Source organism: Psychrobacter frigidicola (assembly GCF_007997305.1).
Classification (GTDB): domain Bacteria; phylum Pseudomonadota; class Gammaproteobacteria; order Pseudomonadales; family Moraxellaceae; genus Psychrobacter; species Psychrobacter frigidicola.
Genome location: NZ_VORZ01000001.1, coordinates 865,071 through 1,095,756, shown reverse-complemented (window position 1 = coordinate 1,095,756; position 230,686 = coordinate 865,071). Strand labels below are relative to the sequence as shown.

Genomic DNA, 230,686 nt, shown 5'->3' with positions numbered 1-230,686 from the left:
GAGATAGGCCTGCAAAATCTCATCTTTGCTATAATGTAGCTCAAGAAGCACCGCCATCATCGCCTCATTGACTTTACGCTTCATAGTACGATCAGAGTTAAGATAAAAATTCTTAATCAACTGTTGGGTAATGGTCGAGCCCCCTTGACGCGCGCCGCCAGTGAAGTTATTAATCACTGCACGGGCGATACCGCGTACCGAAACCCCTTTATGCTCATAAAAACCTCGGTCTTCTGTGGCAACGAGCGCATCAATCAGCGGCTGCGGCACATCATCTAACGAGACGACCAATCGATCTTCATTATTATCAGGATAAATACCGCCAATACTCACCGGTTCAAGTCGAATAATACCCGATGCATTTTGCTCAGTACTTTGAATGGACTTGATTTTACTATCAGCAATAGTCATCTTAATAACTTGTTCTTTATCAACATCAGCGGCGCTATAACTGAAGCCGCGAGTATGAATAAAGTAATCATTACCAGATTTATAATAAGTGCCCGTACGATCGTAGGACTTATTGCTGCGATAATTAAGCAGCTCCAGCCACGATTTAATAGTGTCATTATCAACTTTAGCGTCTTGATAGAGCTCAAGCGGCTGCGAGTATACCTTTGCAGGAATGTCCCAGCGTTTACCCTCGAACTTATGAGTGATGGTACGATCAAGTTTGACCAAATACAGTGCCAATAGCACCATACCAATGATGACAATAATTAATAAAATACTGCTAAACACGAGGCCACGCTGCTGCGATGGTAGGGTATTTACGGCAGACTTAGGCGACTGTGATAGAGTAGAATGGGACTTTTGCACTGATAACGCACCGTTTTGACATAAAAAAACTGCTCTATAATGACGCAAATTGACAAAATTTTCAATCTATCATCATCAACGTTAGGATTCATTATTGCCATGCTATGAGGGCGTATACTGAATGTAGGGATTGTTGACTATGAAACCGTCAATTTATTAAGCTTTTAATCTGGTGACTGAACACCATATAAAATAATAATTTACTTGTTTATAAACTTGCTTGCCTTACTTAGTTAACTAATAGATGAATCATTTTTCTATGGTTTTTTTATGAGTTAAGGGGTGGTAAGGCACAGGTAATTCACGTTGTTTTACTTATTCCAAACCAGTATTTGTTCGAAGTCTACATTTGCGTCAAGCAAATATGTCTAAAGGAAGTTATATCTACCATGTCCAGCACTTTGTCATCTACTGCCTCTCACTACGACGATTACTCTATTACTCAAGGACTGGTGCTGCCACCAGCAGGGCACTGCTTTCACTGTGGTGATCCGGTACCAAAGCCCCCGTTTCATACTGATGTACTAGGCTCGTCACGTGAGATGTGTTGTATGGGTTGTCAGCTGGCCTCCCAAAGTATCGTTGAGGCCGGCCTTGAGCAATATTATCTCGACCGCTCAGAAATTAACCGGACAGCAAGTCTGCCTACGCAATTGACCCAATTGGAAGCATATGACCACGCAGAAATAAAATCGCAATTTGTCTATGCACAGGACGGTCTATCGGTCGCAGAGTTATCGGTCAATAACTTACGCTGTGTGGCTTGTACTTGGCTGATTGAGTCGCGGCTGTATGAGATTGACGGTATTAGTAAGTGTCAGGTCAACTTAACCAATCAACGCATGCGTATCGTTTGGGATGAGACCAAATTGCCTATTAGCCATATTTTGGCGGTGATTAATGAAATTGGCTATGAAGCCAAACCATATCGGCAAGATACCCATGAAGCGATGCTTGCCAAACATAATAATAAGATGCTGTTGAGGCTAGGTATTGCGGCACTCGGTGCCATGCAGGCGATGATGTATGCCGTAGCACTATATTTCGGTGAGCATAGTGGTATGTTGATATTGCAGCGGGATTTTTTACGCTGGGTGTCTTTATTCGTCAGCATTCCAGTGTTCTTTTATGCAGGTGTTCCCTTCTTTACCTCAGCATGGTCAGCGGTACGCGCCCGTCAAGTCAACATGGATGTACCTGTTAGTATCGCGCTGATTGTCACGTTTTTTGCGAGTTTATATGCCACTATTACCGGACATGGACAGACCTACTATGATTCGGTCAGTATGTTCATCTTCTTCTTACTGGCAGGGCGTTATATTGAGCACAATGCACGCCTAAAAGCGGCAACTATGGCCAATGATTTGGTCGTCGTTGAGCCGATATTAGTACAAAAAATTGCTGAGGATAAAGACGCTGCTGAGCTTATATTACAGCAGATGGCGCAGAGTACGGATAATAATGTGTTTGATGCTACTGCTGATATATCTGATAATTTACCCGTTCAGAATTCAGCTCTTAGCAATAATACAAGTTTTCTCAAAGCAAATACTGAAGTGGATACCTTAGTAGCTACCGCACCAAGTACCCTGCCTGACTTTATGAAAAAAATGGATGCCAGTGTCCAAAAAGTGACCTCTATTATTGCTCAAGAGTGGCAACAGGCGACCCGTCAGCAGCCACTCTCTAACGATCAAAAACAGATGGTCACCGCCCAAAGTTTGCAAGTGGGTGATATCGTTATGATTGAAGCGGGTGCTGAGATTATCAGTGATGGTATTTTGCTCAGTCAAACCGCCACCGTCTCTCAAAGCTTATTAACAGGCGAGGGCGACTTGATTATAAAAGGCCAAGGCGATTATATTGTCGGCGGTGCTCAAAACGACAGTCAGCCGTTTGAGATGCTAGTTACTGCGCTGCCAGAAGACAGTCAGATTGGCCTGATTGACCGTCTTATGAACCGCGCTATGAGCGAAAAACCCAAACTCGCGCAGCAAGCCGATAAGCTGGCACGTTGGTTTGTGGCACGGATTTTGGTATTGTCCGTATTAGTGTTTATCGGCTGGTATATCGTCGATCCAAGTCAAGCTATTTGGGCCACTGTAGCCGTATTAGTGGCGACTTGCCCTTGTGCGTTATCATTGGCAACGCCTATTGCTTTAACCGTTGCGACTAACCGTCTGGCAAGCTATGGGTTTTTAACCACGCGTGGTCATACTTTGCAGACCTTAGCTGAAATTACGCATGTGGCTTTTGATAAAACAGGCACGCTCACTTATGGTAAACCGAACTTACTAAACATTGAGCTGCTACCAGCTGCAAACGAGTCATTAGCACATGAATCTTCAATAAATGAGCCTGCAAGCGTACGCAAAGATGAGTTGTTATCGATAGCCGCTGCCCTTGAAGTTGGTAGCCGCCATCCGATTGCTCATGCGCTGCTCACGGCTGCTTATCAATTGCATTTACCCGCTACGCAGGATTTAACCCTCTATCCATCAGGCGGTGTTGAAGCTAACATTGATGGCATGTTATACCGGATTGGTCATGTTGATTTTGCTTTAGATAGAAAGGCTAATCATGAAAAATTGAGTGATGCAAATACAAGCAATAATCTAACCATTGATTTAACTTCGAACCGTGCTAGCTCAGCGGTAGTATTGTCTTGTTATCCTCTATCAGTAGAGTCGGATATCGTTCCTGACAGTAATCAGTCAAATTCATGGCAAGCGCTGGCCTGTTTTTATTTTAATGATAAAGTACGCGATACAGCGCAACCTATGCTTGATAAGCTTAAAGCGCTAGGTCTTGAGTCGGTAATGTTAACCGGGGACCCAAGCCCACAAGCATTGATTATGGCAAAATCTTTAGGTATGCAATCCGCCCATAATGGTTTATCCCCCAGCGATAAGGTTAATCATATTCAGCAATTGCAAGCGCAGAATGCGGTCGTGCTTATGGTCGGCGATGGTATCAATGATGCCCCAGTATTGGCAGCAGCTGACGTCTCAACTTCAATAGCGGGTGCGGCAGATTTGGCGCAGGTTTCTAGTGATAGTATTATCTTAAATGGTCAAATTGAAGCTATCGTTGCTGCTAAACGCATCGCTGATAAAACCGAACGTATTATCAAACAAAACTTCCGCTGGGCTCTTAGCTATAACGGCATTGTACTGTTACCAGCTGCCCTTGGCTACGTCCCACCTTGGCTGGCAGCTATCGGCATGTCGCTCAGCTCGTTATTCGTAGTGTTAAATGCGCTGCGTCTGAAACGCGCTTAGTCTATAGAAATACGGATGACTTAAACCAAAAAAACCGCCTATATAACATAGGCGGTTTTTTTGGTTACTTGATTTTCATTATTCTATATTTGAGCTACTTATATTTAAATGATAAACGCTTTTTACATTAGTCCTGTAAATAACTAAGCAGGCGCATAAATTCAATGTACATCCATACTAGTGTTGCAAGGATACCGATACTGAATAACCATTCGTAGTCTTCTGATACGCCCGCTGCTACTCCGCGGTCAATGTTATCAAAGTCTAATAACAGTGTAAAAGAAGCGATAAGGATTACAAACAGGCTAAAGCCAATGGAGATCATGCCACCTTCAAATAAGAAAGGTAGGCTTGAGCCAAACGCTAGAGAGAGTACCCATTGCGCGACATACACCAACATAATGGCAATGAGTGCTGACGTTACGATTGAGCGAAATTTTTGTGTGACTTTCACTAGGCCGGAACGATACAGCCCGAGCATTACCGCTGCGGTCACGAAGGTCGCACACATTGCCGTTACTGGGACACTTGGATACATTCTCATAAAAAATAGCGAGATGCCACCTAAGAAAATACCTTCTAATAGTGCGTAAGGTATCGCTAAGGTTTTAGCGGTGTGTGGCTTAAAAGTGATAAATAATGCTAAACCAAACGCGGCAAACATACTACCAAAGGCCGCCATAGTAATAAAACCTTGCGATAGGCCTGCCATCAGTGCATAAAAGAAGAAGCCCACACCTGTGATAGCAGCCAGCCCAAGTAACAGACTGGTTTTTTGAATCACGCCCTTGACGGTCATCGGCTCACCACCGATCGCAAGTTCTGCGCGACTGACAATAGGATTTGCCATACTTAAGTCCTTAATAATAAAAGTAAAAAACAGTACAAATAGAAGTTGTGGATAGCAGCTACTCTAGCAAAATCGCTATTATTGTCAACTGTGTTTGCGTGACAGTATACAAGGCATTGCGTCATTTTTGAGCGCTCATTTGCTAGTAGTTGCAGCATTTATCGTCAGTGAAATTGGCATACGTGCACAGTATACGAGATAGTAATTATATGGGGACAATTACGACAGTTAACAGCGCCTATTAATAAAACATGCTAGTTTAAGCGCTCATTTCTCGCTATCATTGTCGTATAAATTCTAACACTATTGCGTATCTTAACAGTACTGCGCATTTAAAGTCATACCGAGCCGTTTTATGGAAAACTTAGTGCAGTCAGAAAGATTGCCACACTTACATGAATCAGAGTTGCTTCATGCTATTAAAAATCCTGCTTTTCGGCGTATTGGTCTTATGGGACGTGCGGGAAAACGCAGTGTGATTCAAAGTCTCACCCAAATTGCTCAAAACGTAAATGAGATGGGTCTGACGCTAATTATGGATGTAGAAACTGCTGATTTGCCAACATTAGACCTTACTGAAATAGAAAAAGTCAAAATCGTTGAACGTAGCTTAATTGGTGAGATTTGCGACTTAGTGATTGTGGTGGGCGGCGATGGTTCAATCTTGCATGCAGCTGAGGTGCTTGCACGTTATCGAGTACCCGTGTTGGGTGTGAACCGTGGCCGGCTTGGATTTTTAGCAGATGTAAAGCCAAATGAAGTTGCTTTTAAATTACGTCAGGTATTGATGGGCGATTATCAGCTAGATCATCGGTTTTTATTGAGGATGGAGATTCGTGAAGGTCAGAACATTATCCATGAAGATATGGCGTTAAATGACATTGTCTTGCATGCTGGTAAATCTGTACACATGATTGATTTTCAAATGAAGATTGATGGCCATGATGTCTATCGTCAGCATAGTGATGGCCTGATTGTGGCCACACCAACTGGCTCGACCGCCTATGCGCTATCAGGTGGTGGCCCTATTATCCATCCCAGTATGGATGCCATCTGTTTGGTACCTATGCACCCACATACCTTATCGAGCCGTCCTATTGTGGTGAGTGGCAATAGTGAAATTAGTATTCGCATCCACGAGGACAACCGCACCCAGCCAATGGTGAGTGCCGATGGCAAGCAGGGAATGCCACTTGAGAGAGACCAGCGTTTATATATACGCAAACACCCTGATAAGTTAACCTTATTGCATCCACCAGGCTTTGATTTTTATGAAGCCTGTCGTACGAAGCTACACTGGAACGTGCATGCCGAAGAGTTCAGTCTTGACATTGATGATGATATTATTGATTAGGAAGAGTAAGTCATTCTATTATTAAAGCGAGAGGAGTACAGGCAGTATGGATAAACAGACTATATTAGCAAGCCTAACCCCTGAAGTGGTTGATAAATTCCGTGTGGCAATCGAGCTGGGCAAATGGCCTGATGGCCGCCTACTAGCTGCCGATCAGCGCGAGACCTGTATGCAAGCAGTCATGGTGTGGGAACATGAGCATTTAGCGCCATCTGAGCGCACCGGTTATATCCATAAGCCGATAAGAGTGGATGGCTCTATCGTGGGCGCTGAATGTGATGTCGAACATGAGCATCACTATCCTAATATGCCTAATCCTAAAGGCGCGATTCAACCAGTAAAATTTCGCGATAAGTAAGTATTAATATGAATTATAAAGATTTAAGATAAATTATTTATCACTTTTACAGAAAAAAGCCACGCTATATCAATAGCGTGGCTTTTTTCTAGTGTTTTTTAACACTATCAATTTTACTATTATTAAATAGACGTAGTATCAACACTTGGGCGTACAGCCAGCGGATTTTTTTGCATCAAAAATCCTTGCCAACCCCAATGTAAAAAGTTACGAATATTGGCATGATCCGTGCCATTCGGTGTCTCTTGCACTTGTGCATAATGCTCACCAAACAGCTTTAAGGTATCCAGCTGGTTCAAACCGTGATGCTTAGCAAAACCAAAAATCTTGGCGCTGCCTTCGTTTTCACCGGCTATATTGTGCACTTGACCGTTTACGAATGGAGCAGGGGAATAACGATAAAAGTCATCAATAAAGCTGATAACATCATTGAATCCAATGGCTTTCTTATTCAAACCATTAAGTAAAGCCGAGACATCTGATTGGCGGATACTCATAAGTAAATGACCTCAAAGCTAATTAAAAAAGCACTCTGTGCTTGATTTGTGCTTAATGACTAGATGTTAGGGATGACGGTCTAACGATTAAAATAGTCTTCGTCATCGAATGAAGGCGCAAAGTTGCCTTGCTCAAGATGTTGCATTTGTGATTGTACCGAACGCTCATGCTGAATACGCTGATAAATCTCTTCGCGGTGTACGGCAATATCTTTTGGTGCATTCACACCAATTCGTACTTGATTGCCTTTAACACCGAGGACTGTCACACTGACCTCATCGCCAATCATCAAAGTTTCGCCCACGCGGCGTGTCAAAATTAACATGCGTCACACTCCTTATGTCGCATTAACAACATAGTTCTCATTAAAGTATATCCCAATTGCAGGCTACCACTGCTTCTCAAAGTCTACATGCTTTTTATATCAAAACACTTTATTTATCATGGTATCAATAAAAATAGCACAGTAAGGCAAATTGCTTAAAATCTGCGCGTCATGACGGCTATAAGTCATAGTGATAATAAGTAAATTCATTTAGCCCAAATGAACAACCCATTATAGGTGGCAGAAGTGATAGTGTCACGGCTTTTCATAACACTGCGAGGTATATATTGACCCTAGCCGTCATAAAATACAAAAAAATAGGACCCTTTAAGGACCTATTAATACATAACTGGCTGATAAAATTAAGTTAAACACCAAAAATAGTTCTTAAAAACATACGCATATATTTTGTGTATGTTTTTGCTTATACTCTTATCTGACAACTACTTTTAGCGGCAGCTAACTAGAAGCTACTAACCCGCAACTTTGCTATCGCCATCTTCACGATCAAGACCAAAAGCGGTGTGCAATGACTTGACCGCTTTTTCTAGGTATTGTTCTTGGATAAGAACAGAAACCTTAATTTCACTGGTCGATATCATCTCGATATTAATATTATTTTCAGCCAGCGTTTGGAACATGAGGCTAGCAACACCAGCATGTGAGCGCATGCCAACACCTACTAATGAGACTTTGACCACATCGCTATTACCAATGACTTCTGTTGCACCAATCTCGTCTTTTACTTGCTCATTCAACACTTTCATGGTTTTTTCCATGTCGGTGCGGTTAACGGTAAAGCTGAAGTCCGTCATGCCATTGATCGATAGATTTTGGACAATCATATCAATTTCGATATTCGCGCGGCCAATGGGGCTTAAAATTGCAGAGGCAATGCCAGGGTGATCGGGCACAGCGCGTACGACAATTTTTGCCTCATCGCGATTAAAGGCGATACCTGAGATGATTGCGTTTTCCATATTGTCTCCTTCGTCTATCGTAATTAAAGTACCGACGTTATCTTTAAAGTCGTCATCAAAGCTGCCATCATTGTCTTCATCAAAGCTAGACAACACCCGTAATGGTACGCCGTATTTTCCTGCAAATTCTACTGAGCGAATTTGTAAGATTTTAGAGCCTAAGCTTGCCATCTCTAGCATTTCTTCAAAGGTAATCTTTTCAAGTTTTTTGGCTTTGGAGGTGACACGCGGGTCAGTCGTATAAACACCATCAACATCGGTATAAATCTGACACTCATCTGCGCCCAATGATGCTGCAATGGCCACACCAGTAGTGTCAGAACCGCCGCGACCTAGAGTAGTGGCGTCACCATGCTCGTCTATTCCTTGGAAGCCCGCCACGATAACGACATTACCGGCGTCTAACTGCGCGCGGATGTTTTTATCATCAATGGATTCAATGCGTGCTTTATTGTGTTCGCCATCTGTTTTTATCGCGACTTGGCGACCAGTAAAGGAGCGCGCGCCAACGCCTAATTCTTTTATCGCCATTGCTAGAAGTGAGATAGATACTTGCTCGCCCGTTGATACCATTTGGTCGTATTCACGCGGGTCAGGTTGGGTGCTGATTTGGCGGGCAAGATCGATGAGGCGGTTGGTTTCTCCGCTCATGGCTGAGACCACTACCACCACTTGATGACCGTGATCGTGCCAGCGTTTAATCCGCTTGGCGACGTTTTTGATGCGGTCAATGCTACCCATTGAGGTGCCGCCGTATTTTTGTACTATTAACGCCATAAAAATCTTACCTATTATTATCAATGGCTATTTGTACGCTCTAAGCATCAATCTATAATGAGTCTAGTTGTCCATATCGCTCTAGATTAATGCTAATAACGATGAAGCCGGATTATAAAACCGCGTCACTTTCTATTGATTGTCTTGGTAACTGACTTATTGACTAACTGTGTTACTTTATACCACATTTGTGCCATAAATTTAAGTCAAAGCAAAGCTTAGATGTATGGCGAATGGTTATAAATGTGATAACCAATCGCTTTATATAAGTGCTTTAAATCAGTTGCGATTCAAGCCAAGCAGGTAAGGTGCTAATTACGCTTGCGCTATTCGCCGCTTTTGGTGCGCCGCCTTGGGCATAATCTGGCTTACCGCCACCTTTACCACCAAGTTCAGTGGCTAAATGACGAATGATGTCACCCGCTTTGACTTTACCAGTAACAGACTGAGCCACACTAGCCGCTAAAGCCAATTGCTCGTCCTTATCACCAATCAGCACAATCACGCTATCAGGAAGCTTCGACTTGATATCGTCCATTAGGGTGCGAATGGATTTACCATCGACACCGGATAAGGTGCTGATTAATACTGGTGTATCTGCGATAGTTTGCACGTCGTCAAGTAGATTGGCTGCTTGCGCACTGGCGATTTTCTGCTCTAAGCGCTCTAATTGCTTCTCTAAATCGCGCTGCTTATCGCTCATGGTACGGACGCGTTGGGCGACTTCTGGACGTTTAACTTTCAGCTGTGCGGCAAGCTCGCTCAATTGCTGCTCGCTTTGCTGAATATATTTGACCGCGTTCATACCAGTAACCGCTTCAATACGGCGAATACCCGCGGCAATACCACCCTCACTAGTGATTTTTAATAAGCCGATATCACCGGTACGTTGCACATGCAAACCACCGCACAGCTCGATAGAGAACGGCTGCGTTTTACCATCAACGATGACTTCAGTACCCATAGTCAAGACGCGCACATCTGAGCCGTACTTTTCACCAAACAGCGCCATCGCGCCTTTATCCATGGCTTCATCAATAGACATATTTTCGATACAAGCGGGGGCATTGGCTTGGATTTGCTCATTAACTAAGCGCTCGATACTGCTAATTTCGGCATTGGTAACCGGCTTATCATAGGAAAAGTCAAAACGCAGTGCGTCACTCGAGACCAACGAGCCTTTTTGGGTCACTTCTGCGCCTAATACTTGGCGTAGAGCGGCATGTAATAAATGCGTCGCAGAGTGGTTTTTGGCACTGGCCGCACGGATGCTGGAGAGTACTTGTGCATCAGCTGTTTGGCTGGCATTGATAGAACCCATGCTAACCACGCCATAGTGAATGATGGCTTGTCCTGATTTTTTGGTGTCTTGAACTTCAAAGACACCTGATGCACTGCGAATTTCACCCAGCTCACCGACTTGACCACCGCCTTCGGCATAAAATGGCGTACGGTCAAGAACAATAACGCCTTCCATTCCTTCCTCTAAGCTATCTACTGCCTTGCCATCTTGATAAAGAGCGCTGATAGTGACATTGTCATCATTTAATTGCTCATAGCCAATAAAAGTTGTCGGCACCTCTACTTGAATCACGCTGCTATAATCAACGTCAAATTTACCTGCATCACGCGCTCGCTCTCGTTGCGCTTGCATGTGTTCATCAAATTCAGCCTCATTGATACTAATACCGCGCTCACGGGTAATATCAGCCGTCAAATCAAGCGGAAAGCCATAAGTATCATAGAGCTTAAACGCGGCTTCACCAGATAGGATATCCCCCTCTTGTAAGCCTTCAAGCTCAGTGGCTAATAAACGTAAGCCTTGCGCTAGGGTTTTAGCAAATTGAGTTTCTTCTTTTTGAATGGCATTTTCAATGGTGCTTTGCTTGTCTTTAAGTTCAGGATAAGCATCACTCATCTCAGCAACTAGCGGCGCGACCATTTTATAGAAAAAATCACTTTCAGCACCAAGCTTATTGCCATGACGAACGGCGCGGCGAATAATGCGGCGGAGCACATAGCCGCGACCTTCATTACTTGGCATCACGCCATCAGCTATTAGGAATGAGACCGCACGGATATGGTCAGCAATCACTTTTAATGATGATTGTTGCTTATTGTTAATCTCTAATATTTTAGCAGCCGCATCCATCAAATGGACAAATAAGTCGATTTGATAGTTGCCATGCACGCCCTGCATAATAGCGCTAATCCGCTCAAGACCCATGCCGGTGTCGACACTAGGCGCAGGTAGCGGCAGCATCGTGCCATCTTTTTGGCGATTAAACTGCATAAATACGCAGTTCCAAATCTCAATAAAGCGGTCGCCATCTTCTTCAGGCGTACCCGGCAAACCGCCTTCAATATCAGCTCCATGGTCATAAAAAACTTCGGTACAAGGGCCACAAGGACCAGTGTCACCCATCGTCCAAAAGTTATCGGAGGCGTACGGTGCACCTTTATTGTCACCGATACGAATAATACGTTCCGCTGGCAAGCCGATATCTTGGTTCCAGATATCAAACGCTTCATCGTCAGTCTCGTAGATAGTGACATAAAGACGTTCTTTATCAATTGCTAGCCACTCATCAGAAGTTAGAAATTCCCAAATATATGCGATTCCAGCTTGCTTAAAATAGTCACCAAACGAGAAGTTACCGAGCATCTCAAAGAACGTATGATGGCGTGCGGTATAGCCGACATTATCTAAGTCGTTATGTTTACCACCAGCACGCACACATTTTTGCGAGGTCACTGCCCGCGTATAGTCGCGCGTCTCCATGCCCAAAAAGGTTTCTTTAAATTGGTTCATGCCCGCGTTGGTAAACAATAGCGTTGGGTCATTATGCGGAATCAGGCTCGATGAAGCGACTGGGGTATGCTGTTTGCTTATAAAAAAATTGATAAAAGCTTGGCGAATATCGACTGAGCGAAATGGCTGGCTCACAGCGGCTCCTTTTAATGATGAATAGGGTATTTAAGAGAGTATTAAAATAACTGCTAAGCGCAAGCAGATTAAATAGTTTTGCAAGCGATTTTAGCACAAACGCCTATAGCGTGTTTGACCATTCGCGAATAGGCGCTGAGTAAACAGCGGATTGAATTATAAATATAGTAGCGATTAATACTGTTAACTAATTGGTCAAAATCGCAGCATCGGTCTTATCGAGCTTATCTTGAATCAGTGGATTGGACTCAATCACTTGTACTGGCAGATAGCGGAGCTGTATTTTGATAGGTAGGTAGCTTGGGAAGTTGTCTTTCATATTCTGTGTAATAGTCGCTTCAATTTGGCGCACATCATAGGAGCTGGGGGTGGTCTCACCGCGAATAACAGCCCGTACAATTTCATTCCCATCTGACCTATCGAATTGGGTATTGGTCAGTACATTGCCTTTACTTTTAAAGTAATCATTAATCGTTTCTTTGACATTATTCTCAAAGGTTTGTTGCCGAGCATTAGTATTAAGGTTAATAGTCAAATAAATACCTAACCCGACCAGTAATAATAAGGTAACGGCATTACGTCGAAAAAAAGTTAAATAGGTGCTAGATTTATAATCGTCATCGACCAAGCGCCGAAAGCCTAAAAACCACAACACCATGGCATTGGTAAATTGAATGGCGATAATGTTCGTAATTGCGAGCAGGGCAGCGCCAAGCCCGAGCTGCATCTCACCGTTAGCAAGTAGAATACCGCTTGCAGCTAGGGGAGGTACCAAAGCGGTTGCCACTGCGACGCCAACCACTGCGACAGATAAATGGGGTGATACCATCGCGTAAGCACCAGCCGTCCCGCCGGCAAGCGCAATCATTAAGTCCATTGATGTCGGCTGAGTTCGAGATAATACCTCAGCAGTCAGCGGTTGTCCTTTATGCAACCAACCAACGATAAAGCCCACTAGGATCACTAATGAAACCCCAGCCGCGACGGTAAACAGCGATTTACGTAACAAAGGCATTCGATAATCGATAACTGCTAACGCCACCCCAGTAATAGGGCCCAGCATCATTGCTACTAACATCGCTCCAATGACCACAGCGGCAGAGTCAGCAATTAACCCATAACTGGCAATGATGGCGGATAACACATTCATTATAAAATACATTTTACTGGGTATCGCGTTCGCTTCTATCGTCACTCGTACTTCTGGATAATCTATCTTCTGACTATTAAACTGCTCCGCAACGAACTGTTTATAAGACTCAAGTTTTGATTCTTTTTCTTCTTTAACCTCTTCTAGCTCTTTTTCTTCTTCTGTAAGCTCACTCTCTTCATTAGTGTCAATCTTATTATCGTCTTGATTGTCATCGTCACTATCAGTGTGCGGAATAGCATCCAAAGCTTCCTCTTTGGTAGTCTCTTCTTCAAGCGTTATTTCGCTATCGTTGGTGTGATTACGATCTTGCGCTTTATCGGAATCAACAGCGTTATCACTATTGCTAGAAACTCTAGAAGTAACTTCGGTACTACTATCAGTCTCTGCATCCATTATTTGAGTATTATCGTTGCCTTGGAATTTTGGCTCTACTACTCCGATAGAGATTTGCGTTTCAGGATCAGGCGTCTCTAGAGTGGCGATAACTACATCGGGACTTGGCGAGGACATGGTTACTTTAGACTCGGGATATTGAGCATCGTTATAGACCTCAAATTTTTCATTGTCTACGCTATTACTATCTATTTTGTCAGCATCGACTTCGTCAGTTACTGTTTTATTAACAGCTTTTTTATCAGCATCTGAGATTTTAGATTCATCATCTGGCGTCATAGATGAATACTGTGGGTCTAGATTTTTGTTTGAATTGAACGGAGGTTTAGCAGATGCGGTCATGGCTATAAAACTTTATGATTACAGGATAGGAAAGCAGCTATTGTAATCGCAAACTATAAAAAACCTATTAATATTATTGCTAATAAAATAGTTCATGCACATAATTATACTAAAATAGTTATGATGTGATATTCATAAAGCGATGTCGATACGGTATTAAAAAGTGGAAGAAGAGTGGTCCAGATAAAAAAAAGAGGAAAAGAAGGGTGATAAGTTAGTAGAAAAAAACTTTTTTATCCCTCAGCAACTAACTCCCTTATGTTAACATGGTTTTAACCTGAGGTCAGCTAATATAACTGTCTCACTGGTCTACCTTAAAACCTTACTATTTTTATGGATATATAGTATAAATGTTGTATACCCACAAAAAATATAAGGAATACGTTATGAACTGGCCATTATTCTCTGTTATCTATTCAATAGCCGCAACCGTTATTATTGGTGTATTGATGATCACAGCACTGTTATCTCCATTTAACCAAATTCCACATATCCAAATGGCAGTGGCTGCTGGTCTGCTAATCTCTATTCCTGTTGGGTTGTTTTTTACCAAAAAAGTTGGCAGCATTACCGGTAATGAGGAAGGCTATAAAGTAATTCATTAGTCACATAAAATTATTATAATAAAATAATAAGTGATACCAAATAAGAATTAAAAAAACAGCCTCATAAAAGAGACTGTTTTTTTTGATTCTACATTAAGGCTATTAGGTAATCAGAGCTATTTCATCAATAGTTCTATAGAAGGTTAAGCAGCCGTTATTTTAGCTCAACGGTCGCGCCATTTTCGATATTGGCATAAACTTCTAACACATCCCAGTTAGTCAAGCGCACGCAACCTGCCGATGCTTGACGGCTAATGCCTTCGGGCTTTGGTGAACCGTGTAGGCCATAAGAGGGTTTAGACAATCCCATCCAGACAACGCCTACTGGGTTATTAGGGCCAGGTGGTAACATGTGCACTTTCTTTTGATCACCTTCGCCAACGGTGGCTTTATACCATGGCATTTTGACTTTATTCACAATTTTAAAGGTGCCCTGCGGTGATGGCGTACTGTCACTACCGACGGTGGTCGGATAGGTAGCGACCAGTTTGTCACCATTATAGGCGTACAAAGTTTTATCAGCTTTATTTGCAACCACACGGGTGATGCGTTCTTTTAGTGCACCGCGGCTATTGAGTACGGTAACCGTCTCGCCAGCTTGATAGTTTTTATTTTTGTTTAACTTATCAAGATAACGCACGTCCATATGGAAGCGTTCACCAAGCATCTCTTTGATGTCTTGATAATACAGACCTTTCATTTTTGACTTTTCTTCTGAGCCTGCTGGTGTGATCGCAAAATTGGTATTGATATCCTCATCAGTTAGAGTATAAGTCACCAAAATCGGTTTATTAGCAGGAATGTTTTTATTTAGTGCATCCCACGTATTTTGATCCATCTTACCGGTTGCGGTTAAGCCTTTCATGTTTTGAAAGTTGATTAGGGCTTTTTTGCTGTTCATGCCCCAGCCGCCATCAATGGCACCAGGCGATGCGTGGTTCCAATCTAGCAATGTCTGTATTTTGATGGTCATTGCCGAGTTGACCTTCATATTCGGCGACCAAGTGGCATCGTTTACTTGTTTAGCATAGCTCGATAGATTCAGTGTGGTGTGTTTTTTACCATCGATATCTTCGATGTTTTTAATACTGGTATCGTCGTTTAAGCCTTGATATTGTTGATTATCAGGTAGCGCAAAACCAAAAGCATCGGATGCATCAATAGAGGAGGCAGCAACTGCTTGACCGCCACTGATGTCATCAGACTGCTCATCCTTACGCGTTAGTTCCGCTACGCTCATATTATCAGCGGCAGGCTTAGACTTTGGCTGCGGCTGAGTTTTTTGTTTAGGCTGGGGCGTTGATTTGGCAACAGGGGCAGTCTTTGCTACGGCAGCTCTATTATTCATAGAAGTACTACGATTTACTTGCACATCTAGGCTAGTCAATACCGCGAGGCTTGGTAATTTATCAGCAGTACGTACTGGTAAAGTGCGATTGCTGTCGATAGGGGCAGCAAGGGCACTAAAACTCATAGTGGCGCTCAGAGCCGCGATTGACATAGAAATAATTAGTGGCTTTATTTTCATAATATTGAGTCACATCTGGAAGTTATAATGCGGCTATTATGCGCATAATTTGGGCGCTTCGCAAACTTTTGACACACCTTTTTGTAGTGATAGAACATTGAGCAGCAGTCGCTGACGTATCGACTACAATACAGTAATGATTGGATGGTGCTCTCTCTAGAATATTGCTTGTTTTTCTGTTTGGTAACTTTCCAGTAAGGTATTAATATCATAAAAAATTCTTACAAAGGTAAATATTAGCTCACAATTATTTAATGAGCTTCCTTTTACCAAAGTAAGTTCCACAGTTATTGGCGCTGCATAACGTTTGTGTCTATAATGCGCTAACAGCGTTTTATTCAACCCATTAACATGCAGTCAACGAGTACGTAGCCAACGAATACGTAGCCAATGAGCATGTCATCTATAAGGTGAGTTATGTCAGAACACCAGACTATCAGTGCAGAAGATTTTCAGAATCAATATTTTAGTGGTCACGCCTCGCATGAGTTCGACCTTGACTCTGACAATGACTTGGCATCGGACGAGACTGGATTGCTCACTGAGCACAGCCAGTTTGCAACTTTGCATGCGGAGCTTGAAGAAGCCCGTGAACAATTATTTAGCATTCGTGATTTTATCCGCTTTGGTGTTACCCAGTTACGCAATTATGATGTGGTGGTAGCACAAGGAACCACGGATGAGTTTGCTGAAGCTTCAGCTATTGTGATGCATTCTTTGTCTTTAGATTGGTCTGCTAGTGAGCAGATTTTAGATTGCCGTCTGACGTCGTCAGAAAAGCAAGGCGTGCTGGCGTTATTAGAAGAACGTATTGCCGAGCGTAAGCCATTAAGCTATTTGATTAATTTGGCTTATTTTTGTGATTTGCCTTTTTATGTTGATGAACGGGTATTAATTCCACGCTCGCCGATAGCAGAACTGATTCGCCAGCAATTTTATCCTTATTTTGATGCGAATGAATTGGCTAAACCGCTTGGCGCTAACGTCAACGAGCAACCTACTAAGTTTTATGAACATGGGCTTGAGGTGATGCAACTATCACAACCAGAACGTATTTTAGATATGTGTACGGGTTCTGGCTGTATTGCTATCGCGCTTGCAACCCGTTTCGTCGATGCGCTGGTTGATGCCGTTGATATTGATAAAGGTGCGTTAGAAGTGGCCATGGTCAACGTTGATCATCATGACCTGAATCATCAAGTCAATGTGATTGAATCAGACTTATTTGCCAAGCTACCACCTGAACACCAATACGAGCTTATCGTTACCAATCCTCCGTACGTTGATGCTGCGATTATGGCAGACTTACCGCCTGAGTTTTTATATGAGCCTGAGCATGCACTAGCGGCTGGGCAAGATGGACTCGATTTAGTCCATCATATTTTATTTGAAGCGGCAGATTATTTAAGTCCTGAAGGATTATTGGTTTGCGAAGTTGGTGACAGCGAGTGGGCATTGAACCAAGCTTACCCTGACATTCAGTTTGATTGGCTCAAATTTGCAAATGGGGGTCACGGGGTATTTGCGATTACTTTTGATGAATTGACCGCACACCGAGACTTGTTTGCACATTACGTACAGCTATTGGATAACAACCAGTAATTAATGACAACGCCTAATCAATAGGTTTTACCCGTTTAAGGACAAACATGGCAGGCAATAGTATTGGAAAACTTTTTTGTGTGACCACTTGTGGTGAGTCGCATGGTGCTGGCTTATTAGCTATTGTAGATGGTGTACCGCCAGGCTTGGCGTTATCGGCTGAAGATTTGCAAATAGATTTAGATCGCCGTAAACCTGGTACTTCGAAATACTCAACCCAGCGCCGTGAGTCTGACGAGGTAGAAATTATCTCTGGCATCTTTGAAGGTAAAACCACCGGCACATCTATTGGTCTATTGATTCGTAATACCAATCAAAAATCAAAAGATTATGGCGAGATTAAAGATACTTTTCGTCCCGGTCACGCGGATTATACGTATAGTATGAAGTATGGTTTTCGTGATTATCGTGGTGGCGGGCGTTCCTCAGCACGTGAGACTGCAATGCGGGTTGCTGCTGGCGCGATTGCTAAAAAGTATTTACAAGAGCGCTTGGGTGTGCAAGTTCGTGGTCATGTGACTCAGATAGGCCCTGAAAAGAGTCAAGTTCTTGATCCAAGTCAAATTGATTGGGAGTTTGTTAATAGCAACCCGTTCTTTTGTGCAGATAAAGACGCGATTGGACGTTTTGAGACTTTGATAGATAGCTTGCGCCGTGAAGGGACTAGCTGCGGTGCCCGTTTAGAGATTATTGCTAGTGGCGTACCCGTAGGTTTAGGTGAGCCGGTATTTGACCGTTTAGATGCTGAGATTGCCCATGCTATGATGAGTATCAATGCGGTAAAAGGCGTTGAGATTGGTGATGGTATGGCTGTTGCTGAGCAGTTCGGTCATAGTGCTCGTGATGAGATGACCCCTGATGGCTTTACGGCCAATCATGCTGGTGGGATTTTGGGTGGTATCTCTTCTGGGCAAGATATTCGCGTCACTATCGCCCTTAAACCGACATCTAGTATTACTACCGCTGGTAAAAGTATTAATAACCAAGGTGAAGCAGTCGATATGTTGACTAAAGGCCGTCATGACCCTTGCGTTGGTGTGCGGGCAACACCCATTGCTGAAGCGATGTTGGCCATTGTATTGCTTGACCATTATCTACGTAATCGTGGACAGAATGGTGACGTTAAGCAACCGCTAGCTTCAATTACTTAAATTCTGCTTTTTAAACAATCTGCTCTTTATGACCTCTAATAATGTTTAATTGGAGGTCATACAGGGCTTTTTTATATCTTTAGAAAAGCAAAAATAAGGTTTAATAATAAGCTGCACTGCGCTCACTGTTATAAAAACACGTTAAGAAGTGATAAGTAGTTATTGCAACCGCGCTCAGTCGCAAGGGTGCAGGGAGATGTAGTATAATAAGCGCCATTATAAAAATCATAAATCTATTATAGAAGCTAATATAACTAAGTCATATGCCTGTTCTATCAAAAAATATCAATATATAAAGGAAGTGATATGAGTAAATATCTAGATTGTGTCATCGTAGAACACAACCCTACTAAAAAAGTTATCAACCGATCCGTAATTTGGTTGCATGGGTTGGGCGCTAGTGGTCATGATTTTGAGCCAGTGGTACCACAACTGGGTTTGGCTGATGATATGGCAATACGTTTCCTATTTCCTCATGCCCCACAGCGACCAGTAACGGTCAATGGCGGCATGATTATGCCAGCTTGGTATGATATCTTTGAGATGAGCCTTGAGCGTAAAGTTGATATTGGTCAAATTGAAGAATCTACGCAACAGATTCATGACTTGATTGCCCGTGAGATAGAACGCGGTGTGTCACCCGAACATATTGTTATTGCTGGGTTCTCGCAGGGCGGGGCAGTAGCTTATCATGTGGCGCTAGGTTATCCGCAGCGTTTGGCAGGCTTAATGGCGTTGTCTACTTATCTAGCAACCAATGATAATCTAGACTACAGCACTGCTAATAGAGGCATGCCGATATTAATTGAGCATGGCACGCATGACCCGGTAGTGCCCGTTATTCTTGGCGAACAAGCGCAGCAGCTACTAACGTCTAAAGGTTATAAAGTTGATTATCGTACATACCCAATGGCGCATCAGGTATGTATGCCGCAGATTGAAGATATTGGCGACTGGTTAAATCAAGTGCTGGCTTAGCTGCTATTCAATTCCTTAAGCTGTAACTTAATGTAATATTGGCTGTATAGTGGTTGCCACACTGGCTCCAATTCATTTATAATACATAAATCAATTGGGGATGTTCTGGCTTCGACGCTGGTGATGAAACTCAATGATGCATGTCGAGAGTATATGTCCTCTCGTAAATCAAACATATATTGTTATAGTCGCAAACGACGAAAATTACGCTCTAGCAGCTTAAACCCTGTTTACTTAGTTGCTGATCATCTACAGTTGGTCAACTAAGTTGAAGCGTCCGCATGTAGAAGCGCCACAAGTGGTTGTCTCAATTGCTTGGGTTTAAAAGTAGAGAATCGTTCTATCCATCCTGACTGTCGGATCGGTGCGAACTAAAACCAAAGACAGAAACTAAACATGTAGATTCATGAGCGTAATGCTGGCGGACGCGGGTTCAACTCCCGCCATCTCCACCAAACAACGATAAAGGGCTGACCGTCATAGACTGTTAGCCCTTTATTTTGGGTGTTTTTCAGGTATTGAGGGTTATGTAGGGGTATAGCGTCCTATATAGAATGTTGGTATTATTGTTGGTATTAGAGTTTATACACGCGCTCAATACCAACAAAGGATAGTTCAATGCCCTTAACTCATACCGTTATCAATAAGCTACAGCCCAGTAGCACCTCTATTGATACAAAGCGACCTGATAAACATAGCGATGGTAACGGGCTGCAATTATGGGTGCGCTATACAGGAGTTAAGTCATGGATCAGCGCCTATCGCTGGCAAGGCAAACAGCAAACCCTCACTATTGGCACTTATCCAGTAATGAGCCTTCAAAATGCACGCCAGCGCAATATTGAGATCAAACGCTTAATAGCTGATGGTGTGAACCCTAAAGACCATAAGAGAGAGCAGCAAGCCAGCCAAGATGGTTTAAATGTTTTCGATAACATAGCCCAGTCATGGTATGCAGAACGCAAAACCTACCTAGCAGAAAGCACTTTTTCCCGTAATTATTCCGCTTACATGCGCGATGTTAAGCCCTCTATTGGTCAAAAGAACATAAACGACATAACCGCGCCTGATGTATTGGCTATTGGTAAAGCAGTAGAGAGCCGCGGCGCTAATGAAATGGCAAGGCGGACTATTAGAGAAGTAGGGCAGATATTCAAGCACGCCATACGCAATGGACTAGCCACGCATAACCCAGCCACCGACCTAGCCGAAGCCATCAAGCCACACAAAACCGTCAATCATAGCCGTATCACTAGCCAGCAACTACCTAAACTATTAAAAGATATTAATGCTTATGATGGTGATCTATTAGTAAAGCTAGGCTTATGGTTTTTGTGCTATACGTTTGTGCGTACTAATGAATTGCGCTTTATGGAATGGCAGGACATAGATTTTAATCGTGGCTTATGGATTGTCCCAGCTGAAAAGATGAAAGCTAGGCGCTTGCATATCGTGCCACTAGCACCGCAAGCAGTAGCGATATTGAAGCAGATTAAAGAACTGGGCTTTTCGGATCAGTATGTTTTCTTCAATACTTCAACCCGTAAGCCATACAGTCAAAGCGCCTTTATTAATGCCCTATGGAATATGGGTTACAAAGGCAAGATGACAGGGCACGGGTTTAGAGGGCTTGCCAGTACCACGTTGCATGAGCAGGAATACATGCACGAAGCGATAGAGCTACAGCTGGCACATGATAGAGAAAACAAGATCAGTGCAGCATACAACGGGGCGCAGCACTTACCATACAGAATAAACATGATGCACCAATGGGCAAATTTCATTGATGATGCCTATGCTGGCAAGCTTGATAACGTCATACACGCCAGCTTTAAACAACAAACACAAAAGCATGGGTAATGCTATGTAGTAACGACTATGCAAGGCTAGGACTAATTACCCGAACGACAGTTATTCACACCCTTATGCTGTCACTGCCTTGCACCTACTTTGATTTAAGGGTGTAGGGGTGTGTATTGTGACTTATGTAGTTTACGATGATGATGGTTTTAACGCTAAGTCTGGTCGCTTAACGTATGAAGCTATTGAGAGGTTTATAATAAAACCAACTATAGACTTGATGTTAAATAGTATTCTTGATAATAAAAACTGTAATGAAGCACAGTCTGCAATTAATATTGCTTTTTTGGAACACCAAGAAACTCTTATGAGTGATTATGTAGCATTATACGATTATGATCTTAGCCCTGATACTTCTGATTATGAATGTGACTGTGAAGGTGTTTGTGAGCGTCAATGTCTAGTTAATGCTGTAGTAAGTTATAACTTCAAAGAAATCGTAAGGCAGTTTGAAGCTGGTATTGATGATGATGTTGCAGAGTTAGCATACGTCACAGATGAATATACCGAAGAAGATTTTATGAGAATAAGAGAAGTCTCTTACGATGTGACAAGGGTTTTATTATATAGAGAGTTAGGGAGATGGGCTTTTTATAATGGCGCTTATGAAACTGGAATAAGTTATAACAGTGTATCTACACTAATTTACGGCGGTGCTATACGAAATAAGACACAAAATTTTGATAGCTATATAAAAGAAGAAATATCCAATAGAAATAGAAAAGCGTCTGATGCAAGGTGGCAGCCACATAGAGAGAAAAAAAAGGAGCGAAAAGAAAAATATCTCAAGATTATGAAAGATAAAGGGTTTAGCACTTATACCGATGCAGCTACCTATATTAAGCTGCATATTGATACAGGCAAAAATCCTTCATTCCCTACTGTATGTCGTTTATTGAGTGAAGCTGACAAGGGAGATTTTTCATAATAGAATGTCGTATGCATGCATCAAACATTATATGCATGCATACGGCACTCTATGCATGGACGAGTATTTAGCTAAAAACTCTCGCCCCCTAAGATAGCTCATGTAAGCCGTAGCGTCCGTTACGGCTCAATACACTACATGGAGCTATGAACATGACACAGCAACAAGCTACCCAAGACACGCCAGTAATCCCCTTTACTAGTGACACCTCGAACGATACCCAACCAACCACCGCAAACAGTCCAGCTATGCAACTGCCTACTACTGGCATGGGCAGAGCAAAGGACATTTTGCCGTTCCTACCTTTTAGCAAAACCACGCTTTTTGAATGGTCAAAAGATGGGCGTTTTGTTGCACCCGTTAAGTTATCGCCAACAATGACCGCGTGGAGCTATGCAGCGGTTCACGAATGGATCAACAAACACACCTTAACCACAAGCAAGGTGTAGATCATGCTTACTATATTAAATAACACTATACGAATGATAGACGGCTTGTATTCACTAAATGACCTACATAAGGCTAGTGGCAGTGATAACAAGCACAAGCCAGCAAACTTTGTAAGACTAGAAAATACTAAGAGCTTAATTAATGAAATAGAGCGTTGCTCAGATATGAGTAACGAAGCCAATTCAATAGCTTATAAGGTCATTCAAGGTGGTCATGCAGATCAGCAAGGTACTTTCGTATGCCGTGAGCTTGTTTACAGCTATGCCATGTGGATTAGCCCACGTTTTCAACTATTGGTGATACGCGCTTTTGACTCGATGGTGAGCCAACAGGTAGAGCTTAGCGAACGACTTAACAAATTATGTCATGAGCTAAACACTATTGATGCTGGATTGACTAGCGCAGGGCGTTTTCTTTGCATAGGTGGTAAGCAGATCAAGCCACAGTTGAAACAGCATATTGATAGCACTATCAAGCAAATGCAGACTAGTCTTAATCTTGTAGGAGGTGCTGATAATGAATAGTGATAACGAACGCTTAGAACCGCGCCTAGTAGCAGTCGATAGTTATTATCTATCTGTCATTGATGACCGCATACAAGACCTATCAAACGATGCTGAGAGCCTATCAATGGCGCTTAGTGCTATCAAGACCGATGATGACGCAAGCAAATGCGTATTAGTCGCTGTAAGGTCTGCCTTACTCGCTAATAGTGAGCTTGCAAGCATAGTTAGCGAAATGATGGGAGGGCTTACCTTACTGCCTGAATTGGAGGTATCAAGCCATGTCCGATAACCCTATCAAAACTGACCTTGAACCCCAGCACGGGACATACAGTCGCGTACAAGCTGGCAAGCGAGGCTTACTACTAAGATTTACTATCTTTATGGCATGGGTAGTAGGTATTGGCTTGCTATTGTCATTTTTGGCTTGCACACCAGTTGAGGCAAAACCGATTGCAAGTGACAATAGCAGCGGTTACTATATAGACCTCTCAAAAAACGTTAGCGGACAAGCCAGCCGTTATTTATTGGCTTTTTTTGTGCCTGATAATAGCCCAGCCTCTCAAGCTGTCACTATACAATCAAGCACCGCCCCGAAAGCGCAGTTAAGCGCCACAAGGGATCATTCCCTCATATCTATAGCAAGTCATTTGCTAACCGACTATGACGGGTTGACGCTGCAAAATAAAATAGCCGTAAGGCGAATATGCAGGGCGGTTACTAACGTTACCGAGAGTAAGACCCGTCACCCTATATCTTTACTGTATAGCGTGGCATTCACTCAAAAAACGTTAGGGGCTATCCATCATGGCTAACTCAATCAGCACGACCTCAAAAAAAAACCATCTTAAAACCCCAATAGACACCCATGAAAAAGCCCACGCATTTAGCGCAGGCTTTGAAATGATAAGTAGATTTAATGCAGCCACACGGCAAGGGCTGGCAGATGACAATATATTACTTAGTCTTTATAACTTATATGAGCAGTTAAGCATACAAGATAAGTTACTGAACATTGATGACAATATTACCATAACTACGGGCTTTGATACAGGATCGAGAGCGCCTACAGCTGGCACGATAGGGCTAGTATTGTCTAATAATCAAGATCAACCCGTAACCCTTGCCAGTGTCACGCCTAACTGCAATCAAAAGCCGTTAATCATTGACCGTATGCAGCCGACAGCGTTAATCATTGGCACGTTAGACAGTGCTAACGAGATCATAGCCATTGATAACTTAGATGATGCGGTCATGATTGCTCAACACTTGATAGCTGATAATGTCACGCTATTGGTATGCCTTGATAGTCTGCTATTTAATAGCACGGTAAAGCATTTTGCAGAAGCCTACCCCGTGACCATCTTTACCACCATAGATAAAAAAGATAAGGTCTGTAAACCGCTGGCAGGTTGCAACGTCAAGGCGGTTATTACTGTTTTTGATCTACTGACACAGCTAGACAATTACTCAACCTATGCCAGTATTCTAGCCGATGATGATACGAGCATAATTGACCTACAGGCGGAAATATGGGGCGAACCTGAACCATTAGCCAATGACCCAAGCCAGCCTACACCTTACCCTATAGAGGCGTTCAAAGGACTGCTAAAGAATGTTGTTCAGGCAGTGGCGCACTACTCACAAGTACCTGATGCAATGGCAGGACAATGCGTATTAGGCGCACTGGCACACATGGGGCAGCGTTTTATTGATGCACCAATGGGGCACGGTCACATGCCAACCAGTCTAATGTTAATCACAGAGGGGGAAAGCGGATCAGGTAAAACACAGGCTATGGGCTTAACTCACTTTAAGATTAAAGAGTATGAGCGCCAGCAATACACCAACTATTTAGATGATGTATCAACATGGGAAAGTGACAAGGCAAGTCTAAAAGGTAAAGAGCAAGCCACTTTTATAGATGAAAACCCTAAGCCTAAAAACCCTAAGACCTTGTTTGATGATGCCACCATTGAGCCAATATTAGATAGGTTTATCAGTGGTGAAATGACCAACGCATCATGGACAACAGACGAAGCAGGTCAATTCTTTAATGGTCACACCATGACAGGTGACACCGCTGGCAGCGCCTTATCAGCACTTACGAAGTTATGGAGTGATGGCGAAGTATCGCGGTTACGTTCGCAAAAGTCAGCATACGCCACACCGCAAACAGATGCCCATAACGTACGCATGACGCTACTGCTACAAGGTCAACGGGTAGTATTAGAGCAAGCATTAACTGATCCACTTATGAACGGGCAAGGCTTTTTAGCAAGGGCATTGATAGCTTGCCCACCTGATTTACGGGGCAAACGTGTATGGGACAACCCCCAGCGTAGGAACGACAGCCCCTATGATAATCCTGACTTAATAGAATTTTGGGCACGCTGTCATGCCTTACTTGATCCATTACCAGCAAGCCAGCCCAATGACAGCACAGGCACACCCCAGCGCATTAAGATGCAATGGGCAAACCAGCAAGCAGAACAAACCTTTTATCAGCACATGCAAGCGATAGAAAACCGCCAAGCCAACGGGCAGACATTGGAATATCTAAAAGCGTATGCCTCACGAATGGCAGAGAACGCCAGCCGTATCGCTGCATTAATGGCTTTCTTTGATGGGCGTAAGGTAATCACTACAGACGATATTACACGCGCTTTTATGTTGGTTGAGTATTCCACAGCCGAACGCTTGCGCTACCTTGATGCAACGCCTACAGGTGAGCAGAACGACAGTGAGAAGCTAAGCAGCTGGCTAGTGGATAAAGCGAGGGGTAAAAATCCGCCTATGTTAAATCGTACTGATGCCTACAATGGCGCACCTAAGCCAATGCGTAAAAATAACAAGCTACTGCAAAATGAGTTAGACAACTTAGAAAGTATGGGGCACATTAGACAGGTGCAAGATGGTAAAAAGAGAGTGATTTATATTAACCCTAAGTTATTTATATAACCGTGTGTGCCTGAAAACGTGCCTTTTTTGCCTAAATAGCCCTTAGCCCATATAGCTAGGGGCTTTTGCTTAGTAAAGGCATTTGCCTAAACGTGCCTAAGTTGCCTAAACTGTCCTAAAACCATGGTCATTTAGGCACAATAAAGGCAATTTAGGCACGCTTAGGACGGGGGTATTACTAACTTGATGCTATACAGGGCAAAGCTTACAAGCTATTTAGGCAACAAAGGCATATTTTCTTAGGTATAACCTATATTAGCAGGCAGGACAATCGCCTATTAGGTGAACAGGTGCCATCATAATTCTACAAGGTAGGCGTTCATCGTCTGCCTTTTTTATTGCCTGATGTTGAGAAATGTTGAAATCTGAATTACTAACCCTTGCCGTAATCTTGCCGTAATCAAAGTCTTTGAGGCTGTTAAGAAATGTTAAGGTTTAAAACTGAATAAGTGGCATTCATTGGACAAACCAAGCCTTTTTATAATGCTCAACAACCTAAGGTTTCCCCTAGGTTCTAGATAATCGAGAACCTAACAAAACCTAACATTCAAAACAGAACAATGCAGCCGCGCATGTTGTCAAAAGTTAACATTCAGCACAACAGCAAACTACTACTTTTTACTACATTGGCAGCACCTAGTCATCATGACGAACCCCAAGAATACCCCAAGGTTAGAACCCAGTAAAACCCAATATTCAAAACATGAGGTTTTAGCCCACCGATGACAACCCCCAGAACCTTACTTTTTGGACACCGTAGAGAGTCGCATAACAATATGTAAAAACATGACATTTTGCACCGCCGCCAACCTGTCATTCAAAACATGACAAAACATGACATTTTGCAATGCAATCACTCATCATTGCTAATATCACAAAGCTATGCAGCATAAGGGCTTAAATAGTTTATGGACAAGTATCGCGCGCGCACGCGAGGCAAACGACAATTACAGGGTTTTGCGGACTGCTATAAAAGTAATTTTCGGACATCGTAAGGGGTGGTTTTTGGACATCTTAGAAAGGACTTTTTTGAGTCCATAAAAAGGGATGGTTTTCGGACACGTTAGGGTAGTTCTTGGAGTCCATACAGGGGACTTTTCGGAGTCCATAAAAGAGGCGTTAAAATAATACTTCGAGTCCATAAAAAGGGCTAGGTTTATGCAACAGTAACGCACACGCGCAAGGTAGTTTTGCGAGTCCATAAAGGGGTAATTTTTCGGACTGTTATAAAAGATTGAGGGTAGTTAATGGAACAGTACGCGCACGGGGTAGATTTTGCCCATGATGGGTAGTTTCTTAACAAGTATCGAGAGGCAGCATAATAGACTTTTCGGACAGGTATCGCGAGGGCATGCAGATAGTGCAAACAATTACAAAATAATTTTTAGTTGACAGGGTAAACATTGAATAACAGCAAAATCAAAAACGATTGTTGGTATTATGGTTGGTATCGTCTTATTTTAAATTGTGTATAGTTATATAAATCAATGCTTTACGTCTATAGTTTAGTTTCCGCCATCTCCACCAAACATTTTAAATGAGCTCAACCACATAAGTGGTTGGCCTTTTTTAATGCAGGTAATTTATGGAAAATCATAATGACTTTTAAGAAAAAACTGGAAGAACACTTTAGTCAATTTGATTCATCACCTATTTTTTTCATCGGTTCTGGGGTATCTAGACGGTATCTAGGAGTTAGTTGTTGGGAAGACTTATTGAAACAGTTTGCTGAAAATATAGGTGTCAGTCATGTAAAACTTAGAGCTCAATCAAACGGTGACTTGACTGTATATGCTTAGCATTTGGCAAAAATTTATTCAGAAGAATGGTGGGAGACGAATGAAGGCAAAGCCTTGGTTGAGGAGAAAGAAAGTTTCCTGATTGATGAACAATCACCCTTAAAGTTTTCAATTTCAGAGTTTATTAGTAAATCTCATCACAATATTACTACTGATGCTGATTTACTTCATGATATAGAGTTGCTTTCAAAAGCAAATATAGATGGAGTCATAACGACTAATTGGGACATGTTTCTAGAGCAACGGTTTCCAAAATTCACACCTTTTATTGGTCAAGATGGTTTGATTACAGGTCGTAGCCATGGAATAGCAGAGATATACAAAATACATGGTTGTTGTTCTGAGCCTAACAGTTTAGTTTTAACTAAGCCAGATTATGATGAGTATAGAAAAACCCTTATTTGTCATCTAAGCTGCTGACTATGTTTATAGAAAGACCAGTAATCTTTTTAGGTTATTCACTTACTGACCAACATATTGCCGAAATCCTAGAGGATATCTTGAGCTGCTTTCCTGATAAAAGCTTGAATTTTCTAAAGAATAAATTACTTTTTGTAGAGTGGGAGCCGGAGGTTTAAGAACCAACAATTAGTGATTCAGTAATTCATAAGAAGATACCGATTAAGTATGTACAAACATCATCTTATAAAGAGATATTTGAAGTTCTTTGCGAGACTAAGAGACGCATCCCAGCACATTTATTTAGAGCCATTAAAGATGAACTTTATGAACTTGTGCTGACTGATGATCCAAAAGGAAAGCTATATGTTCGAGATTCAGAAGCAGTTACTGACGACCATACACAAACTGAATTTGTTGTTGGCTATGGTGCAATCTCGATGGTAAAAAGATCTGAAACGATGGCTAATAAAGGCTTAGTTGGTCTAGAGCTTTTTGACCTTATTCATGAGATAGTATTTGAAAATGGTGCTTATGATTGGCAGCAGGTAGTTAATGATGTATTACCTAAGCGATGTAAAGGTAATACTCGCATACCTATTTTTTACTTTGTGAATAAAGTAGGATTAATTGACTGTAAAGGTAAACTTTTTGATGGAGCAGAGCTTTCAGGAAACGTCGCTACTAAGTTTAATATTCAAGAAAAAGAGTTTCAATCCCAAGGTAGTGATAAAAAGCGCGCCAGAAGTATACCAGAGATAAATATTGGCGTTAATGAACTATATCAATGCGGAGACTTTGGGCTTTTCTTGAGAATGCTTCCTTACATGGGTTTTAATTTAATCAAGCAGGACTTAGATGTATTGTTAAAAATATTAAAAAAGCATATTGATGAAGCGTTAGCAACCAAGAATACTTCAAGTAATTTCTGTAAAGTAGTATGCATTTATGACTACGTAAAAAATAGTAATCGTTTTTAATATAATCCATTTTTTACTTATTTATAGTAGCAAAAACTTCATCCACAAAAAAAGCCAGTAACTTAGTTACTGGCTTTTTTATCAACGTTGAAGCAGATACCCTAAAGATTACTCTTCAGAATAATCTTCTTCGCTGTCTGTTTCTTCTACTTGATCTTCGTCATCACCATCTTCGGAGAGAATAGTAACTAAGATAGTCGCAGTAACGTCATGATGAAGCTGAATATCAACATTATATTCACCAATTTGACGTAAAGCGCCTTCTGGAAGCTTAATCTCAGCACGATCAACTTCTAGGCCTGAATTGGTTAATGCTTCAGCAATATCGCGGGTACCGATAGAGCCAAATAATTTACCTTCATCACCTGATTTAGCACGCATGATAACATTAACATCAGTTAAGGCATCAGCACGCTCTTGAGCGGCATTAAGTTCTGTTGCTTCCTCGGCTTCAAGTTCCGCACGACGTGCTTCGAACTTTTCAATGTTAGCTGCAGTAGCAGGTAACGCTTTGCCATGAGGGATAAGAAAGTTACGTCCGTAACCTGGTTTCACATCGACAGTTTCACCGAGTTTACCAAGGTTGACGATACGCTGTAACAAAATAATTTGCATGAGTCACTCCTAGTTAACCGTCGAATTACTGATGGTTGTCAGTATACGGAAGTAGCGCAAGATAGCGAGCCTGCTTGATAGCAGTAGCCAGTTGACGCTGATATTTAGTAGATGTACCGGTAATGCGGCTAGGTACGATTTTGCCATTTTCACTGATATACTGTTTTAGCAACTCAACATCTTTATAATCGATGTGAGTGATGCCTTCAGCAGTGAAACGGCAGAATTTGCGACGGCGATAGAAACGTGCCATAAGTATTCTCCTTAATTAGTCTTCACTGTTGTCGTTGTTATCGTCGTCATTGTCATTACGACTGTCTGGACGACGGGTAGTAGTTGCTTTGCGTGCGCGTTTTTCATCGGCATTCTTAGCTAACTGCGACTCTTCAGTGATTGCGTCGTCACGGCGCATGACCAGGCTACGAATGATCGCGTCGTTATAACGGAACAACTCTTCAAGCTCAGCTAAAGTCTCACCGTTTGTTTCAATATTGAATAAAACGTAATGAGCTTTATGGATTTTGTCGATTGGGTAGGCTAATTGACGACGGCCCCAATCTTCTAAACGATGGATAGTGCCATCGTTGTCTTGAACCAACTTAATGTAGCGTTCAACCATGCCGACCACTTGGTCGCTTTGGTCTGGGTGTACAATTAACACCACTTCGTAATGTCGCATATGGACTCCTTACGGATTAGTAGCTATCAACCCTATGTTAATAGCAAGGAGATCTATAAAGTAAACTTAATCCTAAAAAAATCGGAAATTAGCTTAGCTTATAAAGCGCCATATTATAACAGTAGTCGTTCATTAACACAAAGGCTATTCAGCGTACAACGATAAATGAACAAAAATATAGATAGGCGCAACTAAGAAAGCAGCGTTTAAACGCTGCTTTCTTAGTTGCTGTAACTACTGTTCTATCGTCTGTATTTATTTTGGTAGTTTGGTTAATTGGCTGCTATCAGCTTTCACTACTAAAGTTTTAGCCAATTTATCGTGCCAACCAATATTTTCAGGGCTTTTTGAGGCCATATAATAATGGATCGCAATGACTACAAAACCTAAGAAGCTGGTAAACGAGAATAGTAAGTTATAAATTATAAATAGCAGTAAGGTGCGCATACCAATAAGCTTGATGAATGACGGTAGGCGATGGCTAGTCTGATCCACTACCCGAATACCCGTAAGCAACTTGCCAAGGGACTGTCCACGCAACATGATGAACAATAGCTGCAAAGCAAATAACCCGAAAATCATGACTTGCGACATCATAAGGGTACTGCTAGGAATACTTTCCATGAGGGTCATTGAATATTTGTAAGCCGCATCCATGTTCTGGATGTTTTGAAACTTAGTATAGTCTATGTCCATCTTGGTCAATGCCATTACCAGCGGAATAATAGCCAATATATATAACAATGCATTAATAGCCGTTGCTAATATTCGCGACATGATAGGCGCAAGTACCACATTACCGATTACTTTATCTGTAGCTTTAGCAGTATTAGACTTATTTAATGACACAGTATTATTTGGTGTGTGCTGACGATTGGTTGTCATGTCAGCTTTGGGCTTCTTGGGGTCAGCTGCTGGGCGCTCAGGCTTGCCATAGAGTCTATCAATAGAAACTTTGTTGCCATCTGCGCCCTTGGCATCTTCAGGAAACACAGTTACATTATTAATAATGTGGTCATTGGTGGTAGCGTTATTAGGTGCAGAAGTGTTTACAGGGCGATAAGCATATTGGTTGCCCGTTAAATTGCCGATACGCTGCCATTGGTCTAAACCTTCATGCCATACTAAATCTTCAAGCGTTACTTCACCAGATGACAGCATGATATTAAGCTGATCCACGTCATAAGGACCCGCTTGTACGTTATTTCGAGCAAGGAAAATTTGCATAGTAGCCTACATCGTTAGTCATGTCTTAAGTCATTATATTAGGATACGTTTAGTATTAACAAGCACGGTTTGCTACAACCTTTATTGAATACTAAATACAGCTTAGGGTTTGTCTGCCATTTCATCAATTTGATTGATGACTTGCAAACAAACCCTAATGACGGAATATCTAATTAAAATTCTATTTAGCTATTTTAATCACGTCTTGCTGACCGTAACCTATGGCAGATTACTGTGCTTCTTCATCTGCTAAGAAGAACCACGTATCAAGCACTGAGTCAGGGTTTAATGACACTGAGCTAATACCTTGTTCCATTAACCAGTAAGCAAAATCCGGATGGTCAGATGGGCCTTGACCACAGATACCAATGTATTTATCAGCTTTACGACAAGCTGCAATGGCCATAGACAATAGCTTTTTAACCGCAGGATCGCGCTCATCAAATAGATGAGAGATGATACCTGAGTCGCGATCAAGACCGAGGGTCAACTGCGTCAAGTCATTAGAGCCGATTGAGAAGCCATCAAAGTGCTCTAAGAACTCATCAGCAAGTAAACAGTTGGTTGGTAGCTCACACATCATGATAACGCGTAGACCATTTTCGCCACGCTTTAGACCATTTTTCTCAAGCAGCTCGATCACTTGTGCGGCTTCATCAACAGTACGAACGAATGGAATCATAATTTCGACGTTGGTCAAGCCCATGGTATCACGTACGCGTTTTAGCGCTTTACATTCAAGCTCAAAACAATCACGGAAGTTGTCAGACACATAACGGCTAGCACCACGGAATCCCAGCATTGGGTTCTCTTCGGTAGGCTCGTATAACTTACCGCCTAAAAGATTGGCGTATTCGTTTGATTTAAAATCTGACATCCGTACGATAACTGGCTGATCCATAAAGGCAACGGCTAGCGTTGAGATACCTTCAACTAATTTATCAACATAGAAGTCAACTGGTGAGGCATAACCTGCAATGCGCTCATTAATTGCTTGGGCCACTTCACGTGGTAAGCTATTCATATTGAGTAGCGCTTTTGGATGCACGCCAATCATACGGTTGATGATGAACTCTAGACGGGCAAGACCAATGCCTTTATTAGGCATTTGGGTAAATGAGAAGGCACGGTCTGGGTTACCAACGTTCATCATGATTTTGAACGCCAGCTCTGGCATTGAGTCAATAGCGTTAGTCTGAATATCAAAATCAATCTGACTGTCATAAATAAAACCGGTATCGCCTTCAGCACAAGAAACGGTAACGTCTTGACCATCAACCAATAGCTCAGTGGCATTACCACAACCAACAATCGCTGGAACGCCAAGCTCACGGGCGATAATCGCGGCGTGACAGGTACGACCACCACGGTTAGTGACAATGGCTGATGCACGCTTCATGACAGGTTCCCAATCTGGATCTGTCATGTCTGAAACTAGAACGTCACCTTCCTGTACTTTGTCCATCTCGTTTAAGTTACTAACGATACGTACTTTACCCGCGCCGATACGTTGACCGATTGAACGACCTTCGCACAATACTTTAGCGCCTTTAGTATCAATGACATAACGTTCCATAACGTTGCTGTCTTGACGACTTTTAACGGTTTCTGGACGGGCTTGGACGATAAAGATTTCATTGGTATCGCCGTCTTTTGCCCATTCGATATCCATCGCTTGGCCGTAATGCTTCTCGATAGTTACGGCTTGTTTGGCAAGGTCAGTCAGCTCTTCTGTTGATAATGAGAACTGCATACGCTCTTGTTTTTCAACATCAACGATTTTGACAGATTTAGCGGTGCTGCCTTCATCGCCATAAATCATTTTTTTATGCTTGCTACCTAGGTTACGACGAATGATCGCTGGCTTGCCATTGGCTAGTAGCTGTTTTGAAATATAAAATTCATCTGGGTTAACCGCGCCTTGCACGACCATCTCACCTAAGCCATAGCTTGAAGTAATAAAGACGACTTTATCAAAGCCACTTTCGGTATCAAGCGTGAACATCACGCCAGCAGCGCCCGTCTCTGAACGTACCATGCGTTGGACTGTGGCAGATAAGGCAACGCCTTCATGCTCAAAGCCTTTATGTACACGGTAAGAGATGGCACGGTCATTATATAGTGAGGCAAATACTTCTTTAATAGCAATAAGGACGTTATCAATACCGCGAATGTTCAGATAGGTTTCTTGCTGACCGGCAAATGAGGCATCTGGTAAATCTTCGGCAGTAGCCGAAGAGCGTACGGCAACGGCAATTTCTTTACCGTCGCTCATCTCTATAAATGATTTGCGCACTGCTTGTTCAAGATCTTTTGGTAATTCTTGTTCAATAATCCAATTACGGATTTTTTTGCCAGTCGCCGCAAGTTTATTAACATCATCAACATCAAGCGCTTTAAGCTCACTGTTAATCTTATCAATTAAGCCGGTTTCGGTCAAAAATTGATAAAAAGCTTTTGAGGTCGTGGCAAAGCCGCCTGGGACACTAACGCCCAAATCAGACAAGTGGCTGATCATCTCGCCAAGCGAGGCGTTCTTACCACCAACCATCTCAATGTCATTTTTTCCTAATTGATCAAGGTTGATTACGAGTGCTGTAGATTGCGCTGCCATGATAACTCCAGAAAATAAGGTTATTTAGTAAAGATTATAAGGGTCAATTATACAGCTATATTTGGACAATTTCGAGGGGTTTAGCCAAATATTTTATAAAAAAGGTAAAAATAATGGAAAATAAGGATAATTTACTGATAAATAAGAGTGATGTTCAGAGTTTTATTTTTTCATTTGATTCAGTAAATCAATATTTGAGTGGGTAAAACGATACTTGGAAAAGTTATTTAGAATTAACAGTACGACTAATAAAGTGTTTTTGTTGAAAATGCTTATCGCATAATAACTCATAGATCCTATAAAAATGCCTTTATATAAATACAGAGAACCCCATTTATTAACGAGTGACATATAAAAGAGTAGGAGTGAGCTAGAAGCCTTGATTTGCCGCAATTACTGAGTGCTTATGCTAACATCGATTCCTATTGAATGCTTAATATTGGTATAATGTAGTCTATAAAATTTTAAGCGCGTAAAACAAGCGCCCTAACGCCTTAGTCATCATCGTAATAATGATGTACTGATTGCATACTAATAAATGGTGACTGATACATAGAGTAAGATAAGTCACTCAAAGGCTACTATTGAGGTTTTTAAGTTATGTATTCAAGTAACCCGTCCGAACAAAATAAGCCCACGATTCAAAATCACCATGCATTAAGTTTGGATAATTCGCAAACTGTAAGAAGTGCATTTTTTATCTCTGATGGCACGGCAATTACTGCTGAAACGCTTGGTCGCTCCATTTTAAGTCAGTTTGCTTCTGTGCCGTTCGAGACTCGCGTATTGCCTTATGTCGATACATTAGAGCGCGCTGATGATGCGGTTGAACAAATTAATATAGCATATCAGCGTGATGGCCTATTGCCATTGGTCTTTGACACCATTGTTAACCCTGAGATTCGTGAAAAAATAAATTCAGCACAGAGTTGTAATCTGGATATGTATGAAGGGTTAATTGGGCGTATTGCCGAAGAGACGGGTGTTGAGCCTGATGGACACTCGGGGCACGCGCATGATAACGTCGACTCTGAAACTTATAAAGAGCGTATTGATGCGGTACATTTTGCATTAGATAATGATGATGGCGCGCGCACACGGCATTATCATGCAGCAGATATTATTCTTATTGGTGTGTCACGCTCAGGAAAAACGCCGACTTCATTATATTTAGCCTTACAATTCGGTATTCGTGCTGCTAACTATCCCTTAACTGAAGAAGATTTATTTGATAATCAATTACCAAAAGCATTACGTGAACATAAAGACAAACTGTTTGGACTTATTATTGATACGGATCGCTTAGTGAAAATTCGTCAAGAACGTCGCGCTGGCAGTCGTTATTCGAGTTATCAGCAATGTCAGCAAGAACAGCGCGCGATACAGGGCATTTATACTTCACAAGGTATTCCAAGCCTTGACGTCTCTGAGATGTCGGTTGAAGAGATAGCGACCCGTATCTTACAGATAACCGGATTAAAGCGACGTATTGGCTAACATGACATACCGCCTACCATTCAAGATTGCAAAACCCCTTATCACAACGTAAGGTGGGTAACTCATATCTACTTACAGCCATATAGCCACATATTGAAAACTACCTAACTTATTATTATGCAGCCACCGTTATTAGCATAAACATCTATTAACAGCTAGGTAAGTTGTTATTGAAGGCTCCGCAACTTTTACACCATACTATTAAACGATCGAATATTAACCCGCCAATAAATGAAAGAGTAAAGAGGACATAATGGGAAAAAAAACTAAAGGCGATGCCACTAATAATACTGGTAAAGACAGTCATACCGAAGTTTCAAACAAAAATGACGGTGGCTCACCAATAACCATATCTGAGACGACCAAAAGTGCAGATAAAGAAGAGCGAATAGCACAAACGCATGAGCAAGTTAGCGACGATATCATGTACCATCCAGACTTGGTCAATCCGCTTGATGATACCCGTATTGATGTTAAATCCGGCTTTAACAAAGACTCAGAACGTCTAAAAAGCGATAAGCACGCGTATGAATATGATGCGGTGGTCTTAGGGGCAGGCCCTGCTGGTGAAGCCGCTGCAATGAAGCTGGCGAAATCTGGTAAAAAAGTGGTGGTTATCGACCCACGAGAGCAAGTCGGTGGTAACTGTACGCACGTCGGTACGATTCCCAGTAAAGCGCTGCGCCAATCGGTCTTTAACTTGATTAACTTCCGCCGTGACCAGATGTTTACCAAAGCGATGGATTATCATCAAGTACCCTTGAATATTGTACTTGCCAAAGCACGTGATGTGATTCGTCAGCAAGTAAGCACTCATAAGCGCTTTTATGAGCGCAATCAGGTTGAAGTGATTCATGGTTGGGCAAGCTTCGTTGATCAACATACCATCCGTATTGAAATTGACGAAAATACTTTTGAGACGATCACCTTTAATAAGGCGATTATCACTGTCGGTAGCCGTCCTTACCGTCCTGATATTTTAGACTTTGATCATCCGCGCGTTTTTGACTCTGACAAAATCTTGCAAATGGATTATGTCGTCAAGAAAATTATCATTTACGGTGCTGGGGTGATTGGTTGTGAATATGCTTCTATCTTCACGGGTCTTGGCTATAAAGTTGACTTGATTAATAACCAAGATCAGTTATTAAGTTATCTTGATAGTGAAATCAGCGATGCTATCGCTCATGACTTTAGACAGTTCGGTGTCGTCATTCGCAGCAATGAAGAGATTGATCATCTAGAGACACATGATGACTATGTTATTTTGTATCTCAAGAGTGGTAAGAAAATAAAGTCTGATGCCATTCTATGGTCAAATGGACGCTCAGGTAATACCGAAGGCCTGAACTTAGAAGCGGTTGGTCTTAAAGCGAATACCCGTGGTCAGTTAAAAATAGATGATACTTATCGTACTGACGTTGAAAATATCTATGCAGCCGGTGATGTCATCGGTTGGCCTTCGCTTGCCTCTGCGGCGTATGACCAAGGGCGCTGTGCAGCTGCCTTTATGGTTGGTGATAGAGATGCTGAATTTGTTTCTAGTGTACCAACTGGTATTTATACCATTCCTGAGATTTCTTGTATTGGTAAAACTGAGCAAGAATTAACCGATGCTAAAGTTCCTTATGAAGTAGGTCAAGCTTTCTTTAAGCATCTTGCTCGTGCGCAAATCATCGGCGAGCGTTCTGGGGTCTTAAAGATTCTATTTCACCGCGAAACCTTGGAGGTACTAGGTATCCACTGTTATGGTAATCATGCTTCAGAGATTATTCACATCGGTCAAGCGGTCATGAAGTGTAATGCCACCCTTGAGTACTTTGTGAATACCACCTTTAACTATCCGACCATGGCAGAAGCTTATCGGGTCGCAGCATTAAATGGTCTTAACCGTGTATTTTAAAATTATTTAAAACGTCACTAAAATAAAATTAGCTTAATAAAAAAGCGTCTGCATAATGTGTAGGCGCTTTTTTATTAAGCTAATTTTGATAAATAATGTACTCTACTGTTTCTTTAATTAGGAATTGATTTTATCTTGAGGAGTAGGTTGCGTGCGCCAACGAAAAACCATCAGTAGTACGAAATAAAACAACCATAAGCTGGCAAGTGCATAAAACCCAGTGGCGACTTGCGCGACGCTTGCTCCCATTTGATTGAGCTGGACTGAAGTGTTAATAGCGGGCGTAGTAGGGAACAACCAGCGTATTATTTGCAGCGCTTCTGGCAGTTGGTCTGCTGGCCACGGATAACCACTGATAAAAAATATCGGTAGTGAGCTAAAAATTAAAATCTGCATACTGCGTTCACGCTGGCGAAACCACAATCCGAGCACGCATCCGAGAGTTGCCACTGTTGGGCAAAACAGCAGTAAGAACAGCAAACTACCCAGCATGTTCTCTCCACGTGGATAATGATGTAGCTCAAATACCCAACCGTAATAAAAGCAGCCTATAATAAAGCTGATTAAACTCAGCGCCATAATTCGCCCCAGCCAGCCGCGTATATTAGTTGCATGGCGGCGCTGCTCATACCAAGTGCCGATGAGCATAGACGTTGCCATCAATAAGGTCTGTTGTAAAATAAGAATAGCTACTGCGGGCACCACGTAAGCGCCGTAGCCTTCTGTTTGATTGTATAACGGAATGATTTGTAGAGGAACAGCTTGGGTATTACTAGCAGCTGTCGGTAGATAAGCGCCTTGTGCCACATTCTTTTTCACTTCAATACCGGCTGATACGGTACTGACGGCCTGTAAAAATCCCATTTGGACATTTTTATTGAGAATAAAATAGCCGCCATTCCCAAGGACAATGACACTGGCAGCCTTACCGGATAGTACTTGCTGCTCAAGGCCACTTGGAATAATCATATAGCCAGCGATTTCATTTGACCAGATGGCCTGTTTAGCGCTTTCTTCATTAATAAAGCGCTGCGTATGCAATTGCGGACTGGCGCTTGCATAACGGCTAATAGTGCGCGACAAGTTACTATTATCATTATCAATAATACCTACTGGCACATGATTAACCACCTCAGTTGAATATGGCCAAGGATAAAAAAAGCCATAGATAATGGGCGCGATAACCAGCATTAACAGCACGCCTTTATCTACAAAAATATCTTTTAAAGTTTGTAAGAAGCTACCCAAGAAATTCTGTGATGCTGGCGTGTATTCTGGTGGATGATTTTCCAATGGCTTGTTTTTTAATGATGGCGACATTAGCGTGCTCCCCAACGTTCAGGATGTGCTAAAGCGCGTTTGGTCAATAGGGCGGTTATCAGCATGGCAATCGCAGTCGCTATGACTAAGCCATAAACAATAGGTAGTGATATGGCGGCGGGTGCTTGCATCTGTAATTGGGCAATATGCAACTTAAGATAATGCGTTAAAGGTAGGGCATCCGACCAATGCTTGGCACTTTCACTGATAGCGATATAAGGAAAAGTTACCCCAGCAAAGGCATAAGAAGGCGCTGAGATAAAGCCGGTCGCCGACAGTCCGGTACGTAATGAAAACGAGCCTAAAGTAAAAATTGCACCCAGCCAAAATGACAGTATCATCAACACTACTAGCCCAAGATAGGTGGCCATTATAGAGGCGCTCGCAATCTCTTGCTGACCAATTGCCAGCCATAATGCCAGTGCGGACCATAAACTATAAGCGAGCGTTGGCCAAAAAAATTTGCCCGCTAGACCCGATAGCAACATTAGGATACTCACCTGTTTAGGCGCGATTAATTGATTTTCTAAAGTGTCATTTATTGATAAAGTTAAATTAGGGTTTTTGCTTTCAAGATTATTGCTATCAAGGCCATTATTAGCAAGACTATTGTTAATAGGACTGCCATTAGCAATAAACCGATACCAACGACCAAGCTGCTTATCTCGTAGCTCACGGCCAATAGTAGTGGCACCAATCACCATCGCCAAAATATGCAGCAAGGCAGGAATAACTGTCGATGCCAAAAACTGCTGATAATTGGTTGCCGCGTTAAATAAGCTAACCCGTTGAATGCCAATAGGTGAGTAAGCAATAGCGGCTTGTGAGGGAGCCATGCCTTGTTTGACTAAGCGCTGCATCTCAACGCCAGCCGATAAAGTACCAGCGACGGATTGCACGCTTTTTTGGATAATACCGGAATGAGTACCGTATTGAGCATTGACTTGCAGTACTAATGGCGATGGTTTACCAGATAGTATATTGCGCGAAAAATCTTGTGGAATAATGACCACTGCATAAATATCTCGCTGTAAAATAGCGTCTTTTGCCGTGGCTGGTGAGTAGTAAAGCTGCTTGACCGTAATGTCAGGACTCGCTTCTAGATAGCGTACTAGCGTATTGGCAACGGGGCCATTGTCTTGGTCAATCACGCCAATAGGCAAGTCAGTAATTTGGGTTTGTGAAAATATCCACCAAATTAACAATACCGTCGCCAACGGAATCCATACTACCATCGCCAAATCCCACGGATTTTTGCTAAAAAAACGACGCTCATAGGCAGCACTACGCACAAAGGCTCGAATCAGACGCATGGTTTACTCGGGAATCTGATTATTGGCTAGCACTGGAGAGGCTTGCGGATTGATGCGCACAATCACACTCATACCTGAACGAACACGCGAGTCAGGAGAAGTGGGACGCGCCTTAACTTCAAAAGTACGCACATCAAAACCGTCGTCATTATTGGTCGGTCGCCACGTAGCAAAGTCCGACAAGGTCGAGGTGGCATAGACAGTAAATTGTTTAGTATAAGGACTTTCAGCGGTCGATAAAGCCGGAATAGTGCCAGTAAACTGTTTACCAATCGCAAACTGATTTAGATAAGTTTCAGTAACATTCAATACCACCCATTGATTATTAGTATCGACTAGAGTTAATAGCGGCACGCCTTGGCCAATGACTTCACCAACACTGACAATCACGCTGTCTACAATACCGGCAATCGGACTTTTTAGATTGGCTTCTGTTTTAGCGACTAAGGCTTCCTCTAACTGCGCATCGACTTGTGCGACTTGGGCAGTGGCTGCTGATTTATCCTCACTGCGCGTGCCTTCGATCGCAATCTCATATTGCAAGCGTGCCGCCTCAGTTTGGTCTTGAGTGGCCAAAGATTGTGCAAATGCCTCATCGCGTTTTTGCCGCGCCATTAAACCTTCTTCATACAGGCGATTGATACGCTCATAAGTGTTGGTTGCCAAGTCAGAAGCCGCTTTATTGGCTTGCCATGCCGCTTTTGCTTGGGCAATTTCTTGCGGGCGTGCACCATTTTCGGCTTTATCTAATTGACTCTGCGCCATTTGTTTGCCCGCTTTTGCCTGATTAATCTTGGCATTAATTTCAGGGGAGTCCATCTCAATAAGCTGCTGGCCTGCGGTGACGTTATCGCCTTCACTCACTAAAATCTTGGCAATACGCCCCGGCACCTTTGCAGCAATAGAGGTTTGCTGCATTTGCATTTGCCCTTGCAAAGTGATGGTTTCTGGCTCGTTGTGCTCATTACTTTTAAATAATCCATAAGCGATGACCCCCAGCACGATAATAACGACCAGCGCAATAATAACTTTTTTAAGGAGCGGTGACTTTTTAGCTGTTGCTTGGCTACGAATGTAGGCAGGTGTAGCGACTTCTTCAATATTAGTATCCGCTTTAAAGGAAGCTTGCTCATTATGAGGAGTATCTGATGGGTCTAATTTTTTAGCGTTATCAGAGCCAGTATCAGATTCATGGTGAGGTTCAGACATAACAGCAAGCTTCCTAGAACAGTAGAGTGGAGAATAAAGGGTTATTGCAATTTTTTAACGAGCTGTCTTTAAAACGAGCTGTCTTTAATAAGCGGGTTAAGGGTACACTCGAATCGCTTGAAACTTATTACTTTCTGCAATCTCAGAGTTAAAAACAGCACCAAGCGCTACAATAAATGCTGAATAATACAACCACAGCATGATGACTACGGCCGCTGAAAGCGCACCAAACTCAGCACTATAGTTATTAAAGTTTTGTACATAGAGTGAAAATAGGCCTGACAATAGAATCCAAAGCACGGTTGCCAAGGCAGCTCCTGGTATGAGTGCTTTTAAGCGTACCATTTTACGGTTTGGCGCAAAGCGATAGAGACCTAAAAAGCTGACGAATATAATGATAGCCAAGATAGGCCATCTGCTCCAAAGCGCGATAGTTTTCACTATCTGCGGAAAAGGAAAGTACCCTGCTACCAATGGAATAGCAGCAATGGATGACAGCGCGATGATAAACACGACTAAGGCTGCAAAAGTTAAGACCAGCGCCCGGATGGTGCCTTGTATAAAGTTTCGCTCTTGAGTGATATGAAAAGCAAGGTTGATCAGTATGATTAGGTATTTGATACCCTTAGAGCCTGCATAAAGTGCTAACGACGTTGAGACAACTAGACTAAAAGTAAGACGGGTTGTGGTGTTAGAGATCAAATCACTTAAGCGTGCATCAAGGATTTCATACACCGTTACTGGTACGAATGGACGTAAAAATGAGATCTGTGCTGCCATTTCAGCGGGCGAATAGGCCAGACCATAAATCAGTACAAACACGGCCATTACTGGAAAAATAGATAAGAAACCAAAAAAACCTACGCTCGCACAATGTGTCCAAACATTAGACGTATTGGTCTCGCGCCATGTGCTTAGCACCAGTTGCTGCCACTTTACTCGTTGGCTACGTTTTATATTCGCACTATTCATAGTGCTGACCACCCAATAAAATTATCAAGAGCAATAATACGAATTTTGTCTTTCATCTGCTTAGCCTTCTGGTTATAGATATAATTTGGACTTTTAAGAAAAATTGAGCGTGTATCTGATGCCGCTGATATAGATTTACTACTCACTATATTACCTTTTATATTATATTACTCTTCATAGAGAGTCGTCAGCCTAATATCAGCGGCATTAAGATACGCATTGAATGCCAGCGGCGTACCACAACTTTGCATCAAAGCTGCCAGCCCTTGCACATAATTATTTGCGGCCTGCGCTTGTTCCGTACGCGCTTTGAGCGCTTGGGTTTGGGCTTGTACCACATCAACGGTGGTATTAACGCCTTCTTGCAGACCCAAACGGCGCAGGCGTAATACCTCAGCCGATAGGTCAACGTTGCTTTGCAAAGCCTGATACCGAGATTGCGCATTGTTGACATCGTGCCAGTTCTTTTCAACCAGCAGCAATAGATTGTCACTGAGTTCTATCTCTGATAAATCAGCTTGGCGAATTTTCGCCGTACTTGATGCCAGTGTCGCTGTTTTATCAAGACCACCCCATAGCTTCCAGCTAGCAGAAACCCCAGCAACCCAGCTGGGCTTTTCTTCAACTTGACCATAACCATATAGCATGACCGTCGGTTTATAACCGGTATCTGATAAAGCATGCAGCTGTTGAGCTTGCGCGCGCTTAGCGGCAACTTTCTGCAAACCTGGATGATGGTGTAGTGCTAATTCTTGAAAATAAGTAACATCAGGCAACTGGCGGCTAGAGAGAAACAATGGGGTAGTCGGTTTAATAGGGTAGTCAGTACGCAGCAGACGTTGCAAAGCAATCATAGCCAGACGAGCATCATTATTGGCATTTACCGCTTCACTATTGGCATCAGCCAGCGCTGATTGGGCCTCTAAGCGCTCAACCCGGGAGATAAAACCTTCTTCAAAAAGCCGTTTTGCCATGTGGTCGGTTTGTTGCAAAGTGTCGTAGGCATCTTCACGTAAGTAAGCGGCAATAATGGCCAATTGCGCTTTGAAGTAGCGCTCAATTAAGGTGTTATACAGCTCATTTTTATCCAATACGCTGTCTGCTAGTGCCTCTTGCGTACGCGCATCTGATAATCCAGTCAAAGCGGTGGTACGCCCTGCAGTATACACTGGCCACGCCACACCGACACCAGCCCCAGTACGCGTGCCTGAACGTTTGAGGTTGTAAGAGTCAGGAATACGCTCACCAATCAATTCACCAAAATTAGGTAGATTGGGAGTAGGTGGAATAATAGCACCAACATTAGCGCCTATATCGGCACCGGCATTATTAACACCGTTGACGACCCCGTTTTTGAGGGTCGATAAATCAATATCTGCTTGCAAGGAATAAGCACTAGCGGAGACCTGCGCAAATACAAAGGGATTGTCTATGGTTTTAAGCGCATCTGTTTGATAGTTACTGGCAGCGATGGCTGCTTGATTGGCCGCAAGTTTGGGCGAGACTTGCAATAATATATTTTGCGCTTGCTCCAGACTTAAAAAGCTAGAAACTTCTAACGGATAGCTATTGTCTATTCGTTTATGCGTAATAGGATCGGTTAAAGTGCTCAGGTTAAGCGCGTTTTTTTGCTGAACTGCTGTGTTCTTGACAACGCCTTCATTGGCTTGAACGGCTGCAATAGGTGTTAGCTCATTGTATTGCTTATCAATGGATTGTGCCTCACTGTTAATGTTTGCAAGTGTATGATTAGACAGACCTATCAATATGCCTGCAAGCATAGCAGTAGACAAAGACGACAAAGCAAATTTCATAAATTAAGCACGCTATTAGAAAGAGAAGGTGTTATTACTAAGACGATATTGCTAACAAGGCCTACACTTTAGAGCCACAATCATGACGGGTCAATGCTCATTAATGGCTTATCGTGCATTGAATAAATTAGTCCGTTATGTTAGCGCTTCGGTACAGCGAGGCGGTTGAACATTTTTTGATCAAGATTATATAATATTTGTCAGTATTAAAAGTCACTGTTTTGGTACATTAGGCTTCACAACCATAAGCAAACGATGGTGTATGCTATAAAAATAAACTGCATCAGAATGAGCAGTAATAAAATAAGTAGCATTAAAATAAGTAGTGATAAAAAAGGAATGGGTAATGGCAGGATATATTTTAGCTTTAGATCAAGGAACCACATCGAGTCGAGCAATTTTATACGATGACCATGCCCGTCCTATTAAGATGGTGCAAAAGCCAACCACCTTACAGACGCCAAAAGCAGGTTACGTGGAGCAAGATGCGCGCCAAATTTGGCAAACGCAAATCAGTTGCGCTCACGATGTCATTAATCAAGCAGGATTATTGGCGACCGATGTCACCAGTATCGCCATTACCAATCAGCGAGAATCGATTGTTATGTGGGATAAGCAAACGGGAAAACCGTTAGCACCGGCAATTATTTGGCAGGATAGGCGTACCGCAAACTATTGTAAAAAGCTCGCAAGTGATAACAATGATCCTAATAATAGTATGGCAGATGAAGTACAGCGTATTACCGGTCTGCGCCTTGATGCTTATTTTAGCGCTAGTAAAATTGCGTGGTTGTTGGATAACAATCCTAAGATTAAAGCGCGGGCGAGTAAGGGTGAGATAGCAGTAGGTACCATTGACAGTTGGCTCATTTATCAGCTGACAGGTGGTGCTCACGTTATCGATATTACCAATGCTTCGCGCACCTTGTTATACGATATTCGTAAGTTGGCATGGTCAAATGAGCTGTGCGCGCGCTTTGATATTCCTAAAGCCATATTGCCCAAAGTGTTGCCTTCTGATGGGGATTTTGGCAAGACTAAAAAAGGGCTGTTCGCTAAACAAATACCTATTCACGCGGTATTAGGCGATCAACATGCAGCGCTGTTTGGGCAAGGGTGTCTTGAGCCGGGTATGGCTAAAAATACTTATGGTACGGGCTGTTTTATGCTGATGAATATCGGCAACACTCCGAAACTTAGTGAGCATCAGCTCCTAACGACTATTGCGTGGCAACGGACAACCTCACCTAATCGTGCGGATAATATATCGATTGGTAGTATGGTGCAATCTGGCAAGCGCATGCTGCAAACCCCTAACTCTACAGCAGGACGAGAGGTGACTTACGCGCTAGAGGGCAGTGTCTTTATGGCAGGCGCAATCGTACAGTGGCTGCGTGATAATCTAGGCATGATTAAGCAAAGCTGTGATATTGAAGCTTTAGCACAGCAAGTAGAGAGTAGCGAAGAGGTGGTCTTGTTACCAGCTTTTACCGGTCTTGGCGCACCGTATTGGCGCTCAGACGTGAATGCCAGTATTAGTGGTATGAATCGTGGTACGACTAAAGCGCATATAGCTCGAGCCGCGCTTGAAGCGATTGCTTACCAAACTTATGACGTGCTGATCGCCATGCAAAAAGACAGTCCACACCCACTAACTGAGCTACGCGTTGATGGCGGCGCGGCCAATAATGATTTGCTAATGCAGTTTCAGGCAGATTTACTTGGCGTGCCTGTATTACGCCCAAAAGATACCGAAATTACAGCTAAAGGTGCAGCATTGTTGGCTGGAATAAAAAGTGGGCTATATGATGACACTACTATGGCTGAATCTTGGCAAGTAGATCGTACTTTTGAGCCGAGTATGTCGTCTAGCCATCGCGAGCAGCATTTGGCCAAGTGGCATCAGGCTATCAACAGAGCACTAATAGATATGTAAATGATATATTTAGACGATAATAAAATATATCATTCAATAGTTTTTACAGTCAGTTAATTAACGTCTTATAACTTACTAAGAATACTACCCTCTTCTATAAAACCCTTATAAAGCTACACGCTGTAACGTAAGGTCATCCCAATTTGGACAAAGTTTACATATTCAACCTATCCGTACACGCAATCAATTCCTATACTTTAGACGAGTTTAAGAAGACCGTAGATAGGTTTTATATTATCAATAGATAAATTAAATGTATAACAACTAATTAAAGGATTATATTATGAATAACGATGGCCGCATTACAGACCCTAATGACCGCGTAATCACTGACGAATACCTAGAGGTAGGTGATAAAGAACGCATAGTCGATGATAACGCACGTAGAGTAGACGGTAATGACCGTATGGCAAATCCTAATATTGTAAATAGTCATGATAACGATAATATTATCGGTAACCATGATGATATCGATCGTGACAAAGTAAAAAACTTATCAAAAGAAGCTAAAAAAGATTTAAATGCTGATGTTATTACTGGTGAGCCAGGATCGCATCCAGTAGGTACTGGTGTTGGCGGTGTTGGCGGTGCAGCAGCAGGCGCAGCGATTGGGACCATGGCAGGCCCATTAGGTACGCTAATCGGTGGTGCAATTGGTGCAATCGTCGGCGGGGGTGTTGGTCATGCAGCAGCAGAAGCCATTGATCCGACTCGTGAAGATGCGTATTGGCGTGCAGAATATGCCAAGGCTGGTTCACATAAAGAAGGCTATGACTATGATCGCGACTTGCATCCAGCCTATGCAGTAGGTTATGGCAACCGCGCTCGTTATCCAGCTGATGCGCGCTTTGAAGACCATGAGTCTGATCTAGAACGCTCGTGGAATGATGTGAAGGGTGAATCGCGTATGGAATGGAATGACGCCCGTTCAGCCTCTCGCGATGCTTGGAACCGCGTAAGCTAATCTACGATGAATTTATATTTAATGAGTTAAAACATTTATATAGCAAGATTAAAATAAGTTAAATTTAGTAAAGAAGTAATACAAAAGCTTGCTGTTTTATTGTTTTAATATGCTTAAATGTACACCCATCGGAACCCATAACATAGTGTGTATTTGATTATGTTATTTTAAAGCTCCCAGATAACTTTCTGGGAGCTTTTTTGTTTCTATAGGATAATGGAATATAACGTTACTATTAAATTATAGTTATTTCGTTAAACTGTATCCAGTGATTTGTAATTTTATAAAAGAGAACTCATAAGTATAAAAGAGAAACTATAATACTTATCTAAAATTTATCATTTAAAATATTAAACATGTAAAAGATACTTTATTTAAATTTTATTTACTTCAGTGTATAAAAACAATAGATGAAAATAGGAAAGTTATGTTTAATCCATCACGAACCGCTGATCATAAGCAGTTCTATATCGCTACTGCTAACCTGCTTAACTTTGCAAACCCTAATCGTATTTATTACGAGAATGCACCCGCTTACGATAAAAAAACTTATGATAAAAAAGTACGTGGAATAACAGAGCTTTTATCTAAAGCTCATGCAGATATTATTGCAGTACAAGAGGTGTGGGACAGTCAGGCATTAGAAGAAGTTGCGGTAGCATTAGGTTTTAAGCCAGAACACGTCGTTATTCCGCTAGCAAGTAATGACCCAAGTAGTTCTTATACGCAGGGAGACGGGGCGCAACACACACCTGCTGTGGGTATCATTAGCCGTTTTGAACAATTAGAAATGAGCTTATTAGAAGACGTTGCTGATAAGGCCGTAATCGATATTCCTGATATGGGACCATACCGCCGCTTTAATCGTCCGCCACTTATCTTACGTGTGAATGCTTTTGGGCAACCAATAACAATTATTACCGCCCATCTTAAAAGTAAGCGTGCCTTTTTCTTACGGGACAAAGAGGGTAACTTATTAGAAGATATGGACGATCCAAATATTCGCGTCCGTGCCAAGCTCCGCAGCTTATGTATGCGCGCGGCTGAGGCGGCATCGATTCGAATGTCTATTATCCAACGTTTAAAACATACCCGCGAGCCGTTGATTCTTTTGGGTGACATGAATGATGTGACCGGAAGTGTGACTACTCAGTTAATGACCGAGACAGGCGAGGTAAATTATGATAAAAGTATGCGCGATGTTGCACTATTTGATGCAGCACGAGTACAAGCACGTTATGGTTGGATGAAAGATGTGGCGTATACCCATATTTATCAAGGTATGCCAGAAGTCATTGATCAACTATTTGTGTCAGAGGAGTTTTTATCCGATAGTAAGTTTGCGCTTGGGCAAGTTGAGCGGGTGGACTACTTTAATGACCATTTAAAATGGGATTATGCTGACAGAGTCACTGACCATGGTATTATACGTGCGAAAATAAAGCTTCATGATTAATCATATTAAGTGATTGATTAAGACAATATTGTTTTAACCCATTCATGCCCTTGCTTGATAACATGCAAGTATCTATGATGCATTTTCGCTGAATTTGCCAGTGGTTATATTAACCAAAATCTGCTAGTAGCATACTTATTTAACGCAAGTGCTATTTCAGTGAACACTATATTCATAAACATGGGCGTAACATCAAGAGGTTTATAATGACTGACCACAAAGACGATAAGATAGAAGATGTACTGGTGGATTCGGAGCTGGCGAGAAAGCTGGTGCCCAATAAATTTAAGTTTACCAGTCAGCAAGGCCGTATACGCCGTCAGAAATTATTGATGGGTGCTAAAAAGCTGAGCGAAACCCATCCTATTAACGATATTACTTTAGCTGCTGTGTGTGAAGAGGCGGGTATTCCGCGCGCTTCTGCTTATCATTTCTTTCCTAATATTGAAGCAATATTTTTAGCGTTACGTTTTTTAAATGCGATTGAAATCTTAGAGATATTAGCAACGGTCGAAACGGTTGATTATGACAGATGGCAAGGGTATTTGACGGCCACGATCGAACGTTGTGTACATATTTTCCATAAAGATCAGACTAAAGCTAAGCTGATATACGATACCAATACTCCGGATTTCGAAGGGGATGGTTTTGGTGAAGATATCGATCATCAAATTGTGCAACTGGTTTATAAGCGGTTGTCAGAGCGCTATGAGATGCCAAAGTTTGAAGATATTGAAGATGTTTTACTAATTACCTATAGCATTATTAATGGCATATTTACATTGTCTTACCGTCGGCATGAAGGTATTACGGATAGCTATCTACAAGAAGCTAATACAGCATCTATTGCTTATCTACGTTGTTATTTACCAGAAAAATTACCCCGTAAAAGCCGTTAATATTTTAAATATATAATGTAATAAAAAGCCAGATTAAATCTGGCTTTTTTGTTTCTTTAATAGTAATAACTGTCTTAATATATGAATAAAACCTAAAAAACAAGGTGGGATTTTGCATGCGGGATAGGCTTAGGAACAGTGTTAGTTTGCGTCATGGATACAGTGCGCTTAATTTCTGTATGTAAGGTTTGAGCGCTTGATGAGTTTTGGATGCTTGACGATAGTGTTTGAGCGCGACAGCTGTCATCACCTTTATCTAAAGGCACATACTGTTTAAAATAATGGTTTATAAGTTCTTCGAGTGCTACATTCAGTTTTGAATCATGAGTGTTCACATAAGCTTCGCGCGCTTGCTCAAGCCAGCGATCTGCCATGCGAAAATGGACTCCTGATGACTTATCACCATGCTTGCATTGTTCAGTCGCTGCCCAAATAAGTGCTACTTCGCTAAATGCTAATTCACGCGGCGCGGCGCTAATACCGCCATTGTCTTTCAATGCATTCAGCGTGGCCCAAAGGTCAGGGCGCATTAATGCGGACGTCGTTGGAATATCGGTAGTGATACTTGACTGCTCATCTGTACCGTTTTTTAGCGCTCGCAAGATAGAGGTTGCTGTTTGCAAAGCTTCTTGGTTGGCATCTTCGGTTATGTTGTTAATACTATCTTCATTATAGGCATAGTTCAGCCACGCTTGTGCTTTATAAGCAAGATATTGCTGGTGCGCTGATTTATCGTTTTGCTGATATGTATTTAGCTGTGTGAGCATACAGTCTATGGTACGACGTTGTGAGCTTTGATGCTTTTTATACTTGGATAGCGTCGTTTGGGTTTTAGCTTCCCTATTAAGGTCATTGTCACAGTAAGCCACAGGATTAATAGGGTTTTCATCTAAGATACCATTATTAAAGTTACTGGTTTTTACGGTGGCAGCTTGTGTTATTGGCGCAACAGATGCCAATAATAGCGCTGATAATAACGCGCTGAGGGGTAACCGATAAGTAGCCTGTATGAGTGCTAAAATGATACGTTTAGACATAACGCAAACCTTGTTTTACAATAGATTAGTTACTCATTGTTTTAAGAAACAATACTCATGATAACGCCCATTATAAGCTATATCTATTTTCAAGACGATAGCGATGATGGCGTGCTAGGATTACGGTATGGCCTCAACGCGTACAACTATGATGTGCCTTTAAAGTGCCGTTCTAGCGGTGAGAGGTTTGTTTTTACTAAGGTGAGTACGCTTAAATAAGTCTTCGTCAAACTTAAAGCGCAGTCTAAAGTAAGCGCCTTGTTGCGTGCTGTCATCATAGGCGATATCTTCATCTTCAAAGCCCATAAAGTTATAGCCAAGCGATAGCCATAAGTTCGTCATAGGGCTATAGCCAATCTCTGCCCCCAATATATAAGCTAAGTCGTCTGCTTGCTTATTCCGATAGGTTCCCGCTTGCAAACCCATATCCCAACGCTCGCTGATGTCATATAGGCCACGGGTATAGACTGCATGAGCGGTATTATCACTGGTAACGCCATCTGCAGAATATTTAGTATATTTGCCCGCATAGCGACCTGACAAGGTTAGCGGACGGGTTGGATGATAGTTACCACTCCATGACCAGATGGTCGCATCTTTTTGATAGGGATTGCTACCAGTTGCGTTATCATTTAGACGATACTCAAGCTTGGCTAGTATATCCATCTGATTACTGTCGTAGTCGCGATAAGCCGCGCCGAGTTGAAACCGGTTAATGGTACGATGACCATCGTCATACTCGACACGCGAATAAATGTCCTTTGCTAATAAGGTTATATCGTCGGTATAACGATAGGCAATACCTGCACTACCTAATAAGGTGTCACTGGTTTCACCCCAGCGCTTCTCTAATCGTCCGGATACTTTATAGTTTTCTTTGGCAAGATACTCAACCCCAAAACCAGCAGCGGTCGCCGTGCTATTTTTTTCCCCCTCTAAAGATTCGACGCGCTCAAACAAGGTGTTTAACGTTAAGCCTTTTTGTACATGCCATTTATTTTTTAGACCAATAGCGGCTTCTGCTTCACGCGCACCAATGGCATCACGCATGCGGTATTCGCTATAGACTTTACCATCTTTCATATAGTTGGCGTCAAAGCCGATGACTGTGCGCTGGCGCTCGTCGGTATCATCCAGACCATAGCTGCCTGATAAGCTGCTGATTAAATCATGGCGGGCATACAGACGACCTAATTTACCTAGTGGCGTCTCACCGCCAATAGAGGTGGCATTGCGTGCGCTATGGTCGATATCTTGCTCGTATTCTGCAAAGACTAAGGCATTATTTAGCTTTGGTACATGAGCCGTAATGCGGGCGCGGGCAGTCGTGCCTTCAATGTCTTTCTCTAAGCTGTTAACACCATTAAGCGCGGATTGGTTAATGATATTGTCATTAAATATAGTGTTGTTTGTGATACCTACGACATCTGTTGTGGCTTGAATATTACGCGAGGCAGCTGGGGCTCCTTGCTTATAATAGCGTACGCCAATTTCACCGACGATATTTTTGCTCAAGCGCTGCTCAACACTGGCTTGTATACCTTCAACGCTGGTTTCTGTTGTGTGGTCTTTGGTACGGATGCCTTCAATTTTTAGCGCTGTTTTTTTGTTAGATAGGGTGTGAGTGACGTTGATACCTGATTCTGCCCGTCCAGCAGTTAAAGGCGATGCACCAGTGACAAAGCCTTTGTCAGCATCGTTATAGTAAGCCTTGGCACGGGTGCGCTTCTTATCATCATAGTGTAGCTCGATACGTAGGGCGTCACCTTTTACGTCTTTGCCTTCTAAAAGTGTCGCGTTAATCTGATTGCTTGGCTGATAGTTCGGGTTCTCAGCTTTATTTTTAGCATACTCAGCAACCAGTCTTAACTTGTCATTGAATTTGATAACGCTGTTAATGCTGGCAAGTTCTTCCTTATTTAAAGGGTTGTCACTGTTAATATAACTGCCGCCCACTGTTATTTTAGCAGTCAATAGCTGCTTGGCTGTCACACCGCCCACCCAATAATTTTCGCCACCTGTATCTACTTCAACCGTGACGCGTAGGTAAATGGGATTGCCATCCAAGTCCTGACTGGCAATCGGGGATTTTAGGTATAGGCTGCGGCTAATAGGGTCAATTTCATAATCAGCAAAGCGAGTTAGCGTTTTACGGCTAATGATAAGGCCTGGATTATTGGCATCGCGTGTGATGACTTCAATGGTCTCAGAGTTCTCTAATACGGCATCAAAATTCTCAGCGAGTGGATAAGGGCCTGAAATACCCAAACCACGAGTTTCATTGACGCGCTGTGTTGAGCTGGTTTCAGCAACGAACGCTGTGATGCGAGTATCAATGTCTTCATAATGGGCTTTGACACCCGTGAGCGTACGATTGTATTGACCCAGTTTGATACCTTCATCATTATCAATCTGAGTTTTTAGGTCGCCATACATGGCAAATGAGCGACCTTTATCAAGGCGGACATACAGCTTACTGGTAGATTGCGCATCAAAGCCTTTGGCTGAGGAGTCGCCATATACCGGATAGTATTCGCCCGGCTCGATGTCACGGAATAGGCGTTCACCTTTTTTGTCGCTATCGTATGCTAAAGTCAGTAGATAATCACCGCGCACTTTGCCTTTTAGGAACATGGCTGCACGACCTGTCGCTGAATAGTCGTCATTACCAGCGAATTCTTTTAGCTCTTTTTCAAACGCGCCTTGAGCGTCTGTGAGGTTGCTTCCGTCAAAGTCTTTCAGTGATACCGATCCTTCAACGATACCGACAGCAATAAAGGGTCGCACTTTGGCAGTGAACTTTAGCGGAATGACTTTTTTGCTGCTGCCGGTGTCGATAATCAGCTCGCCTTTACCCGGCACACTTGGCGCTATAATAGGAATGAGTAGCTCGCCACCATTCACAGTCACTTGCGTACCAGCTTGGTCTTTACTGCTGTCTGGCAGATTAATACGTCCGATATTAGTATCAATAGTAATGGGAGTTGAAGCAATAAAGGCACGATTATCGAGGTCTTTTAAGCTAATCACGACTTGATATTCGCTGATGCCATCGGCTTGTACTAACTGATCTTGAGTACGATAGTAAATGGTCTGCAAGCTATTTGGTGCAGTAATATTAATGGTCTGTTCAGAGAGAACTTTGCCATTCATATCAGTGGCCACACCGCGTAAAGTGTTGCGTCCACGCTTTAAATCAACCGTATAGTCAAAGGCGGTCACTTGTTGTTTTTCTTGTTTCGCTATTTTACTGATTTGTTGTTCAGGTACTGCTTTACCATTGGTATATAAGGTAAAGCTTGAGCCTAGTGGTGCTTGAACTTGTACCAACTGTTTATAGGAGGCAAGCTGTTGATCGTTACTCAGGTTAATAAAGGCGACGTTATTATTTACGACTTCCTTTAGATATTCTTCCAGCTCTTTTATCTGTGGCGCGGCAACCGTTTTGACACCCATATCAATACGCGCTTTATTAGAGTTTGCCATAGTCGCAACTATCGCGGAATCACAGGAAATGCCTTGATCTAGATAATCGTTAGACTTACAACCGCTGGCATCAATATTGTTTTTGTTATCACGATTGTAGTCAGGTTCAAGCGTTAACTTACTCTTAACAGCTTGTTCTATTGTGTCATTTTTTGCGCTGACACTGTTGCTACGGACGATGAGCTGCTTGTTTAAGCGCTCAACGCTGTCAGCCATGACACCAACTAAAGCAAAGTCCGCACGATGTATTTCGCCATATTTTAAATCGACAAAACGGCTGCCTGCATCGCCAGTATTACGATTACTTTGGGTAATCAGTTCCATATCAGCAGGTAGCGTAGTACGGTCTACTTTTAAAACATGAGTTTTGGCATTAATCCCATAAAAATTATAGTTACCTTCAGGATCGGTAACGACAAAGTTACCGTTCTCCATATAAATACGCACGCCTGCGACACCAAGCTCTCCTGCGTCTTTTTGCTGAATGCCATCGCGGTTAATATCATGGTAAATTTTACCGACAATGATACCGTTGCTATTCATAACACCGCGATTAACTTTAATCGGCCACTGCGCCTCTCTTGAAGCTAGCGTTTGATTATGCTCATCGCGAGCAGTTGCTGTTGCGCGGTTGATACCGTCCCCGCCTAGTGCTGATGTGCCGATAAGGACGCGATAGGTAATCTCTTTACTGCTGCCAGCATTCATATGACCTAAGTTTAAAACTTGATATTTTCCATCCCTTTTAAATTCAGTGCCTTGCGTCTTATTAATGTCTACGCGGTTCTTACTATAACGTATCGTGCCTTTGACATAGTCAAATCCGCGCGGTAAAGCATCTTTAAGCTGTACATCATAGGCCGTTGTAGCGCCGTCATTAGTGACTTTAATAGTATAGTTGACATAGTCGCCAAACTCAGCAGACCTGACATTGCTTTTTTTAACGACTTGCAGATTAGGAGAGTCATTGACGATATCGATTTGAGTGCTATAGTCGCTAATGTATGTAAAGTCAGATTGGCTAGGTTGTTCATCAAGACCAACAGAAGGACTGATACAAGCTACTAGCTGCGCGGATAATTTATCCCCCCGGAGCGTCTGAATAATTTTGTCATCAATCTTATTGGCGTTATTTTGTGTGGGTGCTGACAGTCGATACTTACCAGTATTATTACCGGTCTCTACAGCTTTGAGCGAATAAGTGTCCCCGGTGGTTGGTGAGCTAATAGTCACCCATACTTGGTCAGGCTTATGAGGCTGTACATTACATTGTGCGTCGCTGGCTTCAATATAAACATCTTCGCCAACCTGTGAGCTGTTTTTACGAGCACTAAATGAAAAGGTTGTAAAGTCAAGACGCGGCGCGGCGGTAAATAAGCGGTTCGTTGCTGCAGCGGTTACTGACTTATCTTCAACCACAACGGCAGCAATTTTGATATCAGCGATATCACCGTCGAGGGCGTCAATATTATTATTAATATGATATTGAGCTTTGGCAGTATTATCATTAGTAGTTAGGGCACTAGAAGTAGCAGCAACTGCGGAATTTGAGTGCATAAGCAGCATGGCAACGGTTAAAGCTGAGAGCTTAGTTGCTTTGGTTGATAGACAAGTAGACTGTGCGGTACAGTAAAAAGTCATAACACGTGCTTATCCAATCAAATCCAAAAATATAAGGGCACCGTCTTAGCTTTTATTGAAAACTACTGAGAAAGTTGTTAATAACTCTTTATAAGTGATGAACGTGGTTCTCTGATTAGTATTGACCTTCACTATTTTAGAGACCACAAAGGTCTAAGTAATACCACCGATGCTATAAATAGCCATGGCTGTATTATTGACTGTGGGGGCAGAGTCAGCAATTAGTTTAGCAGCACTTGCCACGCCCATATCAGCGACAATGCTAATTGTTAATACTGAATATTTAAATAAGCCTCATTTCATACTTTAATTTCTCAAAACATATAACGTAAGAGAGTAAATATACTTAGTTGACAATGGTATTCATCGAAACATCTGCTGATTTGCTTGCTGGAAGCCATTTGATGTTCCAGCGAAGTGCCCTGTATTCCGATAAGGGAATTTTGACTACCTTGCCATTAACTCTACGCATAAGTGGCATATCGGCATAGTTTTTACCATCGACAGTTGCTTGCGCGCTGATAGGCTTAGCCTCACCGGTAAACGTCATATTGGCTGGTATGGGCAGGATGACGGCAACATTACTAATCGGTTGCTCAATGACATTAGTATAAATGGCACGATACTGTACTGTTTCTCCTATTTTAGCGTCTGAGGCCGCTATATAGCTTGACTTACCATTAATGCCTTTAGAGATTTTATTGGCTTGAAGCTCCATCTTCAAAGTGTCAGCTGCTAGAGCACTGCTAAGAAAAGTAGCAGATACCGACGCAGCTATGATGAGTTGTTTTAAAGAGTAGGCAGTTTTCATAATAAACTCCTGGTCACATAAAAGGCTTGTAACAGTACAAGGATTATTTAACCAAACAAAAGAGGGGGACAAGTTTTTATTATTATAAATAAATATACTTCGTATAATTAGTGTATATAAATGTAATTACAATGTAATCTACTTTCATTATATATGAGTTACCATAGATGCAAAGAAAAATTGCAGCATACTAAGTAAAAGTCTGACAAACGGACAGCAACGGCGAATAAGCGGTATAGCTAACAAAAGCAATCCGATCTGATTTTATAGGGTTATAGATACGATGTAGTTGGGGGTTAGATAAACGTTTTAACGTCCATAATATCGATGTTTATATTATAGACTCAGTTAGCCTTTCAATATTATTTAGATGGTGTAGTTCGGTCTTTACTATTTAAGTATTGAATTATTCTAGTAAGTGACCAGTCATAAGCTAATCTATAGGCGTTATAGAGCCATGAATGTTTTGTGTTGAAAGATATATTAGTAGTATGAAAACACAGATTGACGACTTTTATCGTTGGTAATCCGTCATAAACATAGAAAATTAATTTTAATAGCTTGCTACTTATTATAACAATAAACATACGTAAAAATAACTAGAATTTAGAGGGTTCACCTAAATAGTAGAATGAACAGATTTAGGGAGATTAAGAACAATACTCTAAGTTTAGGTTAAGCAGATGTTTGATAATTTCGATTAATAGGTTTAAAAAGTATTTGTCATGCTCATCTTTACAGTTCGCTGCAATACTACTTAGTAATAAATATTTGATAGATGATAGCTACATTTTATTAGCTGAGAGCAATAGTGCGCTTAACATGAAGACGCTCTGTATCTAACTTTGATATACTTGTATACTCTACGTGGCTATTACCTAGTATTCTTAGGCCTGGTTTTGTATACAGCTGGACTTTTAAGCCTATCTTTTTATACCTAACTTGCCATATTATGTTAACTTATAGCGCTGGATTAACACCAAGCATGTAAGCTTGTCTATGGAACATAGCTTGCGGGCTATATAACTCCGGTTATATCATGCTCAAATACAATGGCGCGATATCACGTGTCAGTCAATGGAATGCTTAAATAGAGCAAGGAAGTCGTTAAGTAATCCGTTGCATAATTACTTTATCCCATTCAATAACACCCTGTCCTGACACAGGAATGACTCATATAAAAGGATTAATAATGTCGAATTACTATAAGGATGCTGACAGCACCGAAACGCAGGAATGGCTACAAGCTTTCGAATCTGTCATTAAGCATGCGGACAAAGACCGTGCACAATTTTTGCTAAAAGCTTTATACAATATGGGCGTACAAGAAGGTCTGCCGTTTAATCGCCTTGATACTGCTTATATTAATACCATCGCGGTAGAAGATGAGCCAATGTACCCTGGGGATTTAGCTATTGAGCGTAAAATTCGCGCATTGATTCGCTATAATGCGCTTGCCATGGTGATGCGCGCCAATAAAAATGATGATGATTTGGGCGGTCACTTAGCCTCATTTGCCTCTAGTGCTACCCTTTATGAGACTGGCTTTAACCATTTCTTCCGTGCTGCCAGTGATCATTTTGGCGGTGATATGATTTATTACCAAGGTCACTCAGCGCCTGGTATGTATGCGCGTTCTTATTTAGAAGGTCGCTTGACTGAGGATCAGCTGGATAACTTCCGTCGTGAAGTGGGTGGTAAAGGCTTATCTAGCTATCCACACCCTTATTTGATGCCGGACTATTGGCAGTTCCCAACGGTATCAATGGGCTTGGGTCCTATCATGTCGATTTACCATGCGCATGTACATCGCTATATGGAAAACCGCAAATTATTAGAAAAAGAAGATCGTAAGATTTGGGCGTTCTTGGGTGATGGTGAAACGGATGAGCCAGAAAGTTTAGGTGCTATTTCACTTGCAGGTCGTGAGAAGTTAGATAACCTGATTTGGGTCGTTAACTGTAACTTGCAACGCCTTGATGGTCCGGTTCGTGGTAATGGTAAAATTATTCAAGAGCTTGAATCGGTTTTCCGTGGTGCTGGCTGGCGAGTAATTAAAGTCGTTTGGGGCGGTAATTGGGATTCGCTACTTGCCAAAGATGAGACAGGTGTTCTTAAATATCGCATGGAAGAAGCGGTTGACGGTGAGTATCAATTATATGAAGCGCGTAGTGCTGAATTTACTCGCGAACACTTCTTTAATAAATATCCCGAATTAAAAGAAATGGCTGATGCGTTAACCGATGATGATATTTCGCGTCTGAACCGTGGTGGTCATGATCCTATGAAGGTTTATGCTGCATTTAGTGAAGCCATGAAAACCAAAGGTCAGCCAACGGTTATTTTAGTGAAGACTGTGAAAGGCTATGGTTTATCAAAGCAAACTCAAGCGGTTAATAAATCGCATCAGGTGAAAAAGCTGGAGCAAGATGCTTTAGTTTACTTCCGTGACCGTTTTGACTTGCCATTTACCGATGAGCAGTTAGAGACGCTACCGTTCTATCGTCCAGCTGAAGATTCAGCGGAGATGAAGTACCTTAAAGGTCGCCGTGAAGCGTTAGGCGGTCATTTGCCGAATCGCCGTAGTGGTCATATTCCCTTGAACATTCCTGAATTGTCTATTTTTGATCGTGTCTTAAAAGGCAGCAACGGTAAAGAGCAATCAACGACGATGGTATTTGTACGTCTGCTTGCGGCGATGCTGAAAAATAAAGATATCCAAGACCGTGTAGTACCTATTGTTCCAGATGAGGCGCGTACTTTTGGTTTAGAAGGTATGTTCCGTCAACTGGGTATTTACTCTGCGGTAGGACAAAAATATACACCTGAAGACAGTGAAGCGTTGATGGGTTATAAAGAAGCCATTGATGGTCATATGTTGGAAGAGGGTATTAATGAAGCCGGTGCGATGAGTGCTTGGATTGCGCTTGCTACCAGTTATTCTGTAAATGCATTACCGATGATTCCGATGTATATTTACTACTCGATGTTTGGTTTCCAACGCGTTGGTGACTTAGCTTGGGCAGCTGGCGATTGTCAAGCACAAGGCTTCTTGCTAGGTGCAACAGCGGGTCGTACCACGCTGAACGGTGAAGGTCTACAGCATCAAGATGGTCATTCACAAATTCTATTTAACGTCGTGCCTAACTGTGTCAGCTATGATCCGTGCTTTGGTTATGAGTTGGCGGTTGTGATGCATGACGGTTTGCGCCGGATGTATGCTGAAGGTGAGCGTGTCTATTATTACTTGACCTTGATGAACGAAAATTATGAGCAACCTGAAATGCCAGAAGGTGTTGAAGAAGGCATCAAACGCGGTATGTATCTGTTAGAAGATAATGGTTCAGCCCAAGTACAACTGCTAGGGTCTGGCGTTATTTTACGCGAAGTGCAAAAAGCGTCTCAGATATTAAAAGACGAGTTCAATATCACCTCCAACGTTTGGAGCGTGACCAGCTTTAACGAATTGACCCGTGATGGTATGGTGTGTGATGACTATAACCGTCTGCATCCAATGGATGAAGAGCGTGTGCCATGGGTGACTGAACAGCTTGCACCGCATGAAGGTGTGGTAGTGGCAGCGACGGATTATATGCGCAATTATTCAGAACAAATCCGTGCCTGGTTACCTGATAGCCGTCCTTATACCACGCTAGGTACTGATGGTTATGGTCGCTCTGATACTCGTGAGAACCTACGTAGTTTCTTTAACGTTGATGCCGCCCATATTGTTGTCGCCACCCTAAAGCGCTTGGCTGATGAAGGCGAAGTGGAAATGCGTTTGGTTAAAGATGCGATATCTAGCTTGAATATTGATATCGATCATCCGCCTGCGTGGCAACAGCAGCCTTATTATGACCATTCTCCAGATGCACCAGCGCCTGGCAATATAAATCCGATTCCTGTACCTGAGTTTGTTGCTGAAGACGATGATGAAATCAGTAGTGAAGGCCGTGCTGAAGATTCAGCGGATGCTACTTTACTCAGTGATGATGACGTCGCAGAATAGAACCTATAGACAAGGAGAATAAGGATGGAAATTAAAGCCCCCGATTTGGGTGTAGATAGCGCTGAAGTCAGTGAAATTATGGTGCAGGTCGGTGACGTTATTGCAAAAGATGATAATATTATCTTGTTAGAGTCAGATAAAGCGTCGGTTGAAGTGCCAAGCTCAGCTGCTGGTAAAATCACGAAGATTAATGTTGCTATCGGTGACCAAGTTAGCGAAGGCATGGTTCTGATTGAGCTTGATAGCGATGCTACTGAAGATGCAAGCACAGAAGATGACAGTGCTATAGAAGAAGATAAAGCGCCTGAGGAAGCTGTAGCAAAATCATCTGAGACGGCTGAAGCCAATAAAAATGAGAAAGACACATCAAAACCTGCTGTTCAAGCAGGTACGGCAACGACTCATGCCCTACCAGACTTAGGTGTTGATGAAGCGCAAGTCGCTGAGATTATGGTCAGCGTTGGCGATATTGTCACTGCCGATCAGTCTATTATCTTGATTGAGTCTGATAAAGCTTCAGTCGAAGTACCTGCTCCAGTAGCAGGCAAGATTGAAAAGATACTGGTTAAAACTGGTGACATGGTTGCTAATGGTCAAGATTTTATCGTTATTGTTGGCATTGAGACTGATGCGGTTAATAGTGATAAAGTTGATGAGCCTGAAGCCAAAGCAGCTTCTACAAGCGAAAAAGAAGCCACACCTGCGTCACAGAAACAGACCACTGGTGAGCCAAAACAAGCTGCTGTTAAGTCTGCTCCTGCCAGTAATACAGCGGCGAATAATGTCAATGGTAAGCTGACGGAAGCTCAGGTTAATGCTAAGTTAACAGAAGTGTATGCAGGTCCTGCCGTGCGTAAGCTTGCGCGTCAATTGGGTGTTGATATCACGCAAGTCAGAGGTTCGGCGCTGAATGATCGCATCTTAAAAGAAGATTTGTTTGCGCATGTTAAAGTCAGCTTAACCACACAGCAAGCAGCACCAATGAGCGGTAACGTTGCCAGCTCAAGTTTGCCAAAACTGCCTGATATGAGCAATGTTGAAATTTGGGGTGAAACAGAAACTCAAGATTTGACCCGTTTGCAAAAGGTGTCAATACCGCAGCTTAATTACAATACTTATTTGCCACAAGTCACCCAATTTGACGTCTCTGATATCACAGAAACTGAAAAATTGCGTGGTGAGTTAAAAGGGGGTATGAAAGCTCAAGGTATTGGTCTAACGATATTGGCCTTTATCGTCAAAGCGACAGCTTATGCACTCACGCAACACCCACGCTTTAACAGTCATTTAAGTGATGACAATACGCAAGTCATTATGCGTAAAAGCGTAAACATGGGTATTGCCGTGGCAACGGATGATGGCCTAATCGTTCCAGTTATCAAAAATGCCCATGAAAAGGGTATCAAGCAAATTGCCATTGAAATCGGCGAGTTGGCTATTAAAGCTCGTGATAAGAAGCTGAGTACCAAAGACTTGCAAGGTGCCAGTTTTACGATTTCAAGCCAAGGAATTCTAGGTGGTACGGCGTTTACGCCACTAGTAAATTGGCCACAAGTGGGTATCTTAGGCGCATCAGAAGCAACGATGCAGCCGCAATGGAATGCCGCTAAGCAAACCTTTGAGCCACGCCTAATGTTGCCGTTATCGTTATCTTATGATCACCGTGTTATCAACGGTGCTGACGCTGCTGTATTTACGCGTTATGTGGCAAGTTTACTTTCCGATCCGCGTCGTATCTTGCTATAAGCGATGTCGCAAAAAGATATCTGATATATCAATATCTTAGCTAAATAAAAAAGACTGTCTACGGATGGTCTTTTTTTATTCTCTGCTACTTAGTAAAATAATAAGATGGCAAGACAGAAATAAAAAAGCCAGCTTGCAAGCTGGCTTTTTTATTTGTAATTTTTAATTCATATTGTTGTTATATTAGAACTGTTTAACAAAAGCAACACCGTAAACCCAAGGGCTAATATTGATTTCACCAATATCTTTGCCATCTAAAGTCGCATCTGTTTTGATGTCCATATAGCGGGCATCAATACGGAAAGCTTCAGTTGGTGTGAAAGGAACATCAAGACCAACATGACCCGCCACACCAACGCTATCATCAAGCTTTAAGTCACCACCAGTAGAGATTCTTTCTTTAAAGAAAGTGGTGTAGTTCACACCAACACCAACAAACGGCTTCACATTCATCGGCATATTATAGCCATCGAAGTGATATTGAAGAGAAAGCGTTGGTGGTAAATGTTGGGTTTTACCTTTAAGTTCACCGCCCGCTGCATCAGTTAGGGTAAAATCATGATGAAATGGGATCGCAGCGAGTAGCTCGATACCAACGTTATTAGCGATAAAGTATTCACCGCTGATCGTTGGACGCACATCACCGTCAACATCAACAGAGTATGCACCACCTAATACACTACCATTATCACTTTTAGGGTCAACATAGTGCGCACCAGCGGCCACTGACCAGGTACCAGCAGGTACAGCAAAGGCAGTAGTCATAGTGAGTGCAGCGGCAGTTGCTAAAACTAGGGATTGTAGTTTCATGCTTGGATTCCTCAATGTAATCAATAGTTATCAGTATGCATAGATGAGGGATGACATCCGTTACTGATAGGCAAAGTCGCAGTTATAAATTAACTGCTAACTGTTGCCCTTATTATAATACATATTCCTTACAAGCAGTAGTGAATTAGATAGAAAAGAGTGATTTAATTAATATATGTTTACAATTACGATATTGATAATCATTACTAATTTAACTAAAAGGTTATATAGAGAAGGCAAGGTTTATAATAAAGGTAGTAATAATATATGACGGGCTATTGTAGTAACTCTCCATTACGCTGTCATCATGCGCGCTCAATGATGGTATTAAATCAAGCTGATAATAACTGTCCGCACTGCGGAATGTCACTGATAATCGCTAATAATTCGAATGACCGCTTACGTCTTGAACAGCAGCTTTTACAGTTAAGCTTGGGCATAATGGTCATGTTACTACTGGTATTAGTCTACATTTATTATGTATATTTAGTATAATCGCCGCTATTATTAAATATATCAGCAATACTTCTAAGCTCACTGTTTCCTTCCATCACCTTTTAATTAATCAGAATACTATCGGTGTTATACCGCTAAGGAGCGGCATGCTATTACAGCCCATACGGCGCTTGCGTCATTTTGTCTATAATATTTTACAGAATGACGATCATGACACGCTGTTCAGTCGTTGCGTCGATTATTTTCTGATTTTTTTGATTATGACCAACGTGGCAGCAGTCATCGCTGAATCTGTCGATCAGTGGTATTACCCGTACCAAAGCTACTTTACACATTTTGAGAACTTCTCTATCGTGGTGTTTTCTGTAGAGTATTTGCTACGTTTATGGAGCGTGGCCGATGCTAAGCCTGATAATACGACGTGGCGCCAACGCTGGCAGTGGTTAAAAAGTCCTTCAGCCTTGATAGATTTAGTCGCGATTGCCCCTGCATTTCTAAACTTCCTTGTTAGTATCGATTTGCGTTTCCTACGGATTTTACGTTTATTTAGAATTCTAAAGCTAACGCGTTATTTTGCCTCCATGCGTATTTTATTGGTGGTTATCAGCAAAGAAAAAGGCTCGTTCCAGGCCGTTATTTTTATTTTAATCATTATGATTGTCACGGCGTCTAGTGGTATCTATTTGGTAGAGAACCATGCGCAGCCTGAGGAGTTTGAATCGATACCAAAAGCCATGTGGTGGGCGGTGGTCACCCTAACGACCGTTGGCTATGGCGATGTCACGCCCATTACGACGGCAGGTAAAATATTAGGGGCAATCATTACCATTTTGGGTGTGGGCCTAGCAGCACTGCCTGCGGGTATTTTAGCTACGGGTCTGGCTAATGAGCTTGCCCAACGCCGCGATGAGCTTGAGCAGCAGTTTCGTGAGTTTTTAGTCGATGGCGATTTTGACTTGGTGCAAAACCAAACCATGATTGATAAGATTCGTCGCGAGTTGGGACTCGATAAAGAGCAGGCGCAAGATATTGTTCTGCAGGTACTACGGGAACAAGCGCTTGAGCGCCGAGAAAAAGACGTGCGTAAAAAGAATTTTTGTCCGCATTGTGGAGAAGCGTTAGAGTAATACTTATAGTTAATAACGAATTTAAAAATGCTTGATAAACTATTCATTAGTTTATCGAGCATTTTTTATAATGGCTTAACTTTATGGTAGCTGCCTCTTGGCTGCTTACCCTTGTGGAACGGGCAGGGCACGGGCGAGCTCATGTGCCACTTGTTGGGCTGCCTTTTGCAGGTCGTTGTCCGTTAATGGCAGGTTCTGAAGGGACAAATGCCAGTCACTGACTTCGCGGCGTAGACTGGCTATCCAAACAGCGTTACAGTCACGTGGCAGCTGTTTTAGGTTGACTTCAAAAGCACGATTGCCTTCATCATCACTGAGATGGATTTCACCATCCTCAACGGCCATGAATGGTTGACCAAAGTACGAACTGGCAATAAGGGCAATATGAGTGATATGAGCTGGAATCTTATGTAGATATAAGCGAATTTGTTCTTGATCGAGCGGGGCATGATACATGGCTTGCTCGCCGCGATCTTTACCATCTAGGCTGTCGCCTTGATGACGTACAGATTCCGCTTTATCGCGTAATTGCTTAAACCATACCAAGTCATTTATCGTGCATTGATCATCATACAACACGCAAGCCAAATCAATATCAATCGCGCCTTGATTTTCTTTGAAACGTTTCATCATACCTTTTGGTTTGGTAGGGATAAAGTCGTAATTTAGTGCAAAGAGTAACGTGTCAGAGGTTAAGCCAAGCGCGTTTAGGCTGTCTGAAAGAAGGGGTTGAGTGGCAGGAGTAGGCATAAGTATCCTTGTTAATTATTAGGTTGTTTTTATCATGGATTGCTATGTGGGTTCAAATGAGGTGTCCAATACGACTTGATACAGCAATGATGGCTTGGCATCTAATAAACCTTTGCCGAAGCCACGCAGCCACCAGACCAGTTGGGATGTTAAATTAACAGTGGTATGAATAGTCAGGGTGTCATCTGCATTTATCGTCACCGTTTGATCAGTGCTCAGTTTACTCTCTGTCAGACTTTTGCCTGCGGCTTTAGTGAAATGTAGCTCGATGGCGGTATTCTTTCCATGGTCGGGCAGTTGACTCAGTAGCGGATGGGTAAAGCCCATGCCCCCAGCATCTAGATAATGGTCGAGTTGAAATTTATCAGGCGTCTTGGCGGTACTTTCAAGTATCTCAACGCTGGCAAATCGATGTAGCGCAAAGGTGCGGATAATAGCGTCTGGGTCATCGGTACGCGTGGCAAGCAGGTAAATAATGACGCCGCGCTGAATGATGGCAATGGGATTGAGCACGTATTCGCTGGCATCTGATTTATCACTACGGGTATAACAGGCTTTGATTTGTAGTTGATAAAATAGCGCATGATAAATGTGGTCTTTACTGTCCAAATCGATGTGCGGCGCGATTAACGGTTGGGTGGCAGGCTCAATACGTACTCGGTCAATCCATGAATGGGTGACTTTGCTATTTTTAAGCTGCCGACGTGCCAAGTCAAACCATGGAAAAAGCTCGTCCAGTATAACAGGGGGTAGCAGTTGGGTTAAATTGGCTTCAACCATATTAAAGGCGACCGCTTGTGACAGGTTCATGTGCGGTAAGCTTTGTAGCGGCGCATCATCGCACCAGCGCCAGCCTTGCGGGTTGGCGTTATTTTTTTCGATGGGAAAGCGTTTGGCTAAGGCATTTAAATCTCTTTGTACAGTGCGTAAACTGATATCAAAGCCTGCAAGTGCGAGTTGCTCATAAATATGAGTGGTGCCGACCCAGCGGTTTCGCTGTAGTTGTGACAGCACTTGCCACTGGCGTGCGGTGGTCGCTGCGCCATGACGACTGGCAGCAGTTTCGCTTGCGGTCTCGGGGCTGTCAGTCGGATTAGCTGTTTGTTGAGGTTTGAATTTTTGCGCAGTCATTAAGAGATAACCTGTATGAAGTCGCCTTAGTGTTGGGTTTAGATAATATCGTCTTGTTCTATATCATCTTGCTGTTTTATACGTTTGTTTTTTTCTCTTCGACGTTTCTCTTCACGCTTTTTTTTAGCTTTTCTCTTCTTTTTTTTCTTAGATTTTTTATCGGCGGCCTCATCAAGAGCGGTGTCTTCGGTATCTTGATTGTTATCCCATAGCATAAGCCGTTTTATTACTTTGCCAAATAACGTGTCTTTGCGGTAGCGTTTCTTTTTATTTAGCGTATCAATCGGCAGTCCTGTCATTAACGTTAAAGCTTCACTAAGTGTGCGCACACCATAAATATGAAATATACCAGATTTGACCGCTTCAATGATGTCATCACGCAGCATTAACTGCTTCACATTGGCCATCGGGATGATCACGCCTTGTTGTCCGGTCAATTCTTGCTCACGGCAGGCATCAAAGAAGCCAGCTATTTTAGCATTGATACCGCCAACTGCTTGTACTTCGCCGAGTTGGTTCATTGAGCCAGTAATGGCATATGCTTGATTAATCGGGACATCCGCTAAGGCGGACAATAGCGCGCAAGCTTCACTGACTGTGGCGCTGTCGCCATCAATATGGGCGTAGCTTTGCTCAAACGCTAGTGAGGCACTGAAGTTCAACGCATGATGTTGGCTAAATAGAGCACGCAAATAGCTGGTCATAATCAGCATGCCTTTCGCATGCAAGCTGCCGCCTAAGTCAACATCGCGCTCAATATCAAGAATGTCACCGGCACCAATATTAGGCTGAATGACTGCCGTTAATCGTGCAGGCATACCAAACTCACTATCGGCATAACTGACGACGGTTAAAGCGTTGACTTGACCGACGGCTTGCCCACTGGTGTTAATCAGTTGCTGGCCATTTTTCAGCTCTTCCCAATAAAGATCGCGTAAGTATCCTGAGCGCTCATCCATATCAGCAATGGCTTGGGTAACATGATGGACATCAACGATAGTTTTATTATCAAGGCGCGCATGGCGATTAGATTCGTGCAGGAGTTTAATCAACAGGTCGCTATGTAGACTTAAGCGGTCTTGGTCTTCGGCTTGTAGACTTAAATACTCTAGTAAAGCCGCTTGCGCGCTATTATCAAACGGATACAGCTTCGCATAATTGATAATATCCGCCATTTTTGCCACTAATGCCAATTCATGCTCGTCGGTGCGAACAACATCATCATGAAAGTCGGCACGGACTTTAAAAACCGCATCAAACTCAGGCTCAAGCTCTAACAGTTGATAATATAAATCCGCTTCGCCTAACAAAATGACTTTGACATCAAGATCAACAGGGGTAGGAGATAACGATAAACTGCCGGTTAAGGTCAGCATTTGCTCAAGGCTAGATAGTTTAATTTTGCGTGATTGTAGCGCACGTTTCAGCCCTTGCCACGCATACGGATGTTCAAGGACATGACTGGCTTCTAACAATAAATAGCCACCGTTAGCACGGTGTAACGCTCCGGCACGAATCATACTGACGTCGGTGGTTACTGTGCCAAGTTGGGTAATTTGCTCGACATGACCGAGCAGGTTTAAATGCGTAGGCAAGTCTTCAAAAACAACAGGGGCGCCACTGTTTAGTTTATGGCTGACCATGATATTAACTGAGTATCGACTTGGGGTGGTTGTCAAAACAGCAGCGACAAATTCCTCATCATCAGCATTTACAATACGTTCGACATGGGTCACCATATCTGCAAACATTGCCTCTAAATACTCAAGCACTGACGCATTGGTCGAAAATGATTCCTGAATGGGTGTGAATAAAGGTTGTAGTGCACGTCGGGCAATATCATGATGCAACGCTTCTATCGAATCATTGGCTTCGTCTTCTAACTGCTCTAGTGCAATGGTTAGCTGATTGAGTCGCTTTTGCATGTGATTCTTTTGCGTAAAATTATTGAGCTCAGCTTCGTAGCTATTATTATTATGGCTATGCTTAGACTCTGTATTGGTCTTTTGAATCTTATCAGACAATAATTTAGCATCTGCTTTTAGATTTTCCGTCGATTTGTTTGGCTCATCACTGTCGTTATTCGGGTCTTTATTACTTATACTTTCTATCGGCAGTTGGCTCGGATGCACAAAGACCGCTTTATTATCAAATGGACGAAAGGTCAAAGCTAAATCGTACTGCTTGCCCTCTGCATTGAGCACATCATAAGCATGCGTTTCTTTTTGATGGGTAGCATTTTTGATGGCTTCAATTTTACTTTGATAATGATCGCTACGAAAGCGTTGGTTGAGAAGTTTTTTGGCTTGTTGCCATAAGTTGTTAACTTGCTGCTGCAATAGGATTGATTGTCCAGCAGGCAGGTGTAATGCCATAGGCGTACGTGGATCCGTAAAGTTATGCACGTAAACCCAATCATCGGGTGTCGGTTGCTCTACAGCAATACGCTGCAATAAGCGACTGATTACCGTACGCTTGCCCAAGCCATTTTCACCCGCTGCAAAGACATGATAGCCGCTGGCGTGAATATCTAAGGCCGTCTGTAACGCTTTTAGCGCGCGCTGCTGTCCAAAGCCGATATTTAACGGGGGTGCAGTGCGGGTATCAACAGGCAATTTACTGGCATCACTATAGCGTTTTAATTGCTCAGCCGCGATAAGGCAACGCAGGTTGACCTCCGCCAGGATGGGGTCAGGTAACTTATTGGCTTTACCGTCTGCTGTGTCCTCTGCTTGACTCATTGACAGCTTGATTTTTATAGCAGGGGCGGTTGGAGTAATAAGAGCTGGCTCAGAATCGGTTATAGTTTGAGTCATAGGCGTCAAGTAATCGTCTCAAAAATAGAGTATGAAGGTAAGTATGTCGGTACATTGGTACTATTATCAAGCGCAATCTTTAGTTAAGCCGTTAATTATTGTCGGCTCTATCTGACCAATTTAATATTTTATTCGCCTTGTCTATGCAGAATAAGGCTTTAATAGCCACGCAGATAGTATAAGATGGCGGACATTGGCGCAATCTGCAACTATTCAATAAGCAGACTGCATGATAAAATAGACGATTCACCTGTTAAAATGGGATAACGTGTTGTATGTCAGATTCTGCTAAGAGCGCTATGGTTTCATCCTCTGCTAGTACGGGGCTTGCTATTACTGACCCTACTGGGTTTGCAAAGCTTGGGGTACAATTGCCGGCACTGGCTAATATTTTGGCGCAAGCTATTCAAGCATTAGCCCTGCCGCTAACCGATAGTCAGCAGCGCACGTTATTATTGTACTTAGACCAGCTTTTATTATGGAATAAAGCGTATAATCTCACCGCTATTAGCGATCCAGTCGAGGCGTTGGTTAAACATGTCGTTGATTGCTTGGCCATTATAGCGCATTTACCCGCTGGTTCTTTGTTGGATATCGGTACGGGCGCAGGGCTACCAGCCGTTATTATTGCTATTTGTCAGCCTGAGCGACAGTGCACCGCGCTCGATAGCAATAAGAAAAAAATTCGGTTTATTAAGCAAATTAGTAGTGAGCTCGGCCTGAGTAATGTCACCCCGATTGCCGCCCGCATTGAGGCACATGAAGGACAGTACGAAGTAGTAACTTCGAGAGCATTTGCTAGTCTCATTGATTTTGTAGATGCCGCACAGCCACGCTTGGCTCATGGCGGCCGTCTGTGTGCTATGAAAGGTAAGGCGCCCACGAATGAAGAGTTACAGGCATTAGAGCCACAGTGGCAAATTGACACGATTGAGCTAAATGTACCGCGTTTAGAGGAAAGTCGTCATTTGATTGAATTGTCTTATAAAAATGTCTAAGCTAGGCACGACTTTAGCATCAAACATAATAAGTGTGGATAAAATTGGCTGTAGTCTCGCTGGCAATAGTGTCAATTGAATAGCTGTTTTCTGCAAAGCTAATGTTTATAAAAGTTTATAGTTGATAATAAAAAATTAAATAAGTAACAGGCATTATATTAATTAAATTGAGTGAGTGTATGGAAATCATAGCCATTGCGAATCAAAAAGGCGGCGTTGGCAAAACCACGACGGCAGTAAATTTGACTGCCAGCTTGGCTGCTAAGCGCAAGCGTGTATTGCTGATTGACTTAGACCCACAGGGCAATGCCACGACAGGCACGGGTCTTGATAAGAATGATTTAGCATTGACCATGGCGGATGTGCTCCTCGATGGCGTATCGCTTCAAGAGGCTATCGTGACCAGTCCAGCAGGCTTTGATGTTATTGGGACTAATAGAGAGTTGGCAGGTATTGACATCACTTTGATGGGGCAGACCAATAGCCATGAGCTACTAAAGACGGCAATGACCCAATTAGTAACCGACCAAGCCAATGGGCAAAAAAAGCCTTATGATTATATCATCATGGACTGTGCACCCAGTTTAAATCTATTGACTATTAATGCATTGGTTGCAACTGACGGGGTCATTATTCCGATGCAATGTGAGTATTATGCCCTTGAAGGTTTGGCGGATTTATCACAAACGATTGAGCGTCTAACTGAGCTGAATCCTAAGCTATATATTCGAGGTGTGGTCAGAACCTTATTTGACGCTCGTAATACGTTAGCCCGTGATGTGTCGGCTGAACTGCAAACGCATTTTGGCGATATCATGTATAAGACGCACATTCCAAGAAACATTCGCTTGGCTGAAGCACCAGCACACGGTATGCCAGTAATTGCTTACGATAGATGGTCTAAAGGCTCACGAGCCTATCTAAAGCTTGCTGCCGAAGTTATCGAGCAAAGCCGTGGCAAGTAAAGCAGTAAATAGCAGATTAATAATGAGCTGGTATTAACTATTATGTTCATTAGCCACTGCATTTATTAATTTTTATTTATTATTAAGCTCTTATTAATCATCATTTGGCTTTTATTTTAGCGTTAGAGGATAGGTAATCATGGCGAAGAAACGAGGATTGGCAGCCAATCGAGGTTTAGATGCCTTATTGGGGTCAATCAGAAAAGAAAAGCGAATTACCGCCTCTGCCTTACAGGATGATATGGCAGCGCGTGATGCTGTTCTGCCAGATACTGCATTAGATACGTTATCAGTACCAGAGGCGACTGTAGCTACTACACCCAGTCGTAATAAAGCGCGCGTGAAAGCTAATTTAGATGCTACAGATAATAATAGCCGCACACGCACCGTACGCAACAACGTTAAAATACGCAGTATGGAAAACAGCACGTCTGAAGACCAAATTAGCTTAATACAGATTAATGTCATGCGCTTGCAAGCGGGTAAGTACCAGCCACGCCGTGATATGAGTGAGACGGCATTGATGGAGCTGGCGTCTTCCATCGAGCAGCATGGCATCATGCAGCCTATCGTTATTCGGCCATTGCTAGCAAGTGAAGATAAAAGTAGACCCGATGTTACGCATGAAATCATCGCGGGCGAACGGCGCTGGCGTGCGGCAAAAATGGCGGGCAAGTCAGTCATTCCTGCGATTGAACGCGCGTTATCTGATGAGTTAGCCATAGCCTTAGCATTGATTGAAAATATTCAGCGTGAAGACTTGTCAGTGATTGACCAAGCCGCCGCCTTACAACGTTTTCATACCGAATTTGGTATGAGTCATGCGATGATTGCTGAAGTGGTCGGAAAAGCGCGCACTACCGTATCAAATTTACTGCGTCTTAACCAACTTCACGATACGGTCAAAGAGCATTTGGCGACCAGTGCCCTAGATATGGGGCATGCACGAACATTATTAGCGCTGTCCTCTGATCAACAACCTATCATCGCGCAAAAAATTATCGATGGCGGTATGACAGTACGTGAAGCTGAAAAATTGGTCAAATCTATTTTAAATCCTGTACCTAAAGCCAGCCGCAGTGAACAAGCACAGTCGCAAGATACAGAGCGTTTAGTTCAGCGGTTAACCGATGCTTTGGGTGCTGAAGTAAAACTTAAGCATAAAAAAGAGGGCCAAGGTAGTGTTGAGATATTCTTTCATAATCAAGACGAATTCGCCGCTTTAATGAAGCATCTAGAAGCGTAAGGTAGCCATTTAACGAGGCTGGTTGGTTTTTCTAATATCGGCCTACGACACGCTTTGGTTAGCAATCATTAGTCGTGATGATAAAACGCTATACTCTGGCGTTTATTCACTAGGGTGTTTATTATAGGTACTGAATTCTTATTGCTATTGTTTGTATCCTCGTTATTTCGCCAAACTGTCAATGTTAGAAACCCAGATGGCAAATCCACATATTTATATTTAATTTGAGGCTTTTATGAGCCAATCTTATCCATCCGATTCCATAAAAAATTCTGCTACCGCAATACCATCGATGCCTATTATCACGCCTAAGCATAAGACATTATTGCGCCTGCTAAGTTATCTTAAGCCATACTGGTGGGCGTTATTATTGACTGTTATTGGTTTTGCTATCAATGCGGCAACCGAGATTTGGATTGCTAAGTTATTGGAATATATTACGGACGCCATCAATCAGAACGACCAAAGCAAACAAGATTTATTCCCGTTTATTATTGTTGGGTTGTTCTTTGTGCGCGGTGTTGGCAGCTTTTTGGGTAACTACTATTCTGCTTTAGTGTCGCGCAATTTGGTATATGAGTTGCGGGTTCAGGTTTTTAATAAGCTACTGCGCCTACCAAGCTCCTTTTATTTGGCAAACCCAGCAGGGACTATTTCTTCTAAGCTTATTTTTGATGTTGAGCAAGTGACCGCTGCCAGTACGGACTCTATGAAAACCCTTTTACGGGACGGTTTGACTGTAGTCGCGCTGATGGGCTTCTTGTTGTATAGCAACTGGCGCTTGACCTTGATTTTATTTTTAGTATTACCGCCTATTTTGTGGCTGATTCGCCTTGCCTCCAAGCGTTATTTAAAACTATCAAAAGGTATCCAGCAAACGATGGGTGATGTTAGTCATATTACTAACGAGGTCATTGGTGGTTATCAAGTGGTTAAAAACTATGGCGGACAAGCATACGAATCAAAGCGCTTTGACGCCACCTCCAGAAAGAACTTGCGTCAAGGTATGAAGGTGGTGATTACTAATAGTATCAATACCCCAGCCGTACAGCTATTAATGGCGATGGCAATGGCAGTGGTAGTGTGGCTTGCTCTACGGCCTGCGGTGATTGATAATATTTCAGCGGGTCAGTTTATCTCCTATATTGCTGCGGCAGGACTGCTTAGTAAGCCGGTACGTTCGCTCACCGATGTAAATCAAAAGTTGCAAAAAGGTATCGCGGCTGGTGAGTCTATATTTGCCCTGCTAGATGAGCCTGAAGAGCAAGACAGTGGTGTGCTGGATCCAACCTTGGTAGGCGATATTCATTTAAATAATGTCAGCTTGGTTTATCCAGACTCTACCGTGGCACTGCAAGACTTTAATTTAAATGTGCATGCAGGCGAAACGGTAGCCTTGGTAGGCCGTAGCGGCGCGGGCAAGTCATCATTGGTCAATTTATTGACGCGTACACTGACGACGTCATCAGGTCAAATTACGATAGATGGGTTGGCGATTGAGGACATTACGTTAGAGAGTTTGCGGGCGCAGATTGCGATGGTGAACCAACAAGTAACATTGTTTAATACCACTGTTTTTAATAATATCGCGTATGGTGGTTTAGCAGATAAGACCCAAGCAGAAGTGGAACACGCCGCGAAAGACGCCTTTGCACATGACTTTATTATGAAAATGCCGAATGGCTATCAAAGTCAGATTGGTGCTGAAGGTTTGCAGCTGTCTGGCGGTCAACGCCAGCGCTTATCTATTGCACGTGCCCTCTTAAAAGACGCGCCAATTTTGATATTAGATGAGGCGACCAGCGCCCTTGATAACGAGTCAGAATATTATATTCAACAGGCGCTCGATAATGTGATGAAAGACCGTACGACAATAGTCATTGCGCATCGTTTAACGACGATTGAGTCCGCTGATCGTATTGGTGTGTTAGACAGTGGCCGGATTGTCGAGCTTGGTACGCATGATGAGTTGATGCAAAAGCAAGGCCAGTATGCGCAAATGTATGCCCGTGATTTCAAGTAGTTTTAGCAGTTGCAGTAGTTATTATGGTTTTCAAAACTGATGAATATTAATAAATAAGCAGCGATATATGGGCGTACACCAATGAGTATGGAGACGGCAGTTACCCGCGCATGGCAGCGTCAAGCTGGTTGGCTATGGTTATTGCTACCGATTAGTTGGTTATATGGTCTGCTGATATTGTTACGCAGGCAAGCTTATAAGGTCGGTCTATTCTCAAGTTATCATGCGCCTATTCCTGTGCTAGTCATTGGTAATATTACCGTTGGTGGCAGTGGCAAAACGCCTTTAATTATGACTTTAGTGAATTATTTACAGCAACGCAGCGTACAAGTCGGCGTTATCAGTCGGGGTTATGGCGGCGATAGTAGTAAGATGCCAGTATTGGTGACTACGGATAGTTTGCCTAGTGACGTGGGTGACGAGCCTTATCTAATTGTTAGCACAACTGGTGTGGCGATGGCAGTCTGTCCGAATCGTCAGCAAGCTATTGAAACTTTATTACAAGCGCATCCTAATCTACAACTGATTATTGCCGATGATGGTTTGCAGCATTATGCTTTGCAGCGCGATATTGAATGGATTGTGGTGGATGCTGCTCGTGGTTTCGGTAGTCAGCAGTTATTGCCGACGGGGTTCTTACGTGAGCCAATATCTCGGTTAAAAAATGCGACGGTCATTTACCATGAAAAAGCGGATGAGCACTTAAACTTAGATAGTGATTCGTTTTTATATAAGCATTTAGCCATGCAACTGCATCCTGATAGCCTGCAGCCTTTGTACCCTGAGCTGTTTAAGTTAACTGAGTTACTAGATAGTCAATTAAATGGTAGCGTTCAAGCAGCTCCACCAATTCATGGCAGTCAAGTCCATGCAGTTAGTGGTATTGGTTATCCGCAGCGTTTCTTTGCTACCCTTAACAGCCTTGGTTTTGACGTTATAGAGCATCCTTACCCTGATCATTATGACTTTAGTGTGAATGAGCTACTTCAATATACAGAACAGCCTATTATTGTCACCAGTAAAGATGCGGTAAAAGTTCGTGCCTTATTATTGCAAGCAACCAACAGCCAAGCGCAAAATACTGAGTGGCAAGAGCTGGTAAGTCGATTATGGGTATTGCCTGTGACGGCTATTTTATCTACTAATTGCTATCAGACGTTACAGCAGCAATTGATAGCGTTGGGCATTGATATTGCTGATAAATAATTATCAAAATACTCGCTATTTTTCTTTAGAAAAAGGAATAATTTATGCCAACTTTACCAGCTTCCGTCAAAACTCATATAGTTATTCCTGCACGTTTTAAAAGCACTCGCTTACCCGGTAAACCGTTATTAATGATTCATGGTAAGCCTATGATACTTTGGGTGGCTGAAAAAGCACAAGCGGCGCATTTTGCTGATGATATGTGTATCGCTACAGATGATGCACACATCGCTAAAGTTTGTACGGATGCAGGTTATGAGGTGGTGATGACAAGCCCCGACCATGTATCCGGTACAGATCGCTTGGCTGAAGTTGCGGCAATTAAAGGCTGGTCAGAGGATGATATTGTCATTAATATGCAAGGCGATGAGCCGTTAGTACCGCCGTTATTGTTGGAGCAGGTCAAAAATTTGTTGGTGCAAGACAGTGCCAGCGTTATGGCAACTTTGTATGAGCCTATCGACGATTATCCTACTTTTATGCATCCGTCAGTGGTAAAGGTGGTTAGCGCCACCGTTAACGATAAACAGCGGGCACTTTATTTTAGTCGTGCCCCGATTCCTTGTGACCGCGATATGGTATTAGCGTTAGAGGCTGAAGAGTCAAATTCCTTATTAACATCAGCATCAATATTGCCTGCACCAAAAAATGCTTATCGGCACTTGGGTCTTTATGCGTATCGAGTCAGCTTATTGCAGCAATTTGTGCATTGGCCGCAAACACCGCTTGAGACTCTTGAGAGCTTAGAGCAACTGCGCATTTTAGAAAATGGTGGCAATATTGCAATTGCAGCGGCAGCTTTGCAATTGCCAGCAGGAGTAGACACTGCCGAGGATTTAGCACGCTTGAATGCCATGAGCTTGGCTGAATTTCAAAGTTATAACTAGCCATGAATAATCATAAATAGTGATAAACTAGTTATGTGAATCTAAATAGCCTAAGCAATACAGGTCGCTTTAAAGCACCAATTAGACAATAAATTGAATATATAAGGCGGCAAGTGTGAACGACAACAGCGACAGTATTTATTTTGCACCGCTTTTACCATGGCAACAAACATTGTGGACGCAATTGACAGCGCGAGTATTGACACCGCCGCAGTCATTACCACACGCCTTGCTAGCAGCTGGCATGCAAGGTATGGGCAAGCGGGCGTTCGTTTGGCGTTTGGTGGCGTGGTTATTATGCCGTGAGCGCGAGCAGCATCCACTGGGTGCTTGTGAAAACTGTGACAGTTGCCAGTGGCTAAAATCGGGCACTCATCCCAGTTTACAAGTATTGCCTAGCGTTAGTATGCCTATTAGTAAAGCGAGTAGTCACAGTCAAGAAGCCTTAAAAAGCACCAATAAAAAAATCAAGGCAGATACTAAGTCTAGCAAAGCTGCTGATAAATCTGCTCTAACGACTAAAGTAGATGACATTCGTGCTTTGCAACCTTTTATTTATCAAGGCGGGCAGGGTATGCGCATATGCGTATTAGACCATGCCGAGCAAATGACTATTGCTGCTGCTAACGCGCTACTCAAAACATTGGAAGAGCCGCAATCGCAAGTTCATTTATTCCTTATTAGCGACACTCCAGCCAAACTATTACCAACCATTAAAAGCCGCGTACAACAATTGCCATTACAGAGTATTGACGCAGGGGTTGCCCGTGATTATGTCACTCATATGCTTGGCGGTACTGTTAATCGTGAAGCGGTGAGTCCCAGCCAAATTGAGCAATTGTTGCAGTTGGCAAATGGCGCACCTTTAGCGGCAATAGATTTGGCTGGAGCCCCTTGGTATAGTAAGCGTGCGCTATGGCTGACGACATGGCAGGCGCTGCGTAGCGGCAAGCGTAGTAGCATTGCGGCAAGTGACTATTGGCAATCTCAGTTAAGCATCGGCGAGTTTATTCAATTGACGGAGCAAATGCTGCTCGATATTCGGCGTATTAATTTGGGGCTTAGCAGCAGTCAACAAGATATTGACTTAACGGCTGCATTACAAAATCATCAACCTAGCGATAGTTTATTAGAGTCATTAGTGGACAGCTTGCAGCAGATAAAAATGGCCTTGCAACAAAACGTGCAAGAAAAATTTGCCTATGATAGGCTGATGCAACAGTTGGCGCAGTTATAAGTTACTGATTTAAAATTAGCTTAATTTTTCTATTTACACCTTTATTTTACCTAAGGAAATAACTATGGCTATGCCAGGACGTGGTGGCATTCTCACTTGTCATATTGAAGATATCGCAACGTTGTACGCCAGTTATTTATCCTTTGTGGAAAATGGGGCTTTGTTTGTGCCCAGCAGCCATGCACAGCAACTGGGTGATGAAGTGTTTATTGCCATTACCTTACCCAATTCTAGTGAACGCTTACCGATGAATGGTAAAGTGGTTTGGGTCAACCATAAAACTCAAGCGAGTCGTCCAGCAGGTTTTGCGGTGCAAATTGGTACTGATGCAGCCGGACAAAGAATAAGAAATGAAGTGGAGCGCTTGTTGGTAGGCAAAATCGATGGTCAGCAATCAACTTATACTATGTAGTTTTTACTATGTAGCTTTCGCAATTAACTGTATAACCTGACTTGCCTAATTACACTTACTAATATAGCGAAGTGATTTTAAGTTTTATTCTATTCGTTTTTTAGTTAATAATTATATTAATGACAAAAAGAAACCCCTTCAATTTATCGATTAAAGGGGCTTTTTAGTCTATACAGTATCAGTTAGCTATCTCTTTTTATTTCTCTAAGATACAAGTCACTCCTTGACCGCCAGCAGCACAGATAGATATAAGTGCGCGACCTGAGCCTTTTTGATCGAGTAATTTAGCAGCAGTGGCTAAGATACGACCGCCAGTTGCAGCAAATGGATGTCCTGCGGCAAGCGACGAGCCATTAACGTTGAGTTTGCTACGGTCAATAGCACCCAGCGGTGCGTCAAGACCTAAGCGCTCTTTACAGAAGCTCTCATCTTCCCATGCGCTTAACGTTGATAGTACTTGTGAGGCAAAGGCTTCGTGAATCTCATAGAAGTCGAAGTCTTGTAAGCTAAGACCAGCACGCTCAAGCATACGTGGTACGGCATAAGCCGGTGCCATGAGTAGACCTTCTTTATTACCAGATTTACCAATAAAGTCTACGGCAGCCGTTTCTTGATGCACGATATAAGCAAGTGGCTTCAGTCCATGTGCTTCTGCCCATTCGTCATTGGCCAATAGAACACAAGAAGCACCATCAGTTAGTGGCGTTGAGTTCGCTGCTGTCATGGTTGGATTGGCATTATTCTTACCAAAAGCGGGTTTGAGTTTACCTAGCTTCTCTAACGTAGAGTCTGGACGCAAGTTGTTATCGCGTGTTAGCCCTTTATATGGGGTTATCAAATCATCAAAGAAGCCTTCGTCATAAGCACGGGCTAGGTTTTTATGGCTGTTAAAGGCCAACTCATCTTGATCTTCGCGGCTGATATTCCACTCAAGTGCTGTTATGGCTTGATGGTCACCCATAGATAAACCAGTGCGCGGTTCAACATTCGCTGGTGCATCGATTAAGTCTTTTGGATTAAAGCTGGTTAATGCATGTAAACGCTGCTTCATATTTTTAGCAGCACCAAGCTTTAATAATACTTTGCGTAGACCATCACCAACTGCAATAGGCGCGTCGGATGTGGTATCAACTCCGCCAGTAATAGCAGAATCTATGATACCCAGTGCAATTTTATTGGCAGAGGCAAACGTTGCTTGTAAACCAGTACCGCAAGCTTGGGAAATATCATAAGTAGGCGTATGCGGGTCAAGCGCGGTATTCAATGCTGCCTCACGAGTTAAGTTTATATCGCGACTCAGTTTGATGACGGCGCCAGCTACCACTTCGCCCATCTTCTCATCTTGCAAGTTGTAGCGTTCGATAAGACCATTTAAGGCTGCTGTTAGCATGTCAATGTTGCTGGCATCAGCGTAGGCACCATTTGAGCGTGCAAATGGGATGCGGTTACCACCTAAAATAGCAACGCGCTGTTGACCAGAAGCTGGCTTAGTACTGCTTGTTTTTTTAGCAGCAGAATTCAGTTTCTTGGTTGCTGTAACAGTTGTTGTCTCGTCAGATTTTTTATCACTGTTATCTGTGGAATCTTTTGCACCAGATGAGTCTTTGTTATTCTTGCTGGCTTTCTTGTCACCATCCGTTGCTTTATCAGTCTTAGCGCTGTCTTTGTCAGTAGCTGTTTTTTTATCAGTTTTAATGTCTTTAGATGTATCTTTAGCTGTATCAGACGTAGTGGTGTTGTCTTTTTTCTCAACATCTTTTTGTTCGGTTTTATCTGTATCAGTCTTAGTCACTTTCGATTCTGTCGTCTTATTAGAGACCTTAATATCGTCAGACTCATCAAGCTCTTTAGATTCAGTAATTAAGTCTTCTTTAATCTTGGCTTTTTTCTGCGCTTGGCTATCGTCAGAATTATCATCTACTGCATTACCATCCGCATCGACAATATTGGTCGCTGCTTTAAGCTCAGCAATTGAGTCGTAATGGGCGTCGCTCGTGTTGGCATCCGTATCTTTAGCAGGTTTAGTGGTAGATACATCTTTATTCTCAGTATCTCCAGCCTTGACCACAACGCTATTAACGACAGGGCTTTTAGCATTATTTTTTTCATTGCTCATAATATTATCCTTAAAATAAGTTTATATAAAAACGATGGGTAAAGAAAAACACAGTTGGAAGTCATACAAAATGTAGTGATAAGTAGTGATAAAAAATACAAGAGTTGCATCTTAAATAGAAACTGGTCTCAATATATATGAAGTTAAGAGCTTATCATAAGCAGTTTTTACTACATTATTGTATGTCTTTAGCAAGTAAGGTCACTGTCACCTACTTTAAAATTAGTAGAGGGATTAGTTAATAAAAAGCGCGCTGAGCATCAGACTCATAAGTCAATTAGTATATTATTCAGTAATACTTAAAAATTCATATAATAAGAAATAGTTGTTGATTGTTATGCTACTTATAACCAATAAGCTAAATGTTAGCATAGATAGAGCTTTCTTAACTATAGCTAAGGCAATGGTATTTTATACTGGTGTGGCCACATATTGTTATGGCAATAATGGACTTTGGACTTGTATGCTATTGATGTGTATAGTTAACACAGTTTCGTTTTTGCTCACGAATTACTAATAATCATGATGTGCTTGTACCTTTATAATAATTGCACTAGATATAATACATATTCAAAATACTATACCCTTGCATTGTTTTCTCATTCTTTGCTCACGATTATTTAATTTTTAACCACAGGATTATATTATGTCAGACCGTTACGGTAGCTTTGTTCAATCTTCTATTGGTAAAAAAGTCGCGAAAAATCTGGGTCTTCCACTACCGGTAAGTCTCGACCGTTTTGAGAGTGGGCAGCGTTTGGTACGGGGTAGCGTTCTGATTGACTCAGCCATTGGTGAAGATAAGCGGGTTAGTGAGTCAGTAGCTCGTATTCTGTCCGAGCTGCATGCCGAAGTCTTCGTCAATAGTAGTGACGGCGTTAAAGATGCACTTGCTAATGCAGGAATCGAAGCAAAAGCCGACACAGGCAGTGACGATAAATTTAAAATATTACTGTTTGATGCCAGTAATATCAGTAATGTAGATGAGCTTAAGCAAGTTTATGAGTTTTTTCACTTGGTTGCGCGCCGTGTAGAAAAGTCAGGCCGCGTGATTATTATTGGTCGACCACCAGAAGGTATTACTGACGTAGAAACAGCAGTGGCGCAGCGTGCGCTTGAAGGTTTTGTGAGGTCTGTTGGTAAAGAGTTCAAACGCGGTATTACTGCGCAGCTAATTTATGTGAGCGAAGGCGCTGAGCAAAATCTCGATTCAACGTTGCGTTTTTTTACCTCAGCTCGCTCAGCTTATGTCTCAGGACAAGTAGTACGCGTTGATAAAGGTACTGCGATCGATGTAGATTGGACACAACCATTAGGTGGCAAAACGATGTTAGTAACTGGTGCCAGTCGCGGTATCGGTGAGGCGATTGCTCGGGTATTAGCTCGTGAAGGGGCGCATGTGATTTGTTTAGATGTGCCGCAGCAACAAGCTGATTTGCAAAAAGTCGCAAGCGACATCAGTGGTTCAACGTTGATGGTTGATATTACCAGTGAAGACGCAGGCAAGCAGATTGCCGAAGCTGCTGAAAAGCGTGGTGGTTTAGATGCTGTTATTCATAATGCTGGTGTGACGCGTGATAAGACGCTAGCAAAAATGGATGAGCAAAAATGGGATATGGTAATGAATATCAATCTAGCCAGTATTGCGACGCTCAATCGCTATATGTTTGATAACGATGTGCTAAAAAATGACGCGCGTATTGTTTGCGTCTCGTCAATTTCAGGTATCGCAGGTAACTTAGGTCAGACTAACTATGCAACTTCCAAGGCAGGCGTGATTGGACTGGTCGATGCTACCGCCAAGCAACTGTCTGAGAACGATAAAGGCATGACTATCAATGCGGTTGCGCCAGGTTTTATTGAAACGCAAATGACCGAAGCGATTCCGTTTGCTATTCGTGAAGCGGGTCGCCGTATGAACTCTATGAGCCAAGGTGGCTTACCGATTGATGTCGCTGAAACGATTGCATGGTTAGCGTCTCCTGCCTCTGGCGGGCTAAACGGTAATACCGTACGCGTTTGTGGTCAAAGCTTGCTCGGCGCCTAAGTGGTCAATTAAAAGCAGGTGATGATTGCTTTGAGATAAAATTTGAGCTTGGTTTAATATAAGTACTTAATAATGGCTAAATTGTTAATTATTAATATCTACTAAGCTGTAAATGCTTACGAAAAATATACCATTAAATTGTAAAAGAGCTGCCCATTGGCAGCTTTTTCATGATAAAAACAATAGAATTAATAAAGTGAATTATTTTTTTGTTCTTTACGTTTTATTTGCTAATTTCAAAACTATTTATTTAGTAACGTTTGGACTCAGTGTTTCAGCAAATGTTTAACAAAATGCTGTAAAATAAATAAGATAATTATCTAACTCACGCTTCAAGTGAATTCGCCCAAGCCCACTTAGGATTGATTTATGTCAGATAAACACTATGACGCGTTGCCAAAAGCGCATACTACCTACGCTAATATTATCAAAAGCTTATTGCCTATCGGTGATAACTCCAAAGCCGGTAAAGATACGTTGCCGCAAGCGACCTATCATGTGGACAATCTACACATTGATCAGGGTAACCTTAATGACTATCGTAAGATTTGCGGTTTTGCCGATAATGGTAAAATACCAATTACTTACTTTGCAGTGCTCTCACAAGTGTTACAAATGAATATGATGGTCAAAGAAGCTTTTCCATTTGCGATGCTAGGTCTGGTACATGTGAACAATAGTGTGACCCAGTATCGTCCTATCGGTGAGCGTGAAACCGTTGATATGTCAGTGTCTTTTGACAATCTCCGTGACCATGCTCAAGGTCAACAGTTTGACTTTGTAACGACGATTAAGTCGCAAGAGAACATCCTTTGGGAAGGTACTTCAACGTATTTAGCCCGTGGTAAAAAGCCCGATAGCAATCCTGTTGATAAAAGCAAACCGCGTCCTGTAACCGTCAAGCCAATGGTTGATGAAAAGGGCGTTAATATGGTTTTTGAAGTGCCAGAAGACATCGGCCGCCGTTATGCTTTTGTGTCTGGCGATTTTAACTTGATTCATTTGCATCCGTTGTCAGCACGCGCATTTGGCTTTCCAAAAGCTATCGCTCATGGCATGTGGTCTAAAGCTAAGTGTCTGGGAATGATGGGCGTATTACCTGACGCCTGCACTATTGACGTGGCGTTTAAACTACCTATATTTCTGCCATCGGAAGTAGAGCTGATTGCTGAGCCAGTATCGAAGCTTGAAGACGCTGACGATAAGTGTGTGTTCGGCTTGTATAGCGCCAAAAATGATAAACCACATCTGATAGGTGCGGTTAGACTGGTTAGCGAAGTTGATAAGAGTAATAGCGACGAGACGTAAATACTAATAAGCTTACTCTCTAAAACTAACCTTTATTCCAACTACTTTATTTAAATATCAAAATTATGACAATGACTAAAGATACTAAATTAGCAACTGAAACCGCGACTCAATTTACTGCCGAGCAAGTCGATGTTGAGCAAATTGACTCTGATAATGGCATAGACCTTGCCGCTATCCTAAAGCCTTACCATCGTCCTGATGACAATAACATTGTTAGCGGGGCACTCGATGAGGGCAAAGTTGCGGCTCTCGCTTTGGCTGGAGTTGAGGTAGTTATTAACTTGCAACCTGATAGTGAACTGGATTTTGATGAAGCAACCGCTGTTAAGCAAGCGGGTATGCAGTATGAGCAATTGCCTATAGCTGGTGCAGACGATCTTAAGCAGATTAATATGTTGGCCTTTGATAGTTTATTGCGTCAGTATCATGGTAAAAAGATCGCCATGCATTGTAAGTCAGGTAGCCGAGTAGGGGCTGCAATGGCACTACGGGCAGGTTGGCTGCGTGGACGTAAGATGGAAACGGCCATGGAGCGCGGACATCGTTATGGCTTGACTGAGATGTTCGAGCAAGAAGTACATAATCGCTTATTGGTGCCGCGTTAGTTTTTCATTCATACTGAGTTAAATCTTGCGTATCATCAATCGTTAACGATAGGTTTCTCGGTAATTGTAAGTTATAAATAACAGGCGACCATTAGGTGGCCTGTTTTTAATGGCGACCATTAATTAACCAACAACGAGGCGATAATGACAGACAGCCACAATAATAATAACAAGCGTGATGACCAAGTTAACATTCACCTTGAACAGCAGATGCAACAGTTATTAAATAAGCTACAGTTAGATGATGCGCCGGCCGGTGGCTCTTTGGTGGTTTATCAGGCGGGTAAATGTATTGCACAGGCCAGTGTCGGCATGGCGCAACTGGGTGTTGACTGGCAGCCAGATACGCTGTCATTAAACTTCTCTACTGGGAAAGGTATAATTGCGACTTTGGTACATGTCTTAGTATCGGCGCAATTACTCGATTATGATACGACTATTGCCAGCTACTGGCCAGCATTTGCGACTAACGGCAAAGCCGATATTACCCTGCGTGCAGTAATGTCGCATCAAGCCAATCTATTTGCGATTACTAGTATTGATGCTGATAGTGAAACCTTGCTTGATTGGGAAGCTATGTTGGTAAATGTCGCGGCTATGCCCATTACTAAACCTGATAATGCGGATATTTATAATAGTGCGTACAGTGCATTAGTATACGGCTGGGTACTGGGCGGGTTGATAGAAGCCGCTACTGATATGTCGTTGGCTGAAGCGCTACGACATTATCTCACTGAGCCGCTAGGGATTGCCGATAGCTGCTATTTTGGAGTGCCAGCTGGTAAAATAGATGACGTTGCTACTGTAGTAAAACACTTTGCTACTGAAGATTCTGCAACTGCAAACTTAATGAATTCAGATAGCAGCCAACGCAGTAAACGTCGTAAGCCGGTATTAAAAGCAGATTCTGAGCAGACTTTGAATATATATGCAAATTTGCCTAGTCATCCTTGTTGGCAACAGTTTGCTATAAGCCGTAATTTGTCTCCTATTAATACTCAGCTCAATTCTAACCAAATCAATCGTCTATACTTTGACCATAGCCAACTTAATCTGAAAAATTATAAAGCAGCCTTGATACCGACTAGCCAGACGCCTCTTGATTATTATGATAAACGAGCGCTACAAGCGGTGCTGCCAGCCGTCAATGGCGTTGCATCAGCAAAAGCATTAGCAACTATTTATGGCATGCTAGCGAATGGTGGCGTATGGCAAGGGCAGATACTGATTAACCCTGCGACGTTTACTGAATTATCGACGCCGCAAGTTTCTGGTATGGATGCTGTAATGCCAACTAATATGGAATGGCGTTTGGGCTACCATCGTCTTGTGCAATTGTGCCATGAGCAGACGCAAGGCTTTGGGCATATGGGCTATAACGGCTCAGTGGCTTGGTGTGACCCAGCAAGGCAACTGTCATTTGCCTTTGTCCATAATTTCGATGTGACGATGCTTAATGATATTCGCCAGTTTGCGCTGACGGAGGCGTTACTAGGTATGATAAAAACAACAACTCGATAAATGGTAAAGTCACATAATCTGCTAATATGTGGCTTTTTATTTTATATTAATAACCACTAGGACCTATCCCTTGAACACGTTTCCTACCATATCCAGCATAGAAAACAATGACTTACGTCAGCAGTTACAGCAGATTATAGGTTTAAAAACTAAACCACTGGGGGCGCTTGGGCGCTTAGAATCGCTTGGATTGCAACTGGGGCTAATTCAAGGCACTACCACACCGCATATTGATCAGCCACAAATTCGGGTGTTTGCCGCTGACCACGGTTTGGCTCAGCACGGCACCTCGGCGTTTCCAAGTGCCGTCACTGCGCAAATGGTGCTTAACTTTTTGCATGGCGGCGCGGCTATTAATGTATTAGCGCGCCAGCATAATATCGAGTTGAAAGTAGTCGATGCTGGGGTTGCGACTGATTTTGATAGCAGCTATTTTAAAGGTAATCCGCAACTGCTCGATTATAAAGTCCGTCACGGCAGTCGTGACGCGCTAAACGAGCCCGCAATGACCGATGAGGAATGCACCCTTGCGCTTAACAACGGTATGAAAGTTGCTCAGGAACTGACGGGTAATCTACTTATTGTTGGTGAGATGGGTATTGGAAATACTTCTGCCGCTAGTCTGTTGCTGGCTAGATTGGGCGACTTGCCGATCGCAGAGTGTATCGGTCGCGGTACCGGTCTCGATGATGCTGGGTTACAGCATAAAGAGCAGGTTTTGACCCAAGTACTTGAGCGTCATAGTGCGGCAACCACGCCATTTGCAGCGCTGGCAGCCTTGGGCGGGCTAGAGATTGCTACAATGGTCGGCGCACTTATTCAAGCGGCCAGTGATAAGCTGATTCTGTTGATTGACGGCTTTATTGCTAGTATCGCGTTACTGGTCGCTGAACACTTGGCACCGGGAGTAAAGCAATATGCCATATTTGCGCATCATTCAGTCGAGCCAGGCCACACGCACTTACTTCAGTTATTAGATGCTGAGCCGTTATTAGATATGCAAATGCGTTTGGGTGAAGGTAGCGGGGCAGCATTGGCGTATCCATTATTGCAATCGGCTTGTGCCATTATTAATGAGATGGCCAGCTTTAATGACGCTGGCGTTAGTGAAAAAAGTAGCAGCGAGAACAATAACTGATGTCATTGCTATTAAGCCAAATAAAATATGAATGGCGATTGTTATTAGTCGCTACTCAGTTTTTAACCCGTATACCAGTTCCGCAGTTTACCCATTATGAACCGCAATGGCTCCACCAAAGCAGTCGGCATTTTCCTGCAGTGGGTTTGCTAGTTGGACTACTTTGCGCATTAGTATTTTGGCTGGCAAGCAGTCTCTTTAATCCTTTGGTTGCGGCAGTCATGAGTACGGTCTTTAGTATTAAGCTCACTGGTGCCTTTCACGAAGATGGTCTGGCAGATACTTGTGATGGATTGGGCGGCGGTCTGACCCGCGCGCGAACTTTAGAGATTATGAAGGACTCGCGCTTAGGCACTTATGGCGTTTTAGGTTTAGTCTCAGCGCTACTTATTAAGATCACTTTACTGGCTTCCATGCCATTATCGATCGCTTTGGTGGCGCTAATCATTGGACATTGTGCATCGCGCTTATTGTCCATCAGTCTCATCACTATGCTGCCGTATGGCGGTGAGATAGAGCATGCCAAGGCAAAGCCAATGGCGCAGCAGATGACACTACTGCAAGGACTCATTAGTAGTGGTTGGCTGCTAATGGGCATGGTTTTAATGCTTATTCTATTTCCTGCTACTATGCGCCAGATTGGTATCGGGCACTGGCTACTAGCCTTAGTATTGGCTTTAGTAGCTACCGATTATATGCGCCGTTTATTACGCAGACGCTTGGATGGCTATACTGGTGATGGTCTTGGTGCTACCCAGCAGCTCAGTGAAGTGGCTATTTATGCGGGACTGGCGGCAACGCTGCCGCCGCTAATGTGATTATGAGGATATTTAATGAGTGCCTCTGCCTTTAATCCCGATACTGATGCTATGAGCTTACCAAAAAGTGGTGTCAGCAAGTGGCACGATACTAAAGAGGTGTATGCCAAGCTTGATTACTTATTGAGTCAAAAAATTAAGCCCATCAAAGCCAAGAACATGAAGAAAGTCATCAACAAGTTAGAGACAACTTGCCCAAAATCGAAAGCTTTGTATCAACATGCCCAAACGGTTATTCCTAACGGTGTCCAGCATAACCTGGCTTTTAATTATCCGTTTGCCATAGCTATGGATAAAGCCAAAGGCGCTTATCTTCGCGATATCGATGGCAATCAATATATTGATTTTTTGCAGGCGGGCGGTACTACTTTACTAGGCTCAAACTATCAGCCAGTATTGGATAAGGTGCAGAATTTATTAGCCGAATGTGGTCCAGTCACAGGCTTACTGCATCAATATGAAGTCAAAATAGCTGAAGAAGTCATCAAGCATGTGCCTAGCGTTGAGATGTTCCGTATGCTCGGCAGTGGTACAGAATCGGTGATGGCTGCTATTCGCTTGGCGCGTAATATCACTGGCAAAAAACATATTATCAAAGTTGGTGGCGGCTATCATGGTTGGAGCGACCAGATGGTTTATGGTTTACGTATTCCCGGTACTGGCCGACGTGAAGCGCACGGCATTCCAAAAGATATTAGTAAATATACCCACGAAGTTTGTCCCAATGATTTAGCCAATCTACGCCTAATGCTCAATCTTAACAGTTTGCGTGGGGGTACCGCTGCGGTCATTGTTGAGCCTATCGGTCCTGAGTCTGGTACCCGTCCTGTTTACTTTGATTATAATCAGCAGGTGCGTACCTTATGCGATGAGTTCGATACGTTACTTATTTTTGATGAAGTGGTCTCAGGATTTAGATTTGGTTTAGGCGGCGCACAAGCTTATTTTAATGTTGACCCGGACATTACCGTCTTTGGTAAGTGCTTGACCGGCGGCTATCCTATGGCTGGCGGAATAGGCGGCCGTAAAGAAATTATGATGAGTCTGGCCGGTGGCATCGGTGGTAAAGGTGGCAAGAAAACCTTTGTCGGCGGTACACTATCAGCCAATCCATTGTCGACCGTAGCAGGCTATTACGCTATCAAAGAGATGGAGCGCACTAACGCTGCGGGTATAGCGGGCCGTGCAGGAGACCGGTTATGCGCTGGTTTAGAAGAGATTATCGAGCGTCGCGGCCTGCCTTATGTGGCTTATAATCAAGGTTCTATCGTTCATCTTGAAACTTCAGGAGTGCTATTATTAACGTTAGCCAAGCCCATAAAAGCATTACGTGAAAACGCTAAACGCAAGCATATGATGGAGCAGATGGGCGCAGCGTATACCGCACACGGTATTATCAGCTTAGCAGGTAGTTGCCTGTTGACCAGTATGGCAGATACCGATCCTATCATCGATGAGGCGCTAAATCGTTTTGATGAAGTATTCGCCTTAGTTTAAATGTTTTGGTGAAAGTAAGGTTTGATTGAAGACTAAATATTTAAAAGCTATAAGAAGTTAGCAATAATGATATCAAAAACGATAGCAGTAGCAATCAGGACTAGTACCCATGACTCTATATATTTGGCGACATCCAAAGCCGCTTGCCGCTGCCGGTATCTGTTTTGGACAGACCGATATGGCGGTCGATAAGCGTAAGCTTAAACGGCTTGCCAATCAAATTCAGCGTTATGTCCGCCTGCATCAATTGCCAAAAGCAATTTGGGTCAGCCCGCTACAGCGCTCTTTAAAAGTTGGGCAATTACTAGCACAGCAAGGCTTTGAATATCACGTTGCCACTGAGCTTATCGAGATTGATTTTGGCATTTGGGAAAATCGTTCTTGGGAGAAAATTCCCAAGAAAGAGATAGATGAGTGGTGTGATAATTTTGCCAGCTTTGCTCCTAATAATGGTGAGAGTTTGCAGCAGTTCTTTATTCGTATACAAGGCTGGTTAAGTGCACATGTCGATAATAAGCCAATATTAGCAGTGGGTCATGCAGGCTGGATTAATGCTGCTAAAATGATTGATGCCGAGCAAGCCGTCCCACAAGTCGCTGCCGATTGGCCGCGCTCGGTTGCTTATAATCAACTGACTATACTCAATCTCAATCTTCAATCAAAGCTAAGTCTGCTATCAGTTAAATGAGGGCACTCACCGCATCTGTTATTAAAAAAGGAACTTGATATGCGCTATGTTAGACAAGTTAGCCTAGCAGTATCTTTGATAGTGTCATCCACCATTTGTGCGACCCATGCCAATCCTACGTCAAACGTCAAGCCTATCCCTAAAGCTTTTATCGGAAAATGGGCAGGATTGCATTCAACTAAACAAAAGGTCAACAAGACAATACTAAAAGACTTATGCGACAATGGCGGTGAACAAGACACCTCGTTTTTTGTTGATTTTAATTCTGATGGACAGCGGCTGACGGGCATCTCTTACTGGGAGGACAGCTATGAGGAGTATCCGATATCTTATAGTAAATATACGCCTAACCACATCTCAGGTCAGTCGTTATCCGTCGCTTTTGAGATGGGCGAAGAGGATCTATTGTCTAATAAGCATGTTGGTAAATTTGATTACAAAATCACTAATGGTACGCTATATCTGCGTACAGACAACACTGTCATTGAGATGATGCGCTGCCGATAAGGCATAAATCGTTTCTATTTTTGCGCCAAAAATATAGGTAATCTGACACAATGACCGCAACGATTTTTGATACCCAAGATTATAACTATCCTGATAATTATAATGAGATTAGACCCAAGCTTAAGCGTTTGGAGCAAGCGATTAAAAATTTAGAAGCCAACTTGATTGAAGCAGACAGCAATGCCAATACTGAGATGCTTGGTCAACGACTTGCTGATGATTTAAATTTGACGGTCGACTATGCTAGTGAGCTCAATCCCAATCAGTTATTAGCCGCCACGACTGTTGATGGCAAAGTATTAGTGATTGCTGGTGCCGGTTCGGGTAAGACCAAAACCTTGACTTATCGCACCAGTTATTTGATAGAAAATGGCGTACCACCCAGCCAGATTCTGCTACTTACCTTTACTCGTAAAGCCGCTAATGAAATTAAAAACCGCGCTCAAACCTTGCTAGCAAGTTCTGCATCTGACAGTCATTCATTAAATAGTAGTTTACCGAATAGTAAGGTGCTTAACGATATCACTAGCGGTACTTTTCACTCGTTTTGTAATAGGCTACTGCGTCAGTATTCAGGGCTGCTTGGTATCAATCCACGCTTTACGATTTTGGATACGGGTGATGCTGAAGATGCTATTGACCTCGTTAATAAAGAAAAAAAGTATCCTACTCAAACTAATATTCAAGCCTTTCCGCGTAAAAAAACCCTCCAAAATATTATTTCGACTTCCAGAAATCGACGCATTCATATTCGTGATTTAATCGAAGCTAACTATCCTGATATTGCAGTACATATTCCTATTATTGAGCAATTGGCTGTTGATTTTCATGAGTATAAACGCGCCAATCATCTCTACGATTTTGACGATATTATTAGCCAAGTAGTACGGCATCTAAAAACCAATGATACCTTCCGCCAGCTGCTACAACAGACTTACCGCTATATTATGGTTGATGAATATCAAGATACCAACATTCCACAAAAGCAGTTGATTGACCTTATTTGTCAGCCTGATTCGGTATCGCTAATGGTAGTGGGCGATGACAATCAAAGTATTTATGCCTTTCGCGGGGCCAATTATGAAAATATTTTATTGTTTGGTGAGACCTATCCTGCTGCCAAACTGATTAAGCTTGAGCAAAACTATCGTAGTACGCCTGCGATATTGGACTACATCAATGCCTTGTCTGAGCAAATTACTTTGGGCTATCAAAAGCAATTATACTCCAAGATAAAAATAGCAGGCCAAAAGCCAGTATTTTGTCGTTTAAGTGATGAGCGTAAAGAAGCCAAATATATTGCCGATACTGTCATTGAGCTTAAGCCAGATTATGACTATAACGACTTTGCGGTACTGTGCCGTACTTCTTTTCAATCAAATTATATACAGCTAGAGTTTATGGAGCGTAATATTCCTTTCATCGTCGTTGGCGGCATCAAGTTTATTGAAAGGCGACATATCAAAGACGTATTAGCGTTCGTTAAAATACTTTATAACCCCAATGACACGATTTCTTGGCATCGTATCTTAACCTTGTTTAAAGGGGTTGGTGCAGTGACTGCTACTAAGCTGACCCAAGCGATTAATGCTGATAATAATTCCTTTGAGCCACTATTGGCAGCGCCATTTGCTAAAAAAAGTGAACAACTAAAACCTCTATATGCTGTTTTGACCAAAGCCAGCCAAGCAGAGTCTGTTGAACAGATTATTGATGATATTTTAGATTTCTATATTCCAATACTGAAGTTTATCGAAGACAATTGGCGTGAGCGCTCGGAGGACTTTCGGGTACTTAAGAATTTAGCGCAAGAATATAATAGCCTTGATAACTTTTTGGAGAATCTAGCGCTTGATCCGCCCAACGACTCTATTGCAGCTATGGGCAAAACTGAGAGTGGCAGTAACGATGACAATGATAAAGTCACTATCTCGACCATTCATAGCGCCAAAGGATTGGAGTGGCCAGTGGTGTTCGTCAATTCTTTGGTTGATGGTATGACGCCGCATCATCGCTCATTAAGTGATTTTGAAGAGTTAGAGGAGGAGCGTAAGTTGTTTTATGTGGCCTGTAGCCGCGCTAAGACTAGACTGTACCTAACCGCACCTGATTATTTTGCCAGTTATTCAGGTTACTTCGATAAGCCATCCAGATTTATTGCTGAGCTGTCGGCGGATAAGGTGTCGGTTGAAACTGTTAAAAAATATACGTTTGAGAGTGATGAGCCGGCTTGGTGGTGATGGGTACTGATGTTCTAATCTTTAATGCAACAACTCTTAATATAATAATCTTTAAAAATTGGAATTTAACAATTAATAAACCAAACCTCAATGCCCAACCGTCTGCGAAAATACATTAATCACAAACACCCCACTGATAATCAAAGCAATACCCACTATAGCTGGCGTATCAATACTTTGTTTAAAGACTACCGTACTAATAATGGCGGTTAATACAATACCGATACCGCCCCAAATGGCGTAGGCAATGCCTAAAGGTATTGTTTTGAGCGTTTGCGAGAGAAAATAGAACGAGCCAATATATAGCACCGTCATCATCAGCGTCGGTATGAGTCGCGTAAACTGCTCAGACTTCATGAGTAATGCTGTGCCAAGTACTTCGCAAATAATGGCTAACATCAAAAAGGCATAGCCAATAAAAATGGGGTTCATAAGTAAAGGGTCCAATTGCAAGGTACGATGATAAAGTGAGGGTGACAGATAAGCTGACTATTATAGAGATATGGTAATAGCAACGACCAGTAAAACCTAAGTATTTTGAAAAAATGTGTGATGAAGAGGTTGTTAATAAATTCACTTTTCAAGTTTGCTATTGAAATAAACAGTACTGTTTTTCTTAATGTTACCGCCCTAATACACAGCAAATCCTTTATGAGGAATATAATCGCGTCTCATTCAAAGTTTAGATATAAGGAAACCTTATGAGCCGCACGTTATGGATGGTTGTGGGCGTTATCAGTATTCTTGGGGGTGTTTTTGCGCTGCTTAACCCGCTGGGAGCCACATTAGCCGCCGAACAGCTGGCAGGTTGGTTGTTTTTATTGGTAGGTATTCTACAGTTTTTTGCAGTGTTTCGAGCACATAATACAGGTGCTAAAGTCTTGGCTGCCGTGGGCGGTGTAATAGGTGTTCTCCTCGGAATTGAGCTATTAAGAGAGCCCCTTCAAGGCATCTTAACGCTAACCATGGTCATTGCTATCTTATTTATGGCGACTGGTCTTGTAAGAACCGTGGTCGCTTTTGGTTTACGTGGTACAGCGGCTTTTGCTCCGGTGCTATTTTCTGGTGTCATCTCTATCATACTAGCAATAATGATTTTCTCAGGCTATCCACAGTCATCGACCTTTATACTTGGGGTGCTACTCGCAGTTGAACTGATCTCTAACGGTATCTCATTAGTTATGTTCTCTCGTAGCCAACCCGCTCAGTTAGTATGATGTAGTTAGCAATATATATCGAAGCTGTCCAATCTAGAAGCTGGGTTATATAACTGTCGTATAAATGATATCCCATAAGTAAATTCTCACTAAAACGACTAAAGTGCCATCGGTGAATACGTTGGCACTTTAGTCGTTTTGGTAGCTTATAAATTATTCTTAAAGGTCTGCGCTTCCTACTGATAACCAAAAGTATCTCTTAACAAAAGAATCTGTTAGATAGAGGTTTTATATTTATCTTAATAGCGTTACCATAACCTATTAAAATATCTAAGTTCCTATGTCTCTCTCACAGAAAGGATATGTTATGCGCTACGACGTTATTGTTATTGGTGCGGGTATGGTCGGCACATCGACTGCTTGGCATTTACAAAAGAACCACTCCAAAGTTCTGTTGTTAGACAGAAAGCTGCCGGGACTTGAGACCTCGTATGGCAATGCAGGTTTGATTCAGCGTGAAGCGATTCATACGCATCCCTTTCCTCGGCAGCTGACAGAATTGGTCAGAGTTATGCCCAATCGTGGGACTGATATTCGCTATCGCATTCCGGCTATCCTGCGTTATCATCAGGCGCTCCTCCAGTATTGGAAGTATTCTACGCCAGCATCTGTTAAGAAAATAGAAGGTGAGTGGCAGACGCTGATTGAGCATTGTACCAGTGAGCATCAGACGATGATTACTGCATCCGGCGCTGATGAATTGATTCGACGTGATGGCTGGCTCCAACTACATCGCTCTGAAGAGACGCTGAAAGCCGCTATGGCAGCCGCTATCAGTGACCGTGATCAAGGCGTTGAACATAACGTGTTGACTATTGAAGCGTTGAAAGCGATGGAGCCTAATGCTAATTTTGATGGTTTTGTCGGTGCGATTCACTGGCTAAACTCATGGCAAGTCTCTAATCCAAGCTCCCTTGTAAAAGCGTACGCCAAGAATTTTCAAGAGATGGGTGGTGAGATAAAGGAAAGTGACGTTAAAGAAATAACACCTGATGACAGTGGTGAGGGCAAGGGCTGGAAAGTAGTCACTGATAGTGAAACTTATTATAGTGATGATTTGGTTATAGCTGCTGGGCCTTGGTCTAATGAATTGATTAAACCGTTAGGATATAACTTGCCTCTGTTTCCGATGCGTGGCTATCATCAGCACTTTAAAATCACGGGTAAAAACACCATCAAGCACAGCATGTTTGATATGGATAAAGGCTTTGTTATGGGACCTATGCAGCAAGGTATTCGCATTACTACCGGTGCTGAGATGACCACCATGGATGCGCCAAAGAACTTCGGTCAGCTAAAAACCGTATTAAAATTGGCTAAAAAGATCTTACCATTAGAGGACGCCGTAGAGTCTGAGGCGTGGGCAGGCTCACGTCCATGTATGCCAGATATGAAGCCTGTGATTGGGCCTGCTGGCAAGCATGATCATTTATGGTTTGCCTTTGGTCACAGTCATCAAGGCTTTACCTTGGGGCCGATTACCGGACGTTTGGTTGAAGAATTGATTCACGATAAACCATTAACCGTTGATGTTGCTCCGTTTAATGCCCAGCGTTTTTCTAAATCATAAGTTACAAATATAAGTATGTTAAAATATCGCCTCAAAAACTTAAATTAGTACTATTGGTTAAAAATAGTCATTAAATATGCAAGGATGAACATCATGAAAAAGCTACATAGTAATGAACGGGCGAGCAAAATCGTCATTCATAATCAGACCATTTATCTAAGTGGTCAAGTCGGTAATGCGGAAGATGATATCCAAGCGCAGACTTTGACTTGTCTGGAAAAAGTTGAAGCTTTGCTAACAGAAGTCGGTAGCGATAAATCAAAAATGCTATCCGCTACCGTTTGGATTAGCAGTATGGCAAACTTCGATGCGATGAATGAAGTATGGAACAAGTGGTTTGAAGGCGTACAACCACCCGCTCGTGCTTGCGGCGAATCCGCTTTGGCGCGTCCTGAGTTGTTGGTCGAAATCACGGTCATTGCTGCTGAGTAGCGAGTCAGTTTTAAAAATCATAAAGCGAATATGAAAACTGAAAGGACTCGATATTTATTATTGGGTCCTTTTTTATCAGTAGATAGTATAGTCAGGTTAGAGAGTATCATTTGGTTATAATGAATAATGACAGATAATATGTATTAAAAAAACGCGTCTTTGTGGACATGTTTTGGTAAATAGCATAATGTACTTTAGTAGAGCTTACTTTTTTTAAGGATTATATTTAGCTTTTTGAGTTATCTGTATAGATAGCTTTAATCATTCAGGCTTGAAGCTACCACTTAGCTGGTTATTACCTACCTGCTATATTTTGAGGTATTACTATGAAAACTCCGCATGATTTAGTTGCTGCTGCAAAAGCACAAATTAACGAAGTATCAGTGACGCAGGCGGAAGCTGCTTGCCATAAAGTGGACGTTATTATCGATGTACGAGAGCCTGCTGAATATGCTGCGGGTCATCTTGAAGGAGCGGTATTAGTACCTCGCGGCATGCTGGAATTCACAGTGGCTGACCTGCCGGCTGTTAATGGTGCTGATACTTCAATCTTATTATATTGTAAAACCAGTGGACGAGGGGCGTTGGCTGCTCAGTCTTTAGCAGCACTTGGGTATAATAATGTGGTTTCTATTAGTGGTGGTTATGAGGCTTGGGTTGAGGCAGGTAAGCCAACAGTGATGCCAAATGATAAGGTTGATTTTGGTTAAACTCTCATTTTAACTATCAAAGTGCGCTTCTATTTTTAAAGTATTAGCAGTCTTTGTGACGACAATCATATCAACTGACTTTACTATGCTGATAAAACGAGAGTAAAACATTTAAAGGTTGCTCTTAACTACTTTACTTATTTAAGACAACCTTATTTTAAGTCATAGCCTGCTTATTGTAAATCTAGTAAATAAATAGCCCCGTCACTTATTCAGTAGCGGGGCTATTTTGTTTCTTTGTTTACTTTAATGGCCTATTTTATCTCGACATCAATTATCGAGAGGGCCTTAAAATCGATTACAGGGTTTTTTTACTAAAGTACCAATCGGTATATCCATAGCCTTCGTTAACACGGCTTTCAGCTTCTTTAGCGGTACGTGGTGGCGGTACGATGACCAGTTCGCCTACTTTCCAGTTCTCTGGGGTAGCGACTTTGTTTTCATCGCTAGTTTGTAGGGCATCAAGTAGACGTAAGAATTCATCGACAGAGCGACCATTACTTATTGGATAATAGACCATCGCTCGTAAAACATCTTCTGAATCAATAATAAATGTGGCTCGCACTGCTGAAGTGTCACTGGCTCCAGGCTGAATCATGCCATAAGCCTTGGCAACCTGCATAGATAAATCAGCAATGATAGGGAAGGTGGTTTCTACACCAAAGTTTTCTTTGATGTTGCGCATCCAAGCAATGTGGGAATGCACACTATCAATGGATAATCCCAGTAACTCACAGTTCTTGGCACGGAAATCTTCAGCTTTATTGGCGAATGCTATGAATTCAGTAGTACACACTGGGGTAAAATCTGCAGGGTGAGAAAATAATACCAACCATTTACCTTTGTAATCATCCAATGATTTCATACCATCGGTGGTTAGCGCGTTAAAGTCTGGTGCTGGCTGGTTAAGTTGAGGAAACTGAATGGCGTTGGTTATTGGCTCATCTTGGCAGGACTGGTTGTCGCGTGCGCGTTGACGGTTTCTCATTTGCTAATCCTTAATAAGGGGTTAAATAGCTACAACAGGTTCAATATAACATGTTATTATACTAAAAAACATAATATAATTAATTATGATACTATGTTTTATAAAATATATTTTTAAATTATTATTTTTTTATACAAACATACCTTCAGTGCTAGATTTAAAAACGGGGTAATCAAAAAAACCCTTTAGCGGCTGTTCGCCATATAGACCAACTCTATAGCCGATACTTTGCACCAAATGGAGAAAGATTATGAAACGAATTCTTATCACTGCCCTTGCTGCGGCTGCCACTTTCCTTGCCGCAGGTTCTGCTAGTGCCCAGGAAACTCAGCATATAAAAAGAGCCGCATCGCCTTTATTGGTAATTGTTACCTCAGACGATGCGCAAGTGCAGCTAATGTCAATGGTGCTCACTATGCAGTCGGCCCAGCAAGGGGCGGCAACTCGCGTTTTACTCTGCGGTGCAGCTGGTGATATGGCATTACGTGATGCGCCCAAAAGCGTAACGACGGGTCAACCCCCTATGAATATGAGCGCCCAAGGTCTCATGAAGAACGTTATAGAAAATACCAACACAGAAGTTGAAGTCTGTGCAATTTACTTGCCTGGTAAAGGCCTTGATCAATCAGCACTGATTGATGGTGTTACAGCAGCTGACCCAGCTGTTATTGCTAAAATGATGGTTGATCCAAGAACTAAAATAGCTAGCTTTTAGTAATAGGTTATGACAGATGATTGTAATAAAAAGGACACGATAAGTAATATCGTGTCCTTTTTATGTGGTGCTTTAGATATTAATAAAGTTATATAATCTGAGCGGCTGCTACTTTAACTGCGATCCTAAATGCATAGCAGCGGCAATATTGAACGCAGTCGTTTCAATATTGTCGTAGGCCTCCTTTAACACATTATCGATAGAATCTACCTTTTGAATACTGGGCACGACCACATCAAATTGAGTTGTTTGGTCAGGCTTTAGACCATCAACACTACCGCAAATGGCGACAACAGGCGTCTGACTGGCTTTAGCAAGTTGACTGATACCACCCGCAACCTTACCCATTAGCGTTTGCGCATCAAGTTTACCTTCCCCCGTTATCACTAGATCAGCATTGGCAATATGCTGTACTAGACTAACTGCGTCGGCAACCGTATCAAAGCCTGACTGCAACGTTGAATTGCAAAAAGTCATTAATGCAAACCCAAGACCACCTGCTGCGCCTGCCCCCGATATATCTTGGTGGTTCTCATAACCATGCCGTTGGCATACCGTTGCAAAGAGGCTCAATGACTTATCTAGCTGCTTAACTTGTTCAGGACTCGCGCCCTTTTGCGGGCCGAAAATAGCGCTGGCTCCCAATGATCCGCATAACGGATTGGTCACATCGCAGGCGACTTCGAAAGTAACATTTACAATACTTAGCTTGAAATTTGAGCCGTCTATCTGTTGCAGCTTATCAAGTTGACTACCGCCTTGTGCTAAAGGCTCTCCGTGTTGGTCATAAAAGGCTACTCCCAAAGCCATGAGCATGCCAAAACCGGCATCATTGGTCGCACTACCGCCAAGACCTATAATAATGCGTTTTGCCCCTTCGTTTACAGCGTCTTTGATAAGCTCGCCAACGCCGTAACTACTGGTAATGCTAGGATTGCGTTCTGCTACGGTCAGTAAATGTAGACCGCAGGCCTCAGCAACTTCAATCACCGCAGTAGCATCTGGTAGCAGCAAGTATTTTGCAGTAATAGGTCGCATGAGTGGGTCGTGTACCGCCACCTTTTTCCAGTGTCCGCCAAGCACATAAGACAAAACAGCAGACGTACCCTCACCCCCATCTGCCATAGGCAATAACGTATAGTCAGCGTTTGGGAATACCTGACTAAAGCCAGACTTTATAGCATGGCAAACCTCAATAGCCTCTAGGCTTTCTTTAAACGAGTCTGGAGCGATTAAAATATTCATTAGGCAGTCTTCATATATTTAATAGCATATACTTAATAGAAAGTAACCAACTGAGAGCATGCATTAAAAAGTTATTTAGAAGGTAAAATTGTTCTTAGATAGAAAATCAGGCTTTTAAAACTTCAGCCATTGCATTGGCAACGTAATCAACATTACTGTCATTTAAGCCTGCCACACACATGCGTGAGTTGGATACCATATAAACACCAAACTCACTTTGCAGTTGCTCGACTTGCTGAGGCGTCAATCCTGTAAAGCTAAACATACCGTTTTGACGAGTAATATAGTCAAAATTAAGCTTAGGAAGCTTGGTCTCTAACACAGATTTGAGCGTTAAGCGCATAGTTTTGATACGATCTCGCATCCCATAAACTTCGCTGACCCATTGCTGGTTTAATAGTTCATCATTCATGACGATATCAACCACATGGCCGCCATGTGATGGGGGGCTGGTATAGATACGACGTACGGTAAAGTTCAGCTGTCCAAAGACGCGCTCGGCTTCGTCTGCGCTCGGGCAAACCACGGATAGACCACCGACACGTTCGCCGTATAAAGATAGGTTCTTTGAAAATGAGTTGCTAACGAACAAGGGTAAATTCATATCAACAGCTTTACGAATCGCATAAGCGTCGCTGTCCATATCTTGACCAAAACCTTGATAGGCAATGTCCATAAAGGGAATAAGTTCACGTTGTTTAATAACGTCTAGCACGGTATCCCATTGCGCTTGGGTCAGATCCATGCCGGTTGGGTTGTGACAGCAAGGGTGTAGCAATACCACGTCATATTTATTTAGCTTTTCAAAGAAGTCAATCATTTCATCAAACTTGAGACTACTGGTGGCATTGTCGTAGTAAGGATAGCTGCCCACTTCGATATCACACCCTGCAAAGATGGCGATATGGTTGCTCCATGTGGGGTCGCTCACATAGCACTTGGACTGTGGAAACCATTCATGAATAAACTCAGCGCCTACTTTCAACGCGCCCGAGCCGCCAATGGTAGCGATGGTAGCAATGCAATTTTCTTGTAAGGCTTGAGCTTCTTTACCAAATAATAAATCCTGACAGGCCTTACGATGTCCGGGCAGTCCTGCCATTGGCAGATAAGGTCGAGGCGCAATAGGGTCTGCAATACGCTGTTCAGCAACCTTTACACAGTCAAGTACCGGCATTTCTCCTACTTCATCATAATAAATACCGATGCCTAAGTTTACTTTATTAGGATTAGGATCAGCAAAAAACTTGTCCATCAGCCCTAAGATAGGATCGCCCGCGTAATAGTCGATACGTTTGAACATATTATTTTTCCTATTATTTTATTTCTATAAAAAATCAATCAAACTGTTTAAAAGCATAAAACAGATTGACTGTTAACTCAACGTTATATTCAACATATCTAAGGACATATCGAAACTGCTTAGATTATTAAGACCAATGATTAAAGCGTGTTCTAATAGCAGCATTAGCTGGCGCTATGATTATCTGGTTATTTACATGATTAATGGAAAGTTTTTATTGAGCGTTTTTATTGAGTGTTAAAGAGTAAATCTTTATAGAATCATAAGCTAATGAGTATCAATGTTGCTGTGGTCGTGGCAATCTAGTATGTAGCGGATGAGCTTTTAATCGGTACTGATATAGAGTTTACAACAGACCATGTTTTACAGGCTCATTAACATATCTATATTCTTAGGAATTAATAAATTAAGGATGAACCATGACCACACAACAGCATATTTTAGCTTGTATCGATGGCTCAGCAGTTACCCAATCTGTTTGCAGTTATGCAGCGTGGTATGCCAGCCAATTAGATTTGCCGGTTGGATTGTTAAATGTCATCGATGTTCCTGCGTCGATAAGGCGTGACTTATCAGGGGCGATAGGGATGGACAGTCGCCAGAATCTATTAGAGGAGCTATCACAATTAGATGAGCAAAGAGCTAAAGTTGCGAATAGTTATAGTAATGCATTGGTACAAGATGCAAAAAGCCATATCGATAGTAACTTTGATGTGGTAGTTGACGTTTATCAACGCCGCGGCAAACTGTTACCTGCTATTGAATTCTTTGCCTTAGAGAATCGGGCTATTGTTATGGGTCGGCGTGGAGAAGACCATAAACACAGCCGCATTAATATCGGTAGCCAAATCGAAACGGTTGCACGTGCATCCAGCATTCCTATTCTGATTTGCTCAGAGCCTTTTGAAACACCCAGCTCGTATATGATCGCCTTTGATGCCAGTAAAACCTCGATCAAAGCCACGAAGTTAGTGGCTAGAAGTAAGCTATTAAAAGGTCTGCAAGGATACATTGTGATGATAGGCAGTCATGACAGTGCCTCCAAGAATAGCTTAGCAGCAGCTGTTGCAGAGTTAATGGCCGCAGGCTTTATGGTCGAGGCGCATCATTTACCTGAGGCCGATGCCGTTAATGGTTTATTAACTTTCCAAACAGAAAATGCTGTCGATCTTATGGTAATAGGCGCTTACGGACGCTCCAAATGGCAACAGTTATTTTTGGGTAGTACGACGACAGAAATTATTGCCAGTACGCTATCACCGGTTATTCTATTGCGTTAGGACCTAATCTATATTTTTAATTCTATGGCTCTTAACTCAAAAAAACTATCCATGAGCATAACTTCTTAACGAGAATATTATTTAAAAAGCACATTATTTAATGAGAAAAAACTATGGCAGCAGATACCCTTATTAATGATTTTGAACTCCCTTTCCAATTATATGATGTGCTGGACGCTGAAAGTCTTTGTGAGAGTTCTAAGTTTGCAGAACACAATCGCGGCACTTTTGATGCCGTATTAGATACGGCGAATAAGATAGCCACTGACTTATTTTTGCCACACAACCACGTCGCCGATAAAAATGAGCCACAGTTTGATGGTAAAAAGGTCAGCATGATTGAGGATGTCAAAGTCGCTTTTGATGCCTTTAGAGACTCAGGCTTTATAGCTGGTCGTTATAGTTTCGATGACGGTGGAATGCAATTACCTGAAACCTTGATGACAGCGGTGACAGGCTATTTTATGGCCGCCAATCCTGCAACGACTGCTTATCCGTTTTTGACTACTGCCGCGATTAATGTACTTGCACATTTTGCTAGCAATGATATTAAAAATGCCTTTATGCCGCGTATGTTAACCGGAGAATTTACCGGAACCATGGCATTAACGGAGCCGCATGCTGGCTCGTCGCTTGCCGATATTAGAACCACTGCCGTAAAACAAGCGGACGGCTCTTACCGCGTTAAAGGCAGCAAAATATATATATCCGGTGGCGATCATGAACTATCAGACAATATTGTTCATCTGGTTTTAGCCAAAGTTCCCGGTGGTCCTAGCGGCGTTAAAGGCATCTCCCTTTTTGTTGTACCCAAATATAGATTGAATGAGGATGGGTCAGTCGGCATACGCAATGACGTACATTTAACGGGTCTATTACATAAACTTGGCTATAGAGGTACCACATCAACCGCATTAAGCTTCGGTGATGATAACGAATGTTATGGCTACCTTGTAGGTGAAGAGCACTTCGGTTTACGCTATATGTTTAAGATGATGAATGAGGCTCGCATCGCCGTTGGTTTTGGCGCAGCAATGATAGGCTATCGCGGTTATCAGTATTCGCTAGCTTATGCCAAAGATAGATTGCAGGGCAGAATTGCACCCAACAATAAGCCTGAACATGATGCCACAGCCATCATCAATCATGGTGATGTTAAGCGCATGTTATTAGCACAAAAGGCTTATTCTGAGGGCGGCATTTCATTATGCTTATACGGCTCTAACCTTATCGATCGTATCAATACTTGTGAAGATGAGACTTTGAAGTCTGAGCTATCAGAGTTGCTAGATTTATTAACGCCTGTCTTAAAAGCATGGCCATCTGAATATGGCCCTAAAGCCAATGATTTAGGTATCCAAGTATTGGGCGGTGCGGGTTATACAAGAGAGTACTTTGCTGAACAGTTTTGGCGCGATAATCGCCTTAATCCCATTCATGAAGGTACGAACGGTGTGCAAGCCTTAGATTTGTCGTTTCGCAAGTTATGGCAAAACGATGGGCTTGGTATTCAAATTCTAAAACGTGAAATTACTAAAGATTTAGAAAGTATTAACACGCCTGAATCAGCACAACTGGTGGCCAAACAACTGCCTTATATGGAACATCTGCATGAAGTATTGGTACATTTAAGCAAAACGCTGCAAACTGAAAAAGTGATTACGCTGACCGGTAATGCCCAAGCATTGATGAATATATTTGCCTCCATTGTAGTGAGCTGGATTTGGATTCGTCAGGCCAGTAAAGCGGAACAATTATTAGGTACGACAAACGATATTGAAAAACAGAACTTTTATCAAGGTAAAATGCAAGCAGCAAAATACTTCATTGATTGGGAGCTGCCTACTATAAAGCGTGATATTGAACTACTAATGAATGACAATTCTATTTGCACGGACATGCAAGCGGATTGGTTTTAATAAAGCTGTTTTAAATAAAAAAATATTTAAAGGAATAACTATGAAAGACTTATTTGATTTAACGGGTAAAATTGTACTGGTTACAGGCGCGAGTCGCGGTATTGGTGAATCTATTGCACGCTTGCTGGCATCAAGAGGCGCTCACGTTATTGTATCTAGCCGCAAAATCGATGCTTGCCGAGCAGTTGCCAACAGCATAATTGCTGACGGCGGAAAAGCCAGTGCTTTTGCTTGTCACGTAGGAGAAATGGCGCAAATAGCGGCTATCTTCGAATATGTCAAAAGTGAGTTTGGACGCATTGATATTTTGGTAAATAACGCTGCGGCAAACCCTTATTATGGGCACATTTTAGACACTGACTTAGCCGCTTTTGAGAAGACTATCGATGTAAATATCCGTGGATACTTCTTTATGTCGACCGCTGCTGGCAAGATGATGCGTGAGCAGGGCGGTGGGGTCATCTTAAATACTGCATCCGTGAATGGTGTAGTAGCTGGTGATATGCAAGGTATCTACTCAATAACCAAAGCCGCTGTGATAAGCATGACGAAAGCCTTTGCTAAAGAATGTGGCCCTTTAAATATTCGTGTCAATGCGCTGCTGCCCGGTCTAACGGATACTAAGTTTGCCTCAGCCTTGACTACCAATGACAAAGTATTAAATATGGCGCTAAAAGCAATCCCATTAGGGCGCGTTGCACATCCTGATGAAATGGCAGGAACGGTTTTGTATTTGGTCTCTGATGCTTCAAGTTATACGACAGGCGCTTGTGTCATCGTTGACGGCGGTATGTTGGCTTAGGCTCAGTTTATTCACTTAAAAAAATAGCAAAGTATTTTGGCAAATGGTCGTTAAAACTGTATTAGCATTATCAGGTTGGACGCCACTAGAAACGTTAAACTAACCAAAAGAAGAAAGTTTGTGTAACTTACCAACAGACATTTTAACTGAGGCTTTCAGGTAGTTAATTTTTTTAGAGAGCTGTTAAAGCATTTTAAGCTGAATATAGGTCGTCTTTATTTTAGTTATCGCGTTTGGTTCTACGATTTTCTTCGTATTCCTCGACCTCATAGCTGTCATTACCCTCAGAATTAGCATGTAATTTTTCAACAGAATCGTTATTTAGAAACCATAAGTCACCCTCACTCATCTCCGAACAGCGGCTACTATCTAAAATCGGCTCATCTATAGTTTGGCTCTTGGAGTATTCAGCCGAACGATCAACCAAAGCGTTGCCATTAAAGCAACTGTCTATTATTTGGTTACGACTGCTGTCTTCTGTATAAAACGCATGGAAATTCTTGATATTATTAAAGTTACAACTCACAATGGTTATTTGGCTGTGCTGAGTCGCTTTAATGGGGTTGGCTTCGCTGATATCCACAAACTCGCAGGACTTTAAGGTTAACTTTGCCTGCTGTGTAAAAATTGAGGCATTGCTACCCTTAAAAACACTGTTAGTAATCTCTGCTGTTACTTGCGGATATAAGACAATGGCGCGATTTTGAGTGACTTGCCATATACAGTTATTAGCGGTGATATGACTGTTTCCGTCAACATGTAGACCATTACAAATGATATCGATAAAACGGCAACTAAGCATCTCAAGGTGGGAGCTTTCTACTTTGATAGCTGGAAAATTTGCAATGTCTTTAAATACACAATCTATGATAGACAGTACGCCGTTTTGCTTGACTCTAATCGGATGATTTTCGTTGATGCCCATGAACTCACAAGACTTTAGTACCAGCGTGGCTTCTTGTACGCAAATAATGGCATTGCTGCCCTCAAAAATACTATGAGTAATCTCTACGTTACCCTCAGGATGTAAGTATAAGACCGGCATGTTATTCACGTACCATGTGCACTCACGCGCTTTAATATGACTGTGACCAATGGATTCGATGGCATGGATTTCAATATCAATAAAACGGCTGCTTTGCATATCAAGCTGTGAATTATCTAACTCTAGAACTGAAGAATGCGCCATGTCTTTGAATAAATGGTTCGTAATGGGTAATTGCTTGCTTGGTTTGGCTTTAACCAGAGGGTTTTCGGTAATGCCCATAAAATCTCAGGACGCTATAATTAACGTCGCTTGCTGCGCGAAGATGACAGTATTACTGCTTTTAAAGACACTGTCGGTAATCTCTACGGTGACTTTTGGGTTTAGGTATAAAGCAGGGGCTTTTGTTACTTCCCACTCACAGTCACGGGCTTTAATATCACTCTTGCCAATGGCATTAACAGCGTTAGTTGTGATGTTAATAAAACGACAATCTTGTATATCGAGCTGCGAGCTTTCCATATAAATGGCCGAGCTGTCTTTTAAATCCTTAAAAATACTTTTATAAACAGCGACCTTACTTGATTTCATAGCCTTAATGGCATTGCTACTAATACCTGAAAACGAACAACAATATACGGTCAAATTAGATTTAGTCAAAAATATAGCTCTTGCTAGCTCGATATGATTGCCATAGAAAGAGCAGTGCTCAAACATAAGATTGCTTTGATTTGCTACAATTAGGTTTTTATCACGGGCACTACATTCAAAAGTGATATTTTTAAATATACAGCTCGTATTATTAATACTTAATGTGCCTGTGATAACTACCGAACTGTCGGGAAACTCCGCTTCAAAAGTAATTCCACGGTTAATTACGGTGTCTAAATTATACCTACCAGGTGCGAGCTGAATGGTATCTTCTGTGCCCGCTGTTGATAAGGCCTTTTCAAGGCTCATCTTAAATATACTTTTACCTACTTTTAATACCTTCATATAACGGCCCTCAGCCACGATAAGATATGCTATAAATTCTTTATTACATAAGAAAAATATATTTTTACTTTTATACTCAAAAACTAAGTATTAGAAATTTTGCAGACAGTAATAGTACCTAATAAAAATTAGGTGTATCTGTAGAGGAAAAAACCCTGTTTTAAAAGTTGTTCAGTTTTTTTGCGAGATTTTACATTAAAAGACGTTTCGTTTTGCAAGAACAACAAAAGTCTCTTTTACAGAGACAGCTAAGTATATTATGTTGAATTAACAACTGTGTTTAGATTATATTGTTAAGCTAGTGTTTCTTTTACATAGGAATGTAAATAATATATTGAGAAAAGACAAACGTCTAAAACAACTATCTCTATTAAAATATAATTTAATGTCTTGTATATTCTTTTATATAAAAGCGAGATAGTATGTTTTCCCAATTATAAGTAGAATATTAATGACTGACTTGCCCCTTTACCCAGTAGATGCACTTTTTTCTAATACACCAAGCGCTGATTTTCAGCTGCATTTTTTGAAAAGTATTCAATGGTTGCTTGAGTCTAGCTCTTATACCTCGACTTATAAATTTGCCTTATTAATGGCAACGGTTAATCTGGCTATAGAGTCTGGTGTTAATGATGACAGTGAACATAGTATTTGTTATCAGCAGTTAGCAGAGCAGTTTATTCAGCTTTATTGGACGCAAGCGTTACCATTCTCGGATCAAAGTAGTGACTCTGTACTCAGGCAAACTAATAATTCGGGTCAGGCTAGTGTTATCAATAGTATTCTAGTTTTACAGTATAAGACTAAGACAACCAGTCTAACCATAGCTCGCACACAAAACATCAAACTATGGCAATCAACAATCAAAGATATTGCTTCAACCATCAAAAGGTATCCCGCAAAACTTTTGCAAAGTGCAGAAGATAAAGTTAGCCGCGAGTTCTTATATGCTTACGACTCCAAAGCAAATTTAATAACTTTAAAGCCAGGTATTGCATACTGTTTTACGCGCTTTAGTAAAATAATTAACAAGCTCTGCCAACAATATTGGACAGAGTTCGTGCGTAAGAACTGTCATAACCAAAGTTACTTCAGTGATGATATTGATCTGCAACAGTTCCTGTTCAATAAATCACGGCAAAGTTTAAAGTTATTGATACCTATACTAATTGATACCCAGCAGGGGCAATGCTTTTACTGTCGTAAATCCTTAAAAAATAATATAGAAGTTGATCACTTTATTCCTTGGTCGAAATATCCTATTGATACGACTCATAACTTTGTACTTACCGACCGTAGCTGCAATAATAGTAAACGTAATTATCTGGCTGAAGAGCTATTTTATGAGAAGTGGTTAGAACGTAATCAAAAACACGGCCATACGATCGAACAGGAAGCAAAAACTATCAGTTTTATGGTCAATCAGCAGCGTTCTGAAACGATTAGCCAGTGGGCTTATCAAATAGCCGTAGAACATGAAGATTTAGTCTGGTCACCCGAACCAAGTATAAAGCTACGTACTATTAACCCTCGCTTACTGCCCAGGCTTAGGTGCTGATAAGTAATATAAAACACTGTTGTGACAACTTACGTCTCAAATAAGTCTTTGGATTGTTACGAAGGCGATACAGAGGACTTTGCAGCTCAAGCAGCAAATGTCAATATGCGGATTTTTATGATGCTACTCTCTCAAGCTCAGAGGGCTTAACTGTCCCAAAAGTCACCGTATCAAGTTGTGTCTTAATATTCAGCTCAAGTGCTAAAATCAAAGTTTACCGAGTTTATCTCTAGGGTTTCTTTAGTATAGATTAGACTTCGACGGTAGACGTTTCAAAATCTTACTTCATGTGAGTCACTGACTCCAAAAGCCAATGAGGTTATCAATAACTCTGAAATAGGGTAGGATAAATAACTCATAATAAGATAAACTTCTCGGCGAGCGCTTATTGGATTCAGTGCATTTCGGAATGGGTAGATGCATTTGACTGCTAGAAAATGAAGGCCAAGATATAAACTGGTCATTATAAAATTTACATTAAAGCGAAGTCTATAGGGTAGTGGGTACAAGCGAATAGATTGGCTACCAAACACTATCCTTAATCAGTATTCATAAGATAATAATATACTTAGATGACTGCTTATTTAAATACTATTTATGCCAGATAAGTTATGCGAGAACATTAATCCAAGACTATTTATACAAGAACATTGATATAAGGCACAACGTTATGGAACCGAGACAGAACCCTATGGAAGAAGCACAAAACGCTGTAGAACACAGACCCGTATTCATGCCTAGAGTCAACAGTGACAATCTGGTAAAAACAGACATGGTTAGGTTTGAGCGGCATGTAGGCTTTGCGAGTAGACAAAAGAAAAAATCCATCAATGACTTGCATCAAGTCATTCGCAAAAAATATGGGTTTAATAACGTCTTAGAGCTCTCTAGTAAATCTGGCAATAAGTTAAGTTTTTTGCTAAGCCCATTGAGTTTAAAGCTGGCTAATGAGCATAATGGTCAGCAGTATAGTGTCGAAAATGCTTTTCAAAGCAGTATGATTTTTGAGAATGGTGGTCCCTATAGCGACTTGCTGACAGTCCCGCCAAGACAAGCCAAAAAAGACGAGCGATTAATAACCTCGGGTGAATTAATGAGCTACAATTATTTTGGTATAGAGTGGAGCGTAGAGCCCCTAACCGCGTTTTATGACTGGCTGTATGTGAATGCTCTAAAGCAAAACTCTCAGCTGCATGAAGAGGTGGTGCAATATCAAGCCTTTACTGATATAACATTTAATCCCAAAAAGTCTATTCATTGTGCAGCTTATGCGTTGGCTATGTTTGTGGCACTGCATAAACGAGAGCTGCTCGATGATATTGAAGACCCTGCGGTATTTTTTGATTTATATCATGAGTTTAAAGTGAGTAATACTGAGCAGCTTTTGGAAGCAGGTTGGATCTGATAGATAAACCAGTTCTACTGGGTATGAAACCTTGACTGAGGATAGTGTGCTGTATGCTTCGTTTAAATATGAACGAGAGGCGTTGGTTAACTATCCTATCCGAGATACATAATGTGATTGAATATGATATGTGGTTATCATTTACCCCTTTATACCAACACAGGCTCAGTAATTGATGTTTCTACTGATTAAAGCAAAGAAATATAAAAAGCAATAAACAAGGGTTAGGTATGAAAAACGTAATGTTCGTAGGCTATGGATCGATGGCGAGGAAAGTACATGAGATGCTCCCTAAAAACATTGTCCTCTCGACAGTATTAGCCAGCCCTAGAAGTGCAGAGCGTATAAAGGCTGAAATAGGCGAGTCTATAGATGTGATTACTTCGGTAGACGATTTGGTAAAAATTCCTGATTTAGCGGTGGAGATGTCGGGACAGAATGGGCTCAAAGAACATGCTATTAAAATATTGGAAAAAGGCATACCACTTGGGATTGTTTCTGTCGGTGCCTTTACCGATGAAAATTTTGCTGTATCGCTCGCTGATGTGGCAGAAGTGCAAGGGGTGAAAATCTATATCTTAGCGGGGGCAGTTGCTGGTATTGATGGTATAAACGCTGCGAGTTTAGCAGGACTTAGTGATGTAGTTTATCAAGGTAGAAAGCATCCATCGAGCTGGAAAGGAAGTCATGCTGATCAGCTTATTGACTATGATAATTTAGTGGAGCCTATCGTATTCTTCACTGGTACTGCTAGAGAAGCTGCCGCTTTATTCCCTGACAATTCAAACGTTGCTGCTACCATTGCGCTTGCAGGCGTTGGACTCGATGATACAACCGTAGAATTAATCGCTGATCCAACACTTGAGCACAACATTCATCATATAATGGCTGAAGGGGTATTTGGCAAGCTTGAGATTAGTATGACTGGATTACCATTGGCAGAAAATCCTAAAACTTCAAGTCTAGCAGCCTTTAGTGCTTTGCGTTTGTGCTGTCAGATTGATCAAGTTATACAAATATAAAGCAGAATTAAAATGCGAAATACTATGAAATATTTATTTCATATAAAAACCAGTTGATGGTGGTGAACCGGTAAAGAGCTATTATCCCGCTGATAATTTGATAATTTGATAATTTGATAATTTGATAATTTGATAATTTGATAATTTGATAATTTGATAATTTGATAAATGTAGAAGTGAACCGTACCGATTATATCGGACACTGTTTTATTGGAAGCAGGCTGGTAAGGCTTAGTTCAGTTGCTTTACAGATATAAAGTCATCAAAGGTAACTTTGTAGTGGTATACTAAATTTGGGCTGCGTTTTCCGCAGGCGTAGGCACTTTAATTGGGTGAGCATAACCGCAGTACTCACATAGAATATCGTCCAAGTAGGCATAACAACACTGAGCGATTGGCTCTAAACTCCCCATAATTTTGTCAGAGAAAAAGCTACGTGTAGCAGATGTGGTAAGAGCAGCAGGCATTAGTAAGTCAACACTGCATAAGTTATATAATGAAGAATCTTCGAAAACTGACTTTAATGCTATTGACCAGCTGTGTGAGTTCTTAGACGTGCAGGTAGGTGATTTATTTATATATAAGCCAAATACTAAAGATAAAATAGTGAAAGTGGATTTTGCGCATTACTTTTTTTGTAGGTAAAGTTTTAGGTTGGGGGAGTATATAGAGAGGTTTTACAAGGTGGGAATATTTTGGTCACGGTGCCGTTTCCTAGTATTGTCAATCATCACAAAAAACCGCTGTAACCCATGAAAATTGGACAAAAAAAAGCCTCACTGTCAAGTGAGGCTTTTTAAGCATTTGGAGCGGGAAAAGAGATTCGAACTCTCGCGCCTGTATCTTGCTTGCTATTAGCGTTGTCATCTTGGTTGGTTTTACCGCTATATGTTTTCATAAGGTTACCTGTTAATAATCGTTAAATGAGGTGAATGCATTCAAATTTTTAGTGGGTTTTATCGCTGTGAGTCAAACTTAAAAGTCGTTGGGCACAGTAATAAAACCAAGGTAAGCCATATTCTTAACATAGCTTGGCCTATCAGTGATTGAGACTGATAACGGTTTACGAAGCTGTTTGGAGGGCTTGTTTAAAAAAGCAGGAAAGCTGAAAGCGCTCATAAGACTCAGTCGCTGAGTATGAGGAAAACGATTGAGAAGTATGAAATTTGGAATCAATTGACTAGAAGTAGTCATAAAGAAATCTCCTATTGCTCTGTCTGTGCCAAATTGAAACGACACAGTCACCTTACAGAGCGAAAAGGAGTTGTGCGTTTTACCAGTCTTTGTTTTTCATCGCGCTGGAAGTAGCCTTAAACCCACGATGTTTTTTATCATAACAAGCTATTTATAATTTGTCAAAAGTGGTGTTGAGCTATGTCGGAGAGACTGTAGAACCAAACTTGGTAAACTAAGAGGACAGACTCTGATAAAGTCTAAAAGTCATCGGTGGTGATATGACTATTGAAACTCCACAATATACTTACTCCTACGATAGCGATCAGAATAACGTAGGTTTTTAATGCTAACTGTAGTGGCGTACTAAATTTGGATAATGTTTAAGAGAAGAGGTGCTGCACACAAAAAAGCCTGACAACCTAATGATCTGAACCTCATTGAAAAGAAATGAGCTCAAGCAAATTTTCTACGCCAAGGCTGGATGCAAAATGATTTATCTAAATTATTTTATGATGTTTGCCCTAGCCATAACAATTTTATTTTGAACTGACTATAATTTGATATGATGGGGAATATAAAATAATGTGAAATAGTTCTTAAGCGAAGCTTTATATTTAAAAGTATTGATGCTATCGCTAGTGCTTGATTACATTCACCTGAATACCAAGAGCAGGATGAAATATGAACCAATTTGTGAAACTAAGAAAAAATTTCTTTAAAAATAATAGTGCCTACGATTTCACACCGGTTTTAATAAAAAATGTAATGAGTGTTGAAAATAAATTACAAACAATTGAAGAAAGATTTTTGATTAGATTTAATAATATTAATGAAATCAATAAAGGTAATGAACTCGATGAAAACAAGCTTGAAGAGCTTTTATCTTATTTGGGAGAAGACCCTTACACTGATAGATTCACAATAGACACGATTCTTAAGGAATATAGTACCTATCCAAAAGAAAAAATTGAAAGTCTTATTGGAAAAGAACTTGAAAATACAGATAATAATAAAGACAAAATATATCATTTGTTAGATCTGAACTTAGAAGTAAATTCCGATATATTATCACTGGATTCTATTGTAGAAATGATTGAAAAATACAAGGATGACTTTGATACTATCACTTTATTATTTGAGTCTTTAAAACAATTCAACTTAAAGGTATCGAAAGAATATTTATACAATCAAATAAAACTAGATTATCCTACAACGATAAAAATTCAAATACTAGCTCTGCTGGATCATTTTTATTCAATTAATAATTTAGATTTAACCTTAATAAGAGATAAAATTAGGGTCAAGGGTAGTTTTGTCTTTGTCAACGATTATATTGAATTTTTGAAAGGTAAACATCAACGAGAAAAAAATGGTGTTGTTATTTTACAATCTATGTTCTATGGAGATTTTGAAGACAGTGGTAAAGGAAATAATGGAGGTCTTGCAATTCTTTTAAAAATTTTGGGTGATGAAGTATCCTTTGATGAAAGAATTGACCGAGTGATAACTATCACCATAAGTGATGTCAGTGAGAAACCATTTATGGTTAATTATCAAGACAATCATTTATTTGTTCGACTGCCTGCGTACCTTGATAGAACAGTGAGTGATCCGTTTTTAAAAAGAGAACTATTTACTAAACGTTACATTAAAAATTATCTTGAAAAGTTAAATACTCAGCCCGGTTTATTCCATATCCGATATCTAGATAATGCATCTGTCGCGGTTGCAAAATTAAGTAAAGAATTAAATAAAAAGTTAGTCTTAACATTAGCGCCCGATCCACATCGTAATATGATTGATGAAGAAGATGTATTAAAAAACTTTTCTTTTAATGAACTTCAAATCTTAGCAAACAAAATAGCAATCGGTGATAACTTAATTCTCAAAAGTGATAAAGTTCTGGGGATTGGTGGTAAAAAAGTAAACAAAGAACTACACTTATACTTTCCACAATTCACACATTACAATATCAAGGACAAAGTTAAAATGATTGCAGAAGGCATTAAGACAGACGAAGACATGTTTAAAGATAAAGAAGATGTCGAAGTGTGCAACCTTAGCGAATTGATTGGAATTCATCCAAGTTTCTGCGACAAACCTATTATCTTAAATGTTGGTAGACTTGCAAAGATAAAAGGACAAGTTAATTTATTTAAAGCATGGTCAAATTCTAAATTAAATGAAACTTATAATTTATTGATTATTGGTGGAGATTTAGAAAATCCTAATAAAGATGAACAAGAAATTATTGATTTGTTTAATCAAGGAATAAAGGATCGACCTGAATTAAAAGATAAGTTCTACCACAAAGGTGCACTACATAACGATAAAATAAAGTTAGTAGAAAAAAGCATCAAGAAACAGACGTTTGACTTTCCGCATATTTACCTTGCATCGAGTATTAAAGAAGAATTTGGGATCGCAATCTTAGAAGCAATGTCTCGAGGCTTTCTCATTATCGCACCAATTAAAGGTGGCGTAAAAAGCTATATTAGTAACAGAGGAAACGGATTTTTAATTGATACTTCTAGCTCTAAAACAATTGCGAGAGCAACAGAAAAAATTCTCTATAATTCTGATATAAGCACCGAAGAATTTAGAGAAATTCAAAAAGCAGGTAAAGATACAATCGAAAAAGAATTCTCAATTGATAAAATTGCTAAAACTTTTACCGATACTTATCTTTCAGTAATTGGAGGTGAAGAAAATGAAGTATAAATCTATATTTTTCATTAGTCCGCCATTTTATTCTCATTTCAACCCATTGTTAAACTTAGCAAAAAGCTTTAATAAACTAGGTGTCGAAATTTACATGGGTTGCAGCATAGAATTTAAAGATCAAGTTAAGGGTGAAGGACTAGAATTTTACGAAATTGATATTAGCACAAATAAAAATATTCAAAAGGCAGAGAATACAGATCAACCAGATTCTGAAAAAGAACGCTTAGAAGAGTTCTTTGAATCAACTAAAAAAGGAGCGGTTGAGACGTTAATAACTCAATCAAGACACCGCAAAGCAGATATGCTTTATGATCCACATAAATTAATTGATGATATCCAGAGGATTGATGAAACGTTTAATGTTGATTTATATGTTGTGGACATTTTATCTTACAGCGTCACTTTAGCACTCTATTCATTAGATTTGGATTTTATAACCTTTTGTCCACCACATCCTTACACAATTCCAGATGAAGAAATGAATTACGGAATGCCAAAATATTGGCCTTCTGCTATTAAGGTAGAAGAAAGTGATTTAGACAGATTAAGAGCTGAGTCAAAAGGCACACAAAAAGAATTTACAGAAGTTTTTAACAAGATTATTTCTGAAAATAATTTGGTTCACCCAATTGATAATGCATTTAATTTAGTGTCTGATATTGCGGTTATTTATAACTACTTTGATTTTAATAATCTAGAAGAGTTAGAAAGAATGCCTTATAAGATTTATGCAGGACACAGCTTTAAAGAACGTAATTTAGACAATGATTGGAAAAAGATTGTAGATAATAATCAAAAGAAGATACTCATTACACTCGGAACCTTTTTATCCAATCGTAAAGACATTTTAGATAAACTAATTAAGTCAGCAAGAAAACAGTATCCAGAAGCAATTATTATTGTTTCTGCTGGAGCAAACGCAAAAGCCTTAGAAGAACCCAGTTCAGATAAAACAATCATATCTGATTTTATTCCTCAAATTGCCTTAATGCCATGGATTGATTTAGTTATATTCCACGGTGGTTGCAATACTTTAACAGAGGCGATGTATTATGGAAAAGAAATGATTATCTTGCCATTTTCAAGTGACCAATTCAATATAGCTTATGATATTGAACAAAAAGAATTAGGTGTAATCCTAGACCCTAATAATTTTGATCATCACGATATGGTGTCTGCTTTTAAACATGTAGAACAAGTTTCAAAAGATAAGCTCAAACATTATAGTGAGATTAGCCAAAGTAGAGGCAGTGACTTTGCAGCAAAAATAGTGTTAGGGCTAAAATAATATTTTACAGAGAACGTTAATTGTGACAAATTATAAATACCATAAAGAGAAGGCGAGAGACAAGCTCAGCGATCCTTCAGTAACTGATCTAACTTAATGATGTGATAACTGCCGAACTGATTCAATCAGTTCGGTTCCCTATGTGGGAACCGAGCTTGATAGGTAAGTTGCTAATATTTATATTATTAACTGTAGATTGTCTCTTTCAGTGTACTTGTTGATGATATTTCGAGGTTTTTCGATGGTTCGGCCTCAAGTCGAGGGTGTGAAGCAATTTACCTTAAACTTTTAGAAACGCTCTGACGTAAATTTGCATAGGTCATTAGACTCTGTATCAACATGAAAAATGTCCATTACACCCATAAATTAGAGAAATGTTTTAATTATTCGTCATAGTATATATCAAGATAATTAAAACAGTCATGTGAATAATTTGGGTTGGAACAAAAGCAAGTGCGTATTGAAAACCACCCGTAACTGCCGCATTGATTGATTTAGAAATGGCATGTGTCGCTAAACCTAACAATAAGGCGAGCAATAAAACAGGGTTAGTTGGGTTTCCTTGCATTACTACGGCAGCTATTGCTGCATGCACCTCAAACATAGAACTAAGTACGGTTCCTGCAATAAGACCCGCGTCACCCAGCCATAAACTTAAACCATAAACAAGTACTTGAATAATAGTAAGTGAAACGACAATGATACCCGCCTCTTTTAAACTAAACATGGGGGTATCCGTTAATTTAACTTTCTCTCCGGATCGAGGTTTTCTCATCAACCAGATTGCAGGAATAATTAAAATTATAATGGCAATAATAGATGGGAATAATAAAATTTTAAGCCAACTAAAACTTACACCTGCAACAATAACAAGAAGTTGTACCACTGTTGCGACACAGGATATAAGGGCAGCTCCCGCATTTTCTTTTGCATCGGCACGACCCTGACGAACTTCTATTCCAAGGCTTGCAACGCAGGCAGTACTGGATACAAATCCTGATGCTAAAGCAGATACAAACATGGCGTGGCGTGAGGGTAGAAGCCTCTTTGCCATATGTGCTAGTGCTTGAATGGCTAAAATCAATGTCAATAACTTTAAAATAATATAAGGATTTAGTACTGAACCCCAAAGAGCCTTATTGGGGGTTAAAGGAAGTGCAATTAAAAGTAAAGCCAGTAAAAAGATACCATCTTTGAATTCACGCTCAGTAATCCATCTAACCGCTACTCCATGCATTGCAAATTGCCCCTAATAGAGAGCAAATTGCAAAAGATCTAATACCTGCAAAGCTGTGTGGATTTTCACGTTGTTTGCTACGCTCTCTTTCTAGACCAATGAGTAGTCCGCAACCCAGTGCTGCAGTAGATGCAGTCATTAAATTTTGGACAGGTTCAATGGTAAATGTATTAACCATTATGACATTCATCCCACTTTCCATGACCCCTGCTGTCAAATCCGTATAACTAAACTTGGGATATTTTGATGACGCAGCATGATGATAAAAATCAAACCATACCTGTCCTGGCGATCTATACCGTTAAAGACTGCCTGAGATTTAACTCTATCATTACGAACATGGAATTGAACCGTTTATTCTTTAGTAGTTCACGTATAGTATAGTTATTAGTTTTTAAAGAGATGATAAAAGATCATCAGAGTACTTAGGAATTACATAATAAACAAACCAAATCTAGAGCAACTAGTTTCTCTGTACTGTATTTATAGTAAATGTGTTGTTATTTGCAACATTGAATGAATTCTTGGAAAAAAACTATGCTAGCGCATCGCTCAAATGAAAAAGAAATTCTCGACTTAGGTCCAGGCAACTACACTGCTGAAGAATTTACTCATTGTCAAAAAATGCTATTTCGTATCAACCAAATTCTTGGAACCTTTCACGGGACAGTGAATGTTTTAAAGAAAAGTGGGAAAAAAGCGCAGGTGATGGACGTTGGTTGTGGCGCAGGCTTATTTATTCTTAATCTCAGTCGTCATTTTCCAAAGATGACATTCCATGGCATTGATATCTCATCTGAAGCAATTGATATGGCTAATCATGAGAAGTCCGTATTTACATCGGATACCTCAAATGTGAAATTTGAGAAAATGGCTGAGCCTGAATTAACATTTGATGAAAATAGTGTTGATATCATTTTGGCAACAATGGTTTGCCACCACATGGGCAACGAAGAAATTATTGCCTTTTTCAAACAAGCATTACGCACCACAAAAGACAAAGTCATCATTAATGATTTGCACCGCAACCCCATTGCCTATTGGTTTTACTACCTTTTCAGCCCAATCTTATTTCGCAATAGGCTCATCACCTATGATGGTCTTATCTCTATCAAGCGCGGCTTTATCCGTCAAGAATTAATTACCCTGTTAGAACAAGCAGGAATGAAACACTACCAAGTTAAATGGTGTTTCCCATTTCGTTGGAGGATTATCATTTGGAAGAAGTAGTCATTATCGGTGGTGGCGTTGCGGGACTATCGTGCCTAAATGCATTGCTGGATCAAGGTATAGCGGCGCTTTTAATCGAAGGCTCAACCATCGGCACACCTAAAATGTGTGGCGAATTCTTAGCACCGATTGCGGCGCAGCAACTACAGCGTTGGGATATTGATCCTTTTATCCCCATTTCTCATGCCACATTTTATGCTGGAAGCAAACAATTAGATATTCACTTCACTAAGCCCTCTGCTGGCATATCAAGAAGTGACGTTGAGCTAAAGTTAGCGGCACGAGCACGCAGACTGGGTGGACGCATACGTGAAAACACCTATCTAGAGTACACAACACCTGCCACTGAGAGAACGCCATTTTACTTCAAATTATCCACGGGTGAAATCATTGAGGCTAAAAGTGCTTTTTTCGCAACGGGTAAACTTAGCAACAACAAAGACAATAAAAAAATCGCTCTGCCTTATTTTGGTTTCAAATTGCACTTTTCCCATACCGAAAATGATCATAGTCTTAAGATGTTCAGTCTGGATAAAGCTTATTTGGGAATTGTTCCAATCAGCGAGACAATAAGTAACTGTTCCTGTTTGGCAAAACGAGAAGCAGTTGATGCGGCAACTTCGCCGAATGAATATTTTCAGCATCTGACACAATCTCATCCTGTGCTTAAAAAAATATTCACCCCACTTGATCTTAGCGTTATCGATATTATGTCGGGTCGCGCACCTGCATTTACTCAAAAAAACCCGCCTAACTGGCCTAACAGCTACTGGATAGGGGATGCAATAGCGTCGCTTTACCCTGCGATTGGCTCTGGATTTGCGCATAGTGTTGATAGCGCTATTCAAGCGGTACAGTTTTACTTAAAACAACAACCTAAGCTCTATCGTAACAACTATTCGAAATCGATTAAAACAAAAGTACTATTAGGGAACGTACTTAACGCCGCATTACTGCAACCAAGGGTGGGTCAATCGGCTTTGCCTCTACTGAAACGATCACCTAAGCTGGTGAACCTTGTACTCAAAAAGCTTGATTATGTTTAATTCGGCTGGTTTATTTTAAGTAACATTGATTCTAAGGTTAATCCAGGTCCAAAAGCGCAACTAAAAATAGTTTCTTGATCATTCTTAACTGTCAAATTGGCCATCAATTCTTTCAAAACAAATAAGATGGTGGCTGATGACATATTTCCATACTCACGCATCACATGATAAGCATGCTTGTTTTCGTCTTTTGTAATATTTAACGCTGTTTCACAGGCTTGCAGTATTTTCATACCGCCTGGATGAATGGCATAGTGATTAACATCGGTGATCGCTTCCTGTCTCAATAGTTTCTCCATAAACTCCGCAATCCCTGACTCAATCACTTCTGGAACATAGGATTTTAAAACAATATCAAACCCTGAATCTCCTATATGCCATGCCATATCTTCGCTGGTTTGTGGTAATAAATCACAATTAAAGGCCTCGATCGATAGGCTCTTCCGGTTCTCAGCCATAGGCTGAATCAGTGCCGCTGCTGCACCGTCTGCAAAAATCGCATTTGAAACCAGATGATCCAAATCATCATCATTTTGAAAATGCAGACTGCAAAGTTCAACACTCACAACTAAAACAACAGCGTCTTTATTCGCGCGACAGGCATCATCTGCCACCTTCAACGCGTTAAAGGCACCGTAACATCCCATAAAATTGATTGCCGTACGTTTGGCACCGGTGCGCAACTTTAATTGCTGCACAATTTCAATATCTAAGCCGGGCGCATACATGCCTGTACAACTGACTGTAATAACATGTGTGATATCGGCAAATGTGGCATCGGACTGCTCCATACATTCCTTGATAGCAGAAACGGCTAACGGCAGCGCATGCTCTTTATAAAGTGCCATACGGCCTGCTGTGGTTAAATCAGGTAATGATATGTCACTTCTGGAGTTTGAGAGATGCCCCATATCGCTAAGCACACTATGCCGCGATTCAATACCCGTCGCATTATAAATAAATCTAAGCAGTCTTTTTTTTGCAGGAATCAATTGCAACCGTTCTGCAATGAGCACTGCGGCTTCGCTTTGCGTGAATTTATACTGCGGGACTGCGGTTCCAATGGCGGTAATACTGCTTTTCATCCTGAAATCCTGCTTTATAAAGACTGAATAGCAATATTACATGTTTATTGCCGCCAACCCTATTAAAATATAAATACTATACATTTACCATGGAAATAGCTGGACAAAAAATAGCCGGACACCCACCTAATTAACTAAATATTGATTCGTTTCTCTATTTTATTCAGGAACTGTAAACGGATAAGGAGTCGTGTAATTTTCATTCCATGTCTGCTGAAAGTTTAGAATAAACTATTCTTTTACTTGTCCGAAATATTCCTTTTTCCTAATGTGATTCCTACACTAAGAACTAAACTATCCCCTTAAACTTACACTATGTTTTGCGATTATCTGTATTTCTCTTACATTTACTGCAATCCACTAAGGTTTTGTTTAATATAATTCTATGCTATGACATGTGATTAAGAAGTTATTTTAATTGAACAATATTTTTTAGTAGTAGTTCTTATAGCGCTATCGATTAATAGAATATAAGAAATGTATTATTTATAATGTTCACTAAAGAAGGAAAGATATTAAAGGTATTAAAGACATTAAAAAAGGTATTAGACCTGATATTGGGCGTGTTATTGAACCAGATCACAATATTAATCCTGCTTTGAAAGAAGGAATAGAGAGAGTTAGTGGAATAGGAGCCATGGATAAAATTTATGCAAAGAAAGCCTTTGAGAGATCACAGAAAGAAGGCGTATTAGTTGAAGAACCTAATGAAAAACCTTTATTGAACATACCAATACATTCTAGACCTAGAAAACAGCAAGAAGATTAGATGTTTAAAAAATAATACCAATGAACGAAAATTAGCAGCTATACTTAACTCTGTACGAAAAAGCCCTAAATTCAGGAATTTTTTTATAAGTTAACGCTTAACATAATTATAATTTATGCGAGTAAAGCTGAACCTGTCTAATAAGCAATATTTAGAGAAACAGATAGAATCGTTGTTTCGCCCTTAGTCAGGGAGACATAACCATTATAAGTTCAAATAAACAAACAGAGTTAAACTACCAGAGTACCTCATAGATGAATATGTTACATTAACCAGTTTTCTGTTACCTTTACTTATTATTAAGTTAATTCAAGCGAGATTTTATAATCACAAGAAGCGGGTGATTTTATAATATAGTGACGCTAAAAAACCAAGTCTATAGCGCTACACCACACTAAGTATTCTGTTTACTAAGTAAAAATAAAATAATTATAAATGGTGTTACTTATTATAATAGCAACCTTTTTATTAGAGCTCTTAAATTTAGGATATTAGTCAGGCTTAGATCAGTCTTCAAATTATGAAAAGGTGATAATCTTGTGTTTACATGGCCATACCTTATCTTGTTTAGTAGATACTCCATCCTCTATTCTTGATAATAGCTATGGTAAAAGTAAGGCATATTATGAGTTATGGACAAAACATTTATTTGGGATAAGTAATTATGTTGCATATATATATAATTTCATTAAAGCAGGATATAGAAAGGAGACAGGCGATTAGTAAATCCCTAGAAAACCTTGGTTTAAAATTTATTTTTATTGATGCTATTTATGGAAAGGAGTTGTCAGAAGATTTTATAAAGATAACTAGAGATAAAAGTAGAGGAGGAATTCTTAATAGAGGCTTCTCAGCAACCCCTGGCGAGATTGGATGTACTTTAAGCCACCTTAAAGCTTACCAAGATATATTGGATAAACATATAGATTGGGCATGTATTTTAGAAGATGATGTTATTTTAGATGAAAGATTTGAGACATTTATTCGTACTTTTCAAGCTACTGAATTAGATCCAACATCACTTTATATTCTTGGTGGTCAGATTGATGTTTCTAAAGATAAAATTGTTAAGAGTATCAAAAACATCACTGTAGTAGGTGGTCAGAAGTTTAGTAAAACTATTAAAAGCGAGGGTTTTATTTATGGAACTTGCTGTTATCTTATGAGCTCATGTTTAGCTGAAAAACTTATAACTTTGTCCCAAGTCAACTTTATAGTTGCTGATGATTGGCAATATTTAGTAGGAAACGATGTTATCCAAAAAATATACTTATCTGAATTTGTCGATCATCCATCAGGCCATTCTAATAAAAGTCGTTTGAAAAAAGAAAGGGAGCTTGCAGCTTTAAACAAAGTATCAATTAACCCTTAATAGAAAAACTTCTTTTCCTTTAAGGGTCAAGGATGATATAAAATCACGACTTAGATTACATGTGTTGAAAGCATATAGGTATATAGAAAAAAGAAACTATTTAACATACCTAACGATATTGCTTCTATAAACAATAGTATACCCCAGTGGAACTACCTAATTAAGAACATTAACCAATTAATAGATCACTTAAAATAGAACGATATAATGGAACCACTTATAACAGACTATTTTAGGTGTTTATGCTCATCATGGTATATTCATGAATGAAAGATTTAAATGAGCATCAACTGAATGTCAACTTCTTCATCCATAATTAACATGATATGAATAATAAATCATTAGTAATGAGGAGTAGCGTATCTTTCCTGCATTATTCTCATGTTTGTCAGGTATACAAATGCCAAAAAGCCAAGTTGAAAACTCTTCGTTTTCAGATTTTTTCATATTCTTCGTTTCAGCCAAGTCTTGAACGGCTTCAATCAACTTCTTGTTACTGGTCACTAGCCACGCTTTTTTGTTAGGTGATAGGTAAGTGCTAATCGTCAAGAACCGTTTAAAGTCGTTATGGCTTTTTTCCGGGAATGAGATAGTAGCTGAGTGCGCAGTGATGCCCGAAGATACCTTCGTGAGATACCACCGATAATTCTCATTATTGTCACGGCGTAAGCTCATAATATTTCTAAAAAATATATCCAGAAATTTGTACTCAATACGTTCTGGGGTATGCTGTTAAATCCGTAGAACCAAACCTGGGAGATTTTAATCAAGTGGCGTTGCAATAAAACTCATGATAAACCTGTCTAGATGATTTCATCCCCAAACCCTTTTGAATTCTAGTTTGATTGTATTCAAGCTCAATATAGAGCTTGCAAGACCTGATTAAACCTTATCAGGTTGTTATTTTAATAAGTAATTTTAGAAAAACTTATTTAATTTAATTGATGTAGAATTAAACAAATGTACTTACCGTATATAACTTCCGTTTTCTATACTGACCCCTATTAAAAAAGGAATGCTTATGAAAAAGCTTGCGGCTTGTCTTGGTCTTGCCTTGGCTTGTATCTCTACCTCTCATGCCCAAACCATCGCTGGTTACAGCTTTGAAAAATACCCTGCTAAAATTTATAACGGTAAACAAGCACCCTTAAAATTAGGTGACTGGCGCTCTTTTCGTACTCGTCTGAAAGCAGCTCATAAAGATGGTGACATTAACTTCGCGGGTAACTATATCGTAACAACCTGGGGCTGTGGTACAAGCTGTGTGTCAGGGGCTATGATTGATAAACGTACTGGCAAAGTATACGATATCCCACTGGGTGAAACTGAGGATGGGGTCACCCCTTATGAAAGTGGCGCAGAACGCTTTGCAGACGGAGCGGAACTCGATGACAATGAGCGTTTGGCTTTCTATTCCAATAGCCGCTTATTTATCAGCTGCAATTGTGAAGGCGAGAAAGTCAATGAAACCACCGGTAAACAACTTATCACCTATTATGTCAACATTTGGGATGAAAAGACCAAAACATTCAAGCTAAAAAAGGTTCAGCAATCTAAACTCGTTACAGTGGACTACAATGAATTTTAAACTAACTTTTTTCTGTATTTACCTTTTAAAGCCAGTTTTTTAGCTTAAAATTGGCTCATACCCCCCCCTACCTTTTTTTAGATGCCTCAGCTTGGGCTATCTTGACGAAAGAAATCAACCACCTCAACGTTGTAGTGGCACACTAAATTTAAGCTGTATTTAAGAGAAGAAATGCTGCGCACGAAAAAGCCAGACAACCTAAGCTATCTGGCTTTAATATTGTGAACGACTTATCTATGATTATGTTCCCGCCACACAGCATACTCACATACTTCACAGCACCAACTGTCTTTTGAGCGCATATAAGGGATGTCTGCTGGTATCTGTAAAGGGCACACATAACCACAGTACTCGCATCGCACATCATCTAAATAAGCAAAACACTCACCGATTGTCTCGAACAGTACTTGAGGGCTTATTTTATACTTCTCACAGACGGTTTCTACATGCGCGATATAATCACTTTCGTTATCATATGACCAGTAATCCTCACAGATATTTAGATCTCGTGCGTTCTGCGTCATATTCGGCTGAAGTTTTACACTCATCACATTCTCCTTAGTAGCCGCCATAGCCAGAATGCGGTAATAGCTCATAAAGCTCGCTCTGAAGCTGATGACACATATCATCAACCAGATAACCAAGACTCACATCCAAGCGCTTCTGCACCCATATACGCATCGCCATATCATTATCAAAGCAAGACTTCACTCCCAAGAAGCGTGCTAGTTTATGACCATATGAGATGTACAACTCACGCATCAATGCATTAGCGATAACATTTGCGTCATTACTGATCGCACCGTCAGGTTTAAACTCACCAAACAGCTGCTCATAATTGATAATTTTCATTGTGACGTCTCCTTGTCTATTTGTTCATTCGTAGTTAGTGCTTCAGCTTCAGAGCTATTCGATGCACTGACTAACTTCTCCTTACTTGCTAGTAGTAAGTTATCCATTGCCGAGCCATCTTGTCGGGTGATATCAGGTACATAGCGGCTATACACCCGAAACAGCATCTCCGTACTACTGTGACCCATCTGCCGTGCTATCCACTCAGGATTCTCACCAGCAGCGAGCCATAGCGTTGCTGCGGTATGCCGAGTTTGGTAAGCACGCCGGTGTTTGAGACCGAGTAGGGCAAGCGTGGGTTTCCATACCCGTCTATTTACATTGCGGTACTCCATTGGATTGCCTTGTGAGTTGCAAAACACGAACTCTGACTTACCAAAGGTACGCTGCTTCTGCTCCAATAAAGCGTCATAGACTAACTGCGACATCGCAATATCACGTTGGGAGCCTAACGTCTTTGTCGGACCCATCTTACCGTTGACTAATGCCCCTCTAATACTAATCTCACGCCGATCAAAGTTAATACAGTCCCACTTGAGCCCGTCGATCTCACTGGTACGCATCCCTGTAAAAAAGCGAATGGTGTAGTAGGGCTTATAGTCAGCACGGACATGTTTTAAAATCAGCCATACCTCATCTAATGTAAAAGGATTTACATCTGGGCGAGCTTGTTTGAGGTTCTTAATGTTTTTATAAGGCATCTCAAACTCATGGCGATCTGATGCTTCTTCTAGTATCATACGAAGTAGTATCATGATCTGATTGATTCTTGCTACTGACAGACTTGACTGACCATCTTTACCGTAACGAACTTTGGCGAGGGAGCTACGGAAGGTCAGCAAGTCTGGTTTTTTTATGGCATGTACCGCTTTACCACCAAATTCAGGTAACAAGTACTTATTTAAAATAATCTGCGTCTTTTGCCGATAGCTCGGCCGCCATTCAATCTTCTTCTCCTCATACCAAATATCGACAAACTGCCCAAAAGTTGGATTGCGACTGATACAAGCTTCCGCTCTATCAGCCAGTGCTGTCATCTCTTTTAGACGCGTGCTCTTCGGAAAGTAGGCGCCATAGTCGAAGATGCCTAGGGTTATTTCTGCTTCCATTTTTTTTGATACTAAAGTCAGCTTTTTAACGTTTGCGGGAGTGTCAGTGAAATTTGTTGGCTCACGACATCGAATACTCATATATCTAAAATCTACGAATAGCTTGCCATTCCTTGCTCTTATTGAGGCCATTGCTTGACTCCTTGTTTAAATAAAAATCATTGTAAAGCCATACCGTTGATGGCACTCATAACTGGCTTACACATATCTTCTTCGATACGCTCCCAGACATATAAAATCTTACGACCGCCAAAAGGACGGATGTAGTGAATATTCTCAATCAAAACAGTGTCTTTCATTTGATTGCGGATAGTACGTGCGTCGTATTTGATACGGTCCGCTAATTCTTGAGTAGTGAGATAAGTCTGTGACATAATGGTTCTCCAGTCAGTATTAAATAGTTTTTGATAAACACTTTGTTGTTGCCAACGAGTACTATATTAACAGAAAAGTAGTCATTGGCAAGTACTTTTTACTTACCAATAAGGAATTTATTGTGATTTTGTGTAACTTACCAGTTCTTTTAGCAGAAAGAAGGTTGCGAGTAGCAGACTTAGTTAGAACGACAGATATTAGTAAATCAACATTGCATAGAATTTATAACGACGAAACTACTCGCATAGAATTTGATACTCTAAGCAAGTTGTGCGAAGTATTAAAGGTAACGCCAGGGGATATTTTGAAGTATGTTCCAGATGAAATTTCTGAACAGGATTCTTCAGACGAGAGATAAAAAGACTATTGAGAATAGTCTCTGATATGGAGCTGCTAGCTAATATAAAGCTAGTGTAGCGAAAGCACTTACTTGCGGAGATTTGCTTCGAATAATAAGTTGGGGTCTCTTTTAAGACAAAGATTAATTTTAGGTATTATTATTATAAATACGAATTCCACAGTTTTTTAAAGAAATGGAATGTATTTTAATCTTGTAATTTTAATTGATTTTTGCTGAATTGAGGTTGGGTTCAAAAATCAGCATAGTGCCAAATTCACGAGGTTAGGTGTCATGATGACTTTTTGACTAGAAAAGGCTAGGTTGTGGTCAGATACGTATACGCAGTTTTAGGGCAGGGCACGGTTTGGGCACCAAATGGGCACCGCACCGAAAATGAGCTTTTTGACTGAGTAGATAAGCTTAACTATATTCAAAAATATATCTCGAGAATTTCTCTACAACCCCCGAAAATTAGACAAAAAAAAGCCTCACTGTTAAGTGAGGCTTTCTTAATATTTGGAGCGGGAAAAGAGATTCGAACTCTCGACCCCAACCTTGGCAAGGTTATGCTCTACCACTGAGCTATTCCCGCTAAATTATCAACTAACTATTAAATAATGACTAGATGATGATGGCGTATTATACGCAGTTTTTTGATTCTGTCAATAGTTTCAGCACAAGAAAGTAAAAGTTAGCAAAATAGGCATGTTATTCCACTATAGAACTATGATATAACAGATGGTTATAATATGTATTCCAAAAGCTTTGCTTGTGATAAATATGCTGAAATACAATCTTATAATTAATTTTAACCATATCGATAACTATGACTATATATAATAAGAAGTCTGAAGGATAAGCAATATGAGTAAACAATATACTATCGCTGATTATTTATTTGACCGTATCGCTGAAGCGGGTGCAACTGAGATATTTGGTGTACCGGGTGATTTTAACCTCACCTTTTTAGATAATATTATTGCCTCCGATAAGTTACGCTGGGTAGGTAATACCAATGAGCTCAACGCAGGATATGCTGCAGATGGCTATGCGCGTGAGCGTGGTTTTGCTGCGATGGTAACGACTTTTGGCGTAGGAGAGCTCTCGGCAATTAACGCCACTGCGGGCTCCTTTGCTGAGTATGCGCCCGTACTCCATGTAGTTGGCGCTCCTACGATGGCGCAGCAACATAGCCAACGCCGAATACACCATTCGCTTGGTGATGGTGTGTTCAACCATTTCATTAAAATGGTAGAACCAGTAACGGTAGCACGTGCACAAATTACCTCCGAAAACGCTGCCTCTGAGATAGATCGGGTGATTCGTATGGTACTTAAAAAGCACCGTCCAGGTTACTTAATGCTATCACAAGATGTGGCGCGTCAGCCTATTTATCCGCCAACGACTAAGTTGATTGATAGTGAAGAGAATATTACGAGCCAAGCGGCACTGACAGATTTTAGACAAGCGTTGCTGGATTTTTTACCCAACAAGACCACTACCTTAATGGCAGATTTAATGGTACACCGCTTGGGCCTGCAAAATCAGCTCAAAGCTTTGATTGCGGATACTAATATTCCTTATACCACTTTATCATGGGGTAAGACTTTACTTGATGAGCAGAGTACGCGTTGGGCGGGGACTTATGCAGGGGTTGCATCACGGCCCGTTGTTAAGGATGCGGTGGAGAGTTGTGAATGCTTGATTAAGATTGGGGTGCAATATACTGACACCACAACCGCAGGGTTTAGCCAAGATATCGATGAGAAGGTTGTGGTCGACCTGCATTATGAGCGTACTAGCATTGGCGGTCAGAATTTTGCGCCTATCGCGCTCAAGGATGCCTTGCAAACTTTACATGAAGTCATGACTTCTGGCATTGAGATTACGCCGAAGCCGCTATGTGCACAGATACAGCCCCATGAGCAAAATGGCGCTGACGATGAAGCCGTTCGTCAAGATGACTTATGGCACATCATTGCTGACCATCTAAACCATAACAACTTAGTGTTTGCGGATCAAGGAACGGCCTATTTTGGGATTAGTGACGTGCGTCTGCCAGAAGGAGTCACTTGCTATGGTCAGCCGATGTGGGGCTCGATTGGTTATACCTTACCTGCCAGCTTAGGCGCCGCTATTGCTTCCCCGAATAAGCGTAGTGTATTACTAATTGGGGATGGCTCAGCCTTACTGACCATTCAAGAAATAGCAATAATGTTGCAAGAACATACCAATCCAGTCATTATCCTCATCAATAATGAAGGTTATACCGTTGAGCGTGCTATTCATGGCGAAAACCAGCCTTATAACGATATTCCTCTATGCAATTGGCAATTAATAGCTCAAGCTTTTGGTGGTAACGAAAACAATAGCTTGTCATTAAAGGTTGAAACTGCTGGTCAACTAAAATCTGCGCTCAAAGAAGCGGCAGCGATTATAGATAAACTGGTATTGTTAGAGGTCATGACCGATAAGCATGATATACCACCTTTACTGGCTGATATCAGTGCGGCGCTCAAGCCATAATCGTATTAAGGTTATACTACTCATCAATCAACAACAGACTATATAGTTACAAATGTAAAAAACCCCATTTAGTAAGTTACTAAATGGGGTTTTTGTACGATGTCTAACGCTTTAAAGCATTGGTTTTAAAGCGTTAATTCACGGTTTAAAAGTGATATTTTACCAGTGCAGCAAATGCATTTTGGTTAACACCATCAATTCCAAACTTATTTTTCCAATAATCATACTCTACGCCAACTTCTAAGCGGTTATCGATACCAAGCATAGGCTGAATATTATATTTGACTTGCGGGTTAAAGTGGATATTGTTTTCAATATCATCGTTGTTAAACGAGAAATCTACATAACCGTCGATCAAGAAGTTATCGCGTTCCCAAGCTGAGGTAAGCGTTATTTTTTGATCATCAGGTTTGTTTTCGTTGAAAGCATGATACAAGGTTGCTGAGGCGTATTTAATTCCTGGCACAGGAAGGTCTAAATCAACACCAACACCTGCCCAGTAGTTGTCTTGACCAAACCCAGTACTGTTCGAGCTGAACTCATACACACCAGCAAGGTTTACTTGCTTAATCAAGCTGTCATTAAATGTGGCAACTTTAAACTTAGGAGATATTTTACCAAAAGTCTCTTTGTATCTTTTAGAACCAGTAACTTCTCCGTCACTATTTTTTAAGTCGTATTTGTCGCCATTATGACGGTCAATAAACATAAAAATACCACCCCAGTCGTGGGTTGAGGCATGCTCAAAAGTTACAGTTGAAAGATCGGCAGTTTGATCAGTAGGTACCATTTTAAAGTTAGTCCCATAAAGGGCAGTAAGACTGGTATCTTTAAATAACGTTTTTGCTTGAGCACCAGTAGTCACAGCGCCTAACGCGACAACGGCAACTAATGCGGCGGTCAATGGCTTGATAATGGATAGTTTGGTAGACAATGGTAAGCTAGTAGATGAATCAAAACGCACAGTATTACTCCCTTATGTACAGTCGTCATTTCCCCATGGGTGTGGGTAGGTTGTGTATACCAAAACTGGTCTTAACATCCTGTTAAAACACGCCAACACCCATGGAAAAGCATAGTAGTTACTAAAGATTGATGTGAATAGATATGGAAAACACCACTCTCTTAACCTAAGTAAATATTCTGAAAAAATACATGCACTTATAAAAGTGTAAATATCAATTACAATAAATAATTTATTGCAACGTTTGGGAATATTTGGTTAAGATTTAGGGTAGTTAATCATATTTTGTAACATCTGACAACTCTATTTTAGACAATTATAAAGTCTATCTAAGTGATTTGTATGAATAATCTTAACTAAGCTCATGATTTTATTGAGATAACTGACTAAATGGTCAGGATTAAATATTTTTTTAAAACGAGTATTAAGATAGAAACTTACAAAGATTCTATGTAGATACTTCGAAAACATAGTAAACAGAGGAAATTAAAAGTAATAAAGGGTAGTAGGTATCTTGTAGGCTTTGTATGGATATTCTGAGTAGAGGGAAGGCGAGTATTAATTGGTATAGATTGATAAACTCGCGGACATTAACTGAATAGGTTTGAAATAATCGTTGGACATTGATAATTGAACTACGTCTGTTTTAGTTGGGTTACCGTATCGTTTTTTAGAGTGTTGGTTTAAGATTTTTTGAAAATCATATGAGTATATAAAAACCCTCATCTACGGATAATTAGACAAGGGTTTTAATGCGAATATTAGTTTTATCGATCGATAGCAATTACTGTAGCTGTTCTAAGAAAGCTCTTTTTTCTATTCTGTGCATTTAGTATATTGTCTTCGACCTTTATAAATATTGGGTGACTTACGGATTCTGAAGGTGATTTATTACTAGAAGAGTTGGCGTCAGCGAAATCGTTTTTACAATTATTAATAGGTTACTTTTGATTAGATGACTGTTTATGACTTATATTTTTATCAAATTGCTCTTGGTTACGGTTTCCAGACCTGTTAAATGGTTATACAGCACTAGATGGTGGCGTAAGTTCATTGACATAGCTAGTATTTTAAGAAGAAGATAGTCTTTGTTAAGCGTTTACTTCAGTGATGTAACTTATTATATGACCAGACAACTCTGTGATTGCGGCCGCATCTTTTATTTCTTGCGATAGCGACATATTAGGCATTTTTGGCTGTGACATTTGGACATAATATTGGCGAGCTGTATTCTAGTGCCAAGGCTCATCCGCATAGCCTTAACCGCGCCCTGTGACATATGTATGACGAAATCCAAATTGATGCCCATTCTTGACCAGCCAACGATGGGTTTCTTGGCCTTTGGCAGTTTTCTAACAGGCTAGAGATATGCTATTAAAGCCCCAATATCGATGCTCCAATGATAGCGACTGATGCCAGGAAACGATAAGTTTGGTAGGGTGCTAATACTAGTAATAAGTGGTATAAAAGCGACTTCTTTAACATTTTTATAGAGCTTCATAGTTTCAATACCAAAAGCTTTCATCATTATCGGAAATGTGATTCCAACCAAGACGTTTACAATAAGGTATGAAGTACCAATAAATTTCCCAAGAGGGATGGCAGTACCTAACCTTTGTGTACCGAATGTGTTTGTAGTGATGCCTAACATCCCGCTAGGCACACATATTAGAATACTATTAAAAAGTTCGGATATGACCTCGTTACTGGCTCCGATTTCGAGCTCATATTATTCATATACAGGTTTTGCGCGCTTGGCCACTGTACACAGCATACCTAAGCTGAATAAGACCCTCATTAGCTTTAGAATGGGTAATCTGGGACGGAGAAGTTATTTTATTATAATAATCTACTCATAGTTTAAGGAGTGAAATGACTAGGTTATTACATTGATAACTCTAGCGCGCCCCAAATCCAGTAAGCGTAGTATGAATGGTTCTAAAGAAAATTAGCAAGTCCAATGTAAATGAGATGTGCTTAATATAATAAAAATCATATTCAATTTTTAATTGGGTTTCTTCGGCCCCAGTAGCATAACCTTGGTTGACTTGTGCCCAACCAGATATGCCAGGTTTGACAATATGACGATAATTAAAAAAAGGAACTTGTTGTTCAAGTTTAACTGCAAAATCAATAAATTCTGCCCTAGGTCCTATTAAGCTCATCTCACCCTTAATAACATTAAGAAATTGAGGAAGCTCATCAACTCTAGTCTTACGAATAAACTTGCCGACCTTGGTAATTCGGTCATCATTATCAACCGTTAAAACTTCTTTAGACGCTTCGCGCATACTACGAAATTTATAGACTTTAATAATCTCACCGCGATAACCAACTCGTGATTGAACATAAAAAACCTTACCACCGTCCTCACGCTTAATCGCTATGGCAGTCAATAGAAAAATTATGAGGGTAAATGGTAGTAATAACAAAATAATTAAGATATCGAGGCAATATTTGATTAGCATATAGTTTTCACAAGGCAGTAGTGAGCCCAGTTCATTCTCATACATATGATTGATTCTAACTCTACCAGTTAATGACTCGCGGATATTACGATGGTGGTAGACAGGAATACCTTGTAAGGTTTTATTAGCAATAAACTCCTGCCAGTCAGCCGTCAAGTCATAGCTATGAAGGTCAGTTACGATACCGTTAACATACTGATCTAAATTGGTGGTATCCAACTTTAACCAATCAGCTGATGGTACTTGTTCGGGCATGTTTAAAGCTCTACCTACTGGTATATAGGCTAGAGTTTGAACTTCATAACGACGATTGATTATGTTAACGATAAACAGGTAACTTAATAGGCAAACGCTACTTAAGCAATAGTAGATAAAAGAAAAAGGAAAATGGGTTAGTTCGGCTAGTGCAAAAATTATAATAAACCAGAAAAGGAATACAGGTAATATATAGGAGGTTGAATTAATACCTGGGAACTGTCGTATCAAGTTCAGGGTAAATAAAGTCAATAAAGTGAGTGTGGCACTGATCAGGATATTAAACGTGCTGGCCTTATCAAAACCTTGAGTTAGGTAATCCCAGTCAAAAAACAGATATGGAATCCAAGTACATAGCAATAAGCCAAAAAATAGCTGAACAGGCAAAAACCGTAAGTACGCTAGTATTTTTTTATTAAACATAATTGGATTCTTTCATTCTCAGGTTGCAGTGCACAGTTAAAAAATTTGATAAGTATAACTTATTAGTAAGGTAAAAGACCATACAATGGTGATTAGTCAGCAATTTAGATAGAAAAGCTACTATAAAAAATGAAAACTATAAAATGATTGCCCGAAAACAAGAGAACTTATTTAAATTTAAGCCATTTTATTTACCAGTCCCATCTCTTTTATCATGATTTCGTTCACTTTGTGCACATCATAAATCTCTTCCGTCAGCTTACGAGACTCCTGTCCCATGATAGCAATCAATTCAGGATTTACTATAAATTTTTCCATAGCAGCGGCTAACTCGTTCACTGCTTTAACCGGCACTAGATAGCCGTTATGACCTTCGGTTACTGTCTCACGACAACCGGGCGCATCTGTGGTAATCACAGGCCGGCCCATAGCCATTGCTTCTAGTACAGAGCGTGATGTACCTTCTCGATAGGAAGGTAAGACGTAGATAGAGCTGGCCGCAATGGCAGGTCTAACATCGTTAAGCTTACCCCAATAGTTAACAATATCATTAGCTACCCATTCGTCTAATTGCGACTGGCTGATTGCTGCTGGGTTTTCATCTATATAGCCAACCAAATGAAACTCAGCTGCTGGATGCTGTTCTTTAATTATCTTAGCGGCTTCAACATACTCGACGATGCCTTTGTCTTTAAGTAGCCTAGCAATGAGTAAAAAAGAAGTTTTAATGTTTCCTGAATCATCGTGGGGAAATGGCAGCACATTAAAATCGGCAACATCAACGCCTGAACCATTGACGATTACCGTAGGGGTAGTAGATTTGAGTAGATTTAGCTTCTTAAATAAGTTTAAATCGTCAGGGTTTTGAAAAAATACTTTACTCGATTTTGCCAATGCTTGTTGATGTAAGCTATATATTAGCGTCTGAAACACACTGCGTTGATTGGTATCTTCAATTTCCTGAAAGGTATATCCTAGCCCTGAAAAAAGAATAAAGCGTTTGGGTACTTTAGCAAGCCATGCGGCTAAAGTGCCATATATAATGGGCTTGATAGTATACGATAAGATATAGTCAGGCTTGATCTTACGCAACAAGCGATAAGTCACCATTAGCGTTTTAATGTCGGCTATTGGGTTAGTCCCAGTACGCTGCATAGGTATAGAATGTATGAAGTAACCAGAGTTTACTAGCGTATTGTAATCTTCAGTGTGAGCTTTTGGATCCGGTGCTAACACATGTACCTCATAACCTAACTTGGCTATTGCCTCTAATAGTTTGCCTCTAAAGTTCAGTACATGAGGTAAGTAATTTGCACATATTAAAAACTTCACAATATTCTACCTGGTTGGTTTAATTTTTTTATTAAAAGTATGTTGAAACTGAATGTTAAAAAACAAATAAAATGTCTCATGCTATTCTTTAAGAACCACATTTTTCTTCAAAAAGAGCTTTTGAATATTGCAGTCAGCGCAGACGAACAAGACATAAATCACTACGAATGCATAGCGATAGCGCACAGCCGTTCCATAGTTGGCCACAACCAACCCATAGACAGACATGCCTAAAGCCATAAATAGCAACCAAAAGGCTAGCTTGTCAGGCCGCTTTATCCAGGCTTGTCGAGTGATTGAAAATAGAATAGCTAATACAAATAAGTTTTCAACTGACTGTATCAACTGTAAAGGGCTACTTGCTTCCCATGGCAAAGGTTTAGATAAGAAATAGAAAGCTGACGTCAGACCTTGAAACACGAAGTCACCTGCACCTGTAATGAGGCTAATGTCTTTCGGATTACCGCCATCTTCAACGAACATAGACACTCTAGCATCATTAACTATAGGGATAGCAATAGGCGCAGAGACCAGTAGGGCAGCTAAGCCGATAGCAACAATAACCAAGGCCTTAGTTAATCCCATACCTTTCTTGGCAACATTAAATATAAAATACAATAAAACAATCGGACCCAAAATGTAAAAATTTTGGACTTTAATTAAATATATTGGAATTATACAAAGCACACTTCTAATAATTTTAGATTCACGAGCATAAACTATCGTCAAAGTCATAAAGAAAAATATTAATGTTTCTCTTAAGCTTAGCGCAGTATATAAAGCAGCACTGGGAAATAGCAAATAAAACCACACAGATACGTTCGTGAATATCTTTTTTACATATAGAATAAAGAACAGAATTATATAAAGAAAGGTGTTATAGAATCCTAAACTTATAACTGAAACAGGTGTTGGAAATGGGATCGACGCAAGCAGCGCGCTGGCTTGTAATACGTTTCCTGAATCATTTAGAGCTTCAAAAAAACCCATTTCACCACTTCTAATATTGTTGACTGTAAGCCAGTATTTTAATTGGTCCGGCATGTAAGAAGCTTTAAATAATACATCATTTAAAACAAGTGGTAAAAAGCAGTGCAGTGCTAATACAATCTGATAGTTACGTGGAACTTGAAACTTATATCCAATTATTATTATTAATAACAGACACATAAATAGGCTAGGTAGTTCAAACAATCTTGTACCTACAAAACCGTAGTTATAAATCCAACTTGGGTCTGACATTTAGTTATCTCTATGGTTTGATATCAATTTAAAAACCTAAATTTGCCATTTTTTTTAGTTATTTCATTATTAACCTATAAGTTAAATTTTGACTGCGGCGTAAAATACTCTATTAAAACCATTATATCTGTCGTTAAGCATACAGTTTAAGGTAAGCGTCAACATTCGCACTTAATGAATAATGATTAATAATACGCGTCCGTGCGGCAGCTCCAATACTAGAGCGCTCGTCATCACTCAAGTCCAAAGCTTTATTAAGTGCTTGAGCTAACAATATATTATTATTAGGCTCAACAAGAAACCCTTCTGAACCAACGACCTCACGGACACCGCCACAATCCGTTGCCACAACAACACACTCACAAGCCATAGCTTCAGCAACAACAAGACCAAAGCCTTCCCAAGCTGATGATAAAACAAAAAGATCACTTGCTGACATTAAGGCTGGAATGTCTCGTCGTATACCTAAAAACTCAACGAACTCAGCAATTTCTAATTTGTTAAGTAATAACATAAGCTCTTCTTTAAGAGGCCCATCACCAGCAATCAAAAATTTAAAATCGTACCGTTGTTTTTTTAGTAGAAAGATAGAGTTCAGTAAATTTTGGTAGTCTTTTTGATGGTTTAAACGACCTACAGCCAAAACTACCTTCTGGTTAACAATATCTAATTCAATACGCTTGTTTTTGCGAGCATCTTTATCAAAATAAAACTGGTTAATATCTATACCATTTACAACACTTATCATACGACCTGATTTAACCGCACCTTTCTCTACAAGGGTATCTACGGCTTCTTGACTAACATTTGTTGATATGTCAGCTAGTTTATAAGTTGAGCGATAAGCTAACATTCTAAGCCGACCGCCTTCATGTGTATTGTGGGAAGAAGAAACAATTTTAGGAACGCTAATAGTTAAGCGTAGTAGTCTAGATATGATATTCGAGTGAAACATATGACTATGTATTACATCAGGCTTGAATTCATTAACTACGCTTCTTAACTTGAAGTAAGCCTTTACAAAATCTTTAGGACTGTTCATTCCAATTGATATTAACTCTATATCATGGCTCTTTGGCGAAACTATAACGTCACCGGTCAAATAAGCTATTTTTACTGTATGGCCTAACGTAACAAGCTCATCAGCTAGATTCGTCACGACGTGTTCAGCACCACCCATACCTAGACCAGTTATCACCATCAATACTTTCACTTAACTTACCTTTTTTTACCTATTAAAAATTCAATGCGCTCACTACTTGCCCCTAATACTTTATCCTCACCAAGTAATGTGAGTTTGATAACTAAGGTCAACTAACTTTCGCAGTGCTGAGCCAAAATTGTAAATATGTATATCAAGAGTTTATTGAATCTACTTTTATTAGGAGTAAGTAAATAAGAAACTTAGAGTGTTAGAAATTTTCACATCCAATGTTTTTAAGGACTTTTATCTAAAAATAGTTTCAGATATCCGAAATTCAAATTCCAAGGACTTGTTGGTGCTTTTGGATGACACGCTCCTCAGTAAAAGGTTCTATAGCTTCTTTTAATAGCTCTGGAGGTGTAGGGTTTTCAAGTGCTTCCTTAATTGCATTAGCCATACTTTTAGGATCATGCATAGGAACCAGATATCCATACTTGCCATCTTTTAATACTTCTCTTGGCCCTGTAGGACAATCGGTAGAAACCAGAGTACAACCTGCCGCCATGGCCTCAATCAAAACATTAGGAAGGCCTTCAAAATAGGATGAAAGAGCGAATACATCTGCTTGCTTAAAAAACTTAAGCGGATTTTCTTGAAAACCCAATAGGCGTACAACGTCAGTTAGCTCTTCTTTCTCAATTAAAGCTTCTAGTTCTGGTCGGAAATCTCCCTCTCCAAGAATAGCGAGCTTAATCGGTCCATTTTTTCTTAATGTACTGATAGCATTAATTAAGTCAGGATAACCTTTCCCTGGGCAAAGTCTACCGGCCGTAATAATTAAGGGAACAGACTTATCTGTTATCCAAAAATCATCCACTGGTTCAGATATTTTTCTTAACGTATCAGAATCATAGGCCATATTATATATACACTGATGTCCTGTTTCTCCGAATATGGCTCGATAGTCTTTAGCCATATCTTCGGATACACAAACAAGTGCATCTATTCTTTTGTTTATAAGAATACTAGAATATTTAAGAGCCCACTTCTTTGAAAAAGGCTTATTAGAATAGGCACGGTAAGGAGAAATACGAGATGAAGCGCTAATCTTAGCTTTTGATCCAGTTACAAGGGTAGCTATTGCAACGATCGCATTGAGATGGTCTTCAGCAGTAAAAATGACATCTGGCTTGAATCTTTTAATATGTGAAATGATAGGTGTAAGCAATTTATAAGTACGCGGAGTGTCCAAGTTTATAACTGTGGCACCATTAATGACTGGTACTTCTAAGCCATCCGGAACATACCCCATAACAAACTCAACGATGTAGTCTCTTCGTAAAAACGCTTTCGCCAAGCGAATCTGAGCAAGAGGAACCCCTGAGTGGGAATATCTCGCAATAAAAAAAATTATTTTTGCTTTCATATATAATCTGTCTTTTTTAAATTAAATTTAGTTCTTATTTATATATTTCTAATATCTCGATATCTTATTAATTTATAAATAATAAAATATAAATTTTTTAACGATTGATAGTTATCCAAACTATATATAATAAGAATGCAGTTATTATCAATAGATTATAGTTTGACTCTAATAATAAAAATTCTTATTGTCATACTTAATTTAATTATTTTATAAGTTGTTTATCTTGGGTATCCTTTTGAGCGAGCTTTTAAGAATATGTTTTATGGAATATTTTATAAATAAATTATAACTTATTGAAGGATATCTATTTTTTAGCTTTAGGAAATTATTTAAATCTTTTGAGCGAGCATACTGATATAATCTATTAGTAATTATTTCTTTAAAGTATTTTTTCTCATCAAAGTCTATAACTTTATTGAGGTTAATATGATATACATATGTGCTTTCTAAGTTTTTACTTAGACTAGTCCTATTTTCCGCTTCAACTCTATATATTGCAGTTATAACAGAGCTTTTTATAATATTATAGTTACGTGCTAATCTTACCCATAAATCTGTATCTTCTCCACGAGTCATAGACTCATTAAAAACCCCTACATGATCAAAACAAATCTTATTAATTGTAATTACATCAGTACATATTATATTTTCTTTTGATGCCTCTTTGAAGTAGTTTTCAATTATAAATATAGAGTTTTTGCGAGAATGCCTAAACATCTTTCTTTCATCAGAGTATCTAAATGAAGTTGCAAATATCTTTTCATCTGGAAACATGCGCATCATTTTTTTTACTTCTTCAAGATGATTATCTTCCCATAAATCATCACCATCTAGAAAAGCAATCCATTCATGACGAGCTTTTCTTATTCCACAGTTACGTGCTGCCGACACGCCTTGATTTGACTGGCTAACCAAGCGAATCCTGTCATCGCTTATACTCTTAACAATTTTAGCACTACCATCGATAGAGCCGTCATCTATAACGATAATTTCAAAATCTTGATACGTTTGATTAAGTACAGATTGTATCGTATTTTTTATACTAAGCTCTTTGTTGTATAGAGGAATGACTACAGTAAACATACTAAATAATTACTCCTGTAAAGTTTAACTCAGACTTGTTTTTCATTTCGTCTAGTTTCGTTGGGTAAATATAGTTACTCTGATCATTCAATATATCTATAATAGAGTTGGCTTTTTCTACTGGATTATATTCACTATCAAATAACCTTAGGCTTTTATCATAATGAATATCATCAAGGAAATCCCCACATTTTCTATGATATTCATTTAACATAAATGGAGTATTTGAAAAGCAAGCAAAAATAGCAGCATGTAAACGTGTCGATATTACGAAATCACAAGATGATATTTCATTCCATGTTGCTCGTGTTTCTTTGTTGTAGTTTATTATTTCATAGCTATTAGGTGCCACTCTCTCTATCGTTTCTTGTGTTAAGCGTAGGTCACCTACAGTTGGGTGACCATTTATAATAAAAAACTTGAAGTGTATATCTTCTTTTTTATCCAAAACCTTTAAAAGATTAATAACTTTAGCGTTTCTCTTATGTTCATTTTCAATATTATTTTTATCAACGATACTTTCAAAAGGACAAACACTTATGCCGACCACTTTTGTGTTATTTAATAAAATATCTTTTTTTTGTATTCCATAAATTTCTGGAAGCAATGCAGCTAAATCAAAAGCATTGACTGGTTCATAAGGTAAATCTAAACTCATTGCAAAGTCAAAAGAAGCTTGATCTCTGACTGCTAAGAAATCAATGTTTTTTAAATAGTCGATCGTTGACTCTTCATCTTTTGTAGTTCTAAATGGCCCTATTGAAACCCCGATACCACCAATCTTAATTTTAGAATGTTTTTTCTTATGTTCCATAGCAAGACGTTTAATATTACTAGCCTGTAGCTCCTTGTTCATTGTTGAACCACCAGCCGAAATCAAATAATCAGTTAATGGAAGTAGTATTTTGTCTTGTAAGTGATATGTTTTTGGAATACTTAGGGGATAACCTCTGATATCTCTACACAATATAGGGAGTCCCTTTTTTCTTGATAGGTATATACTATTACTTTTATTCCAGTATTTTTTTGCCCCCCAAGAAGCTACTTCTAAAAAAGCATCATCACCTGTATTTAGTTGCCCATAATAGCCTGTAAACAAAATTTCAGATTTGAAAATATTTTTATACATTGTATAGTAAACCTCATTACAAACTGTTTGATCATATGTTGGTCTTTCTAACCCTTCGAGCAGAAATAATAGTAATATTAATTAAAAAAACTTTTTATAGCTTGTTAAACCTTTTAATAATTAGCCATTTGCCCACTCGCTAGAATCATATTTTAGGAGACAGTTTTAGGCTTTAATACTATGAGTTATAATCTTCTTTCTTTCCAATGACGCAAAAAATAATGAACAGTCCTCGATTTTAATGCTAAAGAGTAAGTAACTTGTTTAATCCTTGCAGCTAGATTAATCCTAGAAGTCAAATAACCTATATCCGACTCAAAATAACCTGCTGTAACTATTTTAGGATATAAAACTACTGTGCTTTGATTCAAACCTTTTTCTCTAATACAAAATGTATCGGCTGTATTCTGAATTTTTTCTAAACTATCTTCAACTAGCTTCCTAGCACCAACATAATCAACGATATAAGAATGAGCGCCTGCGACATGCCCATCTACAGGATATTTAAAAAACGAGAAACCAGATCCTGAGCAATTTATATCAAGGCGCTTTTCAAAACTACCCTTAGACCAGTGATACCCCGGAAAAGCAATATGCAATGAATGCTCGTGCATAAGCTTAATTGTATTTGTTATTTTTTTTTTGAAACTACTAGTAAGTACTGCATCATCTTCGAGAATTAAGGTATAACCACTTTTAAAATTGGAGGCAATCAACTGAGCTCTTCTATGGCTATCAGCACAAGCGAGGGCATTTCTATTTACTGAATGGTGTATTTTATTATGATAAACATATTTTACTCTGTCTCCTATATTATTTTCTATCCATTCATCAGTTAGCAATGAACCTTCTGTTGCTTCTAAAAAATCATAAGGGATATCCAAATTATCTAATTGCTTTGATATGCTAGCTCTACGTTCAGAAGATGCCTTTAAATTAATTACTAAAATTTTTAAATTCATATGTTTACACCAGTTAGAAATATTTATTATTTATTATTTTAATATAATACTCTGAAGAAAATATTATCCTTATATATAATTAAATTTTTAAAAACATAAAGTATAATTGTTATAAAAACTTTTTAAAGATTGTTTTTACTAAAATCTTACTTGTTTTCTTTGGATCTAAAATAACCAATTTAACCATATTGAGTAGTTTATTATTATTTAAATATATTAATTCCTTATATGTGTTATGCCATTTTATATTGTTTACTGCTTTGACATAAAGTTTTGAATCTGAAAAAAAACTTAATACTTCAAGTCGTCCAGAATTCATTTTTCTAAAGTCTTTCGAAATGTTTGCATCATGTTTTCTGTAAAATGCAAATACTTCATCCATATTAAATATATTAGCTTCCCTGCTTAGAAGCAACCACATATACCAATCTTCAATGAACATATTTGGTTTATAGCCACCTGTCTTCCTCATATTATTCATTCTAATCATTTGAGTAGGTGCAAGAAGACTGTGTTTGTGCATTATAATATCGTCAAAGCTATACGCTCTTGCTTTCCTAACAAACTTTTCTAACTTTCTATTGTTTTCATCTATTACTTGGACTCCTCCGAACACAGCCACATAGTCCCTATTATTCTCTAGAAAATTTACTTGGACGCTCGTTTTATAATTAAACATTTGATCATCTGAAGCAATGACTGAGAAATATTCACCCGTACACCACTCCATTGCCTCATTTAAGGTAGAACTAAGCCCTTTGTTTGGTCTGTTTCTAAACTCGAATTTAACAAACCTCTCCTCGCATATCTTAACCATTTCTTTTATTTTCAATACAGAGTTATCTTTCGACCCATCATCTATGACAATTAACTCTATATTTTCGTAAGTTTGCTCAATCACACTTTTGATTGAGTCTTTTACGAATTCCTCATGATTATAACAAGGTATAACTACGGAAACTAAAGGTTGACTATACTGCATAATTACTCTCTTCGTTTTTTAATATTAAATATATAATTAATAAAAAGATAACATATTACACTAGATAAACGATAGATGTACTTTCAAAACTAAATATTTTAGTGAATGAACAAGTTGAAATCATTAGTAAAACTAAATAAATGATTTATATATTTAAGAAAAGACTTGTTATGACTTGATTCAAAATTATATAGATGAACATCCAACTACCAGTTTTAAGAAAGCTTCAGTAATTTGCCATAAAAATAGTTCTAGTATAGGTAAGGACATGTGTACGAAAAAAAATTTAATCTCTTAGTAGATCAATGGTTATATTTTAAGTAAGTACAATACATTAATGTCAGATAAATGAAAATAACATGAATATATATTAGAAAATTACTTGCTTTAAGCACATAAACGAATAGCTATCTGTTTATGATTAGAAATTCGATTATCAATTTAAATATTGATATTATACTACCTAATATCCTTCAGATCGCCCTTTACTTATTTTTATCTCTATAGCATTAAGTTGTATACTTTATCACTGCTTTATTGGTTGCTCCACTACCAAAAGTAATAACTATTTAAATTAGCCAATTACAGCATAAACAGATGGTCCAACATAGACTGCTAGTATCTTGTTCATCATAAACATAGTAGCCGTCTTAATTAAGACGGCCATGCCATTGAGCGCACTTGTTTTGAGTAAGTTCATTTACAACTTAAACTCATTACAGAGCTGAATTATATTTTGGACATCATCCAATGGTAAAGTTGGCCCTATAGGCAAGCTCAATACTTGCTGATGGATTATTTCTGAAACGGGATAACTCAATTCATTCCACTCTTTATAGGCCTGCTGTTTATGCGGTGGAAGAGGATAGTGTATTAGAGTTTGCACCCCGTTATCAGCTAAATAACGTTGTAGTGCATCACGTTGATCACAACGGATAACAAACACATGCCAAACATGTGCTTCGTCACATGATGTAGGTAATACAATAGCAGGATTATTAATACCACTAATATACGCTGTAGCAACAGCACGACGAGCTACAATCTCAGCATCTAAATAACGAAGTTTTACACGAAGCATGGCAGCTTGGATTTCGTCCAAGCGACTATTTACACCTTGATATAGGTTTTCATATTTTTTATGACTGCCATAATTTCCCAGTGCACGTAATGTCTGAGCTAATTCATCATCATTGGTAGTAACAGCGCCCGCATCACCTAGCGCACCTAGATTTTTACCTGGATAGAAGCTAAAACCACTAGCATGCCCCCAATTACCTGCTTTCTTACCATCAATATTGGCACCATGTGCTTGAGCTGAATCTTCAAGTACTAATAAATTATGACGCTTGGCTATATCCATTATAGCTGGCATATTAGCTAATTGACCATACAGATGCACAGGTAAAATAGCACGCGTTTTCTTAGTAATAGCCGCTTCTGTGTTCTTCGGACACAAGTTATATGTGGCCATATCCGGCTCAACTAAAACGGGTACCAAACGGTTTTCAGTAATAGCAAGAATACTAGCGATATAGGTATTAGCCGGAACGATAACCTCGTCGCCTTCCTTTAATTTACCTAGCTCTTTCCATGCACGCAGAGTAAGCATTAGTGCATCAAGTCCATTGGCAACACCAATTGCATGCTTGGTACCGCAATAGGCTGCAAACTCTTGCTCAAAGGCACGCACTTCTGTCCCTTGTACATACCAACCAGAATCAATCACATTGGTGCAAGCGGCGATAAGCTCATCGCGATATTGGGCATTAATAGCTTTGAGATCTAAGAAAGGAATCATTTTATATACCTAATAATTTTTGCTGGGTTGCCAACAACTACTGCATAGTCTGGTACATCTTTAGTCACAACCGCACCGGCACCAACCATAGCGCCTTCACCTATGGTAATTCCGGGGAGCAACGTTGCATTCGCGCCGATACTTGAACCATTTTTAAGCGTAATACCTGAAAAAACATCGGGATACTGTTTAGAGCGTGGCATTAAATCATTGGTCAAAGTAGCATTTGGTCCAAGGAACACGTTGTCTTCAATACGTGTACCATCCCAAACTTGCACGCCAGATTTCACTGTTACGTTATTACCAATAATCACATCACCTTCGATCAATGTATGAGCACAAATATTACAATCCTGACCGATTTTTGCACCTTCAAGAATGACTACGAACTGCCAAACTCGTGTTCCTTCGCCTATTTCACAAGGCGCTACGTCAGCTAACTCGTGAATAAAACTCATAACCCAACTGCCTCTAAAAATTCATCATAATTACGAATATAGTCGTTTTCATCGTAGTGTTCGCTAGCAAGCACTAATAAAACACAATCTTCACTAAAGTCATGCATTTCTCGCCATACTAAATCGCCAATGATCAATCCTTTATTAGGTGAGTCAAGAAAAGCTTCTTGACGTTGCTTCCCATCATCTAGGATCATACGGCATTTACCAGTAATGCATATGGCAACCTGCTTGAGGTTATGATGAGCATGAAAGCCACGTGCTACACCTGGATGTGTACAGAAAATATAGTACACGCGCTTAATAGCAAAAGGTACCGTTATTTCAGACTCTAAAGCGACTAATGAGCCACGGTCATCACCTAAAGGTGGAAAATCAGTCCATTGGATTAAACTCATATTTCTTCTTCTGCCAAAGCTAGTAAATACTGACCGTAACTATTCTTACTAAATAACTCACCTTGCTGAAGCAACTGCTCTTTGGATAGCCAGCCATTGTTGTAGGCAATCTCTTCTAGACAAGCAATTTTATAACCTTGACGTTTCTCAATGGTTTCGACGAACATACCAGCCTCTAGTAGGCTTTCGTGTGTACCAGTATCTAGCCAGGCAAAGCCGCGACCTAATAATTCAACATTCAAGTCACCACGCTCTAAATAAGCTTGATTGATACTGGTAATTTCTAGCTCACCACGTTCTGATGGTTGAACCTGTTTGGCTATTTCTACAACGCTGTTGTCATAAAAGTATAATCCTGTTACGGCATAATTTGATTTAGGCTGTTGCGGCTTTTCTTCTAATGAAATGGCACGTTTCTGCTCATCAAACTCAACCACACCAAAGCGCTTTGGATCTTTGACTTGATAGCCAAATACAGAAGCACCACTTCGCTTACCAGCCGCTTCACGTAGCATAGTGCCAAAACCGTGACCATAAAAAATATTATCACCAAGCACTAAGCACACATTGCTATCACCAATAAACGTTTCACCAATAGTAAATGCCTGAGCTAAGCCATCTGGACTTGGTTGTACGGCGTAGCTGAGGTTAATTCCAAACTCACTGCCATCACCGAGTAAACGTTCATAGCCACTAATATCTTCTGGCGTACTAATCAATAAAATATCGCGGATACCAGCTAGCATAAGCACCGATAAAGGATAGTAAATCATCGGCTTGTCATAAATAGGCAGCAGCTGTTTTGATACGCCTTTAGTGATAGGGTACAAGCGTGTGCCTGATCCGCCCGCTAAGACAATTCCTTTGATATTATTGCTCATACTTTTACTCCTAAACGTTCACGCTGATAACTGCCATCTTGTACGTTCTGACACCATTTCTGATTATCTAAATACCATTGCACAGTCTTACGTATACCAGACTCAAATGTTTCTTGAGGACTCCAGCCTAATTCTTTTTCTATTTTACTAGCATCGATAGCATAACGACGGTCGTGGCCAGGGCGGTCTGTCACATATGTAATTAATGACTCATAAATGCTGCTAGATGGCACCAGTTCATCAAGAATTTTGCAAATTATTTGTACCACTTCAAGGTTTTTCTTTTCGTTATGACCGCCGATATTATAGGTTTCGCCTATTTTACCTTTGGTAACCACTTCATATAATGCTTGAGCATGATCGTCTACATATAACCAGTCACGAATTTGATCTCCTTTACCATAAATAGGTAATGGCTTACCTTCCAAAGCATTTAAAATAACCAGTGGAACAAGTTTTTCTGGAAAGTGATAAGGGCCGTAATTGTTAGAGCAGTTGGTAATAAGTGTTGGAAAGCCATAAGTACGTTGCCAAGCCCTGACTAAATGATCTGAACTGGCCTTACTAGCCGAATAAGGGCTACTGGGTTGATAGGCAGTAGTTTCTGTAAATAAATGCTTATCTGCATCTTCTTGATCATTGGGGTGTGGCAAATCCCCATAAACTTCATCAGTACTAATATGGTGAAAGCGAAAAGCTTGTTGACGTTCAGTATCTAGCCCATTCCAATAAGTACGGGCAGCTTCTAATAGGGTATAGGTACCAACGATGTTGGTCTGAATAAATTCAGCTGGACCATCAATAGAGCGGTCGACATGGGATTCTGCAGCAAGGTGCATCACGGCGTCGGGCTGGTGCTCTGTAAATACGCGCTTAAGTTCATCTGCATTGCAGATATCCACTTGCTCAAAAGTATAACGCTGACTGTCACTTACACTAATAAGCGACTCAAGATTTCCCGCATAGGTTAGCTTATCTAGATTGACCACACTATCTTGGGTGTTGTTCATTATATGACGTATAACAGCAGAACCAATGAAACCTGCACCACCTGTAATCAATATTTTCATTTAAATTCCTATGGAGCATTTATTAAGCATGTTTTGCCATTTCTTTGAACTGGGAGTTTTTTTCTACCAGATCTTGGTAAGAGCCTTGATCAACTATTTTGCCTTGATCCATTAAATAAATAATGTCACATTTCTGTACGGTTTTTAGACGATGGGCGATCATAATTATAGTTTTTTGACCACTAAAATTATGTATGGCATCCATAATTACTTTTTCTGTAATACCATCTAAGGCGCTAGTGGCTTCATCAAATACTAAAACATCAGCTTCATGATAAAGTGCTCGGGCTATACCAATACGTTGACGTTGGCCCCCAGACAGCTGTACACCGCGTTCACCTACTTTTGTATTAATGCCATCAGGAAGCTGTGTCACTAGTTCAGTTAAGCTAGCAAGTTCTAGGGCTTTATTGACTTGTTTGAAATCGATATCTGCGACAGGTAATCCAAAAGCAATATTTTCAGCGATTGAACCTTCACTTAAGAAAATACTTTGCGGGACAAAGCCTAATACATTTTGCCAAGCGCGTTTGTTTTCAGGAGTGATGCAAATATCATCCATATATAAATGACCGCTTTGCGGTGTTAGTAAACCTAGCAATATGTCAATCAAGGTCGATTTTCCAGAACCGGATGACCCAACCAAGCCGACCACACTATTAGCAGGAATAATCATAGTAACGTCATTCACAGCAGATCTTGATTTGCCAGGATAATTAAACTTAATATTATTTAAAGTAATTTTTTCCTTTAACTCCATGTGTACTGGCATAGCTTCTTTATTAATATATTTTTCCAGATTAAGTGACTGTTCTAAATCTCCTTTGACTGCTTCAAACGCAGCTAAACTTCCTTTCATTTGAGCTAAGCTAGAATAGATTTGCTGTAAAGCGGGGAGTAACTTAAATGCTGCTAGAGCGTAAACGGCTAAAATTGGTAGCACTGCTCCTAGATTACCTTCATGTAGCTTGATTAGTAGCAATACTAGTCCAATCATGCTACCAAACGCTATCAGCTCCATAAAATAGCGAGGTACTTGGCCAATCCCTGCATTTAATCCTAGAGCACGCGCATAAACCCTACCGCTTTCTTCAAAACGCTTAATAAAATCATGGCTGCGATCAAGAAGTAAGACGTCTTTAATACCACCAAACCCTTCATTCATTAATCTAAAGCGATCAGTAGAAACTTGTGATAGCTTTTGGCCATTATAAACTAACTTCTTACGAACAAGCTTATAAAGTAAGGAATAGGCGAGAGCAAATATTAGTAAACCGACTATCGCTATAACAGGGTTATAAATTAAAATACTGACAGATATAAGAACAGCTAAAACTACTTTTGCATTCATCTGCATCAGTGGCTGGACTATTCCATTTGTTATCCGCACTGCTTCTGTAGATACCTGCTTGGTCAATTGGGCGCTACTGCCACTTGCATGAAACTGCCAGCTTTCTTGCATATAATAAGCATAAAGACGGTCAGCAATTTCAATACCGACACTCGCCCCATAAAGTGACAGTTTCCAAATCGTAAACATAGAAACTATAGTAGAAATCGATAGAGCAATAAGAACCAGTAATCCGGTATAAAACACAAAATCCATAGGATTTGTTAAACCAGACATTTGGTACAGCTCGGCAAAAACATTGCTTTTTTCAAGTATAGAAATATCACCGACCAAGGCCATAAAAGGCGCTATAGATGCAATACCTAACAACTCAGTAAAAGCCATAACAACAACAAGAACCTGTAAGATATAAAACTGTCTTACTTGCCGAGCTGAAAGCAATGAGAAAAGCTGTCTAATCACATTAAACATATAAATTCCATTATAAAGATCAATCTAAAAACTGTACATACCATGTTATTGCTTTCTCAATGCCTTGGATAGTATCAAACTGAGGATCATACCCTAATCGAGTTTGAATTTTTCTTATATACACATGGTCATAGCGAACATATCCTGCACGGAAATCTTAATAAACAGGATCTTATTTATCGTTAACATAATTTGCACTTAAGCTTTCTTGTAATGTATGCAATGGTTATTTGTTATCACCATAAGCATAATTATAATGATAACTGTATTTATTCATAAGGTCTTGCTGCACGTCATTAAGGACGATACCATCTACTTGCACGTGTGCTTTAGTCAATTGCTTGATAGCATAGACCAACTGTCCTTCCATCGAGCTATTGTATCGAGTTACTAATAGTACTTTATCAGTATATCGTGACAAGATTACGGCGTCTGATGCGGCCAGTATCGGAGGAGAGTCTATAACAATATAATCGTAATAAGCATTTACCTCTGACATCAGCTCACCAAGTCTATCACTGGCCAGCAGTGAGGTTGGATTGTGTGGCTGCTGACCTCTGGGCATAAAGTCAATATTATTCATAGCAGTAGGATGAATAAAGTTAGTTAGCGAATTATCAGTTTGCGGGCGTTCATTGTTCTGTAATAGTGCATCGTCCTGTGATAAGTAGTCTGCTAACCCAACATTCTGCTCTATATTAAACACCTTATGCAGCTCACCCATGCGCATATCGGCATCTATAATTAAGACTTTTTTATTCAGTTGCCCGAATACCTCTGTTAAATTAGCAGAGATAAATGATTTACCAACGCCTATACTTTCACCTGTAATAAGGATGACATTAGCACGCTGACCAGATTTCTCTTCACCTGGTATATCTAACATCAGATGCGTTCTTAAGCTTTTGATAGCCTCATAGCTCAGACTATTATGATCAACATAAGCCAATAAGCGATTTGGTGTGTTTTTATTTTTACCTAAGCGTGTCAGTGAGAGTGAGCGCGGAATTGTTGCAATGACAGGCACACCAGTTTTTGTTTCTAAACGATTAGGATCTTTGACCGTGTTGTTAAGTAAGCTTCTAAGGAATACTAACAATATTCCTAGCAGTAGCCCTGATAAAGTTGCTAGCATTATGAGCTGCTGCTTTTTCGGTGCAATAGTTCGATAGGTACTGATAGGAAGGTCAACAATACGCGCGTTACCAATTTGGCCGGCTTTGACGATTTTTAATTGCTCATAGTTTTTGAGCATCGTAAGATAAATTTCTCTATTGATACCCATATCTTCTGATAGTTTTAAAAACTCTTTTTGTATCTCAGGTAAATCTGTAATCTTACCTTCTACTTCTCGTTGTTTTGCATTTAAAACTTTGAGTTGATCATTAATTTGCACGACTAGTGGGTGATCTTCTGTATAATACGTCGTCAGATCGGCTTTTTTGAGTTTTAACTCGTTAAGTTGGTTATCAATTCCATCGATTTTTCCTACTAGCAATCCAGCTTCTTGATTAATATCGATTGAGCCTGAATTTTTGCGAAACTCATTGAATACAGCTTCAGAGTCCTCAAGCTTTTGTTTAAGCAGAGGTATCTGCGTTTCCATAAACTTAAGGGTTGTTGTGGTTTCCTCAGAGCCACGTGACTGGTTCTGATCGACATAAGATATAATAATCTGCTTTAATATTGAGGTTATTTGCTGTTGGTTTGCACCAGTTAGCGATAGCTGAAGAATACCTGTTGAGCTATCGAGTTCCGTCACCGTTAAAGCGCTGTTTATGCTGTCTGTTGTATCTTGTAGAGACTGCTTACTAATATTAATAGGATGAGCGCCAGCGGGTAAATCGGTGACGGTAATTTGGATGACACCGTCTGTGCCTTTAAAGAGATGAGGCTGATTCAGTTGTCCTTTGAAGTCATCAAAGCCATTACTGAGTACGAATCCTGTATCAGATCTTACTAAGGTAAAAGGACGATTGAGATAGTCTTGTGAGACGTTAAATTGACTGACTTCTACCTGTCCGTTTTCCGTCTTTAGCGATACCCCTTCAGGCGTGTTGAACTGGGTATCCGTGCGATTGTTTTTTATTCTATCCCAAGAGTTGACTGTAGGATCGTTAAGTCGGACACTTAAATGCAATAGGTCAACTACTGGTTTTAATATCATACGCGACTGTATTAACCGTACTTCTGTCTGAGCTGGACCGACATCAGGTGACACCAACTCTGAGATATTCGAGCCCAATGCCGAAATCCCCTGTGACGACTTGTCAACCTGTATTAGGGCATCTGACTTAAAGATAGGGGTCTCATATCTGCTATAGAGCACTCCGATGAGCCAACCCAGTAGTGTAAGAAAGACCACAACTTTCCAGCCGCGTAATAACACTGACAATAAAGATAATAGGTTTATATCGTTATTATCTTTTTCAGAAGCAGACTTTGATAAATTATTTGAATTTGTATTCATAAATAGTCACTACTTAAATTTTATTAAACCATTGATCCAAACTGTCAACGATATCTTGTTTGGCAGTCTCAAATGCTGTTTCACTATGACCATAAGGATCGGCAACATCTTTGTCAATCCAATGTCCGATTCTAAAGATTTTGCCACGGCAATGCGGCCACTGCTCTTCAATCCACTTGCTTTGGCTGGTTGACATGGTCAAAATCAGGTCTGCTTTTCCTACCAGCTGCTCGTTGATCTGTTTGGCAATATGGTCGCTCATATACATATCGTCTATTGAGTGGCTTGCCGACATGACTGCCATCGCTTTGCTATCAGCAGGGTGACCTACCACGGCCGATAGACCCGCAGAGTCAATATGTTTTTCAGGATAGTGATGCATCAAAAGAGCGGCAGCTATCGGGCTGCGGCATATGTTGCCCACGCAGACCACTAAGATATTATTAAAACTCATGATACCTACTACTATCTAAAGACGTGAAATAGAATTAATTGCCGATGAAGAGGGTAATAATGAGCTGATGATACGATTCCAACGTGTTAAGCCCGTTGGATCAACATAAACAATGTCGTTTGGTTGCATCTCAAAACGGTTGGCAAGTGCAAAGCTCGTAATGGCTTGCATATCTATATAATAGATGTTGGTATATGGAGCTGCCGGATTATCTCGAACCACATATATTTTAGCAGCATTGGCGGTATTAGAATTCAGACCATTCGACTCACCTAGGACCTGTGCCAAACTAATGCCTTGCTCGAGAATGAGGACAGGCTCTACTTTGCCAAACTCACCTAAAACATAAATTCTATTGCGGCTTTGACTGTTTACGTGAATGGAGTCGCCATCTTGCAGATAAATTTGGTTGGCTGACGAGCCCATTTGTCTTAATGATTGTAGACCTACGTTATAGTTGATGCCTTTACGGTTAAATACGATATTGTTGGAGTCGCCAGCTGGGGTCGCTCCTCCTGCCATAGAGAGTGCGCTATATAATGAAACTGGTGCATCTGCAATACTGAACTCGCCAGGCTTACTCACTTCACCATCAATAAAAAATTTGTTGCCACGGTAATCAACCACTTTGACTTGGGGGTCTGAGTATTTAAGATAACGTTGCAGCTGTCCACGCAGATTAGAGGTAAATTGCGGCACACTGATGCCACTGGCTTTAATACGTCCTATCAGTGGAAACTGAACAAAGCCCTGCTGATCTACTGGATAACCAGTTTCACCAGCAGATGAAATATCAGGGTAGCCAACTAAGATAATGCTTAGGACGTCACCTTGAGTAATGCGATAGTCTACTCGATGAGACGATTTAATTAGGCGAGATAGGTCACTGTTAGGTCGAACAGCGGCTTGCTTGGGAGGCAGTGTGGCTAAACTCAGTGGTTGAACATTAAAATGAATGCCATTATCGGCTGTAAATTCGCCATTAGGTGGCAATGGGCCAGAATGAAGGCCAGAGTTGATGGTAGCAGTACAACCAGAAAGTAGGCTGCTGATTATAAAAGTGAAAGCAACAGTAATGTACAGTGATTGCTGATTTTTTGAAAAAACCATGATGAACTTTTACCCTAAACTAAGTGCGGTAAGCAATTAAAATTATTATTTAATGAAAGTAGTTAGATATTAAAAAAGCAGCATCATAGCACATTGAAGGGCATATTAATCAAATTCACGGGTATTTAATGAGCATATGCTTAAAGACCCCAGTGTTAATAACTTTACCTAAGTAAAGTGCTAAATACAAAAAAGGTTACTGACGCTACATAATATAGTGTTAGTGACTTTTTTAGCTCTTATTACAATCTAGTCACTACTGTTTTATCCAGAAATTTAGTGTTTATATGACCATGTTAATAAAGTAAACAGTATTGTCTTTGCTAGTGCGCGTCTGTATTAGAGTAGCCAACTCTATCGCTTGCTTAAGATGTTAAGTCGCTGTTGACTACTCTAGCCAATATCTAGATATGATTTCAGATTCATGCATAGTCTAGAACGCAACTTTGATAAATAAGGAGCAATCAGTAGTCCTAATTTTTGCATCTTATACAGTCCCTAGGGTTCTTAAATGAGTATTGTAAATGGTTACTATAAATTTATTTTTTCTAAATTTGCTAAAAATGCTGCAAAACCTTCTGTTGCCCGAGCTTCTAAACGGCTGCTGGTAATCACACGGACGCGATTACTCCAAGTGATAGCATAGCCTCGTGTCTCAAATTTCTTAACCAAATCTACATCTTCATGGCAAGGTAGTGGGGCAAAGCCACCAACAGCAAGATAGGCCTCACTGCTAAAACTTAAATTTGCCCCATGAATATGGTGATGTCCCATCATATCCTGGTAGTGCTTGATATAATCTTCCTGTGTTTGTGGCGTTAAATGTGTCCAGCTATCAACGCTCACCACGCCGCAAATCATATCGGTGGGCTGCTGCGTAGTATGGTTGATTTGCTGCACCAGCCAATCTGTAGTCACCACTGAGTCAGCGTCCGTACAGGCAAGCCAATTTGCTCCGTGCGCGATAGCATGGCGAATGCCCATATCTCGCACCCGCCCTACACAGTGATAATCACAGCATATATAATCAACCCCTGCAGTTTTGATCAGTTCGAGGGTGTTATCTGTACAGCTATCAAGCACCACCAGCGGATATGCTGCAATGGTTGAGGGTAGTTGCTCAATGGCTGTTTGAACCGATGCTAGGCAATTAATAATTGTCATCGCCTCATTATGAGCGGGAATCACAATAGCTATTTTTATATTTCTCATTATGATTTTATATCATCCATTTTCTTGCTGACAGTCATACCGACTTTCATATTAGGTTTTCTTGCATAGCAACTGAACTTGACGAGTTCTGCCAAACGTCTAATAGAAAATCGGTATCTACAATCTTACTTTGATGATTAAAAGCTACTGGATGGTCAAAAGCCACTTGCTGAGCTCTTTCATTATTTGTGCTGTTTACTAAGCTAAACGCTTGTTGCAATCGTTGGTGCACCGTTTCGCCCGTCATCGCAAAGCCATCAATAGCATAGCGCCAATGACAGCATAGTAACGTGCCATCTATGGCAAGGTTTTGCCCAATCCAAGTGATAACCTTATCAACATCATTTGGCGATAAATAGTATAAAATTTCACTAATAACGATTAAATCAAAGGGTGGTTTATTAGCAGGCGGCTTATTAGAAAGCGGTTTGTTAGCCAACAGCTTATCTGTTAAAGGATAGGTATGTAGGAGCGTATCTTCTAAATTTAATAATGCGTTAGGGATAATACCTTGTATAACCCTCACATGCGGAGACCCCTTCAAACGTTGTTTGGCAAGTTGCACTGCCTGAGTATTACCGTCTACACTTAGTAAGGCGTGACAACGACGCGCAAGTAACTCACTAAATACCCCATTACCGCAGCCCAACTCAATGGCATTGCCATATTGAGCCTGTGGTAGCACTGCTAAACACATATCGCGCTTTCGTTTTTCGTACCAGCGGGTCTGATACTGCCATGGGTCAGTATTGTCGTTATATAACGTATCAAAATAGCTTTCAGAATAGGCCGCTGGATACGTCTCTGATAAAAGGGCAGACTGGTTGTCCGATTGGCCGCATTCAGCCGAGATCATTTTATTAACATGTAAACTGTCATTGATATTCGTATTAGTAGACGTCGTAGACTTAGGGTTGTGGCTCATATAAATAAACTTCCCAAGGTTGGCTAATTCTAGCGATGGTTTGCGCCGATAAAATTGGTGGGTTACCCGTACTTTCATCAACGGTAATTTGACTGGTAAAACAGGAGATTGCTTGGGATTTACGCTGTAATTGTTCATCAGTTAAATCAAATCTGCTGGCATAGTGCCAAGGAATACGGCTATCGGCAGGAGTTGCCCAATGCCACGCCCAAATTAATACTTGATAACACGCTAACTTGTGCTGCTTGGCAAATGCAGTAACCACTTGCCCTGTCGCCTCGTGGTCGGGATGCCCATCATGAATAAAGGTCGTCACTAAAATATCGTCAGGCTGGATAATAGCGGCTAATTTTTTGGTGAACTGTGCTTGTTGGGCAAAGACGTCGCCATCGGTTAAATCTAGGGCAATAGTCGTCACATTATGAGCCACGCCTAATACTTTTAGGGCTGCACAGCTTTCTTGCGGACGAATGGTATCAAGCTTTTGCGGCGGATAAATCTGCGAATCTGGATGGCTCTGGCTGCCATTGGTGACGTAAACAACTACGATAGGATTGCCATTGGCAGCCAGTTGTTGCAGCATACCGCCACAGCCTAATACTTCATCATCAGGATGCGGGGCAAAGATGCACACCCGCTGGTGCAATGGAAAACTTTCTGCAATATTTAATCGAGGCAAATTTTGCAACCCTTGCCAATTTTGCCAGACGTCCTGACTGGTCCCGTCGCCTTCAATAACTCGGTCACCAACAATCGGATGATGATGTTCAGGCGTTACGTTGTGATTGGTTATCGCATTCTTATCAGTTGCCGCGACACTGTTAGTAAGTGAAGGGTCAGGAAGTATAGAATTTGCTGCTACATTTGCTGCTGTCGTATTAAGTATCAGAGTTGCCATATATTTTCTTGCCCTTCTGTTAAATCACTGGTTAATTCGCCAATCTTTTGTAAATCAAATGCCCCATGACTTTGGCGAATAAATACAGCCAAATCTGCTGATAATCTTGCAAAGTGAGCATTACGACAAAATGGCGTTGCCCCCAATGCCTGTCCGACGGTTTCTATGACTAGGCGAGCTACCTGCTCAACGTTTGATCTTAATTGGCGAATCGCAAGTTCGTGGCTATGTAGCGGTTGGCTATCTATTAAGTCAGCAACATGATGAAAATACTGTTGAGTGACTGCCAATGCTGTACTAATTTGCCCCAAATACATGGCTTTATAATCATGCGGTTTGTGCTGGTAAGCGGTTATTAGATAAGTTGCTAGGCAAGCTGTCGCGCCATACCAACAAGCGGCAACACCTGCTGCCCCATGCCAAAATCCCACACGTTCTAGATACGCATTTGCCGCGCCAACATTAGTGGCCGGTACCTGATCAAACTGTATGGTGCCAGTATCAGTAGCTTGCATGCCCACCGCCTGCCATTCATCATTGTCAATCTCAATTCCATTTTCTTGCATATCAATGATAAGCAGTTGCGAGTAGCCATTCTTATCTTTATAAGTCATTAAGGCATAATCAACAACATTGGCCCCCGAACACCACCCTTTTGTGCCGCTAACGTTGCCCTGCTGATAATATATAGGATCGGGGTGACCTTCTGAGGCCCAAACTGCCCATAGCCCATCGGTATTTTTGTCATAGCCTACTTCATGCAAAATACTTAGGGCATCTAAGTGCGATTCAAACCACTTTGCAATAGTCAAATCAATGCCCGCAACATGCGCTAAAATTTGCCAACGAATCAAGGTGTTTGAGTTTGTCCCTTCGACACTGGCAGGATGGGGGATTTTATTGCTATAAGTGACTAAAATATCTAATATATCATGCCGCAATTTATCCGTTATGACCAACGTGCTAATGGCTTGATTATCAAGGGATATAATATCCTCTACAGCGGCTTTAATATTTTGTAATGAAGGGTTCTTTGCATCTACCAGTAACATAGGTGTTTCCTAATTATTCTTGTGGGTCAGACATTTGTGCTGTGGCTGGGTACTAGATACTAGATATTTGTATGACGTCTTTGCCATAATGCAGGTCATCTAAAAAATTTTGTTGCCAAGTGTGTAAATCATGCTGCTGTAATCCTTGCAATAACATTTGATGTCGGGTCTTGCGCTGTGCTAATGGCATCGTTAAGGCAGTTTTTAAACCATTTATGATGCTTTTAGGCTGGTACGGATCGATAATGACGGCCGCATGCATTTGCTCGGCAGCCCCTGCATAACGTGACAGTAATAATACCCCGGGATTCTCAGGATTTTGAGCAGCAATATATTCTTTGGCAACTAAATTCATGCCATCTTTAAGCGAATTTACCCAACCGATATCGCTATGCCAAAACGCCGTCATTAATGCCTCGTGGCCTAATACCGTTTCACTATAAGTAATCGCTTGCCAATTATTTATAAAACCGTCAGTTTTAAAGGTATCTGTTCTACATTCATTAGGTAAAAATTGCTGGTTAATGTCATCAACGGCTTGTCTGACACTGGCATAAAGCCGTTGATAAACGGGTAAATCTAAGCGGCTAGGGCACGCAATTTGTAATAATTTTAGCTGATGTTGATACATAGGATATTGCTGTAAAAAGCGACGATACGCTGAAAAACGCTCTAACAAACCTTTAGAGTAATCAATCCTATCCACAGCAATGATCTGTTGTGCGGTAGATTTGGTAGTGCTTTGTTTCTTATTTCGTTTTGCAGACTGTAAAGATGAATCAATAACCTGCTGGATTTTTGCTACATTCACACCGATTGGATAGGCATTAATCGCTAAACGATGCGTGGCGCACAAGTCTAGATTAAGAAATAACTGCACACCAGCTGAGCTATTAGCTTTGACAAAACTCTGCTTGGCATGTGACGCATTTATTGGCAAATGTTTTGAAGGACTGTCTTTTAAGAAGCTACCTTTTAAATAATGCTGGAAGACGGCGAGACAGTTAGTTTTATCCTGCTGAGTTTGCGTGCCGAGCACATCATAATGGGCAAGATGCTTGATCAGCTCTAAGCTTTGATCAAGCTGTTGCCAAAACTCTAATGAGACAAATGGAATGTGCAAAAAAAAGCCGATACGATTGCTCATACCCAACTGACGGCAGTAGTACGCCACGCTTAAAAAGTGATAATCATGTACCCAAATCACATCGTCGGGTTGGACAATTTTTTTTAACTGCATAGCAAACAGACGGTTTACTTCTTGATAAACTGCATAATCTTCTGGTGCTTGACTGATTAAATCTGTTTGCTCGTGTAATAGCGGCCACAGTACATTATTGGCAAATCCGCAGTAGAAATGCTGATGTTGTTTGGTAGTTAGAGCAGTAGTGATATAGGGAATTGCTTTATTAGCTTCCTGTAGATCAGCGCTTATTAAAGTTTTTTGTTGGCCACTGATAAATTCATCGGTATCAAAGCCCTTATAAGTATTAACAATTTTGCCATTCCAGCCCATCCAAATGCCAGAGTTTTCTATTAATGCATCGTGCAATGCTACCGCAAGTCCACCTGCCATCGGCTTATTGTCGGACATTTTAACCCGATTAGATAGGACAATTAAGCGGCTCATATAGTGGGTCTCATTTTTTTGGGCAGTGGGAGGGAAAAAGTGTCTGCTAAGCCAGAAGATAGAGGGGCACGTTCTTGATAAAAGGTCAAAAAGTTATCAAGTAAAACGGTCACCTCTTGAATGTCATGCACATAATAATGGGCGCAAGTTGGCTCACTACCTACTTTAATACCCATACCCTTAACTAGTTTTTGATGTTCATCGGCTGGCCTGTTGTTCTCTATTACACTATCGCCATCTTGGATTGCAGCAAATCCTGCTTCATCGGTAATATCATCGCCTATAAAGATAGGGCAAAGCTTATCGCCGGTTTGCATATTTTCTAGCAAGGTCAAAATCGCTGTACCTTTATTCGTCCCTTTTGGGACAATCTCCCAAACATATTTACCTTCTTTCAATATCCAATCAGAATAATTTTTTAACGCTTTCGACATAATGGTATAGGCCACATCGGCTAAAGCAGGATTTTTCCGATAGTGTAGGGCAACGGAATACGGTTTATCTTCTATAGTGAAATCACCATAGAGCAAACAAGACTGGGTAATAGCTTCTCTTATGGCGGCAAGTTCGCTGGTATCAACTTGCACAATATTATTGTTTTTATTATTGCCGCCACTATCGCTGTCTTTATTCTTGGCATCATCAAGCGCTATTTCTAATCCATGAGTTGCTGCAATCGGCAACTGTATAGGAAATAGCATTTGCTTTGCTTCAGCAAGACTACGCCCTGTTACGATAGCAATGTTAACGCCCTGATTTTGTATTCTTTGTAAAAGCGTTAATGTTGTATTTGAGATGACGCTATCTTTTGGATTAAGTGTAAAATCTGCAAGCGTGCCATCTATATCCAAAAATAAACAATAGGCCTGCTGATTGGATAAATAATCGGCAAGGTTTTTTGGCTGGAGGTAGATAGACGAGCCATTTAAAATAGGGCTTCTTGCTAAGGTCACACTCTTTCCTTTTTAATAGAACATCATATAGGGCGTTGTATGTTATATGTTGGCCTAAATTAACCTAAATTCGAGATAATTTATCTGCTGAACACTACTGCTTCTTTGGATTTATTTTTCATAAAACCTATTATAAATTATCAAACTTTATAATAAGTTTGCCATAAATCCAGACATAGTTTGTTGGCGAGAAGGCTTAATTTGGCATGAGTTCTGTAACTTATTAAACCCAAAGTTACTTATACTTACCTAAGCAAAAATACAAACATGAAAAACCCCTATAATCCATTCTTTGTAAGGGTCGTAGGGTGTTTTTGCATTGAGATTAATAACTATGATTTAAAGGTTAAGCGTAGCGGATACATCACTACCTTTAACTCTAGAGGGCTTAACGTTTGGATCAAATACTAGAGACAGATAAAAAATTGATTAGTAACGCGTTCAGTCGGTAGCTAATAACTCTTTGAGCAGCTTTTTAATTGATTCTGTTGCCAGCTTATCAAATTGAAAATCCTCTGAAGGGAAGGCTGGCAAGCTATTCTTAACTAAGGCATTAAACCTACTCTCTCTTATGATTACCTAACTCAAGCAAAGAGTTTTGAGACAGTGCTTTTTACAATAAAATCATTCACTAGGATCAGCACCCGGTGGGAAGTCATGACGTAACTGTACAACATTGGCAGCAGTGACTGTATCAGTAAAATTATTGAGATCGCTATGCACATACTGCGTGACCGCTGCTATTTGCTCATCATTCATCATACTGTGAAAGGAGGGCATACCGCGCAGACCGTTAATAATCACGCTAATAATATAATATTTTGATTCCATCTTACTGTTATTGGCAAGTGGCGGATAGTAACCTGCGCCTTGTGCACCTTCACCTTTTTGCATATGACAGCCAGCACAGGAGTCGTCATACAGCTTTTTGCCATTAGTCGTTATAAACCCATGTTTGTTTTTAGAGCCGCCTTCAACGCTTTCTTCAACACTGCCTTCAAATTTTGCAAGCCACTTTTGCAGGTTAGCATCTTCAGCCATTTTTGGTAGTAAGCTGACATCGACGATATTAACTTGCGGCGACCTAAGCTCTTCTTTAGTCATATAAACCGCACCCCACGCGCCATTATTGCGACTGGCTTGATTATCAAAGACCATTTGCATGGCTTATTGCTGACTGGCAAGGGTGACAGCATTGGCTTTGGTAGTCTGACTACAGCCGGATAGCGCGACTGTTGCTCCAACACTCAAAACCATTACCGCAGTAAGTAGGTTTGGTTTCATCATATCCATGATTACCTCTAAATTTATTAACATTAACTTACTTTAATAATCATCTTAATCAACCAAGTTTTTTTGCCTTTTGATGCAGTCGCTGTGCCGCGTCCATACCGGATAAAATCGCACCTTCTTGCCATGCTGGAATGTGTGAGCAGTGCTCACCTGCCAGTACAATACGATGGTCGATAGCACATAAGGTATCGTAGTACTGGTCGCGGCTCGATTCACTCCAAATACCATAACAACCGAGTGACCATGGAATACGGTGCCAGGCAACGGAAGTCCCAGAGCGGAACTCTTTGGTGTATTGCGGATGGATATATTTGCCATACTCCAATGCTGCATTAATACGCTCTTTTGGATTTAAGGTATTAAACCGATAAGAGGCTTCGCCAAAGCCATACGCGCCAAGTAGCACGCCTGAGCCAGTGGTGAACATATCATGTGAGGGATACGAGATTTGCGAGATGGGCATATCGGTATAGCTGATACCGCCATAAATCCACTCATCTTCTTCCCAAAACCTACGTTTAAACTCCAAACCTACTTTATAAGAGGTGTCGTAAGGCACTGCTGCCATCGCTTGTTTCATTGGCGCTGACACGTTAATTTCAATTTGAGTCAATACGGATAGTGGAATAGTGCAGATACACCAATCTGCGCGCACGGTTTTAGTGGCGCCATCCATATTATTGGTAATGCTATTACTATCGATATAATCGACAGTCACGCCTGTCTCATCTTGATAAATCTTAGTCACTTTGGCATTGAACGTAATCATGTCTCGGCATTCACGAGTGAACGCATCACCGATTTTTCCCATACCGCCGACCGGCTGAAACATCGCCGGTTGATGGTTATAGACGGTATAGTTGCTATAAATATCTGACCACATGCCCGAATTTAAGAGTTTGTTCATTGGTATCGGCGTTGAAGGCTTAGCGTCAGGCATCAGACCGCCACCCGGATAAACGCTATAGCCGCGATGTTTACTGGTCTCAAGGCTTTTAACATAGCGATAATTATTATCAAGCACACCCCAGCCCTTTAGCCCTTCTAATAGCTTTTCTTTGTCCTCTTTATTGACCGTTTTATCAAGGCTGCCAGTATTGACCGCTTTAGATAATAGCTCTGAGACATAACCCCGTATGTCGCTTTGCACTTCACCTAAACGCTGCGGCGCGCCATTAAAATGAGTGGTACGATGCAGATAGGCGCGGTCATTGGTTTGGATAAAGGGCTGTAATGCGACGCCAAATTTTTTACAATAATGAAAGACAGCATAATGATGAACCGGCAACCGCCATGGTCCGCCATTAAAATAGTTGCCTTTTTTAAAGTCGCAAGTTACCTCATCGCCGCCCAGTTCCGTATATTTGTCACCAGCGTTTAGAGTCCAACTGCGACCGCCACCACGATTTTGAAACTCAAGAACAGTCACTTTATAACCGGCCTTACGGAGCTCATAGGCCGCAGTAAGCCCGCCCAATCCTGCTCCAAGTATGACGATGCTGGCACCAGCAGGCGCACCCGTTAGATTCATCTCTTGTTTAAAGCTAGACTCAGAGGCAAATCCTAACGTGGTCATCGCCTGATACATGGCCGTTGCCCCTGCGGTCTTACCAATCATGGAAAGCAGTTGCCTACGTGTAGGTGATTGAAGCATATCGTTCATTTTATTATCCTTGTTATAGAACCGTCGTCCATGACATCAGGTGGTATTAGGTGTTTGTATCGCTGGGTTAACATCTGAATTAATAGTATTTATTTTAAGATGCGTTTGACATCAGCAGCACTCACATCACTACTTTGTAGACCACCGAAATTAACTCGCACATAATTGCTGATACTGGCGATTTGGGCATGAGTTAATTCTTTCTCAAAGCCGGGCATTTTGGGTGCTGTGTTTAAAGCGCCTTTAGCACCATACGCAATAACGTTAATCAGTGCGTCTGGTTTAATACGTCGAATACTACTTAGACCAACGATAGATGAGTAGCGTGCATCGGGCTGCGCGTAACCATCCACCCCATGACAGCTACCACAAGCAGCAAGATACAGCGATTTTGGTGAGTTTTTGGCATTATTATTAGTACTAAAATTATTATTAGTATCAGTGTTAGTAGTGGCTTTTGCCTGTGCCAAATAGTCTTTTTGCTCGATTAAATTATAAGTAATAGAACGACTGACCGGACTGGGCAGCCGTGATATATCGACGGGTATCACATAGTCGTCCGTCTTGATGATAGGGATTACTTTTAGATAAGCAGCCATGGCGCTTAAGTCTGCATCGGTTAGATATTGCGTACTATGGGCAACGGCTTCAGCCATGGGTCCACCCGCATAAGCACGTTTATCGAGCATGCCAGTACGCAAATAAGTGGCAATATCTTGTTCACTCCAGCGCCCGATGCCGCTGTCATTATCTGGGGTTATATTGGGTGCATACCATTTACCGAGTGGCGCACCGGATAGATACTTTTTCTTATTAAGACCTTGCGTGATGTTACGCGGCGTATGACAAGTGCCGCAATGTTCTAAGTTATTAACCAGATATTCACCGCGTTGCTGGGTTTGGGTTAGCCCTGTACGGTTTTCGGTGGACGGCACATTAATCACATTCCAAGCCAACATTAAGGTTCTGATATTTAATGGAAACGGCAGTTTAGTGGTGTTTTCAGGATCTGCTTCTACTGGCGGTACGGTTTGAAAGTATGCAAATAACACGCTGATATCCGCATCAGCCATGCCATGATAAGACGGATAGGGCATCGCAGGATACAGCTGGTGAGTGGGCACACGGCCTTTTTGCAGCGCTTTTTTGAAGTCAGCCTCAGTATAATTACCAATGCCGTAACGTTGAGAGGGCGTTATATTGGTCGAGTAAATATTACCAATCGGGGTCTCAATCGCGACGCCGCCGCTATAGTCTTCACGGTGACAGGCCATACAATCAGCAGTACGGGCAATATAGGCGCCGCGATTGACCAAATCACTATTGGCAGGGCTAACATTGGGTAAACTGGCGGCCGGGCTAGTAGAAGGCAGACGAACACCATCAGCCATAACAGCGCTGGAAGCCATACTTAGTGCAAGTGCAGACAACATCAAAGAAAGTGGCTTCATAATATCCTCACAGGGCTGGCAAAATAGCGTTGGCAAAAAAAATCTGACAAATAATATTGAACTGTTTTTATTAAAAATAGGTTGGCTATTGTTGAGCCGCCTCAACCTAAATATTCAAAGTCAGATTTTTAGTCATACCAAATACACTATATTTCTTTATATTCCACTTAGTACGGTCAATTGTGGCGGTGAAATTGCCACCACAAACAGACTTTTCAAGAGTAGGCTTCAGGTAGCAATCAAACTTGGTCGCTATTAAGCTAATAGGATGAGTTTGACCGTGCACCGTTAATTTACCATCGGCTTGAGTGACCTTTGGATTGACTTTGTCAGACTAAATTTATAGGTGGCTGCTTGACTAACTGTACAACCTGCAAGCAATATAGCGTCCCTAGTGGCTAGTGACTAGTGACTGGCAGTAACAAAATACTGCTGGGTCAAATAAAAGTTGATTCATAACAACATTCCTTTACTGTATGACCTTACTTACGACACGATTTTTGAGAGTTTACTAGCATTACTTTATGTAGATTGAGTTTTTAAGGTTAATACAAAGATGATTATGTGGAGGAAATGAAAAAGTACTTTTTTAATTAAATATTAATCATAAAAAAACCGCCAAATAAACTAGTTATTTGGCGGTTCTGAAATACAGTGGATAGTCTAATAATTATAGCGAAATGTGCTGAGCTTGCCCTTTCTCGACAGCAAGCTTAGCCGCAGCAGAAGCGACTGCCAAATCTTGTAAGCCAACACCAGTACCGTCAAATAGCGTGATTTCATCATCTGAGCTACGACCTGGATGATCGCCGTTGATAACGTCGCCGAGGGTAGTGATGTCACTTTCTTTGATAGCGCCAGATTTAATCGCATGCTGTGCTTCACCAATACTAATCGACTGGGCGATTTCATCAGTAAATACCGTGGCAGCAGCGATTAGTGCTTCATCAACTTCCTGCTTACCAACCGTATCAGTACCCATACAAGCAATATGCGTACCTGGTTTGATCCACTCTTTCATCAGTAGCGGCTCAAATGCTGAAGTAATGGTAATGATGACATCGGCTTCTGCACATAACTGTTCGCGCTCAACAGACTCAAATGGTACGCCTAATTCTTCAGCGACGGCTTGTAGGTTACCAAGACGATCTGCATCTTTATTCCAAGCGACGACTTTTTCAAAGTTGCGTTGCTCAAGTGCCGCACGTAACTGAAAAGTAGACTGATGACCTGCACCAACCATACCCAGTACTTTACTGTCTTTACGTGCTAGATGGGCGATTGATACTGCTGATGCCGCTGCAGTACGTACTGCCGTTAAATAGTTACCACCAACAAGCGCGCGTAATTTACCATTATCAGGATTAAATAAGAAAATCGTTGATTGATGGTTGGTCAAGCCTTTAGCTGCATTACCTGGCCAATAGCCACCTGATTTTAGACCAAGCGATTTACCTGCACGGTCAAAACCTGATTTAAAGCCATATAGTGCATCAGCATAGCCAATCGCTTCGCGAATAACCGGGAAGTTATAAGCGTCACCACGTGACATTGCTGCAAATACATTTTCAACCGCTTTAAATGCAGAAGGGCGATCAATCACTGATTTACAAGCATCTTCTGATACGATCAACAGACCTTCGTTGTTTTCTTCACTCATTATAAATTCCTTTTTATACTTCTTAATTTGCAATTTTTAAATAAAAATGGGCTGTTGTAGGCTAAAGCTACAACAGCCCATTTAAAAAATCAAACTCATTCAGCGTGCGGCTTTCAGCGTCTAATAATTAGTACGCGCGACCACGTGCAGATACAGGCCATACGGTTTCAACTTTACCGTTACGGACACCAACATAAAAATCATGGATGTTACAAGTAGGATCACAATGACCCGGTACAAGTTTCAGTTTTTCATTGATTTTTAATACGGCATGAGGATCACTTACCACGCCATGCTCGTCTGAACATTTAACATATTCAACATCGTCACGACCGTAGATAAATGGTAGGCCACTGTCTACCGATTGCGCTTTTAGACCTGCGTCAACAATCGCTTTGTCAGGTTTAGCATGGCTCATAACTGACGTTAGGATGAATAAAGCATTTTCCCACTCACCAGCATCGATACGGTTGCCATCTTCATCTAGGATACGACCGTAGTCAGCGTCCATGAATGCGTAAGAACCACACTGTAATTCGTTGAAAACACCTGAATTACTTTCGAAGTAATAACTACCCGTACCGCCACCTGAAACGAATTCTGGTTTTAGGCCGATTTCAGTCAATGCATCAATGGCATGTTGTACTTGAGCAATAGCAATTTCGGTTTTAGCTTTACGATCGCTAAAGCTGTCCATGTGCTGCATTGCACCTTGATAAGCTTGAATACCAGTAAATTTGATATTTTCAGCAGCATCAATCGCTTTAGCGATTTCAACAACAGCTTCTGTAGTAGTCACACCACAACGACCTGCGCCACAGTCAATTTCGATATAGCAATTAATTTCAGTGCCTGCTTCAGTTGCTGCAGCTGATAACTCAGCAGCACTATCAACATCATCGACACAAACGGTAATTTTTGCACCCAATTTAGGTATGTTTGCTAAACGCTTAAGTTTGGCTGGCTCACGTACTTGGTTTGATACCAAAATGTCTTTGATGCCGCCACGTGCAAATACTTCAGCCTCAGAAACTTTCTGACAGCATACGCCGACAGCGCCGCCAAGCTCTTGTTGCAGTTTTTGAACGTCAACTGATTTGTGCATTTTACCATGGCTGCGGTGACGCATATTATGGTCTTTCGCATAATCGCCCATCTTTTTGATGTTGCGCTCAAGAGCATCAAGATCTAAGATCAGGCAAGGGGTTTGGATATCTGCTTCATCCATACCAACAGATGCAGGGACGTTAAAACCAACTTCTAATTCTTCAGTAATCATATTCGAACTCCATTTGTTTTCATTAGTTTTATAAAAATGCGTTTACATGTACGCATAGCTTGCGTTTAATCAACACTTTATTTGTGCTTGGTACAAAGCTAATTAGTTCCAAGGCAATTTATCAAGATCAACGTTACCACCAGTGATGATGACGCCTACTTTTTTACCGGCAAAAACCTCTTTGTTCTTTAAGATAACAGCGAGCGGTACGGCACAGCTTGGCTCTATAACGATTTTCATATGAGTCCAAGTAAGCTTCATCGCTTCAATGATTTCTTCTTCGGTCGCCGTCAAAATATCAGTCACATAGTTACTGACAAAATGCCAAGTTAAGTCTTTAAGCGGCACTTTTAGACCATCAGCAACGGTATCAGGTGCATCATCAGCTATAATATGACCGGCTTTAAATGAGCGCGCAGCATCGTCAGCGTTTACTGGTTCTGCAGCATAGATTTTGACATCTGGCGCTAGATTAGATAGCGTTAAGCACGTACCTGAAATCATACCGCCGCCGCCAATAGGTGCCACTACCATGTCAGGTTTCACACCAATTTCTTCCATTTGCTCTAAAAACTCACGTGAACAAGTAGCTTGTCCGGCAATGACGCGTGGATCATTGTATGGATGAACAAAATCACCGCCAGTTTCCGCCTGAACTTTAGCGAACACTTCTTCACGTGACGTGGTTGATGGTTGGCATTCAGTAATAATACCGCCGTAACCACGTACCGCTGCTTTTTTAGCTTCTGGTGCGCTATAAGGCATGACCACATTACACGGTATACCACGGCGACCTGCCGCATAAGATAAAGATAGGGCATGGTTACCTGAGCTGTGCGTACAGACACCGTTTTTGGCTTCTTCTTCAGAGAGACCAAAAACGGCATTTGATGCGCCACGAACTTTAAAGGCACCGGCTTTTTGAAAGTTCTCACATTTAAAGAACATCTCACAGCCTGCCAACTCATTTAAAAACCGAGAGGTCATAACTGGTGTGCGATGGATGTATGGCTTAATACGCTCATGCGCCTCTAGCATATCATCAAGGGTTGGAATCACTAATCCGTCTTCGTTTGTGATCATAAAAAATAGTCCTTCATCTTTTGTTTAATTACTTGTTATTCAGTGGCTTTTATTTATTTATTTAGTTGGTGCTGTGTTGCGATAATACTCTTGCGCAGCAGCAACGCCTTGACCCAGTTGAATAGGATAATCCAAATCAACCATCGCCATCTCAATCGTTGCAAGCCCAGCTAGTACCATGACTTCAGTCAATGAACCTAAATGACCTATTCTGAAAGCTTTACCATTCATCTCGCCTAAACCAATACCAAAAGAGATACCATATTTATTAAAGGCATGATCGGTCAGCTCATTACTATCAAAGCCTTCAGGAACGAAGATGGCGCTTACGGTATTAGAGTAAAGATCAGGAGTTTGCGCACATAGTTTAAAGCCCCATGCGCTAACCGCTTGGCGTACGCCTTCGGCCAAACGATAATGACGTGCATAGACGTTTTCAAGCCCTTCCTCAGACAACATCTTGAGACTTTCTCTTAAACCATAAATTAGGTTTAATGGTGGTGTATAAGGAAAGCCGCCATTGGCATTCGCTTTTAACATATCACGGAAGTCAAAATAGGTGCGTGGTAGCTTAGCTTCATCCATATGACTCAGGGCTTTTTGACTAACGCCTAAGACAGCCATACCTGTTGCAAGCATAAAGCCTTTTTGTGAACCAGCAACCGCAACATCCACACCCCATGCATCCATCTCAAAAGGTACAGAAGCAATTGAGCTGACGCCATCTACAAATAGTAGAGCGGGATGAGCGGCGCTATCTATAGCTTTACGAACAGCGCCAATATCACTCATTACCCCAGTCGCTGTTTCATTATGCGTGACCATAACTGCTTTTATCTCGTGCTCTGTATCTGCACTTAAAATGGCCTCAAATTGATCTGCAGGTGCGCCAGTACCCCAAGGACATTCAATGACTTGCACATCGAGTCCGTGACGCTGACACATATCAATCCAGCGATGAGAAAACATACCATAGCGTGCAATCAAAACTTTATCACCAGGTGATAGAGTATTACTGATAGCTGCTTCCCACCCGCCTGTTCCGCTAGAGGTGAATAGCAGAACCTCACCATCTTCTGTGCCAATTACTTCTTTAACACCAGCAAGTACTGGTAAGAAAGTGTCTGAGAAATCAGGGGCACGATGATCTTGTGACGGCACATTCATTGCGCGACGTAGTCTGTCTGGAATATTGGTAGGACCAGGAATAAAAATTGGGTTTTGTTGTGACATGATTCACATCCTTGTAAGTGTGTATAAAGGTGACACAAAAATAGTATATGTAGGTTATCAAGCAGATTTAATGCAAGAGTCTTCCTGACCCATACAGTTTTGTTTTTTGTTGTTTGCAGTTTTTACGTGTTTTACATATTTTGCGAGTTTTATAGATTTTAAAAATTAACCATGTCAAAAGAAAGGGGTTGCAGGTGATTTATCACTCTACTGCTTACTGCTTACTTTTTATGGCTTTTCTTGCGGTAACGGTTTTTACGAAGGCTAGACTAAGAGGTTTTGATTGAAAAAGTGTAGACACTCATCAACCGATTGAAATATAGCATTAATAGCAAGTCGTAACAAGGTTATTTTAAATAACCCTTGTACTATATCGTTCTCAACTATTGCAATGATGACCTATGCGGTCGAATACGTAAACTTTAACTTGGAATATTTTGATTAAGTAGCCTGACGATGAGAGGCAAACCACATCTATCTTAGCGTTTTTTATAGCTTAAAATTTTTTGAATCCTAACCTCACTTTGAGTGCATAGCATACTAAATCTTCTGTCATGCGCTTATTGATGGCAAAGCCAGTAAGATTTTTAGTGTAGAGGTCTTTGACACCTCCTAAATATAACCAGTCCTCGAGGGTCTAGATATAGTTGATGTCGCTTACCCTGAGAAACATTGCTTTGCAAGATTGGGGCAATTGGCACTAAGTTTCTGAACTAATATATTTAAATAGACCAGCTTGTTATGATTTGAGTTGGTGGTGACATTAAAGCGCTTATGGCGACGGTAAGCAATGTTATGCTCTTCTTTAGGGTTTCTGACCATTTGTTTGCTGCTTGCGAATTTCACGACTAACCCAAGTCATAATGGCTTGATGGCTTAACTTCCAGTACGCAGCATATACGCATAATACTATGTACTTACGGATTGGCTTCAATAAAATCGTACTTTACGAGCTATCATAAGTTCAGTATCATATGGTGCTGTACCAACACACTTACCTCGGCTGGTTTTTATGCCAATTTGATAACGTTTGTATCGCTATTCATAAGTACTGTGCAGCTACATTCAAGTGAGCAGTATTAACTGTTATCTTTTTGACACCTTCCGCTTTAAATTCTGTACTATATCTTTGGATTTTCTTGGTCATGATAAACTCCTCGTCGAGAGGTTAGTTTAACTTTACGATTTCCCCAGAATAGCCCAATCTCTAACTGACGACAAACTGTTTATTCAATGAAGCAAACACAATAAAACAATCCCTTCGTTATCAATACTGAAGGCTTATGGAAGAGATTTAATTTGTTATGGGTATCAATCTTTAATTGTGTGGATTTGAATAGTTTTAAAAAAGTTAGATAAAGACATGAATTTAAACAATTTCTATTATTTACTGAATCAGTAAAAATATTTAAACCATTAACTTTGTACCACAATACACCTTTAATAAGAAGATTTTATTATGCAAAACAAACGTCCGTTATATATCCCCTTTGCAGGTCCTGCACTCTTAGAAACCCCTTTACTAAATAAAGGCAGCGCTTTTTCACCAGAAGAGCGTGATAGCTTTAACTTAACCGGTTTATTGCCTCATAATATTGAGACGATTGAAGAGCAATCCTTACGTGCCTATCATCAACTTTCCTCATTCATCACTGATATAGATAAGCATATTTACTTGCGTAATATACAAGATACCAATGAGACGTTATTTCATCATCTGATTGAGCAACATATTGAGGAGGTCATGCCTCTCATTTATACCCCGACAGTTGGTCAAGCGTGTGAGAAATTCTCGCAAATTTATCGCCGTAAACGTGGTTTATTTATCTCTTATCCTGAGCGCCACAAAATCGATGATATGCTACAAAATGCCACCAAGCAAAAAGTAAAAGTGATCGTTGTCACCGATGGTGAACGTATCTTAGGCCTAGGTGATCAAGGTATTGGCGGCATGGGTATTCCCATTGGTAAATTAGCGCTATATACCGCTTGTGGTGGTATTAGCCCAGCGTATTGTCTCCCCATTTTATTAGATGTCGGCACCAATAATCAGCAGTTACTTGATGATCCTATGTATATGGGTTGGAGAAATCCACGGATTTCTGGTGATGAGTATAATGAATTTGTAGACTTGTTTATTCAAGCAGTTAAGCGTCGTTGGCCAGAAGTATTATTACAATTTGAAGATTTTGCTCAAGAAAACGCAACCCCATTATTGAATAAATATCGTGATGAGCTGTGCTGTTTTAATGACGATATTCAAGGCACGGCTGCTGTTTCTGTTGGTACTTTGATAGCAGCATGTTTGAATAAAGGTCAGAAACTTAGTGAACAAAGAATAGCATTTTTAGGTGCAGGTTCAGCCGGTTGTGGTATTGCAGAACATATTGTTCGCCAAATGCAGCGTGAAGGGTTGACAGAAGAGCAGGCTCGTAAACAGGTATTCATGGTTGACCGTTATGGTCTGCTAACAGATGACATGACAGAGCTACAAGCTTTCCAAGCTCCGCTAGTGCAAAAGAAAGCAGATATTGAAAGTTGGGATAAGAGTCAAGAACTTAGTTTATTGCATGTGGTTGAACAAGCAAAAATAACGGTATTGTTTGGCGTTAGTGGACAAAAAGGTCTGTTTACCAAAGAAATAGTCGAAGCCTTATGTTTTAATACAAAAAATCCAATTGTATTACCACTGTCAAATCCAACGTCTCGTATTGAAGCCACACCGCAGGAAGTGACCAATTGGAGTCATGGTAAGGCTATTGTTGCAACGGGAAGTCCTTTCCCTAATACGACTTTTGAAGGTCAATCTTTTGAGGTTTCGCAGTGTAATAACAGCTATATCTTCCCAGGTATTGGTCTAGGTGTTTTAGCATCTCGTGCGACGGGTATTAGTGATAATATGCTGACCGCGGCAAGCCAGGCACTGGCAGACATCTCAATTGAATATGAAAAAGCACCTGGCGCAATATTACCGCCAATTAAATTTATCAGAGAGATAAGTGAAAAAATAGCCTATGCAGTGGCACTACAGGCGGTTGAAGATGGCTTAGCATTACCTGTAACCGCAGAAAATTTAGAACGTCGATTGACCTCTAACTTCTGGTTACCTAAATACCGCAACTATCGTCGTACTTCTTTCTAGATTTTAGAAAGCGATCATAAAAAAGCCGAATGCTACTGTTATAAGTAGCATTCGGCTTTTTTATTTTACTTTGTTAAAGTTTAAGCAATAAGAAACCCTTACAGTCTAATGACGGTAAGGGTTTCTATTGTTTCTAATATATGGTGGGCCCAGTAGGACTTGAACCTACGACCAAAGGATTATGAGTCCTCTGCTCTAACCAACTGAGCTATGGGCCCTAACGTTAGACGCACAATGATACCTGATTTTTTAAGTTTTTCAAGTAAAAGATAACAAGTAACCCTATATTTTTTAAATATCACTGCCTGCCAGGGTTAAACTACGTCCGCCATCAACAGTAATAATCTGACCAGTGACATAATTGGCTTGGGCCAAATAGAGCACACTATGAGCAATATCGTCAGGCATACCGATACGCTGCATAGGAATAGAGGAGATAATGCTTTGTTGCCGCTGCTTATCAAGTGCTTGATCACTATCAGCGTCTGGCAGGATATTAACCCCAGGGGCAACACCATTGACACGTACATGTGGTGCCATATCGAGTGCAAGTGACTGTACCATCATCCGGTGTGCAGCCTTAGCCATGTTATAGACGGTATAACCACTAAAGGGTTTATCATGAGCGTGAATATCTAATAGGCTAATAATACAGCCATGCTGCGCTTGCAAATAAGGCAACAATGCTTGGCTTAGGAGCAATGGTGCTTTGGCATTGGTTAAAAATAACTCATCCCATACGTTGTAATCAATGCTACCAACGGGAGTGGGATAAAATCGCGACGCATTATGTACTAATACATCAAGCTGACCGAAAGTTTGAATGACAGTCTGGGTAAACTGGTCTAATAAATTACTATCATAAACAAGAGCTAGATCTGCAACAATAACGGCTGCGCTATTAGTACGATTCTCATTAAGAGTAGCGGCTAAACTGTCTGCTTGTTGTTTACTTTTATAGCAGTGGATAATTACCCGATAGCCTTGAGCGTGCGCTGCTTGAATAATGGCTGACCCAATACGCTTAGCGCTACCAGTGACTAGCATCACTGGGGCTTGTTTATCAGTAGCTTCAGGACGGATAGGATGTTGGTGATTAAAGTAGCTCATAAGTTAAGACAGATTGCTTTGTGTTTGTAGTTGTGCTTGTAGCTGTTCAATACGGGCTTGACGTAGCGCTGCACCGATAGCAGGGCCCTTAAGGTCTGGGGCAATTGCGTCCATAGTGATTGCATGGAAACTATTGAGCGCTAACATCATTTGCCGATGCTGGCGTGCCAACTGTAATACATGACTGGTGACCAATAACTGCGAGAGTTTATCAGGCTCTTTATGTGCGTTACATGCTTGAATAAGGTCGATTTTCTGTGCCGCTGTTAATTGCTCTACAGCTATTAGATGTACGGCTTGCTGAACGAGTAAAGTAGCAAACTGGGTTTGCGCTTTGGGTACTTTAGCGCTGTTGCTAATACTAGCAATATTTTTTAATGGCAGCATCGGCTTATCAATAGTAGCAATAGAGTCGTTTGTAATATTGAATAGCGACTCATCAAGACTTGCCATCAATAATGCCCAACGTTGAGATAAGTTTAGCTGCATTTGCGCGGCAAAATAGAGAGCGGTCTGCACCGTTTCGCGCACGTGAGTATTTGCCCAAGCCTGATGTAGTGGAGAAAAAAACTCAGTCAGTGCGCCAATAGAGAATAGTTGCTGCCAGTATACTTGTGGAGAGGTTTGCATCATCGCGCGGCTGGATTCTTGCCAAATACGCTCGGCACTTAAATGGTTAAGCTCATTACTAGCAACCAGCTTGCGCATTAATGCTAAAGTCTCATCAGCGACGCTAAAGCCTAAATCATAATAACGGCTATAAAAGCGTGCGACGCGCAACACTCTTAACGGGTCTTCGCTAAAGGCATCGGACACATGGCGTAAGACCTTAGCTTCAATATCATCTAGACCATTATAATAGTCAATAACTTCACCCGTGATAGGAGTATCATCAGTTAAACCAGTTACTTCTATTGCCATCGCATTGAGCGTTAAGTCGCGACGTTGTAAGTCATCGAATAGGGTGACATCCGGGCTGGCATGAACGCTAAAGCCTTGATAGCCATGCCCAAGCTTACGTTCAGTACGGGCGAGGGCATATTCTTCTTGAGTAATGGGGTGCAAAAATACGGGAAAGTCAGCACCGACTTGATGGAACCCTGCTGCTAGCATCTCTGTAACTGTCGTACCTACTACTACAAAATCCTTATCTGTAATAGGACGCCCTAATAACTCATCACGTACCGCGCCACCAACGAGATAGACCTGCATCGTAACCTCTTATAGTTAATTATATTAAAATAAATTTTCAGATGATACAGCTGTCAAATTTTTTATCAAAAAAAACCAGCTCGTACCTTTGTTACAATGGCACTCGCTGGTTTTATTATAACAGACTGCTATCATTAACTAATAATAGGCGCAGATGAACCTAGCACTTATAAATCAGCATTAGCTGCTTCACTCTCTAAGTCTTGCGCTTCAGTCACGGCAAGGGCGGTCATATTCACCACACGACGCGCCGTCGCTGATGGGGTTAAGATATGTACTGGCTTATTTGCGCCCAATAGAATAGGACCAATCGTTGCGCTACCTGTCGCTGTTTTGAGTAGGTTAAATGAGATATTAGCGGCATCTACCGTTGGTAAGATAAGCAGGTTTGCCGCCCCTTTTAGGGTGCTAGAAGGCAAGTCGTGAGCGCGGATATTGATATCTAACGCTGCATCTCCTTGCATTTCGCCATCGAAATCAAAGTCGACCTTCATATCGGTAAGCAGCTCATGAACCTTACGCATTTTCACTGCGCTGGCACGGTCTGACGTACCAAAGTTGGAATGCGATACCAAAGCCACACGTGGGGTGATGCTAAAGCGGCGCAATTGTTCAGCAGCTAAGACCGTCATTTCAGCCAATTGTTCAGCGGTAGGGTCTTCATGGATATAAGTATCAGCAATAAAGATATTGCGATCCTGCATTAAGACAGCATTCATCGCATAAAAATCGCTGACGCCTTCTTTTTTGCCGATGACATTTTGAACATATTTGAGATGCAGGTGATAATGACCAAAAGTACCGCAAATCATACCGTCTGCATCGCCATTATTGACCAGTAATGAGCCGATTAGGGAGGTTTTACGACGGGTATCACGGCGTGCAAGTTCGATACTGACACCATTGCGCTTATTCTTCTCGTAGTAGCCTTTCCAATAATCTTTGTAGCGGGGATCATCATCAATGTTGACGATTGTAATATTGACACCATCTTCTAGACGTAAGCTGAGCTTTTCGATATTTGTCTTAATAACGGACGGACGACCAACCAAGATAGGGTGCGCTAGACCCTCATCAACCACTACCTGAACGGCAAGTAAAATATTATTGTCTTCGCCTTCACAGTAAACAATGCGCTTAGGATCTGACTTAGCGCGTGCAAAGATAGGCTTCATGACAAAGGCTGAGTTATAAACGAACTCAGACAGGCTCTGACGATAGGCTTTGAGATCATCAATAGGCAATGTCGCAACGCCAGTATCCATCGCAGCTTTTGCAACAGCAGAGGCAATCTCAATGATAAGGTTTGGCTCTAGTGGTCCTGGAATCAAATAGTCACGACCAAAGCTTGGAGTGCTTTCAATGTTTTTAACGTTGCTCATTGGCGTTGCCTCAACATGCGCCATCGCTGCAATCGCACGTACGCAGGCAATCTTCATCTCTTCGTTGACGGTCGTTGCGCCAACGTCTAATGCACCGCGAAAGATATAAGGGAAGCACAAGGCATTATTAACTTGGTTTGGATAGTCTGAGCGACCCGTTGCCATGATAACATCTGGGCGTACAGCATGAGCCACTTCTGGCATAATCTCAGGCGTTGGGTTGGCAAGTGCGAAGATAATAGGATCTTTTGCCATACGGCGAACCATATCAGCACTCAACGTTCCGGGCATAGACAAGCCTAAGAACATATCCACATCATCGATAAGCTCGTCAATGGTGGTGGCTGTCGTATCACGAGCATAAAGCTGTTTTGTTTCATCTAAGTTTTCACGGCTAGTGGTAATTATACCGCGTGAGTCAGAAACATAGATATTGTCTTTATTAACGCCAAGTGCGCAGATAATATTTAGACACGAAATCGCTGCTGCGCCTGCGCCTGAACAGATAACTTTGATATCTTCAATTTTTTTGCCTGTTATTAATAAGGCATTGAGCATAGCGGCGGCAACAATGATTGAGGTGCCATGTTGGTCATCATGGAAGACGGGGATGTTCATACGTTTACGCAATTCACGCTCTATTTTGAAACATTCTGGCGCTTTGATATCCTCTAAGTTAATACCACCAAATGTCGGTTCAAGAGCGGCAACCGCTTCGATGAACTTATCCGGATCATCTTGAGCAATTTCTAAATCGAAAACATCGATACCAGCGAATTTTTTGAATAGAACCCCTTTACCTTCCATGACCGGTTTTGAGGCCAACGGACCGATGTTGCCTAAGCCCAATACTGCCGTACCGTTGGTGATAACACCGACTAAGTTACTACGCGCTGTATATTTGGCCGCTAAGGTTGGGTCTCTTTGGATTTCAAGACAAGGGACTGCCACACCTGGCGAATAAGCCAATGCCAAGTCATGTTGATTGGCCAGCTGCTTAATCGGCGTGACCGAGATTTTACCCGGTCGCGGGTGTGAATGGTAATGTAGAGCGGCTCGTTCGAACTGCTCTTTGTCCGTGTTATGAGTATCCGTATTCAAAGTGGTATCGTCATTCATAGTCATCGCCATTGTTAGAATAAATTGGAATAAAACAAACCGTGATAAAGATAAGTTAACGCTTTAACCTATACCGATAATGGTTAAATATTTAATATAAGCAATAAAAGCTGGCGCAAAATTAATCCGTTAGTAAACACCATAAACATTCTGAAAAAGAACGCCTGCTAACCAGAAAGTTATTCTAGCACTAATGGTAATTCACTGGCTAGGTAACAGGTAATCAATATGCGAATATATAGTAAGTTGACGTGTAGTATTTATTATATTGATGATAGAAGTTACTTATTAAGCAAAAATATTGAATTTATCACTTAATAAGCGATAGTAATAGGATGAACCAGCAACTCTAGTAAAATATGCAATTAAGATGAGCAGCTAATGGGCAGTTGCGGCGCGTTCGGCATTGGCGGGCGACTGTCTAAATCAGTAGCAATGTCTTGTACTATATAGGGAGTACTAAGCAACTCAAAAAGCCGTGCTACTTCTTCAAATTGTCCTTGTTCTGCGGCATCAATGGCGTGTTGAGCCATACTATTGCGCAGTACATAGACCGGATTATTAGTCCGCATACTTTCAATGGTTTGCTGTTTTGTCAGATGAATTTGCTGCCCAATAAATGTTAAATAACGCGTTGACCAGTCTTGCCAAACCTCAAGTGCTTCAGCATTTAATTCTGTCAGCATGGTTTCTAGCAGCTGTTGCTCATAGGGAAAATCTGTTGGCGCAACCAGTGCTAATAAGCTGCGAAAACTATTGGTATAATCGAGTAGATTGTCCTCTAACAAGGTTAAGAACTCAAAAGCTAAGGTTAAGCTAGCAGATTGATGCGGCAGTCCCAGCTTTTGGCACAGACCGATTTGATAATGTTGCATAAAGGTTGGCTCATAGACTGATAAGCAATCTGCCAAGCTATCACGGGTGACTCCAGCTTGGGTCAAGCGCATAAAGTGCGGCAACCAGGTATTCATATTCCAGTGGCCAATCGCCGGCTGGTTTTGGAAGGCGTAGCGACCACTATGGTCGGAGTGATTATTAATCCAAGCAGGATTAAAGCGCTCCATAAAACCAAAAGGGCCAAAGTCTAAGGTACTGCCGGTAATGGATAAGTTATCGGTATTCATCACCCCATGGGCAAAACCAATCAGCTGCCAATCAGCAATCATCCGCGCCGTACGCGTAACGACCGACTCCAAAAATGCCAACACGGGTGATGCGCTGTCACGGCACTCTGGATAGTAAGTATCAATCATATAGTCAGTAAATTCACCCAATAAATCAGGGGCAAAGCTAGCAATCCACTCGACATGACCGAGCCGAATATGACTGTCAGCAACTCGCATCATTGCCGCCCCAGCTTCTATCCGTTCGCGGCGCACTGGCGTATCAGACACCACAAAGCCCAGCGCGTTAGAAGAGGGAATTCCTAAATTAATCAGGGCATGACCACATAGATATTCGCGAATGGTGCTACGTAATACTGCGCGTCCATCACCCATCCGCGAGTAGGGCGTCAGACCACTGCCTTTAAGATGCAAGTCTTGTAATTGGTCATTATTGTCGATTACCTGTGCCATTAATAAGCCGCGACCATCCCCCAATTGACCTGCCCATTGCCCAAACTGGTGACCGGCGTAGGCCATCGATAAAGGTGCAAACTCTGTAGGCACATAATGACCGCCAATAATTTCCACCCAGCGTGCCATTAAATCGTCATCATCTGCCCACCCAAGCTGCTCAGCAACTTGAGTATTAAAGTGTCCTGCACGTGGGTTGTTAAGAGGAGTAGGCAGTTGACGATTATAAAGACGGGTGTCTAATTTTACATAAGTATTGTGATAGCGCATATAAAGTGTCCGTATGACGTTATAAAAATATCAAACCACTATAACATAGCCTAAAAAGACACTAATTGAAAATTGCTTAACTAAAACGATGCATAAAAAAATCCCCCTATCTATGACAGATAGAGGGAAGGAGAACTGTTAAAACTAATATACTCTTCAATAGCTTCTGAATTAAGCGGCTTTATTATTATAACCGATTGAGCGGAACGCTATTTTCAAATTGTCATTATGTTCATGGATTTTCTGTTCAATCTTGGCATATTCATGCTTGAGATTGTCATCAACTTCATGCAAACGGTCTGCAAATTCAGTCTTTTTCATCTCAATCGCTTTGGCTTTTAGCGCTTGCCATTCTTCAACGGTTTGCGTGAAGGCATCAAATTCAAACTTGATACGATCTTGGAAGCTTTGCATTGCGTGAGGAATATCGAGTCCATGTGATTTTACGGTATCAATTTGCTGTTGCGCTTGTTTGAACTGCATTTGTACTTCAGCATGCTTGATAGTTGTATCATCAACGGTACGCAGCTCAGTAGTTAAGCCTACTTTTGATAGACCAGCAATCAGCCATTTAGTAGGATCATATTGCCACCATTTCACACCATTACGATAGTCATATTGGAAGAAGTGATGATAGTTATGATAACCCTCGCCCCATGTAAACAGTGCTAAGAAGAAATTATCCCGAGCAGTATTAGTATCTGTATAAGGACGTGTGCCTGTGATATGACATAACGAGTTAATGAAGAAAGTAAAGTGATGGGTCAACACTAGACGTAACAGTCCAGCAAGTACCAAGGTACCCCACACATCTCCGACCAACCAACCAACTGCGGCTACTAAGCCAACGTTCGCTGCTAAGATCCAAATACCATAATATTTATGCTGAATTTGTAGCACTCTATCTTTAGTCAAATCAGGGATGTTTTTATAATCAAACTTACCACTTGGGTAGTTGCGTAGCATCCAACCAACATGACTGAACCAAAAACCGCGCTTCGCTGAATACGGATCATCCAAACGGTCATCGACATGACGGTGATGACTACGGTGACCAGAAACCCAGTCAAAGGCTGACCCTTGTACCGCTAGAGTTGAGCCCAGCAACAAAAAGTTTTTAACAATTGGGTGCGCTTTATAGGAACGATGCGACAACAGACGGTGATAGCCTGCCGTTATACTGATGCCTGTCCATACCATAAAGGCACCAAATACGCCCCAAACTGGTGCGCTGACCTGATGGGTCATTAAATACCAAGGCGTAATGACAGCAGCAGCAATCGGCGTTGATATCAAGAGCGCAGCCGGTATCCAATTAATTGGTGCTTTTTTAAACTCAAGTTCACGGATATCGATAGGCTCTTTTATAGAGACAGTATCTCTATGGTTAGTAGTATCGGTAGTCGCGTTTTTTATATAGCCGCTTGTGGCGGTAGGCTGCTCATTAAGTGCTTCGTTCGTTTTGCTACTATTCGTTTCAGTAGCGTCGAACCACGTTTTAAAACGCAACGCTTGAGTGCCAGCAGTCTGTATGAGCGTGTCACCAGACTTGATAGCCAAACGTAAGCCTTTTAACGGTAAACCCATTGCTTTTTTTGCAATCATATAATATCCCTAACGGTATTAATTCAAGTGTCTATATTACCCTAAATTTAAGTGAAAGTGAACGGTTATACACTAGAAAAATCCTACTAAATAACAATAACTTGTATGAATTATAGAATAATATCTTACGAATACCCTACTAGCTATCAGGAATTGAGCAAATATGTAATTTTTACCGCTCTTGTGTTAAAGCGAGGGTTGAAAAAATGGTAACAGTCTATTGTGGAAATCATCTTCAATTTAAGAATAGTTTGATCTAAATTGACACTGAAGAACAGGTCAAACGTGTGATAGGAAGGGCAGTATTGAAAGCTTAACCATAACTCATATTTATAGTATCTGCGTTGGGATATCAGTAATAATGAAATCAACTTGCCATTTTACCAGCTGCTTTATTTCCTTAATATCATTCACGGTCCAAGCACTCATTGACAGACTGTAGCGATGGCAATTTTTAATGACTGACTTCGTGAGTAGAGGATAGTAGACGCCAAGCTGAGAGCAGCCCAGTTGTAAGGCAGTATTGGGTGCTGAGTCTAATAGCTTGGCTGTACGTACTAATAAGCCACGTGGAATAGTGGTCAATAGTTTGTTGCTTTGGAGCTTAGTGAGTAATTGCGTATCAAAACTGGTAAGCACAATAGGTAAGCTGGCAAGGGGGCTGTCGACTAAATAGCGTGTTAACGCATCGATTAATTTGTGATAATCAGTTCGACTATGGGTCTTTACTTCTAATTCAATGTGAGTGAATCGCGTTAGAGCATGTGCTTGTGAGTCTACATCTGAAGGTGCCGGGAATAAAGGAGCCAAGTGCGGCAGCCCATATAACCGATTCCGCGCCCGCTTTTGTAGCTCTGAGATGAGTTTTGAGGCAGACCACTTTGAGGCGTATAGATTTTTAAAAGAGAGGGGTAAAGCTTGCGCCAGCGTATCTAAAGTAATGATTTGATGACCTGATTGCAGATGACGTTGAATCTCCGTAAGACTGAGCTGATCAATTCGTGACTGTAACCCACACAGGCGTTGTAAGGTCTCATCATGAAACACTACCAAATGGCCGTCGGCGGTTAATTGGACGTCAAACTCAACCCCTGATAAACCGCGCGCTTGTAGATTATGAGCATGCTGAAAACCAAACAAGGTGTTTTCTGGCGCTTCACTACGTGCACCGCGATGGCCTATAAGTCGAGTGTTTTGAAGACTTATCATAAATTTCTATTATTAATAGTATCTAATTTATAAAGCAATTAATAAAATACCTAGTAATGGTTTCTAACTATTCAATTTTAACCAGTAAAGGATTGCTCGTTAAAATGTATTTATTATGCAGTGTAGCGGTTGATTGTGTCATCAAAAGTGGTATTGGCACGGTGGTTTGTTATGTTTTTGCAACCAAAGGCAATATTTAGGGGTAATGATAGGTTTTAAGGGCCTATCAACACCCTACCTTGATGACCATCTCACCCAAACCTCGTATAATGGCGTGGTTTTCCAGTCGATTGCCTTCTAGTAAGGTGATATCACTATCCAGTTTAGTCAAACGCTGTCTATAGGCAGTGGCAAGAGTCAGTAACTCGGGAGCAAGACCAGTATGAGCGCAGTAAATAGCAAAGGAATGAAATGGCAGCAAGTCGCAGGTATCGGTATGATATGCGGATTGGCTGTGGCAGGCTGTAGCCGCTCAGATAAGACCGAGACTACGGACGCAGCGGAGCAACCAGCAATTGATAATAGTACGGTCGCACCGGCTGTTAATTGTGATAACCCGTTGGTACAAGATCGCCTGAAGATAGCCCTAAAAAACCTGGTTAATCAACAAGGACAAAGGCTCGCTGTCAGTTACGCTAATGAGGCGGAAGTCAGTTTTAATGGTGGTGAGATCAGTAGTAAAGTAAATGGTATTGTCATTGATATACAAAATGCGGCTGTTTTGCAAGAAGCGAATGCCAATGGTATGACGACTTGTCAGGCCAGCGTTAGCATGACTTTGCCGAGTGAAGACTTGTATGAAGCCAGTCAAATGGACGCGGCCAACAATCAATCCAGTTTGCAAACGCGCTTGGCACAAGACAATATCCGCATCAACAATAATATGCTTATCGATGATGCCTTTACTTATGTTGCTGGTGCGCAAGGGGGTCAGGTACGAGTTCGCATTGCTGGACAGCCGGCGCTAATTACGATTGTGGCAGACATAATGGCAGGCTCAGTATTGAAATCTGCTATAGACAGTCAGCGTGTACAGGCACCACTCGAAGAACAGCCGCGTCGCCGTGAGCCTGTCCAAAGTAGCAGCCAGAACCAGCAGCCTATTCGTAAACCTAAACCAGTTACCCCATCAGCGCCTGTTAAGCCAGCTCAGCCTGTAAAGCCTACTCAGGCACCGACGATTAACCAAAGCAATAATAACCCTACTGCCGTAACGCCGACCCCTGAGAATAAAGCACCAGTCACGCCCAAAGCGCCAGCATCCGTACCCAAAGATGACAGCATTGATATGGTCATTATTGAAGATGGCAGCGCCACTTATTAATTATTAAGTGCATATTCTGTTTTTAAATTAAAAAACTATCTGGTTATTAATTTAAAACAAAACGCCCGCTACTTATAAAAGTCGCGGGCGTTTTACTTCTGAGGTTAACGTTTTAGATTACTTATTATCCGCAAGTTTTTGTAAAACTTGGCTATCCCATAACACTTCTGAAACTTTCTCAGGGTCAGTACAGAAGCGCGCTGCCACAAACAACCAATCGGATAAGCGATTTATTAAGCATACCGCCGTACTACGAATGGCTGCTGGGCGTTCCTGTTGTAATATGACCGCTTGGCGTTCGGCACGGCGGCAGACACAACGTGCCACATGCAATTGGCTGACTAAGATAGAACCAGTAGGCAGAATAAAATCTTTAAGCGGCGGTAAAGTAGTATTCATAGCGTCAATTTGCTGCTCTAACCAATCGACATGGCTGGCATGTATTGCCACATACTCTGGCATGGCAAGCTCGCCGCCGATATTAAATAACAAATGCTGAATCACTATCAATGCTTGCGTAAAATCAGCGCCTGCTGACTGACCATCCTGTTGTTGTAGGCGTTCAGGTAACGGCTGCGTATTGGCATCTGCTACGGCTTGTGCAAAGTGTGCCCGTACCAGTCCGATATGCGAGTTAAGCTCATCGACATCACCCATCACGCTGAATAAACTATCCGCTTTGCTGACTCGGCTCCCATCAGCCATACCTGTGCTGCCATCATCTCCAGTACGGGTATATATTTTGCTTAAGCGATTGCCCATTGTTATTCCTTATTTATTTATAATTAACTATTTATCAGTACATATTTATGACTGGCGTGACCATTGTAGTATTTTAATGCTATTTTCGCTAAGATAGATTGCTATTAAAGTAGGGTAGTGGCTATAAAGCGGTTAAGTTCACGCAGATAGCGTCTGATTGACGGTGTTATAGCAAATTGCTGATACTTTACTTCTTATTGTTATTTATACTATTTTCACTTACAAGGCTATTTTATGATGACCACACCTCTTGCCGATGCCATGTCGCAGCTGTCCATTTATGATTCGATGACAGGACGTAAGCAGACCTTCACACCGCTTAACGCTGGAAAAGTGGGCATGTATGTGTGCGGTATGACGGTTTATGATTATTGTCATATTGGTCACGCGCGAGTGATGGTCGCTTTTGATATGGCGGTGCGCTGGATGACTCAGCTTGGCTATGAAGTTAATTATGTGCGTAATATTACTGATATCGACGATAAAATCATTGCCCGTGCTGCAGAGAATGGTGAGGATATAGGGGCGTTAACCCAACGTTTTATTACAGCAATGCATGAAGATGCCGCGGCGCTTGGGTGCTTAACGCCCAGTGCTGAACCCCGTGCGACTGACCATATTGATGAGATGCAGCAGATGATTGAGACGCTGGTTACTGATGACTATGCTTATCCTGCTAATAATGGTGATGTCTACTATGCGGTTGATAGCTTTGCTGATTATGGAAAACTGTCCAAGCGTAATTTAGATGAGATGCAAGCGGGCTCGCGGGTCGAAGTCGAAACCGTTAAACGCAATCCTTTTGACTTTGTATTGTGGAAAGCGGCTAAAGCAAATGAGCCGCAGTGGGCATCACCTTGGGGTCAAGGCCGTCCGGGTTGGCATATTGAATGCTCGGCGATGTCGACGAAGTGCTTGGGCAACACCTTTGATATTCATGGCGGTGGTCATGACTTGCAGTTTCCGCATCATGAAAATGAGATTGCCCAATCAGAGGCTGCGACCGGCTGCCAGTACGCACGCAATTGGATGCACGTCGGCTTTATTAATGTCGATGGCGAAAAGATGTCCAAATCTTTGCATAACTTCTTTACTATTCGGGAGGTGATGGCAAAATTCCATCCTGAAACGGTACGTTATTTTCTATTGTCCAGCCATTATCGCAGTCAAGTTAACTTCTCAGATGTGGCTTTAGACGAAGCACATAATAGCCTAAGTAGGTTATATCAAGCACTAAAAATTGCCGAACAACAGCAAGGGCAAATACTAGAAGTCAATGCCATTATTGTTAATGAGGCTTATGCCAGTGCCGCAGGACAAGAGTTTATTGCGGGTATGAATGATGATTTTAATAGCTCAGCGGCGATTAGTGTGCTGTTTGGACTGGCACGTGATATCAATAAGGCCATTAAGGCAGAGGATGTGGGGAATGCATGGCAATTAGCACGGCAGCTTAAAGCATTAGCGCAAACGCTTAATATATTACAGCAGCCAGTGCAGCAGTTTCTACAAGCAGTGATAGGTGAGGAGAGCAATGATAGCTTTACCGATGCAGCTATTGACGGTTTAATTATTGAACGTGCCGATGCTAAGACCAATAAAGACTTTGCTCGTGCTGATGAGATTCGAGTGCAATTAAAAGATGCGGGTATTGAGTTAGAGGACAGTCGGACTGGCACGACGTGGCGCCGTGATTAGAGTAATGGTTTTTAAGGTTCGTATTCAATATTAAATACGAACCCTTAATCTAACACTAGTAAATTAAGTCAGCTTAAAGCTGGCTTTTTTTTGCGGACTGCTTTAGCTTAGCTGAATACTTACGCCAAGACTTTTTATGATATGAATGACCCTAATAGACACGTAGTTTGTAAAAATAACGATGATACTGATAATAGAGCTAATGCCAAGAAAACAGTAGCGACATTTTATGCCTGTCGTGTTCGCTATTTTAACCATTATTTTAATGGCGTTCTTAACAATACTAGCCATGGCGTGAAGATATTGATTGGTTTGGTCTTAATGATGGTAGGCTTGCTTTGTGTGCCTGCTAATGCGGCTACAAATGACAGTACGCAAGTTGATAACCAAAGCAATCCATCCGCGCAAATTACTGCTGAGCCGGAAAATTTAATCGATTATGCGGCGCAAAAAATTGATACTATTAAAGAAGAAGGCATCAGCGTATCTGATCTTGCCAGTGAGTTGGTAAGTCCGCTTGAGAGAAATACGGTACAGCAAGCGGGACATTTGCAAGGAGATTCAGGGCTAACAGGTGAGTATAACGAAAGCTATTATCCCTTAACTGAGCTTAACAGCGGTTTGCCGCCATTATCTAAGCTCCCAAATTTAGCAACACCGCTGGCAACGTTAGAGTTCTTTCAGTCGGCAATTATGAAACAGCAGTTTGATTTAGCGGCATATGCGCTAAATATGAACTTGATTGAGAGCGAGCTACAACGCAGTCGCTCACTTGAATTGACTAAACGTCTAGATTTTTTATTAACTAAAAAAAAGCTTTATGTCTTTGATGAATTGCCTGATCGTCCTGATGGTTTGATTGAGCCGCCTATTGGTAATGATAGTAGCGTGATGGGCATTCCGAGACGCTCTATTCAGCTTGGTTATATTGACTACCGTGAGCGCCGTGTCCCTATTTATTTACAGCGCGTACGCATTGATGACAATGCGCCTCTATGGGTGTTTTCTGCACAAACAGTTGATCATATCGACAATCTTTATGAGCAATATCAACCCGCTCAGTTTGAAAGTTATTTACCTAATTGGCTGAAGCTGCGGTTTTTTGGCATTGCGTTATGGGAGTTTTTAGCATTAATTTTATTTTTCTCATTTACCCTGGGTCTCGGTTGGCTATTTAGTAAAGGCGCTGGCAAGCTGATTAATCGTTACGTGCGTGATGAAAAACCCACTTCTTACGTTGGTAGTAGTAATAGTGTGGTGGATTTGGTCAGTAAGCTGACCGTACCGCTGACATTTACCATCAGTTTTTCGCTGGTCTTTACCTTAGTGTCTGGCGGCTTTCCTTACTTAGATGCAGTAGCGACGTCAACGCAGCCGATTATTTGGATTGGCTTAGTACTGAGCGCGATGTGGCTTGGCATTCGAATTATTAATTTCTTTGCCAATCGTTATCAAGATTTACAAATTGAAAATTTAACCGAAGAACACTTCGATAAAGAACGCATCCGCCGAACCTATGTATCGATATTTCGGCGGGTATTTATTTTTGTCATGATTCTTGGCAGTATTTGGATTGGACTCAGTAAATTTACCAATATTACGGGACTGGGCACAACATTATTAACCTCAGCAGGTATCGCAGGTGCGGTCATTGGTATTGCTGCACAACCTGTCTTAGGTAATATCATTGCGGGCATGCAGGTGGCCATTACCCAACCCATTCGTATTGGCGACACGGTGATGATAGAAGAAGAGTGGACTACGATTGAGGATTTACGCTATACCTATGCGGTACTGAAAACTTGGGATGAGCGCCGATTAATTGTGCCGATGCGATATTTTATTACTGAGATTGTGGAAAACTGGTCTCATACTGAATCCCATCAGGTGTGCGTGGTGTATTTATATGTCGATTACGGCGCTGACATTGCCGCTATTCGACAGAAATATTTCGAATTGGTCAAGGCGCATGAGCTGTGGGACGGTGAAACAGAGCCTGAGATATTTACAGTATCAATCAGCGAAAGCACGATTAAGCTACGCGGCACTGTAGCGTCAGACAGTCCTTTAAATGCATGGACCCTAGAGTGTGAGGTGCGCGAGCAGATACTCAGTTATCTTTATCAGGAACAAAAACCTTATCTGCCAACTGAACGTTTCACGTTTAAAGGCAGGGATTAGTAGGTATAGATAAGTGAAAATATAATGGTTGCTGGGTGAAAGATTATTTATTATAAAAGTCGTTTTAATAGGATAGATTATGGACAGTGCTTATTTAACGGTCGACTTTAAGTATCTCTCAATAATTGTAAAATACGCTAATAAATAAATTATACGAGCGACGTGCTTATTTGTTATAATGTAGCGTTATTTTTAAGGGATAACTAAGGTATTAAGAATAGAAAGGGGTTACATTCGCATCCTTGTCCTGCTAATCAATCACCAAAGCACAGCGAAGGTCTGTATTTAGCATTCGCTGGTTGCCATACGGTTAATTTACGCACTTAAATTTAATACTTAGTCAGCTCCCACCCATCAAAATAACCACTGCTAGGGGTATGTATGTTACGTATTGTCGATGAAGCCTTCACTTTTGATGACGTTTTATTGTTACCAGCCTATTCTGAAGTCCTGCCAAAAACTGCTAATTTGTCTACTCGTTTGACTAAAAGTATCACTCTAAACCTGCCGCTGATTTCTGCCGCTATGGATACGGTCACTGAGTCTGAAATGGCGATTACGATGGCGCAGTTAGGCGGTATGGGTATCTTGCATAAAAATATGGACATCGTAAAACAAGCGATGCAAGTACGCCGCGTGAAGAAGTTCGAGGCGGGCACGGTAGTCGATCCTATTACTGTACATCCTGAGATGACCATTGGCGAGTTATTAAAGCTTACTCAAGATAATAATATCTCAGGTGTCCCTGTCGTTGAGAAGGGCACTGATAAAGTTGTTGGTATTGTTACCCATCGTGATTGGCGTTTTGAGACTAATTTATCACTGCCGGTCAGTCATATTATGACGCCAAAAGAGCAACTGGTTACTGTCCATGAAGGGGAAAGTAACGCAACTATTAAAAAGCTGTTACATGAACACCGTATTGAAAAAGTGATTGTCATTAATGATGACTTTCGTTTGCGTGGTCTCATTACAGTGAATGACTTTACCAAAGCCGAAAATAATCCGAATGCTTGTAAAGATGAGCAAGGTCGCTTGCGTGTAGGCGCTGCAGTCGGTACGGGCGCAGATACCCAAGCACGTGTTGAGGCTTTGATTGCTGCTGACGTCGACGTTATTATCGTTGATACTGCACATGGTCATTCACGTGGCGTTATTGATAAGGTGGCTTGGATCAAAAAAACTTTCCCGCATATCCAAGTTATTGGTGGTAATATCGCGACGGGTGATGCGGCTAAAGCTTTACGTGACGCTGGCGCGGATGCCGTAAAAGTCGGTATTGGCCCTGGCTCTATCTGTACGACTCGTATTATTGCTGGTATTGGTGTGCCGCAAATATCCGCTATCGATAGCGTTGCCAGCGCCCTACAGGACAGCATTCCATTAATTGCGGATGGCGGTATTCGCTATTCAGGGGATATGGCAAAAGCCATTGCCGCTGGTGCTTCGTGCATTATGGTCGGCTCATTAATGGCCGGTACTGAAGAGGCGCCAGGTGAAGTCGAATTATTCCAAGGTCGTTACTATAAAGCCTATCGAGGCATGGGTAGCTTAGGGGCCATGTCGGGCGAAAATGGTTCGTCGGATCGATACTTTCAAGACGCTAAAGAAGGAGTTGAGAAGCTCGTTCCAGAAGGCATTGAAGGTCGTGTTCCTTATAAAGGGCCTGTGGCCGGTATCGTTAATCAATTGGTTGGCGGCTTACGCTCATCAATGGGTTATACGGGTTGCGCGACCATCGAAGAGATGCGTAGCAAACCACAGTTTATTCGTGTTACCTCAGCGGGCATGAAAGAGTCGCATGTTCATGATGTACAAATTACTAAAGAAGCACCGAATTACCGAGTTGACTAAAAATGGGCATGTAAACTGAAAGACATACTGAAACTATAGGGTTAATAAATTGTCATGAGTTTTTGAGTATATGACCTGTATATAGAACCTATAAAAAGTAATTAACAGCACGCTAATGACATCAAGATACATACAGTCAACAATGCTTGTTCGTTGTTGGCTGTTTTTTTTGTAAAATAAGACAATAATAGACTACTTTGCATAAGTGCAACTCTGGCCTTTTATTTCTAGCAGCTAGCGTTTAATATTTGATATTAGCATAAGGATATAATTTATAATGAGCTACTTTGGTACGGATGGTATACGCGGTAAATTTGGCAAAATGCCTATTACGCCTGATTTTATCTTGAAGTTAGGTTATGTGACTGGGCGCGTTTTGATAGAAAATAATGACAATCCTGAGCGTAAGCCTAGTGTGGTTATTGGGAAAGACACGCGTCTATCAGGTTATGTAATCGAAGGTGCTCTGCAGGCTGGTTTTAATGCGGCAGGCGTTGATGTGCATATGCTAGGCCCCCTGCCGACACCGGCTATTGCTCATTTGACCCGCAGCTTTAATGCCGATGCCGGTGTTGTGATTTCCGCATCGCACAATCCTTATTATGATAATGGTATCAAGCTTTTCTCAGGCGATGGTAAAAAACTGACCGATGAGATGCAAAATGCGATTAGTCAGAAGATGAAAGACATCATGACTATCGCGAATGCAGATGATGACTTAATGATGCCAATACTTGATCCGGCAAAATTGGGCAAAAATCATCGTATTGATGATGCTAAAGGCCGCTATATTGAATTCTGTAAGGGCAGCTTTCCGTATCAATATGATTTAAGTCATTTAACGGTAGTGGTCGATTGTGCCAATGGTGCCGGCTACAGTGTCGCGCCGCGCGTACTACGCGAGCTTGGAGCCAATGTAATTGCCATCAATAATACCCCTGACGGCATCAATATTAATGAAAACTGTGGCTCTACTCATCCTGAAGGGTTGCAAAAAGCCGTACTAGAACATGAAGCCGATGTTGGGATTGCTTTAGATGGTGATGGCGACCGTATCGTTATGGTCAATGAAGCTGGAGAGTTGGTCGATGGTGATGGCATCCTTTATGTACTGGCCACCCAAGGGCAAACACCCGTTGCCGGTGTTGCTGGTACGCTAATGACCAATATGGGCTTAGAGCTGGCGTTAAAAGCTGCTAATATTGCATTTACTCGTGCAAAAGTCGGTGACCGCTATGTCATGCAAGAGTTGGATGCCAACGGTTGGATATTAGGCGGTGAACCTTCAGGACATATTCTATGTCTTGATAAAAGCCGCACGGGCGATGCTATTATTGCAGCTTTGCAAGTACTAGCCGTCATGCAATCACAAGGTAAAGCGTTAAGCGAGCTAACCGCAGGTTTTGAAGTGTTACCGCAAAAACTGGTCAATGTACGCTTAGCAAAAATGCAAGACCCTTTTGAACATGAAGAACTGGTTACTGCCTTTGATAAAGCGCGCGCAACTTTAGAAGGCCGTGGCCGTTTATTGATTCGTCAATCAGGTACTGAGCCGATGATTCGGGTCATGGTTGAGTCGGATGATGAGATAGAGTGCGATGTGATGGCCAATGATTTGGCAAAACATATCCAAGCGGTATTGGGTTAGTAACTTGCTTTAATATCAAAAAGCAAAAATAGTAAGCAAAATAATAATATTAATAACAAGGACTAATTATGAACATGGATTTTACCGATCAACGCTTATCATATGAAAAAGGCAGCCTTGACCAGCAGTCAGTACCCGCATCACCGTTTGAATTGCTAAAAGGCTGGATTGGTGAAGCAACCGAGCAACAAGTTCAAGAGCCTTATGCCATGAGCCTAGCCACTTGCGGCGCGGATAATAAGCCAAGTGTGCGTATCGTTCTGCTGCGTGAAGTCACCGAAACCGGTATCGTTTTTTATACCAATTACGAAAGTGCTAAAGGCCAAGACATCGCCGAGAACCCCAATGCGGAAGTGTTGTTCTTTTGGCATGAGCTTGAACGTCAAATCCGTATTAGCGGGAGTATCGCTAAAATAGATGCCGATAAATCTGCTGCCTATTTCCAAAAACGTCCGCATGACAGTCAAGTTGGTGCTTGGGTCAGCCAACCGCAAAGTGGCGAAGTTGCCAACCGCGAAGTTATGGAAAAAACTTTTAACCAACTGCAAACCGAGTTTCCAGAAAATACAGCAGTGCCCACCCCAGAATTTTGGGGTGGCTATGAAATCACAGTGAATGAGATTGAGTTTTGGCAGGGTCGCGCTAACCGTATGCATGACCGCATTGTATATAGCCGTGATTGTGACAGCAGTGAGAGTGCAGTAAGTTGGCACACTAAGCGTTTACTTCCTTAAGCGCTGGTTACTGCACGTATTTTTAACATACATATAAGTTTAAGCAGCTAATCATTAAGTTGTCCAATAAAAAGCCACTCAAGCCGCCATATTTATTATGACGCTAAGAGTGGCTTTTTATTGGGTAGGATTATAGTGATTCCTATATAGTATAGGATATAGCGCCTTTATTTAGCTTTAGTATCCACATCGACAGAAACTGACATACCCGGACGCAGTTGGGCAAACTCAGGCTGACCTTGGTCTAAATCAATACGTACTGGAATACGCTGGGCAATTTTAATATAGTTACCAGTGGCAGGGTTGGCAGCGCCAGCACTCAGTTCGCTACCAGTTGCTGGGGATATATTACTGACACGTCCTTTGAATTTAGCCCCACCAAGCGCGTCAACGCGAATAGTTGCTGACTCACCAATCGTCATGTTCGCGACTTGTGCTTCTTTAAAGTTCGCAATAATCCAGATGCCTTTTGGCACAATATACATGAGCTGGGTGCCAGCAGTCACATATTGTCCGGTCTTGACACTTAACTGACTCAATTGTCCCGACTCAGGAGCCTTGATGATGGCATTATCCAAATTAATCTGGGCTTGCTTAGCACCCGCTTCGGCATTTTTAATATTGGCATCTAAAGACGAGCGGCTACCGCTGGTTTTCTCGCGCGCTTCACGGGCAACTTGTAGATTGGCTTCCGCTTGCTGTACGCCTGCCTGTGCTTTGGCAAGTTGTGCTTCGGCATGAGCGACTTCAGCCCTAGATACTGCGCCAATAGCAACCAGTCCTTGGTAGCGACTCACGTCTTCGCGCGCGCTATAAACACTGACTTTTGCACTATTCAAATCCGCTTCGCGCGCCTCAAATTGAGCTTGGTTTGAGCCTGTATCCTGCGCGTTACTAGAGCGGTTGGTCACGGCCACTTCAATATTTGCTTGGGCTTGCTCAAGCTGCTGCTGAAAGGTGCGATCATCTATTTTTACCAATAAATCTCCAGCTTTGACACGAGCAAAATCTTGCACGGCCACTTCAGTGACATAACCGGAGACTTGCGGGCTAATAATAGTGGTTTGCCCTTTAATAAAAGCATTGTTAGTTTGTTGCACGGTTGGCGTAAAAGGTGGCAGTTTCCATGCATATAAAATCAATGCCACGCCAATAACAATTAGCGCAATCAGTAGACCCAAATTAAAAAACGACTTCTTTTTTGGCGACCAGCCTGCAGATCCAGGGATTGGTTCAGTTGGCGGCATTGGCGTATCATCTGCCGCTGGGTTATCCTCTATATTATTGTTGTCTATGTTATCGGTGTCTAACTTAGCATCATCTGCCTTATGTAGACTAGGTGGTGTCGTTTCAGGCTCAGTTGTCACCAAATTGGTTGTTTCATTTGTAGATGTGACACGTGTGTCGGCCGGCACGTCCGCTGGGGCTTTAGCCACTTTGTTAGGTACGCTTGCATCATTTATATTACTGGGTTTTTCTTCGCTCATGATGCGCTCCTAAAAGATTTTATAGACATAATAGATAACTTTAAAAGTGTTAATTATAGGGGGATAGTGCGTATAGAATACACAATAAAAAGTGTACTATCTGCTATTTTTTACCCATCATTTCTGCTAACGCAGCGAGCTCTTTGGCAAGTGGATTGCGTTTATTATAACGATAATAAAAATAAACAATCAACAAGTACACCGTCGCGATGGTAGCGCTTACAGCCATTAAAAAGAATAAGTCATCATAAGCGGCAACGGTCGCTTGGCGCTGAACGCCTTGAAGTATCTGCGCCATCGCGGCAGGATTGTTACCGCTCATTGAGCTGACCATATCTGCATAATGCATTTGCGTACGAATCGTCGTAAAAGCTTGAATACCTGCGGCGCCTGCTAAGCCGCCAACAGTTTGTGAGATACCAAAAATCACTGAAAAGCTGATGATGTAGGCAGGCCCATTAGCGATGGCGCGAAACATGCCCTCAAACACCATCGGACCCATAAAGTAAACAGCGGCAAAAGCGATCATAAATTGACTGAGGTAAAACATAGAAGGGGCAGAATTTAATGACACGCCCGTATCAATCCAAGCGCCAATCGCAATCAAAGCAACGGCGAAAATTACGGGTCGGCGCAAATCCATCGCATTGGTTTTAAAAATACTAATTACCAATGCCAGTATGCTGGCTGCCAATATCACCGCGTAAAAGACAATCAGCTGATCATTGCCATAACCAAGATTTGCCAATAATCCTGCCGCTCCTACGCTTTGCTCAGACAGCAAAATACGCATGACGGCACCAGTAATCATGAAGGCAATAATCGTACGGCTACGCATCCAACGTACTTGTAGCATTGGATTTTTGCGATGCGTTTCAATCCATAACGCAATAGTAATAGTGACGACCGCAATAATCAGTGGGTAGCTGAGCCAAGGCGTCGTCCACCATAAGATACGCCCTTGTACTAAGAATACAGCTAACGCGGCAAGCCCACTGGCAAAAAAGGCAAAGCTGACAATATCCAGTTTCTCAAAAACCTTTTCAGTATTGCCCGGTGGCAGCTCAAGGATATTAATAAGTCCAAAGCAAATCAGTGCCAGTCCAACTTGAAATAAGAACAAACCTTCAAGTTGACCATCAACGGCGAGATAAGGCGAGATAATACGTGACAACGGAATACCAAACTGTACCAAGCCAAAGCCTAAAATCAGCCCACTAATACGCCGAGCCGTTGGCATGCCTTGTAGACAATAAAAAATAGACAGCACCGTCATGGCGCTGGCGACCACGCCACTAAAGCCACGAGCGATGAGTTCTAGATAGTAAGGTTCAATTCTAATACCCGTAGTCGCACTCAATAGATTGCTACTGACCAACCATTGCATACTGGTGGCAGCCAATAGAAAAAATAAGGTGATTTTGCTAAATAGTGACATGCCAAACTGCTGGCGTATTTTGTATAACAGCACCGTGACACAAGCATTGGTCATGTTGTAGGCGACTGATATCCAGCCACCTTCTACCGGCGTTAATCCCATTTCACCTTGGATTTGGGTGAGGTTAGCGACTAATAGACCATTTTGGAAGCTGGCCGTTAAGCCAATAAAAATGCCGATAAGTAAATAAAATACTTTCCGGCGCGTAGGATGGTCGGGCGTAGCGGGCGAGCCCAGCATAAATGGCTGTTCATGGGGCTTAAATTGGTAGTCGGTACTCATGGGCGGACAGTGATCTGTATGGAGAAAGTGAATAAAGACATGGCACAGCTCTTATATGATTGGTAGTACAAGTTGAGCTTGATATCAGTTGGTTTTATTACTGATAAGCTGAGTGCTATCAGCAATGAAATAAAAAGAAAAAAATAGCCCAAGATTTGCTTGAGCTATTTTATCACAGTTTTTAATTATCATTCGCACCTATGCAAGTGACTTATATTATTTAAGCAAGGTTGGTTTCATCGTCGTTGGCCTCTAAACGCATGGCGCGCTGATAGCTATCAAGGCTGGCAAGCTGTAGCGCGTAACGTTCAATATGAGGATAGCCCTCTAATTGCTTGCGCTGAGCGAGCATAATCAGATCAAATGACAACATAAAGTCAGCACCACTAAGTTTATCACCAACAATATATGTCTTACCCTCGACGGCACTATTTAAGTAGCTGAGTAACTTTTGCTTCTCATGACCGATATAGCCATTTAAGAATTCGTTATCAGTCACGCCTGCTTTTTTAGTAAACAGCTCAAGCAATAATGGCACCATGAGTGAGCTTTCAGCAAAATCAATCCACTGTAGATAGTGACCATAATCCGCACTTTCAGGAGCAGGGCGCAGACGTGTTGGTGCTAAGCGCTCAATTAATAATTGTGTAATTGCACCTGATTCTACAATCATTACCCCATCAATCTCAATCACAGGGGCTTTACCCAGTGGATGCACAGCAGCCTTTAAGCGGTCTGGTGCTAGATTGGTGTCAGCATCTCGTTGATAGCTAATAAGCTCGTAAGGCTCGCCTAATTCTTCTAGCAGCCATAAAATGCGCAGCGACCGAGATTGATTAAGATGATGCAGTCGAATCATGATGTTGTCCTTGCTATTAATATTTGAGCGCTATTAATCTTAAGCAAGCACTCATTAAACAACTAGCCTTTAAGCTTAGCGAGTAAGTGTTTAGCGGTGTCTTCAGATGAGGCTGGATTTTGACCGGTAATTAATAGGCCGTCTTCGACCACATAAGATTCCCAATCCCCCACTTTCTCGTAGTTGCCACCATTGGCTTTGAGCATGTCCTCTACTAAGAAAGGCACTACATCCGTCAGGCCAACACCTTCTTCTTCACTGTTGGTAAAGCCCGTGACTGTTTTACCTTTTACTAAATATTCGCCATCGATTTTGACGTTTTTAAGGGCGGCTGGAGAATGACAAACAAAAGCCACTGGCTTATCTTGTTTCACAAAATTTTCGATTAATGCGATAGAGTTTTTATCAACCGCTAAGTCCCATAACGGCCCGTGGCCACCAGGATAGAAGACGGAGTCAAAACCTTCAGCTGTAACGTCAGTGAGCTTTTTGGTATCAGCAAGGCGTGCTTGGGCGTCTGAATCTTCTTTAAAGCGCTTAGTGAATTCGGTTTGATTGTCAGCGGTGTCACTGCTAGGGTCAAGGGGCGGCTGACCACCTACAGGAGAGGCGATAGTAATGTTAACGCCGGCATCCAAAAAAGTATAATACGGTGCGGCAAATTCTTCTAGCCAAAAGCCAGTTTTCTTACCAGTATCGCCCAGTTGGTCGTGTGAGGTGAGTACCATTAGAATATTCATAATTGTTCCTGTGTATTGTTAATGAATTAAAATTGTTTATTTGAATTTATTTAACGTCAGCCACTTTTACTACGGTCTTACCGAAATTATCACCCGCTAACATACCAATAAAGGCAGTTGGCGCTTGGTCAAGACCATCGACTTGATGTTCTTTGGTTTTAACTTTGCCAGACTCAACCCATTTACTCATGGTTGTTAAGAACTCTGGGTAATGGTCGCCATATTCTTCAAAGATAATAAAGCCTTTGACGGTGAGACGTTTGCTTAGAATATTGCCCATCAGCACACTTAAGCGGTCTTTGCCGTCCGGCAATTCAGTGGCGTTATATTGTGATACTAAGCCGCATACTGGAATACGTGCATGAGCATTTAATAAGGGCAATACCGCATCAAACACTTTACCGCCAACGTTTTCATAATAGACGTCGATGCCTTTGGGGCAAGCGTCTTTCAATTGCTGGGCAAAGTCGTCAGCGGTGTGGTCGATACAAGCATCAAAACCTAGCTTATCAATGGCATAAGCACATTTTTCAGCGCCGCCAGCGATACCAACGGTATGTAGGCCAAGGTGATTAGCGACTTGGCCAACAGTCGCGCCAACAGGGCCAGTTGCCGCAGCAACCACTAAAGTTTCGCCTTTTTGTGGTTTACCAATATCAGTTAAACCCATGTAGCCAGTGAAGCCTGGCATACCAAGGACACCCAATCCATAAGAGGGGTGTGCCATATCTTTATCAAGTTTTAGCACGCCTATCCCATCACTGACGCTATAGTCCTGCCAGCCAGAGTTCGATACGACTAAGTCGCCAACCGCAAATTTGTCAATATTGGACTCGACCACTTGAGCGACCGTGCCACCAAGCATGACATCACCAACTTGTAGCGGGTCTGCATAGCTTGCGGCATCACTCATGCGTCCGCGCATATAAGGGTCGAGAGATAGATAGACGGTCCGTAATAATATCTGCTTATTGTTAGGTTTTGGAATCTCACTGGTTGCCATCTCAAAGTTGGCGGCAGTTGGCGCACCATGTGGACGGCTGGCAAGTTTAATTTGACGGTTTTGTTGTTGGTTTTGCTGTTTATCAAAGCTCATTTTAAAGCGCCTTATTTTATTTATTCGTTTATTGATTCTAAATGATAACAGCCACCCAATACTGAATAGCTGCTATTTGTTATTAATGTATAAAGAGACTAAGCGTTGCTGCTGATTGCGCGTTCTAAAATACGGCGTGAGACATCTAAGTCATTGTTGCCATGTTCGCCCAGCTTGACCATTTTATGTGCTTCTAATTGCTTAACAATCGGCTCAATCGCTGACCTATCTAAGTCAACGTCTTCTAAGCTGACCGGCAGACCAAGCTCACGGAAGAAGTTTTCAGTATAGGCAATGGCAGTTTCAATGATGGCATCGTCATCTTGTCCATTATCAGAGATGTTCCACACATTACGGGCATACTGAAGTAATTTGTCTTTCTTGCTGTCTTTTAGCTCACGCATGACCGACGGTAAGACGATAGTCAAAGTACGGGCATGGTCAATCGCATGTAATGAGGTCAACTCATGACCGATCATATGCGTCGTCCAGTCTTGTGGGACGCCAGTACCAATCAGGCCGTTAAGCGCCATGGTTGCGGTCCACATTAGGTTCTTACGCGTCTCTAAATTATCTGGATTGGCTTTTACCGCTGCGCCTTCTTCAATTAAAATTTTAAGTAAGCTCTCGGCAAAGCTGTCTTGGACTTTAGCATTAACCGGATAAGTCAGATACTGCTCCATCACATGCACAAAGGCATCCGCAACACCGTTCATTACCTGACGTTCAGGTAAAGTTAGGGTCTTAGTGGGATCTAAAATCGAAAATTTAGGATAAGTCAGCGCACTGCCAAAAGGTAGTTTTGCTTGGCGTTCGCTATAGTTAATAACGCCGCCTGAATTCATCTCAGAGCCAGTCGCTGGAATGGTCAGTACTGTGCCTAAAGTAATAGCAGAGTCAATTTTTTTGCAACCGCTGGTGAGCGCATCCCACGCTTGTTCACGTGATACCGTGCCATCTTCTTCGGTAAGTGACGATACTAAGGCGATAAATTTACTACCGTCAATCACTGAGCCACCACCGACTGCCAGTAAGAAGTCGATATTGTTTTCATTGACCATATCAGCGGCTTTTAGCAAAGTCGTGAACTCTGGATTGGCTTCAATACCACCAAACTCGAATACGTCACGATTACCATTTGCTGATAAGGCGTCTTTCACTTCATCCAAAGTACCAGTACGCTGCGCTGAGCCGCCACCATAAGTGATAAGCACACGAGCATCGGTAGGTACCAAGTCTGACAATTGTTTGATTTGATTGTCACCAAACACGATGCGTACTGGATTGTAATACTGAAAGTTATTCATAATGTTCCTAAAGTCTAATAAGTGTTAATGAGCGTTTTAAAATCGAATATGAGTTATGCAGGTCATTTGCAACTGTTGGCATTGTACATTAATTAGACCGGTCGTCTAGAACTTTATTATCAGTAGTTACAAAACTAGCGTAGAGATAAGCAGCAGAATTTTAGATTAAGGACAGTGATATAAAGATGCCTATCCGTTAATATTTTCTAATTAAAAAGGTCGGTTATATTAACAGAAAGGCGGGCGAATAGAACACTATTAACGTCCCATTTGGGTAGTGGTCATTTGCCAAACTTCTGCTAAAGGAGTATTGGTTTGGCTAATTTTGGCGACTAAGCTGGCACCAAGCCATGCAAAATACCAACGTTTTGCCATACTCTCGGCAGCGACATTATCAGGATGCGGTACTGAGTTATCTACCCAACCCGCTTTAATTTGTTCAGCAAGCCAAGTAATGGTCTGCTGGTAGCCGGCATGCAGTACCTTACGCATAGGTTCCGACATATCAGCAACTTCAGCACTTAACTTAACCACCAAACATTTTTCATGGTCACAGCCGTTTTGCTGAGTGTCGTACCAGTTTTGAAAGTAGTCATAGAGCTTTTGCTGGGCGTTAATGTCTCTGGCACTAATGTTATCGAGGCGATGCTTATAGTTGATAAAATAATGCTGAATGATAGCTTCACCAAAGGCTTCCTTAGAGGCAAAGTAATGATAAAAAGAGCCTTTAGGAATACCAGCAGTGTCTAGTATTTGCTTGATACCAACAGCAGTAAAGCCTTTTTGGGCAATCAGTTGATAGCCAATGGCTAACAAATGAGCCTTAGTATCTGAAATAGGAGCATTCATTTTGGCAGAAGCAGTAGCTAAAGTAGTGATATCTATTGGAGTGGGGGTAGTAGCAGACATAAAGGTTATGTTCTCCTTAGGGTATTATTTTAATAGAGTGTGTTTTATATAGTGTGTTTTGATGGGATTGTATTGAGCGTAGTTTAATTGTGCAAATACATTCAGTTATGGTTATCAATTGAGTTCGTCAGCTAACTGCACCGGTTAAATGACTAAACAAATAAAAAGTTACGTTTTTTCAACAAAGTTTAATACTAAGAAGGTCTTGTTTTAGGTGTGTCTATGGTAGCATTAGACCAGTCGTCTAGCAAGGTAGCTTTTTAATAAGATAAGTTTTTAAATACTAGACTATCAGTCAGTACATATAGCAATTAACTATAAACCCTAAACCTCGAATAAAGACGTCACGGTAAATAAGCTCAAAACCGAATGATGAATACTAATATAAATATTAATAAGGACAGTTATGACTACCAATAATACGAATTCGAACGCCTATAGCGACTTCCATTTGCAATATATCGCAGGTGAATGGCAAAGCGGTAAAGATGATAGTGTTAACACAGACACCAATCCTTATAACGGCGATACCATAGTAGAGATTAAACAAGCTACCAAAGATCAGCTTGATGAAGCTTATCAAGCAGCAACCAAAGCACAGGTTGAGTGGGCACAACAAACCCCAGCAGAACGGGCGAACGTACTCTATAGAGCCGTTAATATCTTCGATCAGCGTCAAGATGAAATCGTTGACTGGTTAATTAAAGAGTCGGGCAGCACGCGCATTAAAGCGATGGTCGAATTTGGGAGTGCTCGTGCAATTACTCTTGAAGCAGCCACCTTTCCCAGTCGTGTACACGGTGAGATTCGTCCCTCTAATACCCCTGGTAAAGAAAACTTTATTTATCGTGAGCCACTGGGCGTTATCGCCGTCATTAGTCCATGGAATTTTCCGCTACATTTAACCGAGCGCTCGATTGCACCGGCACTAGCACTTGGGAATGCAGTCGTGCTTAAGCCTGCTAGCGACACACCTATTACTGGTGGTTTGCTATTAGCAAAAATATTTGAAGAAGCAGGCCTGCCAAAAGGACTGCTCAACGTGATTATTGGTGCCGGGAGTGAGATAGGCGATGCGATTGTCACCCATGATATTCCTTCATTAGTATCCTTTACTGGCTCAAGCTCAGTAGGCAAGCACATCGGCGAGCTGGCCAATGGTGGCGACTATATTAAGCAAGTAGCTTTAGAGTTAGGCGGTAACAGTCCGTTTGTCGTATTAAAAGATGCTGACCTCGAGCAAGCGGTCAAAGCGGCGGCCTTTGGTAAGTTCTTACATCAAGGCCAAATTTGCATTGCGATTAACCGTATTATTGTCGAAGATGACATTTATGATGATTTCGTAGAGCGCTTCCTTGCTCACGTGAAGACTTTGAACGTTGGTGATCCTAGCAAAGAGGACACCGCTGTTGGTCCTATTATCAATGAAAAACAAGTGAAGTCGTTAAAAGATAAAATCGCCACTGCGCAAGAGGAAGGCGCAAAAATGATTTTAAGTGGTGAGATTAAAGGTCAAGTGGTACCGCCGCATATCTTTACGGAAGTCACTCGTGAGATGGATTTGTCACGTAATGAAGTATTTGGACCCTTGGTCGGCATTATTCGTGCTAAAGATGAGGCTGATGCTTTAAGCATTGCTAATGATTCTATGTATGGTTTGTCGAGTGCCGTATTTACCAAAGATATGGCAACAGGTCTACGCTTCGCTCGTGGTATTAAAGCGGGCATGACTCATATTAATGACATCTCAGTCAATGATGACAGTAATGCACCCTTTGGTGGTGAGAAAAACTCGGGTATCGGGCGCTTTAATGGCGAATGGGTACTCGAAGAGTTTACTACTGTGCATTGGATTTCAGTGCAGCATACGCCGCGTGACTATCCGTTTTAAACGCAGCCTTTTTAAAGGTTTTTGATTGAATTTTAGTTTAAAAAAAGACTGCCATTAGGCGGTCTTTTTTTATGGGGTATTTGCAGGTAGGGTTACTTAATATGAAAGCCTAACAAGCCCTGTATCTCTTCCATACTCATATGTCTAACGAGAGCCTGCTCTTCTACCGATAAGCGGTTGGTGTGCTCTTTTATCATCGTATGGATACTGCGAGCGACCTCAGAGGTCGTTGCATAATACATTTGCGGCTGTTCTTGGGTAAGTTTTATCAAAAATTTATCAATAATTTTACGCTTATGAATCGCAGCATGTTCTTCGGTCATAGTATTCTCCTAGGTGTGAACCATTTAAGCAGTCAGTTTAACGATAGTCAATGCTCATGGTTAGAATAACGATGATAATGGCTATAAGGAAGCCTATGATAAATGCTAAAGTTGACTGTTTAACCTGTGTCATACGGTATATGATATTTTAAACTACTTTACTTCAAATTATTAAGTTTGGGCTTAGGTATTCATCTATTGCGTTTAATTATTTTGGAATTACTTATATGTTAAGCCAGCCAGCAGATAACTATTCAGATAAGTCAGCAGATAAAAAAGTTTCTTTGGTATTATTTCACAACGATTTGCGGATAGATGACAATGCTACTTTGTTAAAGGCAGCAACCCTAGCTAGCGCTAATAACGGGCGGTTATTGTGTGTTTATGCACAAGATTTAGCAGATACGCTTGCCGATAAAAAAAAGGGTCAGGATTATAGCTTCAAGCAGATGGGTGCTGCACGTCAACAGTTTCTATATGAGAGCTTAGCTGATTTAGATAAGTCGCTACAAGGTCTTGGTAATCGATTGCTGTTCTTAACAGCAAAAGCAGAGACTTTGCTAGAAGACTCAGCAGCAGAATCAGATACCTTTGCGCAGCTATGCCAACTTATTGAGCAACAAGCGGTCACTGACATCTGTGTCAGTCAAACAGCAGACTATAATCAAAATCAAGCTTATACGATTTTGCAAAATAAATATCCACAGATAAGCTGGCATGTTCAGTCAATCAATACTTTATTTATGACTTTACCCACTGAAGAGTTACCCAAAAGTTTTACGCAGTTTCGTAAAAAAGTAGAAACTAATCACGATTTATTAAAGGCAGAAAGTGATTTTGAGATTTGTCCAACATCAAAAGTGTTACCGCCCATGCCGGATGCGATGATAAATAGCATGGCCAATAGTGATAAGTATTTTTCTGCAAACCAAAAAATCGCTGAAAAAGCGCAGCAAGAACCTGATTTTAAAGGTAGCAAAACATTTAAAGGCGGCGAAACAAACGCTTTCCGTCATTTAAATGAATATTTCAATTCTGATGCTCCGAGCACCTATAAAACCACTCGTAATGCGCTTGATGACTGGACACACTCTACTAAATTTTCAGCTTGGCTCGCTAATGGCTCCTTATCAGTTAAAGTGCTGCTGAATCGCTTACGCCATTACGAGCGTGATGTGATGGCTAATGAATCCACTTATTGGATATGGTTTGAGCTACTGTGGCGCGAGTATTTTTATTGGTATGCACTCAATCACCAGCAACAGCTGTTTTGGTTCAAGGGGATTGCTCAGCATGAGCCAACGACTTGCTTTGATAAAATACGTCTAGAGCAATGGCAAAATGGCGCAACATCTTACCCTATCGTCAATGCTTGTATGCATCAGTTAACGCAAACAGGCTACATGTCCAATCGTGGTAGACAGTTGGTTGCCAGCTGCTTTATTCATGAGCTGGGTTTGGACTGGCGTTATGGTGCCAGCTATTTTGAGCAGCATCTTATCGATTATGACGTCGGTAGTAACTGGGGCAATTGGCAATATCTTGCCGGAGTGGGGGCAGATCCAAGAGGGTGTAGGCAGTTTAATCTCAGCAAGCAAACCCAACAATATGACCCCAAAGGTGAGTTTATTAAAAAATGGCAAGGTAATAAAACTGATTAATATGGTTAGATAGTTTTAAATAAAACGGATAAAAACAAGCCAGCTTTAATAAAATGCACATAACCCTACAAATGAACATGACATTATGAAAAAACCAAGTCCCTATTTAACCTTTGCCGGTGCTATTCCGTTCGTACTTTGCGCTATTTTGATTACTATGAACGTTGATGCCATAAGAGTCTTAGGGAAAACTGAGTATGTGCTCTCCATTTATGGCTTAGTAATAGCTTCATTTATGGCAGGCGCACACTGGGGTAATCATCTGGGCTTAGCTGATGACAATATTTGGGCGGTCAAGCTGCCCATATTTAGCAATATCATCGCGCTTGCACTTTGGTTAGGGTTTCTAAGCTTATCAGCCGTTGGATTTATCTGGCTACTGGTCGTTGGTTTTATTGCTATGCTAGTGATTGACTATGGCCTGTATCAGGCAAGTATTATCAGTCCTGATTATTTTAAAGTGAGAAAGTATGTGACCTTGATAGTGGTTGTTTCACTGGTTATTGTAGGGCTTCAGTTGTAGGTAATTTTTTTGTTAATAATAGGAATAATATATAATAAGTCTGGCGCAAGGCTTTTCTAAATAGATTATTGCTAGGCATAGTTGTGAGGTGGGTGCTTACTTGTATGGTGAGAATAGCGTAAACAAGAAATGAAAAATCTGTAATTGTACTAGACGCTAACGACATAGAGTTACTTAAAACTTAATGTTATAGCGAGAGATAGCATATAACAGAGTTTTAAGTGTTTTTTTCGTTATGACTTGAAAAATAGCATAAAATCAATTAGCGCCTGTTTTTCGTTACCTAAATAAAACCTGCTGTAACTTACTCCTTTATAATTAGTCTCTAAAATAAAATCCTCTTTTCTTGATTTTATAACTATCTTTGCATCATCTATATAGATGATTCGGTCTACATCTAATTCTGCCATAATTGGCTTTAATTCCTCTAAGCTTTTTGGTAAATCCTCCATACTATATTTGGAGCTTACAGCATCAATTCTTTGCACAGTTTCTTTATTGTCTTTTATAAAAATATGTATAAAGAACAGTACAACCGTAAAAAGTCCATAGTATATAAAAGAATGTATATCAAACCAGACTGCTAGAACAACACCTACAATCAGAATGCCATACTTATAGATTTCCAATTTCTTGTTATCTTCTCTGAGAATATGTATCTCGATAAGGCTATCTATTCTGTGCTCCCTAGCTATAGTCTTTCTAATCTTAAAGATGTATTGAAAGTCAGATGCCTCCAATAGAAGGGCAGTTCGGACTATTTCTGCAACCTCTTTTTGCTTAGTTTCTTCTAACCTTCTCTTTGTTTCAACTTTATTTAATTCTTCTATATATATCCTAAGATTTTTTTGTTTATAAGATAGTAAAATATCCATAGTCTTTATTACATCTTCAAGGCTAGTACCTATGAAATTAAACATTTCCTTTTTTTGGATTCTATACTCCTCAAACTCTAAGAATATATATTGCTCAGTTTGATAAGCATCAATAACTGGCCATTCACGGGCTACTTCCCAATCTCCAGGAACCCCTGTAGCTCGACTTATCTCTTGTGCTCTTTTAATAGCTTCTCTTTGTGTATACCCTATTTTATAGACATTAGGCATATATGCATTTGTTAGTATGTATATATAGCCATCGTCTTTATTTTTTTCTCTTCTAGACATATATATGTCACCTTTAAATATATTTGTCTTTAGAGAGTGTAATAAAGTGCATAGATAGCTCCAATAATAAAGAAAATATTTAATTGTCCATTTCTTCAATTGTGAAGCGAGTTTTAAAACCATTAACCCTCCTAATTATCCAAATACTAGGCTTTTGACCTGATAAACTAGTAGGGCTGACTAAGTGACTATATCTGCAAAAAATCCTTTATTACGAGCAATACGCCTTGGCTGTTTAACGCTCAGTTCCTAAAGCGCAAATATATTACCATTAATAGTATATATTTGTTTACCTTTAGCAGATTTTTTTACGCCTATGACTTACCTCTACAAATATCTTTGATAGCTGAAACGTTGTATAATATATAACATTCATTTAAAATGAATCTTTAAGTTAATACTTATTCACTCTATTTTAAGTAGACTGCTATGCAATCGATATCCTTACCTAGCAAGCCACCCACTTCACCACATTCGCTTTTTAATCTTAGCTTTCGCATATTTTTTAGTGCGGCGGCAATATTTGCCGTTATATTTATGGTGTTGTGGTCGTTTGTGTTTACCGGTCATACTAATATTGATGCACAGACTTTGAATCCGCTGTACTGGCATGGTCACGAGATGATTTATGGCTATGCATTGGCAGTCGTTGCGGGGTTCTTACTGACGGCAGTGAAGACGTGGACAGGGGTGATGATGCCACACGGCTACCCACTGTTGGGTATTTTTGTTTGTTGGCTGCTGGCGCGTCTGGGTTGGGTGGCGTTTGGTTTAGGCATCGGGCAAGGTGCTTTACTACTATATATAGCGGCCGTGTTTGATATGTTGTTTATCGGTACTATGGCATTTGTGATATTTCGCGCTGTGCTACAGGTTAAGCAATATAAGCAAATGGGCATTTTAGCGAAGCTTGCGCTACTGACAGTTGGTAACGGCCTGTGCTATTGGGGTGTTATTAGCGCGAATATGAACATAACTAAGATAGGAATATATCTAGGATTTTACTTAATTATTGGCTTGATATTGACGATTGGCAGGCGCGTGGTACCCTTTTTTATTGAGCGCGGTCTGAGTATAACGGGTACAGAAAAAATTACGCTGCGAAATAGTAAAGTGCAAGATGTCGCAAGCTTACTGTTTTTCTTAGTCTTTTTTATCACTGATGTATTTTATTATAATAAGTATCTACTGACTATTAGTGCACTTGGCGTGGCGATTGTTAACGTTGTGCGCTTGCTGGGGTGGTATCATCGCGGTATCTGGCAAAAGCCATTGCTATGGTCGCTGTTCATTGCATTTTTGGGCATGTGTCTGAGCTTTGTGTTATACGCGCTACAGCCGTGGCTCGGCTATAACCATAGTATTGCGGTGCATGGACTGTCGATTGCGGGTGTCGGTATGATGACTTTGGCAATGATGGCGCGGGTATCACTAGGTCATACGGGACGTAGTATTCATACGCCTCCTAAAACGGTAAACATCATGTTTGGCCTTATGGTGTTGGTGTTTATCAGTCGTGTGCTGTTGCCCTTGGTTGATACGAGCCATTATTTATTATGGATAATGATAGCGCAAGGGGCATGGATTGCCTGTTTTATACTGTTTTGCATCAGCTATCTGCGTATCTTAGCAAGCCCTAGACCTGACGGTTTATTCGGTTAATGGGCTATTTATAGGTTTTATGTTTAAAAATATAAGAGATAGGAGCATTTTGATATGCGATTGACCAATTATAGTGATTATGCGCTGCGCTCATTGATTTATTTGGCGGTTAAACCTGAGCCGCAAACGCTGGCCAATATTAGCGATATTGTAGAAAGCTATAACATCTCTAAAAGTCATTTAACCAAAATTATTCATCAGCTTGGTCAACTTGGTTATATTGAGGGTGTGCGCGGTAAAAACGGAGGCATACGCTTAGCTCGTGCGCCTAAAGATATTAATTTGGGTGTACTTATCAAACAGATCGAGCCGGACTTTGCATTGGTAGAATGTTTTGCTACGCCGTCGCCTAGTCGTGAGCATGATAACTTAAAGAGTGCTGAGCAGAAAGGATTGTCCATTGCTTTGGTTAATGAGACTGATGTAGTCGGTCAAGAAGTGTTGGGCTGTGTTATCAGTCCCGCATGCCAATTAAAAGGGGTGTTTTTTGCGGCGCTAACGGCATTTATTAACGTGCTTGAGGGTTATACACTGGCAGATATTATTAATAATAAAGTAGAGCTTGCGGAGTTATTGTCTTAACTTATCAACTATTTTACATATTACATAGCAACCCGTACTTTTATATTTCGAATAAGTTGTTTAGTTGATTTTTTAAATACGCTCATCATAAAAGGCACAAAGCCAGCTCGTTTTTCTGCTAGCTCTGTGCTTTTTTTCATGGCTATTAATAGTAGTAATGCGAGTGATATGGAGTGAGTAGTTACTCGTTTCATTACTCATTAATAAAGCGGTTAATTACTGAGCTGCTCTACCACTCGGCTGCCTTGCGATTGGATAGGGCGATTATTACCTTGATATAAGTCAGTCATAATAGCAAGCTGATCGCTGGCAAGCTCAAGCGGCTGCTCGGTAACATACCATTGTACTTCTTCTGAACAAGGCGGGGTGGTCAGCGAACCGGTATAGTGATAGAAAATCGGCATAGCAGGTATCAATGCGGACAAATCAACCTTATTAGCGGTAGATTCGTCATCGTTTTTGACAGCAAGCTCAGTGCCATTAAGTAATAGGCGTAGGGCATCATTGGGTTGACCAACTTGAAGCATCACGCCAATCACGGCAAGGTTACCTTTACTGTTAGCGTGCACAAAATGAATCTCACTTGGATAGCTTTGACCACCGAACTGATGCTCACTTGGGGTGTGATAATGGAACTGTTTGAGCTCAAAGCGCTCGTTGTTGATAGTAATGATATTGTTCTGAGCAGTCGGTGTATAGACGATGGTGTGACCGTTGTCATTAATACGTAAATTTGACGACTTACTATAATTGACGGTAGGGGCGCTAGCTGTCTTGGCCATTTTAGCTATGACGTTATTAATATTAATAGGCGACTGCTCTGTACCAATTTTGCAGGCGCTGGCGCCATCGACATTACCCCAAGACTCAGGACCTGTGTCGCCTGCATATGACCACTTGCGGTGATGAGTCTCGTTACTTGCAACAACTGGAGAAACCACTGTCACGCCACTACCAGTAGGCGCTCCTTTGACCGTTTTATAATTATTAGAGCACGCGGTAAACCCCAGAGCGCTTACCGTCATAAGTGCAATAGCTAGATAACGAGGTTGCATATTAAAGTCCTTTTTATAATTGAAGAAGCTAACTGATTTTGTCAATTTCACTTTTATAACTGCCTATTCAGCTTACCTATAAATAATTTTAAAGTAAGTGATTAGTTACGGTTAAATAACCGTAGTATCTTTTAACAGGAAAACAAATGTTTAGCAAATAGTTGGTAACAAAAACATGAATAGTAATCGAATCATAGGTTTTTAATAGAGTGTTGTTTAGGTAAATCAGTCCTTAATAGGCAGATTTCGATAACTTTGAATTGTAGTTATAAGAAGTAGCAATAATAAAACTAAAAAAGCTACCATTTTGGTAGCCTTTTTTCGTTTCACTTAAAATATGTTATTAATAGAGTGATATTTTAAAGAGGTTAGAAGCGTTAAGACATTAAGCCTTTTCAAGCTTAGGACGGGCTTTATCAATGGCGGTTATCAATACTTTTTCAAAGTCACCAACCTCAAATTCAACCATATGTGAATGCGCTGCACAAAAATGACGAGTATCACGCCACTTATGAGCAAGCTCGGTTGCCCAGTTGCAATATTGCGCGCCAGCATCTGGCGCATCGATGAGCGCGTCTTCAGTACTAGGATGTAAGTTTAGCTCCGGTAGCACCGCATCAAGAATTTTTAAGGGTTGACTCACAAACGTATCGTCAACGTGTAAACTTTGACTGGCCGGATGGTACACCAAGAGTGAGCCTGAGTGAACCTTCTCATCAGGCGCAATATAGTAGATGCCTTTAGGTAAAGAGAATTCAAGTTCAGGATAGCGCTGGGTGACCGCTTCACTTTCTACAAAGTCATCTGCCCATTGCACTTCAGGGACTTGCTGAGGATGGCGCTCACTACCGTAAAAGGTTGCCTGCGGAAAATCTTTGGCCATTTGGGCGCAGTGTACGGTGTGAAACGGATGGACGTTCAATACCGCTTCTACGTCTTGCCCATCATTGGTCAATGCCATGACTTGCGCACGTATCTCATCAGTTAGCGTGTAACTGTCCAAAAAAATAAAACGCCCTGACGCTAACTGCACAAGCGAGCATTGCGTGCCAACATCGATGATACCGATGCGAAACGACCCGCGTATGTTCCAAAAACCTGAACCCAAATTATGAATTTTATCGCTCATTTGTGCTATTCCTTAATAAGTAATGCAGTGAGTAATCCTCTGAAATCGGTGTAATCTCGGTTATGCATAGGTTTATGATTGTCATTGAGAGGCATATTCTATAGTTAGATGTTACGATTATCTTCTATAGTTATGTCGTTTAGAATTATCAAAGTCTGTTATAAAAAAGATATCATATTCTTAATGGTAAGGTCTGTATAAACTTGTGGTAATAGTATAAACCCCTGCTACTGTCGATGGGCTGGGTGCGGTTATTAACCATTTATTTTAAGGCTGTGTTATGAAACTTGCTTATAAAATGAGCGCATCAGCTGTCTTAGCAGCAATGCTGCTAACCGGTTGTTCAAGTCTCGACACTGAGACTACTGATAAAAATGATATAAAAAAAGACGAGGTAGTACAATCATCTCAAACGGTTCCAACGCCGCAAACTGACTTTCGGTTTAGCGCTGCTGAGAACGCTGATATTGCCAATAAAGACAAGCTCTCTTATCGTGTTTTTTATGCTGAGCCCACTAAAGGCGTTGATGGTAAGTGGTTTGATGCGATAAAACATGGCGACTTAGCGTCTGTTAAGTATATGGTAAAAAATGGACAAGATTTAGAGGCAAAAGACACTGATAATCTTGATCAAACGGCTTTGGGCTGGGCTGCATTTATCGGCTATGAAGATATTGTAGATTATCTAATCGGCGAAGGGGCGAGCATTTATGCCACTGATAGAGGTGATGTATACAATGTCATGAAGTCTGCGGCCTTGGGTAAAAATACCAATGTTGTCAAGAAAGTACATGAGTTATTAAATACTAAAGCGCCTGTTGATTTAAATGATCAGACTCAAGAGAGCGATGGTGAAACCTTGATTATGGTTGCCGCTAGTAATAACCGCTTAGAGACTGTGAAGTACCTACTGTCTAAAGGCGCCAATCCCAACTTAGTGGCGACTACCAAAGACAAAACGATGGGGTCGTATAATCAAGGAGCTTACTCCTATGCCTGTACGCGTGGCCATGTAGAGGTGCAGCAATTACTAAAAGAAAACGGGGCGATTAACCATCGTACTGGTAAGGCAAGTTGTGAATAATAGTGTTGATGACGTTAATAAGATAATATTGAAAAACAAGGCTGCTCATATTAATAATAGCGGCCTTATTTTTTAATGAGCTTTAAGTTTTTGCCTTCTATACTTTACTCCTGAGTACCTCTCCCAATGTGATATTATAATGTGCATATCATTATATCTATCAATAGAAATCAAACGAATATAATCAGCGGCATTTATTGCGCTGTTCCTATCACTCACGCTTAGAAAAACGGCGTCTAACATAGTCAGCATCCTCGTGAATAATTCTATAAGCCAGACCCAACAGCCTACTGTACCGCCTTTATCGCCGCGACATAATTCACCGTCATTGGCTTTAAAGCTGACGATTACTTTAATTGGCGTGTTTGCATTTTTGCAAGTGTATTCCATACAAGCAGTGTTGCCAGTGTTGATGATGGATTTTGCTGCGACCGAAGTGCAAGCAGGGATGATTGTTGGGGCGACGGTGATGGCGATTGCGATTATGTCACCGTTTTTAGGGATGCTCTCTGACGCCGTTGGGCGCAAATCCTTTATTGTTGGTGCATTACTATTCTTAGCAATACCAACGGCGTTAATCGCTCAAAGCCCCACCATCGGCTGGATGGGGTTTTGGCGGTTTATGCAAGGCTTATCGGTGCCTGGTATTACGGTGGTGACGATTGCTTATATTGGTGAGGAGTTCGAAGGTCGCGATCTCACTGAACTCATGTCGTTTTATGTATCAGGCTCGGTGCTTGGTGGCTTTATGGGGCGCTTTTTACTTGGACATTTGCATGAATTTATTGGCTGGCGGCAGGGTTATTATGTGATGGCAGCGATGACCTTGATAGGGGCATTGTGGGTTGGCAAGATGCTACCATCGTCTCGTCATTTTGAGGCCAATCCGAATTTTCGTTCAGCGATACAAACGCTTGGTGAGCATTTAACCAATCGTTATGTGGTGACGGCTTGTCTGCTCGGCGCCTGTGTCCTATTCTCGTTAGTTGGCTGCTTTACTTTTATTAATTTGCATCTTGCCAAAGCCCCTTACGAGCTGAGCACCGGACAGCTTGCCAATATCTTTGCCGTGTATCTCATTGGGGTAGTGATTACGCCTTTATCCACGAAGTTATTACGCCGGTTTGGGGCCGCGCGAACGGTTCGAGTTGCGGTAATAACATCAATGGTTGGGGTACTATTAACCCAAGTGACACCACTATGGGGCATTGTTGTCGGTCTTGCGATTATGTCATCAGGCGTCTTTATTACCCAAGCGGCCACCATCAGCTATATCGCGGTCAATGTTAAAAAAGGCCGCTCATTGGCCTCTGGTTTATATTATATGGGATATTATGCTGGCGGTACGATTGGCGCATGGCTATGCGGGCTGGCCTATGCACGCGGTGAATGGGCGATGACCGTATGGCTATTATTATTTGTCCAAGTGTTGGCCTTGATTGTTGCTACTGTTGGAATGGTAAAAACCAAAGCCCGTGCTGCTTAATAGCTAACTTGGCTTATAAATACCTTATCTAACACAAAATAGTGACAAGTAAAACCCTCGTGCTTGAGCGCCTCGTATTACCGAACTTACGTGCGTATGCTTTACATAGCGCTGATTTGTTCTTACTATTAATAGGTATCTTCATTGGTATGGCAATACATAATTAAACTATTTTAAAAGTCATTATTTGCTTATACCTTTTCATGATAAACAAGGAAGTTAAAACTATGTCAAATGCTTACCCTAGTGCGCCGTCCGCTTATGAGTTTCCACTACTTATTAAACAATTATTAAATCGAGCTAAGACGGTCTCTTTAGACCAAGAAATCATTTATGCTGATAAAAAACGTTTCACTTACACCGATTTATTTGCTCGTATCAATCGCTTAGCCAATGTTTTAGCAGGCCTTAATCTTGCTGCAGGAGACGTAGTAGCAGTTATGGATTGGGATAGCCATCGTTATTTAGAGTCCTATTTTGCGGTACCAATGTCACAGTATGTTTTGCAAACCGTTAATGTACGTCTGTCACCGGACAAGGTGCTTTATACGATTAATCATGCCAAGCCAAAAGTGCTGCTGCTCAATTCAGAATTTGCTGCGCTGGTAAAAGATTATCAGTTTGAAAATTCTAGTATCGAGCATATTATCTGGCTTGATGATAATGGCATGACGGTTGAAGGTGTATTTGGCAGTAATCAAAGCCGCGTAGTGGGTGAGTATGAGGCGTTGTTAGAAGCTGCCGATGATCGCTTTGATTTCCCAGACTTTGACGAAAATACGATTGCTACCACTTTTTATACCTCAGGAACGACGGGCGATCCAAAAGGCGTGTTTTTTAGCCATCGCCAGCTGGTATTACACAGCTTGGCAGAAGCGGCGTCACTCGGTATGTTGCCGAATAAGCAAGGCGTCAGCTACGGTGATGTCTATATGCCGATGACGCCAATGTTCCATGTGCATGCGTGGGGCTTTCCGTTTACTGCAACGATGATAGGTCTTAAGCAAGTATATCCGGGTCGCTATGCACCCGATACTTTGCTTGATTTAATTATCAATGAAAAGGTCAGTATTACTCATTGCGTACCAACGATTTTACAAATGGTCCTTAAAGAGGCGCAAGAGCGTAAGGCCAGCTTTAACGGGCTAAAAATGATTATTGGTGGCTCTAGGTTAACTGAGGGCTTAGCAAAAGCGGCATTGTCCCAAGATATTGAAGTCTATACTGGCTATGGTATGTCAGAGACTGCGCCACTTATTAGCTTAACTGACTTTAGTATTAATGAGCCAGAAATGACAGAAGAGGAAGACATCAATCGTCGCTGTATGACTGGTAAACCAGTATTGATGGTCGATGCACAGATTTGGAGTACGGATAATAAATCAGTAGGTATCGGTAAAGACAATACGGGCGAGCTGGTATTACGCGCGCCGTGGTTGACCCAAAGCTACTTGAAAAATGACGATGCCGGCAAGGAGCTATGGGCACACGGCTATATGCACACCCAAGATATCGCTTATATGCAACCTGATGGCACTATAAAGATTACGGATCGCCTAAAAGATGTGATCAAATCGGGTGGCGAATGGATATCGTCACTAGAGATTGAGACCATCTTGTCCTTACATCCAGCAGTCGCTGATGTGTCGGTGATTGGTGTACCTGATAAGCAGTGGGGCGAGCGTCCGTTAGCCTTAGTGGTGCTCAAGCCTGATTGCCAAGATACCAAAGCGGAAGATATTAAAGCCATCGCTGAGCAAGCCGTTAGTAAAGGTATGATTCCTAAATATGGTGTACCGAGTGAGTTTAAGTTCGTTGATGAGCTGCCAAAAACCTCAGTTGGTAAACATGATAAAAAGGTGATGCGTGAGATGTATGGCACTCAAATTGAAGTATAAATAACAATGTTTTTTTATTCATAACACTATTAAAGTTTGGTTGTCTATGAAATAATTTAATACCGACTGTGCTACCTGTTTGAGCAAACTAAAAACCGATTCATGAATGAGTCGGTTTTTATGTTTTATTTCATATAAACCTAGCCTTGTATAAATAGCAGTTTTTTAACTCATATTGGATTTTTATAATGATAAATGATAGCAATAATAAAAACCACACTTTAGCTGTTATGCCTGTCTTACAAGATGCGCCAGTTCTGTTTAATACCGAAGTTACAGATTGTGGTCATCTCATTGGTATTATGACTTTGAATGCGCCAAAGTCTCTAAATGCCCTCAGCGTTGAGATGTGTCAGCTATTATCGACGCAGCTTGAGCGCTGGCAAGTGGACACAAAAGTAGTGGCGATATTGCTAAAAGGTGCTGGCGATAAAGCGTTTTGTGCAGGCGGTGATATCCGCAAGCTTTATAATAGTATGACCGATACAGCAGCAACTCCTAACCCTTATGCTACCGAGTTCTTTAGTGACGAGTATCGTCTATACCGCAAGATGCATTATTATCCTAAGCCATTAATACTATGGGGTGACGGTATTATTATGGGCGGTGGTATGGGTCTAATGGCTGCGTGTAGTCATCGTCTGGTCACTGAGCGCACACGTTTTGCGATGCCTGAGATTAGTATTGGCTTGTTTCCTGACGCCTCTGGTAGCTGGTTTTTGCAGCGTATGCCTGCCAAGATGGGTCTATTCTTAGGACTTACTGGTGTACACTGTAATGCTAATGATGCCCTTTTGGTGAATTTGGCAGAATATGCGGTAGCCAGTAATGATTATGAGGCTATTTTGCAGCGTTTGCGCCAAAGTGATTGGAAGGCAGCTGATATTGCTAATACCAACAGTAGTATTAATAGCAGCAATTCTGCTAGCGCACATAGTGTTACCAGTCGTGCACTAGCCGCGCAGCCAGTAGCGCACTTACCTATCAGTAAGCTGGCCTTATATTGGCAACCTATTCAACGCTTGTTGAATAAGGGTGGTTTGGCTGATATTGACCGAGTGTTACGTGATGATTCAGAGTTAGCGCAGCTTGATGCTGACTTTGCCAACGACAGCTGGACTCAGCGGGCAATCGCTACTTATCGCCACGGTTGTCCAGTTACTGCAGCATTAACTTATGCGCTATATAACAAAGTTGCGACGCTATCATTAGAGCAGATTCTATATTTAGAGACCAATGTAGCCGTAAACTGCGCAGCCAATCTAGACTTTAGGGAAGGGGTTCGTGCCTTACTGATAGATAAGGACAGAAATCCGCAATGGTCGCGTACATTAGCCGACTGTTTAACACTAGAGGGGCGCGAATATATTACTCAACATCTTGTTAGTCCGTACCCTGCTGGCGAGCACCCTCTTGATAACTGGTTCACGACTACTGCTCAAAGCTTAATAATCAATAACGTTTACTAATAACTAAGCGTATTAAGTTAATAAAAACGACGCTTTCGACTTGAGATAATATATCCAGTTTTAAAGAAGAAATACAATTAGTTTTGTAGCTCATAAACCAATTCTTGAATATCAAGTGCCGCGGCTTGCAGACGTGGTACGTGAGTTAATAGCTCTTCTAAAGATACTCGAATTGTGGGGCCATGCACATAAAGGGAAGCCAGATAACGTGACTTTTTATCTAGTATCGGCACCGCCACGGTTACCATTTCCGAGATAAATTCCTCGTTATCGATACCAATGCCTAGCTTGGCAAGACGATCAAGCTCAGCGTTTAGCAGCTCAATATCCACAATGGTATTTTTAGTGAATTTACTGAGCGCCAAGCTATGCAGCATTTTGCGGCGACTGGCCTTCGATAATTGACTCAGATAAAGCTTACCAGTACCTGTACACCACATTGGCGACTTGGCGCCCACTGGCAGATAAATCTGTAGCGGTAGCGTAGTCTGCACGCGATTGGTATATGTCATATTCATCTGATAAGGAATAGCGATACCGCAAGACTCTTTAATATCATCCACCAGTCTTTGTAATACCACTTGGCGTTCATTAAAAAAATGCCGTTGTTGCCAGAGCTCAACACTCAAATTGCGCACCCTTTTACCAGGGATAATACCACCACCAATATCAACCGCGATAAAACCTTCATCGACCAGGTTTTGAATCAAACGATGGATAGTTGGTTTGGGAATATTAAGCGCTTGCGATAACTCAAGCGGCGAGATAGGTTTGGGTGCATAGGACACCGCTTCAACAATCTCTAAGACACGGGTTATTGATGAGACTTTAGGCATAGACAACGCTCGGCAATGAAGAAAGAAGGGAGGGGGTGGCAATAAAAAATAAAGATTAATGAGTAGTAAAATTGCTAAATGATAGCACAATGTACCATTTGAGTAGACTATAAGCACTTTGTAGCAGGTGGCTATTATTAGTTGGACGATAATAGTTGGACGAACATAAAATATTGAGTACAGTAACTCAGACACAGAAAGTAGTAACTATAGATACATTATCTAACGCATGACAACAATCTGTAGTAATAACTTATAAAACTGTTATTGAGTTCGCTTAGAAATTACGACATCATAGTCACATACTTTGTACTGTTATTTCTCAAAACACAATTTCTATTACTAAATTTACTTAAGATTTGTATCTACAGCCAGCCTAATCTCATAACTCTTAATAATATGTCATTCTAATTATAAAGCTTTCTATCATTAAGTTGTTATTAAGTTACTTTAGGAGTATTGTGTAACATTAAAGCTGTGTTGTATGGTTTAATGTGGCTATTATTACAACATCTATGCAATCTTTACACAATGGCAAATAAAAAGGTCAACTTTAGGGGTGACTTTTTGAGCTAAAATTGTTTTAATCTGCTCAACAAAATGATTGTTTAAAATAAAGGCTAGACAATCTTTTTTTGTGGGCAGTTGTCTTATACCTTAGGAGAGTAAATATGAAACTTATTAAATTAACGGCTATCTCTGCCGCTGTTTTGGCATCAAGCGCAGCTTTAGCAGCTGATCCTGTTATCGTTGTTAACGATGCAGACGTTTACGAAGTCCAACCAGTTGCTTATGAAGTTGCGCCAGTGGCTTATACTGCTGCGCCTGCTTATCAGTACAACCAAGACGCTGGTGTTATCCGTAACACCACTGGTGCTGTATTTGGTGGTACTAAGACTTTCTTTAACACAGTAACTCATCCAGCAGCTATCAGCGCTGAAGTTGGTACGCTGGGTTATGGTGCTAATATCGGTTGGGGACTTAATGAAAAAACTGAACTACAAGCCGGTTGGGCAGGTGGTGATGTAGCTGATCTTTTCGGTGGTGACTTTGATGCTAAAGGCATTAACTATGACGTCGACACTGATTTTAGCAACCCGTACATGGGTGTACAATTACGTCCTGCAGGCAACTGGTTCACTATGGGTGCTGGTATTATCGTACCTGATAACGATATCGACGTTCGTGCTAATGCTGACGGTAAAGGTTTCTACAGTATCGATGGCCAAAAGTTCTACACTGGCAAAGCCGAATCTAACCGTCTAGATGATGATTTTGGTGCTGATGGTGTTGGTAACTTAGAAGGGTATATTGAGCATCGTAACAAGTTAGCTCCTTATGCTACTCTTGGCTTCCGTCCTAATATCACTAATAACTTTGGTGTGTTTGGTGAAGTTGGTGCTGCATATATGGGTAAAGTAGATGCAACTATCAAACGTGTAGGCGGTATTGATGGCGATGCTACTAATATCGCAGCAGCAAACAAAGCTGCTCGTCAAGCTGAAAAAGATCTAGAAGACAAAAGCTGGTTAGAGTGGTTACCAATTGTTAAACTTGGTGCAACTTACCGCTTCTAATTGCTATCTATCGTACTTTGTAAGTACTGTAAATAGTAAGTTAAGTTAAGCAAAAGAAACGACCTTCGGGTCGTTTTTTTTATTTCTATACAGAGCAGTTTTACTTACTGATAATTGCCTTAAAAAATGACAAGCATCTGCTGGGAAGAGAGAATTACAATTTGATAATCAGATTTATTATCATTGATAAGAAAGTTTGTAGTGCAATCCTTATTTAAGCCAGCCATAAGGTCAGGAATAATGGCCATATAATTCATACCTAAACCTTGCGCGAGTTTGTAGTGATAAATTTTAATAAAGCTTTCTTTAATTTGCCATAACCATTTAACAATAACAAGCCGTTGTTCTATAGGTAGCTTAACTAAAAAATCAATTTCAGCAGGATGATAAAAACGCTGTGCTACAGTCCAAGCGATATTCTGGGTTTCGATATCTATACCAATGGTACGGCGGTAACTGATAGCGACAGCAACCTTATCATTTGACTGACCGCTTCCTAAACCATCCATTCCTGAATGACTAAAGCATACGTAATAGCCACTATTCATCAAGCGATAAGGAAATTGTGATTCATTCAATGTGTCATTGATATTAAGTTTAGTAATAAGGCTATGCAGTAAGAGACGAACCCCTTTACGCTGCTGTTGCCGTCTGTTATGAGCGATTTGGGGTGTTGATAGCTGGTTTTTAGGGTTATTAATTTGCCACAATAAAGTTTTAGAATTAAACGGCATATAATTAAGAAGTAGGTCAAAAGGTGCTAAGGGTTTAAATAAGTCTGACCATATAGAGGTCGGTATTGGCCGAATAAGTTTAGCAGTAGCACACCATGTTATGGAATCAAGTTGGGTATAGCAAATGTCTTGTAGATATAAGGTTGGCATAAGTAATCTATGTTGAAAATCCGCAGATAACTGAAGGTTTTATTAATCTGAACCTAAGCAAAAAAGCCTAGTAATATCAATATTACTAGGCTTTTCGTATGCTAAGTCACTTAATTTTAAATGAATGAATGTCACTTAAACAGTCATTATGAATAACTAACAGTAGCAGTTAGTAAGACAATTCAGCACGGCGGTTTTGGCTATATGCTTCTTCATTAGCACCGGCAGCGACAGGACGTTCTTCACCATAGCTGATAACTTGGAGGTTATTGGTTGACGCGCCTTGAGAAGCAAGATAACCACTGACAGCCTGCGCACGGCGCTCGCCTAGTGCTATATTATATTCACGGCTACCGCGCTCATCGGTATGACCTGCAATCACAACACCTGCTGCTGGGTTAGAGCTTAATAGGCTTGCGTGCTGGCTTAGGACGCTGGCTGACTGCGAACTAATATCACTGCTGTCAAAATCAAAGTACACGACAGCTTGTAAGTTATTAGCGGCAGCAATGATATCACTGGTGTTTTGAAAGCCAACAGCGCCCGTATAACCAATTTGGCCACTTGGGATACCTAAAGGGGCAACAACCACTTCAGAGGTCGCACGTTTGGTTGCACAACCTGTGGTTAGTGCTACAGCACTTGACAACACAGCAAGTAAAGCGATTTTGACAAAACGGTTGTTCGTTGAAGTGCTGGATAAAGCGACATTAATTGACATGATGAGCTCCTAAATTTTTGATCAAATTCGTTATTTTTGAAACTGCTTATAGTAAACGTTAGGCAATTGCTGCCCATAGTAGTGTTAATGTTACGTTATGTAAATAGCACTACTGTAAATGATGCCAAAATTTTCTAATGATTACAATATACATTTAACGCCCTTAGTTGATTGCTGGTATTTAGGTAAGGAATAAAGTGACTTTTAGTAACCTTCTATAGTTATAGACAAATAACTATGCAAACGGTTATGTCTATCTAAAATTTATAATTACACTTAGTCTCAGCAATACTCTACTCTTGAAATTTCTCCACTGACACCAATGTAGTTATAAGGCTAAATTCACTTAAAAATATACTGTTAGACGCATTTTATAATACTTAGTTTACTGCCCATTTTTGCTGGTTTTATACCATATTCATAATTAACAATAGGAGACTTTATGTCTACCGCTGAGAATAATACCCAAATAATTAATCCTGAGATGGCAGATGTACCGCTGCATGAACCTAGTGAAATTAACAGTAAGATCAATTTAAAAGACTATAAGAAGCCAAGCTTTGATGTGGAAACGGTTGATTTAGATATTAAACTGTTTGCCGGTTATGCCTTGGTTGATAGCAAGTTAGTAATGCAGCGTCAGGCAGCAGGTGATTTAGTATTAAATGGTGAAGATGTTGAGTTGATGGCTATCACGCTTGATGGTGAGACGCTTGCTACTGAGCGTTACAAGCAAGCTGATGGCAAGCTGATCATTAGTGATGCGCCTGATACTTTAACTTTGGAGCTGCAAGTACGTATCCATCCGCAAACCAATACTGCGCTTGAAGGTTTATATATGGCGGGTAGCGGCAGTGATACTATGTTTGTCACTCAATGTGAGCCTGAGGGCTTTCGTAAGATTACCTTTTATCCAGATCGTCCTGATGTACTCGCCATATTTACCACGCGTTTGGAAGCGGATAAGCGCTATCCAACACTATTGTCTAACGGTAACTTAGTTGAAGAGGGCGACGTTACGGATGCACCAGACCGTCACTATGCGATTTGGCATGACCCCACGAATAAGCCCAGCTATCTATTTGCCTGTGTGGCTGCTGATTTAGATGTGCTCACCGATTATCATACTACTAGTGAAGGGCGTGAGGTCACGCTTGAAGTATTTGCTAAGTCAACTGATATCGATAAATGTCACGTTGGTATGCAAGCTTTGAAAGATTCGATGGTGTGGGATGAGGTTAATTACGGCCGCGCCTATGATTTAGATCGTTATATGATAGTGGCGGTCAGTCAATTTAATATGGGTGCGATGGAGAACAAAGGCCTTAATATCTTTAATACCGCTTGCGTATTATCCAGCCCAGAAACCACCACTGATGCGCGCAGCTTTAATGTCAAAGCCGTCATTGCCCATGAATACTTTCATAACTGGACAGGTAACCGTATTACTTGCCGCGATTGGTTTCAACTGTGCCTAAAAGAAGGTTTGACTGTATTCCGTGATCAATCCTTTTCTGCCGATCAGCAATCCAGCGCCGTGCAGCGTATTGATGATGTGGCGACCTTGCGTGCGCATCAGTTTGCTGAAGATGCTGGGCCACTTGCCCATCCCGTTCGCCCTGAAAGCTTTGTTGAGATTAACAACTTTTATACCACGACTATCTATGAGAAAGGCGCAGAAATTGTACGCATGCTCGCCAATACCTTAGGGCCAGATAATTTCCGTAGAGGGACGGACGAATATTTCCGTCGTTACGATGGTCAGGCAGTCACCGTTGAAGATTTCTTATCGGCATTGAGTATCACTGACAGTAAGATTGAAGAATTCATTGCTTGGTATCGCCAGCCGGGTACGCCAATACTATCGGGTCATCAGCATTATGATAGTGCGACTCAGACTTTGACCATTACTTTGAGTCAACAGACCCGTCACGTTGCAGGCTTTGATGCGCCAATACCTTTGCCTATTCCAGTAGCAACTGCCTTGTTTGATAAGGCAACGGGTACGATTATCGCTGAGCGTATGTTGATGTTAGATCAAGCACAGCAAACCTTTAGCTTTGATAATGTTAGCAGCGAGCCGGTAGTGTCATTGCTACGTGACTTTAGTGCACCGGTACAGCTGAATTACGATTACCAAGATGAAGATTTGGCATTTTTATTGACTCATGAAACCAACGGCTTTAACCGCTGGCAAGTGACGCAAATGCTGGTCAATCGCATTTTGCTACAAAGTAATGATTCCAAAGTTTATTTGCAAGCTTTGGCAAAAACGCTGCCAACTTTGGCGGTTACTGATCCCATGTTAGCAGCGCGTTTATTAGATATTCCATCCGCGCAAGAGTTGGCATCGGCTATTCATCAAAACTATGATCCAGTATTGATTAAACAGCAGCGTGACCGCTTATATAGTCAAGTTGCTGAATCACTAAAAGATCAGTGGACGATTCTCTATAATCAGTTACCGTTAGAGGTGTATTCAGATAGCCCAGAAGCGCTTGGCAAGCGTGCATTGCGTAATGTTGTGTTAGATATGGCCTTGACTGCTGGCATTAGCGAGGCAGGTAAATGGGCGCAGCAGCAATATGATAACGCCAGCTGTATGACTGAACGTTTTGGTGCGCTAAAAGCGATGGTCAATTATCAAGTGACAGGAAGTGATGATTATCTGGCAGATTTCTATCAGCGTTTTCAAGACGATGAGTTAGTGATTGATTTATGGTTTAGTGTGCAAGCATCCGCTGAGCATGTGACTACCGATGATATCCAAACGTTACTTGAACGTGATGACTTTGATTGGAATACGCCCAACCGCATCCGTTCAGTTATTAGTGCCTTTACTGCCCAGCCTACCGTACTTTGGACGCCAGAGGGCTTAGATATCTATACTAGTGTGATTAAAAAAATGGATGAGGCCAATCCAGTATTAGCCTCACGCTTGCTGCAAGTACTGGCGCGTTGGTATACGCTGGTTGAACCGCGTCGCCACATGGCGCAAGACCATCTTAATGCCTTGCAGCAGCAAGTATCCTCTAAGCATGTGCTTGAGAGCTTGGCTAGTGTATTGGGTGCGATGGGAGAGTAGTATTTACAACGGGGCTTACTAATACTCTAAGCATTAGGGTTTTTAAGCCAGTCAAGTTTGTAAAATATTAACTTCTAAAGCATAAAAGAGCCCACCTATTTATAGGTGGGCTTTTTTATGTCTAGCTTTCAATAAAACCATATCTAGCTGGCTAAGAAAAATAGCTCACTAACGAAATTGGTGATTAACGAGTAGGTAGAATGTCTTTTACCATATCACGTAAGCTATGTAGTGCTGTAACCGTGCTGTCCCAATCGAGGCAACCATCAGTGATAGATACGCCGTATTCTAGAGCGTCTAAGTCAGCGGTCAGTTTCTGACTGCCGCCTTTTAGATGGCTCTCAATCATCATGCCGATAATTGATTTATTGCCGTTTTGGATTTGTTCAGCGACGTTGTTAATCACCATCGGTTGCAAGTAAGGGTCTTTACCTGAGTTGGCATGGCTGGAGTCAATCATAATCTTGCCGCTGGTTTTACCTTCGGCTAGCGCATTTTCAACTTGCTCAACGGCCGTTTCATCATAGTTAGGTTTGCCATTACCACCGCGCAATACTACGTGGGCGTAAGGGTTACCTTTTGACTTGATGATACAGACTTTACCATCTGCTGATAGACCTAAGAAGCTATGGCCAGCTTTTACCGCTTGCATAGCGTTGACAGCAACAGTCATGCCGCCATCAGTCCCATTTTTAAAGCCGACGGGACAAGATAAACCTGAGCTCATCTCACGATGGGTCTGGCTTTCGGTGGTACGCGCACCAATCGCTGACCAGCTGATTAAGTCTTGCATGTACTGCGGCGTGTTCGGATCGAGTGCTTCGGTGGCACACGGCAAGCCTTTTTCATTCAAGTCAATTAGCAGCTTACGTGCAGTACGCAAACCTTTTTGAATATCAAAACTATCATTCATATCAGGGTCATTAATCATGCCTTTCCAGCCGACGGTGGTACGTGGCTTTTCAAAATAGACGCGCATGACCACAAATATAGTATCTTCAATCTCTTTTGCTAACACGGCTAAGCGGTCCGCATACTCATGCGCGGCCTTAATATCATGAATCGAGCAAGGACCAATGACCACAAATAAGCGCTTGTCGGTACCATCTAAGATATCTTGGATAGTATGGCGACCTTTTAAGACGGTTTTATAGGCCGGCTCTGTCAATGGCAGCTCAGATTTTAGCTCAGCTGGAGTAATTAAGGGGATGAATTGTTCAATATTCACGTCATCAATATCTGCATTATGAGTAGCTGGTGTGGTCATAGTTATATGTCGTCTAGCTAATTTATAGGGAGTTTCATTATGCGTTGAAAAGCTACAGTTGACAAGGGTGGTCGGGTAGTTAATTGACTGATAAGTGGAATGTAGAAACCAATATTTTGTTATACTTACCTGTTATCTAGATATTCAATAGAATTTTTCACTGCTGTTTTTAGCTTAAATTTAAGCTAATTAAGAGTAATTGATAGCGGCACTGTTTAATAATTAAAGCTAAGCAGGTTAGTACTTTGAGAATAGCATTTAAAGTTAGCTGGGTTAAGTAATAATTGATCGAGGTATAATGCTATCATTTGGCTATTTTTACCCGTGTCACGTATGATGGCGACTTATAAATAGCGGTTCGTACTATACTTTTGCGTTGTCCGTTATGCCTTGTCAATATCGAGAGCTCGTTATGATAGATTCTGCTACGCCGCCCAAGCCTGAGACGTCTTTTAAACGCAATAACTTAACGAGCACCTCTTCTACCCACTCAACAGAGACAAATACTGAAATGGCAAAATCGTTCAAAATGCCTAGCAAGTTGCCTAACAAATCATCTAGCTCGCCGTTAGTGATAGGTATTGTTGCCGGCGAGGTGTCTGGCGATAGTTTGGGTGCTGACTTTATGCAGCAGATGAATAATCTACGCGACGATATCATTTGGGTGGGTGTGGGCGGTATAAAAATGGCGGCGCAAGGATTGCAAATCATTTTTTCATTATCGCGCTTGGCAGTGATGGGTTTAGTAGAAGTGTTGGCACAATTACCAGATTTACTGAAAGCGCGCCGTGAGCTATTGGCGGCTTTTAAAACTGTTGACATTGATTGGTTCGTTGGTATTGATGCGCCTGATTTTAATTTGCGCGTTGCCAAAAAACTGAAGCCCCAAGGCGTATTTTGCGTGCAATATGTCAGTCCGTCAATTTGGGCGTGGCGGGAATCTCGTATTCATGGAATTAAAGCCGCTACTAACTTAGTGCTGTGCTTGTTTCCCTTTGAGCTTGCGGTCTATGAGCGTTATGGCCATCCAGCAATATGTGTCGGCCATCCACTGTTACGCACTATCAATCAAGAGTTGTTAGAGACGCCAACTCAGCAATTACGTAGTGAATTGGTCTGGCATAATGACGGTTTACAGCAGTTTTTTAGGGAACGTTTTGAGGAGGTAAGTCAGCTTATCTGTGTGATGCCAGGGTCAAGACGTGGTGAGATCACCGCTATTTTGCCTTTGATGCTTGACGGTATCGAAAAGCTATTATTGCTCGACTCTAAGCTATGTTTTATTGTTCCAACAGTTGATCACAATCATCAATATATTGTCCAAGCAGTGATTGATAAACGCTCAGAAACACTGCGGGCAGCTATTGCCGTGGTTTATGATGAAAGCCAGCTGGCGTTTAGTCAACAAGCAATGGCAGCATCAGATATTATTATCTTAGCGTCGGGTACTGCAACCCTTGAGGCCATGCTGCTTGAGCGCCCGATGGTAGTGATTTATCAGCTTAACGAATTGACGTATCAAATCGCGAAACGCTTGGTAAAAGTCTCTTATGTGGCGCTGCCTAACATCTTAGCTGGCAAGGCAATTGTGACTGAACTGATTCAAGAACAAGCCAATGGCGATAATATTTGTCGTACAGTGACTAAACTGTTGCAACCGCGTGCCTATAATGAACAACTAACAGCGCTGAGTAAGACTAAGAAAGCTCTACAACAACAAAGCAATCATAATCCTGCTTATAGTGTGATTGAACAATGGTACGCGCAAAACTATCGTTAGATAGCGCTAATAAGTATCAAAAAAATAAAACATTCAAAGCTTTGTCGATGATTATGGTTATGGAAAGTTATGAGTATGGAAAGCTGTGTAAACAAAGATATCGCCGCTAGCAACATTAACCTCAGTATCGATATAGAAAATATTGAGGTTAAAGGTCAGTATATTAGTTTGGCTGCACCGATTCATTTGAGTGGTCAGCTTAATATAACTAAGCTATTGATTGATTATCCATTCAATATAAATGCCAGCTCTGAACACTTACTACTACAAATTGGAGTCGATGAGGCAGGGCGTGGACCATTATTAGGTAGCGTTAATGTCGCTGCTGCAATATTGCCAAAAATGTGGTCAGGTCTGATTGAAGATAAGCCGCTACAAGATACTGAGCTGTCGCTCTTAACCGACTCCAAACAGTTAAGTGAAAAGAAGCGCGATACCCTTTATCCATTGGTTCAGCAGTATGCTTTGGGATATATCATAGCTGAGATTCCGGCAGCGGTGATTGATCAGGTCAATATCCTACAAGCGACCATGCTGGGTATGCGCTTATGTACCGAAGAGTTGCTGGTTGCAATAGTAAGTCATATCAACGCTATTGCAGATAATTCGTCGTATGGGCGAAAGTCTGACATATTGTTTGCTGAGTTGCTATTTGATGGCAATCGTTGTCCAGAGCTGGATTATGCCAAGCTTGCAAAGATAGGTATAGCGGCTTCAGCTATCGACTGCCAAGCGTGGGTAAAAGGTGACGCGCGTCATACCAGTATTGCCGCTGCCAGTATCTTAGCGAAAGTCAGTCGCGACCAAACTATGTATCAGCTGCATACTCAGCATCCAGAGTACGGCATTGCCCAGCATAAAGGTTACCCAACCAAGGCGCATATGCAGGCTATTAATGATTATGGCGTGTTACCTGAGCATCGCCGTAGCTTTAGTCCGGTCAGACAGGCACTTGAGAATAAATAGTTTCATCTCTTATAGAGTTATCATTAGCTATTTTCAGCTAAGCCTTATTATCTTATAGGATAAGCGATGACATTCAATAGGTTGACAAATAGCCTTACCTTAATACCTATGATGCTTTTTTCATCGGTATTTTTGAATGCTTGTGAGGGTATCTTCAAGAATAATGCAGAAAGTGGGTCGAATAATTCAACGGCTGCTGATACGGTTCAACCTGATGAGCAAGCAAGCGTAACACCTGCATCATTAGAGGTGGCGGTTGAGTCAACAAGCCCAGTTATTAAGCCATCAGTACCTGAAGCTGATATCGAAATAAATATTAATACGGTTGAGAATAAAAGTTATGAATCAGCGGGGCTGGCAGGCTCTCAATTAATTAGCCGTGAGCGCAGTCAGTGTGGACTAGCGGCAGTCACGCAAAATGACGAGCTGACTAAAATTGCCAATCAACATGCACACTATATCCAACATGTATTGGCCAAATCAGCACCAACGCTATTTAATGTACATCATGAAAATGGGATTACAAATATTAAAGAATGGACAGGAACCAATAACCCGTTTTTTACTGGTATAAGCATGAAAGAGCGTCTGCTGGCTGCTAAATACCCTCGGAACTATAGTGTCGTTGAAAATATCTCGCATACCACTTATTACAATTCGGTAGGTAAGGTGGTCTCCCCGGAGCTTGCGGCAGAAGGCATGGTTAAGTCATTATTAGCCGCGCCGTATCACCTAAGCTCATTAATGATACCCAGTCTAGCCAAAACTGGCACTAGCGTAGTGGCTTATACCCCGTATGGCAAAGATGTAGACACTTATCAGAGCTATGTATTGGTCAATAATTCAGCCACGAGCCACGAGACCGAAAACATCAGTTTTAAAGGAATATTTACCTATCCTTGCGATGGGGTGACAGATACCAATACTGCATTATATAATGAGTCGCCAAATCCGGTCGAAGGTACTAATCGCAACTTGAGTACAAATCCTATCGGGCAGCCTATTTATATCAGCATGCCGACAGCTAATAGCATCAGCGTCAGCAATATTAAGTTTTATGACATTCAGCGTGATATAGAGGTGCCGACTGACTTGTTAGACTATCGTGACGACCCGCATAAAAACACTGCTTATGAGTTGCTCAAAAATGAAGCCTTTATTTTACCGCTCACGGATCGCTTCAAAAGCTGCGAGAGTGGTCGTAGACAAGGTAAAAACTGCGGACTTTATGGTAATAGTGCTTATAGAGTCAGCTTTGAGGTTTTAGTCGACGGCAAAATATTAGAGAAAAAGCAATTCACCTTTACTACGGGTAATGTGAACTAGCAAGCTTTTGATTAAAAGGGTGTTAGTTCACAGCTGTTATTTACAGGCTCCTATTTAAAACCTCTAAAACGATGAATCTGGCTGCTGTAAAAACTCTACTTCTGCAGCAGTTGAAGTTCGACTTAGTGCCTCATTACGATGCGGATAACGTCCAAACTGTTCAATAATAGCTTGATGGCCATAGGCAAAATCTAAGGTTTCAGCATCGTCTAACTGCTCAAATAATGGCAAATAATGATTATGAATAACAATTGATTCAGAATGCATTAACGGCATAATCATAAACTGCCGCCATTGCATGGGTAAGTTATCAAAGCCAGCCTGAAGAATGGCTTCTTGTGCCAGCACCAGAGCCATACCATCTTGAGCAAAAGCGGCTGCTTGCCTGCGACCTAAATTACGCGAAAACTGATCTAATACAATAATCTCTGCTAGTCGTCCGGCTAGATCCGCCATAGCGGTGTTTTTATTATCTTCAGCACGCCGCCAATGCGCACGCTCTCCTTGACATACTGCCTGCCATATTTTGCCAAACTTATCGGCAATCTGTTGATCAAACTTCTCATCTTCTACAAACCAGTATGGTTCGTTATCTTTATTAAACCAAAAGTCTAATACTGCACGGGCATCAGGGTACAGTAGATCAAAGTCACGCTGATTGAGAAAGGTGGAATAATCGCTAGTAGTGCTCATAAGCTATTCTAATTATTACGGGTTTAGTCTACTATAACGAAAATATGACGACCCGTCACAAAGTTATTAATTATTATTAACGG

At 41.2% G+C, this 230,686-nt stretch carries 179 protein-coding genes, 2 tRNA genes, 1 other RNA gene and 7 pseudogenes (1 of these 189 running past the window's edge); 89 read left to right on the top strand and 100 right to left on the bottom strand.

Annotated elements, in window-relative coordinates; genetic code table 11:
- Positions 1-741, bottom strand: the beginning of a protein-coding gene (gene mrcB / locus ES754_RS04465) for a penicillin-binding protein 1B (RefSeq protein ID WP_420825339.1). The gene continues 1,680 nt to the left of window position 1, outside the view; only the first 741 of its 2,421 coding nucleotides appear in the window; it begins with the start codon at positions 739-741; its stop codon lies beyond the left edge, outside the window.
- A gap of 467 nt (positions 742-1,208) precedes the next feature.
- On the opposite strand from mrcB, the gene ES754_RS04460 reads away from it, so the two are divergent.
- Positions 1,209-4,100, top strand: a complete 2,892-nt coding sequence (locus ES754_RS04460) for a heavy metal translocating P-type ATPase (RefSeq protein ID WP_147222412.1) — start codon at positions 1,209-1,211, stop codon at positions 4,098-4,100.
- Between the two features lie 127 nt (positions 4,101-4,227).
- Here ES754_RS04460 and ES754_RS04455 read toward each other — a convergent pair whose 3' ends face one another.
- Positions 4,228-4,950 carry a Bax inhibitor-1/YccA family protein gene (locus tag ES754_RS04455; RefSeq protein WP_147222411.1) on the bottom strand — a complete coding sequence of 241 codons (723 nt, stop codon included), beginning with the start codon at positions 4,948-4,950 and terminating at the stop codon, positions 4,228-4,230.
- 355 nt (positions 4,951-5,305) lie between these two features.
- Between ES754_RS04455 and ES754_RS04450 the strand changes: the two genes are divergently transcribed.
- Positions 5,306-6,304 carry an NAD(+) kinase gene (locus ES754_RS04450; protein WP_170231074.1) on the top strand — a complete coding sequence of 333 codons (999 nt, stop codon included), beginning with the start codon at positions 5,306-5,308 and terminating at the stop codon, positions 6,302-6,304.
- A 46-nt stretch (positions 6,305-6,350) separates the two neighbouring features.
- Positions 6,351-6,662, top strand: coding sequence for a YeaC family protein (locus ES754_RS04445; protein WP_147222407.1), 312 nt, complete (start codon positions 6,351-6,353; stop codon positions 6,660-6,662).
- Positions 6,663-6,784: 122 nt separating this feature from the next.
- On the opposite strand, the gene ES754_RS04440 is transcribed toward ES754_RS04445, so the two are convergent.
- The 5 genes and pseudogenes from ES754_RS04440 to ES754_RS04420 form a co-directional block, all read right to left on the bottom strand.
- On the bottom strand, positions 6,785-7,159 hold the full coding sequence (locus tag ES754_RS04440) for a HopJ type III effector protein (RefSeq protein WP_147222405.1): 375 nt from the start codon (positions 7,157-7,159) through the stop codon (positions 6,785-6,787).
- Between the two features lie 158 nt (positions 7,160-7,317).
- A pseudogene (gene csrA, locus ES754_RS04435) lies at positions 7,318-7,485 on the bottom strand (carbon storage regulator CsrA); the annotation flags it as partial.
- A gap of 473 nt (positions 7,486-7,958) precedes the next feature.
- A complete protein-coding gene (locus ES754_RS04430; RefSeq protein WP_147222403.1) occupies positions 7,959-9,242 on the bottom strand; it encodes an aspartate kinase in 1,284 nt (427 codons plus the stop codon).
- Between the two features lie 274 nt (positions 9,243-9,516).
- A complete protein-coding gene (gene alaS / locus ES754_RS04425) occupies positions 9,517-12,189 on the bottom strand; it encodes an alanine--tRNA ligase (RefSeq protein WP_147222401.1) in 2,673 nt (890 codons plus the stop codon).
- Positions 12,190-12,376: 187 nt separating this feature from the next.
- Positions 12,377-14,077, bottom strand: coding sequence for a TIGR00341 family protein (locus tag ES754_RS04420; protein ID WP_147222399.1), 1,701 nt, complete (start codon positions 14,075-14,077; stop codon positions 12,377-12,379).
- 386 nt (positions 14,078-14,463) lie between these two features.
- Between ES754_RS04420 and ES754_RS04415 the strand changes: the two genes are divergently transcribed.
- Entirely contained in the window at positions 14,464-14,682 is a 219-nt protein-coding gene (locus tag ES754_RS04415) for a hypothetical protein (protein ID WP_147222397.1), read from the top strand.
- A 154-nt stretch (positions 14,683-14,836) separates the two neighbouring features.
- Here the strand turns inward: ES754_RS04415 and ES754_RS04410 are convergent, their stop codons facing one another.
- Complete coding sequence (locus ES754_RS04410; protein WP_420849926.1) at positions 14,837-16,213, bottom strand: L,D-transpeptidase family protein; 1,377 nt, start codon at positions 16,211-16,213, stop codon at positions 14,837-14,839.
- 414 nt (positions 16,214-16,627) lie between these two features.
- Between ES754_RS04410 and prmB the strand changes: the two genes are divergently transcribed.
- From prmB to ES754_RS12215, 15 genes are all read left to right on the top strand, one after another.
- Positions 16,628-17,812, top strand: coding sequence for a 50S ribosomal protein L3 N(5)-glutamine methyltransferase (gene prmB / locus ES754_RS04405; protein ID WP_147222393.1), 1,185 nt, complete (start codon positions 16,628-16,630; stop codon positions 17,810-17,812).
- 47 nt (positions 17,813-17,859) lie between these two features.
- Positions 17,860-18,963: a chorismate synthase gene (gene aroC / locus ES754_RS04400; RefSeq protein ID WP_147222392.1), complete on the top strand. Its 1,104-nt coding sequence runs from the start codon at positions 17,860-17,862 to the stop codon at positions 18,961-18,963.
- Positions 18,964-19,269: 306 nt separating this feature from the next.
- Positions 19,270-19,941 carry an alpha/beta hydrolase gene (locus ES754_RS04395; protein ID WP_147222390.1) on the top strand — a complete coding sequence of 224 codons (672 nt, stop codon included), beginning with the start codon at positions 19,270-19,272 and terminating at the stop codon, positions 19,939-19,941.
- Positions 19,942-20,037: 96 nt separating this feature from the next.
- Positions 20,038-20,396, top strand: a transfer-messenger RNA (tmRNA) gene (gene ssrA, locus ES754_RS04390).
- Positions 20,397-20,559: 163 nt separating this feature from the next.
- Positions 20,560-21,801, top strand: coding sequence for a tyrosine-type recombinase/integrase (locus ES754_RS04385; RefSeq protein ID WP_147222388.1), 1,242 nt, complete (start codon positions 20,560-20,562; stop codon positions 21,799-21,801).
- A gap of 118 nt (positions 21,802-21,919) precedes the next feature.
- Entirely contained in the window at positions 21,920-22,729 is an 810-nt protein-coding gene (locus ES754_RS04380) for a hypothetical protein (RefSeq protein WP_147222386.1), read from the top strand.
- Positions 22,730-22,881: 152 nt separating this feature from the next.
- Entirely contained in the window at positions 22,882-23,178 is a 297-nt protein-coding gene (locus tag ES754_RS04375; protein WP_228267759.1) for a helix-turn-helix transcriptional regulator, read from the top strand.
- A gap of 3 nt (positions 23,179-23,181) precedes the next feature.
- The gene (locus ES754_RS04370; protein WP_147222385.1) at positions 23,182-23,703 is read left to right on the top strand and encodes a KilA-N domain-containing protein; all 522 of its coding nucleotides are present in this window, start codon (positions 23,182-23,184) and stop codon (positions 23,701-23,703) included.
- Positions 23,696-23,974: a hypothetical protein gene (locus ES754_RS04365; protein WP_147222384.1), complete on the top strand. Its 279-nt coding sequence runs from the start codon at positions 23,696-23,698 to the stop codon at positions 23,972-23,974. The genes ES754_RS04370 and ES754_RS04365 overlap by 8 nt, the downstream gene beginning before the upstream one ends.
- A complete protein-coding gene (locus ES754_RS04360) occupies positions 23,964-24,497 on the top strand; it encodes a hypothetical protein (RefSeq protein WP_147222382.1) in 534 nt (177 codons plus the stop codon). Before ES754_RS04365 ends, ES754_RS04360 begins: the two co-directional genes overlap by 11 nt.
- Positions 24,490-26,643, top strand: coding sequence for a DUF3987 domain-containing protein (locus ES754_RS04355; protein ID WP_147222380.1), 2,154 nt, complete (start codon positions 24,490-24,492; stop codon positions 26,641-26,643). Before ES754_RS04360 ends, ES754_RS04355 begins: the two co-directional genes overlap by 8 nt.
- Positions 26,644-28,241: 1,598 nt before the next feature.
- Complete coding sequence (locus ES754_RS12225) at positions 28,242-28,442, top strand: hypothetical protein (RefSeq protein ID WP_227677689.1); 201 nt, start codon at positions 28,242-28,244, stop codon at positions 28,440-28,442.
- Positions 28,443-28,445: 3 nt separating this feature from the next.
- Positions 28,446-28,862: an SIR2 family protein gene (locus ES754_RS12340; protein ID WP_265090703.1), complete on the top strand. Its 417-nt coding sequence runs from the start codon at positions 28,446-28,448 to the stop codon at positions 28,860-28,862.
- 2 nt (positions 28,863-28,864) lie between these two features.
- A complete protein-coding gene (locus ES754_RS12495) occupies positions 28,865-29,020 on the top strand; it encodes an SIR2 family protein (RefSeq protein ID WP_420825327.1) in 156 nt (51 codons plus the stop codon).
- Between the two features lie 156 nt (positions 29,021-29,176).
- The gene (locus tag ES754_RS12215; protein WP_227677691.1) at positions 29,177-29,821 is read left to right on the top strand and encodes a hypothetical protein; all 645 of its coding nucleotides are present in this window, start codon (positions 29,177-29,179) and stop codon (positions 29,819-29,821) included.
- A 108-nt stretch (positions 29,822-29,929) separates the two neighbouring features.
- Here ES754_RS12215 and rplI read toward each other — a convergent pair whose 3' ends face one another.
- The 5 genes from rplI to ppsA form a co-directional block, all read right to left on the bottom strand.
- Positions 29,930-30,436, bottom strand: coding sequence for a 50S ribosomal protein L9 (gene rplI, locus ES754_RS04345; RefSeq protein WP_147222378.1), 507 nt, complete (start codon positions 30,434-30,436; stop codon positions 29,930-29,932).
- Between the two features lie 25 nt (positions 30,437-30,461).
- A complete protein-coding gene (gene rpsR / locus ES754_RS04340) occupies positions 30,462-30,689 on the bottom strand; it encodes a 30S ribosomal protein S18 (RefSeq protein ID WP_147222376.1) in 228 nt (75 codons plus the stop codon).
- Positions 30,690-30,704: 15 nt separating this feature from the next.
- On the bottom strand, positions 30,705-31,115 hold the full coding sequence (gene rpsF, locus ES754_RS04335) for a 30S ribosomal protein S6 (protein WP_147222374.1): 411 nt from the start codon (positions 31,113-31,115) through the stop codon (positions 30,705-30,707).
- A 255-nt stretch (positions 31,116-31,370) separates the two neighbouring features.
- The gene (locus tag ES754_RS04330) at positions 31,371-32,342 is read right to left on the bottom strand and encodes an RDD family protein (protein WP_227677693.1); all 972 of its coding nucleotides are present in this window, start codon (positions 32,340-32,342) and stop codon (positions 31,371-31,373) included.
- A 229-nt stretch (positions 32,343-32,571) separates the two neighbouring features.
- Positions 32,572-34,956 carry a phosphoenolpyruvate synthase gene (gene ppsA / locus ES754_RS04325; protein WP_147222372.1) on the bottom strand — a complete coding sequence of 795 codons (2,385 nt, stop codon included), beginning with the start codon at positions 34,954-34,956 and terminating at the stop codon, positions 32,572-32,574.
- 600 nt (positions 34,957-35,556) lie between these two features.
- Between ppsA and ppsR the strand changes: the two genes are divergently transcribed.
- Both ppsR and sthA read left to right on the top strand, forming a co-directional pair.
- The gene (ppsR, locus tag ES754_RS04320; protein ID WP_147222370.1) at positions 35,557-36,453 is read left to right on the top strand and encodes a posphoenolpyruvate synthetase regulatory kinase/phosphorylase PpsR; all 897 of its coding nucleotides are present in this window, start codon (positions 35,557-35,559) and stop codon (positions 36,451-36,453) included.
- 253 nt (positions 36,454-36,706) lie between these two features.
- On the top strand, positions 36,707-38,356 hold the full coding sequence (sthA, locus tag ES754_RS04315) for a Si-specific NAD(P)(+) transhydrogenase (protein WP_147222368.1): 1,650 nt from the start codon (positions 36,707-36,709) through the stop codon (positions 38,354-38,356).
- A gap of 117 nt (positions 38,357-38,473) precedes the next feature.
- Here the strand turns inward: sthA and ES754_RS04310 are convergent, their stop codons facing one another.
- From ES754_RS04310 to ES754_RS04290, 5 genes are all read right to left on the bottom strand, one after another.
- Positions 38,474-39,676: an ABC transporter permease gene (locus ES754_RS04310; RefSeq protein ID WP_147222366.1), complete on the bottom strand. Its 1,203-nt coding sequence runs from the start codon at positions 39,674-39,676 to the stop codon at positions 38,474-38,476.
- On the bottom strand, positions 39,676-40,989 hold the full coding sequence (locus ES754_RS04305; RefSeq protein ID WP_147222364.1) for an ABC transporter permease: 1,314 nt from the start codon (positions 40,987-40,989) through the stop codon (positions 39,676-39,678). The genes ES754_RS04310 and ES754_RS04305 overlap by 1 nt, the downstream gene beginning before the upstream one ends.
- 3 nt (positions 40,990-40,992) lie before the next feature.
- The gene (locus ES754_RS04300; RefSeq protein ID WP_147222362.1) at positions 40,993-42,198 is read right to left on the bottom strand and encodes an HlyD family secretion protein; all 1,206 of its coding nucleotides are present in this window, start codon (positions 42,196-42,198) and stop codon (positions 40,993-40,995) included.
- 96 nt (positions 42,199-42,294) lie between these two features.
- Complete coding sequence (locus ES754_RS04295) at positions 42,295-43,170, bottom strand: YihY/virulence factor BrkB family protein (RefSeq protein ID WP_147222360.1); 876 nt, start codon at positions 43,168-43,170, stop codon at positions 42,295-42,297.
- A gap of 167 nt (positions 43,171-43,337) precedes the next feature.
- Entirely contained in the window at positions 43,338-44,984 is a 1,647-nt protein-coding gene (locus tag ES754_RS04290) for a TolC family protein (RefSeq protein WP_147222359.1), read from the bottom strand.
- Positions 44,985-45,330: 346 nt separating this feature from the next.
- Here ES754_RS04290 and glpK point away from each other — a divergent pair, with 346 nt between their 5' ends.
- The 4 genes from glpK (at position 45,331) to ES754_RS04270 (ending at position 50,239) form a co-directional block, all read left to right on the top strand.
- A complete protein-coding gene (gene glpK, locus ES754_RS04285) occupies positions 45,331-46,920 on the top strand; it encodes a glycerol kinase GlpK (RefSeq protein ID WP_147222357.1) in 1,590 nt (529 codons plus the stop codon).
- 406 nt (positions 46,921-47,326) lie between these two features.
- The gene (locus tag ES754_RS04280; RefSeq protein WP_227677970.1) at positions 47,327-47,884 is read left to right on the top strand and encodes a hypothetical protein; all 558 of its coding nucleotides are present in this window, start codon (positions 47,327-47,329) and stop codon (positions 47,882-47,884) included.
- 427 nt (positions 47,885-48,311) lie between these two features.
- Complete coding sequence (locus ES754_RS04275; protein WP_147222353.1) at positions 48,312-49,340, top strand: endonuclease/exonuclease/phosphatase family protein; 1,029 nt, start codon at positions 48,312-48,314, stop codon at positions 49,338-49,340.
- 206 nt (positions 49,341-49,546) lie between these two features.
- On the top strand, positions 49,547-50,239 hold the full coding sequence (locus ES754_RS04270) for a TetR/AcrR family transcriptional regulator (protein ID WP_147222351.1): 693 nt from the start codon (positions 49,547-49,549) through the stop codon (positions 50,237-50,239).
- 92 nt (positions 50,240-50,331) lie between these two features.
- Here the strand turns inward: ES754_RS04270 and ES754_RS04265 are convergent, their stop codons facing one another.
- The 3 genes from ES754_RS04265 to ES754_RS04255 form a co-directional block, all read right to left on the bottom strand.
- The gene (locus tag ES754_RS04265; protein WP_201538784.1) at positions 50,332-51,276 is read right to left on the bottom strand and encodes a hypothetical protein; all 945 of its coding nucleotides are present in this window, start codon (positions 51,274-51,276) and stop codon (positions 50,332-50,334) included.
- Between the two features lie 159 nt (positions 51,277-51,435).
- Entirely contained in the window at positions 51,436-56,403 is a 4,968-nt protein-coding gene (locus ES754_RS04260; protein WP_147222349.1) for an SdrD B-like domain-containing protein, read from the bottom strand.
- A 346-nt stretch (positions 56,404-56,749) separates the two neighbouring features.
- Positions 56,750-57,214: a hypothetical protein gene (locus ES754_RS04255; protein WP_147222347.1), complete on the bottom strand. Its 465-nt coding sequence runs from the start codon at positions 57,212-57,214 to the stop codon at positions 56,750-56,752.
- Positions 57,215-58,406: 1,192 nt separating this feature from the next.
- Between ES754_RS04255 and aceE the strand changes: the two genes are divergently transcribed.
- On the top strand, positions 58,407-61,223 hold the full coding sequence (gene aceE / locus ES754_RS04250; protein WP_147222345.1) for a pyruvate dehydrogenase (acetyl-transferring), homodimeric type: 2,817 nt from the start codon (positions 58,407-58,409) through the stop codon (positions 61,221-61,223).
- A gap of 24 nt (positions 61,224-61,247) precedes the next feature.
- Positions 61,248-62,969, top strand: coding sequence for a 2-oxo acid dehydrogenase subunit E2 (locus ES754_RS04245; RefSeq protein WP_147222343.1), 1,722 nt, complete (start codon positions 61,248-61,250; stop codon positions 62,967-62,969).
- 183 nt (positions 62,970-63,152) lie between these two features.
- Here the strand turns inward: ES754_RS04245 and ES754_RS04240 are convergent, their stop codons facing one another.
- Positions 63,153-63,779, bottom strand: coding sequence for an OmpW/AlkL family protein (locus tag ES754_RS04240; RefSeq protein WP_147222341.1), 627 nt, complete (start codon positions 63,777-63,779; stop codon positions 63,153-63,155).
- Positions 63,780-64,046: 267 nt separating this feature from the next.
- On the opposite strand from ES754_RS04240, the gene ES754_RS04235 reads away from it, so the two are divergent.
- The gene (locus ES754_RS04235) at positions 64,047-64,274 is read left to right on the top strand and encodes a hypothetical protein (protein WP_147222339.1); all 228 of its coding nucleotides are present in this window, start codon (positions 64,047-64,049) and stop codon (positions 64,272-64,274) included.
- A gap of 107 nt (positions 64,275-64,381) precedes the next feature.
- Positions 64,382-65,362, top strand: coding sequence for an ion transporter (locus ES754_RS04230; RefSeq protein WP_147222336.1), 981 nt, complete (start codon positions 64,382-64,384; stop codon positions 65,360-65,362).
- Between the two features lie 105 nt (positions 65,363-65,467).
- Here the strand turns inward: ES754_RS04230 and ES754_RS04225 are convergent, their stop codons facing one another.
- From ES754_RS04225 to ES754_RS04215, 3 genes are read right to left on the bottom strand one after another with little or no spacing between them, the layout of a single operon-like run.
- A complete protein-coding gene (locus tag ES754_RS04225; protein WP_147222334.1) occupies positions 65,468-66,112 on the bottom strand; it encodes a TerD family protein in 645 nt (214 codons plus the stop codon).
- A 42-nt stretch (positions 66,113-66,154) separates the two neighbouring features.
- On the bottom strand, positions 66,155-67,243 hold the full coding sequence (locus ES754_RS04220) for a helix-turn-helix transcriptional regulator (protein WP_147222333.1): 1,089 nt from the start codon (positions 67,241-67,243) through the stop codon (positions 66,155-66,157).
- Positions 67,244-67,281: 38 nt separating this feature from the next.
- Positions 67,282-70,059, bottom strand: a complete 2,778-nt coding sequence (locus ES754_RS04215; protein WP_147222331.1) for an ATP-binding protein — start codon at positions 70,057-70,059, stop codon at positions 67,282-67,284.
- A 275-nt stretch (positions 70,060-70,334) separates the two neighbouring features.
- Here ES754_RS04215 and rsmG point away from each other — a divergent pair, with 275 nt between their 5' ends.
- The 8 genes from rsmG to ES754_RS04175 all read left to right on the top strand — a co-directional run bounded on the left by rsmG (position 70,335) and on the right by ES754_RS04175 (position 79,033).
- The gene (gene rsmG, locus ES754_RS04210; protein WP_147222329.1) at positions 70,335-71,057 is read left to right on the top strand and encodes a 16S rRNA (guanine(527)-N(7))-methyltransferase RsmG; all 723 of its coding nucleotides are present in this window, start codon (positions 70,335-70,337) and stop codon (positions 71,055-71,057) included.
- Positions 71,058-71,236: 179 nt separating this feature from the next.
- Positions 71,237-72,022: a ParA family protein gene (locus ES754_RS04205; protein WP_147222327.1), complete on the top strand. Its 786-nt coding sequence runs from the start codon at positions 71,237-71,239 to the stop codon at positions 72,020-72,022.
- Between the two features lie 139 nt (positions 72,023-72,161).
- Positions 72,162-73,268, top strand: a complete 1,107-nt coding sequence (locus ES754_RS04200; protein ID WP_147222325.1) for a ParB/RepB/Spo0J family partition protein — start codon at positions 72,162-72,164, stop codon at positions 73,266-73,268.
- 235 nt (positions 73,269-73,503) lie between these two features.
- Entirely contained in the window at positions 73,504-75,291 is a 1,788-nt protein-coding gene (gene msbA / locus ES754_RS04195; protein ID WP_147222323.1) for a lipid A export permease/ATP-binding protein MsbA, read from the top strand.
- 81 nt (positions 75,292-75,372) lie between these two features.
- Positions 75,373-76,497, top strand: coding sequence for a tetraacyldisaccharide 4'-kinase (gene lpxK / locus ES754_RS04190; RefSeq protein ID WP_147222321.1), 1,125 nt, complete (start codon positions 75,373-75,375; stop codon positions 76,495-76,497).
- A gap of 44 nt (positions 76,498-76,541) precedes the next feature.
- Positions 76,542-77,384 carry a 3-deoxy-manno-octulosonate cytidylyltransferase gene (kdsB, locus tag ES754_RS04185; RefSeq protein WP_147222319.1) on the top strand — a complete coding sequence of 281 codons (843 nt, stop codon included), beginning with the start codon at positions 76,542-76,544 and terminating at the stop codon, positions 77,382-77,384.
- Between the two features lie 115 nt (positions 77,385-77,499).
- Positions 77,500-78,621 (top strand): DNA polymerase III subunit delta', encoded by a 1,122-nt coding sequence (locus tag ES754_RS04180; RefSeq protein WP_227677695.1) that lies wholly within the window; start codon positions 77,500-77,502, stop codon positions 78,619-78,621.
- A 64-nt stretch (positions 78,622-78,685) separates the two neighbouring features.
- Positions 78,686-79,033, top strand: coding sequence for a PilZ domain-containing protein (locus ES754_RS04175; RefSeq protein WP_147222315.1), 348 nt, complete (start codon positions 78,686-78,688; stop codon positions 79,031-79,033).
- A 196-nt stretch (positions 79,034-79,229) separates the two neighbouring features.
- Here the strand turns inward: ES754_RS04175 and ES754_RS04170 are convergent, their stop codons facing one another.
- Positions 79,230-81,149, bottom strand: a complete 1,920-nt coding sequence (locus tag ES754_RS04170; protein WP_227677697.1) for an acetyl-CoA C-acetyltransferase — start codon at positions 81,147-81,149, stop codon at positions 79,230-79,232.
- A gap of 646 nt (positions 81,150-81,795) precedes the next feature.
- On the opposite strand from ES754_RS04170, the gene ES754_RS04165 reads away from it, so the two are divergent.
- The 10 genes from ES754_RS04165 (at position 81,796) to ES754_RS04120 (ending at position 93,521) form a co-directional block, all read left to right on the top strand.
- Complete coding sequence (locus tag ES754_RS04165; RefSeq protein WP_147222313.1) at positions 81,796-83,196, top strand: 3-oxoacyl-ACP reductase; 1,401 nt, start codon at positions 81,796-81,798, stop codon at positions 83,194-83,196.
- Positions 83,197-83,565: 369 nt separating this feature from the next.
- On the top strand, positions 83,566-84,504 hold the full coding sequence (locus ES754_RS04160; RefSeq protein WP_147222311.1) for a MaoC family dehydratase: 939 nt from the start codon (positions 83,566-83,568) through the stop codon (positions 84,502-84,504).
- Between the two features lie 65 nt (positions 84,505-84,569).
- Positions 84,570-85,112, top strand: a complete 543-nt coding sequence (locus ES754_RS04155) for a protein tyrosine phosphatase family protein (protein WP_420825328.1) — start codon at positions 84,570-84,572, stop codon at positions 85,110-85,112.
- A 144-nt stretch (positions 85,113-85,256) separates the two neighbouring features.
- Positions 85,257-86,633 carry a serine hydrolase domain-containing protein gene (locus tag ES754_RS04150; protein WP_147222309.1) on the top strand — a complete coding sequence of 459 codons (1,377 nt, stop codon included), beginning with the start codon at positions 85,257-85,259 and terminating at the stop codon, positions 86,631-86,633.
- Between the two features lie 70 nt (positions 86,634-86,703).
- On the top strand, positions 86,704-87,771 hold the full coding sequence (gene cobT, locus ES754_RS04145; RefSeq protein WP_147222307.1) for a nicotinate-nucleotide--dimethylbenzimidazole phosphoribosyltransferase: 1,068 nt from the start codon (positions 86,704-86,706) through the stop codon (positions 87,769-87,771).
- Positions 87,771-88,589: an adenosylcobinamide-GDP ribazoletransferase gene (cobS, locus tag ES754_RS04140; protein ID WP_147222305.1), complete on the top strand. Its 819-nt coding sequence runs from the start codon at positions 87,771-87,773 to the stop codon at positions 88,587-88,589. Before cobT ends, cobS begins: the two co-directional genes overlap by 1 nt.
- A gap of 15 nt (positions 88,590-88,604) precedes the next feature.
- Positions 88,605-90,086, top strand: coding sequence for an aspartate aminotransferase family protein (locus tag ES754_RS04135; protein ID WP_227677699.1), 1,482 nt, complete (start codon positions 88,605-88,607; stop codon positions 90,084-90,086).
- Between the two features lie 109 nt (positions 90,087-90,195).
- Positions 90,196-90,774 carry a histidine phosphatase family protein gene (locus ES754_RS04130; protein ID WP_147222303.1) on the top strand — a complete coding sequence of 193 codons (579 nt, stop codon included), beginning with the start codon at positions 90,196-90,198 and terminating at the stop codon, positions 90,772-90,774.
- A 39-nt stretch (positions 90,775-90,813) separates the two neighbouring features.
- Positions 90,814-91,281, top strand: a complete 468-nt coding sequence (locus tag ES754_RS04125; protein ID WP_147222302.1) for a hypothetical protein — start codon at positions 90,814-90,816, stop codon at positions 91,279-91,281.
- Positions 91,282-91,331: 50 nt separating this feature from the next.
- Positions 91,332-93,521 carry an ATP-dependent helicase gene (locus tag ES754_RS04120; protein WP_147222300.1) on the top strand — a complete coding sequence of 730 codons (2,190 nt, stop codon included), beginning with the start codon at positions 91,332-91,334 and terminating at the stop codon, positions 93,519-93,521.
- Positions 93,522-93,608: 87 nt separating this feature from the next.
- On the opposite strand, the gene ES754_RS04115 is transcribed toward ES754_RS04120, so the two are convergent.
- On the bottom strand, positions 93,609-93,953 hold the full coding sequence (locus tag ES754_RS04115; protein WP_147222298.1) for a DMT family transporter: 345 nt from the start codon (positions 93,951-93,953) through the stop codon (positions 93,609-93,611).
- A gap of 269 nt (positions 93,954-94,222) precedes the next feature.
- Here ES754_RS04115 and ES754_RS04110 point away from each other — a divergent pair, with 269 nt between their 5' ends.
- From ES754_RS04110 to ES754_RS04095, 4 genes are all read left to right on the top strand, one after another.
- Complete coding sequence (locus tag ES754_RS04110) at positions 94,223-94,738, top strand: HdeD family acid-resistance protein (protein WP_147222296.1); 516 nt, start codon at positions 94,223-94,225, stop codon at positions 94,736-94,738.
- A gap of 307 nt (positions 94,739-95,045) precedes the next feature.
- Positions 95,046-96,308: an NAD(P)/FAD-dependent oxidoreductase gene (locus ES754_RS04105; protein WP_147222294.1), complete on the top strand. Its 1,263-nt coding sequence runs from the start codon at positions 95,046-95,048 to the stop codon at positions 96,306-96,308.
- A gap of 93 nt (positions 96,309-96,401) precedes the next feature.
- On the top strand, positions 96,402-96,740 hold the full coding sequence (locus ES754_RS04100; protein WP_147222292.1) for a RidA family protein: 339 nt from the start codon (positions 96,402-96,404) through the stop codon (positions 96,738-96,740).
- Between the two features lie 326 nt (positions 96,741-97,066).
- The gene (locus ES754_RS04095) at positions 97,067-97,450 is read left to right on the top strand and encodes a rhodanese-like domain-containing protein (RefSeq protein WP_147222290.1); all 384 of its coding nucleotides are present in this window, start codon (positions 97,067-97,069) and stop codon (positions 97,448-97,450) included.
- 298 nt (positions 97,451-97,748) lie between these two features.
- Here ES754_RS04095 and ES754_RS04090 read toward each other — a convergent pair whose 3' ends face one another.
- A complete protein-coding gene (locus ES754_RS04090) occupies positions 97,749-98,438 on the bottom strand; it encodes a peroxiredoxin (RefSeq protein ID WP_147222288.1) in 690 nt (229 codons plus the stop codon).
- Between the two features lie 250 nt (positions 98,439-98,688).
- On the opposite strand from ES754_RS04090, the gene ES754_RS04085 reads away from it, so the two are divergent.
- Positions 98,689-99,153, top strand: coding sequence for a DsrE family protein (locus tag ES754_RS04085; RefSeq protein WP_147222286.1), 465 nt, complete (start codon positions 98,689-98,691; stop codon positions 99,151-99,153).
- 108 nt (positions 99,154-99,261) lie between these two features.
- Here the strand turns inward: ES754_RS04085 and ES754_RS04080 are convergent, their stop codons facing one another.
- Together ES754_RS04080 and ES754_RS04075 are read right to left on the bottom strand one after the other, a co-directional pair.
- On the bottom strand, positions 99,262-100,398 hold the full coding sequence (locus tag ES754_RS04080; protein ID WP_147222284.1) for a glycerate kinase: 1,137 nt from the start codon (positions 100,396-100,398) through the stop codon (positions 99,262-99,264).
- Positions 100,399-100,504: 106 nt separating this feature from the next.
- The gene (locus ES754_RS04075) at positions 100,505-101,701 is read right to left on the bottom strand and encodes an amino acid aminotransferase (RefSeq protein ID WP_147222282.1); all 1,197 of its coding nucleotides are present in this window, start codon (positions 101,699-101,701) and stop codon (positions 100,505-100,507) included.
- 419 nt (positions 101,702-102,120) lie between these two features.
- On the opposite strand from ES754_RS04075, the gene ES754_RS04070 reads away from it, so the two are divergent.
- The 3 genes from ES754_RS04070 to ES754_RS04060 all read left to right on the top strand — a co-directional run bounded on the left by ES754_RS04070 (position 102,121) and on the right by ES754_RS04060 (position 105,702).
- Positions 102,121-102,981, top strand: coding sequence for a universal stress protein (locus ES754_RS04070; protein ID WP_147222280.1), 861 nt, complete (start codon positions 102,121-102,123; stop codon positions 102,979-102,981).
- A gap of 113 nt (positions 102,982-103,094) precedes the next feature.
- Positions 103,095-104,900, top strand: a complete 1,806-nt coding sequence (locus ES754_RS04065; RefSeq protein WP_147222278.1) for an acyl-CoA dehydrogenase family protein — start codon at positions 103,095-103,097, stop codon at positions 104,898-104,900.
- Positions 104,901-104,940: 40 nt separating this feature from the next.
- Positions 104,941-105,702 (top strand): SDR family oxidoreductase, encoded by a 762-nt coding sequence (locus ES754_RS04060; RefSeq protein WP_147222276.1) that lies wholly within the window; start codon positions 104,941-104,943, stop codon positions 105,700-105,702.
- Between the two features lie 220 nt (positions 105,703-105,922).
- Here ES754_RS04060 and ES754_RS04055 read toward each other — a convergent pair whose 3' ends face one another.
- A complete protein-coding gene (locus ES754_RS04055) occupies positions 105,923-106,969 on the bottom strand; it encodes a right-handed parallel beta-helix repeat-containing protein (protein ID WP_147222274.1) in 1,047 nt (348 codons plus the stop codon).
- 6 nt (positions 106,970-106,975) lie between these two features.
- A complete protein-coding gene (locus tag ES754_RS04050; RefSeq protein ID WP_147222272.1) occupies positions 106,976-107,683 on the bottom strand; it encodes a right-handed parallel beta-helix repeat-containing protein in 708 nt (235 codons plus the stop codon).
- Between the two features lie 451 nt (positions 107,684-108,134).
- On the opposite strand from ES754_RS04050, the gene ES754_RS04045 reads away from it, so the two are divergent.
- The 4 genes from ES754_RS04045 (at position 108,135) to ES754_RS04030 (ending at position 112,313) form a co-directional block, all read left to right on the top strand.
- Positions 108,135-109,241 (top strand): HNH endonuclease, encoded by a 1,107-nt coding sequence (locus ES754_RS04045; RefSeq protein ID WP_147222269.1) that lies wholly within the window; start codon positions 108,135-108,137, stop codon positions 109,239-109,241.
- Between the two features lie 691 nt (positions 109,242-109,932).
- On the top strand, positions 109,933-110,646 hold the full coding sequence (locus ES754_RS04040) for a DarT1-associated NADAR antitoxin family protein (RefSeq protein ID WP_147223283.1): 714 nt from the start codon (positions 109,933-109,935) through the stop codon (positions 110,644-110,646).
- Between the two features lie 230 nt (positions 110,647-110,876).
- A complete protein-coding gene (locus tag ES754_RS04035; protein WP_147222267.1) occupies positions 110,877-111,668 on the top strand; it encodes an aspartate dehydrogenase in 792 nt (263 codons plus the stop codon).
- A gap of 393 nt (positions 111,669-112,061) precedes the next feature.
- Complete coding sequence (locus ES754_RS04030; RefSeq protein ID WP_147223281.1) at positions 112,062-112,313, top strand: helix-turn-helix domain-containing protein; 252 nt, start codon at positions 112,062-112,064, stop codon at positions 112,311-112,313.
- Positions 112,314-112,643: 330 nt separating this feature from the next.
- Here the strand turns inward: ES754_RS04030 and ES754_RS04025 are convergent, their stop codons facing one another.
- Positions 112,644-112,862, bottom strand: a complete 219-nt coding sequence (locus ES754_RS04025) for a hypothetical protein (RefSeq protein WP_147222266.1) — start codon at positions 112,860-112,862, stop codon at positions 112,644-112,646.
- A 663-nt stretch (positions 112,863-113,525) separates the two neighbouring features.
- Between ES754_RS04025 and ES754_RS04020 the strand changes: the two genes are divergently transcribed.
- A complete protein-coding gene (locus ES754_RS04020) occupies positions 113,526-115,565 on the top strand; it encodes a glycosyltransferase family 4 protein (protein ID WP_147222264.1) in 2,040 nt (679 codons plus the stop codon).
- Positions 115,555-116,856, top strand: coding sequence for a glycosyltransferase (locus tag ES754_RS04015; RefSeq protein WP_147222262.1), 1,302 nt, complete (start codon positions 115,555-115,557; stop codon positions 116,854-116,856). Before ES754_RS04020 ends, ES754_RS04015 begins: the two co-directional genes overlap by 11 nt.
- A gap of 379 nt (positions 116,857-117,235) precedes the next feature.
- Here ES754_RS04015 and ES754_RS04010 read toward each other — a convergent pair.
- Positions 117,236-118,283: pseudogene (locus ES754_RS04010) on the bottom strand (DUF4010 domain-containing protein).
- A gap of 326 nt (positions 118,284-118,609) precedes the next feature.
- Between ES754_RS04010 and ES754_RS04005 the strand changes: the two are divergent.
- Complete coding sequence (locus ES754_RS04005; RefSeq protein ID WP_228267758.1) at positions 118,610-119,323, top strand: methyltransferase domain-containing protein; 714 nt, start codon at positions 118,610-118,612, stop codon at positions 119,321-119,323.
- Complete coding sequence (locus tag ES754_RS04000) at positions 119,278-120,369, top strand: NAD(P)/FAD-dependent oxidoreductase (protein ID WP_147222260.1); 1,092 nt, start codon at positions 119,278-119,280, stop codon at positions 120,367-120,369. Before ES754_RS04005 ends, ES754_RS04000 begins: the two co-directional genes overlap by 46 nt.
- On the opposite strand, the gene ES754_RS03995 is transcribed toward ES754_RS04000, so the two are convergent.
- The gene (locus ES754_RS03995; RefSeq protein WP_147222258.1) at positions 120,366-121,454 is read right to left on the bottom strand and encodes a type III polyketide synthase; all 1,089 of its coding nucleotides are present in this window, start codon (positions 121,452-121,454) and stop codon (positions 120,366-120,368) included. The two genes, ES754_RS04000 and ES754_RS03995, sit on opposite strands and share 4 nt — an antisense overlap.
- 637 nt (positions 121,455-122,091) lie before the next feature.
- On the opposite strand from ES754_RS03995, the gene ES754_RS12335 reads away from it, so the two are divergent.
- The 3 genes from ES754_RS12335 to ES754_RS03980 all read left to right on the top strand — a co-directional run bounded on the left by ES754_RS12335 (position 122,092) and on the right by ES754_RS03980 (position 125,183).
- Entirely contained in the window at positions 122,092-122,223 is a 132-nt protein-coding gene (locus ES754_RS12335; protein WP_265090704.1) for a hypothetical protein, read from the top strand.
- A 664-nt stretch (positions 122,224-122,887) separates the two neighbouring features.
- Positions 122,888-123,595 carry a glycosyltransferase family 25 protein gene (locus ES754_RS03990; RefSeq protein ID WP_147222256.1) on the top strand — a complete coding sequence of 236 codons (708 nt, stop codon included), beginning with the start codon at positions 122,888-122,890 and terminating at the stop codon, positions 123,593-123,595.
- Between the two features lie 1,021 nt (positions 123,596-124,616).
- A complete protein-coding gene (locus ES754_RS03980; protein WP_147222252.1) occupies positions 124,617-125,183 on the top strand; it encodes a hypothetical protein in 567 nt (188 codons plus the stop codon).
- A gap of 230 nt (positions 125,184-125,413) precedes the next feature.
- Here the strand turns inward: ES754_RS03980 and ES754_RS03975 are convergent, their stop codons facing one another.
- From ES754_RS03975 to ES754_RS03960, 4 genes are read right to left on the bottom strand one after another with little or no spacing between them, the layout of a single operon-like run.
- Positions 125,414-125,731 carry a hypothetical protein gene (locus ES754_RS03975; RefSeq protein ID WP_227677701.1) on the bottom strand — a complete coding sequence of 106 codons (318 nt, stop codon included), beginning with the start codon at positions 125,729-125,731 and terminating at the stop codon, positions 125,414-125,416.
- Between the two features lie 10 nt (positions 125,732-125,741).
- The gene (locus tag ES754_RS03970) at positions 125,742-126,035 is read right to left on the bottom strand and encodes a hypothetical protein (RefSeq protein ID WP_147222250.1); all 294 of its coding nucleotides are present in this window, start codon (positions 126,033-126,035) and stop codon (positions 125,742-125,744) included.
- Entirely contained in the window at positions 126,032-127,276 is a 1,245-nt protein-coding gene (locus tag ES754_RS03965) for a site-specific integrase (protein ID WP_147222248.1), read from the bottom strand. The genes ES754_RS03970 and ES754_RS03965 overlap by 4 nt, the downstream gene beginning before the upstream one ends.
- Before the next feature lie 26 nt (positions 127,277-127,302).
- Complete coding sequence (locus ES754_RS03960) at positions 127,303-127,518, bottom strand: hypothetical protein (RefSeq protein WP_147222245.1); 216 nt, start codon at positions 127,516-127,518, stop codon at positions 127,303-127,305.
- 122 nt (positions 127,519-127,640) lie between these two features.
- On the opposite strand from ES754_RS03960, the gene ES754_RS03955 reads away from it, so the two are divergent.
- Entirely contained in the window at positions 127,641-127,877 is a 237-nt protein-coding gene (locus ES754_RS03955; protein ID WP_147222241.1) for a helix-turn-helix domain-containing protein, read from the top strand.
- Between the two features lie 499 nt (positions 127,878-128,376).
- Here ES754_RS03955 and ES754_RS03950 read toward each other — a convergent pair.
- Positions 128,377-128,451: transfer RNA gene (locus ES754_RS03950), tRNA-Gly, on the bottom strand.
- Between the two features lie 272 nt (positions 128,452-128,723).
- Here ES754_RS03950 and ES754_RS03945 point away from each other — a divergent pair.
- The gene (locus ES754_RS03945) at positions 128,724-130,385 is read left to right on the top strand and encodes an alpha-keto acid decarboxylase family protein (protein ID WP_147222239.1); all 1,662 of its coding nucleotides are present in this window, start codon (positions 128,724-128,726) and stop codon (positions 130,383-130,385) included.
- 145 nt (positions 130,386-130,530) lie between these two features.
- Here ES754_RS03945 and ES754_RS03940 read toward each other — a convergent pair whose 3' ends face one another.
- The 36 genes and pseudogenes from ES754_RS03940 to ES754_RS12200 form a co-directional block, all read right to left on the bottom strand.
- Positions 130,531-131,349, bottom strand: a complete 819-nt coding sequence (locus tag ES754_RS03940; RefSeq protein ID WP_227677703.1) for a DUF5020 domain-containing protein — start codon at positions 131,347-131,349, stop codon at positions 130,531-130,533.
- Positions 131,350-132,709: 1,360 nt separating this feature from the next.
- Positions 132,710-133,066, bottom strand: a complete 357-nt coding sequence (locus ES754_RS12490; RefSeq protein ID WP_147223273.1) for a cation:dicarboxylate symporter family transporter — start codon at positions 133,064-133,066, stop codon at positions 132,710-132,712.
- A 181-nt stretch (positions 133,067-133,247) separates the two neighbouring features.
- On the bottom strand, positions 133,248-134,495 hold the full coding sequence (locus ES754_RS03930) for a sugar transferase (protein ID WP_147222237.1): 1,248 nt from the start codon (positions 134,493-134,495) through the stop codon (positions 133,248-133,250).
- Positions 134,496-134,672: 177 nt separating this feature from the next.
- Positions 134,673-135,827 carry a glycosyltransferase family 4 protein gene (locus ES754_RS03925; RefSeq protein ID WP_147222235.1) on the bottom strand — a complete coding sequence of 385 codons (1,155 nt, stop codon included), beginning with the start codon at positions 135,825-135,827 and terminating at the stop codon, positions 134,673-134,675.
- Between the two features lie 81 nt (positions 135,828-135,908).
- Positions 135,909-137,069 carry a hypothetical protein gene (locus ES754_RS03920; protein ID WP_147222233.1) on the bottom strand — a complete coding sequence of 387 codons (1,161 nt, stop codon included), beginning with the start codon at positions 137,067-137,069 and terminating at the stop codon, positions 135,909-135,911.
- Between the two features lie 133 nt (positions 137,070-137,202).
- Positions 137,203-138,282: a glycosyltransferase gene (locus ES754_RS03915; protein ID WP_147222231.1), complete on the bottom strand. Its 1,080-nt coding sequence runs from the start codon at positions 138,280-138,282 to the stop codon at positions 137,203-137,205.
- Between the two features lie 265 nt (positions 138,283-138,547).
- Complete coding sequence (locus tag ES754_RS03910; protein WP_147222229.1) at positions 138,548-139,639, bottom strand: glycosyltransferase; 1,092 nt, start codon at positions 139,637-139,639, stop codon at positions 138,548-138,550.
- A 210-nt stretch (positions 139,640-139,849) separates the two neighbouring features.
- Positions 139,850-140,725, bottom strand: a complete 876-nt coding sequence (locus tag ES754_RS03905) for a glycosyltransferase family 2 protein (RefSeq protein WP_147222227.1) — start codon at positions 140,723-140,725, stop codon at positions 139,850-139,852.
- 1 nt (position 140,726) lies between these two features.
- Positions 140,727-141,854 (bottom strand): polysaccharide pyruvyl transferase family protein, encoded by a 1,128-nt coding sequence (locus ES754_RS03900; protein ID WP_147222225.1) that lies wholly within the window; start codon positions 141,852-141,854, stop codon positions 140,727-140,729.
- 185 nt (positions 141,855-142,039) lie between these two features.
- The gene (locus ES754_RS03895) at positions 142,040-142,816 is read right to left on the bottom strand and encodes a glycosyltransferase family 25 protein (protein ID WP_147222223.1); all 777 of its coding nucleotides are present in this window, start codon (positions 142,814-142,816) and stop codon (positions 142,040-142,042) included.
- 109 nt (positions 142,817-142,925) lie between these two features.
- Positions 142,926-143,798 carry a glycosyltransferase family 2 protein gene (locus ES754_RS03890; RefSeq protein WP_147222221.1) on the bottom strand — a complete coding sequence of 291 codons (873 nt, stop codon included), beginning with the start codon at positions 143,796-143,798 and terminating at the stop codon, positions 142,926-142,928.
- 700 nt (positions 143,799-144,498) lie between these two features.
- Positions 144,499-145,599, bottom strand: coding sequence for a DegT/DnrJ/EryC1/StrS family aminotransferase (locus ES754_RS03885; protein ID WP_147222219.1), 1,101 nt, complete (start codon positions 145,597-145,599; stop codon positions 144,499-144,501).
- A gap of 8 nt (positions 145,600-145,607) precedes the next feature.
- Positions 145,608-145,721 (bottom strand): annotated as a pseudogene (locus tag ES754_RS12485) (N-acetyltransferase); the annotation flags it as partial.
- Positions 145,722-145,859: 138 nt separating this feature from the next.
- Positions 145,860-146,057 (bottom strand): annotated as a pseudogene (locus tag ES754_RS12480) (N-acetyltransferase); the annotation flags it as partial.
- A complete protein-coding gene (locus ES754_RS12415; protein ID WP_147222215.1) occupies positions 146,054-146,455 on the bottom strand; it encodes a sugar 3,4-ketoisomerase in 402 nt (133 codons plus the stop codon). The gene ES754_RS12415 and the pseudogene ES754_RS12480, both read right to left, overlap by 4 nt.
- Positions 146,452-147,336 (bottom strand): glucose-1-phosphate thymidylyltransferase RfbA, encoded by an 885-nt coding sequence (gene rfbA, locus ES754_RS03870; protein ID WP_147222213.1) that lies wholly within the window; start codon positions 147,334-147,336, stop codon positions 146,452-146,454. The genes ES754_RS12415 and rfbA overlap by 4 nt, the downstream gene beginning before the upstream one ends.
- Positions 147,333-148,406 (bottom strand): dTDP-glucose 4,6-dehydratase, encoded by a 1,074-nt coding sequence (rfbB, locus tag ES754_RS03865; RefSeq protein ID WP_147222211.1) that lies wholly within the window; start codon positions 148,404-148,406, stop codon positions 147,333-147,335. The genes rfbA and rfbB overlap by 4 nt, the downstream gene beginning before the upstream one ends.
- A 22-nt stretch (positions 148,407-148,428) precedes the next feature.
- On the bottom strand, positions 148,429-150,228 hold the full coding sequence (locus ES754_RS03860; protein ID WP_147222209.1) for an ABC transporter ATP-binding protein: 1,800 nt from the start codon (positions 150,226-150,228) through the stop codon (positions 148,429-148,431).
- A gap of 226 nt (positions 150,229-150,454) precedes the next feature.
- The gene (locus ES754_RS03855) at positions 150,455-152,698 is read right to left on the bottom strand and encodes a polysaccharide biosynthesis tyrosine autokinase (RefSeq protein WP_147222207.1); all 2,244 of its coding nucleotides are present in this window, start codon (positions 152,696-152,698) and stop codon (positions 150,455-150,457) included.
- A gap of 13 nt (positions 152,699-152,711) precedes the next feature.
- Entirely contained in the window at positions 152,712-153,152 is a 441-nt protein-coding gene (locus ES754_RS03850) for a low molecular weight protein-tyrosine-phosphatase (RefSeq protein ID WP_147222205.1), read from the bottom strand.
- A gap of 15 nt (positions 153,153-153,167) precedes the next feature.
- Complete coding sequence (locus tag ES754_RS03845; protein ID WP_147222204.1) at positions 153,168-154,262, bottom strand: polysaccharide biosynthesis/export family protein; 1,095 nt, start codon at positions 154,260-154,262, stop codon at positions 153,168-153,170.
- 531 nt (positions 154,263-154,793) lie between these two features.
- A complete protein-coding gene (locus ES754_RS03840) occupies positions 154,794-155,465 on the bottom strand; it encodes a glycosyltransferase family 2 protein (protein WP_147223271.1) in 672 nt (223 codons plus the stop codon).
- Positions 155,466-155,520: 55 nt separating this feature from the next.
- The gene (locus tag ES754_RS03835; RefSeq protein WP_227677705.1) at positions 155,521-156,399 is read right to left on the bottom strand and encodes a class I SAM-dependent DNA methyltransferase; all 879 of its coding nucleotides are present in this window, start codon (positions 156,397-156,399) and stop codon (positions 155,521-155,523) included.
- Positions 156,383-157,297, bottom strand: coding sequence for a PIG-L deacetylase family protein (locus ES754_RS03830; protein ID WP_147222202.1), 915 nt, complete (start codon positions 157,295-157,297; stop codon positions 156,383-156,385). The genes ES754_RS03835 and ES754_RS03830 overlap by 17 nt, the downstream gene beginning before the upstream one ends.
- A complete protein-coding gene (locus tag ES754_RS03825; protein ID WP_147222200.1) occupies positions 157,285-158,349 on the bottom strand; it encodes an acyl-CoA dehydrogenase family protein in 1,065 nt (354 codons plus the stop codon). Before ES754_RS03825 ends, ES754_RS03830 begins: the two co-directional genes overlap by 13 nt.
- Before the next feature lie 52 nt (positions 158,350-158,401).
- Positions 158,402-159,979 (bottom strand): alpha,alpha-trehalose-phosphate synthase (UDP-forming), encoded by a 1,578-nt coding sequence (locus ES754_RS03820; protein WP_147222198.1) that lies wholly within the window; start codon positions 159,977-159,979, stop codon positions 158,402-158,404.
- Positions 159,976-160,932 (bottom strand): trehalose-phosphatase, encoded by a 957-nt coding sequence (gene otsB, locus ES754_RS03815; RefSeq protein WP_147222197.1) that lies wholly within the window; start codon positions 160,930-160,932, stop codon positions 159,976-159,978. The genes ES754_RS03820 and otsB overlap by 4 nt, the downstream gene beginning before the upstream one ends.
- A 624-nt stretch (positions 160,933-161,556) precedes the next feature.
- A pseudogene (locus ES754_RS03810) lies at positions 161,557-162,225 on the bottom strand (cytochrome c).
- A 49-nt stretch (positions 162,226-162,274) separates the two neighbouring features.
- On the bottom strand, positions 162,275-163,888 hold the full coding sequence (locus ES754_RS03805) for a flavin monoamine oxidase family protein (protein ID WP_147222195.1): 1,614 nt from the start codon (positions 163,886-163,888) through the stop codon (positions 162,275-162,277).
- A gap of 89 nt (positions 163,889-163,977) precedes the next feature.
- On the bottom strand, positions 163,978-165,339 hold the full coding sequence (locus ES754_RS03800; protein ID WP_147222193.1) for a cytochrome c: 1,362 nt from the start codon (positions 165,337-165,339) through the stop codon (positions 163,978-163,980).
- 106 nt (positions 165,340-165,445) lie between these two features.
- A pseudogene (locus ES754_RS03795) lies at positions 165,446-165,646 on the bottom strand (YceI family protein); the annotation flags it as partial.
- A 363-nt stretch (positions 165,647-166,009) separates the two neighbouring features.
- Positions 166,010-166,999 (bottom strand): iminosuccinate reductase BhcD, encoded by a 990-nt coding sequence (bhcD, locus tag ES754_RS03790; protein WP_147222188.1) that lies wholly within the window; start codon positions 166,997-166,999, stop codon positions 166,010-166,012.
- Positions 167,000-167,126: 127 nt separating this feature from the next.
- Positions 167,127-168,278, bottom strand: a complete 1,152-nt coding sequence (gene bhcC / locus ES754_RS03785; RefSeq protein ID WP_147222186.1) for a 3-hydroxy-D-aspartate aldolase BhcC — start codon at positions 168,276-168,278, stop codon at positions 167,127-167,129.
- A 102-nt stretch (positions 168,279-168,380) separates the two neighbouring features.
- Positions 168,381-169,361, bottom strand: coding sequence for a beta-hydroxyaspartate dehydratase BhcB (bhcB, locus tag ES754_RS03780; protein WP_147222184.1), 981 nt, complete (start codon positions 169,359-169,361; stop codon positions 168,381-168,383).
- 57 nt (positions 169,362-169,418) lie between these two features.
- Positions 169,419-170,594: an L-aspartate--glyoxylate aminotransferase BhcA gene (gene bhcA, locus ES754_RS03775; protein WP_147222182.1), complete on the bottom strand. Its 1,176-nt coding sequence runs from the start codon at positions 170,592-170,594 to the stop codon at positions 169,419-169,421.
- 514 nt (positions 170,595-171,108) lie between these two features.
- Positions 171,109-171,741, bottom strand: a pseudogene (locus tag ES754_RS12200) (transposase family protein); the annotation flags it as partial.
- A gap of 312 nt (positions 171,742-172,053) precedes the next feature.
- On the opposite strand from ES754_RS12200, the gene ES754_RS03770 reads away from it, so the two are divergent.
- The gene (locus ES754_RS03770; RefSeq protein WP_147222180.1) at positions 172,054-173,736 is read left to right on the top strand and encodes an NAD-dependent malic enzyme; all 1,683 of its coding nucleotides are present in this window, start codon (positions 172,054-172,056) and stop codon (positions 173,734-173,736) included.
- A gap of 141 nt (positions 173,737-173,877) precedes the next feature.
- Here the strand turns inward: ES754_RS03770 and ES754_RS03765 are convergent.
- The 7 genes from ES754_RS03765 to ES754_RS03735 all read right to left on the bottom strand — a co-directional run bounded on the left by ES754_RS03765 (position 173,878) and on the right by ES754_RS03735 (position 183,220).
- A tRNA-Ile gene (locus tag ES754_RS03765) sits at positions 173,878-173,954 on the bottom strand.
- Positions 173,955-174,027: 73 nt separating this feature from the next.
- Complete coding sequence (locus ES754_RS03760; protein WP_147222178.1) at positions 174,028-174,846, bottom strand: pteridine reductase; 819 nt, start codon at positions 174,844-174,846, stop codon at positions 174,028-174,030.
- A gap of 3 nt (positions 174,847-174,849) precedes the next feature.
- A complete protein-coding gene (locus tag ES754_RS03755) occupies positions 174,850-176,058 on the bottom strand; it encodes a tRNA nucleotidyltransferase/poly(A) polymerase-related protein (RefSeq protein WP_147222176.1) in 1,209 nt (402 codons plus the stop codon).
- Positions 176,059-176,225: 167 nt separating this feature from the next.
- Positions 176,226-178,559, bottom strand: a complete 2,334-nt coding sequence (locus ES754_RS03750) for an NADP-dependent malic enzyme (protein WP_147222174.1) — start codon at positions 178,557-178,559, stop codon at positions 176,226-176,228.
- Between the two features lie 365 nt (positions 178,560-178,924).
- On the bottom strand, positions 178,925-180,406 hold the full coding sequence (locus ES754_RS03745) for a protein adenylyltransferase SelO (protein ID WP_147222172.1): 1,482 nt from the start codon (positions 180,404-180,406) through the stop codon (positions 178,925-178,927).
- A 171-nt stretch (positions 180,407-180,577) separates the two neighbouring features.
- Complete coding sequence (locus ES754_RS03740; RefSeq protein WP_147222170.1) at positions 180,578-182,011, bottom strand: acyl-CoA desaturase; 1,434 nt, start codon at positions 182,009-182,011, stop codon at positions 180,578-180,580.
- Between the two features lie 330 nt (positions 182,012-182,341).
- Positions 182,342-183,220, bottom strand: a complete 879-nt coding sequence (locus ES754_RS03735) for a glycerophosphodiester phosphodiesterase (protein WP_147222169.1) — start codon at positions 183,218-183,220, stop codon at positions 182,342-182,344.
- Between the two features lie 382 nt (positions 183,221-183,602).
- Here ES754_RS03735 and ES754_RS03730 point away from each other — a divergent pair, with 382 nt between their 5' ends.
- Positions 183,603-184,544: a hypothetical protein gene (locus ES754_RS03730; RefSeq protein ID WP_147222167.1), complete on the top strand. Its 942-nt coding sequence runs from the start codon at positions 183,603-183,605 to the stop codon at positions 184,542-184,544.
- A gap of 117 nt (positions 184,545-184,661) precedes the next feature.
- Here ES754_RS03730 and ES754_RS03725 read toward each other — a convergent pair whose 3' ends face one another.
- Positions 184,662-185,306 (bottom strand): cob(I)yrinic acid a,c-diamide adenosyltransferase, encoded by a 645-nt coding sequence (locus ES754_RS03725; protein ID WP_147222165.1) that lies wholly within the window; start codon positions 185,304-185,306, stop codon positions 184,662-184,664.
- Positions 185,307-185,543: 237 nt separating this feature from the next.
- Between ES754_RS03725 and cysS the strand changes: the two genes are divergently transcribed.
- The 5 genes from cysS to pdxH all read left to right on the top strand — a co-directional run bounded on the left by cysS (position 185,544) and on the right by pdxH (position 193,421).
- Positions 185,544-187,004 carry a cysteine--tRNA ligase gene (cysS, locus tag ES754_RS03720; RefSeq protein ID WP_147223267.1) on the top strand — a complete coding sequence of 487 codons (1,461 nt, stop codon included), beginning with the start codon at positions 185,544-185,546 and terminating at the stop codon, positions 187,002-187,004.
- Between the two features lie 141 nt (positions 187,005-187,145).
- Positions 187,146-189,185 carry a mechanosensitive ion channel family protein gene (locus ES754_RS03715; RefSeq protein ID WP_227677710.1) on the top strand — a complete coding sequence of 680 codons (2,040 nt, stop codon included), beginning with the start codon at positions 187,146-187,148 and terminating at the stop codon, positions 189,183-189,185.
- A gap of 381 nt (positions 189,186-189,566) precedes the next feature.
- Positions 189,567-191,039, top strand: a complete 1,473-nt coding sequence (gene guaB, locus ES754_RS03710; RefSeq protein ID WP_147222163.1) for an IMP dehydrogenase — start codon at positions 189,567-189,569, stop codon at positions 191,037-191,039.
- Positions 191,040-191,316: 277 nt separating this feature from the next.
- Positions 191,317-192,687, top strand: a complete 1,371-nt coding sequence (gene glmM, locus ES754_RS03705) for a phosphoglucosamine mutase (protein WP_147222161.1) — start codon at positions 191,317-191,319, stop codon at positions 192,685-192,687.
- Positions 192,688-192,761: 74 nt separating this feature from the next.
- The gene (gene pdxH / locus ES754_RS03700; RefSeq protein WP_201538824.1) at positions 192,762-193,421 is read left to right on the top strand and encodes a pyridoxamine 5'-phosphate oxidase; all 660 of its coding nucleotides are present in this window, start codon (positions 192,762-192,764) and stop codon (positions 193,419-193,421) included.
- A gap of 167 nt (positions 193,422-193,588) precedes the next feature.
- Here pdxH and ES754_RS03695 read toward each other — a convergent pair whose 3' ends face one another.
- From ES754_RS03695 to ES754_RS03665, 7 genes are all read right to left on the bottom strand, one after another.
- Positions 193,589-194,908, bottom strand: a complete 1,320-nt coding sequence (locus ES754_RS03695; RefSeq protein WP_147222157.1) for an HlyD family secretion protein — start codon at positions 194,906-194,908, stop codon at positions 193,589-193,591.
- A 103-nt stretch (positions 194,909-195,011) separates the two neighbouring features.
- Positions 195,012-196,628, bottom strand: a complete 1,617-nt coding sequence (locus ES754_RS03690; protein WP_147222155.1) for an efflux MFS transporter permease — start codon at positions 196,626-196,628, stop codon at positions 195,012-195,014.
- Between the two features lie 220 nt (positions 196,629-196,848).
- Positions 196,849-197,487, bottom strand: coding sequence for a glutathione S-transferase family protein (locus tag ES754_RS03685; protein WP_147222154.1), 639 nt, complete (start codon positions 197,485-197,487; stop codon positions 196,849-196,851).
- Positions 197,488-197,549: 62 nt separating this feature from the next.
- Entirely contained in the window at positions 197,550-198,227 is a 678-nt protein-coding gene (locus ES754_RS03680; RefSeq protein WP_147222152.1) for a type 1 glutamine amidotransferase domain-containing protein, read from the bottom strand.
- A gap of 46 nt (positions 198,228-198,273) precedes the next feature.
- A complete protein-coding gene (locus ES754_RS03675; RefSeq protein WP_147222150.1) occupies positions 198,274-199,323 on the bottom strand; it encodes an NADP-dependent oxidoreductase in 1,050 nt (349 codons plus the stop codon).
- Between the two features lie 98 nt (positions 199,324-199,421).
- Positions 199,422-200,630, bottom strand: a complete 1,209-nt coding sequence (locus ES754_RS03670; RefSeq protein ID WP_147222148.1) for an iron-containing alcohol dehydrogenase — start codon at positions 200,628-200,630, stop codon at positions 199,422-199,424.
- Positions 200,631-200,888: 258 nt separating this feature from the next.
- Entirely contained in the window at positions 200,889-201,479 is a 591-nt protein-coding gene (locus ES754_RS03665; protein ID WP_147223263.1) for a TetR/AcrR family transcriptional regulator, read from the bottom strand.
- Positions 201,480-201,945: 466 nt separating this feature from the next.
- On the opposite strand from ES754_RS03665, the gene ES754_RS03660 reads away from it, so the two are divergent.
- Positions 201,946-203,430, top strand: coding sequence for an aldehyde dehydrogenase family protein (locus ES754_RS03660; RefSeq protein ID WP_147222147.1), 1,485 nt, complete (start codon positions 201,946-201,948; stop codon positions 203,428-203,430).
- A gap of 92 nt (positions 203,431-203,522) precedes the next feature.
- Here the strand turns inward: ES754_RS03660 and ES754_RS03655 are convergent, their stop codons facing one another.
- On the bottom strand, positions 203,523-203,753 hold the full coding sequence (locus ES754_RS03655; RefSeq protein WP_147222145.1) for a hypothetical protein: 231 nt from the start codon (positions 203,751-203,753) through the stop codon (positions 203,523-203,525).
- A gap of 227 nt (positions 203,754-203,980) precedes the next feature.
- Between ES754_RS03655 and ES754_RS03650 the strand changes: the two genes are divergently transcribed.
- Complete coding sequence (locus ES754_RS03650; protein ID WP_147222143.1) at positions 203,981-205,414, top strand: DASH family cryptochrome; 1,434 nt, start codon at positions 203,981-203,983, stop codon at positions 205,412-205,414.
- 85 nt (positions 205,415-205,499) lie between these two features.
- On the top strand, positions 205,500-205,937 hold the full coding sequence (locus ES754_RS03645; RefSeq protein WP_147222141.1) for a DUF3429 domain-containing protein: 438 nt from the start codon (positions 205,500-205,502) through the stop codon (positions 205,935-205,937).
- Positions 205,938-206,170: 233 nt separating this feature from the next.
- On the opposite strand, the gene ES754_RS03640 is transcribed toward ES754_RS03645, so the two are convergent.
- Positions 206,171-207,103 carry a GIY-YIG nuclease family protein gene (locus tag ES754_RS03640; RefSeq protein ID WP_170231073.1) on the bottom strand — a complete coding sequence of 311 codons (933 nt, stop codon included), beginning with the start codon at positions 207,101-207,103 and terminating at the stop codon, positions 206,171-206,173.
- A 429-nt stretch (positions 207,104-207,532) separates the two neighbouring features.
- Between ES754_RS03640 and ES754_RS03635 the strand changes: the two genes are divergently transcribed.
- Positions 207,533-208,765, top strand: a complete 1,233-nt coding sequence (locus tag ES754_RS03635; protein WP_147222137.1) for an NnrS family protein — start codon at positions 207,533-207,535, stop codon at positions 208,763-208,765.
- Positions 208,766-208,819: 54 nt separating this feature from the next.
- Positions 208,820-209,347 carry an Rrf2 family transcriptional regulator gene (locus ES754_RS03630; RefSeq protein WP_147222135.1) on the top strand — a complete coding sequence of 176 codons (528 nt, stop codon included), beginning with the start codon at positions 208,820-208,822 and terminating at the stop codon, positions 209,345-209,347.
- Positions 209,348-209,559: 212 nt separating this feature from the next.
- Here the strand turns inward: ES754_RS03630 and ES754_RS03625 are convergent, their stop codons facing one another.
- Together ES754_RS03625 and ES754_RS03620 are read right to left on the bottom strand one after the other, a co-directional pair.
- On the bottom strand, positions 209,560-210,402 hold the full coding sequence (locus ES754_RS03625; protein ID WP_147222133.1) for a carbonic anhydrase: 843 nt from the start codon (positions 210,400-210,402) through the stop codon (positions 209,560-209,562).
- A 385-nt stretch (positions 210,403-210,787) separates the two neighbouring features.
- Positions 210,788-211,531: a hypothetical protein gene (locus ES754_RS03620; protein WP_147222131.1), complete on the bottom strand. Its 744-nt coding sequence runs from the start codon at positions 211,529-211,531 to the stop codon at positions 210,788-210,790.
- A 280-nt stretch (positions 211,532-211,811) separates the two neighbouring features.
- Between ES754_RS03620 and ES754_RS03615 the strand changes: the two genes are divergently transcribed.
- From ES754_RS03615 to ES754_RS03600, 4 genes are all read left to right on the top strand, one after another.
- Positions 211,812-212,615, top strand: coding sequence for an ankyrin repeat domain-containing protein (locus tag ES754_RS03615; protein ID WP_147222129.1), 804 nt, complete (start codon positions 211,812-211,814; stop codon positions 212,613-212,615).
- A gap of 340 nt (positions 212,616-212,955) precedes the next feature.
- Positions 212,956-214,101 (top strand): MFS transporter, encoded by a 1,146-nt coding sequence (locus tag ES754_RS03610; protein WP_147223261.1) that lies wholly within the window; start codon positions 212,956-212,958, stop codon positions 214,099-214,101.
- 227 nt (positions 214,102-214,328) lie between these two features.
- Positions 214,329-215,999: a fatty acid--CoA ligase gene (locus ES754_RS03605; RefSeq protein ID WP_147222127.1), complete on the top strand. Its 1,671-nt coding sequence runs from the start codon at positions 214,329-214,331 to the stop codon at positions 215,997-215,999.
- A gap of 188 nt (positions 216,000-216,187) precedes the next feature.
- A complete protein-coding gene (locus ES754_RS03600) occupies positions 216,188-217,468 on the top strand; it encodes an enoyl-CoA hydratase/isomerase family protein (protein ID WP_227677713.1) in 1,281 nt (426 codons plus the stop codon).
- A 77-nt stretch (positions 217,469-217,545) separates the two neighbouring features.
- Here ES754_RS03600 and ES754_RS03595 read toward each other — a convergent pair whose 3' ends face one another.
- Positions 217,546-218,304, bottom strand: coding sequence for an IclR family transcriptional regulator (locus ES754_RS03595; protein WP_147222125.1), 759 nt, complete (start codon positions 218,302-218,304; stop codon positions 217,546-217,548).
- Between the two features lie 671 nt (positions 218,305-218,975).
- Between ES754_RS03595 and ES754_RS03590 the strand changes: the two genes are divergently transcribed.
- Positions 218,976-219,881 (top strand): hypothetical protein, encoded by a 906-nt coding sequence (locus tag ES754_RS03590; RefSeq protein WP_147222123.1) that lies wholly within the window; start codon positions 218,976-218,978, stop codon positions 219,879-219,881.
- A 119-nt stretch (positions 219,882-220,000) separates the two neighbouring features.
- Here ES754_RS03590 and ES754_RS03585 read toward each other — a convergent pair whose 3' ends face one another.
- Positions 220,001-220,765 (bottom strand): 4'-phosphopantetheinyl transferase family protein, encoded by a 765-nt coding sequence (locus ES754_RS03585; RefSeq protein ID WP_147222121.1) that lies wholly within the window; start codon positions 220,763-220,765, stop codon positions 220,001-220,003.
- A gap of 169 nt (positions 220,766-220,934) precedes the next feature.
- Complete coding sequence (pal, locus tag ES754_RS03580; protein ID WP_147222119.1) at positions 220,935-221,486, bottom strand: peptidoglycan-associated lipoprotein Pal; 552 nt, start codon at positions 221,484-221,486, stop codon at positions 220,935-220,937.
- A 442-nt stretch (positions 221,487-221,928) separates the two neighbouring features.
- Between pal and pepN the strand changes: the two genes are divergently transcribed.
- Positions 221,929-224,571 carry an aminopeptidase N gene (gene pepN, locus ES754_RS03575; protein ID WP_147222117.1) on the top strand — a complete coding sequence of 881 codons (2,643 nt, stop codon included), beginning with the start codon at positions 221,929-221,931 and terminating at the stop codon, positions 224,569-224,571.
- Between the two features lie 184 nt (positions 224,572-224,755).
- On the opposite strand, the gene ES754_RS03570 is transcribed toward pepN, so the two are convergent.
- Positions 224,756-225,838 carry a 3-deoxy-7-phosphoheptulonate synthase gene (locus ES754_RS03570; protein WP_147222115.1) on the bottom strand — a complete coding sequence of 361 codons (1,083 nt, stop codon included), beginning with the start codon at positions 225,836-225,838 and terminating at the stop codon, positions 224,756-224,758.
- Positions 225,839-226,349: 511 nt separating this feature from the next.
- Between ES754_RS03570 and lpxB the strand changes: the two genes are divergently transcribed.
- From lpxB to ES754_RS03555, 3 genes are all read left to right on the top strand, one after another.
- Positions 226,350-227,618, top strand: a complete 1,269-nt coding sequence (gene lpxB, locus ES754_RS03565) for a lipid-A-disaccharide synthase (RefSeq protein ID WP_147223257.1) — start codon at positions 226,350-226,352, stop codon at positions 227,616-227,618.
- Between the two features lie 75 nt (positions 227,619-227,693).
- A complete protein-coding gene (locus ES754_RS03560; RefSeq protein WP_147223256.1) occupies positions 227,694-228,584 on the top strand; it encodes a ribonuclease HII in 891 nt (296 codons plus the stop codon).
- Between the two features lie 66 nt (positions 228,585-228,650).
- Entirely contained in the window at positions 228,651-229,910 is a 1,260-nt protein-coding gene (locus tag ES754_RS03555) for a CAP domain-containing protein (protein WP_147222113.1), read from the top strand.
- A 63-nt stretch (positions 229,911-229,973) separates the two neighbouring features.
- Here the strand turns inward: ES754_RS03555 and ES754_RS03550 are convergent, their stop codons facing one another.
- Positions 229,974-230,603: a DUF924 family protein gene (locus ES754_RS03550; RefSeq protein WP_147222111.1), complete on the bottom strand. Its 630-nt coding sequence runs from the start codon at positions 230,601-230,603 to the stop codon at positions 229,974-229,976.
- Between the last annotated feature and the right edge of the window lie 83 nt (positions 230,604-230,686).

Excerpts from the sequence above, each read along its gene's own strand:
- ES754_RS03650 (WP_147222143.1), top strand. The coding sequence starts at position 203,981 with ATGTTAAGCCAGCCAGCAGATAACTATTCAGATAAGTCAGCAGATAAA.
- ES754_RS04445 (WP_147222407.1), top strand. The coding sequence starts at position 6,351 with ATGGATAAACAGACTATATTAGCAAGCCTAACCCCTGAAGTGGTTGAT.
- bhcB (WP_147222184.1), bottom strand. The coding sequence starts at position 169,361 with ATGATCACAAACGAAGACGGATTAGTGATTCCAACCCTTGATGATATG.
- ES754_RS04170 (WP_227677697.1), bottom strand. The coding sequence starts at position 81,149 with ATGAGCAATGAAAAAAATAATGCTAAAAGCCCTGTCGTTAATAGCGTT.
- ES754_RS04005 (WP_228267758.1), top strand. The coding sequence starts at position 118,610 with ATGAATTCTTGGAAAAAAACTATGCTAGCGCATCGCTCAAATGAAAAA.
- pal (WP_147222119.1), bottom strand. The coding sequence starts at position 221,486 with ATGTCAATTAATGTCGCTTTATCCAGCACTTCAACGAACAACCGTTTT.
- ES754_RS04295 (WP_147222360.1), bottom strand. The coding sequence starts at position 43,170 with ATGAATAGTGCGAATATAAAACGTAGCCAACGAGTAAAGTGGCAGCAA.
- ES754_RS04420 (WP_147222399.1), bottom strand. The coding sequence starts at position 14,077 with ATGACCGCATCTGCTAAACCTCCGTTCAATTCAAACAAAAATCTAGAC.
- rfbA (WP_147222213.1), bottom strand. The coding sequence starts at position 147,336 with ATGAGCAATAATATCAAAGGAATTGTCTTAGCGGGCGGATCAGGCACA.
- ES754_RS03995 (WP_147222258.1), bottom strand. The coding sequence starts at position 121,454 with ATGAAAAGCAGTATTACCGCCATTGGAACCGCAGTCCCGCAGTATAAA.
- kdsB (WP_147222319.1), top strand. The coding sequence starts at position 76,542 with ATGCCAACTTTACCAGCTTCCGTCAAAACTCATATAGTTATTCCTGCA.
- ES754_RS04095 (WP_147222290.1), top strand. The coding sequence starts at position 97,067 with ATGAAAACTCCGCATGATTTAGTTGCTGCTGCAAAAGCACAAATTAAC.
- glpK (WP_147222357.1), top strand. The coding sequence starts at position 45,331 with ATGGCAGGATATATTTTAGCTTTAGATCAAGGAACCACATCGAGTCGA.
- lpxK (WP_147222321.1), top strand. The coding sequence starts at position 75,373 with ATGAGTATGGAGACGGCAGTTACCCGCGCATGGCAGCGTCAAGCTGGT.
- ES754_RS04040 (WP_147223283.1), top strand. The coding sequence starts at position 109,933 with ATGGAAGAAGCACAAAACGCTGTAGAACACAGACCCGTATTCATGCCT.
- ES754_RS03945 (WP_147222239.1), top strand. The coding sequence starts at position 128,724 with ATGAGTAAACAATATACTATCGCTGATTATTTATTTGACCGTATCGCT.
- ES754_RS04305 (WP_147222364.1), bottom strand. The coding sequence starts at position 40,989 with ATGCGTCTGATTCGAGCCTTTGTGCGTAGTGCTGCCTATGAGCGTCGT.
- ES754_RS03760 (WP_147222178.1), bottom strand. The coding sequence starts at position 174,846 with ATGAGCTACTTTAATCACCAACATCCTATCCGTCCTGAAGCTACTGAT.
- ES754_RS04160 (WP_147222311.1), top strand. The coding sequence starts at position 83,566 with ATGTCAGATAAACACTATGACGCGTTGCCAAAAGCGCATACTACCTAC.
- ES754_RS03805 (WP_147222195.1), bottom strand. The coding sequence starts at position 163,888 with ATGAACGATATGCTTCAATCACCTACACGTAGGCAACTGCTTTCCATG.
- ES754_RS03910 (WP_147222229.1), bottom strand. The coding sequence starts at position 139,639 with ATGAAAGCAAAAATAATTTTTTTTATTGCGAGATATTCCCACTCAGGG.
- ppsA (WP_147222372.1), bottom strand. The coding sequence starts at position 34,956 with ATGGCAGCGCAATCTACAGCACTCGTAATCAACCTTGATCAATTAGGA.
- ES754_RS04230 (WP_147222336.1), top strand. The coding sequence starts at position 64,382 with ATGCTATTACAGCCCATACGGCGCTTGCGTCATTTTGTCTATAATATT.
- ES754_RS03675 (WP_147222150.1), bottom strand. The coding sequence starts at position 199,323 with ATGAGCTTTGATAAACAGCAAAACCAACAACAAAACCGTCAAATTAAA.
- bhcA (WP_147222182.1), bottom strand. The coding sequence starts at position 170,594 with ATGTCACAACAAAACCCAATTTTTATTCCTGGTCCTACCAATATTCCA.
- ES754_RS04275 (WP_147222353.1), top strand. The coding sequence starts at position 48,312 with ATGTTTAATCCATCACGAACCGCTGATCATAAGCAGTTCTATATCGCT.
- ES754_RS03660 (WP_147222147.1), top strand. The coding sequence starts at position 201,946 with ATGACTACCAATAATACGAATTCGAACGCCTATAGCGACTTCCATTTG.
- ES754_RS03855 (WP_147222207.1), bottom strand. The coding sequence starts at position 152,698 with ATGAATACAAATTCAAATAATTTATCAAAGTCTGCTTCTGAAAAAGAT.
- ES754_RS12225 (WP_227677689.1), top strand. The coding sequence starts at position 28,242 with ATGACTTTTAAGAAAAAACTGGAAGAACACTTTAGTCAATTTGATTCA.
- ES754_RS03770 (WP_147222180.1), top strand. The coding sequence starts at position 172,054 with ATGCAAAACAAACGTCCGTTATATATCCCCTTTGCAGGTCCTGCACTC.
- ES754_RS04065 (WP_147222278.1), top strand. The coding sequence starts at position 103,095 with ATGGCAGCAGATACCCTTATTAATGATTTTGAACTCCCTTTCCAATTA.
- ES754_RS04415 (WP_147222397.1), top strand. The coding sequence starts at position 14,464 with ATGAACTGGCCATTATTCTCTGTTATCTATTCAATAGCCGCAACCGTT.
- prmB (WP_147222393.1), top strand. The coding sequence starts at position 16,628 with ATGTCAGAACACCAGACTATCAGTGCAGAAGATTTTCAGAATCAATAT.
- ES754_RS03745 (WP_147222172.1), bottom strand. The coding sequence starts at position 180,406 with ATGCGCTATCACAATACTTATGTAAAATTAGACACCCGTCTTTATAAT.
- ES754_RS03560 (WP_147223256.1), top strand. The coding sequence starts at position 227,694 with ATGGAAAGCTGTGTAAACAAAGATATCGCCGCTAGCAACATTAACCTC.
- msbA (WP_147222323.1), top strand. The coding sequence starts at position 73,504 with ATGAGCCAATCTTATCCATCCGATTCCATAAAAAATTCTGCTACCGCA.
- ES754_RS12415 (WP_147222215.1), bottom strand. The coding sequence starts at position 146,455 with ATGAGTTTAATCCAATGGACTGATTTTCCACCTTTAGGTGATGACCGT.
- ES754_RS04060 (WP_147222276.1), top strand. The coding sequence starts at position 104,941 with ATGAAAGACTTATTTGATTTAACGGGTAAAATTGTACTGGTTACAGGC.
- ES754_RS04200 (WP_147222325.1), top strand. The coding sequence starts at position 72,162 with ATGGCGAAGAAACGAGGATTGGCAGCCAATCGAGGTTTAGATGCCTTA.
- ES754_RS04015 (WP_147222262.1), top strand. The coding sequence starts at position 115,555 with ATGAAGTATAAATCTATATTTTTCATTAGTCCGCCATTTTATTCTCAT.
- ES754_RS03590 (WP_147222123.1), top strand. The coding sequence starts at position 218,976 with ATGAAACTTATTAAATTAACGGCTATCTCTGCCGCTGTTTTGGCATCA.
- sthA (WP_147222368.1), top strand. The coding sequence starts at position 36,707 with ATGGGAAAAAAAACTAAAGGCGATGCCACTAATAATACTGGTAAAGAC.
- ES754_RS04120 (WP_147222300.1), top strand. The coding sequence starts at position 91,332 with ATGACCGCAACGATTTTTGATACCCAAGATTATAACTATCCTGATAAT.
- ES754_RS04110 (WP_147222296.1), top strand. The coding sequence starts at position 94,223 with ATGAGCCGCACGTTATGGATGGTTGTGGGCGTTATCAGTATTCTTGGG.
- ES754_RS03615 (WP_147222129.1), top strand. The coding sequence starts at position 211,812 with ATGAAACTTGCTTATAAAATGAGCGCATCAGCTGTCTTAGCAGCAATG.
- aceE (WP_147222345.1), top strand. The coding sequence starts at position 58,407 with ATGTCGAATTACTATAAGGATGCTGACAGCACCGAAACGCAGGAATGG.
- ES754_RS04240 (WP_147222341.1), bottom strand. The coding sequence starts at position 63,779 with ATGAAACTACAATCCCTAGTTTTAGCAACTGCCGCTGCACTCACTATG.
- rfbB (WP_147222211.1), bottom strand. The coding sequence starts at position 148,406 with ATGAAAATATTGATTACAGGTGGTGCAGGTTTCATTGGTTCTGCTGTT.
- ES754_RS04220 (WP_147222333.1), bottom strand. The coding sequence starts at position 67,243 with ATGACTGCGCAAAAATTCAAACCTCAACAAACAGCTAATCCGACTGAC.
- ES754_RS03725 (WP_147222165.1), bottom strand. The coding sequence starts at position 185,306 with ATGGGCAATCGCTTAAGCAAAATATATACCCGTACTGGAGATGATGGC.
- ES754_RS03685 (WP_147222154.1), bottom strand. The coding sequence starts at position 197,487 with ATGATTCGACTGCATCATCTTAATCAATCTCGGTCGCTGCGCATTTTA.
- ES754_RS03740 (WP_147222170.1), bottom strand. The coding sequence starts at position 182,011 with ATGATTGCAAAAAAAGCAATGGGTTTACCGTTAAAAGGCTTACGTTTG.
- ES754_RS04290 (WP_147222359.1), bottom strand. The coding sequence starts at position 44,984 with ATGAAATTTGCTTTGTCGTCTTTGTCTACTGCTATGCTTGCAGGCATA.
- rpsR (WP_147222376.1), bottom strand. The coding sequence starts at position 30,689 with ATGGCACGTTTCTATCGCCGTCGCAAATTCTGCCGTTTCACTGCTGAA.
- bhcD (WP_147222188.1), bottom strand. The coding sequence starts at position 166,999 with ATGAGTGAAGAAAACAACGAAGGTCTGTTGATCGTATCAGAAGATGCT.
- ES754_RS03715 (WP_227677710.1), top strand. The coding sequence starts at position 187,146 with ATGAATGACCCTAATAGACACGTAGTTTGTAAAAATAACGATGATACT.
- ES754_RS04175 (WP_147222315.1), top strand. The coding sequence starts at position 78,686 with ATGGCTATGCCAGGACGTGGTGGCATTCTCACTTGTCATATTGAAGAT.
- cobS (WP_147222305.1), top strand. The coding sequence starts at position 87,771 with ATGTCATTGCTATTAAGCCAAATAAAATATGAATGGCGATTGTTATTA.
- pdxH (WP_201538824.1), top strand. The coding sequence starts at position 192,762 with ATGGATTTTACCGATCAACGCTTATCATATGAAAAAGGCAGCCTTGAC.
- ES754_RS03990 (WP_147222256.1), top strand. The coding sequence starts at position 122,888 with ATGTTGCATATATATATAATTTCATTAAAGCAGGATATAGAAAGGAGA.
- ES754_RS04245 (WP_147222343.1), top strand. The coding sequence starts at position 61,248 with ATGGAAATTAAAGCCCCCGATTTGGGTGTAGATAGCGCTGAAGTCAGT.
- ES754_RS04360 (WP_147222382.1), top strand. The coding sequence starts at position 23,964 with ATGTCCGATAACCCTATCAAAACTGACCTTGAACCCCAGCACGGGACA.
- ES754_RS03640 (WP_170231073.1), bottom strand. The coding sequence starts at position 207,103 with ATGTCTAGAAGAGAAAAAAATAAAGACGATGGCTATATATACATACTA.
- ES754_RS03890 (WP_147222221.1), bottom strand. The coding sequence starts at position 143,798 with ATGCAGTATAGTCAACCTTTAGTTTCCGTAGTTATACCTTGTTATAAT.
- ES754_RS04135 (WP_227677699.1), top strand. The coding sequence starts at position 88,605 with ATGAGTGCCTCTGCCTTTAATCCCGATACTGATGCTATGAGCTTACCA.
- ES754_RS03635 (WP_147222137.1), top strand. The coding sequence starts at position 207,533 with ATGCAATCGATATCCTTACCTAGCAAGCCACCCACTTCACCACATTCG.
- ES754_RS03750 (WP_147222174.1), bottom strand. The coding sequence starts at position 178,559 with ATGAATGACGATACCACTTTGAATACGGATACTCATAACACGGACAAA.
- ES754_RS04265 (WP_201538784.1), bottom strand. The coding sequence starts at position 51,276 with ATGTCTAAACGTATCATTTTAGCACTCATACAGGCTACTTATCGGTTA.
- ES754_RS03820 (WP_147222198.1), bottom strand. The coding sequence starts at position 159,979 with ATGAGCCGCTTAATTGTCCTATCTAATCGGGTTAAAATGTCCGACAAT.
- ES754_RS03845 (WP_147222204.1), bottom strand. The coding sequence starts at position 154,262 with ATGGTTTTTTCAAAAAATCAGCAATCACTGTACATTACTGTTGCTTTC.
- rplI (WP_147222378.1), bottom strand. The coding sequence starts at position 30,436 with ATGCAAATTATTTTGTTACAGCGTATCGTCAACCTTGGTAAACTCGGT.
- ES754_RS04155 (WP_420825328.1), top strand. The coding sequence starts at position 84,570 with ATGACAATGACTAAAGATACTAAATTAGCAACTGAAACCGCGACTCAA.
- ES754_RS03600 (WP_227677713.1), top strand. The coding sequence starts at position 216,188 with ATGATAAATGATAGCAATAATAAAAACCACACTTTAGCTGTTATGCCT.
- ES754_RS03975 (WP_227677701.1), bottom strand. The coding sequence starts at position 125,731 with ATGAGTGTAAAACTTCAGCCGAATATGACGCAGAACGCACGAGATCTA.
- ES754_RS03625 (WP_147222133.1), bottom strand. The coding sequence starts at position 210,402 with ATGCAACCTCGTTATCTAGCTATTGCACTTATGACGGTAAGCGCTCTG.
- ES754_RS03830 (WP_147222202.1), bottom strand. The coding sequence starts at position 157,297 with ATGGCAACTCTGATACTTAATACGACAGCAGCAAATGTAGCAGCAAAT.
- ES754_RS03645 (WP_147222141.1), top strand. The coding sequence starts at position 205,500 with ATGAAAAAACCAAGTCCCTATTTAACCTTTGCCGGTGCTATTCCGTTC.
- ES754_RS04330 (WP_227677693.1), bottom strand. The coding sequence starts at position 32,342 with ATGCAAATTTTCCTTGCTCGAAATAACGTACAAGCGGGTCCTTATGAC.
- ES754_RS04355 (WP_147222380.1), top strand. The coding sequence starts at position 24,490 with ATGGCTAACTCAATCAGCACGACCTCAAAAAAAAACCATCTTAAAACC.
- ES754_RS03895 (WP_147222223.1), bottom strand. The coding sequence starts at position 142,816 with ATGAATTTAAAAATTTTAGTAATTAATTTAAAGGCATCTTCTGAACGT.
- ES754_RS04215 (WP_147222331.1), bottom strand. The coding sequence starts at position 70,059 with ATGACTCAAACTATAACCGATTCTGAGCCAGCTCTTATTACTCCAACC.
- ES754_RS03665 (WP_147223263.1), bottom strand. The coding sequence starts at position 201,479 with ATGAATGCTCCTATTTCAGATACTAAGGCTCATTTGTTAGCCATTGGC.
- ES754_RS04455 (WP_147222411.1), bottom strand. The coding sequence starts at position 4,950 with ATGGCAAATCCTATTGTCAGTCGCGCAGAACTTGCGATCGGTGGTGAG.
- ES754_RS03555 (WP_147222113.1), top strand. The coding sequence starts at position 228,651 with ATGACATTCAATAGGTTGACAAATAGCCTTACCTTAATACCTATGATG.
- ES754_RS04105 (WP_147222294.1), top strand. The coding sequence starts at position 95,046 with ATGCGCTACGACGTTATTGTTATTGGTGCGGGTATGGTCGGCACATCG.
- ES754_RS03885 (WP_147222219.1), bottom strand. The coding sequence starts at position 145,599 with ATGATTCCTTTCTTAGATCTCAAAGCTATTAATGCCCAATATCGCGAT.
- glmM (WP_147222161.1), top strand. The coding sequence starts at position 191,317 with ATGAGCTACTTTGGTACGGATGGTATACGCGGTAAATTTGGCAAAATG.
- ES754_RS04035 (WP_147222267.1), top strand. The coding sequence starts at position 110,877 with ATGAAAAACGTAATGTTCGTAGGCTATGGATCGATGGCGAGGAAAGTA.
- cysS (WP_147223267.1), top strand. The coding sequence starts at position 185,544 with ATGACCACACCTCTTGCCGATGCCATGTCGCAGCTGTCCATTTATGAT.
- ES754_RS04130 (WP_147222303.1), top strand. The coding sequence starts at position 90,196 with ATGACTCTATATATTTGGCGACATCCAAAGCCGCTTGCCGCTGCCGGT.
- ES754_RS04270 (WP_147222351.1), top strand. The coding sequence starts at position 49,547 with ATGACTGACCACAAAGACGATAAGATAGAAGATGTACTGGTGGATTCG.
- ES754_RS04280 (WP_227677970.1), top strand. The coding sequence starts at position 47,327 with ATGGCAAATCCTAATATTGTAAATAGTCATGATAACGATAATATTATC.
- ES754_RS03900 (WP_147222225.1), bottom strand. The coding sequence starts at position 141,854 with ATGTATAAAAATATTTTCAAATCTGAAATTTTGTTTACAGGCTATTAT.
- ES754_RS03595 (WP_147222125.1), bottom strand. The coding sequence starts at position 218,304 with ATGCCTAAAGTCTCATCAATAACCCGTGTCTTAGAGATTGTTGAAGCG.
- ES754_RS04125 (WP_147222302.1), top strand. The coding sequence starts at position 90,814 with ATGCGCTATGTTAGACAAGTTAGCCTAGCAGTATCTTTGATAGTGTCA.
- ES754_RS04115 (WP_147222298.1), bottom strand. The coding sequence starts at position 93,953 with ATGAACCCCATTTTTATTGGCTATGCCTTTTTGATGTTAGCCATTATT.
- ES754_RS03690 (WP_147222155.1), bottom strand. The coding sequence starts at position 196,628 with ATGAGTACCGACTACCAATTTAAGCCCCATGAACAGCCATTTATGCTG.
- ES754_RS04075 (WP_147222282.1), bottom strand. The coding sequence starts at position 101,701 with ATGTTCAAACGTATCGACTATTACGCGGGCGATCCTATCTTAGGGCTG.
- ES754_RS03860 (WP_147222209.1), bottom strand. The coding sequence starts at position 150,228 with ATGTTTAATGTGATTAGACAGCTTTTCTCATTGCTTTCAGCTCGGCAA.
- rpsF (WP_147222374.1), bottom strand. The coding sequence starts at position 31,115 with ATGCGACATTACGAAGTGGTGTTAATTGTACACCCAGACCAAAGCGAC.
- ES754_RS04025 (WP_147222266.1), bottom strand. The coding sequence starts at position 112,862 with ATGACTACTTCTAGTCAATTGATTCCAAATTTCATACTTCTCAATCGT.
- ES754_RS04080 (WP_147222284.1), bottom strand. The coding sequence starts at position 100,398 with ATGAATATTTTAATCGCTCCAGACTCGTTTAAAGAAAGCCTAGAGGCT.
- ES754_RS04045 (WP_147222269.1), top strand. The coding sequence starts at position 108,135 with ATGACTGACTTGCCCCTTTACCCAGTAGATGCACTTTTTTCTAATACA.
- ES754_RS04310 (WP_147222366.1), bottom strand. The coding sequence starts at position 39,676 with ATGTCGCCATCATTAAAAAACAAGCCATTGGAAAATCATCCACCAGAA.
- ES754_RS04430 (WP_147222403.1), bottom strand. The coding sequence starts at position 9,242 with ATGGCGTTAATAGTACAAAAATACGGCGGCACCTCAATGGGTAGCATT.
- ppsR (WP_147222370.1), top strand. The coding sequence starts at position 35,557 with ATGTATTCAAGTAACCCGTCCGAACAAAATAAGCCCACGATTCAAAAT.
- ES754_RS03730 (WP_147222167.1), top strand. The coding sequence starts at position 183,603 with ATGAGCGCAGTAAATAGCAAAGGAATGAAATGGCAGCAAGTCGCAGGT.
- ES754_RS03655 (WP_147222145.1), bottom strand. The coding sequence starts at position 203,753 with ATGACCGAAGAACATGCTGCGATTCATAAGCGTAAAATTATTGATAAA.
- ES754_RS04020 (WP_147222264.1), top strand. The coding sequence starts at position 113,526 with ATGAACCAATTTGTGAAACTAAGAAAAAATTTCTTTAAAAATAATAGT.
- ES754_RS03930 (WP_147222237.1), bottom strand. The coding sequence starts at position 134,495 with ATGTTTAATAAAAAAATACTAGCGTACTTACGGTTTTTGCCTGTTCAG.
- bhcC (WP_147222186.1), bottom strand. The coding sequence starts at position 168,278 with ATGATTACTGAAGAATTAGAAGTTGGTTTTAACGTCCCTGCATCTGTT.
- ES754_RS03920 (WP_147222233.1), bottom strand. The coding sequence starts at position 137,069 with ATGTCAGACCCAAGTTGGATTTATAACTACGGTTTTGTAGGTACAAGA.
- ES754_RS03550 (WP_147222111.1), bottom strand. The coding sequence starts at position 230,603 with ATGAGCACTACTAGCGATTATTCCACCTTTCTCAATCAGCGTGACTTT.
- ES754_RS03670 (WP_147222148.1), bottom strand. The coding sequence starts at position 200,630 with ATGAATAACTTTCAGTATTACAATCCAGTACGCATCGTGTTTGGTGAC.
- aroC (WP_147222392.1), top strand. The coding sequence starts at position 17,860 with ATGGCAGGCAATAGTATTGGAAAACTTTTTTGTGTGACCACTTGTGGT.
- ES754_RS04090 (WP_147222288.1), bottom strand. The coding sequence starts at position 98,438 with ATGAGAAACCGTCAACGCGCACGCGACAACCAGTCCTGCCAAGATGAG.
- ES754_RS04440 (WP_147222405.1), bottom strand. The coding sequence starts at position 7,159 with ATGAGTATCCGCCAATCAGATGTCTCGGCTTTACTTAATGGTTTGAAT.
- ES754_RS04375 (WP_228267759.1), top strand. The coding sequence starts at position 22,882 with ATGACACAGCAACAAGCTACCCAAGACACGCCAGTAATCCCCTTTACT.
- ES754_RS03980 (WP_147222252.1), top strand. The coding sequence starts at position 124,617 with ATGAAAAAGCTTGCGGCTTGTCTTGGTCTTGCCTTGGCTTGTATCTCT.
- ES754_RS04235 (WP_147222339.1), top strand. The coding sequence starts at position 64,047 with ATGACGGGCTATTGTAGTAACTCTCCATTACGCTGTCATCATGCGCGC.
- ES754_RS04385 (WP_147222388.1), top strand. The coding sequence starts at position 20,560 with ATGCCCTTAACTCATACCGTTATCAATAAGCTACAGCCCAGTAGCACC.
- ES754_RS03905 (WP_147222227.1), bottom strand. The coding sequence starts at position 140,725 with ATGTTTACTGTAGTCATTCCTCTATACAACAAAGAGCTTAGTATAAAA.
- ES754_RS04050 (WP_147222272.1), bottom strand. The coding sequence starts at position 107,683 with ATGAAGGTATTAAAAGTAGGTAAAAGTATATTTAAGATGAGCCTTGAA.
- ES754_RS04365 (WP_147222384.1), top strand. The coding sequence starts at position 23,696 with ATGAATAGTGATAACGAACGCTTAGAACCGCGCCTAGTAGCAGTCGAT.
- ES754_RS04450 (WP_170231074.1), top strand. The coding sequence starts at position 5,306 with ATGGAAAACTTAGTGCAGTCAGAAAGATTGCCACACTTACATGAATCA.
- guaB (WP_147222163.1), top strand. The coding sequence starts at position 189,567 with ATGTTACGTATTGTCGATGAAGCCTTCACTTTTGATGACGTTTTATTG.
- ES754_RS04300 (WP_147222362.1), bottom strand. The coding sequence starts at position 42,198 with ATGTCTGAACCTCACCATGAATCTGATACTGGCTCTGATAACGCTAAA.
- ES754_RS03970 (WP_147222250.1), bottom strand. The coding sequence starts at position 126,035 with ATGAAAATTATCAATTATGAGCAGCTGTTTGGTGAGTTTAAACCTGAC.
- ES754_RS03695 (WP_147222157.1), bottom strand. The coding sequence starts at position 194,908 with ATGAGCGAAGAAAAACCCAGTAATATAAATGATGCAAGCGTACCTAAC.
- ES754_RS03585 (WP_147222121.1), bottom strand. The coding sequence starts at position 220,765 with ATGCCAACCTTATATCTACAAGACATTTGCTATACCCAACTTGATTCC.
- ES754_RS04150 (WP_147222309.1), top strand. The coding sequence starts at position 85,257 with ATGACAGACAGCCACAATAATAATAACAAGCGTGATGACCAAGTTAAC.
- ES754_RS03735 (WP_147222169.1), bottom strand. The coding sequence starts at position 183,220 with ATGATAAGTCTTCAAAACACTCGACTTATAGGCCATCGCGGTGCACGT.
- ES754_RS03835 (WP_227677705.1), bottom strand. The coding sequence starts at position 156,399 with ATGAGCCACAACCCTAAGTCTACGACGTCTACTAATACGAATATCAAT.
- ES754_RS03960 (WP_147222245.1), bottom strand. The coding sequence starts at position 127,518 with ATGTCACAGACTTATCTCACTACTCAAGAATTAGCGGACCGTATCAAA.
- ES754_RS04100 (WP_147222292.1), top strand. The coding sequence starts at position 96,402 with ATGAAAAAGCTACATAGTAATGAACGGGCGAGCAAAATCGTCATTCAT.
- ES754_RS04260 (WP_147222349.1), bottom strand. The coding sequence starts at position 56,403 with ATGACTTTTTACTGTACCGCACAGTCTACTTGTCTATCAACCAAAGCA.
- ES754_RS04000 (WP_147222260.1), top strand. The coding sequence starts at position 119,278 with ATGGTGTTTCCCATTTCGTTGGAGGATTATCATTTGGAAGAAGTAGTC.
- ES754_RS03620 (WP_147222131.1), bottom strand. The coding sequence starts at position 211,531 with ATGAGCGATAAAATTCATAATTTGGGTTCAGGTTTTTGGAACATACGC.
- ES754_RS04225 (WP_147222334.1), bottom strand. The coding sequence starts at position 66,112 with ATGCCTACTCCTGCCACTCAACCCCTTCTTTCAGACAGCCTAAACGCG.
- ES754_RS03850 (WP_147222205.1), bottom strand. The coding sequence starts at position 153,152 with ATGAGTTTTAATAATATCTTAGTGGTCTGCGTGGGCAACATATGCCGC.
- ES754_RS04460 (WP_147222412.1), top strand. The coding sequence starts at position 1,209 with ATGTCCAGCACTTTGTCATCTACTGCCTCTCACTACGACGATTACTCT.
- ES754_RS03605 (WP_147222127.1), top strand. The coding sequence starts at position 214,329 with ATGTCAAATGCTTACCCTAGTGCGCCGTCCGCTTATGAGTTTCCACTA.
- ES754_RS03825 (WP_147222200.1), bottom strand. The coding sequence starts at position 158,349 with ATGTTACTGGTAGATGCAAAGAACCCTTCATTACAAAATATTAAAGCC.
- ES754_RS04205 (WP_147222327.1), top strand. The coding sequence starts at position 71,237 with ATGGAAATCATAGCCATTGCGAATCAAAAAGGCGGCGTTGGCAAAACC.
- rsmG (WP_147222329.1), top strand. The coding sequence starts at position 70,335 with ATGTCAGATTCTGCTAAGAGCGCTATGGTTTCATCCTCTGCTAGTACG.
- ES754_RS03630 (WP_147222135.1), top strand. The coding sequence starts at position 208,820 with ATGCGATTGACCAATTATAGTGATTATGCGCTGCGCTCATTGATTTAT.
- ES754_RS04085 (WP_147222286.1), top strand. The coding sequence starts at position 98,689 with ATGAAACGAATTCTTATCACTGCCCTTGCTGCGGCTGCCACTTTCCTT.
- ES754_RS04165 (WP_147222313.1), top strand. The coding sequence starts at position 81,796 with ATGTCAGACCGTTACGGTAGCTTTGTTCAATCTTCTATTGGTAAAAAA.
- ES754_RS12335 (WP_265090704.1), top strand. The coding sequence starts at position 122,092 with ATGGATAAAATTTATGCAAAGAAAGCCTTTGAGAGATCACAGAAAGAA.
- ES754_RS03800 (WP_147222193.1), bottom strand. The coding sequence starts at position 165,339 with ATGAAGCCACTTTCTTTGATGTTGTCTGCACTTGCACTAAGTATGGCT.
- pepN (WP_147222117.1), top strand. The coding sequence starts at position 221,929 with ATGTCTACCGCTGAGAATAATACCCAAATAATTAATCCTGAGATGGCA.
- ES754_RS04395 (WP_147222390.1), top strand. The coding sequence starts at position 19,270 with ATGAGTAAATATCTAGATTGTGTCATCGTAGAACACAACCCTACTAAA.
- ES754_RS03965 (WP_147222248.1), bottom strand. The coding sequence starts at position 127,276 with ATGGCCTCAATAAGAGCAAGGAATGGCAAGCTATTCGTAGATTTTAGA.
- lpxB (WP_147223257.1), top strand. The coding sequence starts at position 226,350 with ATGGCAAAATCGTTCAAAATGCCTAGCAAGTTGCCTAACAAATCATCT.
- ES754_RS04055 (WP_147222274.1), bottom strand. The coding sequence starts at position 106,969 with ATGGGCATTACCGAAAACCCTCTGGTTAAAGCCAAACCAAGCAAGCAA.
- ES754_RS04070 (WP_147222280.1), top strand. The coding sequence starts at position 102,121 with ATGACCACACAACAGCATATTTTAGCTTGTATCGATGGCTCAGCAGTT.
- ES754_RS04370 (WP_147222385.1), top strand. The coding sequence starts at position 23,182 with ATGCTTACTATATTAAATAACACTATACGAATGATAGACGGCTTGTAT.
- ES754_RS03755 (WP_147222176.1), bottom strand. The coding sequence starts at position 176,058 with ATGCAGGTCTATCTCGTTGGTGGCGCGGTACGTGATGAGTTATTAGGG.
- ES754_RS12495 (WP_420825327.1), top strand. The coding sequence starts at position 28,865 with ATGTTTATAGAAAGACCAGTAATCTTTTTAGGTTATTCACTTACTGAC.
- ES754_RS03570 (WP_147222115.1), bottom strand. The coding sequence starts at position 225,838 with ATGACCACACCAGCTACTCATAATGCAGATATTGATGACGTGAATATT.
- ES754_RS04255 (WP_147222347.1), bottom strand. The coding sequence starts at position 57,214 with ATGAAAACTGCCTACTCTTTAAAACAACTCATCATAGCTGCGTCGGTA.
- ES754_RS03680 (WP_147222152.1), bottom strand. The coding sequence starts at position 198,227 with ATGAATATTCTAATGGTACTCACCTCACACGACCAACTGGGCGATACT.